The 230,686-nt window shown below is 65.7% G+C and carries 200 protein-coding genes and 1 tRNA gene (2 of these 201 only partly in view); 117 read left to right on the top strand and 84 right to left on the bottom strand.

Annotated features, from left to right (window positions below; translation table 11 throughout):
• Positions 1-123, top strand: the 3' portion of a protein-coding gene (locus ACIQF4_RS07750; RefSeq protein WP_400516761.1) for a hypothetical protein. It extends 435 nt beyond the left edge of the window; the window shows 123 of its 558 coding nt (coding positions 436-558); its start codon lies off the left edge, out of view; it ends in the stop codon at positions 121-123.
• Between the two features lie 211 nt (positions 124-334).
• Here the strand turns inward: ACIQF4_RS07750 and ACIQF4_RS07745 are convergent, their stop codons facing one another.
• Positions 335-1,084 (bottom strand): FadR/GntR family transcriptional regulator, encoded by a 750-nt coding sequence (locus ACIQF4_RS07745; RefSeq protein WP_400516760.1) that lies wholly within the window; start codon positions 1,082-1,084, stop codon positions 335-337.
• A 96-nt stretch (positions 1,085-1,180) separates the two neighbouring features.
• Between ACIQF4_RS07745 and ACIQF4_RS07740 the strand changes: the two genes are divergently transcribed.
• From ACIQF4_RS07740 to drmB, 8 genes are all read left to right on the top strand, one after another.
• On the top strand, positions 1,181-2,059 hold the full coding sequence (locus ACIQF4_RS07740) for a carbon-nitrogen hydrolase family protein (RefSeq protein WP_400516759.1): 879 nt from the start codon (positions 1,181-1,183) through the stop codon (positions 2,057-2,059).
• Between the two features lie 9 nt (positions 2,060-2,068).
• Positions 2,069-3,418, top strand: a complete 1,350-nt coding sequence (locus tag ACIQF4_RS07735) for an APC family permease (protein ID WP_400516758.1) — start codon at positions 2,069-2,071, stop codon at positions 3,416-3,418.
• Between the two features lie 45 nt (positions 3,419-3,463).
• A complete protein-coding gene (locus ACIQF4_RS07730) occupies positions 3,464-4,243 on the top strand; it encodes a carbon-nitrogen hydrolase family protein (RefSeq protein WP_400516757.1) in 780 nt (259 codons plus the stop codon).
• 205 nt (positions 4,244-4,448) lie between these two features.
• Entirely contained in the window at positions 4,449-5,231 is a 783-nt protein-coding gene (locus ACIQF4_RS07725) for a DUF3883 domain-containing protein (RefSeq protein WP_400516756.1), read from the top strand.
• A 255-nt stretch (positions 5,232-5,486) separates the two neighbouring features.
• A complete protein-coding gene (locus ACIQF4_RS07720) occupies positions 5,487-10,199 on the top strand; it encodes a sacsin N-terminal ATP-binding-like domain-containing protein (protein ID WP_400516754.1) in 4,713 nt (1,570 codons plus the stop codon).
• Positions 10,196-11,704 carry an NERD domain-containing protein gene (locus ACIQF4_RS07715; RefSeq protein WP_400516753.1) on the top strand — a complete coding sequence of 503 codons (1,509 nt, stop codon included), beginning with the start codon at positions 10,196-10,198 and terminating at the stop codon, positions 11,702-11,704. The genes ACIQF4_RS07720 and ACIQF4_RS07715 overlap by 4 nt, the downstream gene beginning before the upstream one ends.
• A 4-nt stretch (positions 11,705-11,708) precedes the next feature.
• On the top strand, positions 11,709-14,903 hold the full coding sequence (locus ACIQF4_RS07710; RefSeq protein WP_400516751.1) for a helicase-related protein: 3,195 nt from the start codon (positions 11,709-11,711) through the stop codon (positions 14,901-14,903).
• The gene (gene drmB / locus ACIQF4_RS07705; RefSeq protein ID WP_400516749.1) at positions 14,854-16,701 is read left to right on the top strand and encodes a DrmB family protein; all 1,848 of its coding nucleotides are present in this window, start codon (positions 14,854-14,856) and stop codon (positions 16,699-16,701) included. The genes ACIQF4_RS07710 and drmB overlap by 50 nt, the downstream gene beginning before the upstream one ends.
• A 68-nt stretch (positions 16,702-16,769) precedes the next feature.
• Here drmB and ACIQF4_RS07700 read toward each other — a convergent pair whose 3' ends face one another.
• Positions 16,770-17,858 (bottom strand): DNA cytosine methyltransferase, encoded by a 1,089-nt coding sequence (locus ACIQF4_RS07700; RefSeq protein WP_400516748.1) that lies wholly within the window; start codon positions 17,856-17,858, stop codon positions 16,770-16,772.
• A 227-nt stretch (positions 17,859-18,085) separates the two neighbouring features.
• Between ACIQF4_RS07700 and ACIQF4_RS07695 the strand changes: the two genes are divergently transcribed.
• Positions 18,086-18,946 carry an NgoMIV family type II restriction endonuclease gene (locus ACIQF4_RS07695; protein WP_400579869.1) on the top strand — a complete coding sequence of 287 codons (861 nt, stop codon included), beginning with the start codon at positions 18,086-18,088 and terminating at the stop codon, positions 18,944-18,946.
• A gap of 88 nt (positions 18,947-19,034) precedes the next feature.
• Positions 19,035-20,048: an NgoMIV family type II restriction endonuclease gene (locus ACIQF4_RS07690; protein ID WP_400516745.1), complete on the top strand. Its 1,014-nt coding sequence runs from the start codon at positions 19,035-19,037 to the stop codon at positions 20,046-20,048.
• Between the two features lie 1,134 nt (positions 20,049-21,182).
• Here ACIQF4_RS07690 and ACIQF4_RS07685 read toward each other — a convergent pair.
• On the bottom strand, positions 21,183-21,953 hold the full coding sequence (locus ACIQF4_RS07685) for a DeoR/GlpR family DNA-binding transcription regulator (protein ID WP_400516744.1): 771 nt from the start codon (positions 21,951-21,953) through the stop codon (positions 21,183-21,185).
• 70 nt (positions 21,954-22,023) lie between these two features.
• The gene (gene pdxA, locus ACIQF4_RS07680; RefSeq protein WP_400516742.1) at positions 22,024-24,402 is read right to left on the bottom strand and encodes a 4-hydroxythreonine-4-phosphate dehydrogenase PdxA; all 2,379 of its coding nucleotides are present in this window, start codon (positions 24,400-24,402) and stop codon (positions 22,024-22,026) included.
• A 228-nt stretch (positions 24,403-24,630) separates the two neighbouring features.
• On the opposite strand from pdxA, the gene ACIQF4_RS07675 reads away from it, so the two are divergent.
• From ACIQF4_RS07675 to ACIQF4_RS07625, 11 genes are all read left to right on the top strand, one after another.
• Positions 24,631-26,205 (top strand): ABC transporter substrate-binding protein, encoded by a 1,575-nt coding sequence (locus ACIQF4_RS07675; protein WP_400516741.1) that lies wholly within the window; start codon positions 24,631-24,633, stop codon positions 26,203-26,205.
• A gap of 3 nt (positions 26,206-26,208) precedes the next feature.
• On the top strand, positions 26,209-27,144 hold the full coding sequence (locus tag ACIQF4_RS07670; protein WP_400516740.1) for an ABC transporter permease: 936 nt from the start codon (positions 26,209-26,211) through the stop codon (positions 27,142-27,144).
• Entirely contained in the window at positions 27,141-28,073 is a 933-nt protein-coding gene (locus tag ACIQF4_RS07665) for an ABC transporter permease (RefSeq protein ID WP_400516738.1), read from the top strand. Before ACIQF4_RS07670 ends, ACIQF4_RS07665 begins: the two co-directional genes overlap by 4 nt.
• A gap of 1 nt (position 28,074) precedes the next feature.
• Positions 28,075-28,989 carry an ABC transporter ATP-binding protein gene (locus ACIQF4_RS07660; protein WP_400516737.1) on the top strand — a complete coding sequence of 305 codons (915 nt, stop codon included), beginning with the start codon at positions 28,075-28,077 and terminating at the stop codon, positions 28,987-28,989.
• Positions 28,986-29,819, top strand: coding sequence for an ATP-binding cassette domain-containing protein (locus tag ACIQF4_RS07655; RefSeq protein WP_400516736.1), 834 nt, complete (start codon positions 28,986-28,988; stop codon positions 29,817-29,819). Before ACIQF4_RS07660 ends, ACIQF4_RS07655 begins: the two co-directional genes overlap by 4 nt.
• Before the next feature lie 34 nt (positions 29,820-29,853).
• Positions 29,854-30,843: an aldo/keto reductase gene (locus ACIQF4_RS07650; RefSeq protein ID WP_400516735.1), complete on the top strand. Its 990-nt coding sequence runs from the start codon at positions 29,854-29,856 to the stop codon at positions 30,841-30,843.
• A 58-nt stretch (positions 30,844-30,901) separates the two neighbouring features.
• Complete coding sequence (locus ACIQF4_RS07645) at positions 30,902-31,678, top strand: HpcH/HpaI aldolase/citrate lyase family protein (protein ID WP_400516734.1); 777 nt, start codon at positions 30,902-30,904, stop codon at positions 31,676-31,678.
• Between the two features lie 5 nt (positions 31,679-31,683).
• Complete coding sequence (locus ACIQF4_RS07640) at positions 31,684-32,928, top strand: exo-alpha-sialidase (protein WP_400516733.1); 1,245 nt, start codon at positions 31,684-31,686, stop codon at positions 32,926-32,928.
• On the top strand, positions 32,925-33,605 hold the full coding sequence (locus tag ACIQF4_RS07635) for an SDR family NAD(P)-dependent oxidoreductase (protein ID WP_400516732.1): 681 nt from the start codon (positions 32,925-32,927) through the stop codon (positions 33,603-33,605). Before ACIQF4_RS07640 ends, ACIQF4_RS07635 begins: the two co-directional genes overlap by 4 nt.
• Positions 33,606-33,982: 377 nt before the next feature.
• Entirely contained in the window at positions 33,983-34,717 is a 735-nt protein-coding gene (locus ACIQF4_RS07630) for a hypothetical protein (RefSeq protein ID WP_400516731.1), read from the top strand.
• A gap of 20 nt (positions 34,718-34,737) precedes the next feature.
• Positions 34,738-35,238, top strand: coding sequence for an SRPBCC family protein (locus tag ACIQF4_RS07625; protein WP_400516730.1), 501 nt, complete (start codon positions 34,738-34,740; stop codon positions 35,236-35,238).
• 50 nt (positions 35,239-35,288) lie between these two features.
• Here the strand turns inward: ACIQF4_RS07625 and ACIQF4_RS07620 are convergent, their stop codons facing one another.
• Positions 35,289-36,620: a right-handed parallel beta-helix repeat-containing protein gene (locus ACIQF4_RS07620; RefSeq protein WP_400516729.1), complete on the bottom strand. Its 1,332-nt coding sequence runs from the start codon at positions 36,618-36,620 to the stop codon at positions 35,289-35,291.
• A gap of 363 nt (positions 36,621-36,983) precedes the next feature.
• Between ACIQF4_RS07620 and ACIQF4_RS07615 the strand changes: the two genes are divergently transcribed.
• From ACIQF4_RS07615 to ACIQF4_RS07600, 4 genes are all read left to right on the top strand, one after another.
• On the top strand, positions 36,984-37,361 hold the full coding sequence (locus ACIQF4_RS07615) for a VOC family protein (protein ID WP_350004350.1): 378 nt from the start codon (positions 36,984-36,986) through the stop codon (positions 37,359-37,361).
• Positions 37,362-37,803: 442 nt separating this feature from the next.
• Complete coding sequence (locus tag ACIQF4_RS07610; protein WP_400516726.1) at positions 37,804-38,661, top strand: hypothetical protein; 858 nt, start codon at positions 37,804-37,806, stop codon at positions 38,659-38,661.
• Positions 38,662-38,742: 81 nt separating this feature from the next.
• Positions 38,743-38,973, top strand: a complete 231-nt coding sequence (locus ACIQF4_RS07605) for a hypothetical protein (RefSeq protein ID WP_400516725.1) — start codon at positions 38,743-38,745, stop codon at positions 38,971-38,973.
• A gap of 89 nt (positions 38,974-39,062) precedes the next feature.
• On the top strand, positions 39,063-39,608 hold the full coding sequence (locus tag ACIQF4_RS07600) for a flavodoxin domain-containing protein (RefSeq protein WP_400516724.1): 546 nt from the start codon (positions 39,063-39,065) through the stop codon (positions 39,606-39,608).
• Positions 39,609-39,758: 150 nt separating this feature from the next.
• Here the strand turns inward: ACIQF4_RS07600 and ACIQF4_RS07595 are convergent, their stop codons facing one another.
• Together ACIQF4_RS07595 and ACIQF4_RS07590 are read right to left on the bottom strand one after the other, a co-directional pair.
• Positions 39,759-40,535 (bottom strand): SDR family NAD(P)-dependent oxidoreductase, encoded by a 777-nt coding sequence (locus tag ACIQF4_RS07595; RefSeq protein ID WP_400516723.1) that lies wholly within the window; start codon positions 40,533-40,535, stop codon positions 39,759-39,761.
• Positions 40,532-41,266, bottom strand: a complete 735-nt coding sequence (locus ACIQF4_RS07590; RefSeq protein WP_400516722.1) for a FadR/GntR family transcriptional regulator — start codon at positions 41,264-41,266, stop codon at positions 40,532-40,534. The genes ACIQF4_RS07595 and ACIQF4_RS07590 overlap by 4 nt, the downstream gene beginning before the upstream one ends.
• 145 nt (positions 41,267-41,411) lie before the next feature.
• On the opposite strand from ACIQF4_RS07590, the gene ACIQF4_RS07585 reads away from it, so the two are divergent.
• Positions 41,412-42,902, top strand: coding sequence for a GntP family permease (locus ACIQF4_RS07585; protein ID WP_400516721.1), 1,491 nt, complete (start codon positions 41,412-41,414; stop codon positions 42,900-42,902).
• Positions 42,903-43,155: 253 nt separating this feature from the next.
• Positions 43,156-43,938 (top strand): SDR family oxidoreductase, encoded by a 783-nt coding sequence (locus ACIQF4_RS07580; RefSeq protein ID WP_400516720.1) that lies wholly within the window; start codon positions 43,156-43,158, stop codon positions 43,936-43,938.
• A gap of 134 nt (positions 43,939-44,072) precedes the next feature.
• On the opposite strand, the gene ACIQF4_RS07575 is transcribed toward ACIQF4_RS07580, so the two are convergent.
• A complete protein-coding gene (locus ACIQF4_RS07575) occupies positions 44,073-45,662 on the bottom strand; it encodes an alkaline phosphatase D family protein (RefSeq protein WP_400516719.1) in 1,590 nt (529 codons plus the stop codon).
• A 164-nt stretch (positions 45,663-45,826) separates the two neighbouring features.
• On the opposite strand from ACIQF4_RS07575, the gene ACIQF4_RS07570 reads away from it, so the two are divergent.
• Entirely contained in the window at positions 45,827-47,065 is a 1,239-nt protein-coding gene (locus ACIQF4_RS07570; RefSeq protein WP_400516718.1) for a S8 family serine peptidase, read from the top strand.
• 28 nt (positions 47,066-47,093) lie between these two features.
• On the opposite strand, the gene ACIQF4_RS07565 is transcribed toward ACIQF4_RS07570, so the two are convergent.
• The 3 genes from ACIQF4_RS07565 to ACIQF4_RS07555 all read right to left on the bottom strand — a co-directional run bounded on the left by ACIQF4_RS07565 (position 47,094) and on the right by ACIQF4_RS07555 (position 49,557).
• Entirely contained in the window at positions 47,094-47,513 is a 420-nt protein-coding gene (locus ACIQF4_RS07565) for a hypothetical protein (protein ID WP_400516716.1), read from the bottom strand.
• A 155-nt stretch (positions 47,514-47,668) separates the two neighbouring features.
• Positions 47,669-48,118, bottom strand: coding sequence for a DUF4383 domain-containing protein (locus ACIQF4_RS07560; RefSeq protein WP_400516715.1), 450 nt, complete (start codon positions 48,116-48,118; stop codon positions 47,669-47,671).
• A gap of 125 nt (positions 48,119-48,243) precedes the next feature.
• On the bottom strand, positions 48,244-49,557 hold the full coding sequence (locus tag ACIQF4_RS07555; RefSeq protein ID WP_400516714.1) for a GAF domain-containing protein: 1,314 nt from the start codon (positions 49,555-49,557) through the stop codon (positions 48,244-48,246).
• Positions 49,558-49,726: 169 nt separating this feature from the next.
• Here ACIQF4_RS07555 and ACIQF4_RS07550 point away from each other — a divergent pair, with 169 nt between their 5' ends.
• From ACIQF4_RS07550 to ACIQF4_RS07540, 3 genes are all read left to right on the top strand, one after another.
• Positions 49,727-51,529 (top strand): NAD(P)/FAD-dependent oxidoreductase, encoded by a 1,803-nt coding sequence (locus tag ACIQF4_RS07550; RefSeq protein WP_400516713.1) that lies wholly within the window; start codon positions 49,727-49,729, stop codon positions 51,527-51,529.
• Positions 51,530-51,544: 15 nt separating this feature from the next.
• On the top strand, positions 51,545-52,600 hold the full coding sequence (locus ACIQF4_RS07545; protein ID WP_400516712.1) for a 2,3-butanediol dehydrogenase: 1,056 nt from the start codon (positions 51,545-51,547) through the stop codon (positions 52,598-52,600).
• Positions 52,601-52,670: 70 nt separating this feature from the next.
• Positions 52,671-54,506 (top strand): gamma-glutamyltransferase family protein, encoded by a 1,836-nt coding sequence (locus tag ACIQF4_RS07540; protein ID WP_400516711.1) that lies wholly within the window; start codon positions 52,671-52,673, stop codon positions 54,504-54,506.
• Between the two features lie 34 nt (positions 54,507-54,540).
• Here ACIQF4_RS07540 and ACIQF4_RS07535 read toward each other — a convergent pair whose 3' ends face one another.
• The 4 genes from ACIQF4_RS07535 to ACIQF4_RS07520 all read right to left on the bottom strand — a co-directional run bounded on the left by ACIQF4_RS07535 (position 54,541) and on the right by ACIQF4_RS07520 (position 58,552).
• Positions 54,541-56,013: a multicopper oxidase family protein gene (locus ACIQF4_RS07535; RefSeq protein ID WP_400516710.1), complete on the bottom strand. Its 1,473-nt coding sequence runs from the start codon at positions 56,011-56,013 to the stop codon at positions 54,541-54,543.
• Positions 56,013-56,282, bottom strand: coding sequence for an SHOCT domain-containing protein (locus ACIQF4_RS07530; protein WP_400516709.1), 270 nt, complete (start codon positions 56,280-56,282; stop codon positions 56,013-56,015). Before ACIQF4_RS07530 ends, ACIQF4_RS07535 begins: the two co-directional genes overlap by 1 nt.
• 90 nt (positions 56,283-56,372) lie before the next feature.
• On the bottom strand, positions 56,373-57,230 hold the full coding sequence (locus tag ACIQF4_RS07525; RefSeq protein WP_400516708.1) for an alpha/beta fold hydrolase: 858 nt from the start codon (positions 57,228-57,230) through the stop codon (positions 56,373-56,375).
• Positions 57,231-57,277: 47 nt separating this feature from the next.
• Positions 57,278-58,552 (bottom strand): flavin-containing monooxygenase, encoded by a 1,275-nt coding sequence (locus ACIQF4_RS07520; RefSeq protein WP_400516707.1) that lies wholly within the window; start codon positions 58,550-58,552, stop codon positions 57,278-57,280.
• 316 nt (positions 58,553-58,868) lie between these two features.
• Between ACIQF4_RS07520 and ACIQF4_RS07515 the strand changes: the two genes are divergently transcribed.
• The gene (locus ACIQF4_RS07515; protein ID WP_066274236.1) at positions 58,869-59,072 is read left to right on the top strand and encodes a cold-shock protein; all 204 of its coding nucleotides are present in this window, start codon (positions 58,869-58,871) and stop codon (positions 59,070-59,072) included.
• Between the two features lie 400 nt (positions 59,073-59,472).
• On the top strand, positions 59,473-60,321 hold the full coding sequence (locus ACIQF4_RS07510; RefSeq protein ID WP_400516705.1) for an alpha/beta fold hydrolase: 849 nt from the start codon (positions 59,473-59,475) through the stop codon (positions 60,319-60,321).
• A 25-nt stretch (positions 60,322-60,346) separates the two neighbouring features.
• Here ACIQF4_RS07510 and ctaD read toward each other — a convergent pair whose 3' ends face one another.
• Both ctaD and ACIQF4_RS07500 read right to left on the bottom strand, forming a co-directional pair.
• On the bottom strand, positions 60,347-62,101 hold the full coding sequence (gene ctaD / locus ACIQF4_RS07505) for a cytochrome c oxidase subunit I (RefSeq protein WP_400516704.1): 1,755 nt from the start codon (positions 62,099-62,101) through the stop codon (positions 60,347-60,349).
• Positions 62,102-62,243: 142 nt separating this feature from the next.
• The gene (locus ACIQF4_RS07500) at positions 62,244-64,073 is read right to left on the bottom strand and encodes an SARP family transcriptional regulator (protein WP_400516702.1); all 1,830 of its coding nucleotides are present in this window, start codon (positions 64,071-64,073) and stop codon (positions 62,244-62,246) included.
• 118 nt (positions 64,074-64,191) lie between these two features.
• Here ACIQF4_RS07500 and ACIQF4_RS07495 point away from each other — a divergent pair, with 118 nt between their 5' ends.
• Positions 64,192-64,353, top strand: a complete 162-nt coding sequence (locus ACIQF4_RS07495; RefSeq protein WP_400516701.1) for a hypothetical protein — start codon at positions 64,192-64,194, stop codon at positions 64,351-64,353.
• Positions 64,354-64,538: 185 nt separating this feature from the next.
• Here the strand turns inward: ACIQF4_RS07495 and ACIQF4_RS07490 are convergent, their stop codons facing one another.
• Positions 64,539-65,273, bottom strand: coding sequence for a FadR/GntR family transcriptional regulator (locus ACIQF4_RS07490; RefSeq protein WP_400516699.1), 735 nt, complete (start codon positions 65,271-65,273; stop codon positions 64,539-64,541).
• 188 nt (positions 65,274-65,461) lie between these two features.
• Here ACIQF4_RS07490 and ACIQF4_RS07485 point away from each other — a divergent pair, with 188 nt between their 5' ends.
• Complete coding sequence (locus ACIQF4_RS07485) at positions 65,462-66,007, top strand: gluconokinase (protein WP_400516698.1); 546 nt, start codon at positions 65,462-65,464, stop codon at positions 66,005-66,007.
• Positions 66,008-66,049: 42 nt separating this feature from the next.
• Complete coding sequence (locus ACIQF4_RS07480) at positions 66,050-67,453, top strand: GntP family permease (protein ID WP_400516697.1); 1,404 nt, start codon at positions 66,050-66,052, stop codon at positions 67,451-67,453.
• A gap of 120 nt (positions 67,454-67,573) precedes the next feature.
• On the opposite strand, the gene ACIQF4_RS07475 is transcribed toward ACIQF4_RS07480, so the two are convergent.
• Together ACIQF4_RS07475 and ACIQF4_RS07470 are read right to left on the bottom strand one after the other, a co-directional pair.
• Positions 67,574-68,377 carry a GAF domain-containing protein gene (locus tag ACIQF4_RS07475; RefSeq protein ID WP_400516696.1) on the bottom strand — a complete coding sequence of 268 codons (804 nt, stop codon included), beginning with the start codon at positions 68,375-68,377 and terminating at the stop codon, positions 67,574-67,576.
• A gap of 151 nt (positions 68,378-68,528) precedes the next feature.
• Positions 68,529-68,912: a TfoX/Sxy family protein gene (locus ACIQF4_RS07470; protein WP_350004326.1), complete on the bottom strand. Its 384-nt coding sequence runs from the start codon at positions 68,910-68,912 to the stop codon at positions 68,529-68,531.
• A 163-nt stretch (positions 68,913-69,075) separates the two neighbouring features.
• On the opposite strand from ACIQF4_RS07470, the gene ACIQF4_RS07465 reads away from it, so the two are divergent.
• Complete coding sequence (locus tag ACIQF4_RS07465; RefSeq protein ID WP_400516693.1) at positions 69,076-69,897, top strand: SDR family NAD(P)-dependent oxidoreductase; 822 nt, start codon at positions 69,076-69,078, stop codon at positions 69,895-69,897.
• A gap of 40 nt (positions 69,898-69,937) precedes the next feature.
• Here ACIQF4_RS07465 and ACIQF4_RS07460 read toward each other — a convergent pair whose 3' ends face one another.
• Positions 69,938-70,567 carry an FMN-binding negative transcriptional regulator gene (locus ACIQF4_RS07460; protein ID WP_400516692.1) on the bottom strand — a complete coding sequence of 210 codons (630 nt, stop codon included), beginning with the start codon at positions 70,565-70,567 and terminating at the stop codon, positions 69,938-69,940.
• 4 nt (positions 70,568-70,571) lie between these two features.
• On the bottom strand, positions 70,572-71,546 hold the full coding sequence (locus ACIQF4_RS07455) for a DMT family transporter (protein WP_400516691.1): 975 nt from the start codon (positions 71,544-71,546) through the stop codon (positions 70,572-70,574).
• Between ACIQF4_RS07455 and ACIQF4_RS07450 the strand changes: the two genes are divergently transcribed.
• A complete protein-coding gene (locus ACIQF4_RS07450) occupies positions 71,545-72,957 on the top strand; it encodes a PLP-dependent aminotransferase family protein (protein WP_400516689.1) in 1,413 nt (470 codons plus the stop codon). The two genes, ACIQF4_RS07455 and ACIQF4_RS07450, sit on opposite strands and share 2 nt — an antisense overlap.
• Before the next feature lie 12 nt (positions 72,958-72,969).
• Here the strand turns inward: ACIQF4_RS07450 and ACIQF4_RS07445 are convergent, their stop codons facing one another.
• Positions 72,970-73,473, bottom strand: coding sequence for a hypothetical protein (locus tag ACIQF4_RS07445; protein WP_400516688.1), 504 nt, complete (start codon positions 73,471-73,473; stop codon positions 72,970-72,972).
• A gap of 239 nt (positions 73,474-73,712) precedes the next feature.
• Between ACIQF4_RS07445 and ACIQF4_RS07440 the strand changes: the two genes are divergently transcribed.
• The 3 genes from ACIQF4_RS07440 to ACIQF4_RS07430 all read left to right on the top strand — a co-directional run bounded on the left by ACIQF4_RS07440 (position 73,713) and on the right by ACIQF4_RS07430 (position 79,245).
• A complete protein-coding gene (locus tag ACIQF4_RS07440; RefSeq protein ID WP_400516686.1) occupies positions 73,713-76,679 on the top strand; it encodes a BTAD domain-containing putative transcriptional regulator in 2,967 nt (988 codons plus the stop codon).
• A gap of 204 nt (positions 76,680-76,883) precedes the next feature.
• A complete protein-coding gene (locus ACIQF4_RS07435) occupies positions 76,884-78,317 on the top strand; it encodes an amino acid permease (RefSeq protein ID WP_400516685.1) in 1,434 nt (477 codons plus the stop codon).
• 160 nt (positions 78,318-78,477) lie between these two features.
• Positions 78,478-79,245 carry an IclR family transcriptional regulator C-terminal domain-containing protein gene (locus ACIQF4_RS07430; protein WP_350004367.1) on the top strand — a complete coding sequence of 256 codons (768 nt, stop codon included), beginning with the start codon at positions 78,478-78,480 and terminating at the stop codon, positions 79,243-79,245.
• Here the strand turns inward: ACIQF4_RS07430 and ACIQF4_RS07425 are convergent.
• The 3 genes from ACIQF4_RS07425 to ACIQF4_RS07415 all read right to left on the bottom strand — a co-directional run bounded on the left by ACIQF4_RS07425 (position 79,242) and on the right by ACIQF4_RS07415 (position 81,402).
• Entirely contained in the window at positions 79,242-80,006 is a 765-nt protein-coding gene (locus tag ACIQF4_RS07425; RefSeq protein ID WP_400516684.1) for an IclR family transcriptional regulator, read from the bottom strand. The two genes, ACIQF4_RS07430 and ACIQF4_RS07425, sit on opposite strands and share 4 nt — an antisense overlap.
• Before the next feature lie 167 nt (positions 80,007-80,173).
• Entirely contained in the window at positions 80,174-80,926 is a 753-nt protein-coding gene (locus tag ACIQF4_RS07420; RefSeq protein WP_400516683.1) for a cyclase family protein, read from the bottom strand.
• Complete coding sequence (locus ACIQF4_RS07415; protein WP_400516682.1) at positions 80,923-81,402, bottom strand: hypothetical protein; 480 nt, start codon at positions 81,400-81,402, stop codon at positions 80,923-80,925. Before ACIQF4_RS07415 ends, ACIQF4_RS07420 begins: the two co-directional genes overlap by 4 nt.
• A 97-nt stretch (positions 81,403-81,499) precedes the next feature.
• On the opposite strand from ACIQF4_RS07415, the gene mmuM reads away from it, so the two are divergent.
• Positions 81,500-82,462: a homocysteine S-methyltransferase gene (gene mmuM / locus ACIQF4_RS07410; protein ID WP_400516681.1), complete on the top strand. Its 963-nt coding sequence runs from the start codon at positions 81,500-81,502 to the stop codon at positions 82,460-82,462.
• Positions 82,463-82,520: 58 nt separating this feature from the next.
• Here mmuM and ACIQF4_RS07405 read toward each other — a convergent pair whose 3' ends face one another.
• Positions 82,521-82,796: a hypothetical protein gene (locus ACIQF4_RS07405; protein WP_400516680.1), complete on the bottom strand. Its 276-nt coding sequence runs from the start codon at positions 82,794-82,796 to the stop codon at positions 82,521-82,523.
• Between the two features lie 39 nt (positions 82,797-82,835).
• On the bottom strand, positions 82,836-83,387 hold the full coding sequence (locus tag ACIQF4_RS07400; RefSeq protein ID WP_400516679.1) for a dihydrofolate reductase family protein: 552 nt from the start codon (positions 83,385-83,387) through the stop codon (positions 82,836-82,838).
• 210 nt (positions 83,388-83,597) lie between these two features.
• Here ACIQF4_RS07400 and ACIQF4_RS07395 point away from each other — a divergent pair, with 210 nt between their 5' ends.
• Positions 83,598-84,026, top strand: coding sequence for a hypothetical protein (locus tag ACIQF4_RS07395; protein WP_350004312.1), 429 nt, complete (start codon positions 83,598-83,600; stop codon positions 84,024-84,026).
• Between the two features lie 23 nt (positions 84,027-84,049).
• On the opposite strand, the gene ACIQF4_RS07390 is transcribed toward ACIQF4_RS07395, so the two are convergent.
• Together ACIQF4_RS07390 and ACIQF4_RS07385 are read right to left on the bottom strand one after the other, a co-directional pair.
• Complete coding sequence (locus ACIQF4_RS07390; protein WP_400516796.1) at positions 84,050-86,287, bottom strand: EAL domain-containing protein; 2,238 nt, start codon at positions 86,285-86,287, stop codon at positions 84,050-84,052.
• 149 nt (positions 86,288-86,436) lie between these two features.
• Positions 86,437-86,706, bottom strand: a complete 270-nt coding sequence (locus ACIQF4_RS07385) for a GlsB/YeaQ/YmgE family stress response membrane protein (protein ID WP_350004310.1) — start codon at positions 86,704-86,706, stop codon at positions 86,437-86,439.
• 223 nt (positions 86,707-86,929) lie between these two features.
• Between ACIQF4_RS07385 and ACIQF4_RS07380 the strand changes: the two genes are divergently transcribed.
• On the top strand, positions 86,930-87,796 hold the full coding sequence (locus ACIQF4_RS07380) for an HAD hydrolase family protein (RefSeq protein ID WP_400515192.1): 867 nt from the start codon (positions 86,930-86,932) through the stop codon (positions 87,794-87,796).
• A gap of 36 nt (positions 87,797-87,832) precedes the next feature.
• Here the strand turns inward: ACIQF4_RS07380 and ACIQF4_RS07375 are convergent, their stop codons facing one another.
• Both ACIQF4_RS07375 and ACIQF4_RS07370 read right to left on the bottom strand, forming a co-directional pair.
• Positions 87,833-89,215, bottom strand: coding sequence for a UDP-glucose dehydrogenase family protein (locus ACIQF4_RS07375; protein ID WP_400515194.1), 1,383 nt, complete (start codon positions 89,213-89,215; stop codon positions 87,833-87,835).
• Complete coding sequence (locus ACIQF4_RS07370) at positions 89,212-90,369, bottom strand: glycosyltransferase family 4 protein (protein WP_400515196.1); 1,158 nt, start codon at positions 90,367-90,369, stop codon at positions 89,212-89,214. The genes ACIQF4_RS07375 and ACIQF4_RS07370 overlap by 4 nt, the downstream gene beginning before the upstream one ends.
• 259 nt (positions 90,370-90,628) lie before the next feature.
• Here ACIQF4_RS07370 and ACIQF4_RS07365 point away from each other — a divergent pair, with 259 nt between their 5' ends.
• Positions 90,629-91,492: a PRC and DUF2382 domain-containing protein gene (locus ACIQF4_RS07365; protein ID WP_400515198.1), complete on the top strand. Its 864-nt coding sequence runs from the start codon at positions 90,629-90,631 to the stop codon at positions 91,490-91,492.
• Between the two features lie 248 nt (positions 91,493-91,740).
• Here ACIQF4_RS07365 and ACIQF4_RS07360 read toward each other — a convergent pair whose 3' ends face one another.
• The gene (locus tag ACIQF4_RS07360; protein WP_400515200.1) at positions 91,741-92,199 is read right to left on the bottom strand and encodes a DUF4383 domain-containing protein; all 459 of its coding nucleotides are present in this window, start codon (positions 92,197-92,199) and stop codon (positions 91,741-91,743) included.
• Between the two features lie 155 nt (positions 92,200-92,354).
• On the opposite strand from ACIQF4_RS07360, the gene ACIQF4_RS07355 reads away from it, so the two are divergent.
• Positions 92,355-93,674, top strand: coding sequence for a DUF6350 family protein (locus tag ACIQF4_RS07355; protein ID WP_400515201.1), 1,320 nt, complete (start codon positions 92,355-92,357; stop codon positions 93,672-93,674).
• Here ACIQF4_RS07355 and ACIQF4_RS07350 read toward each other — a convergent pair.
• Positions 93,671-94,102: a hypothetical protein gene (locus ACIQF4_RS07350; protein ID WP_231455846.1), complete on the bottom strand. Its 432-nt coding sequence runs from the start codon at positions 94,100-94,102 to the stop codon at positions 93,671-93,673. The two genes, ACIQF4_RS07355 and ACIQF4_RS07350, sit on opposite strands and share 4 nt — an antisense overlap.
• Positions 94,103-94,141: 39 nt before the next feature.
• On the opposite strand from ACIQF4_RS07350, the gene purN reads away from it, so the two are divergent.
• On the top strand, positions 94,142-94,735 hold the full coding sequence (purN, locus tag ACIQF4_RS07345; RefSeq protein WP_400515203.1) for a phosphoribosylglycinamide formyltransferase: 594 nt from the start codon (positions 94,142-94,144) through the stop codon (positions 94,733-94,735).
• Positions 94,736-94,852: 117 nt separating this feature from the next.
• Here the strand turns inward: purN and ACIQF4_RS07340 are convergent, their stop codons facing one another.
• Positions 94,853-96,205 (bottom strand): MFS transporter, encoded by a 1,353-nt coding sequence (locus ACIQF4_RS07340; protein WP_400515205.1) that lies wholly within the window; start codon positions 96,203-96,205, stop codon positions 94,853-94,855.
• A 142-nt stretch (positions 96,206-96,347) separates the two neighbouring features.
• Between ACIQF4_RS07340 and purH the strand changes: the two genes are divergently transcribed.
• Positions 96,348-98,033, top strand: coding sequence for a bifunctional phosphoribosylaminoimidazolecarboxamide formyltransferase/IMP cyclohydrolase (purH, locus tag ACIQF4_RS07335; protein WP_400515207.1), 1,686 nt, complete (start codon positions 96,348-96,350; stop codon positions 98,031-98,033).
• A gap of 131 nt (positions 98,034-98,164) precedes the next feature.
• Here the strand turns inward: purH and ACIQF4_RS07330 are convergent, their stop codons facing one another.
• Both ACIQF4_RS07330 and ACIQF4_RS07325 read right to left on the bottom strand, forming a co-directional pair.
• Positions 98,165-98,338 carry a hypothetical protein gene (locus ACIQF4_RS07330; RefSeq protein ID WP_231455856.1) on the bottom strand — a complete coding sequence of 58 codons (174 nt, stop codon included), beginning with the start codon at positions 98,336-98,338 and terminating at the stop codon, positions 98,165-98,167.
• Positions 98,322-99,281, bottom strand: a complete 960-nt coding sequence (locus tag ACIQF4_RS07325) for a trypsin-like serine peptidase (protein WP_400515209.1) — start codon at positions 99,279-99,281, stop codon at positions 98,322-98,324. The genes ACIQF4_RS07330 and ACIQF4_RS07325 overlap by 17 nt, the downstream gene beginning before the upstream one ends.
• 332 nt (positions 99,282-99,613) lie before the next feature.
• On the opposite strand from ACIQF4_RS07325, the gene ACIQF4_RS07320 reads away from it, so the two are divergent.
• Together ACIQF4_RS07320 and ACIQF4_RS07315 are read left to right on the top strand one after the other, a co-directional pair.
• On the top strand, positions 99,614-101,833 hold the full coding sequence (locus tag ACIQF4_RS07320; protein ID WP_400515211.1) for an NADP-dependent isocitrate dehydrogenase: 2,220 nt from the start codon (positions 99,614-99,616) through the stop codon (positions 101,831-101,833).
• Positions 101,834-101,999: 166 nt separating this feature from the next.
• Positions 102,000-104,222 (top strand): catalase, encoded by a 2,223-nt coding sequence (locus tag ACIQF4_RS07315; protein ID WP_400515213.1) that lies wholly within the window; start codon positions 102,000-102,002, stop codon positions 104,220-104,222.
• A 143-nt stretch (positions 104,223-104,365) separates the two neighbouring features.
• On the opposite strand, the gene ACIQF4_RS07310 is transcribed toward ACIQF4_RS07315, so the two are convergent.
• The 5 genes from ACIQF4_RS07310 to ACIQF4_RS07290 all read right to left on the bottom strand — a co-directional run bounded on the left by ACIQF4_RS07310 (position 104,366) and on the right by ACIQF4_RS07290 (position 110,141).
• Complete coding sequence (locus tag ACIQF4_RS07310; protein WP_400515215.1) at positions 104,366-104,869, bottom strand: hypothetical protein; 504 nt, start codon at positions 104,867-104,869, stop codon at positions 104,366-104,368.
• A complete protein-coding gene (locus tag ACIQF4_RS07305) occupies positions 104,866-106,092 on the bottom strand; it encodes a serine/threonine-protein kinase (RefSeq protein WP_400515217.1) in 1,227 nt (408 codons plus the stop codon). The genes ACIQF4_RS07310 and ACIQF4_RS07305 overlap by 4 nt, the downstream gene beginning before the upstream one ends.
• Before the next feature lie 276 nt (positions 106,093-106,368).
• The gene (locus ACIQF4_RS07300) at positions 106,369-107,850 is read right to left on the bottom strand and encodes a hypothetical protein (RefSeq protein ID WP_400515219.1); all 1,482 of its coding nucleotides are present in this window, start codon (positions 107,848-107,850) and stop codon (positions 106,369-106,371) included.
• 86 nt (positions 107,851-107,936) lie between these two features.
• On the bottom strand, positions 107,937-108,896 hold the full coding sequence (locus ACIQF4_RS07295; RefSeq protein ID WP_400515221.1) for a hypothetical protein: 960 nt from the start codon (positions 108,894-108,896) through the stop codon (positions 107,937-107,939).
• Between the two features lie 174 nt (positions 108,897-109,070).
• Positions 109,071-110,141 (bottom strand): Gfo/Idh/MocA family protein, encoded by a 1,071-nt coding sequence (locus tag ACIQF4_RS07290; RefSeq protein ID WP_400515223.1) that lies wholly within the window; start codon positions 110,139-110,141, stop codon positions 109,071-109,073.
• Between the two features lie 231 nt (positions 110,142-110,372).
• Between ACIQF4_RS07290 and ACIQF4_RS07285 the strand changes: the two genes are divergently transcribed.
• The gene (locus ACIQF4_RS07285) at positions 110,373-111,881 is read left to right on the top strand and encodes a polysaccharide lyase family 1 protein (RefSeq protein ID WP_400515225.1); all 1,509 of its coding nucleotides are present in this window, start codon (positions 110,373-110,375) and stop codon (positions 111,879-111,881) included.
• An 80-nt stretch (positions 111,882-111,961) separates the two neighbouring features.
• Here the strand turns inward: ACIQF4_RS07285 and ACIQF4_RS07280 are convergent, their stop codons facing one another.
• The 4 genes from ACIQF4_RS07280 to ACIQF4_RS07265 all read right to left on the bottom strand — a co-directional run bounded on the left by ACIQF4_RS07280 (position 111,962) and on the right by ACIQF4_RS07265 (position 117,320).
• Positions 111,962-113,059, bottom strand: a complete 1,098-nt coding sequence (locus ACIQF4_RS07280; protein WP_350004292.1) for a sugar-binding protein — start codon at positions 113,057-113,059, stop codon at positions 111,962-111,964.
• Positions 113,060-113,109: 50 nt separating this feature from the next.
• Positions 113,110-114,390 carry a multiple monosaccharide ABC transporter permease gene (gene mmsB / locus ACIQF4_RS07275; protein WP_066274312.1) on the bottom strand — a complete coding sequence of 427 codons (1,281 nt, stop codon included), beginning with the start codon at positions 114,388-114,390 and terminating at the stop codon, positions 113,110-113,112.
• A 45-nt stretch (positions 114,391-114,435) separates the two neighbouring features.
• Entirely contained in the window at positions 114,436-115,998 is a 1,563-nt protein-coding gene (gene mmsA / locus ACIQF4_RS07270) for a multiple monosaccharide ABC transporter ATP-binding protein (RefSeq protein WP_350004291.1), read from the bottom strand.
• A gap of 131 nt (positions 115,999-116,129) precedes the next feature.
• Positions 116,130-117,320: an ROK family transcriptional regulator gene (locus tag ACIQF4_RS07265; RefSeq protein WP_231455876.1), complete on the bottom strand. Its 1,191-nt coding sequence runs from the start codon at positions 117,318-117,320 to the stop codon at positions 116,130-116,132.
• A 203-nt stretch (positions 117,321-117,523) separates the two neighbouring features.
• On the opposite strand from ACIQF4_RS07265, the gene ACIQF4_RS07260 reads away from it, so the two are divergent.
• A complete protein-coding gene (locus tag ACIQF4_RS07260; RefSeq protein WP_400515229.1) occupies positions 117,524-118,318 on the top strand; it encodes a nitrilase-related carbon-nitrogen hydrolase in 795 nt (264 codons plus the stop codon).
• Here ACIQF4_RS07260 and ACIQF4_RS07255 read toward each other — a convergent pair.
• Positions 118,297-119,922, bottom strand: coding sequence for a PucR family transcriptional regulator (locus ACIQF4_RS07255; protein WP_400515231.1), 1,626 nt, complete (start codon positions 119,920-119,922; stop codon positions 118,297-118,299). The genes ACIQF4_RS07260 and ACIQF4_RS07255 overlap by 22 nt on opposite strands.
• 109 nt (positions 119,923-120,031) lie before the next feature.
• Here ACIQF4_RS07255 and ACIQF4_RS07250 point away from each other — a divergent pair, with 109 nt between their 5' ends.
• On the top strand, positions 120,032-121,579 hold the full coding sequence (locus ACIQF4_RS07250; RefSeq protein ID WP_350004288.1) for an amino acid permease: 1,548 nt from the start codon (positions 120,032-120,034) through the stop codon (positions 121,577-121,579).
• Positions 121,576-123,309, top strand: a complete 1,734-nt coding sequence (locus ACIQF4_RS07245; protein WP_400515233.1) for a flavin monoamine oxidase family protein — start codon at positions 121,576-121,578, stop codon at positions 123,307-123,309. The genes ACIQF4_RS07250 and ACIQF4_RS07245 overlap by 4 nt, the downstream gene beginning before the upstream one ends.
• 13 nt (positions 123,310-123,322) lie before the next feature.
• On the opposite strand, the gene ACIQF4_RS07240 is transcribed toward ACIQF4_RS07245, so the two are convergent.
• Positions 123,323-123,844, bottom strand: coding sequence for a gamma carbonic anhydrase family protein (locus ACIQF4_RS07240; RefSeq protein ID WP_400515235.1), 522 nt, complete (start codon positions 123,842-123,844; stop codon positions 123,323-123,325).
• A gap of 101 nt (positions 123,845-123,945) precedes the next feature.
• Between ACIQF4_RS07240 and ACIQF4_RS07235 the strand changes: the two genes are divergently transcribed.
• Positions 123,946-124,524, top strand: coding sequence for a DUF2231 domain-containing protein (locus ACIQF4_RS07235; protein WP_400515237.1), 579 nt, complete (start codon positions 123,946-123,948; stop codon positions 124,522-124,524).
• Positions 124,525-124,557: 33 nt separating this feature from the next.
• Here the strand turns inward: ACIQF4_RS07235 and purU are convergent, their stop codons facing one another.
• Positions 124,558-125,418: a formyltetrahydrofolate deformylase gene (gene purU, locus ACIQF4_RS07230; protein WP_350004284.1), complete on the bottom strand. Its 861-nt coding sequence runs from the start codon at positions 125,416-125,418 to the stop codon at positions 124,558-124,560.
• A 277-nt stretch (positions 125,419-125,695) separates the two neighbouring features.
• On the opposite strand from purU, the gene glyA reads away from it, so the two are divergent.
• The 10 genes from glyA (at position 125,696) to ACIQF4_RS07180 (ending at position 135,188) form a co-directional block, all read left to right on the top strand.
• Complete coding sequence (glyA, locus tag ACIQF4_RS07225; RefSeq protein ID WP_104185421.1) at positions 125,696-126,991, top strand: serine hydroxymethyltransferase; 1,296 nt, start codon at positions 125,696-125,698, stop codon at positions 126,989-126,991.
• Positions 126,992-126,994: 3 nt separating this feature from the next.
• Positions 126,995-127,918 carry a bifunctional methylenetetrahydrofolate dehydrogenase/methenyltetrahydrofolate cyclohydrolase gene (locus ACIQF4_RS07220; RefSeq protein ID WP_350004283.1) on the top strand — a complete coding sequence of 308 codons (924 nt, stop codon included), beginning with the start codon at positions 126,995-126,997 and terminating at the stop codon, positions 127,916-127,918.
• A 143-nt stretch (positions 127,919-128,061) separates the two neighbouring features.
• On the top strand, positions 128,062-129,063 hold the full coding sequence (locus ACIQF4_RS07215; RefSeq protein WP_400515240.1) for an ABC transporter ATP-binding protein: 1,002 nt from the start codon (positions 128,062-128,064) through the stop codon (positions 129,061-129,063).
• 10 nt (positions 129,064-129,073) lie between these two features.
• The gene (locus tag ACIQF4_RS07210; protein ID WP_400515242.1) at positions 129,074-129,919 is read left to right on the top strand and encodes an ABC transporter permease; all 846 of its coding nucleotides are present in this window, start codon (positions 129,074-129,076) and stop codon (positions 129,917-129,919) included.
• The gene (locus tag ACIQF4_RS07205; RefSeq protein WP_400515244.1) at positions 129,916-130,749 is read left to right on the top strand and encodes an ABC transporter permease; all 834 of its coding nucleotides are present in this window, start codon (positions 129,916-129,918) and stop codon (positions 130,747-130,749) included. The genes ACIQF4_RS07210 and ACIQF4_RS07205 overlap by 4 nt, the downstream gene beginning before the upstream one ends.
• A gap of 126 nt (positions 130,750-130,875) precedes the next feature.
• On the top strand, positions 130,876-131,436 hold the full coding sequence (locus tag ACIQF4_RS07200) for a hypothetical protein (protein ID WP_231455897.1): 561 nt from the start codon (positions 130,876-130,878) through the stop codon (positions 131,434-131,436).
• Between the two features lie 10 nt (positions 131,437-131,446).
• Positions 131,447-132,280 carry an exodeoxyribonuclease III gene (locus tag ACIQF4_RS07195; protein ID WP_350004279.1) on the top strand — a complete coding sequence of 278 codons (834 nt, stop codon included), beginning with the start codon at positions 131,447-131,449 and terminating at the stop codon, positions 132,278-132,280.
• Positions 132,281-132,300: 20 nt separating this feature from the next.
• Positions 132,301-133,344: a tryptophan--tRNA ligase gene (trpS, locus tag ACIQF4_RS07190; protein ID WP_231455901.1), complete on the top strand. Its 1,044-nt coding sequence runs from the start codon at positions 132,301-132,303 to the stop codon at positions 133,342-133,344.
• A 4-nt stretch (positions 133,345-133,348) separates the two neighbouring features.
• Positions 133,349-134,065, top strand: coding sequence for a 2'-5' RNA ligase family protein (locus ACIQF4_RS07185; protein ID WP_400515246.1), 717 nt, complete (start codon positions 133,349-133,351; stop codon positions 134,063-134,065).
• Positions 134,066-134,102: 37 nt separating this feature from the next.
• A complete protein-coding gene (locus tag ACIQF4_RS07180) occupies positions 134,103-135,188 on the top strand; it encodes a YihY/virulence factor BrkB family protein (RefSeq protein WP_400515247.1) in 1,086 nt (361 codons plus the stop codon).
• Between the two features lie 67 nt (positions 135,189-135,255).
• On the opposite strand, the gene ACIQF4_RS07175 is transcribed toward ACIQF4_RS07180, so the two are convergent.
• Together ACIQF4_RS07175 and ACIQF4_RS07170 are read right to left on the bottom strand one after the other, a co-directional pair.
• A complete protein-coding gene (locus tag ACIQF4_RS07175; RefSeq protein WP_400515498.1) occupies positions 135,256-137,367 on the bottom strand; it encodes a hypothetical protein in 2,112 nt (703 codons plus the stop codon).
• A gap of 188 nt (positions 137,368-137,555) precedes the next feature.
• Entirely contained in the window at positions 137,556-138,503 is a 948-nt protein-coding gene (locus ACIQF4_RS07170) for a glycoside hydrolase family 43 protein (protein WP_400515249.1), read from the bottom strand.
• A gap of 122 nt (positions 138,504-138,625) precedes the next feature.
• Between ACIQF4_RS07170 and ACIQF4_RS07165 the strand changes: the two genes are divergently transcribed.
• On the top strand, positions 138,626-139,927 hold the full coding sequence (locus tag ACIQF4_RS07165) for an ABC transporter substrate-binding protein (RefSeq protein WP_400515251.1): 1,302 nt from the start codon (positions 138,626-138,628) through the stop codon (positions 139,925-139,927).
• Between the two features lie 71 nt (positions 139,928-139,998).
• On the opposite strand, the gene ACIQF4_RS07160 is transcribed toward ACIQF4_RS07165, so the two are convergent.
• The 5 genes from ACIQF4_RS07160 to sdhC all read right to left on the bottom strand — a co-directional run bounded on the left by ACIQF4_RS07160 (position 139,999) and on the right by sdhC (position 144,458).
• A complete protein-coding gene (locus ACIQF4_RS07160; RefSeq protein WP_231455909.1) occupies positions 139,999-140,769 on the bottom strand; it encodes a S9 family peptidase in 771 nt (256 codons plus the stop codon).
• A 151-nt stretch (positions 140,770-140,920) separates the two neighbouring features.
• Complete coding sequence (locus tag ACIQF4_RS07155) at positions 140,921-141,703, bottom strand: succinate dehydrogenase iron-sulfur subunit (protein WP_400515254.1); 783 nt, start codon at positions 141,701-141,703, stop codon at positions 140,921-140,923.
• A 1-nt stretch (position 141,704) separates the two neighbouring features.
• A complete protein-coding gene (gene sdhA, locus ACIQF4_RS07150) occupies positions 141,705-143,504 on the bottom strand; it encodes a succinate dehydrogenase flavoprotein subunit (protein ID WP_400515256.1) in 1,800 nt (599 codons plus the stop codon).
• Between the two features lie 108 nt (positions 143,505-143,612).
• A complete protein-coding gene (locus tag ACIQF4_RS07145; protein ID WP_231457913.1) occupies positions 143,613-144,074 on the bottom strand; it encodes a succinate dehydrogenase hydrophobic membrane anchor subunit in 462 nt (153 codons plus the stop codon).
• Positions 144,075-144,077: 3 nt separating this feature from the next.
• Positions 144,078-144,458: a succinate dehydrogenase, cytochrome b556 subunit gene (sdhC, locus tag ACIQF4_RS07140; protein ID WP_074446982.1), complete on the bottom strand. Its 381-nt coding sequence runs from the start codon at positions 144,456-144,458 to the stop codon at positions 144,078-144,080.
• 284 nt (positions 144,459-144,742) lie between these two features.
• Here sdhC and ACIQF4_RS07135 point away from each other — a divergent pair, with 284 nt between their 5' ends.
• From ACIQF4_RS07135 to ACIQF4_RS07020, 24 genes are all read left to right on the top strand, one after another.
• On the top strand, positions 144,743-145,876 hold the full coding sequence (locus ACIQF4_RS07135; RefSeq protein ID WP_231457912.1) for a mannose-1-phosphate guanylyltransferase: 1,134 nt from the start codon (positions 144,743-144,745) through the stop codon (positions 145,874-145,876).
• 56 nt (positions 145,877-145,932) lie between these two features.
• Positions 145,933-147,132, top strand: a complete 1,200-nt coding sequence (locus tag ACIQF4_RS07130; protein WP_400515259.1) for an amidohydrolase — start codon at positions 145,933-145,935, stop codon at positions 147,130-147,132.
• A gap of 101 nt (positions 147,133-147,233) precedes the next feature.
• A complete protein-coding gene (locus ACIQF4_RS07125) occupies positions 147,234-147,668 on the top strand; it encodes a MarR family winged helix-turn-helix transcriptional regulator (RefSeq protein WP_400515261.1) in 435 nt (144 codons plus the stop codon).
• 46 nt (positions 147,669-147,714) lie between these two features.
• Entirely contained in the window at positions 147,715-148,143 is a 429-nt protein-coding gene (locus ACIQF4_RS07120) for an organic hydroperoxide resistance protein (protein ID WP_400515263.1), read from the top strand.
• Complete coding sequence (locus tag ACIQF4_RS07115) at positions 148,140-149,156, top strand: NADP-dependent oxidoreductase (protein ID WP_400515265.1); 1,017 nt, start codon at positions 148,140-148,142, stop codon at positions 149,154-149,156. Before ACIQF4_RS07120 ends, ACIQF4_RS07115 begins: the two co-directional genes overlap by 4 nt.
• A 288-nt stretch (positions 149,157-149,444) precedes the next feature.
• On the top strand, positions 149,445-150,515 hold the full coding sequence (locus ACIQF4_RS07110; RefSeq protein ID WP_400515500.1) for a BMP family protein: 1,071 nt from the start codon (positions 149,445-149,447) through the stop codon (positions 150,513-150,515).
• Between the two features lie 177 nt (positions 150,516-150,692).
• Entirely contained in the window at positions 150,693-152,273 is a 1,581-nt protein-coding gene (locus ACIQF4_RS07105; RefSeq protein ID WP_400515267.1) for an ABC transporter ATP-binding protein, read from the top strand.
• On the top strand, positions 152,266-153,642 hold the full coding sequence (locus ACIQF4_RS07100; RefSeq protein ID WP_400515269.1) for an ABC transporter permease: 1,377 nt from the start codon (positions 152,266-152,268) through the stop codon (positions 153,640-153,642). Before ACIQF4_RS07105 ends, ACIQF4_RS07100 begins: the two co-directional genes overlap by 8 nt.
• Positions 153,639-154,964, top strand: a complete 1,326-nt coding sequence (locus tag ACIQF4_RS07095; RefSeq protein WP_350004268.1) for an ABC transporter permease — start codon at positions 153,639-153,641, stop codon at positions 154,962-154,964. Before ACIQF4_RS07100 ends, ACIQF4_RS07095 begins: the two co-directional genes overlap by 4 nt.
• A 67-nt stretch (positions 154,965-155,031) precedes the next feature.
• Complete coding sequence (locus ACIQF4_RS07090; RefSeq protein ID WP_400515502.1) at positions 155,032-155,430, top strand: cytidine deaminase; 399 nt, start codon at positions 155,032-155,034, stop codon at positions 155,428-155,430.
• Positions 155,427-156,770, top strand: a complete 1,344-nt coding sequence (locus tag ACIQF4_RS07085; protein ID WP_400515271.1) for a thymidine phosphorylase — start codon at positions 155,427-155,429, stop codon at positions 156,768-156,770. Before ACIQF4_RS07090 ends, ACIQF4_RS07085 begins: the two co-directional genes overlap by 4 nt.
• Before the next feature lie 6 nt (positions 156,771-156,776).
• The gene (locus ACIQF4_RS07080; RefSeq protein WP_350004266.1) at positions 156,777-157,406 is read left to right on the top strand and encodes a DedA family protein; all 630 of its coding nucleotides are present in this window, start codon (positions 156,777-156,779) and stop codon (positions 157,404-157,406) included.
• 124 nt (positions 157,407-157,530) lie between these two features.
• A complete protein-coding gene (locus ACIQF4_RS07075; RefSeq protein ID WP_400515274.1) occupies positions 157,531-158,259 on the top strand; it encodes a DedA family protein in 729 nt (242 codons plus the stop codon).
• A 39-nt stretch (positions 158,260-158,298) separates the two neighbouring features.
• Positions 158,299-159,429 (top strand): adenosine deaminase, encoded by a 1,131-nt coding sequence (locus tag ACIQF4_RS07070; RefSeq protein WP_400515276.1) that lies wholly within the window; start codon positions 158,299-158,301, stop codon positions 159,427-159,429.
• Positions 159,430-159,514: 85 nt separating this feature from the next.
• Positions 159,515-160,123: a MazG nucleotide pyrophosphohydrolase domain-containing protein gene (locus ACIQF4_RS07065; RefSeq protein WP_400515504.1), complete on the top strand. Its 609-nt coding sequence runs from the start codon at positions 159,515-159,517 to the stop codon at positions 160,121-160,123.
• Positions 160,124-160,256: 133 nt separating this feature from the next.
• Complete coding sequence (gene eno, locus ACIQF4_RS07060; RefSeq protein WP_188809184.1) at positions 160,257-161,537, top strand: phosphopyruvate hydratase; 1,281 nt, start codon at positions 160,257-160,259, stop codon at positions 161,535-161,537.
• 138 nt (positions 161,538-161,675) lie between these two features.
• Complete coding sequence (locus ACIQF4_RS07055; protein WP_400515278.1) at positions 161,676-162,365, top strand: septum formation initiator family protein; 690 nt, start codon at positions 161,676-161,678, stop codon at positions 162,363-162,365.
• A 28-nt stretch (positions 162,366-162,393) separates the two neighbouring features.
• Positions 162,394-163,065, top strand: a complete 672-nt coding sequence (locus ACIQF4_RS07050) for a DUF501 domain-containing protein (protein ID WP_400515280.1) — start codon at positions 162,394-162,396, stop codon at positions 163,063-163,065.
• On the top strand, positions 163,062-164,009 hold the full coding sequence (locus tag ACIQF4_RS07045) for an exopolyphosphatase (RefSeq protein WP_400515283.1): 948 nt from the start codon (positions 163,062-163,064) through the stop codon (positions 164,007-164,009). Before ACIQF4_RS07050 ends, ACIQF4_RS07045 begins: the two co-directional genes overlap by 4 nt.
• Positions 164,010-164,012: 3 nt before the next feature.
• On the top strand, positions 164,013-165,416 hold the full coding sequence (locus tag ACIQF4_RS07040) for a S8 family serine peptidase (RefSeq protein ID WP_400515285.1): 1,404 nt from the start codon (positions 164,013-164,015) through the stop codon (positions 165,414-165,416).
• A gap of 59 nt (positions 165,417-165,475) precedes the next feature.
• Positions 165,476-166,957, top strand: a complete 1,482-nt coding sequence (locus ACIQF4_RS07035; protein WP_400515287.1) for an NAD(P)/FAD-dependent oxidoreductase — start codon at positions 165,476-165,478, stop codon at positions 166,955-166,957.
• A gap of 183 nt (positions 166,958-167,140) precedes the next feature.
• Complete coding sequence (locus ACIQF4_RS07030) at positions 167,141-168,085, top strand: N-acetyltransferase (RefSeq protein ID WP_400515289.1); 945 nt, start codon at positions 167,141-167,143, stop codon at positions 168,083-168,085.
• Positions 168,086-168,105: 20 nt separating this feature from the next.
• Positions 168,106-168,179: transfer RNA gene (locus tag ACIQF4_RS07025), tRNA-Leu, on the top strand.
• 209 nt (positions 168,180-168,388) lie between these two features.
• Positions 168,389-169,744: an ABC transporter substrate-binding protein gene (locus ACIQF4_RS07020; protein ID WP_400515291.1), complete on the top strand. Its 1,356-nt coding sequence runs from the start codon at positions 168,389-168,391 to the stop codon at positions 169,742-169,744.
• Positions 169,745-169,819: 75 nt separating this feature from the next.
• Here ACIQF4_RS07020 and ACIQF4_RS07015 read toward each other — a convergent pair whose 3' ends face one another.
• The 4 genes from ACIQF4_RS07015 to ACIQF4_RS07000 are packed head-to-tail and all read right to left on the bottom strand — an operon-like array spanning position 169,820 to position 173,951.
• Positions 169,820-170,593, bottom strand: coding sequence for an ABC transporter ATP-binding protein (locus ACIQF4_RS07015; protein ID WP_231457236.1), 774 nt, complete (start codon positions 170,591-170,593; stop codon positions 169,820-169,822).
• Entirely contained in the window at positions 170,590-171,681 is a 1,092-nt protein-coding gene (locus tag ACIQF4_RS07010) for an ABC transporter ATP-binding protein (protein WP_350004255.1), read from the bottom strand. Before ACIQF4_RS07010 ends, ACIQF4_RS07015 begins: the two co-directional genes overlap by 4 nt.
• A complete protein-coding gene (locus ACIQF4_RS07005) occupies positions 171,678-172,646 on the bottom strand; it encodes a branched-chain amino acid ABC transporter permease (RefSeq protein ID WP_350004254.1) in 969 nt (322 codons plus the stop codon). Before ACIQF4_RS07005 ends, ACIQF4_RS07010 begins: the two co-directional genes overlap by 4 nt.
• 9 nt (positions 172,647-172,655) lie before the next feature.
• Complete coding sequence (locus ACIQF4_RS07000; protein ID WP_374152997.1) at positions 172,656-173,951, bottom strand: branched-chain amino acid ABC transporter permease; 1,296 nt, start codon at positions 173,949-173,951, stop codon at positions 172,656-172,658.
• A gap of 347 nt (positions 173,952-174,298) precedes the next feature.
• Here ACIQF4_RS07000 and ACIQF4_RS06995 point away from each other — a divergent pair, with 347 nt between their 5' ends.
• Positions 174,299-175,213 (top strand): Bax inhibitor-1/YccA family protein, encoded by a 915-nt coding sequence (locus ACIQF4_RS06995; protein ID WP_400515294.1) that lies wholly within the window; start codon positions 174,299-174,301, stop codon positions 175,211-175,213.
• A gap of 94 nt (positions 175,214-175,307) precedes the next feature.
• On the opposite strand, the gene galK is transcribed toward ACIQF4_RS06995, so the two are convergent.
• Together galK and galT are read right to left on the bottom strand one after the other, a co-directional pair.
• Positions 175,308-176,495: a galactokinase gene (gene galK, locus ACIQF4_RS06990; protein ID WP_400515296.1), complete on the bottom strand. Its 1,188-nt coding sequence runs from the start codon at positions 176,493-176,495 to the stop codon at positions 175,308-175,310.
• Positions 176,492-177,649 (bottom strand): galactose-1-phosphate uridylyltransferase, encoded by a 1,158-nt coding sequence (galT, locus tag ACIQF4_RS06985; protein WP_400515298.1) that lies wholly within the window; start codon positions 177,647-177,649, stop codon positions 176,492-176,494. The genes galK and galT overlap by 4 nt, the downstream gene beginning before the upstream one ends.
• A 101-nt stretch (positions 177,650-177,750) precedes the next feature.
• Between galT and ACIQF4_RS06980 the strand changes: the two genes are divergently transcribed.
• From ACIQF4_RS06980 to ACIQF4_RS06965, 4 genes are read left to right on the top strand one after another with little or no spacing between them, the layout of a single operon-like run.
• Positions 177,751-178,704: an aldose 1-epimerase family protein gene (locus ACIQF4_RS06980; RefSeq protein ID WP_400515300.1), complete on the top strand. Its 954-nt coding sequence runs from the start codon at positions 177,751-177,753 to the stop codon at positions 178,702-178,704.
• Between the two features lie 40 nt (positions 178,705-178,744).
• Complete coding sequence (locus tag ACIQF4_RS06975) at positions 178,745-180,079, top strand: AI-2E family transporter (protein ID WP_350006149.1); 1,335 nt, start codon at positions 178,745-178,747, stop codon at positions 180,077-180,079.
• A gap of 3 nt (positions 180,080-180,082) precedes the next feature.
• Positions 180,083-181,321 (top strand): threonine ammonia-lyase, encoded by a 1,239-nt coding sequence (ilvA, locus tag ACIQF4_RS06970; RefSeq protein WP_350006147.1) that lies wholly within the window; start codon positions 180,083-180,085, stop codon positions 181,319-181,321.
• An 8-nt stretch (positions 181,322-181,329) separates the two neighbouring features.
• Positions 181,330-181,950, top strand: a complete 621-nt coding sequence (locus ACIQF4_RS06965) for a rhomboid family intramembrane serine protease (RefSeq protein ID WP_400515303.1) — start codon at positions 181,330-181,332, stop codon at positions 181,948-181,950.
• A gap of 82 nt (positions 181,951-182,032) precedes the next feature.
• Here ACIQF4_RS06965 and greA read toward each other — a convergent pair whose 3' ends face one another.
• On the bottom strand, positions 182,033-182,527 hold the full coding sequence (gene greA / locus ACIQF4_RS06960; protein ID WP_231457761.1) for a transcription elongation factor GreA: 495 nt from the start codon (positions 182,525-182,527) through the stop codon (positions 182,033-182,035).
• Positions 182,528-182,721: 194 nt separating this feature from the next.
• Positions 182,722-183,174, bottom strand: coding sequence for a DUF4307 domain-containing protein (locus ACIQF4_RS06955; RefSeq protein ID WP_350006143.1), 453 nt, complete (start codon positions 183,172-183,174; stop codon positions 182,722-182,724).
• Between the two features lie 119 nt (positions 183,175-183,293).
• Between ACIQF4_RS06955 and mca the strand changes: the two genes are divergently transcribed.
• A complete protein-coding gene (gene mca / locus ACIQF4_RS06950; RefSeq protein WP_400515305.1) occupies positions 183,294-184,199 on the top strand; it encodes a mycothiol conjugate amidase Mca in 906 nt (301 codons plus the stop codon).
• Between the two features lie 100 nt (positions 184,200-184,299).
• On the top strand, positions 184,300-184,647 hold the full coding sequence (locus ACIQF4_RS06945) for a hypothetical protein (protein ID WP_400515307.1): 348 nt from the start codon (positions 184,300-184,302) through the stop codon (positions 184,645-184,647).
• A gap of 88 nt (positions 184,648-184,735) precedes the next feature.
• Here ACIQF4_RS06945 and ACIQF4_RS06940 read toward each other — a convergent pair whose 3' ends face one another.
• Positions 184,736-185,377 carry a hemolysin III family protein gene (locus ACIQF4_RS06940; RefSeq protein WP_400579939.1) on the bottom strand — a complete coding sequence of 214 codons (642 nt, stop codon included), beginning with the start codon at positions 185,375-185,377 and terminating at the stop codon, positions 184,736-184,738.
• 267 nt (positions 185,378-185,644) lie between these two features.
• Between ACIQF4_RS06940 and ACIQF4_RS06935 the strand changes: the two genes are divergently transcribed.
• Both ACIQF4_RS06935 and ACIQF4_RS06930 read left to right on the top strand, forming a co-directional pair.
• Positions 185,645-186,406, top strand: coding sequence for an isoprenyl transferase (locus tag ACIQF4_RS06935; RefSeq protein ID WP_231457770.1), 762 nt, complete (start codon positions 185,645-185,647; stop codon positions 186,404-186,406).
• A gap of 239 nt (positions 186,407-186,645) precedes the next feature.
• Complete coding sequence (locus ACIQF4_RS06930; protein WP_400515310.1) at positions 186,646-188,064, top strand: PhoH family protein; 1,419 nt, start codon at positions 186,646-186,648, stop codon at positions 188,062-188,064.
• Between the two features lie 462 nt (positions 188,065-188,526).
• On the opposite strand, the gene ACIQF4_RS06925 is transcribed toward ACIQF4_RS06930, so the two are convergent.
• Together ACIQF4_RS06925 and ACIQF4_RS06920 are read right to left on the bottom strand one after the other, a co-directional pair.
• Positions 188,527-189,174 (bottom strand): GNAT family N-acetyltransferase, encoded by a 648-nt coding sequence (locus ACIQF4_RS06925; protein ID WP_400515312.1) that lies wholly within the window; start codon positions 189,172-189,174, stop codon positions 188,527-188,529.
• Positions 189,175-189,215: 41 nt separating this feature from the next.
• Positions 189,216-190,010 carry a hypothetical protein gene (locus ACIQF4_RS06920; protein ID WP_400515314.1) on the bottom strand — a complete coding sequence of 265 codons (795 nt, stop codon included), beginning with the start codon at positions 190,008-190,010 and terminating at the stop codon, positions 189,216-189,218.
• 58 nt (positions 190,011-190,068) lie between these two features.
• On the opposite strand from ACIQF4_RS06920, the gene ACIQF4_RS06915 reads away from it, so the two are divergent.
• The gene (locus ACIQF4_RS06915) at positions 190,069-190,617 is read left to right on the top strand and encodes a prepilin peptidase (protein ID WP_400515315.1); all 549 of its coding nucleotides are present in this window, start codon (positions 190,069-190,071) and stop codon (positions 190,615-190,617) included.
• A gap of 66 nt (positions 190,618-190,683) precedes the next feature.
• The gene (locus tag ACIQF4_RS06910; protein WP_400515318.1) at positions 190,684-191,154 is read left to right on the top strand and encodes an NUDIX hydrolase; all 471 of its coding nucleotides are present in this window, start codon (positions 190,684-190,686) and stop codon (positions 191,152-191,154) included.
• Positions 191,155-191,250: 96 nt separating this feature from the next.
• On the opposite strand, the gene ACIQF4_RS06905 is transcribed toward ACIQF4_RS06910, so the two are convergent.
• The 5 genes from ACIQF4_RS06905 to ACIQF4_RS06885 form a co-directional block, all read right to left on the bottom strand.
• Entirely contained in the window at positions 191,251-192,954 is a 1,704-nt protein-coding gene (locus tag ACIQF4_RS06905; RefSeq protein ID WP_400515321.1) for an MDR family MFS transporter, read from the bottom strand.
• Positions 192,951-193,616: a TetR/AcrR family transcriptional regulator gene (locus tag ACIQF4_RS06900; RefSeq protein ID WP_400515324.1), complete on the bottom strand. Its 666-nt coding sequence runs from the start codon at positions 193,614-193,616 to the stop codon at positions 192,951-192,953. Before ACIQF4_RS06900 ends, ACIQF4_RS06905 begins: the two co-directional genes overlap by 4 nt.
• Positions 193,617-193,809: 193 nt before the next feature.
• Positions 193,810-195,237: a class II fumarate hydratase gene (locus ACIQF4_RS06895; protein ID WP_400515326.1), complete on the bottom strand. Its 1,428-nt coding sequence runs from the start codon at positions 195,235-195,237 to the stop codon at positions 193,810-193,812.
• Positions 195,238-195,324: 87 nt separating this feature from the next.
• A complete protein-coding gene (locus tag ACIQF4_RS06890; RefSeq protein WP_231457959.1) occupies positions 195,325-195,939 on the bottom strand; it encodes a carbonic anhydrase in 615 nt (204 codons plus the stop codon).
• 9 nt (positions 195,940-195,948) lie between these two features.
• Positions 195,949-196,629 carry a DUF4245 domain-containing protein gene (locus ACIQF4_RS06885; RefSeq protein WP_400515329.1) on the bottom strand — a complete coding sequence of 227 codons (681 nt, stop codon included), beginning with the start codon at positions 196,627-196,629 and terminating at the stop codon, positions 195,949-195,951.
• A gap of 225 nt (positions 196,630-196,854) precedes the next feature.
• On the opposite strand from ACIQF4_RS06885, the gene glpX reads away from it, so the two are divergent.
• Both glpX and ACIQF4_RS06875 read left to right on the top strand, forming a co-directional pair.
• The gene (gene glpX, locus ACIQF4_RS06880; RefSeq protein ID WP_400579937.1) at positions 196,855-197,877 is read left to right on the top strand and encodes a class II fructose-bisphosphatase; all 1,023 of its coding nucleotides are present in this window, start codon (positions 196,855-196,857) and stop codon (positions 197,875-197,877) included.
• An 89-nt stretch (positions 197,878-197,966) separates the two neighbouring features.
• The gene (locus ACIQF4_RS06875; protein WP_400515332.1) at positions 197,967-199,022 is read left to right on the top strand and encodes a lipid II:glycine glycyltransferase FemX; all 1,056 of its coding nucleotides are present in this window, start codon (positions 197,967-197,969) and stop codon (positions 199,020-199,022) included.
• Between the two features lie 111 nt (positions 199,023-199,133).
• On the opposite strand, the gene manA is transcribed toward ACIQF4_RS06875, so the two are convergent.
• The 4 genes from manA to ACIQF4_RS06855 are packed head-to-tail and all read right to left on the bottom strand — an operon-like array spanning position 199,134 to position 203,862.
• Positions 199,134-200,384: a mannose-6-phosphate isomerase, class I gene (manA, locus tag ACIQF4_RS06870; protein ID WP_400515334.1), complete on the bottom strand. Its 1,251-nt coding sequence runs from the start codon at positions 200,382-200,384 to the stop codon at positions 199,134-199,136.
• A gap of 41 nt (positions 200,385-200,425) precedes the next feature.
• Positions 200,426-202,075 carry an LCP family protein gene (locus ACIQF4_RS06865; protein WP_400515336.1) on the bottom strand — a complete coding sequence of 550 codons (1,650 nt, stop codon included), beginning with the start codon at positions 202,073-202,075 and terminating at the stop codon, positions 200,426-200,428.
• A 9-nt stretch (positions 202,076-202,084) separates the two neighbouring features.
• Positions 202,085-202,669: a 5-(carboxyamino)imidazole ribonucleotide mutase gene (purE, locus tag ACIQF4_RS06860; protein ID WP_400515338.1), complete on the bottom strand. Its 585-nt coding sequence runs from the start codon at positions 202,667-202,669 to the stop codon at positions 202,085-202,087.
• Positions 202,666-203,862 carry a 5-(carboxyamino)imidazole ribonucleotide synthase gene (locus ACIQF4_RS06855; protein WP_400515341.1) on the bottom strand — a complete coding sequence of 399 codons (1,197 nt, stop codon included), beginning with the start codon at positions 203,860-203,862 and terminating at the stop codon, positions 202,666-202,668. Before ACIQF4_RS06855 ends, purE begins: the two co-directional genes overlap by 4 nt.
• 173 nt (positions 203,863-204,035) lie before the next feature.
• On the opposite strand from ACIQF4_RS06855, the gene ACIQF4_RS06850 reads away from it, so the two are divergent.
• Positions 204,036-204,605, top strand: coding sequence for a GtrA family protein (locus tag ACIQF4_RS06850; RefSeq protein ID WP_350003805.1), 570 nt, complete (start codon positions 204,036-204,038; stop codon positions 204,603-204,605).
• 49 nt (positions 204,606-204,654) lie between these two features.
• Here ACIQF4_RS06850 and ACIQF4_RS06845 read toward each other — a convergent pair whose 3' ends face one another.
• Positions 204,655-205,353, bottom strand: coding sequence for a TIGR03089 family protein (locus tag ACIQF4_RS06845; protein ID WP_400515344.1), 699 nt, complete (start codon positions 205,351-205,353; stop codon positions 204,655-204,657).
• 403 nt (positions 205,354-205,756) lie between these two features.
• On the opposite strand from ACIQF4_RS06845, the gene ACIQF4_RS06840 reads away from it, so the two are divergent.
• Genes ACIQF4_RS06840 through ACIQF4_RS06830 form a run of 3 tightly spaced genes read left to right on the top strand, consistent with a single transcriptional unit; the run spans position 205,757 to position 211,375 of the window.
• Positions 205,757-206,290, top strand: coding sequence for a WhiB family transcriptional regulator (locus tag ACIQF4_RS06840; protein ID WP_400515347.1), 534 nt, complete (start codon positions 205,757-205,759; stop codon positions 206,288-206,290).
• 29 nt (positions 206,291-206,319) lie between these two features.
• Positions 206,320-209,697, top strand: coding sequence for a glycosyltransferase family 2 protein (locus ACIQF4_RS06835; protein ID WP_400515350.1), 3,378 nt, complete (start codon positions 206,320-206,322; stop codon positions 209,695-209,697).
• The gene (locus ACIQF4_RS06830; RefSeq protein WP_400515353.1) at positions 209,690-211,375 is read left to right on the top strand and encodes a DUF5719 family protein; all 1,686 of its coding nucleotides are present in this window, start codon (positions 209,690-209,692) and stop codon (positions 211,373-211,375) included. Before ACIQF4_RS06835 ends, ACIQF4_RS06830 begins: the two co-directional genes overlap by 8 nt.
• A 42-nt stretch (positions 211,376-211,417) precedes the next feature.
• On the opposite strand, the gene ACIQF4_RS06825 is transcribed toward ACIQF4_RS06830, so the two are convergent.
• Entirely contained in the window at positions 211,418-211,930 is a 513-nt protein-coding gene (locus tag ACIQF4_RS06825) for a metallopeptidase family protein (RefSeq protein WP_231457268.1), read from the bottom strand.
• Positions 211,931-212,048: 118 nt separating this feature from the next.
• On the opposite strand from ACIQF4_RS06825, the gene ACIQF4_RS06820 reads away from it, so the two are divergent.
• From ACIQF4_RS06820 to ACIQF4_RS06805, 4 genes are all read left to right on the top strand, one after another.
• On the top strand, positions 212,049-212,438 hold the full coding sequence (locus ACIQF4_RS06820) for a DUF3499 domain-containing protein (RefSeq protein ID WP_400515355.1): 390 nt from the start codon (positions 212,049-212,051) through the stop codon (positions 212,436-212,438).
• A gap of 76 nt (positions 212,439-212,514) precedes the next feature.
• A complete protein-coding gene (locus ACIQF4_RS06815; RefSeq protein WP_400515357.1) occupies positions 212,515-212,751 on the top strand; it encodes a hypothetical protein in 237 nt (78 codons plus the stop codon).
• Between the two features lie 99 nt (positions 212,752-212,850).
• On the top strand, positions 212,851-214,329 hold the full coding sequence (gene ahcY, locus ACIQF4_RS06810; protein ID WP_400515360.1) for an adenosylhomocysteinase: 1,479 nt from the start codon (positions 212,851-212,853) through the stop codon (positions 214,327-214,329).
• 63 nt (positions 214,330-214,392) lie between these two features.
• The gene (locus ACIQF4_RS06805) at positions 214,393-215,631 is read left to right on the top strand and encodes an Ig-like domain-containing protein (RefSeq protein WP_400515362.1); all 1,239 of its coding nucleotides are present in this window, start codon (positions 214,393-214,395) and stop codon (positions 215,629-215,631) included.
• Between the two features lies 1 nt (position 215,632).
• Here the strand turns inward: ACIQF4_RS06805 and ACIQF4_RS06800 are convergent, their stop codons facing one another.
• A complete protein-coding gene (locus ACIQF4_RS06800; RefSeq protein ID WP_400515364.1) occupies positions 215,633-216,433 on the bottom strand; it encodes an RDD family protein in 801 nt (266 codons plus the stop codon).
• A 72-nt stretch (positions 216,434-216,505) separates the two neighbouring features.
• Between ACIQF4_RS06800 and ACIQF4_RS06795 the strand changes: the two genes are divergently transcribed.
• Both ACIQF4_RS06795 and ACIQF4_RS06790 read left to right on the top strand, forming a co-directional pair.
• Entirely contained in the window at positions 216,506-217,498 is a 993-nt protein-coding gene (locus ACIQF4_RS06795; protein ID WP_350003796.1) for a stage II sporulation protein M, read from the top strand.
• 124 nt (positions 217,499-217,622) lie between these two features.
• Entirely contained in the window at positions 217,623-218,828 is a 1,206-nt protein-coding gene (locus ACIQF4_RS06790) for a TIGR01906 family membrane protein (protein WP_400515366.1), read from the top strand.
• Between the two features lie 31 nt (positions 218,829-218,859).
• Here the strand turns inward: ACIQF4_RS06790 and ACIQF4_RS06785 are convergent, their stop codons facing one another.
• Together ACIQF4_RS06785 and ACIQF4_RS06780 are read right to left on the bottom strand one after the other, a co-directional pair.
• Entirely contained in the window at positions 218,860-220,689 is a 1,830-nt protein-coding gene (locus tag ACIQF4_RS06785) for an AMP-dependent synthetase/ligase (protein WP_400515368.1), read from the bottom strand.
• Positions 220,690-220,755: 66 nt separating this feature from the next.
• A complete protein-coding gene (locus tag ACIQF4_RS06780) occupies positions 220,756-222,474 on the bottom strand; it encodes a dolichyl-phosphate-mannose--protein mannosyltransferase (RefSeq protein WP_400515371.1) in 1,719 nt (572 codons plus the stop codon).
• A 54-nt stretch (positions 222,475-222,528) separates the two neighbouring features.
• On the opposite strand from ACIQF4_RS06780, the gene rsmI reads away from it, so the two are divergent.
• Together rsmI and ACIQF4_RS06770 are read left to right on the top strand one after the other, a co-directional pair.
• Complete coding sequence (gene rsmI, locus ACIQF4_RS06775; protein WP_350003792.1) at positions 222,529-223,404, top strand: 16S rRNA (cytidine(1402)-2'-O)-methyltransferase; 876 nt, start codon at positions 222,529-222,531, stop codon at positions 223,402-223,404.
• A 184-nt stretch (positions 223,405-223,588) separates the two neighbouring features.
• Positions 223,589-225,088: an NAD-dependent succinate-semialdehyde dehydrogenase gene (locus ACIQF4_RS06770; RefSeq protein WP_350003791.1), complete on the top strand. Its 1,500-nt coding sequence runs from the start codon at positions 223,589-223,591 to the stop codon at positions 225,086-225,088.
• 15 nt (positions 225,089-225,103) lie between these two features.
• Here ACIQF4_RS06770 and ACIQF4_RS06765 read toward each other — a convergent pair whose 3' ends face one another.
• Genes ACIQF4_RS06765 through ACIQF4_RS06755 form a run of 3 tightly spaced genes read right to left on the bottom strand, consistent with a single transcriptional unit; the run spans position 225,104 to position 230,205 of the window.
• A complete protein-coding gene (locus ACIQF4_RS06765; protein WP_400515373.1) occupies positions 225,104-227,605 on the bottom strand; it encodes a DUF3488 and DUF4129 domain-containing transglutaminase family protein in 2,502 nt (833 codons plus the stop codon).
• A gap of 17 nt (positions 227,606-227,622) precedes the next feature.
• Positions 227,623-229,068 carry a DUF58 domain-containing protein gene (locus ACIQF4_RS06760; RefSeq protein ID WP_350003789.1) on the bottom strand — a complete coding sequence of 482 codons (1,446 nt, stop codon included), beginning with the start codon at positions 229,066-229,068 and terminating at the stop codon, positions 227,623-227,625.
• 9 nt (positions 229,069-229,077) lie between these two features.
• Complete coding sequence (locus ACIQF4_RS06755) at positions 229,078-230,205, bottom strand: AAA family ATPase (RefSeq protein ID WP_400515374.1); 1,128 nt, start codon at positions 230,203-230,205, stop codon at positions 229,078-229,080.
• Between the two features lie 162 nt (positions 230,206-230,367).
• Here ACIQF4_RS06755 and ACIQF4_RS06750 point away from each other — a divergent pair, with 162 nt between their 5' ends.
• Positions 230,368-230,686 carry the start of a TatD family hydrolase gene (locus ACIQF4_RS06750; protein ID WP_400515375.1) on the top strand. Its footprint extends 587 nt past the window's final position, so only the first 319 of its 906 coding nucleotides appear in the window; its start codon is at positions 230,368-230,370; its stop codon lies beyond the right edge, outside the window.

Here is a 230,686-nt window from a genome sequence, read left to right as displayed (position 1 = left end):
TTTAGTGGAAGCCCAGGCAAATTGCTCAGGGCGCATGATGCAACCGATCCGCTGAATCTTAAAAGGTGGATTTTTGTGATTACTAACGAATTACTGGAAATCGCAGGCCGCTGCGTGGGCTGAGCTTGGCTCGGGTCGATGTCACTCCGCTAGGCCGTACGTGAATAATTTACCGCCTGCCTGGTATGTGCACTGCAAACGAAAGCCGATAGCAGTCATTGACCGGATGCTATTCAAGTAGCACAGGGAATACTCCTGCGCTTTCGATCCTGGCTTCCCAAGAATTCGGGTGGCTGCCGACGCAGAAGCGGCCCATCGTTAGTCGTCATGCGACTTAGGCTCCGCCCTCGGCTAGCCCCATAAACATCGTCCGGTGCAGAACATCCACGTGCTTCCGGGAAACCTCCACGGCTTCCTCAACATTGCCGCCGCGGAGGGCGGCTACGAGAGCGATGTGGTCGTGGTTGGACTTGTGGAGCTTCTCGACGGGGTAGGGGATGAAGTAGTCGTAGAGCTCGGCGAGCGTCTCGTGATAAACCTCGACGGCGGAGTCCAGGCATGACGCAGTCCCCACCAGTTGATGGAACTGCTCGTCCATCCGGTGGTAGTAGGACCAATCTGTCGCCTGAGCCATTTCCCGGGTCAGCCGCTCCAGCTCATCCAGCTGCTCAGCCGTGGCGTTGACGGCGGCGTAATGTGTCACAGCGCACTCAAACAGCAGCCGCCGGTCCACCAGCCGGTTCACGGCCTGCGATTCAGCGGGGGAGGCGGAGAGCTCAGCCAAAACATCGGCAGGCGGCGAATCCGCCACAAACGTTCCGCCGGCCCGACCTCGCCGGCGCACCACCACACCCTGCTCCGCCAGGCTCGCCAGCGCACGTCGGGCCGTGATCGGGCTGACCGAAAGACCCAGCGCAACGTCCTCCTGGTCAGGCAGCCGCTCTCCCGGATTCAAGAGCCCAAGCGAAATCGCCATCCCGATCCGCATCCGGACAGCATCCATCGCACTGCGGCGCTCCATTCCGCGCATCCTGCCGGAACTTAGGCGCGTGGGCTCAACGGTGTCCTCCAGCTGAGGGGTCATATCCGCTACTTTACGGCCCACACCAGCCCCCTTCCCTTTTTTGGATCATTCTGATCTAATATAACCCGGATCACATCCCCACAGCGGAGAAAACCCATGCAACGCATCCTTCCCCTCATCGCCGCCCAGGCACGGCCGCGGCTCATCGGCGAACCCGTCTCGGCCTTCGCGGACGAGGTCAAGAAAGCCCTCGAGGCCCAGCCGCACAGCAAACTGGTCGTCTTCCCCGAGCTGCACCTGTTCGGCGACGAAAACCCGGACCTACAAAGAACCGAGATCCTCCAGGCAAGTGCCGAACCCTTGGACGGGCCAAGAGTCAAAGAGCTCAAACAACTCGCGAAAGACCTCAACATCTGGCTGGTCCCGGGCAGCGTCTGCGAACGCGGCCCTGAAGGGCAGCTGTTCAACACCCAGCTGGTCCTGTCCCCGGAAGGGGATCTCGCCGGCTACTACCGGAAAATCTTCCCATGGCGCCCGTTCGAGCCCTACGACCCCGGCGACAAGTTCACCACCGTGGACCTGCCCGGCATCGGCAGGATCGGCCTGAATATCTGCTACGACGCCTGGTATCCGGAGGTGTCCCGCCAGCTCGCCTGGATGGGCGCCGACGTGATCCTCAACGTCGTCAAAACCACCACCCCGGACCGCAAACAGGAACTGATCCTCGCCAAGGCCAACGCCATCGTGAACCAGGTGTTTATGGTCAGCGTCAACTGCGCCGGCCCCACCGGCCAGGGCCGGAGCATCATCGTGGACCCGGAAGGCAACACCCTCACAGAAGCAACAGACGATCAGCCGCAGCTGCTCACCGCGGAACTGGACCTTGCCGCCGTCGACCGCGTCCGCACGCACGGCACGGAGAACCTCAACCGCCCCTGGTCGCAGTTCCGCGAGGGGGAGCCCGCCGTCGAACTTTCCGTCTACCAAGGCCGCATCAACCCGGCCACCTGGACACCGCCGTCCTACAAGCCCTAAGGAAACACCGTGACAACAACCCTCACCCGCACGCTGAAGCTGCCCTCGCTGGTCCTGTTCGGGCTGGCGTACCTGACCCCCATTATCGTCCTGGGGATCTTCGGCATCATCGCCGAAACCACCGGCGGCGCCGCGCCCGCCGCGTACCTCGTGGCGCTCGTAGCCATGCTTTTCACGGCGCACAGCTACGGGCGGATGGCCATCGCCTACCCCGTGGCCGGCTCCGCCTACACCTACGTCCGCCGGTCCATCGATTCCCGGGTCGGGTTCCTGGTGGGCTGGGCCGTGCTGCTCGACTACCTCTTCCTGCCCATGGTCATCTGGCTCATCGGCGGCTCCTACCTGAGCGCCCAGTTCCCCGGCATCCCCATCGGCGTCTGGATCGTGGGCTTCATCGTGATCACCACGCTGCTGAACATCCTGGGCATCAAGGTGGCGGACAAGGCCAACTACGTGCTGATGGCGTTCCAATTACTGGTCCTGGTGTTCTTCGTGGCGCTGGCCATCGGCAATGTGGTGTCCGCCAACGGTGCCGGGGGACTGGCCAGCGGGCAGCCGTTCTTCAACGACACCGCCAGCTTCGCCACCATTTCCGCCGGCGCAGCCATCGCCGCGTACTCGTTCCTGGGGTTCGACGCCGTCACCACCCTCACCGAGGAAACCATCAACCCGCGCCGCACTGTGCCGCGCGCCATCATGCTCGTGGCCCTGATCGGCGGCGGCATCTTCGTGGCGGTGTCCTACGTGACCCAGCTGGTACACCCCGGGGGAGTGTTCGAGGACTCGGCCTCCGCGGCCAGCTCCATCGCCCTGCAGATCGGCGGGCAGCTGTTCGGCGCCGTGTTCCTGGCCGGCCTGGTGGTGGCGCAGTTCGCCTCCGGTCTCGCCGCGCAGGCCAGCGCCTCCCGGCTGCTGTATGCGATGGGCCGCGATTCCGTCCTGCCCAAGGCTGTCTTCGGCCGGCTGAGCGAGAAGTTCCACACCCCGGTGGCGAACCTGGTGATCACCGGCATTGTGGGCCTGATCGCGATCTTCCTGGACGTGGCCACGTCGACGTCGTTCATCAACTTTGGTGCCTTCACCGCCTTCACGCTGGTGAACGTCGCGGTGGTGTTCCACTATGTGCGCCAGCGCCGGGCCGGGCAGCAGCTGAACCCCCTGTCCTACGTGGTGGTCCCGGTGATCGGCGCCGTCATCTGCGCCTACCTGCTCTCCCGGCTGGACAGCAACGCCATTACGCTGGGGGTGTCCTGGCTGGTGCTGGGCGTGGTGGTCCTGGCCCTGATCACGCGCGGCTTCAAGGCCTCGCCGCCGGAGATGACGGCCACGGAGAAGGCGACGGTCGAGGCCGCCGCCTGACCGGTCAATTCGTAGTGTGGCCATTGTGTTGAGGGAGGAAGAGCCGTGAGGATAGCTCTGGGGCAGCTGGAGTCGGGTGCCGACATCCGGGCCAACCTCGCCGCGATCGACCGCTTCGCCGCCGAGGCAGCGCGCGACGGCGCCGTGCTGGTGGCATTCCCGGAGTACGCGACCTACGAGAAGAAAAAGGTGGACGCGACCTTCCCTGCGGTGGCCGAGCCGCTGGACGGGCCCGTCTGCCGGGAACTCGCCGGCATCGCCCGCCGGCACCGCATCGCGCTGGTGGCGGGCGTAGTGGAAACCTCGGACGAACCGGGCAGGGCGTACAACACGCTGGTGGCTTTCGGGCCCGACGGCGGCCGGCTGGCCTTCTACCGGAAGATCCACCTTTTCGACGCGCAGGGCTTCGGGGAGTCGAAGTTCATCAAGCCGGGCCCGTCCACCGAACCTGTGGTGTTCGAGCAGGGGAGAGTGCGGTTCGGCCTGATGACCTGCTACGACCTGCGGTTCCCGGAGCTGGCCAGGTCGCTGGCCGACGCCGGCGCGCAGGTCCTGCTGGTCTGCTCGTCCTGGGTGCCGGGGGAGCACAAGACGGAGCAGTGGCTGGCGCTGAACGCCGCCCGGGCGATCGAGAACAGCGTGTACGTGACGGGGGTGTGCCAGGCGCCGCCGGTGTCCGTGGGGCGGAGCGTGCTGGTGGATCCGATGGGTGTTGTGGAAGCGGACCTTGGGCTGGAGCCCGGTGTCCGGGCGGTGGAGGTTTCGCTGGAGACGGTGGAACGGGTGCGGAAGTCGTTCCCGATGTTCCGGCAGCGGAGGCTCTAGCCGAATCGAAGAGCCGGGAGCCCCGTCACCAAATCCCAGATAAATTCAGTGCCGGTTTGGTAATGCCGTTGGCGAACGACTTGCAAGAACGTGAGGTAGCCTGGCCGCAACAATAGGAACTGAAAGGACTGGGGGCAGGGTGGCAGGGAAACCGACTGATTGGTCTCAAACGGAAGTGGCAATGACCGTACGGAGCTACCTTGACATGTTGCAGCTAGAAGTGTCGGGGCAATCCTACGTAAAGAGCCATTTTAGAAAAGCGCTTTTGCCTCGCCTCTCGAATCGCTCCGAGTCGGCTATCGAGTTCAAATACCAGAACATTTCAGCCGTGCTGATGAAGCTTGGCCTACGGCCGATCCGCGGTTACCAGCCTGCCCAGAACTATCAGCAGACTCTGGTCCCTGAAGTTCAGCGCCAACTGGCGTCAAGGCCATCCATCATCGAGCTTGTCCTGGCCGAAGCCTTGCGAGTGCCCGAAACCAGCCCGATCGGTTCCCTTGATTTCGATGGTGCCAGCGTTCCTTCGATCATTGTCCCGCAATCTTCTAATGGGGATACTGTTCACGCCGCCCGTCCCGACTACGCGGCAATTGAGGCAAGAAATCGCGCGCTCGGGCTTGCAGGAGAGCTCGCCGTAGTCGATCTCGAATATCGGAGGCTTGTCAAAGCAGGGAAAACCAATTTAGCTCGTCGGATTGATCACGTCAGCGAGTCGCGAGGTGACGGGGATGGCTACGACATACTTTCGTTTGAGGAAAACGGCAGAGAAAAGCTGATCGAAGTGAAGACCACAAGATCTCGTGCTGAGACGCCTTTCTTTGTCACCAGCAATGAACTCAAAGTGTCGAGGCAACACCCGGACATCTACTGCCTCGTGCGTGTATACAACTTTGGAAATGACTCCGCGTGGTTTCCTCTGAGAGGTAATCTCGATGCGTCTTGCCTCCTAGAGCCAAACGGTTTCACTGCGCTTCCTCGTCCAGCCTGATTGAATCCTGGCGAGGTTTTGCCGCTGCGAGTGCGCCAAAGATCAAGATCAACTCAAGAGCGGGGCAGGGTTTCGCCAGTTTTTCGTGTCCACTGAGCTGCCCCGGTAAAGAGGGAATTACGATCGACAGCAACACCTTGGCTAAGCAGATGGCCAGGTAACTTGTAGCTGCTCTACGGGTCGGCGTTCCGCGCCTGTTTAAGTTGCTGTGGTCGATTCGGTGCGAGGAAGCACCAACAAGGTTGGGGGAAACAAATGGCAATAACAACTGCCGACTGGATTGCCGACACAGTTCTTGTTCGAGAAATTAACCAGCAGTTCCAAAGTGCGATAGCAGCCTACGATGCGAAGCCGACTCTGATCGCTGAGCATGCTAACCACGAGGAGTCCATACGTACGGGGGGCTACGCGAACCGTACACTTCTCGAGCTTGTTCAGAATGCAGCCGATGCCATGGCTGGTTCGGATGGTGACGGACTGAGTGGTCTCGGAAAAGTCGAAATTGTGCTTGATTCTTCTTCGAGCACACTATATTGCGCTAACTCCGGACGTCCTTTTTCTAGGTCTGGATTGATCGCAATCACGCACGCACACCTCAGTGGAAAGCGAGGCGATGAGATTGGCCGCTTCGGGCTCGGCTTCAAGTCGGTCCTCAGCGTCAGTGACTCGCCGCAGGTCTTTAGCCGCTCGATTTCATTCGAGTTCAATTCGCCGCAAGCACGCGAAGCCCTCACCAAGATTGCACCCGGGCACCGGTTTCCGATCTTACGCACGGCAACTATCCTCGATGCTGAAGAAGAAATTCAGGCAGATCCTATCCTAGCCGAGCTGGGAGTATGGGCGTCGACGGTCGTAAAGCTGCCATATGCGTCCAATCTCGACCACCTTCGTGAGGAAATTGAGAACTTCAGCTCCGAGTTTCTTCTTTTTGTTGAAGCTGTTCGTGAAGTGAAGCTTCGAGTGGTGGGTACTGATCCTTTTGAAACAAGCCACGTCTCTCGCGACCTGGGCGGGGGAGTCTTAAGAATTGAAGGACCCTCGGGCGGAGGCAGCGAATGGATTGTCGGGAGCCGGATGCACGCTCCTTCAGCCGCAGCGAGAAAACTTGTCGGAGAAGCTGTATCGCGTGCGGAAGTGAAAGTAACGGTCGCGCTACCAGCTCAGCAGAACGCGCTGAGGATTGGACAATTCTGGTCCTACTTCCAGCTGCAAGACACAACATCAGCATCAGGGCTCTTTAATGCTCCATGGAGCGTAAATGATGACCGGACCACTTTGCTCAAGAACGAGTACAACCGGGAAATGCTTGGAACGCTTGCGGAGATATTCGTTGGTCTGCTGCCTCGACTCAGGACGGAAACAGACCCGGCGGTACATCTGGATTACATGCCCGCGCGTGGCCGTGGCCAGGAAAGCCATGGCTTTGGCGACGAGAACTTGTCAGCACATGTACTGCGATTGGCGGGAGCGGGTGATCTGATTCCAGATGCCAATGCCCAGCTTTGCAATGGTGCTTCGCTCCGTCCGCTGGATCTAACAGTCCGCTTCGAGGAGGCGGTGCATCAAGGATGGGTCAGGTCGCCGAACACGGGCAGCGACGTCCCCCACTGGCGCTGTTACTCGACCCCGACCCGCGCTACCCGCTTGAGGGATCTTCTCCTATCCGCGACCAGTCCTAGCCTGGACCCGAGTGCACGTGACACGAAGCTTGCGCTCGAGCACATGCCGAAGCGGGGCCTCTTGACGTGGCTGCGGGAGTGGGCCGAGGGCAATGACGCAAAATCTGCAGCCAATGCGTTCCGCACCGTAACTAAGAACCCTGGTCTTGATGACATCGCGAATGCAAACGTGATTCCTACGTCCGAAGGCATGCGAGCACTGGCCGATAAGGACGTCGTGTTCCTCCACCGCGAAGCAGACCTTGAAATTGAAGGAGCTGTTTTCGTCGACGCCGCATTCCTGGCCGAGGAGGGCATCGAAATGCTTCTCCGCGGCCGGGGATTTCGGGACCTGGACCCTGAAGCGATTCTCAACGCACGACTGGCGACGCTTCCTGTGGAGCCTAGCGACGATGACCTCGTCAAGCTATGGGACGCCGTTTTATCGGTCGCGGTTCCTGCCGCCGCCAAACTGATGGCTTCGTCACGAGCTTCGATCAAGGTACCGACGCGTGACGGCGGTTGGGCTTGGCCCCAGCAAGTACTCGACCTCGATATTGCGCTAGCGGGTACCGTCGCTTCTCGGCTCCTCGATCGGCCTCGCTGCGTTCCTGATGTCGCCCACCGACTGGGAGTAGTACAACAGCCGGTGAAGGACTTTGCGCTGGAGGACGAGCTCGCCTACGAAGCCTACGTCGAAGCAACGCTCAGCGAGCTTAACGGACGAATGGGGCCGGGCGAGCGGCCAATTAGGACTATCGATTTGAGCCCCGGCGAAGGTCCGGGGCCGTTCTCGGTACTCTTTCTGCTCCATGACGCTGGTGTTCCCGATCAAGTTCGCGCTAACTGGACGACAGCCCTTCTTTCGTTCGCCGAACATGAATGGGTAGTCGAGGACTCCGATACCGGACGCACATTTGCAGTGCGATCACCCGTTCGCTGGGCAGTTGATCAAGCGGGGCTCTTCAACACCACCCGTGGCTATCGTCCGCTCCGAGATGTCATCGCACCTTCGTTGGTGCGCTTTTCCGGGCTGCTGCCGCTCTACAGAGGGCCACATCAAGTGTTGACTTTGCTTGACCTTCCGGACGAACTCACCGATGTTCCCCCTCACGTCATGCGGGAGATGCTCGAGGGGCAGCTCTTTCCTCGGGTAGATGATGACGTCCTTGTGGAGTTTGTCTTGGCCGCAAGCAGGAGCGGGCTAGAAGGTGCCAAGCCGAAGACGCTTCCTGCCCGAGTAAGGCAAACGATAGAAGCGCATGCGCCGTCTACGGTTTATCTTGCTACGACAGACGAGCAGGAGAATTTCCTTGGTACTCGCCACCGCCCGTACTTGCGCGTCGGGCCCTCACAGGTTGACGAGATGGTCGAGGTCGTAGGCTGTCGCCGGTTCGAAGATAGTTTCACTTTTTCAATGGTTGTCGAGGGACAGCAAGACCCCCAAAGAATCCTTGACGTTTACACCGGGCTGCGGAACGAATTCGGCGTGCAGTTGTACGCAGCCAAGGTTTCCCGTGCTTTGTTGATCGCCAAGCGCGTTACGACTGAGGACGGCGTCGAAGATCAGCCATTGAACTGGCACCGCGATGGATTTGAACTCGTGGTCGCCGGAGACTCAGACGCGCGGCAGATTCTGAGTTTCGTGAATGAGGCCTTCGATCTGCGCCTCGACAACGCCAGGCTATCCGCCGTGCTTAAGGCAGGCCTCAACCATAGGCTCGAGCTGCTCCGTCAGCAGGCGTGCGCTATCGAGTCTGACGCTGAACGTTTAGACCTGTACATTGGCCCGGACGATCTGAAGGACGCGCTGCCGACCGGCCTTTGGACGGCATTGGAGGCACAAGGACTTGTCGGGGAGGACACTTCCGTCGCCGAGCTGTTCCTCACGGTCTACGGCTCGGACTCGCTGAGGATCCTTGCCGAGCGCTTCCGCGAGGAGGGGTTCTCAGATGTCCCGTCGGCCTGGGCCGGAACGCCGGCAGCGATTTCATGGGTCCGCAAGATGGGGTTCGGCCCTGAATTCGCCGGCCAGCGGAACCGGCCGCGTCCCGAGGAGTTCGTCGTCGCCGGTGCTGTCCGACTCAACAAGTTTCACAGCTACCAAAAGAGGATCAGCGAGGATTTACGGAGAGTTCTGACCCAGCCGTCCACGGAGGGCCCGGCGCAGAAGGGCATGGTCGAGTTGCCCACCGGAGCAGGCAAAACCCGTGTGGCAACAGAGACCGCGCTCAAGTTGTTCGTTGATGAGGTGCTGTCCGGAACGATCCTGTGGATAGCCCAGTCCGCAGAGCTGTGCGAGCAAGCAGTGCAGACATTTCAAACAGTCTGGCGGTATCTGGGCGATGAGCGCCCTCTTACCATCGGTCGGCTCTGGGACACCAACACGGTCCACGAGCCTGACACCGAGCTCTCCGTCGTCGTCGCTACCGACGCCAAGATTGAAGCGATCATGGGTCGACCCGACTACGAGTGGCTCAGCCAGCCGACCGCCGTCTTTATCGACGAGGCACATCGCACGGGTGGTTCGACGCGCTACACGGCCATATTGCGGTGGCTCGGCGTCGATGGACGCAGCTGGGAACGGCCTCTGGTGGGTCTATCGGCAACGCCATTCAAGGGCCGCGCGGGTGACCACAGCGGTACCAAAGAGCTGGCCGCTAGGTTCGGCACCAATCGTCTCACCGCTTTCGAATCCGATGCATACAAGGAGCTTGTCAAACTTGGCGTGCTCGCAAGGGTCAGGCACGAGGTGCTCCCATCCGGCGTCGATGTTGATCTCAACGCCGCGGAACGCAGTACGCTCAACTCGAGCCGCCTCATCGATCGGAACGTTTACGAGAAACTCGGCCGCAATGAGCATCGAATGCGGATCCTGGTGGAACACATCCTCGAACAGGATCGGGAGTGGCCGATCCTTGTATTTACGCCGAGTGTGTTGTCCGCGCAGGTGCTGGCCGCGTCATTGCGGTATCGCGGTGTGAAGGCCGCCTCAGTCAGTGGCCAAACCGGGCGCCAGGAACGCCGAAACGTTATCAAAGAATTCCAGGACGGCGCGATCAAAGTGCTCGCTAACTGTGACCTGCTGGTGCAGGGATTCGACGCACCTGGCGTACGCGCCTTATACATTGCTCGCCCCACCTTTAGCCCCGGCGCTTACATCCAAATGGCGGGCCGAGGGCTGCGGGGCAAGGAAAACGGCGGCAAGGAGGAATGTCTGATCGTCGACGTAGCCGACAACTGGGGTGCGATGAATGATTTCCTTGGCTACCACGACTACGAAGAGCTCTGGAAGGAGCAGCAGGGATGATACTGGTTCCGACGCTGGCCGACATCGAGAAGAAGTCCGTCAGTGCGGGCGAGCGGTCCCTTGCTCGCCTACTTCATGGAATTGAGACGGACCCGAATGCAGTCGCTTTTTACTCGGTTGACCTGCGCTCGCACTCCTACAAGCAGCAGGCCGAGGCAGACTTTGTGGTTCTATGGCGCGGATGCGTGGTGGTGATCGAGGTCAAAGGAGGAGGTGTGCGCAAGCACGACGGGGTTTGGTACTCGATCGACCGGCACGGGGACTGGCACAGGCTCTCGACCTCACCAATGGAGCAGGCCCGGTCGGCGGGGTTCGCGCTTCGAAGCATCCTGAAGGAGCAAGGTGTGGGATGGTTCGCGCACGAGGCCGTCGTGGTGACCCCGGACATCGATACGCCGCCGGATGCAGTCGGATGGCTACCCACGCACTGGCTCGCACGTGACGACATGACATCTGCAAAGCTCGCTGCCGCTCTCAATGCAGTTGAGGCCAGCGCCCGCGAGGCTCCGACCGGACAAAAAATTGCCCGAATGGACGACCTTCGGGCTCGCTTATTCGGCGAGTTCACGCGAATGCCAGTCATTGACGCTCAGCGCGGGGCGATCATCGAGGAGCAGAATAGAGCAACGGCTGGGCAGTCAAGAGTTCTTGGAGCGCTCGCGAGGAACCACCGCATGGTCGTCTACGGCGGCGCGGGAACTGGGAAATCCATGGTCCTGGTCGAGGCAGCCAAGCAAGAAGCAGATCAAGGACGTACCGTGCTCGTCACATTCCGGTCGCCTGCTTTGGCACAGTACTTCGCACCGCACCTCGATGACCGGCAAGTGGACGTGGTCGCCTTCGAGAATCTCGGAACCGCCGGCAGGTACGACGTGGTGCTGATTGACGAAGCGCAGGACATGATGTCCGCCGAGGCAATGGATTTGATTGACAGCGTGATTGTTGGAGGTCGAGCTAACGGGCGTTGGCGGATGTTTCTCGACCAGAACAACCAGGCACACGTCGATGGCGTCTACGATGGCGACGTTGCTGCGCTCGTTGCTGACGAGGCCGTGGCCGTCGACCTAGACCTCAACGTGCGGAACACGAGTGCGATCGTGCACGTCGTTCAGGAATATTTGGGCGCTGATGTTGGCGATCCCGGAATTGTGCACGGTGAAAAAGTGCAGTGGCATACAACAGATAGTCAGGTCACAATCTCGGACGGTGTGGCCGTCGCTGCACAGCTCCTCCAAGACGGGGCTCGCCGGAGCGAGATCTGGATCATTGACCCTGGCTCGGACAAGACGCCCGTGACAGCCAATGGATTCACCGTAACCACCCCTAGGTTTGCCAAAGGGCTCGAAGCCGAACACGTCATCGTATGTGGTCTACCCGAACCGCTTGATGACGCCGGCATAGCTAGCTTCTACGTCGCCGTCACGCGGGCACGGGTCTCGCTACACTCGTGGTTTCCAGGGACGATAAACGGCGCCTTCAGCAACTTGTACGACAGCGGATGGTGACACGGTGACTCTCACCCACGCACAACGCCTTGTGCTGCAGCACCTGCGATCTGCTTACCTCGGTCCAGACGGAGGCGACGACGAGGTCCTCGAGAACCTACCTAATAGGCAATACGCCGTGGGCATGCTCTTTCCACATGACAGTGCCGCTCCAACTGCCGACCAGGGTGCCGCTCCTGACTATGACGAGGTTGACGTCGACGGAGCGGTCTCTTCGTCCGGGGAAGTCGAGGAAACGGGTGCCAGCGTTCCAATCGCAGAGGATTGGCGGCCTTCATCCGTTGCAATCTCTTTCATCACTAATGATTCTGCGGTCAAATGTGACCTCACGGGCGCAACATACGCTGCCTTGGATGAGGATGGCCCGCCCCGGTGGCGGCGTGTGCCATTCCATTTCGAGGGTCTCGAGCTTGCTCGCAAACAGCCGCACTATGAAGACGTGGCAGGCGACGTACCAATCCAAATTGGATCTCGGTGGAGAGGATTTGGCGATGCCTTCCTTGTGACCGTCCATGTACGTGTCCTGAGCCAGTCGACTGGGGACGACCGCCTCGACGCGGTCAATATGCTTTACCAGGTCTCGCTTGCAGTCGCCCCACAGGGACAAGGGTCGATCCTCGAATACGACACTACGAGAGCATTGGATCTCGATGACGAGGCGGCCGAGCTTAGGCTCCGGTACCGGGATCGAAAGGTTTACGCCGTCGGGCATGGCATGGCGGCCGACTGGGAATTGACTGATGGATGCTGCCGTCGGGTGTGGCTCGAACCCGTGCCCTCCTTTGTGGTGCCGGCTATTGAGACAACCGGCTTCGACGATTCGACAGCTGAGGCGCAGGCGCTGCGTCTCGATCATCTTTCGCGACTCGACGGGTCGCCGGAGGAGGTTCTCGCATCTCTGGACGCCTTCGTTGATGCTTTCGGGTCTTGGGTTGCTTCGGAAGAAAATCGCGTGAGTTCGTTCGGCTCCGACGCTTTGGTTGCCAGACGAATTGTTGACCGCTCGGTGGTTGCCCATGGCCGGATGAGCGAGACGGTCGCGCTCCTGCGCCGGAACGACCGATCCGATCTCCGCTCGGCGTTCGCCCTAGCTATGGTGGCCATGCGGCTGCAAATGCGACAGGCTCAGCTCAATCGAGGTGCTGAACTGACGGAGCCACGTTGGCGGCCGTTCCAGCTCGGGTTCCTGCTGGTCGCTCTTGCCTCGACAGTGGATGAGACCCACGACGAACGCGAGCTCGTAGACTTGATTTGGTTCCCAACTGGTGGCGGAAAGACAGAGGCCTACCTGGGGCTGGCAGCTATCGAAATCTTCCGCCGGCGAATCGCAGAAGGACCGGCAGGCGGTGGAACGGCAGTACTGACCCGTTACACGCTTCGCCTGCTGACCTCCCAGCAATTTCAGCGCGCTGCCTCGCTGATCTGTGCAATGGAGCTCCTGCGAAGGCCGGGCCTGCTTAGTGACCCCAGGGTCAGAGGAATGGCGACCTTCACGATCGGCCTCTGGGTGGGCAATGAGGTTACCCCGGGATCCCGACGGGATGCCAAGGCGGCCATTGAACGGCTATACAAGGCAGCACGTCCAGAAGAGGCGAACCAGTTCCAGGTCGAAAGCTGTCCGTGGTGCGCTAGGGACCTCCTGCCGAAGGCCCGGTCCGCAAAGTTGCAGGAGTATGGAGTTAGGCTTGTCGGCCGTGACGTTGTCATACACTGCACTGACGGCTCGTGCGAATTTAGTGATGCGCTTCCGGTGGAGGTTGTGGATGAGGTTCTCTATGAGAATCCACCCACGATCCTGCTCGCGACCGTCGATAAGTTTGCGCGCCTGCAGTTTCGCGCAGAGGCAGGGCGGTTGCTCGGTCTAAATACCGCGTTTCGCCAGCCGTCTTTGATCATTCAGGACGAGCTGCACCTGCTGTCGGGCCCTCTGGGAACCACGGTGGCAGTCTTTGACGCCGTAATAAAGTTGCTACTTTCCGCTGGCGGGGCCACGCCAAAAATCGTAGCGTCGACTGCCACGATCAGATCCTCGGATGACCAGGTTCAGGGCTTGTATGGGCGAGCGGTTGCCTTGTATCCCCCGTCGGGGCTCGACGACGACCGGACGTTTTTTTCCCGGCCTGTAAGCAGTGGCGAGGGACGCCTATACCTTGGGCTGATGCCGCAGGCGTTATCGCAGATGTCGTCCACAGTATCGGCGGCTTCGCCGTTGGTCGAGATCCCAGCCGTGCTCGACAGATTAGGGAGTTCGGGTGTCAGCCGTGACGCCTACTGGACTGCCGTTATGTACCACAACAGCTTGCGCGAGCTTGGACGAACCGGAACCCTCGTTGTCGATGACGTCAATGCACGCCTTGAACCCAGGGCGGAGCGGCTCGGCCACGATCTCCGAACAGTCAGAGCAGGAAGGGTCCTCGAGCTCACCAGCCGCCGTGGACCAGAAGAGCTCCCGAACGATCTGCGTGAGCTAAGGCGGAGCATAGATAGTACAAACCAAGCCATCGACATCGTACTTTCGTCCAACATGCTTTCCGTGGGAATTGACATCCCACGCCTAGCTTTGATGCTTATGGTCGGCCAGCCTAAAACGACGTCCGAGTACATCCAGGCCACCAGCAGGGTCGGACGCGGCACCGTCCAAGGCGTCGTCACAACGTTGTTTCGCTCCAACCGTGCGCGGGACCGATCGCACTTCGAGACTTTCCGCGGGTACCACGAGGTGCTCTACCGCAATGTCGAACCGACCAGCGTCACTCCCTGGTCGCTGGCGTCACGTGAGCGCTCGCTGGCTGGTGCGGTGGCGGCGCTGATACGGCATCTAGTACCCGCGCTAGCCGGAAACGACGCTGCTGGTCAACTCGATCTGGAGAATGCCGTGCTGAGCGGGACGATCGACACGCTAGTCGATAGATTCGTAGGACTCGTTCAGAGCGCTGACAAGGTCGAAGCGGATGACACGCGCGAGAGGGTTAGGACGCTGCTCAACGAGTGGGACAGACGTGCGAGAAATGCGCGGGAGTCAGATTCGCTTCTGCTGTACGACAGAAAGAACCAGACGGACAACGCGCTGTTCAAACGTTTTGGGCAATCGGGGGAGGGCTGGCTGGTGGCAGATTCCATGCGGTCTGTCGAACCTAACGTGGCCGTGGATGTACGTGAGCCCTTTGAGGAGGCAACCAGTGGAACGGATCAAGCATGACCTGCGGTTGTCGGAGACCATCTCGCCTTTTGGGGTTGGTGCAATCGTAGACGTGCGCGGCGAGTCTCTCATCGCGCCCGACACATCGTGGTGGGATAAGCGTTTCGCTCCTGAGATCCACTGCGAACGTCTCGTAGAACGGCTGGGACCGAGCGTTCTGCTTGAGGCCCCGACTCACTCAGGCCGAGCGGGTAAAGATACGATCGGTCTCTTGTACTGGCGGTTTCCATCTTGGAGGTTCTGTGAGCGATGCTCGCGGCTGTCCCAGCAGACCAGGAAAAACAAGGGAAAATGGGCAAACAAGTGCTCCTGCGAGGGTTCACTCGTTCCCATGCGTTATGTCGCCGTTTGCGAGAAGGGTAGTCACCTTCAGGACATCCCTTGGTTTATGTGGACACACCGCGGCCACGATGCCGGAGTCACAGAGACTGTACGCTTCTGTCGCGCCTACAAGGAGCTTCGGTTCGTGCGCTCTGCAAAGCACGGCGAAGGTCTCAAGTCGCTGCGCGTGGAGTGCGGAGGCTGCAAACGTTCCAGGCCTTTGTCTGACCTTGTAATGAAGGACGCGCTCGGTCGGGACGGCATCCGTTGCAGAGGGAGCCAGCCCTGGCAGGACCCGTTGCCCGGTAGTGCGTGTGATCATAAGCTTTTTGCGGTGCAGCGCGGGGCAACCGGCAACTATATCGCCGAAAGGATCTCAGCGCTTGACATCCCTGAAGAACGTCCTCGCTCGGCTGCAGCTGATGATGCCATCCGAAATCACATGTTTTTTGAAAAGGTCGTTGCCGACAACGGCGGACCGCAGTCCGAAATGATCGCGGGATGGATGGCCGACGAACTCGGCGTAACGGTTGAACAAGTCTTGACGGTCGCGTCTGGTAACAGCGAGCCAGCCGATGATGTCTTACTGGATCTGAAGGACGGTGAATGGGCAGCCTTCCAAAAAAAGCTGGGGCAGCCAGGGCGAGACCTAAGTGAAGGCGACTTTGTTGTCGATAGCTGGTCCGTCAAGAATCATCAGACCGTTCCCTCTACGTTGGCGTCCCGGCTGACCGCCGTCGGACAGGTCAGGAGGGTGCGCGAAGTCCGGGCGCTGAAAGGATTCCGCCGCTACTCCGCCGACGCGGAGATGATTAGTGCAGACCTCTCCATCGATGGCAAGAGAAGGCCTGTCTTTCCGGCCATCGAGATGTATGGGGAGGGGATATTCCTTCAGTTCGACGAGGAGTTCCTAAGTGAGTGGGAAACCCGATCAGAGGTCCAGGCTCGAGCTGGAATTCTTGTTAGCAGACGCAACGAAACTCCATGGGCGCACCGACTTGACGCACCAGAGCCTCGTTACGTCGCTCTGCACACGATCGCGCACCTCCTGATCCGCCGTCTCGCCTATGCAAGCGGTTATTCCTCCGCATCTCTTCAGGAGCGGATCTATGCGCATTCCGATCGTCCTGACCGTACCGCCGGCATTCTGATCTATACAGCAGCCGGTGATGCCCAAGGCACTCTCGGGGGACTTGTGAGACTCGGCGATCCGGACAAGTTAGTGCCGCTACTCCTCGCAGCCCTCGACGATGCTGACGTCTGCTCGAACGATCCTGTTTGCATTGAAAGCGATCGGCAGGGCACATCCAGTCTGAACCTATCCGCCTGCCATGGCTGTTCGCTTGTCAGCGAGACGTCCTGTGAAACTGCCAATCGACTCCTCGATAGGCAATTGGTGCTAGGCGGAAGCCATGTCCCCGGCTTGCTGGATGGAGTACTGGAGGAAGTTCGGTCGACGGGACTGGAAAAGGAATAGCAGTGGCTATTTGAACCGAGAAGCCGCTCTGGGACTGTCCCAGAGCGGCTTCTTAGGGGCTTTTGCTACTACGCGACTTCGGCAAGCTCTTGCTGGGCGACAAGAGCAGCGCGAAGATGACGGGCTAATGCCTGAGCCAGCGCCGTCGGGACGGCGTTGCCGATTTGCCGGGCTATCTCAATTTTGGAACCTTCGAAAATGAAGCTGTCAGGGAAGCCTTGAAGCCGTGCCGCTTCGCGATGGGTTATCGGCCTATGCGCCTCAGGGTGGAGGTAGCGGCCCTTCTCCGGCTTAAAGAACTCCGTGCGGATCGTTGGTGATGGGCGTTCCCACCACAAGCGACCCATGACGTCAGTCGTGCCGGTCGGTTTTTCAGCCCAGCACCTCGGGAGCAGATCCGGTCGGTTCCGCGCCAGGTCGAACCGATTCCCGCCCTCGGGAATCGCCATGTAGCGCTCTAGGCTCGTGGGGCGAGGGTTGCGCTTTAGGTGGAGCTCCTGACGGTCGCCAGAAAAACCCTCGATCACTTCCGGTTCGACGGCGGTCGGGTACGGAGGTAGGTCACCGATAGCGTCTCGTACTGTCACAAACGGGGTGCCGCTGACCGCGTTCGGTCCATGGGTAACGGGCGGAGGCCACGCTACTGCTTGGGCACCACGGACTGCCATGAAGATTCCTCGGATTCGGCGCTGGGGCGCGCCATATTCAGCGGCGTTCAGCGGGCCGTAAGCGAAGGCGTACTCCTTGAGTACGGGATCAGTTTCCATTGCCTCTAAGAGGGCGTGGAACTGCGCGGACTTCTGGAATTCCGGTACGTTCTCGATGACGAAGGCCGCGGGCTTTACCTGGCGGACAGCGCGAAGGTACTGCTGCCAGAGTTCGTTGAGCTCGGCTCGGGATTCGTCGTCACGGTCGCGTCCCAGGGGTGAAAAGCCTTGGCAAGGAGGTCCCCCGATGATGACGTCGGCTTCTGGGAACGTCTCCACGTCCGTCACAGAGCCGGTTTCTACCTTGCAGCCGAAGTGTCTCTCGTAGGTGCTTGCGGCGGCCTTATCGATCTCAACGGCGAAGATAGGCATGAAGCCTAGCTTTGCCTGCTCGAAGCCAAGAGAGAGTCCTCCGGCGCCTGCGAATAAGTCAATTGTGCGTATGTCCATGATGCCCTTCCCGGTCGTAATCCTATCCTTACGCTGGGGTAGGACATTCGTGCTCGTGGGTGTGTCCGGCTGGGTGATTGATCACTGTTAATGAGAAGCTCAGGCGCATGCCCGCTCCCTTCGCCGCTCAGCTATGCGGTTATCGCTTGGACAGACAACAGAACCTTACCGACCGCCCAAACACGTCGGATGCTAGCGAAGAGGGGTCAAAGGAGCTGGGAAGGGCCTTGTTCGAGGAACTCCGGGTGCCTAGCGACAGGGTAGGCCCCAAGGATCCAGGGGCAAGGATGGAGGAGGCGATACAAGAGCACCTACAACAGGTATGTTCCCACGTTGCGATCCACCGTTCGAAGTCAGCACTTGATTTCCAGCAGTATGCACACTTGCGAGTTTTCCCGGAGTTCAAAAAGGGGCATAAAGACGCCTGGCCAACCATAAACGACTTGCTCGCAATTGCACAGGAACTCCCGCGATCGAAGGCCACGTCAAGCCTCCGGCGGAAACTGAAAGCCGCCTCAACAAAGTTCGCTACCCAAGACAGCATCAGTGAGAGACTCAAGTTGTATATGCCTGAAGAGTCCCTGCTAAATCTAGATCTCACTTGTGCACTAGAGACGGAGGGGAAGGAACCCGTGCTCCGACTCGGGCTTTCGTCAAAATGGACACTTCGCACCGACCGGGCACAGGACTGCGTATCTCAAGGTGCCAAGCTGGCTTCACAACGGCGGGGGCCCATGCCGCACTATGCGGTCATAACCATGGAACCTCGACCAGCAATGTTGAGGATTCTTGCGGACGGTTCAGGAGCGGTTGACTACGTGTACCATTTGGACCTTCCAGCTCTGACGCGTGCCGTGGAAAAAGTCAGGCTCACAAAAAAGGACAACTGGAGTCCGGGCATCACTTTTGACAGGTTGCTCAAGCAGGGACGTATTCGCGATTACGACGACATGGTAGAGGCTGTGAAGTCGATTTCCACTTATGCTCCGCCAACCGTGCCAGAGGGCGCCATCGCTGAAGCTGAAGAACTCGCGCGCCGGAGAGGCGAGAGGCTAGATGAGGTAGAGCTTCCTTCTAGGGGCGTCTAACTGGTCAACAGTAAGTAGAGCGGCACGAAAGCTGGCCCGACAAAAGTTAGTGGCATATGGGGTCTAGGCGAATTGAACTGGAGGAAGAATGTCCGAAGAAGGCACGCTATTTAGGTTATCCCCTTCTGCCGGAACAGGCCGAGCTGAAGCATCCACCCCGACTGGCGGTGTCGATTATGTTCCTCACGCTGGTGATGCAGTTGCGCGCATGAACCGCGGAACGGAACCCCTATTGGTTACAGCACGCCGCGAGTTTCACCGGGACTTAGCCAGTGCCCTGACCATAGATGCCGAAGGAGTTCCAAGCAACGCGGACTCGAGTAGCCGACCAAGCATTAGGTTTGCACAAGGAGTCGCTGAGCGACTAGGAACGGCGACGCGTGCAAAAAAACTACAAGGCCAAACTTTGGGAGCCCGGTTCGAACAGGCGACTGCTAATTTCTTAGGAAAAACATTTCCTTACCTAGATACGCTTCGCCCCGGGGATTGGACCGTGCGTCGCATTGGCGATAATAGTCACCCTGGATTCAAGTCGCAGAAGCAAAAGATCGAGGGATCAATTTACGAGCAGTACGAGCATCTTGCAGATTTAGAAACAATCGTCAAGGAGAATCGGGCAATGCAGGCTTCATTGGGAAATGCCTATGCTATTGCTCCGGATGTTGTCGTGACTCGCATGCCGGTCGGAGACGACTTAATAAATCGGGACCGCTACATCGTTGGCGAAGATGTCGCACAGTACGCCTCGATTCGAAGCAATGTACAGGCTCGCGCACTTCTTCATGCAGTTATCTCCTGCAAGTGGACCATTCGCACCGATCGCGCTCAGAATGCTCGTTCTGAAGCGCTCAACCTAATTCGGAATCGGAAGGGTCGGACTCCTCACATTGCGATTGTCACAGCTGAACCGGTACCAAATAGACTGGCATCGCTAGCTCTAGGCACGGGAGACGTAGACTGCGTATACCACTTCGCGCTTCCGGAGTTAATGCACACCCTTGAGGAGGACAGCGACGAGTCCGCTTTCGAAATGCTTCAAATGATGGTGCATGGAAAGCGGCTGAAAGACATCTCTGACCTGCCCTTAGACCTCGCAGTGTAAGAACGTACCAGTGTGTCGATGGCAGGGCTGCGCAGCGGAAATGCGGTCGCTGCTCCCTCCAGTGGCGTTAGGAAACGGGCCATGCAGCCCTGGACGACGTGCCCATTAGAGCCCAGCACTCACACCTACGAACGCGATGCGCCGTCCGCTCTTTGAGATATGTCTGGGCGTGATCTGCTTCGAAGATGCCCTCATGGGAGGTGGCTGTTTTAGGCTATAAGATGCGCCAGGGTCCGATTCGTTTTTCTTAGCCTGGTTACTGATCTCTAAGCTGTTCGTCCCGTTGAAAATCGTCATTGATTCATTCCTCGTCATGAGCGGCGGTACATGGGCGCAGCTTTGGAGCGGTGTAATTGGATCGCTAATTGGTGCTGGCGTAGCAGCTTGGGTCGCTTCCTACGTTTTGGTGCAACACCTAAGGAACAGAGCTTAATAGCGAACCTCAACGAGACCACACAGCGGCAGCTGGCAGCTGCGGCCGCTTCCGAACAGGCGCGGCTATCTCGCAACCAGTTGGGTGAACAGCGCGTCGCGCTCAACAGGAACCTTGGCGAGCAACGTAGGGGCCTTGAGAAGCAGCTTGCGGAGCAGCGGCGGGAGGCCTCTGAGAATAGAGAGCGAACGGTCATCGGTGATGTCATTGGAATTCTCTCCGATTTCTCGGTCTTGTTCTCGGATGGGGCTAGAGATTCAGACATGCTGGGGAGACTCGCAGGAGCTTTGGGTAGATGGCATGTGGAGAGCATCGATCCAGGGCTCAGATCCGAACTAAGTCGTTGGCCCCTCCAACGGTGGACCGTGATCTCGCTATCCAGACGTCCGGCGGACGTAAGTCTCACCCCTGAGGAATCGCAACTTATCGTCCAAGCCAACACCGCGGCGATGTCAACCTTTGCCAGAGACTGGTCCAACGCCGACGTCAGGGCACGGGAGACATTGATGTCATAAGGCTCGAGATTCCCTGCCAAATCTCCCAAAGACAGGGCCTGAGCCTGCTACTCGGCGAAACTGAAAGGTCCCTTAGGTAGAAAAGTATGCTTAGCCCACCGCTTCCTGGGGGGCGGCCAGGCGTTGCAACATTTGGCTGTTGCCTTTAGGTCTTTGCGGTTGTAGGAACCAGCATAAACTTGAGCCTCAGGCGACAGCAGCCACCTCAACCTGCACCCCCGCATCGCGGAACTTCTGCACCTGCCCGGGGTCGGCGCCGTCGTCCGTCACCAGGGTCCAGGGAAGCGCCAGCCGTGCCCAGGCGTGGAACGGCCGCAGGCCCAGCTTGGACGAGTCCGCCAGCACGTAGACCTCCCGGCCGCGCCGGGCCATGAGCTCCTTGAGGCGGGTCTGGGCGTGGTCGGCCTCGCAAATGCCGTCCTCGGCAGTGACGGCGTCGGCGCCCAGGAACACCCGGTCGAAGCTCATCCGCTCCAGCGCGGCCTCGGCCAGCGGGCCCACAAAGCTCTGCGACAGACTCCGCAGCCGCCCGCCCAGGCAGTCCACCTCAACGCCCTCCGAGTCGGCCAGCTCCTGCAGAGTGTTGATGCCCGGCGTGGTCACGGACAGTTTCTCGAACCCGCGCAGTTCGTGGGCCAGGGCACCCACGGTGGAGCCGGCGTCGAGCAGGATGTTCTCCCCTGGCTGGATCACCGTCGCCGCCCAGCGGGCGATGCCATGCTTCTGCTCGAACGCCTCGCCGGTGCGCTGCCGCAGCGACGCCTCCGGGTGCGCGCCCAGGGCCATGGCCCCGCCGTAAGTGCGGGCCAGCCGGCCCTGCCCGTTTAGCAGCGCCAGGTCGCGGCGGATGGTGGAGGCGGTCACCTCGAACCGGGCGGAGAGCTCTTCCACGGAGGCGAGGCCGGTGGTCACGGCAAGGTGGTAGATCTCCTCGCGCCGCGCGTTTGCGCTGAGCATTCCCGGTCTCCTTTCCGTGGCAGTGCTAACCATGCTAGTTCCGGCCCGCGCCCAGTCCCCGCAGCAACACCTACACGGCCACGGCAGGCCGGGTGGCCATCTCCGCCGCCTGGTGCAGCGCCTCCACCATGGACCGCGAATCCGCGATCGCCTTGCCAGCGATGTCGAACGCGGTGCCGTGGTCAACGGACGTGCGTATCACCGGCAGGCCCACCGTGATGTTCACGCCGGCCTCGATGCCCAGCACCTTCACCGGCCCGTGCCCCTGGTCGTGGTACATGGCCACCACCAGGTCGTAATCGCCCCGGCCGGCCAGGAAGAACAGCGTGTCCGCCGGCAGCGGGCCCACCGCATTGATCCCGTCCGCCTGCGCCGCCTTCACACCCGGCTCGATCTTCTCCGCTTCCTCGCCCTGGCCGAAAAGCCCGTTCTCGCCGGCGTGCGGGTTGATGGCGCAAACGCCGATCTTCGGGTTCGGGATGCCCGCACGGACCAACGCCTCGTGGCCGCGGCGGATGGTGCGCTCCACCAGGTCCGGGTTGATCTTGCGGATGGCATCCATCAGCCCGATGTGGGTGGTCACGTGGATCACCCGGATCTTGGGGGTGGAGAGCATCATGGACACTTCCTCCGTGCCCGTCAGGTGCGCCAGGAGCTCGGTGTGACCGGGGTAGATGTGCCCGGCCGAGTGCAGCGCCTCCTTGTTCAGCGGTGCGGTGCAGATGGCCTGCACCTTCCCGGCCATCGCCAGCTCGCTGGCCACCCGGATGTACTCGTACGCGGCGTGCCCCGCCACGGGGGAGAGCTGGCCCCACGCCAGGTCCTCCGGCAGCAGCGCCAGGTCGATCACGTTCACCCTGCCCGGCGTGAACACCGCATCCTCCACGTTCTCAATGCTCTGGATGTCCGCCTCGATCCCAAGGACGTCAGCGGCCTGGCGCAGGCGCAGCGCGTCGCCGATCACCACGGGCCGACACTCGGCATTGCTCTGCGGATCCAGCACGGCGGCCACCACCACCTCCGGCCCCACGCCGGCGCCGTCGCCCATGGTCACGGCCACGTAAGGGAGGGCGGTCTGCTCGGTCTTGCTTGCTTCGGTTGTCATGGGTGCTCCAGAGGGTTGGTCTTGAGGGGAGAGGTTGGTGGTGGGAGCCTGCGCGGACCGGCCGCGGCGCTCCCGGATTTCGTCGTAAAGCTGTAGGAGGGCGAGGTCATCGCCGAAGCTGCCGGGCTTGGTGCCCACCAGCGTCCCGTCATCGGCGCGGCTGAGCACCGCGCCGTGCTGCACGGCCGCGAGCGGCACCAGCCGATGGAGGCCAACGGCGTCCAAGACTTCCCGGGCCGTCTCACCGCCGGTGAGGATCAGGTCAGTGGGCTTTGCCTTTGCGACCTCGGATGCGAACCTCGACAGTGCCTGCACGATGCGGGCTGATCCAGACGGATCCACTTTTGAAGCTGCAAGTGTGATTGCTACGCGGCGGCCTGCCCGCAAATCCTCTGAAACCTGGGCCAGTTGGGAAGCATAGGCGCCGGTGGCTCCGGCGTACTGTGGGTGCAGCCGGACCACCGTGAAGCCTTGGGCTTCGAGTTTGGCGAGCTGCGCCCGCGCGGTTCCAGATGCGGAGCCGACGATTGCAAGAACCGGCCTGGCTGCTCCCTGCGGTTCCGCGGTGGTTGGAGCAGTCTTCGTCACAGTTTGCGCGTTTCGCGCAGTTTGTGCTGCGAGGCGCTGTGCCAGCACGTCAGCCGTACCGCCGGTACCCACCAGCACGACGCGGCGGTCGCCTGACTGAAAATCCAGCTCCAGCAAGGCTTCCACCACGGACTCCAGGTCCTGCACGGTTTCGCCGTCTGCCACCACCAGCTGCGGCTGGTCGGAATCTAGCAGCACGGACAGCATCGCGGCCAGTGAACCGGACCGCACCTCAGCCAGATTCAGCGTCTGTACCGAGGACGGATCCTCGGGGCGCAGGAGGGACGGAATGTCCGTGGGCGGGGCCGACTGTTCAGCCTGCCACAGGTCCGTCTCTGCCAGGGGAATTCCGGCAACCACAGGGCGGCCGTCAAGTACGGACCGCTGCAGCTGGGGGAGTGCTCCCGCAACAACGGCATGGAAACCAAGGCTTGTCAGCGCGGAAACTTCGGCACGCACGTTCCCGCGCCACAGGGAGTCCATCTTCTTGAACATCACCTGCGCGCCCGAAGCTTCAGGCCCGGAATAGGCGTTCTTCACCAGCGCTTCAGCAGCCGATTCAGCAAGCCCGCGCGAATGCGTATCGGTGACCACCACGTCGGTAACGGGCATCGTGAAGGAGGCGTCGCCGTCGTGCATTTCCGGAACCCTGTGAGTGCCCAGCAGCACCTGAGCGGAGAGCCCCTGCTGCACAAAGCAGTAGCCAACCTCGGCGGCGCCGGAGAAATCGTCGGCCTGCACAAATACGGAAGCCACGTTGCTCCTCTCGTCGTCGTCGGCTGAAGTCCCAAATGGGTTTTCAAGTTCTATATAGGCTTTCTCGCTCCATATAGAGCGGGAAGTTCCCCATCATCATGACACGGTTGCGCGAATCACGCTAGAGGGGTTGCGCAATATGCGCAGGAGTGGCAAAGTGATGGACACAACATTCGGCGCAGCCACTCCGGCCGGCAGCCGTCCCCCCGATCTACCGAGAGGTCAACGATGACCGTTCTTCCTCAAGGAAGTGAGATTTCCCGCCGCCGCCTGCTGCAGTTCGGCGCGGCGGCCGGGTTCCTGCTGGGCACCGGCAGCCTCGCCGGCTGCGCAGGCCCCACCGGACTGCCGGGACCCAGCACCCTGACCCTGGCCCTGAACCGCTCCCTGGTCAGCCTGGACAACAAGCTCAACCAGTTCGACGCCGCCGTCACCGTGCAGCGCGCCGTCCGCCAGGGCCTCACCGCCATCGGCCCCGAAACCAAGCCCGTCCTGGTCCTGGCCGAGCGCTTCGAAATGACCGGCCCCACCGAATGGACCGTCACGCTGCGCGAAGGCATCCGCTACTCGGACAACAGCCCCGTGCAGGTGGAGGACATCGCCACCGCCCTGAAGATGTACCAGCAGGTGCAGGGCTCCTTCGTGGCCGGCTTCTTCCCCGAATTCCCCGAGGTGGTGCCCGTGGATGACCGCACCTTCAAGATGGTGTCCAAGAAGCCCATCCCCATCCTGGACTCGCTCATGAGCATGATCCTGATTACCCCCGCCGCGCAGAACAAGCCGGAGGAACTGCAGGAAGGCGTGGGCACCGGCCCGTACGTGGTCACCAAGTTCAACCGCGGCGCCGGCACCTACAGCCTGGCCCGCAACGAAAACTACTGGGGCCCGGCGCCCGAGGTGGACAACGTGGAAGTCCGGTTCCTCCCCGAGGAATCCAGCCGCGTCATCGCCCTGCGCAGCGGCGAGGTGGACGTCATCGACTCCATCACGCCCGACTCCCGCGAACAGCTCGCCGGACTTCCCGGCGTCGAACTCCAGGAAGCGTCCAGCCTCCGCCTCAACCAGATCTTCTTCAACTTCCGCAAGCCCGCCGGCCACCCGCTGGCCGATCCCCGCGTCCGCCAGGCACTGAGCATGGCCATCGACGGCGAAGCCCTGGTCCGCGACGTGCTGGTGGACTCCGTCACCCAGGCCGAAGGCGTCACACCCTCCAGCCTCACCGGGTACCACAAGACCGGCGAGTACGTTTACGATCCCGAGAAGGCCAAGGCCACCCTCGCCGAGCTGGGGGTCAAGGACCTCACCCTGAAGATCATCTGGGAAACCGGCGAGTTCGCCTCGGACACCTCCGTGATGGAGGCCCTGGTGGAGATGTTCGGCAAGATCGGCGTGAAGGCCGAGCTGCAGCAGTTCGAACCCGGCGGCAACATCCTGGCCTGGCGCCAGGGCAAGCAGGGCGACTGGGACCTCCTTGGCAACGGCTACCCCAGCCCCACCGGTCTGGCCATCACCATGCTGCAGGGCATGTACTCTGGCACCCCGGAAAGGGAAGCCACCCGCGACACCTACCAGGGCTACGTGATCCCCGAGGTCACCGCCAAAATCCAGGCCGCCTCCGCCGAAGCGGACCCGGCCCGCCGGACCGAACTGCTCAACGACGCACAGCAGGCCGTGTGGGACACCTGGCCCTGCGCCTGGGCGTTCGTCCCCAAGTCCGTCCTCGCCCACCGGGAGCGGGTGTCCAACATCAACCTGGCACCCACCAACTCCTACCCCCTCGTTGATGTCCGGCTGGAGGCCTAAGCCATGACGAACTACATCCTCAAGCGCCTGGGACAGGGCCTGCTGACCGTGTTCCTCACGGTGTCCACCGTGTTCATCCTCATCCGCATGGCCCCCGGCGACCCCGCCGTCTCCTACGCCGGCCCGCTGGCCACCACCGAACAGCTCGCGAAGGTGCGGGAGCAGTTTGGCCTGGACCGGCCGGTGCTGGAGCAGTACTGGATCTTCCTGCAGCAGCTGTTCACCGGCAACCTGGGCCAGTCCTACTCCTTCCAGGCCCCCGCCATGCAGGTGGTGGCCGAGCGGATGCCCTACACGCTGACCCTGGCCACCGCCGCGATCCTGCTGACCGCCGTCGTCGCCATCCCGCTGGGTGTGTGGATGTCCCGCCGCCCGGACACCGGCAAGGAACTCGGCGTCAACGTGCTGACCATCGCCGGGCAGTCCATGCCCGATTTCTGGACCGGCATCATGCTCCTCACCGGCTTCGCCGTCCTGATCCCCATCTTCCCGGCCTCCGGGTTCGCCACCTGGGGTGGGCTGGTGCTCCCCACCATCACCATCGCCATCCTGCAGATCGCCCTGATCTCCCGGATGGTCCGGCGCGAAATGACCAACAACCTCGCAGCCCCGTTCCTCACGGTGGCCCGTTCCCGCGGCGTCCGCAGCTCCGCCCTCACCTGGCGCTACGCCATGGGCAACTCCGCCATCCCGGTCTTCACCGCCCTGGGCACCCGGTTCGCCGCGATGCTCAACGGTGTTGTGGTGGTGGAAGTGGTGTTCGCCTGGCCCGGCGTCGGCTCCCTGATTGTCCGGGCCCTCGAAACCCGCGACTACCCCCTCATCCAGGCCACGGTCCTCCTCACCGCGCTGCTGGCGGTGGCTGTCCAGTTGCTGATCGACCTCGCCTACCCGCTTCTTGATCCCCGTGTTCGTCTTGGAAAGGCGGCAGCAGCATGAGCCTCGACACCGCAACACCTACTTCCGGCGGAGCCGGAAACACAGCCCGGCAGCCCAGCCCCAGCGCCGTCACCAAGGCGGACATCGCCAAGGCAGGCGCCACCCGCCGTCGTAATGCCGCCAAGTGGAAGCTCATCGTGGGCACCGTCTGCACCCTGCTGGTGATCATCCCGATCATCCTGGCCCAGGTGCTCCCGCTGCCGGACGCCAACTTCCAGGACCTCGGTGCCCGGCGCCTGCCGCCGCTCACCGACGGCCACCTGTTCGGCACCGACCAGCTGGGCCGCGACCTCCTCTCCCGTGTACTGCACGGCGGCCAGGTCTCGCTGACCATCGGACTGCTGGCCGTGCTGGTCTCCGGCGCCATCGGCATCATCCTCGGCGCGGCCGCCGGCTACTTCGGCGGCTGGGTGGACACCATCGTCTCCCGCCTCCTCGAAGCCCAGATGTCCCTGCCGCTGCTCATGATGCTGCTGCTGGTGGTGGCCCTGTTCGGCCCCTCCATCCCGGTGATCACCTTCGTGATCGCCATCGCCCAATGGCCCGAAGTTGCACGCCTCACCCGCTCCATGGTGCTGGTGGAACGCGAAAAGCCCTACGTGTCCGCCGCCCGGATCCTGGGGCTGCACAAGATCCAGATCCTGATCCAGCACATCATCCCCAACGTCATCAAGCAGGCAACCCTGGTGGTGCTGCTCCTGCTGGCCCAGGCCGTGCTGCTCGAATCCGCTTTGTCCTTCCTGGGTGCCGGCCCGCAGCGGCCCTTCGCCACCTGGGGCCGCATCATCTCCGACGGCCAGGACTACATCACCACCTCCTGGTGGATGGTCACCCTGCCCGGCCTGGTGATCGTGCTCATGGTGGTGGGCGTCAACCTGCTGGGCGACGGCCTCCGCGACCGTCCCCGCCGCAGGAAGAAGGGTGCCTGACATGACTACCTCTTTCACCGAACAGCCGCTCCTGGAGGTCCGCGACTTCCAGGTGGAACTGATCACCGACGCCGGTATCATCCGCGCCGTGGACTCCGTCAGCTTCAGCATCCACCGGGGCGAGACGGTCACCATCATTGGTGAGTCCGGCTCCGGAAAGTCGACGACGGCGATGGGCATCCTCCGCCTGCTGCCCGAGGACCTGGCGGTACTGTCCGGCACCGTGATGATTGACGGCGTCGACATCAGCGCCGACCCCAAGGCCATCAACAAGGTGCGCGGCAGGACCCTCGCCCTGATCCCGCAGGATCCCATGACGGCGCTGAGCCCGGTGCACTCGATCGGCAGCCAGCTGTTCGAGGCCATCCGGATCGCCGGCGCCGCCTCCGCCAAGGACAAGGCCGCGCTGCAGGCCCGGGCCATCCGGCTGCTGGAGCAGGTGCACATCCCGACGCCGGAAAAGCAGCTGAAGAAGTACCCGCACCAGCTCTCCGGCGGCATGCTGCAGCGTGTGCTGATCGCCATCGCGCTGGCTTCCGAACCGCAGCTGCTGGTGGCGGACGAGCCGACGTCGGCCCTGGACGTCACCGTGCAGGGCGGCATCCTGGACCTGCTGCTGGAACTGCAGGAGCAGCGCGGCATCGGCATCCTGATGATCACGCACGATCTCGGTGTGGCCCGGCTGATTTCGGACCGCATCCACGTGATGAAGGACGGCTCGTTCGTTGAGTCCGGCGAGGTCCAGCAGATCGTGGACAACCCCGCCACGCAGTACACCCGGGACCTGCTGGCCGCCGTGCCGGTGCTGGGGCCGTGGGATGAAACGCCCGCCGGCACCCCCGGACGCCGCGCTGCGCACGCCGGATCCTCAGCCACTACTGACCCAGCCCTCACCCAGACCGGAGCAAAGCCATGACAGAGCCGTTCCTCGCCGTCGAAAACCTCGTGGTGGACTACCACGTGCCGGGCGGCACCTTCCGGGCCGTGGACGACGTCTCGTTCTCCGTGGACAAAGGCAAAACGATCGCCGTGGTGGGTGAATCCGGCTGCGGCAAGTCCACCATCGCCAAGGCACTGATGCGGCTGGTGACCCCCACCAGCGGGCGGATCGAGCTGGACGGCACGGACATCGCGGCCATGAGCGAGGCCAAGCTGCGGCCCATGCGCTCCAAATTCCAGATGGTGTTCCAGGACCCGTACGGCTCGCTGGATCCGCATATGACGGCCCAGGAGATCGTGGCCGAGCCGCTGAAACTGCAGGGCGTCCGGTCTAAGGCCGAGCGGCACAAGGCGGCGGCGAAGCTGATTGACCAGGTGGGCCTGCCCGTGAAGTCCCTGGACAAGCACCCGTCCGAGTTCTCCGGCGGCCAGCGCCAGCGCATCGGGATCGCCCGGGCTCTCGCGTCCAAGCCCGAACTGCTTGTCTGCGACGAGGCCACCAGCGCCCTGGATGTGTCCGTGCAGGCGCAGGTGCTGCGGCTGCTGAAGTCCATCCAGGACGAATCCGGCATCACCTACGTGTTCATCTCGCACAACCTTGGCGTGGTGCAGGAGATCAGCGATAGCGTCATGGTGATGCAGCGCGGCAAGCTCGTGGAACACGGCTCCACCGCGTCCGTCCTGACGGCCCCCAAGGAGGACTACACCCGCAAACTCCGCCGCGCGGCGCTGGACCCCTCCACCATGACGGGCTTGAAGCCACGGCACCTGGTCCGCTCCCTGGCGCTGGCCAACCAGTCCAACTGACCCTTTGAATTACGCAACCACGAGGAATCAACGCATGAGCACGCAGCCCGAAGGCGCCCAGGTGGACGGCCTGAAACTCCCCATCTCCCGGCTGGTCCTGGGGACCATGACGTTCGGCGACACCGTTGACGAGGCCACCGCGGGGCGGATGGTGGAGGAAGCGCTCGACGCCGGCATCACCACCATCGACACCGCCAACGCCTACGTGGGCGGCGTGACTGAGGAGATGCTTGCGCGCCTCCTGAAGGGAAAGCGCGACGGCGTCATCCTGGCTTCCAAGGCCGGCATGCCTCACGCCGACGCCGGCTCCAATTCGCCGCTCTCGCCCGCGGGGCTGCGGGCCAGTGTGGAGGGGAGCCTGCGCCGGCTGGGCACGGACAGCATCGACCTGTTCTACCTGCACCAGCCGGACCGGGCCACGCCTCTCTCTGAAACCCTGTCCACGGTGGCCGAGCTGGTCGCGGAGGGGAAGATCGGCGCGCTGGGTGTGTCCAACTTCGCCGCCTGGCAGATCGCCGACGTCATCCACACCGCACGGGAAGTGGGGGCGCCGCGGCCCGTCGTCGCGCAGCAGCTGTACAACCTGGTGGCACGCAGGCTGGAGGAGGAGTACCTCGAATTCGCCGCCACCCACAACGTGCACACCATGGTTTACAACCCGCTGGGCGGCGGGCTGCTCACCGGCAAGCACAGCTTTGATGCCAAGCCCACCGAGGGCCGCTACGGCGATTCCAAGCTCGCCGCCATGTACACACAGCGGTACTGGGACAAGCAGCTGTTCGACGCGATCGGGGAGCTGTCCCGCATCGCTTCCGATGCCGAAGTTTCGCTGGCCGAGCTGTCGCTGCGCTGGCTCGCCTACCGGGACGGTGTGGGCTCCATGCTGCTCGGCGGGTCCAAGGTGGAACAGCTGCGTGCCAACATCGCCGCCGTGGCCAACGGGCCGCTGCCGGCCGACGTGGTGGAAGCCTGCGATGCCGTCGGCACCTCGCTGCGCGGCCCGATGCCCGCCTACAACCGCTGACTTCTCCCTTACTGACCGAACCGACTTCTTTGCTGAACCCACTGACTGAAGGACTCTGATGACCTCCGAACTGGCCCTCGAATTCGCCCGCAAGATCCGCGCCCGTGAGCAGGCGGTGGGCTACTGGGCGGTGCTGGACGCGCCCGTGGCTACCGAACGCATCGGCCGCCTCGGCTACGACTACGTGGCACTGGACGCCCAGCACGGCCTGCTCGGCTACTCGGGCGTGCTCAACGGGCTGATGGCCATCGACGCCGGGCACACCGCCGCCGGCATGGTCCGGGTGGAGGCCAACGACTTTACCGCGATCGGTAAGGCACTCGACGCCGGCGCGGTGGGCGTCATCGTCCCGCTCATCAACAACGCGGAGGATGCAGCCGCCGCCGTGTCCGCCGCCAAGTATCCGCCCATGGGCGGCCGCTCCTACGGACCCATGCGCTCCGCCCTGCGGATCGGGCCCAAGCCGGCCGACGCCAACGGCACCACCCTGGTGTTCGCCATGATCGAGACGCCGGAGGGGCTGGCCAACGTCAAGGAAATCTGCGCCACCCCCGGCCTGGACGGCATCTACGTGGGCCCGTCTGACCTGTCAATCGCCGTGGGCGGGGCTTTCCCCGGGGACCCCGCCGTCGACGCCGAATTCAACTCGGCGCTGGAGACCATCGCCGAGGCCGCCGCCTCCGCGGGCATCGCCGCCGGCATCCACACCCCTGCCGGCACCGTGGCCAACCAGCGGCTGAAGCAGGGCTACACCTTCACCACCATTGCCTCGGACCTGACGCACCTGGAACAGATCGCCAAGTCCCACCTCGACGCCGCCACCAAGAAGGACTGACTTCCATGCAGAACACCACCACCGACGCGTACAGCACCATCACCCCGGACGGCCAGGTGAAGCGGGCCGACGGCGCCGACTTCGCCTACCTGCCCGCACCCACCGTGCAGAGCCACGCCGCCAACCTCCTCACCCTGCCGGACGGCCGGCTCGGCTGCGTCTGGTTCGGTGGCACCCAGGAAGGCGTGCCGGACATCTCCATCTGGTTCTCCGCCCTGGAGCCGGGCAGCAGCCAGTGGTCGGAGCCGCAGCAGCTCTCCAACGACTCCACCCGTTCCGAGCAGAACCCCATCCTGTTCACGAACACAGATGGCGCACTCTGGCTGCTGTACACAGCTCAAAAGGCGGGCAACCAGGACACCGCCGAGGTCCGCCGTCGTATGTCCACGGACAGTGGCCGCACCTGGGGCGAGGTGGAAACGCTGTTCCCCGCCAACGAAACCGGCGGCGTGTTTGTCCGCCAGCTGCCGGTGGTGCTGCCGTCCGGCCGCCTGATGGTGCCGATCTTCCGCTGCATTACCGTGCCGGGGGAGAAATGGGTGGGCAACAGCGACGACAGCGCGGTGATGATTTCCGACGACGCCGGTGCCACCTGGACCGGGCACGTCCTGCCCGGCAGCCTCGGCTGTGTCCACATGAACATCCAGCCCGTGGCGGACGGTTCGCTGCTGGCCCTGTTCCGCAGCCGCTGGGCGGACTCGATCTACGAGTCCCGCTCCAACGACGACGGATCCACCTGGAGCGAGCCGGTTCCCACCGAGCTGCCGAACAACAACTCCTCCGTCCAGTTCACGGCGCTCGCGGACGGCCGCCTGGCCCTGGTCTACAACCACAGCCGGGCGGGGGAGGGCACCGACCGGCGCCTGTCCCTCTACGACGAAATCGACGACGACGGCCTGGCCGAGGAGCAGGGCCAGGTCGCCGAGCCGGACGCCGCAGCTTTCTCCGAGGACGACGGCGTCAAGCGCGCCTTCTGGGGAACGCCGCGCTCGCCGATGACGCTGGCCATCTCCGAGGACTCCGGCCGTTCGTGGCCCATCCGCCGGAACCTGGACGTGGGGGACGGGTACTGCCTGTCCAACAACTCCCGCGACGGGCTCAACCGCGAATACTCCTACCCGTCCATCCACCAGGGCCCGGACGGTTCCCTGAACATCGCGTACACGTACTTCCGGCAGGCCATCAAGTTCGTCCGAGTGGACCCGCAGTGGGCGTACGAGGGCACCACCACCCCGGGCGGGGACGAATGACCGGCGCGAAGCACGCCGTTGTCACCGGAACCAGCTCGGGTATCGGCAAGGCGATAGCTCAGCGCCTGCTCGCCGACGGATGGCGGGTGACCGGCCTGAGCCGGACCGAGTCCTCATTGGAGGGGAAGTTCGATTGGCTGCAGGCCGACCTGTCGGAGCCCGAGGCCCTAGAGGCTGTGGTCTCGGGTCTCGAACCGGCGGACGCACTGGTGCACGCCGCCGGTTTCCAACGGACCGCCCACCTGGGTTCCCTTGACCCGTCTGCACTGGCAGGGATGTTCACAGTGCACGTGGCGGCGGCTTCCGTGCTGGCCAACGCTTTGGTGCCGACGATGTCCGACGGCGGCAGGATCGTCCTGCTGGGCAGCCGCACCTCAACGGGGATGCCGGGCAAGAGCCATTACGCCGCGACGAAGGCTGCCCTGATGGGGCTCGGCCGGACGTGGGCGCAGGAGCTCGCGCCGCGGGGGATCACCGTCAACGTGCTGTCTCCAGGGCCCACCGATACCCCGATGCTGAACGACCCCGGCCGCGCCGCCACTCCGGTGAAGATGCCCGCCCTCGGTGCCCTGGTGGACCCGGAGGACGTGGCCGCCCTGGCCGCGTTCCTCCTGGGCCCGCACGGCAAGTCGATCACCGGCCAGAACTACGTGATCTGCGGAGGCGCCTCCCTCTAGCCACCCCGCGAAACCCCTGTTCCCAACCAACCCACCCCCGAACGAACCCCAAACCCCCTGCGACGCTCTATCACTTGATGTCGCTTTTCCGGAGACGCTCCATCACTTGACGTCGGTTTTCCCGAGACGCTCTATCACCTCCTGCGGGTTTGGGGTGGCGCTCTCGCAGCTTTCACTTTCATGACCAAAGGTCCCAGCCGGGCTGGCACAACCCGGTGCGAGGATGTTCGCCTGCGGCCCGGCCGAGCGCAGAGATCTGGGGCTTCAAAGATCAAAGATCAGCATGTTCACGATTGCAAGGACCATGATGAAGGCAGCCTCTCTGGGCCGGGTTTGTTGATTGGACGCAGGTCATTAACAGGTGCAAGGGTGGACGCGTGAATGCCGACATCAACTTCTATTTCGACCCGGTCTGCCCTTTCGCCTGGATGACAAGCAAGTGGGTGCGGCAGGTGCAGGCGCAGCGCGAGTACACCGTGGACTGGCGGGTCATTTCGTTGCGGCAGATCAACGCCCACGTTGACTACGACGCGCATTTCCCGCCTGAGTACGAGGCCGGACACACCGCCGGGCTCCGGCTCCTGAGGGTGGCGGCCCGGGCACGTGCGGAGCATGGCCGCGAGTCCATCGCCCGCCTGTACGAGGCGTTCGGGACACACATCTTCGAAGCTGCCCCGGACATGGACCAGCGCACTGAAAACGAGATGCGTGAGCGGCGCGGGACGCGTGAGTTTGTGGAGCCGCTCCTCGCTGAGGCCGGATTGCCGTTAGAGCTTGCGAAGGCTCTCGACGACGACTCCTGGGACCGCGAGATACGGCAGGAGACTGATGAGGCGTTGGCGCTGACAGGCAAGGATGTGGGCACGCCCATCATCCACTTTGAGCCGCCCGCCGGAGTGGCGTTTTTTGGGCCGGTGATCAGCCGGTTGCCGGAGGAAGAGTCGGCCGCCGAGCTGTGGGACCACGTGGTGGGGCTGGCACGCTTCCCGGGCTTCGCGGAGCTTAAGCGCAGCCTCCGTGAGCAGCCGCAGCTTCCTGCCTTCGGAGTCGCCGCAGATACCGTCGGCCAGCAGGAGGACTGGCACGGCGGCAGCCGGCGTCAGAAGAAATGACCCCCAGTAAGGATGGATCCATGAACCAGAGCAGCATCCGCCAATACCAGGAGTCCACCACGGTCCAGGCATCAGCCGAGACGCTCTACGACCTGGTCTCCGACATCACCCGCACCGGTGAGTGGAGCCCGATTTGCACGTCGTGCTGGTGGGACGACGAGGACAGCGCCAGCCAGCCCGGTGCATGGTTCACCGGGCGCAACGAGCTGCCGCAGCGGACCTGGGAGACCCGGTCCCAGGTGGTGGCTGCCGAGCGCGGCCGCGAGTTCGCCTGGGTGGTGGGCGGAAAATTTGTCCGCTGGGGCTTCACCCTCACCCCGGCAGATGGCGGGACCATGCTCACCGAGTCCTGGGAATTCCTGCCGGACGGGATAGCAATGTTCGAGGAGAAGTTCGGCGAAGGGGCATCAACCCAGATCGCCGACCGCACCCAGCAGGCGCTCGACGGCATTCCGAAAACGCTCGCCGCGATCAAACGAATCGCTGAATCCGTCAATGCACATGAGGAGGCTCCGTCCTAGGACGGGAACTCCTGCATCACAGAGAGGTGCCCGGCGCGGGCCCGATGGCCTTACCCCTGTCCGTTGCCGGTACGGGCACGCCATGCGTCGAGCTGCTCGATGGTTTCCGGATGCTCGTAGGCAATCTTCTGCCGGCTGTCCAGCGAGATGGTGTTGCTGTGGGTCCTGATGCCCTCCGGGATCTGCCGCCCGGGGCCGCTGGAGCGCACGAAGTTGTCCTTGGCGCCCACAAAGCTGTTCCTGGCAATCTCGATGTCGCAGGGCAGATCCACGTCATAGGTCAGCAGGTGTGTGCCCATGCCTGCCTGGTCCGGGCGGATGTTGGCAGCCCATGAGAAGCCGGCATCGCGGCACTCGTTATCCGTGAACGCGCATCGGATGTGTCCCGTCCCTGCAGCCGGTGTTCCCCGGGACCAGACCTCCAGGCTCTGGTTGCAGTTCTCAATGGTGTTGCCCACGAACCTGCAGTCCGTCCACGCAACGTTGGACCCCTCGGCACTGCCCTGCATGGTGGTGCCCGTGTCATACGTCTGCCGGATCGTGTTGCCCTGGACCAGCACGTTCGCGCAGCCAATCCAGATTTCCACGCCGTTCCCGTACCGGGTGGTCTTTGATACCCGCGAACCGCCGATTTCCTCAATCACGCAGCCCGTGATCTGCGCGTTCTGGGTCCCGTAAATTCCTACACCGTGGGCGCCGTGGCCAAGGATGTGCAGGTCCGAGGCGTTGGTGTTGGAGGCGGGACGGAAACCCTGCTGCTTCACGGCTATCTCCACGCCGGCACCCGGGGATGCGCCCAGCCTCACGTACACGTGGGTATCGTCGCTGTAAAAATCCCAGTCCTGCGCCAGATCAGCCAGGTTCCACCGTTTCCAGCCGTGGATGGTGCCGCCGGCCTTCAGGAATCCGACGTCCGTTGAGGTTCCGGCCGTGTTGCCGGCGAACTCCCCGGATCCGGCCGTCAGGTTCAGCTTCCACACGTTGGGGCTGTGCAGCACCCACGCGTCCTTGCTCACCTTGTAGCCGTTGATCTGTGGCAGCGCCCCACTGCCGTAGGAGCCGAGGGTAAAAGCTCCCGTTGTCCCTTTCAGCACAGGAACCTTGAGGGAGCCCCAAAACACGTCACCGCGCCGCAACAAGACCGCGTCGCCGCGCCCCACTTCGCCGGTGTCGAGCGCAGCCCTGACCCTCCCAAGCGTCTGCCAGGGTGCTGCCTTGGTGCCCGGGTTGGCATCGTCCCCGCCGGTGCTCACGAAGCGGGCGTTGGCGTAGGCAGGGGACGGAACAACCGCCGTGGCCGGGGGAGTAAGCGCGCTGGGCACCCCGGCCGTTACTGCCGCAGCCCCAATCCACTCCAGGAACCGCCGGCGCCCCAGCATCATGATGTCTCACCGGCCAGGGACTCGGTACGGCGGCAGGTTGACGGGCGGTGGAGGGGTTTAGAAAAAGGCACCAGAAGATTTTACTAGCCCTGGACTGCCCGGCGCACATCGCCGCTACCTGCGCGTTAGCGGAGGGTCATGCGACCTTGGCATGTGGCACACGTACTCGTGGCTACGTTGGAGGCGCACTCATCCCTAAAAGTAGGCGTGACCCGTTGACAGGCAAAGTTGCGCAGGACTGGCAGGTGATACCGATCCGGGGGAGTGTCCACTGCGAAACGCCCGACGCCTCGCCTCGGCGCATGTCTTGGACAAGCATCAATTCCCGGACTGTCCGGGCAAGCCCTCCGTACACTGGGGTTCATGGTCTCCCGCATCAGCGAACTAGTCATCAACTGTGCCGATCCGGAACTCCTGGCGGGATTCTGGAGCCAGGTGCTCGGATATGTCGAGCTCGACCGGGAGGACGGTGCCATCGAGATCGGCCCGCCGGACGCCGGGTTCGGCGGCCTGCAGCCCACCATCATCCTGAGCCCGAGCAGCAACCCGCGGACCGGACGCCTCCCCCTGCACATTGACGTCAACCCGGTGGACCGGGACCAGGACGCCGAGCTGGAACGCCTGCTTGCCCTGGGGGCCCGCCCCGCCGACGTCGGGCAGACCGGCAGCGAGCAGTGGCACGTCCTGGCCGACCCTGAAGGCAACGAGTTCTGCCTCCTGCGCAAGCGGCTTGACCCCTGACAGGCTACGGGAGCGGCTGCCTCTCGCCGGCGGCAACCGCACCGTCAGGCGGGACGTAGGTCCGGCGTCGCCGTTCCAGCCGCATCCGTTGTCCCGGGGCAGGCATCCCGCTCCCTTGACAGCCCATCCGGGCTTAAGGAACATCAGAGGTGCCGGTGCGCCTGGTTGTCCCTCGCGGGATGACCTGCGGGCCGGCTTCCTGGAGGGTTATCGGATGCAGCCAGCACTCCCGCGGCACAGATCCCTCCGGAGCGTGGCCGCAGCCGCCGCAACCCTCCTGGCCGTCTCTGTTGCGGGTTGCACTTTCACCCCGCAACCTACTCCGCAGCCGCCGGACCAGCCGTCCCCAACTGTTTCGTCCCCGGCAGCTACCCCTACGGCAGCCCTGCCACCGCCGCATGGCAAGCCTGTCTTTCCCCTCCGTGATGTCCAGATCGCTGCAGTGGGCGACATGAACGGCGTGCGGACCTATGCTCCTGACAGCCCGTCCGGCCGGAACGCTGCGGCGATCACGCGGCTGGTGCAAAACAACGAAATTGATGCGTTCCTGGGGATCGGAGATTTCCAGTACGACGCCGCGTACTGCGAGGACTATGTGAAGTATTGGACGAGGCTCTGGGCGGGCACTTTGCCCAAGCTTTACTGGGTATCCGCCCCCAACCACGACTGGAAACCCGGCCGCAATGAGGACCTCGACGATTTCATGAACGGCCAGTGCCCGGGGTCCACTGCGAAGGCAGCAATCAACCATGAGCGCGGGTTCATCGAAAACGGGCAGCCCTACTCGAAGGACTTTGGGAACTGGCATTTCGCGTTCCTGTCCTCGGCGCACTGGCGGTACAACCCGGCGCGGGCCCAGGCGCTCACAACGTGGCTGGACCGGGACCTCGCTGCCGCCAAGGCTGCGGGCAGGCACCTGGCAGTGGTGCACCACGAGCCGTACTTCACCTCCAGCACCGAAACGCATGAGCGGAACGTGGACCACAAGCCGTGGATCGATGTGATGTGGAAGCACCGGGTCCGCCTGACCCTGTCCGGGTCGCAGCATAACTACGAACGCTCGTGCCCGGTGAACAACGCCGACCAGTGCGTCAGCGACGGGATCACGTCCTTCCAGGTCTCCACGGGCGGCGTCGGCCTCCGCCCCTTCACCAGCAGCCCGCCGTACGTCGTCAAGCGCTTCAGCGACACCCACGGGTTCCTCCGGCTGACACTGCGGGTGGACGGGTCCTTCGACTGGACCTTCGTGCCGACGTCGGGGTCCAGCACCGATGAGGGGACCCGTCCTGCAGCGCATTAATACAGAGAGTACGACGGCGGTGCTGCCGCCGGCTTTGTGCGGGCGGTGACGCCGGTCCTGCCGGCATGGGACACTTCGGCCATGGGCATCGAACAGTGGTGGACGAAGCTGCAGCCATCGACGCGGCAGTGGCTGATCAACAACAACGGAGATCAGGTTCCGGCGGCAATAGTGGCCGAGATTGCGGAGGCCGGCGGACCGGCCAGCGATGACTCCTGGTGGGCCGGCCAAGATGAAACCCCGGGGCAATACTTCCCGGACGACGCCATCGACTGGGTCGAAGCCACCGCGAACGAGGAAGAGCCCGGCTAGGATCACGGACCCTGTTTTCGGGACCAATGGCCCGTCCCGGCCGCCGCGCCGTCCATCAGACTGGAGAGTGCACGATCGGAGGTTCAGGAATGGCTGTTCTGGTTGCCTATGCCAGCGCGATGGGTTCCACGCAGGAGATCGCCCAACATATGGCGGACCGCATGGCGTCTGCGCTGGACGGCGTCGAGTGCCGGTCGGTGGACGAGGTGGAGAACGTCTCCGGCTACGACGCAATTGTGATCGGCAGCGCCATCCACAATCAGTCGTGGTTGCCCGCGGCCGGTCAGTTCTTCGCCCGGCATGCGCCCGAGCTGGCCAAGCGGCCCGTCTGGGCCTTCAACGTGGGGATGGCGGATGCACTGCCAAAGCCGTTCCGCAAAAAAGGCGCGGCATTGCAACAGGCACGCCTGGCAGGTGTGCTGCCCCCGGACGTTGCGCTTCGCGGCCACCGCATGTTCTCCGGCGTCTACAAGGCAGACCAGATGTCGTCAGCGCTGCGCGTCCTGTTCCGGATCACCGGCGGCCGTTTCGGGGATTTCCGGGACTGGACCGCCATCGATGCCTGGACCGACGAGATCGCGGCCCAGCTCGCCACACCAGCGTCGCCCACCTCCCCGGGCAGCGCCACCGCATAACGACGGCGGCCTGCGCGCCTGCGGTCCTGTCGCCTTAAGCCAGGTACGGCTCAGTCCATAACAACCGGCGGCGCGGCCGGCAGGAATGCCAGCCGCGCCGCCGTCGTACTTCTCCAGGAGAGGCTACGCAGGCACCCGCCTGCAACCGCTTTAGGAAACCTGCAGTCCGCCGTTGATGTCGTAGGTGGCCGCGGTGATGAAGCCGGCGTCCTCGCCCATGAGGAAGGCCATCAAAGCGGCCATGTCAGTCACTGTTCCCACGCGGCCCACCAGGATGTCCTTGGACATCTCCTTCTTCCGCTCATCGGTCAGCGTGCCGCCCATGATGTCCGTGTCCACGGGCCCCGGGGCGATGCAGTTGACGGTGATTCCGTGCTCGCCCATCTCGCGGGCCAGCGCCCGGGTGAAGCCGATGATCCCGGCCTTGGCAGAGCTGTACGCCACCTTGGAGTAGGTGCCGCCGCCGCGCTGGGCGGAGATGGACGAGATGCTCACCACCCGGCCAAGCTTCCGGTCGATCATGCCGCCCAGCACGCGCTGGGTCACCAGGAACGTCCCGGTCATGTTGATCGCGAAGACACGCTCCCAGCCTTCCTTGGTTTCCTCCATGAAGGGACGCGGCGAGCTGATGCCGGCGATGTTGGCCAGCGCCACGATGGGAGGCAGTTCCGCCTCCACTTTGCTGATGGCGGCATCGATGGACGCCTCGTCCGAGACATCCGTCTGCAGGCCCAGCGCCTGCACGCCGTGCTTGTCCCCGATCTCCTTGGCGGCCAGGGCGGCAGCCTCGCCGTCAATGTCCAGGATGGCAATGTTCCAGCCCTCGCGGGCCAGCCTGTCTGCAGTGGCGCGGCCAATGCCGCGCTCCGAGGCGGCGCCGGTCAGGACGGCCGTGCGGGAAGCGGGAAAAGCGGTGGTTTCGGTCATTCTGGTTCAACTCCTGTGTTGGATTCCTGGGCTTTGATGAAGCGTGCGTAGTCGTCGTAGGTCTGGTTGATGTGCTCGTCCATGGCCTTGCGGGCTGTTTCCGGTTCTCCCGTGGCAATCGCCGCCAGGACCAGCCGGTGGTGCTCCAGGGCATGGCGCTGGACTTCCGGGAATGCCGAGGTTTCCCGCCGCGTGGTGTACAGCAGGTGGCCCAGCTGGCCCAGCAGCGCCGGTAGGAACGGGTTCGCCGACGCCTTGAACACCACATTGTGGAAGGCAAGGTCCGCCAGGGTCACGGCGTCCAGGTCTGCGGCCTCGTGCGCTGTTTCCAGGTCCGCAATCGCCTTCTCCATGGCGGCAAAATGCTCGGCCGTGGCGTGCCGGGCGGCCAGTTCGGCTGCCCCGGTTTCCATAATGCGGCGGACCTCGAGGAGCTTCAGGGCTGCCTCGTCAATCCCGGTGCCGCGGGCCGCGGCCCGGAGGATAGCCTCCAGGCCGGTCCATTCCTCGGGATGGTTCACAAAGGTCCCCAGGCCGCGCCTCACCGTGACGATGTTCTGGGCCTGCAGAGTCTTCAGTGCCTCGCGGACCGTCAGCCTGCTGACATCGGCCACCCTGGCGATCTCCGCCTCGGCCGGCAGCGACGACTGGGGCGGGAGCTCGCCAGAGAGGATGCGTTCCAGGAGGTTGGCGAACACAGAGTCCGCCAGCGTTATGCGGCTCACCGGCATCCCTCCTCCGTTGGCTTGTCAGATGTCTTATGTCCCGATAGTGTGGCACCCGTCACTCGACGGAGTCAATTCCAAAAGGCACTGGCGTCCTTCGAGGAGAGCCGGGCAGCGCGCCCGGGCTCTTGTCCCCAAGGAGTACATCAACGTGGATATACAACTGCTACTTGCGCTGGTACTGGGCATCGCGACCATCGTCGTGCTCGTACTGCGCACCCGGCTCGACGCGTTCGTCGCGCTGCTCATCGCCGCCCTCGTGACCGGCCTCGTGGCCGGCCAAAGCCCCCTCGACATCGTCAAAGCCATCACCACAGGCTTCGGCAACACCCTTGCCTCGATCGGCATCGTGATCGGCCTTGGCGTCGCCATCGGAAAGATCCTGGAAGTATCCGGCGCTGCCAACGCGCTTGCCCTCTCCTTCTTACGGCTCTTCGGCAAGGGCCGGGAGCCCTGGGCGATGGGCACCGTGGGTGCCCTGGTGTCCATCCCGGTCTTCTGCGACTCCGGCTACGTGATCATGAACCCGCTGGCCCGCTCCATCGCACGGGTCAAGCGCGCCGGCTACGTGACCCTGGCCCTCGCACTGGGTGTCGGCATGACCCTGACGCACCACCTGGTGCCGCCCACCCCCGGCCCCCTTGCCGTCACCGGCCTGCTGGGCGCGGACCTGGGCGCCGTCATCCTCACCGGCCTGGTGTTCACCGTCCTGCTCCTTCCGATTGCCGTGACCTACGCCAAGTGGATGGGACCCAAGCTCGAAAGCGCCGTCACCGAGGAAGTCCGCGAGGCCGTCTACGGCCGCGCCGCACTGGTGGGTGCCTCCGAAGGATCCCACCACGGCAGCACCGGAACCATCCCCAACGACGACACCCCTGCGCAGGACGAAGACCTGCCGGACGATCCCGAACTGGATCTGGGCACCCCGCCGGAGGGCGCCAAGCCGCACCGCGTCGGCGCGTTCCTGGCCTCGCTGCCCCTCCTGGTCCCGCTGCTGCTGATCGTGCTGAACACGGTCACCGGCGCCATGGACCAGAACGCCCAGGGCGTTGTGGGCGGCAAATACGAGCCGTCCGCCTGGGTTGTTCCCTTCGCCTTCATCGGCAACCCCGTGATCGCGCTGATCATCGGCGTCCTGCTGGCCGTCTACGTCCTGCTGCCGCGGTGGACCCCGCGCAGCCGGGTCCAGCACTGGTTTGCCGAGGCTGCCGCTTCGGCCGGCCTCATCCTGCTGATCACCGGCGCCGGCGGCGCCCTGGGACAGGTGCTCCGCAGCTCGGGCGTGGGTGACGCCCTGGCCGAGGCCATCGCCGCCACGGCCCTGCCCGCCTTCCTGGTGCCGTTCCTGGTGGCCACCCTGGTCCGGCTGGCCCAGGGCTCGGGCACGGTGGCAATGATCACCGCCGCCTCCGTCACGGCCCCGCTGGTGGGCACCCTCGGCATCGACCCGCTGGTGGCAGCCATGGCCTGCACCGCCGGATCCATGATCCTGAGCTACTTCAACGACTCCTACTTCTGGGTGGTCACCCGGTTCACCGGACTCGAAGGCACCGCGGCGCTCCGCGGCTGGTCCGGCATCACCACCGCCGTCTGGGCCGGCTCCATCCCACTGCTGTTCATCCTGAACCTCATCCTGGGTTGAGCCGCTCCGCTGTAGGTCTCTGACCAAGCGCCGGAAGGGCCTGGGTCCGGTTTCACACCGGGCCCAGGCCCTTCCGTGTTGGGGCTACGAATTTCGCCGCCACCTGCCGCCACCCCTCTGGCCGGGCGAGGGCGCGGACAACCGCCGTGCCATCCACGGTCCCTTGGACTCACGGGCCCTTGGCCTCTGGCCGCACGGCGGGCAGGCGGGCACAGTGGAGCCACATGCTGGATAGCGAGGGAAAGAAGGCACCATGCCCCGCACATCTGTCCTCACCGGCGCCGCGTCGGGCATCGGAAAGGCAACCAAGGACCTGCTCGAGCAGCGGGGCGAACGCGTCATTGGAGCGGACATCCACGACGCCGAGGTGGTGGTGGACCTTTCCACCGCCGAAGGGCGCGCGGCCCTGGTCCAGGAGGCGGGCAGGATCAGCGGCGGATCGATCGATGCCGTTTACGCCGTCGCCGGCCTGGCCGTCCCGGCGCCCGCCACCGTGGCCGTGAACTTCTTCGGCACGGTGGCCACCCTTGAAGGCCTCCGGCCCCTTCTGGCGGGATCAGAGGCTCCACGGGCAGTCTTCGTTTCCTCAATGGCTGCCCTCCTGCCCAGCGACGGTGGGCTCGTTGCCCTGCTGACCGAGGGGGATGAGGCGGCCGCCATGGCACGCGCCGGGGTCCTGGCGAAGGATCCAGCAACCACGGGCCAGCTGATCTACGCTTCGACCAAGCTTGCGCTCTCCCGGTGGGTCCGCCGCGAGGCTGCCACCCCGGCGTGGGCCGGGGCCGGCATCCCCCTGAATGCCGCAGCTCCCGGCGTCATCGCCACTCCGATGACAGCCGGCCTGATCGCCACCGCGGAAGCACGGGAGCAGCTGCTGCGCATGGTCCCGATGCCGCTGAACGGCATCGCCGAGCCCATCGTCGTCGCCCGCCTGCTGGCGTGGCTCAACAGCGAAGAGAACACACACCTGTGCGGGCAGGTCATCTATGTCGACGGCGGCAGCGACGCCGTCCTGCGGGGCGACTCGGTCTGGTGAGCCGCCGGCGTCGCGAGGTGCTGCACGCGTTTGAGTAACTTTTGGTTTCGCGGCCACACGGAACCCGCGCCAACTCCTGGGCCCGCAGCAGCAGCGGGCCCAAGAGTTGCGCAGTTCGGTACCAGTCCGGGCGGTTACCCGCGCGCCTGCAGGCCCGGCACGCCATCCTGGATGGCAAACGAGGCCTTCGTGCTGACCGGTGCGCCCGGCGTCGTCACGTAGTCCAGCGTGCGGAAGTCCGCCGTCATGGCATCCCGCGTGATCTTGGTGTTCACGTAGCCGCGGTTGTCATTGAAGAACTTCAGGTGCGGGTTCCACGCCATCACCGGGTCCGTGGTGGAGCCAGTCCCGTTGCCGGTGGAGGTGATGGACGTGCACACCAGCTCCGATCCCACCACGGGCGAGGCCGGATCCTTGTAGTCCACCTTGAGGTCGTTGGCCCAGTTGCGGTGCACGTCGCCGGTGAGCACGACGGCGTTGCGAACCTTCGCGTCCAGCCAGCCCTGGGTGATGCGGCGGCGGGAGGCGGCGTACCCATCCCAGCCGTCCATGGAGACGTCGTCAATCTCCAGCGCCTGCGCCCGGTCCCGCTCGGCGAAGAACACCTGCTGGCCCAGGATGTCCCACCGCTGGGTGGAGTTCCGGAACCCGTCCAGCAGCCACTTCTCCTGCTCCGCGCCGGTGATGGTCCGGTTCTCCGCGAGCCGTTCAGCCACGTTCTTCTTCCAGCCGTCACCGGCGAGCTGGTCGTCGCGGTACTGCCGGGTGTCCATCATGTGGAAGTTGGCCAGCTGGCCCCACTGGATGGTGCGGTAGATCTTCATGTCGAACCCGGCCGGCACGGAGGACCTCCGCAGCGGCATGTTCTCGTAGTACGCCTGGAACGCGGCGGTGCGGCGCTGGCGGAACCGCTCGGTGGTGTCGTTGAGCTGGCCCGCGTCGCGGTTTTCCGGGATCTCGTCCGCCCAGTTGTTGTCCACCTCGTGGTCATCCCACACCACCAGCCAGGGCGCCACCGCGTGCGCTGCCTGCAGGTCGGCGTCGGACTTGTACTGCGCGTGCCGCTGCCGGTAGCCCTGCAGCGTGGTGGTCTCCGGGCCCTGGTGGTCGCGCGGGTTCCCGCCGCCGATCACGTAGCTGTCCTTCTTGTACTCGTACAGGTAGTCGCCCAGGTGCAGCACCAGGTCCGGCTGGTCCTCGGCCAGGCGCGTGTAGGCGGTGAAGTAGCCGTGCTCGTACTGGGAGCAGCTGGCGAACGCCATGGCCAGCGCGGCAGGCGTCTCGTGCGGCGCGGGGCTGGTGAGCGTGCGGCCCACGGCGCTGAGGTGGCGGCCGCTGCGGAAGCGGTAGAAGTATTCGCGGCCGGGCTTCAGGCCCTGGAGCTCCACGTGGACGGAGTGGGCGGTTTCAATCCGGGCGTGTTCGACGCCGCGGGCTACTACGGAGCGCATGCTTGCGTCCTCAGCCACTTCCCAGGCCACGGGGACCGGGCGTGCGGGCATGCCGCCGAGGCCGTCCTCGGCCAGGGGGTCCAGCGCCAGGCGCGTCCAGATCACGAAGCCGTCCGGCCACGGCTCGCCCGACGCTATGCCGAGCATAAACGGGTCGGTGCGGAGGCCGGCGTCGTCTGCTGTTGACACGGCGACGGCGGCACCCGGCAGGGCGGCGACAAGCCCGGCACCCAGGCCGGCGGAAATGAGGGATCTGCGGGAGATGTTGTCCATGCGTCCGAACCTAGGGAGGCCGGTTGGACAGGTCTTGAGGGGAATGTAAATGGACAGTTAACTGCGTGACAAGAGATGTCTTTTTGATCAAATTCCTTTTGCTGCGCCCAACAACTCCACTGAAGCCCCTATCCAGCCAGGGCTGCGGGGAGCAAAATGACGGGATGAAAAGACTTCTTACGGCCAGTTTCGCAGCGGCAGCGTTGGTGCTGGGCGGCGTCACCCTGGCAGCCCCGGGAGCCGCGGCCGGACCGTCCCACATTGCCGGGCAGATCATGGTCAAGTTCCGGGACCACGGCGCGGCGGCCGCGGTGCTGCGGGGGTACGGCCTCAGCGACGGGCCCGAAATCGGCGGCACCGGCGCCCGCCTGATCAAGGTTCCGGCCGGGAAAGAACTCCAGCTCGTTGACGCCCTGGGCCGCAACCCGGCCGTCGAGTACGCCGAGCCGGACCAAATCGTCACTCCCGCTGCCGCCGACCAGTACATCGACCGCCAGTACGCATTGAACAACAGTGGCCAGTCCTTCACGAACACCGCCGGCACGCTGACTGTCGGCGGGGGCACAGCGGACGCGGACGTGGACGCCGTTGAAGCGTGGGGCGTCACCAAGGGCCTTGGCATTAGGGTTGCCGTGCTCGACTCCGGAGTTGCCAGTGACAACCCGGACATCGCACCGAAGGTTGTGGCGCGGGCCAACTTCAGTGGTGCCAGCACCGGCGAGGACAACTACGGCCACGGCACACACGTGTCCGGTACCGTTGCCGCCTCCGAAGGCAACACCATCGGCGTTGCCGGGGTATGTCCGGGGTGCAGCATCCTGGACGGCAAAGTCCTCAACGACAGCGGCGTGGGTTCGAGCTCAGGCCTGGCGAACGGGATCAACTGGGCGGTCACTAACGGGGCGAAGGTGATCAACATGAGCCTTGGCGTCCGGGCATCACGCACTCTGGAGACTGCCGTCAACAACGCCTGGGCCAAGGGCGCCGTGCTGGTGGCCGCTGCGGGCAACGGCGGGAACCAGACCAAAATCTACCCGGCCGGATACGCCAACGTCATCGCCGTCGCAGCCACCGACAACAAGGACGCCAAGGCCTCCTTCTCCACCTACGGGGCAAGCTGGGTGGACATCGCTGCCCCAGGCGTCAACGTCTACTCCACCTTCCCGAACCACAAGTTCTACCTGGGAACGCAAAACAACCGCTCGATGGGCTACGACGTGGGCAACGGCACCTCGATGTCGGCGCCGATTGTGGCTGCCACGGCAGCCCTCGCCTGGAGCGTCAACCCAGAATTGGACAATCAGGCCATCCGGGAGAAGGTCCAATCAAGCGCCGACAAGATCCCCGGCACCGGCACCTACTGGGCCAACGGCCGCGTCAACGCGAACAACGCAGTCCGGTAACTGCAGTCCGCAGACTGCAGGCTGAAAGCTACAACCCGGCTGCCCGCCCGCGCCGGAGGTTTTTTACATGGAGGTAGGCCATCAGTGCCAGCAGGGGAGTGTGGATGGCCGGCAGGTTGTGCGCGAACCACCTGGGCAGGTAGATGTCCGTGACGGAGCCGGACTCGGCGCCGTACCGCTTGGCCAGGCCTGTGAGCGGGCAGCGGAACCCGTTTCCGGCGAACACCAGGGTTTCGGTGGTGACCACTGCAGCGGCTATGCCCGCACGTTTGTCGGTACGCCCGGCCAGCCCGGTGATGAGCAGATAAACAACGCACGACTCAATTGACAGCCACGCCAGCGTGTGGACTGCCTTGATGGCGACGACGGCAGCATTGTTGGGCTTTGTCCCGCTGCCGGCAGCCTCACGTTGCCGCAGCCGGGGGTTCCGCCGGGGTGTCCTGCTCACCCCTGCAACTTCCCATGCGATGCCCGCGGTGCAGAAGTGCCATTAGTCCCGCCGGACGTCCAGGCTATCCACGCGAATGGCCCCGGCCGCAGCGGGAAGCTGCGGCCGGGGCCATTGTGGTTCTGGTGCGGCGGGGGCGCCGCCGCGGATCACCTTTAGGCGCGGGCCTTGTGTCCCTTGGTGAGGACCAGTGCCAGGGCAACCATGCCAATGCCCAGCACCAGGTGCAGGATGTTGTCAAAGCTGTTCAGCGGCACGAAGTTGCCGGCCGAGTCCTGGGGAACCACCAGGCCGTAGACGAACAGGACCAGGTAGATGGCACCGCCGTAGAGAAGGTAGGAGCGGGCGCCGCCGGCCGTCTTTGCCAGGGCGATGCCGGCCACGCCGAACAGCAGGTGGACGATGTTGTGCAGGGTCGAGACCTGGAACAGGCCCAGCAGCAGGGCCTCGGAGTGGTGGCCGGCAAAGTGCAGCTGGTCGAAGTTGGCCGTGATCCCGGGAACGAAGCCCAGGATGCCGACCAACAGGAACACGGCGCCGACTGCCAGTGATGCCTTTTGGACGTTGGTGCGGGTAGCCATCCCGGTGCTGGTGTGTGTTGCCACAATAGTCTCCTCATACGATATGCGTTTATGGATTAGCCGGTTTATATTCCTGCCAACCCAAGGGGTTATGCCTGCTATTCGCGGCGTTATCGCACGTCGGATGGGTTTAGTGACAAAAGAATTTGCTAAGCGAGTTTCGCATCCGCCGCTGCAGCTCCGGCACTGAATGACAAATACCGTGCATCGCGCAGGCCCACCAGTTTCCCCAGCGCCTCCACCGCCGGCATGTCCGCGGAGCCCATGTCCGTGGACAGCCACCGCATGAGGAGAGCGGGGTCCGTACTGGCGCGAACGGCCGCCCGCAGTGCCAGGTCCAGCCGGTCCCGTAGGAGCTGTATGGCCATGTTTCCGGAGCGGCTGAGCAGGGGAGCGCGGTACGCTTCCAGCGCCGCAGCCGCCTTGCCCTCGCGCAGCAGCCGCAGCACCTGGCCCGCGTCCGACCGCCCGGCGAGCCCCTCACCCAGCCGGTAAGGGTTGGACGCAATGGCATCCCCCAGCAGGGACCGGACCCGGAACATTTCGGTGCGGATGGACGCCGCGATGCCCGCATCACCGTGGAGCTCATAGGCCAGTTCCTCGGCACTCCAGCCCTGGCTCCGTGAATCCAGCAGCGCCAGGATCTCCGCCCGGCGCAGGGTCAGCGGCACGCGGCTGCCGTCCCGGAAGACCGCGGCCGGCTGGTCGCCGAGCAGCTCAAGCGACTTGGCGGCCGCCGTTGGCCGTGCAGCAGATCCGGTCCGGGAGGACTGCCGGGAAACAGGAACGGGGGAAGGGGCACCCAGGGGCGTGCCGGCGTCGGACATTCTCAGGAGCGCCTCCGCCATGCTCACGGCGCACCGCACCATGCGCAGTGTGTCCGCGGTGAGGGACTCCAGCGGCCCTGACACGTCCAGCACGCCCAGCAACGCGCCCGTCAGGGGATCCCTGATGGGTGCCGCGGTGCAGGCCCATTCGTGGTGGGTGCGGACCAGGTGCTCGGCGGAGAACAGCTGCACCGGGCGGCCGGTGACCAGCGCCTCGCTGATGGCGTTGGTGCCGATTCCGGCCTCGGACCAGTCCGCGCCCTCGGAGAACTCCAGCCGGTCCGCCCGCCGGAGCACTTGGGCGCTGCCCACGCGCCACAGGATTTCGCCGCCGGCGTCCGTCAGCACCAGCAGGTGCCGTCCGTCGCTGGAGTCGTCGGCCAGCAGCTCACTGAGCGCCGGCATGACCTGCTGCAGCCGGTGCTCGCGCCGCAGTTCCAGCACCTCGGACGCCTCGTGCAGATGGCGGGGGCTGTGCTGGTCCGGGCTGATGCCCAGCGCCATGGAGCGGCGCCAGGAGCTGGCCAGCCCTTCCGGGATTTCGGGCCGCGGAACGCCGGAGATCACCTGTTCATGGGCACGGCGCAGCAGCCGCGAATACGCCGCCGGGTCCGAGAACTTCAGGCCGTGGTCCATGGCTCCCTTCCACCGCCGTCGCCTTTGTCCGGCGGTGCTGAATGCAACGCTGCTGTAACCCTCTCTGCGTTTCACTGGGGTGACGCAGCTCACGCCCGCCCAGCATACCGCAGGGGGCAGGACGGAAACGGGGCCCACTAAACACGGACCATCACACAAAGGAGTGGACATGACCGAATCACCAACGGCCGCCGCGCAGGCCTGGCTCAAACGCCTGGATGACGCGCTGCAGCGGCGCGACGTGGACGCGGCGCTGGAGCTTTTCGGGGATGACAGTTACTGGCGGGACTTCGTGGCCTTCACCTGGAACCTCAAGACGCTCGAAGGCAAGGCGGACATCCGCCGGATGCTGGAGGCCACGCTGGACCGGGTGCAGCCTGACAACTGGGCCCTGGCCGAGGACGCCACGGGCGGCGGCGCCGGCGGCGAAAGCACAGTGGAAGCCTGGATCACTTTCGAAACCTGTGCTGCCCGGGGCTACGGCCACCTCCGGCTGCGGGACGGCAAGTGCTGGACGCTGCTCACCACCATGCAGGAACTCAAGGGCTTCGAAGAGAAGAAGGGCCCCCGCCGCGACCAGGGCGTGGCGCACGAGATCGTCCGGGGACGCCGGTCCTGGCTGGAGCTGAAGGAAGAGCAGGAAGCGAAGCTCGGCTATGAGGAGCAGCCGTACTGCGTGATCATCGGCGGCGGGCAGGGCGGCATCGGCCTCGCGGCGCGGCTGCGGCGGCTGGGCGTGCCCACCATCATCATCGAAAAGAACCAGAAGCCCGGGGACTCCTGGCGGAACCGCTACAAGTCCCTGCACCTGCACGATCCGGTCTGGTACGACCACCTGCCCTACCTGCAGTTCCCGGACGACTGGCCCGTCTTCGCCGCCAAGGACAAGATCGGCGACTGGCTGGAGCACTACACCCGCATCATGGAGCTGAACTACTGGTCCGGCACCGAGTGCGTGGGGGCAACGTTCGACGACGGTGCGCAGGAATGGGTGGTCAGCGTCCTTCGCGACGGCGAACCTGTGTCCCTCCGGCCCAAACAGCTGGTGTTTGCCCTGGGCGTCTCCGGCTACCCCAACATCCCCACGTTCGACGGCGCCGAGAGCTTCCTGGGCGAGCAGCGGCACTCCTCGCAGCACCCGGGCGGCGGGGACTGGACCGGCAAGAAAGCCGTGGTGATCGGTTCCAACAACTCGGCGCACGATATCTGCGCAGACCTCTGGGAGCATGGCGCCGATGTGACTATGGTCCAGCGGTCCTCCACGCACATTGCCCGGAGCGAATCCCTGATGGACCTGGCGCTGGGCGGGCTGTACTCGGAGAAGGCGCTGGCGAACGGGGTGACCACCGAGAAGGCCGACCTGCTGTTCGCCTCGCTGCCCATGCGGATCCTGCCGGAAACCCAGGTGCCGGTGTACCAGCAGATGGCCGAGCGGGACGCCGAGTTCTACTCGCAGCTGGAGGCCGCGGGCTTCGATTTGGACTTCGGCGTGGACGGCTCCGGGCTCTTCGTGAAGTACCTGCGGCGCGGCTCCGGCTATTACATTGACGTGGGCGCGTCCCAGCTGATCATCGACGGGCGGGTGAAGCTGAAGTCCGGGCAGGTCTCCAAGATCACCGGAAACGCCGTGGTCATGGCAGACGGCACGGAGCTGGAAGCGGACCTTATTGTCTACGCCACCGGTTACGGGTCCATGAACGGCTGGCTGGCGGACCTGGTATCGCCCGAAGTGGCGGACCAGGTGGGCAAGTGCTGGGGATACGGCTCAGACACGCCAAAAGACCCTGGTCCGTGGGAGGGGGAGCTGCGCAATATGTGGAAACCAACCAACGTCCCCAACCTCTGGATCCACGGCGGCAACCTGCACCAGAGCCGGCACTACTCCTCCTACCTGGCGCTCCAGCTCAAGGCCCGGATGGAAAGGCTGGAGACGCCGGTCTACGAACTGCAGCCCAGCCACCACACCCGCTGAAAGGTAGAGCCCATCATGAAGGCAGCACGATTCCACGCCCGCAAGGACATCCGCATCGAGGACATCCCGGAGCCGGAACTCCGGGCCGGGGCGGTGAAGATCGACGTCGCGTGGTGCGGCATCTGCGGCACCGACCTCCACGAATACCTGGAGGGCCCCATCTTCTGCCCGGCACCGGGGCATCCGCACCCGCTCTCCCACGAGGAATCCCCGGTGACCCTGGGGCACGAATTCTCCGGGACGGTCTCTGACGTGGGCGAAGGGGTGACGGGCCTGGCGAAGGGGGACAACGTCGTCGTCGAACCCTATTTTGTGGACGGCGACTGCGACATGTGCCAGGCGGGCAGTTACCACCTGTGCCGGCAGATGGGGTTCATCGGACTCTCCGGCGGCGGGGGAGGGCTGAGCGAGAAGATCGTGGTGGATGCGCGGTGGGTGCACCCCATCGGCGATATTCCCCTGGATGAGGCGGCGCTGATCGAGCCGCTGTCCGTGGCCCACCACGCCGTTGCCCGCAGCGGCGTGAAGGCTGGCGACACGGCCCTGGTGGGCGGTTCCGGGCCCATCGGGCTGCTGACCGCGGCCGTGCTGAAGGGCATGGGCGTCACCACGATCATCAGCGAACTCACCCAGGCCCGGAAGGAGAAGGCCACCTCCAGCGGCGTGGCGGATCATGTGCTGGACCCGAGTCAGGAGGACGTCCCGACGCGGGTGCGGGAACTTACCGGCGGGACCGGCGCGGACGTCGCCTTCGAGTGCGCTGGCGTGAACGCGGTGCTGGACACCATGCTCGACGCCGTCCGGCCAGGGGGAGTGGTGGTCAACGTGTCCATCTGGGGCGCGCCGGCCACGCTGGACATGCAGAAGCTGGTGCTCAAGGAGATCGACCTGCGCGGCACCATCGCCTACGTCCGCGACCACCCCGCCGTGATCAGGATGGTGCAGGAGGGCAAGGTGGACCTCAAGCCGTTCATCACCGGGAGGATCGCGCTCGATGACCTGGTGGAGCAGGGGTTCGACACCCTGATCAACCACAAGGACACCGCCGTCAAAATCCTGGTGCATCCGTAGCGGCCCAGGGCGGGGAGGCGGGCGTGGCGGTCACGGCCGCCTCCCCGCCGGGTCCCTAGGATTGCAGACCATGGCGTACACACCGGCAGGCAGCTTCACCACCCGGCCCACCCTCCAGGGCACGTTCGGCATGACGGCCTCCACCCACTGGCTGGCCACGGCCTCGGCGCAGGCGGTGCTGGAGCGCGGCGGGAACGCGTTCGACGCCGCCGCCGCGGGTGCGTTTGTCCTCCACGTGGTGGAACCCCACCTGAACGGCCCGGGCGGGGACTTGACGGGCGTGTTCACCACCGCCGGTAATCCCTCCGAACCCGTTGTGCTGATGGGTCAGGGACCCGCACCCGCCGCGGCAACCCGCGAGCACTACCTGGCCGAAGGGCTGGAGTTGGTGCCCGGGGCCGGTGCGGTCGCCGCCGCCGTGCCCGCCGCCGTCGACGCCTGGCTACTGTTCCTCCGAGACCACGGCACCTGGGAGCTGGCGGAGGTGCTCTCCTTCGCCATCGGCTACGCCCGCCACGGGCACCCCGTCCTGGACCGCGTGGGCAGCACCATCGCCTCGGTTGCGGCGCTCTTCACAGAGCACTGGCCGACGTCGGCCGCCCTCTGGATGCCGGACGGGAAAGTTCCCGCAGGCGGAGACATCGTTAAGAACGTGGCGTACGCGGACGTGCTTGAGCGGCTTATTGCCGCCGGCACGGGTGTGGCGGACGACGGCGGCACGGCGGCGCGGCGGTCAGCGCGGATCGACGCCGCGCGGCGGGAGTGGCGCGAGGGTTTCGTCGCCAAGGCGGCGGTCGCGTTCCTGGCCACACCGCACCGCCACTCGTCCGGCACGGACCATGCCGGCGTAATGACCAAAGCGGACTTCGCCGAATTCTCAGCCGGGTACGAGCCCGCCGCCACCCTGGAGTTCCGCGGCCACACCATTGCCAAGACCGGTCCCTGGGGGCAGGGGCCGGCGCTGCTGCAGACGCTCGCGATCCTGGACGGGTTCGACGACGAGTACCTGGACCCGTCCACCGCCCTCGGCGCGCACACCATCCTGGAGGCGCAGAAGCTGGCCATCGCGGACCGCGAGGCCTACTACGGGGATACCGCGGTGCCACTGGACTACCTGCTGAGCGCGGAGTACGCGGCGGAGCGCCGGCAGCTGATCGGGGAGCAGGCCTCACACGCATTCCGGCCCGGCGAGGTCCCCGGCCACAAACCCTTCCTGCCTCCGCTGCGCACGGAGTACCTCCCGCCGTCGCTCGCTGCCCGCGGGGAAGGCGCCTTTGCGGGCGTGGGCGAGCCGACGGTGGCCCCCACCGGGGAAACCCGCGGCGACACCTGCCACATCGACGTGGTGGACCAGTGGGGAAACATGGTCTCAGCCACCCCGTCCGGCGGCTGGCTGCAGTCCTCCCCGGCCATCCCCGAACTTGGGTTCTGCCTGGGATCACGGCTGCAGATGACCTGGCTGGAGGACGGCGCCCCGTCCACCCTGGCCCCCGGCAAGCGGCCGCGCACCACGCTGACGCCCACGCTGGTGCTCAGGGACGGCAAGGCGGTGGCGGCCCTCGGGTCACCGGGCGGCGACCAGCAGGACCAGTGGCAGCTGCTGTACCTGCTCCGCACGATTGTGGGCGGCTATGATCCGCAGCAGGCCATCGATGCCCCCGCTTTCCACACCACGTCCATCCCCGGCTCCTTCTGGCCGCGCACCTGGACGCCCGGCGGCGCGGTTGTGGAAGACAGGCTCGGGGACGGGGTCATCGCCGGACTCGAGGCGCGGGGCCACGTTGTAACCCGGGCGGGGGACTGGAGCCTCGGACGCCTGTCGGCTGTGGTTCGCTGTCCAGAGACTGGCGTCCTGAAGGCTGCGGCCAACCCGCGGGGCGGGCAGGGCTACGCGGCCGGGCGGTAAGTGTTGGGGCAGTAGGCACGTTCGGCGGCGTGGCTTACCGGACGTCGATCACGCCCATCATGCCCAGGTCCTCATGGTCCAGGATGTGGCAGTGGTACACGGAACGGCCGGTGAAACCGGTAAAACTCACCCGGACTTTCACCTGCCCGTTCGCGGGGATGTTGACCACATCCCGCCAGATGACCGCGTCCTGGGCGGTCCCGGATTCCTCGATGACCTGCATGGGCCAGACATGAAGGTGGAAGGGATGGTCCATGGGGCTGGGGTTGAGCAGTGTCCACTCTTCCACCGTCCCCGCGGCCACAACAGTGTCCGTCCGGTCCGGATCGAAGGTCCGCCCGTTGATGGTGAACGCCATCATTCCCATGCCCATCCCCCTACCCGTGCCCGTGGCAAGGGTCAGCTGCCGGCGGGCTGCCACCACCGCGGTCCGCAGGTCCTCCGGTGCCGGCCGGGCGGGCAGGGGCGGCGGAGCTGGCTGCTCGGTGGCAGCGGCTCCGGACACCGAGAACGTGGCCAGCACCAGGTCCCCGGTGCCTCCGGCATCGCCCCTGCGGGCTGCCGGTCCCATCATGCCTGCCATGCTTCCCCGGTTGTAGTAGCTGGACCTGAGGGCGGACACTCCCTCGCCGGCCGTGACCAGGACGTCGGCGCGGTTGCCCGGCGCCAGCAGCAGTTCCTCCACCTTCTGCGGTGCGGGGAGACTTGCCAGGCCAATGCCCAGCAGTTCCCACTGCTGCCCCTCCAGCCGCAGCCGCAGATAGCGGGCAATGCAGGTGTTCACGATCCGCCACCGCTCCCGCTCGCCGGGCAGGGCGGAGAGCTCCGGGTTGCTGTGGCCGTTCACCAGGACCAGCTGGCCTTCGCGCCCGAGCATCCGGTCCATCGGTGTGGCCTCCGCCAGGGCGCCTGTTCCGTCCAGGGTGATGTCCGAAACCACCAGGATGCGTTCCCGGCTGACAGCTGGCGCGTCCTCTTCTTCGACGATGATGGCGCCGAAGAGGCCGCCGGAAACCTGGTCTGCCACCATGCCGTGATGGTGGGGGTGGTACCAGTACGTTCCGGGCGGATGGTCCGCGGGGAGCCGGTACTCATAGCTGAACGACTGGCCCGGCCGGACCGTCACAAAAACGTTGTCGCCATTGCCCTGGGGCGACACATGGAGGCCGTGGACGTGCAAGTTGGTGGGGACCCCCAGGTTGTTGACCAGCTCGATCTGGAGTGTGTCTCCGCCCCGCACCCGCAGTGTGGGGCCGGGGACGCCTCCGTTGTAGCCCAGGATGGAGGCCTGCAGGCCGCCGAGCGGCACCGACACCGGGGAGGCCTCCAGCCGGACCTTGAGTTGTCTGTCAGCGCTGCGCAGCTCCTCCGGTTCGGTGAACCCACCGCCGGCTTCAGGGGAGAAGCTGGACGTGGCCGTCCACCAGAGCCCGGCTCCGCCAGCAACGGTGGCCGCCGCGCCAAGACCTCCCAGCAGCAGCGCCCGCCGCCGGCTTATGGCACGCATCAGTGGTCCTCGCCGAGGACCCTCAGCCGCTCGCGGTATTCCTCCTCCGCGATTTCGCCCCGGGCAAAGCGTTCGTCGAGGATCTGCTGCGCCCGCGTCCGGCCGGCATCAGGTCCCGGCAGACCCCGCCATTCCGGATGACGTTCAGGTGTCCTTCCGGGGCCAGACAACCGCACGGCCACCAGCACCAGCAACGCGATCCCAACGAGCAGGAGGAAGCCCCAGAGCCACATCATCCAGCCCATGTTCGTGCCGTAACCCCACATCATGACCAGAACCCTTTCGCCCAGAGACCACTGATAGGGCGATACTCCGCCGGTTACCCGCCGGCCGCCAGAGTCCGAAGTCCTTTGGCCTGGTTACCGGTCACCGCGGAGGTCGTCCAAGATCTCCTCCGTGCTGGATTCTAGGGTGACCCGGGGCATGGTGCTGAAATTGTCCGCTCTCCCCGCCCGGCCTCTTTCCGCCTGCTCCCAGTGCCGCTGCAGCAACTCGGCCAGCCGTACAGGCTCCATCCGGTGAGGTGGATCGAAGTGGTGGCGCCTGGGGAACACTTCAAGATGGAAGTCCGGGAAGAAAACCCGCGCCAGCCGGCCGGCAATCTCGCCGTAGTCATCCGGGTTACTCAGGCCGCCGAGGGCAAAGAACACGGGCGGGCGGAACGCGGCCAGGCGCGCACGGTCCAGGTCATAGCTCCTGAAGGTGCGCAGGAATGCTTTGATTCCCGCCGGCCGCTTTGCCATCCACGGCGGCGGGGGACCCGGCGGTGGTGGTGGCAGGACGACGTCGGACTTGACTCCCAGCCTCATAAAGGCGGGAAGGAGCTGATCCGGCGGAAGGGCCTCCAGTTCCCCGAATTTCTTCCAGACCGCGGCGTGGGCGGGGCTCCAGTCCCAGCTCCCGGCCCAGGCCGGCTCAAGCAGGGCAAGGCTCAGCAGCCGTTCGGGGTGCTTCGCGGCGAAGGCCAGCGCCGCGGCCCCGCCCCCGGAGTAGCCGGCAAGGTGGAAGGTCTCCCACCCGAGGGCATCGGCGTCGCGGAGCGCGCCGTCGATCTCTGTATCAAGGCTCCAGCCGGGCGGCGGCTCACTGTCCGCGTAAATCTCCAAGTCCTTGGCCACGGCCTGGACATCCGGCCCCAAGGCTTCAATCAGCGCGCCGTACGCTTCCTGCGCAGGGAGGACAGCGCCAGGGAGGAGGATGGCCCGAATCGGTTCCATGGAAAGAACCCTACGCCGCGGCCGGACGTTGGCAAGGGCCACCAGGCTCAGCGTCCCGCGACATGCTCCGCGACGTACCTTGCGTCATCGCCCACCAACGCCAGCGTGGCTGAGAGGTGCCTGGTGAGCCATGGCAGTCCGACGGCGTACAGGCCGGGAACGTCTGTGACGCCGCGGGTGTGCCGCGGATAGTTCCATTCATCCAGCACCGGCATGTCCAGCAGGCTGAAGTCCAGCCCGTACCCGGTGGCCCAGATGACGGAGGTTATGTTTTCCGCGGCCAGGTCCAGCCGTGCGCCGGACTCCCCGGGCAGCCAAGTGTCGTCGGGGCGCGCTTCGGCCGGCGGCGCATCTATGCCCGCTGCCTCGATGTAGGCGTCCGCCATCAGTTTCAGGCGCTGGCTGAACCCGGCCTCAACCATGGCGAGGCGTCCGGGGAGGTCGTCGCTGAAGACGAGGACGCCGTTGTCCGTTCCTTCAAGGTGGCCGTGCAGCCGCACCCCGCGGCGGCCGAGTTCCCGCAGGTGGATACTGTGTCCGCCGTCGTTGCCGGAGAGGAGCGGATTGCACATGAACCGGGCTGCGGGGGTGGGGAGCTGCGCCGTCTGGAGTCCGTTGATGCCGTACTCAGGGCCGTGCATGTTGACCTGCAGGATCCAGTGGAAGATGTCCCGGCCGCGGTAGCGGCGCGGCGCCTCCGGGCAGGCGGACACGGACAAGTGGACCACGCGGCCGGCGTCCAGCAGGTCCTCCGTGATCTGGCCCCCGGACTGGCCGGTGCCCACCACCAGCACGGCGCCGTCCGGGAGCTGGCGGGGGCTGCGGTAGTGGTGGCTGTGCAGTTGCAGGACGTTCCCGGGGAATCCGGCCGACGACGGCGGGACGCGGGTGCGCTGGAACGCGCCGTTCGCCAGAACCACGTTCGCCGCGGCGAACGTTCCGCCGGAGGTTTCCACGCGGAAGCGGCCATCTGCCGCCGCGATGCGGGTGGCTTCCGTTCCCATCTGTACCGGGGCGGCGATCCGGGTTGCGTAATCGCGGAAAAGGTCGATGACGGGGTCGCGGGGGAGGAACGCGTGCGGATCGGGGCCGTCGTACGTCAGGTCCGGCAGGAGGAATGAGAAGTTGGGCGTGTTCAAGTGGAACGAATGCCACCGGTCCTGCCATGCGCCGCCCAGGGTATCCCGCGCCTCCAACAGCAGGTGCTCCACCCCGCCCTGGGCGAGCCAGTAACTTGCGGCCAGCCCCGCCTGCCCGGCGCCGATCACCAGGGTGTTGACCTCCTGCGGAGCAGTCTTGCCTGTGGGTGCGGGCATCTCCATGATTCTTCTCCCGCGGCTCGGGGCGGAGTTGGACCTGCTGGCAGGATATGCCTGCCGCGGGCCTGCGTACAGGGGGCGACAGCGGTGCCCGGCCCGGGGTGCCTGGGCCCGGCCTCGGGGCCTAAAAGTGGCACTGGTAATTGCTGTCCGCAATCTCCTGTAGAGTAGATCCTGTTGTTGTGTTTATGCAGTTCGTAGTTCAGGCAGTACGCACGGTCGAAAGCCCGTGTTCTTCTGAAGCAGCGGTTTTGAGCACCCCAAACAGGAGGACCCGAAAGTCGGGACAGTTCCTCCACCTTCACGAAGGACAAAAATAATGGCTACTGGTACCGTCAAATGGTTTAACGCTGAAAAGGGCTTCGGCTTCATTTCCCCCGATGACTCCTCACAGGACGTCTTCGCACACTACTCTGCGATCGCCTCCTCCGGCTTCCGCTCACTCGAAGAGAACCAGAAGGTCTCCTTCGAAACCGAGCAGGGCCCCAAGGGTCCCCAGGCCGTAAACATCCAGTCCCTCTAATTTCTTAGAGAAACTGGGGCCTTAGGGTTTCAAAGTTTGAAAGCATGGCCGGTCACTGACCGGCCATGCTTTTGTTTAACCCGTTTGTGCCAGCAAGCTCCTCAACGCGACGGCGGCGGTACCGCGAGTGAACATTTGTGCAGCGGCCATGAACCGCCGGCTAGGCCCGGGGTCACTCAGTAATTCAGTGCGCGGCGGGCAAGTAGCTACTGACCAGTAACAATGCGTGGTGAGCGTGCCAGGCGGTCCAGGTCCCGCCGTCGTGCGGTCTGCTCCCGCAGCTGCGCACATTCGTGCACGTCACGCCGCTGCCGCACCGATCATGCCTAGCATGAAACCCGGCCGATTACCCGGCTCCCGGCCCTGGCCGCACCTGCTGACACAAAACAAAGAGGTTTCCATGTCGCTGCTCACCAGAACCCTGTCCATCGCCGCCTCCGCGCTCCTGGCCGGATCCCTCGCCGTGGCACCCGCCCAGGCGGACGTCGTCGAAATTTCCCCTCCCGGCGCCAATGACTGGTCCTGCACGCCCACCGCCGAGCACCCCTACCCGGTGGTCCTGGTGCCCGGGACCTTCGAGAGCATGGTGAAGAACTGGTCCACCCTCTCGCCCTACCTCAAGAGCCAGGGCTACTGCGTGTTTGCCCTGAACTACGGCGAGACAAACGGCGTCTACGCCACGGCCCCTGTGGCGGACTCCGCCCAGGAACTCGCCCCGTTCGTCGACGCAGTACTGGCTGCCACCGGCGCCAGGAAGGTGAACCTGGTGGGCCACAGCCAGGGCGGCATGATGCCCCGCTACTACATGGGCTTCCTGGGCGGTGCTAAGAACGTCAACCAGCTCATCGGGATCGCGCCCTCAAACCACGGCACCGAGGGCGTGATCATCCCGCCGCCGGAGCTCCTGGGCGATCCGGACTTCGCCGCCCTCGGCTGTGCCGCCTGCGCAGATCAGCAGGCCGGCTCGCCGTTCATGCAGGAGCTTAACTCCATTGGTGACACCGTGGCCGGGCCGTCCTACACCGTCATCTCCACGGTCTACGACGAGGTTGTGATTCCCTACAACAGCCAGTTCCTCGCGGGTCCGGCCCGGCAGGTCACCAACATCACCGTCCAGGACAAGTGCCCGCTGGACGTCTTCGAGCACGACCAAACGCCCAATGATCCCGTGGTCCACCAGATCGTGGCCCACGCGCTGGGCAGGAGCTCGGGACCTGCGGACCCGGCCTACCAGCCCCGCTGCATCTAGCAGACGGCCGGATCCGGCCTCTTTGTTACTCGTCCGGGCTGGGGCTGCGGACGTCCTTCTGGCCGATATCGGCTGCACCCAGGGCCTCCGCCGCCGGGCTGTGGACGGAGGCGTGCTCACGGACCCGGATTTCCGGGTGGTGCAGGTCCAGTGCCGGCCGCTCCGAACGGATCCGGGGCAGGGAGGTGAAGTTGTGCCGCGGCGGCGGGCAGGACGTGGCCCACTCCAGCGAGGCGCCGAAGCCCCACGGATCATCCACGGTGACCTTCTTCCCGGTCCGCCAGGTGATGTAGACGTTCCAGAAGAACGGGAGCAGGGACGCGCCCAGGAGGAAGGACGAAATGGTGGAGAACTGGTTCATCCAGGTGAAGTTGTCTTCCACCAGGTAGTCGGCGTAGCGGCGGGGCATGCCCATGACGCCCAGCCAGTGCTGGATCAGGAAGGTGCCGTGGAAGCCCAGGAACAGCATCCAGAAGTGGATCTTTCCGAGGCGTTCGTTGAGCATGGTGCCGGTGAATTTGGGCCACCAGAAGTAGAACCCGGCGAACATGGCGAACACCACGGTACCGAACACCACGTAGTGGAAGTGGGCCACCACGAAGTAGGTGTCCGACACATGGAAGTCCAGCGGCGGCGAGGCCAGGATGATGCCGGTAAGCCCGCCGAACAGGAACGTGACCAGGAAGCCGATGCTCCAGAGCATGGGCGTTTCGAAGGTCAGCGAGCCTCCCCACATGGTGCCGATCCAGTTGAAGAACTTCACGCCGGTGGGCACTGCAATCAGCATGGTCATGAACGCGAAGAACGGCAGCAGCACCGAGCCGGTGACGTACATGTGGTGCGCCCAGACGGTCATGGACAGTGCGGCAATGGCAATGGTTGCGTACACCAGGCCCTTGTAGCCGAAGATCGGCTTGCGGCTGAACACCGGGAAGATCTCCGAGACGATGCCGAAGAACGGCAGCGCGATGATGTACACCTCGGGGTGGCCGAAGAACCAGAACAGGTGCTGCCAGAGGACTGCGCCGCCGTTCTCGGGGTCGTAGATGTGGGCACCGAAACGGCGGTCGGCACCGAGGGCGAACAGGGCCGCGGCCAGCGGCGGGAAGGCCATGATCACCAGGATCGAGGTGACCAGGGTGTTCCACGTGAAGATCGGCATCCGCCACATGGTCAGACCCGGGGCGCGCATGCAGATAATGGTGGTGATGAAGTTGACGGCACCCAGGATGGTTCCGAAGCCCGAGAGCGCCAGGCCGAACACCCAGAGGTCACCGCCGATTCCGGGGCTGAAGGTGGTATCCGAGAGCGGCGCGTAGGCGAACCAGCCGAAGGACGCGGCGCCCTGGGGCGTGATGAAGCCGGACAGCGCAATGGTGGAGCCGAAGAGGAAGAACCAGAAAGCCAGCGCATTGAGCCGCGGGAAGGCCACGTCCGGAGCACCGATCTGCAGCGGCATGATGAAGTTGGCGAACCCGGCGAACAGCGGGGTGGCGAACATCAGCAGCATGGCGATGCCGTGCATGGTGAACAGCTGGTTGTACTGCTCCTTGGTCTGCAGGATCTGCATGCCGGGTTCGAACAATTCGGCCCGGATGAGCAGGGCCATCACGCCTGCCAGGCAGAAGAAGGCAAACGACGTTATCAGGTACATATACCCGATGGTTTTGTGGTCGGTGGTGGTGATCCAGTTGACCACCAGGCTGCCTTTGCGGCGCCGCGTGACAGCCGGCGCGGCGGTAGCGGCAAGTCCTTCAGCTGAATGTTCTGTAGTGGCCATCTTCCACCTCACCGAATCTTCCGTATGGCGCGGCAGGTCCTTTCGTGGGCCTTACTTTGAAGGCTACTCAGGATCATGGCCCCCGGGAAGGGGATCTTTCAGCCGCTGAGTCCCATTGCTTCCCGCACGGTCCTGCTCTTGCTTAACGCGGCAGCGCCAGTGGCAACGGGCCCACCCGGTGACGCTCGGCCAGGAACGCCGCCAACGCGGGATTGTCGATCTCCCTCGCCAGCCAGTGAACTGCCTGGGCTGCAGCGTCGTCACCGAGGACAGCACGGTGGGACTGCCCCCGCACCACGAATTCCCGCATCCCGCTCCGGCTCGCCAGCTCTATCAGCTGCTCCACGAAGGCGGCGGCACGGGGAGACCGGCCGGCAATGGAAACTTCCGCCGCCGTATCCAGCAGCCGGGCGGAATACCAGAGGTACCACGGTGTGGGTTCGAGGCCCCGGTCTATCCAGTGCTCTGCAGCTGCCAGATCGCCGTGCACCACGAAGAGCCGCGCCTCGGCCCCGGCGGCCAGGGCCATGTAGCAGTGGTCGCCGGCAAGCTCGGCCATCACCCATGACCGGTCAATCAGGGCTGCAGCCTCCTCCAGCCGGCCGGCAGCAAGGTACGTCTCTCCCCGGACGCCGGCAACAAACGGTTCAAACGCCGTCCAGTGTTCCTCCGCAATCCAAGCCTGCGCCCGGTCCAGCGAGTCAGCCGCCTGCTCCAGTTCCCCGCGGAGCAGCCGGACCCTGCCCAGCAGTGCCTCGCTGAAGGCCTGCTGCCGGCGGTTCCGTACGGCCTTCGCCAGTCTTCCGGACTCCGTCAGCACCCTCACGGCGGCCTCGTAGCGTGCAGTGTCCGAGGCCAGCATGCCCTGTATGGCCAGGATTCTCGCCTGTTCATCGGGGAAACCCCTGGCCGCCAGCATTGGCCGGTCCAGCCACCCGGCAGCCCTGTCCGGCACGCCTCGCTGGACGGACAGATAGCCCAGCTCGCGGTACGCGGCAGCGGCAGTGCGGGAGGCGCCGTCGGGCCCTTCCGCCTGGAGCGCACGGTGCAGGAAGTCCGCCACCTCGGCGCCGCGGCCGCCCGCCTGGTGGATCAGGGCGCCGGACAGGGTGACCAGGGAGTCGGCAATCAGGTGAGCGCCGCCAATGCGCTGCGCCAGCACCACCGCGAGCCGCAACTGGTCCAGCCCCCGGTCCACCGCACCCGCCCACAATGACGCGCCGCCGGCGTCGAGGTAGGAACGGACTGTCGCCGCGGTGGCCGGCATTCCAGGGTCCGTCTCCGGCGCAGCAGCGGACAGCGCACGCCGAATCTCCGCGGGCAGCGGCAAGCCCAGCTCCTGCCGGTAGAGGGCGCCGCACGCGGTGACGTGCCTGCGGGCCCGGCGGTGCTCACCCAAAGCCACCAGCGCCTTGACCAGGACGGCGTTAGAGTCCGCATGGAAGGGATCCCGGTGCAGGGCCAGCGTGGCCAGTTCAGCGGCCTCGCCGGGAGCATCCGACGCCAAGGCGGCCAGCGCGGCCTCGTACAGCAGGGACTGGACCGCGTTATCAAGCCGGAAGCGCTGATCCGCCAGCCAGGAATCGAAGACGGGACAGTCGGCAAAGGACAATCCCTCCAGCAGTTGGCCGGTAAAGCCACGGGGGTCCAGGCCGGGCTTGGCAGCCGAGCCCACCACTTCGAGTACGTCGCAGCGCCATTGCGGCTGGAGCACCAGCCGCAATGGATCGCCGGCCACTGTGACGCCTTCGAGGCTCCGCCGCAGCTCGGACAGGTTCCAGCGCAGGGCACCGAGCGGGTCGGCGGCATCCGGAAACAACAGCGACGCCGTGCGGTACCGGCCGGTGCCCTCGGCCTGCAGCGCAAGGTATGCCAACACCGCCCAGGCCTTGCGGCCTCTGGGCTGCGGGGGAGTTGCGTCGGGGGATTCGACCGCGGGCGGACCAAGGAGCCGAATCAAATTCTCGGCCATACGGCCCATGGTACGCCGCCGGAACAACGGCGTCTGCGGCCTTCACACGCTTGCTCACACGCGGCCCGAGCACCCTGAAATCACCCAATCCGCACACCATCACAAGAGGTGCAAAATCATGGAACTGCTCGGTATCCTGCTCTTTGGACTCTGGGTTCTTATTGTCACTGTCTGCGTTGTCCTGACCGACGGCCGGGGCCACACGCCCGAGATCCGCTCCACGGACCCGTGGTCGGCAGGCAATCTTCCCAGTGAGCCATACGCTTCGCTGCGCATGTAGGTTCCGCCGTCCCAGCCATCCGGACGAACGACGGCGGAGGGCCGGCTTGTGTGCCGGCCCTCACCATTGGCGGTCCTGGTCCGCTTGCACGGTGCTGGCCGGCACCGTTCATGCGGGCCGAGGCCGCCTTTGTGTGAGCCGCCCCTGTGGGAGTCCGCCCCGCAGCGGGCTGCCGGCGTGGGGGTCTAACCCAGGCCCATCGCTTCCCGCACTTCATCCAGGATGTGGTGCATCGCCGACTCCGCAACCGCCGTATCTCCGCGCGCCACCGCTGCTGCCACGTCCTGGTGCGCCTGCAATGCCTCGTCCCGGGGCTTAAACGGCATGAGCCCCTGCTGCGTCCGGCTGGTCAGCACTTCCGCCACCATACCCTCCAGGGCCCGGAACATCTCGTTCCCGCAGCTTCGCAGGAGCAGCTGGTGGAACTCGATGTCCGCGGACAGGAACCCCTGCAGATCGCCGTCCTCGCCCAGCCGCCGGAGTTCGGCCCCCAGGGCAACCAGCTGCGCGCGTTCGGCAGCACTGGCACGCCGGGCGGCGCCGGCGGCGGCAATGGGTTCGACGGCGATGCGCAGCTCGGTGAGGCTGGTGTACTGGAGCTCGCGCCGGTCTGAGGCCAGCCGCCAGCGCACCAGCTTCGGATCGAAAACGTTCCACAGCGACCGGTCCTGCACCACAATGCCCACGCGCCGCCGCGAATAGACCAGGTTCATGGACTCCAGGACCTTCATGGTGTCCCTGGCTACGGTGCGGGATATCCCGTATTCCTGCTGCAGGCCCTCAAGTGTGAGCCGGCTGCCCGGCGGAAGCTTGCCGGAAGCGATGGCAACGCCGACCACCTCCAGGACGCGCTCGTGCATCGCGGGGGAGGCCCCGCCGTCGTGCGCTTCATCCGCGCCCTCATCTGTCGCCGTCGACATGCTGTCCGCCTCTCCTGCGCCGCAGCGCGCTCCCAGAATACCGGGAAAATGAGCAAAGGTATGACCTGTAACACGAAAAGATAGTATCTTTTGGCACAAAAGGTGATACCTTATGGCGTAGCCCACTTCTTCACGGGCTAGCAGTGAGCTTCTTCGAAAGCCAAAGACGTCTTTACCGGAGGTATGACATGCAGTATCCCCCCACGCATCTTGTGGTCATGGGCGTTGCCGGGTCCGGCAAGACCACCCTGGCGGCGGCCCTGTCCTCGCAGCTGGGCTGGGCCTGCGCCGAAGCGGACGAGTTCCACCCAGAAGCCAACATCACCAAAATGACGCAGGGCATCCCGCTCCAGGACGAGGACCGCTGGCCCTGGCTGCAGGAAATCCGCAGCTGGATGACAGCGCAGGCGCAGGCCGGCTGCAGCACGGTCCTGACCTGTTCCGCCCTCAAAAAGAGCTACCGCCAGCTCCTCTCCGAAGCGGAAGGCCGCGTCGTCTTCCTCCACCTCGACGGCGGCGCGGACCTGATCAGCCAGCGCATGCAGGGCCGGGAAGGCCACTTCATGCCGCCCACCCTGCTGCCCAGCCAGCTGGCCACCCTCGAGCCGCTCAGCCAGGAAGAGCTCGACGCCGGCAGCCTCCGCCTGGACATCTCGCAGTCACCTGAACGGCTGGTTGCCGCCGTCGTGAAGGCTTTGCAGCTTCCCGCCGGAGAGGCGCCCTGCGCGCCCTGACTTTCCCCAAAACCCCAATAAATACTGTTTCAAAGGAGAACCATGACCATCGAAGGATGGACCCAAACGCTGGGCGCAGGACCCCTGCTGCTCATCGCGGGAGCCGCGATCCTCGTCCTGCTGTTCCTGATCATCAAGCTGCGCATGCACGCCCTGATCGCCCTGATCCTCATCAGCCTCGCCACCGCCTTCGCCACCGGCATCCCCGCCAACCAGGTGGTCCCGGTGCTGATCAACGGCTTTGGCACCACCCTCGGCACGGTGGCCCTCCTGGTCGGGCTGGGCGCCATGCTCGGCCGCATCGTGGAAACCAGCGGCGGCGCCAAGGTGCTGGCCGACTACCTCATCGGTGTCTTTGGTGAGAAGCGCGCCCCCTTCGCGCTGGGCCTGGCCTCCCTGATCTTCGGCTTCCCCATCTTCTTCGACGCCGGCCTGGTAGTCATGCTGCCCGTCGTCTTCGCCGTGGCCCACCGCCTGGGCGGGGGCGTGCTCCGCTACGGCCTGCCCGCCGCCGGTGCATTCTCCGTGATGCACATCTTCCTGCCGCCGCACCCGGGCCCGGTCTCCGCGTCCGCGTTCTTTGACGCCAACATCGGCCTGGTCACCATCGCCGGCCTGCTTGTCGCCATCCCCACCTGGTACGTCACCGCCTACCTCTTCGGCCTCTACACCGGCAAGAAGCTGGTCCTTCCCGTGCCGGAAATCCTGGGCCACGCCTCCGCGGAAGCGGAATCACACCCGCCGCGCTTCCGCACCGTGGTGGGCCTGCTGCTCCTGCCGCTTGTCCTGATCTTCATGAACACCGGGCTGAACACGCTGGCCTCCTCCGGCGTGCTCGCCGAAGGCGTCAAGGACGAGCAGTGGTACCAGGTCCTGCGCACCCTCGGTGAGACCCCGGTGGCGCTGCTGATCTCGGTGCTGGTGGCACTGTTCGTGCTCGGCACCAAGCGCGGCAAGGACGCCGGGGCCCTCGAGAAGCTCCTGGAATCCTCGCTGGGCCCGGTCTGCTCCGTCATCCTGATCACCGGCGCCGGCGGCATGTTCGGCGGCGTCCTGCGCACCTCGGGCATCGGCCAGGCACTCGCTGACGTCCTGGGCGACCTGGGCATCCCGCTGATCCTGGCCGGCTTCCTGATCTCCAGCATCCTGCGCATCGCCCAGGGCTCCGCCACCGTGGCATTGACCACCACCGCGGGCCTGATCGCCCCGGCTGTGGCCCTGGCCGGACTCAACGGCATGCAGGTGGCCGCCATGGTGATCGCCGTGGCCGCCGGCTCCGTGGTGGTCTCCCACGTGAACGACTCCGGCTTCTGGCTGGTGGGCCGCTTCTTCGGCATGGACGTCAAGACCACGCTGAAGACCTGGACCGTCATGGAAACCCTCATTGGCGTGATGGGCTTCGCCATTGCCGCCGTGATCTTCCTGGTGGCCGGGGTGGCGGGCTAGCATCCTTCCCAGCCACGGCTGACTGGACAACAGCGGCGGGGCGGGCAGCAGAAATGCTGGCCGCCCCGCCGTCGTCGTACCCGGAGTCTTTATCCCAGCCGCCCAGGGCAGGCCGGGGGTCTAGGTGCGGGCGTCGATGTCCTTCTGGACCACCGCCGAGAGTGTCCGGAGCACCTGCTGGTCGGAAGGGGAGAAAGTCCTGGGCTCCTGGTCGATGACGCAGAGCGTCCCGATGTTCCAGCCCCTGGGCCCGTGGAGGGGATAGCCGGCATAAAAACGGATGTAGGGCTCGCCGGTGACCAGCGGATTAGAGGCGAAGCGGTCGTCGGCAAGGGTGTCGTTGATGACCAGCATCGCGTTCTGCTCCACCGTTTCCGTGCAGAGGGCGATGATGCGGGGCGTCTCCTCGCGCAGCGGCCCGACGGCGGACTTGAAGAACTGGGCATCCTCGGCGATCAGGGACAGGGACGCCGCCCCCACGCCGAAGAATTTCCAGGCGGCGGCAACAACGCGGTCGTACGTGTCCTCCGGGCCGGTGAACAGAAGGTCCGTCTCATGCAGTGATTTAAGGCGTTCCGCCTCCGCCCGTTCCGGGGAAAGCAGGGATTTGCCTGCGGCACCGAGGGCGGCCAGCGCGTCTTCTTTGTCGGGTTTGCCTGCCGGGGGACGTCCTTGCCCGCCCCGCTCCGGGTTCATGCCCCGCTGCTCCACGGGCCGGGACGGGTGTTCTGCGTTCTGGTCCTTGACGGCATCTGGCCCGCGTTCGATCGCGGGCAGCCTCAGGGCCTCATGAAGATAGGCGTCCAGCTCAAACGCCGAGCAGGGGGACCTGCCGAAGTAGGACGGCCAAAGCTTCTGGGGATCCAGCCCGATCGTGGCAGCAAGTTCGAGCCGCCGCTTCACCTCTTTGTCGATTGCGTCCACCTCCCCTGAGACGCGTTTGCTGGGTCCGCGCACTCTGTAGTTGCAAAAGCCATGTTAATAAGCTTACTTAGTAATTCAGTCCCCGGCTACCTGGGATGGTTCGGCGCAGTTCCGGGAACAGTGGGGCGTGCTGGCTGGGCTGGGGTGGGGGCTATTTTCCGGCGGTACGGGTTTTGCTTTTGGGCTCTTTCGGCGGCAGGCCGGCCACGTGCTCATACGCTTTATGGATCCATGCTTTCGCGCGGGCGTCGTCGCCGTCGCCTTCCTCGTTCCAGATTTCGGGCAGGCCGGTGTACTCGCGCATCGGCCTCTCCGCCGGGCCGAACGGGACGGTCCGTTCGCCGCTCTCGAGCTGCTCTTTGTCCTCCGGGGAGAGCCGGATGCCGATGGTGTGGCCGAAAAGCCCTGCGAACATATTGCCGTTGACGAACGCCCCCAGGTTGCCGAACATCGGTTTCACCGACACCACCGGGGTGTCCGGGACCAGGGACCGGAAACGCTCCTTGGCCTCGTCCGGCGCTTTGGGCATCTCCATGGCTTCCCCCTGGGATCGGACCGCTGGGCGCGGTGCCTGCTGGTCTGTGCAGGATATGCCCAGCGCGGTGCGCCGGGGAACACCCTGCCGCCCGCCGTCGTTGTGCCGGGTAGGCGGCGCGCCCAAGCCGGGCGCCGGACGTTCCCCAACCAAAGGACACCCCTTGACCCCTCGCACCATCGTGATCACTGGCGCCAGCGACGGCATCGGCGCAGCAGCCGCGCGTACCCTGGCCAAGGCAGGTGACCAGGTGGTCGTCGTCGGCCGCTCCGAGGAAAAGACGCGGGCCATCGCCAAGGACCTGGACGCGGACTATTTTGTCAGCGACTTTTCCGAGCTCGCCCAGGTCCGCACCCTGGCCGCGCAGCTGGAGTCCGACTACCCGCGCATCGACGTCCTGGCCAACAACGCCGGCGGCATCATGGGCAAGCGCACTCTCACCGTGGACGGCAATGAGTCGACGTTCCAGATCAACCACCTGGCGCCGTTCCTGCTCACCACGCTGCTGATGGAGACGCTCGTTGCCAGCAATGCCAAGGTGATCAACACCTCCAGCGGCGCCAACAGCTTCGGCAAGCTGGACCTGTTCGACCTCAATTCCGAGCAGGGCTACTCCACCAACCGCGCCTATGGCACTGGGAAGCTGGCCAACATCCTCTTCACCTCCGAACTGCACCGCCGCTTTGGCGAACAGGGAATTACGACGGCGGCGTTCCACCCCGGCGTTGTGCGCACCAACTTCGCGGCGGACTCCACCAGCCCGTTCCGGCACGCCTACAAGACCCTGCTGAACCGCTTCATGCTGACCCCGGACCAGGGTGCCGATACCCTGCTGTGGCTGGTCAACGGGACTGCGGGCAAGGACTGGATCTCCGGTGCGTACTACTACAAGCGCGCGCTGGCCAAGGCCAACCCCCAGGCCTACGACGCCGAGTTGGCCCGCCGCCTGTGGGAGCAGAGCGAGGAACTGGTCAAGGCTGCCTGACTTCCGAGGGCGGTGACGCCACGGAGGTGCCGGAAAAAACCTAGTTGGGTCGGGGGCGCGCCTGCTCGACGTCCGCCGCGGCCTCCGACTGGCCACGGGCTGCCAGCCCTGCCACGACGCCGTCCACGTCCGCTGCGGGCCGGTTCTGGCTCAGCTTGGCCTTGGCCTCGATCCGGGTGATCACCAGTTCTACGCCCACGATTGCGCGCAGCTGCCCGGCGATGTAACGCTCCGGTGCGTCGTCCACGCCCCAGGGGTGGTCGAAACCGGACTCGTGCACGCCGGTCAGCCGCCGGACCTGCCGGTCCAGCCAAACAGGATCATCATGGATCACCAGCCGCCCGTACACGTGCGCCGTGGTGTAGTTCCAGGTGGGGACAACGCGCCCGTGCTCGGCCTTGGACGCATACCAGGACGGGGAAATGTAGGCATCCGCACCCTGGATGATGGCCAGAGCCTCCCCGGCGGCGGGCTCGGACCACTGCGTGTTGTTCCGCGCCAGGTGCCCCTGCAGCGCGCCGTACTCGCCGGCGTCGGGATCGTAGACGAACGGCAGGAGCGTGGCCACAAGCCCCTGTGGGGTTGCGGTGACCAGGTTTGCTGCGCCCGGCCTGGTCAGCAGGTGCCGGACTGTTTCGGGGACCGCGGCGAAGTGGGCTGGAATGTACATGGAGCTAGTCCTTTACTGTCTGAAGCGGTGCGGGGTCGAGTTCGGAATACGCTGCCGGGGCGGGCTGGAGCCGCACCCGGACAGCGGCCGCGGCGCACAGGATGACGGCCAGTCCCCCCAGGACCGTGGACCAGGCCAGGGTTTCGCCCAGCAGGAGCGCCGCCCAGCAGATGGTCAGCACGGGCTGGACGAGCTGGATCTGGCTTACCCGGGCGATGGGGCCGATGGCCAGGCCGCGGTACCAGGCGAAGAAGCCCAGGAACATGCTCACCACGGCGAGGTACCCGAATGCTGCCCACTGTGCGGGAGTGGCCGACGGCGGCTGCTGGGCGGCGGAGACGGCGGCCAGGACCAGCATCAACGGTGAGGCGAGAACCAGCGCCCACGAAATGGTCTGCCAGGAGCCCAGCTCACGGGCCAGCAGGCCGCCCTCCGCGTAACCGACCGCGGCGGCCACCACGGAACCGACGAGCAGCAGGTCCGCCCAATGCAGGACTCCAAGGCCGCCGGACTGGACGGAGGCGAAAGCGGTCACCGCAAGGGCGCCCACAGCGGTGACCAGCCAGAAGGCTGCCGGCGGTCGTTCCCGCCCGCGGATCACGGCTGCGGCAGCCGTCGCGGCCGGGAGCAGGGCGATAACCACGGCGCCGTGGCTTGCGGCGGTGCTGGTGAGGGCGAAGGAGGTGAGTAGCGGAAAGCCAATCACGACGCCGGCCGCCACTACCGCAACACGAAACCATTGCGTCCCGCGGGGGAGTGCCTGCCGGGTCAGTGCCAGTGCGGCACCGGCCAGAACAGCCGCGACCACGGCACGGCCCGAACCGATAAACAGCGGCGCCAGGCCGGCGACGGCCACCTTGGTGAAAGGAACGGTGAGCGAAAAGGCCGCAACTCCGAGCAAGCCAAGCCATAGCCCGGCCGGGCTGGAGCGGGATAACACTGTGCGCACAGGTACGGTAGCGCTACTATTGTCTCTCATGAACAACGATAGCAGTTCGCGGATTGTGGTGCACCTGAAATCATGGATGGCCACTGCCGCGCCCGGAGCGAAGCTGCCGTCCACACGTTCCCTGGTGGCCCAATACCAGGCAAGCCCTGTCACGGTGCAGAAGGCCCTCCAGACCCTGACGGCGCAGGGGATGATCGAAAGCCGGCCCGGCGTGGGTACCTTCATGCGGGCGGTCCGGACGGCACGCCCGTCTGATTACGGCTGGCAGACGGCGGCCCTCCGCTCCCCGCTTGCGGCACTGCCGCCGGCCTCATCCACCATGCGGGATGTGCCGCAGGACGCCATCTCCTTCCACTCGGGCTACCCCGCAAGGGAGCTCCTCCCCGAGCGGCTGGTCAGGGCTGCGCTCGGCCGCGCCGCCCGCGGAGACGCTGCACTCTCGCGGCCTCCCGCCGCGGGGATGCCGGAGCTGCAGTCGTGGTTCGCCCACGAGCTCGGCGCGTCCACGCCTGCGGGGACCACCCCGCCCAACCCGAGCGACGTCGTCGTACTTCCCGGCAGCCAGAGCGGTCTGAGCTCTATCTTCAGCGCCCTGGTGGGCAGGGGGCAGCCGCTGCTGATGGAGTCGCCCTCTTACTGGGGCGCCATCCTGGCCGCGGCCCAGGCGGGGGTGCGGGTGGTGCCGGTGCCCGCGGGGCCGGACGGGCCGGACCCGGGCGAGCTGGCCCGCGCCTTCGAGGAATCAGGCGCGAGGGTTTTCTATGCGCAGCCCAACTATGCCAACCCCACGGGCGCGCAGTGGTCAGATGAGACGCGGGAAAAGGTCCTTGACGTGGTCCGTGCCAAGGGCGCGTTCCTTGTGGAGGACGACTGGGCGCACGATTTCGGCATCAGCTCCAACCCCGTGCCGGTCGCCTCCCGTGACGACTCGGGGCACGTCGTCTACCTGCGCTCGCTGACCAAGAGCGTGTCCACGTCCATCCGGGTGGCGGCGCTGATTGCGCGCGGCCCGGCGCGGGAGCGTATCCTCGCCGATCGTGCGGCAGAGTCAATGTATGTCAGCGGGCTGCTGCAGGCGGCAGCGCTCGACGTCGTCACGCAGCCCGGGTGGCAGACGCACCTGCGCAGCCTGCGGCACCAGCTCGAATCCCGCCGCGACCTGCTGGTCACCAGCGTCCGGGAGCACATCCCGCAGGCGCATATTGAACAGGTGCCCAAGGGCGGGCTGAACCTGTGGCTGCGCCTGCCCGACGGGACGGACCTGCAGCGGCTGACCCGGGACTGCGAATCCGCCGGTGTGATCATTGCCCGCGGGGACGAGTGGTTCCCTGCCGAGCCTGCGGGGCCGTTTATCCGGCTCAACTTTTCGGGCACAAATCCGGGCGCCTTCCCCGAAGGCGCCCGGATCATCGGGCAGATGCTGGAGCGGAACCTGGGCTAGGAGTCAGTCGGCCTAGGGAGCAACAAGCGGGCAAATATTCGTCGCCTGGCCGCTGCCCGTGAACATCCCGCCTCGTTCGGAGAAGTCACTGTTAAGGGTCCAGCTGACGGTGCCGCTTGTAACGTAAACGCCTGCATCATGTCCATTTACTTCAGGCACCGTAATGACGTTCCTACCTGTCGCAGTGATGAAAAGTCCATCATCTGATGCGCTCTCGATCCGGTTCGCACCGGTCGCTACATACGTCACCGACTTGCCTGTAGGGCCGGTGACCGTAACCCTCAGGTTGGGGGATGTGGTTATAAACCTGCCCCCAGGCAAACTAATAAATCCACCCTTCCCGGTAGGTGTGAGGGTGACCTCGAAATCGGGGTTTCCCGAACAGACGGCCTCGATGGGCTTGGGATCGACAGGTCCCGGGACGGCGGGAGCTGCAAATGCCGGCTGTGCAGGGGCAACCAAGGCTGCTGCAGCCAGGGCCGCCGGGACCAGTGTGCGCGCAATTGTGGTTTTCATTTGGATCTTCCTTTCAGATGTACTCGGGTTGAGTGGCTCAAGAGTTGCCCCGAGGACTTAACGGAGCCTTAATCCAGCGGCTGACTCTGGATCCAGAACGGGTCCGGGCGCATGATGGGGTTGATGCCGCTCCTCGGGGCGCGGTATGGCAGGGCGGGCGCTAGGGGTCGCTGGTCGATAAACGCCACGGGACAGGGCACAGCCCGTTCCCGTGGCCGGTCAGTGAGGGGTGCTCGGCAATGGGCGCACTGTGGATCAGGGCATTGGGCCCGTTGCAGGTGATCGCTGACGGCGTCCAGGTTCCCGTCAGCAGCCGCAACCTGCGTATTGTCCTCGAATGCCTGGCGCTGCGGGCGAACTCGGTAGTAGCAGCCGACTTCCTTGCTGAAGCCATTTGGGACGGCCACCCGCCCGCGCATCCGGGCCCGCAACTGCAGGTCTACGTCGCGAACCTGCGGAACCTGCTGGAGCCCAATCGCCATAAGGAGGTTGCCTCGCACCGCCTGGCCAGCCGTCCCGGCGGCTACCTCCTGGCTGTTGCGGATGACGAACTCGACCTGCTGCAGTTCCGGGCGCACCTTGCCGCCGGGGAGCGCGCAGTAGAAGCGGGCGAACTCACTGGCGGTGCGGTCCGCCTGCGCCAGGCCCTGGACTTGTTCGTCTGCCCTGCTTTTCCGGACCTTGCCGACATTGAGCTGCTGGTCCCTGACCTCGAAGAGGTGGAGGAAGCCCGGCTGGTTACTTACCAGGACCTCTTCGACGTCGAACTGGCACTGGGCCGCCACGCCACGTTGGTGGGGGAGCTGCAACGGCTGGTATCGCAGCATCCCTACCGGGAGCGCTTGTGGGCGTCCCTTGTGCTTGCGCTGTACCGCTCCGACCGGCAGGCAGACGCCCTCGCCGCATGCCGTGCAGCCCGGAAGACCTTTGCGGCGGAGCTGGGCATTGATCCCGGGGTGCGCCTGCAGGAGCTGGAAGCACTGGTGCTGCGCCAGGATGTCTCCCTTGGGCCACCCGCCGTGAGCGAAAACCGCCGCGCCAGGCAGCGCCTCGATAACTTGCCTGCCGCACTCACCCCCATGGTGGGCCGGGATGTTGAACTGGGGGAGGTGTGTTCGCTCTACCGCTCCGAGGGATGCCGGCTGGTTACCGTAACGGGGGCGGGCGGGGCAGGGAAGACCCGCCTCGCCATGGCGGCGGCCGCGCGTTTGGGCGAGCGCATGCCCGACGGTGCGGGCTGGGTTAATCTGTCCCCGCTCACCCAGGTTGAGCAGGTGCCGGGTGCCATCGCTGCGGCACTTGGTCTGGAGGCGCCAGCAGGCGAAGACCCGCTGAAAATCGCGTCCCGTTTTCTCCATGCCCGCCGCCTGCTGCTGGTCCTGGACAACTTCGAGCACTTGGCAGACGCGTGGCCCGTGGTGCTGGACCTGCTCACTGCAGCCCCTGAGCTCCGGATCCTCACCACCAGCCGGAGGCGGCTTGGGTTGCGTCCAGAGTATGAGTTCGAACTTGCGCCGCTGGAGTTGCCACCGCTTGACCCGCCCCTGCCTCCCCGCCAGCTGCGGGAGGTGCCGGCAATGAAGCTGCTCTTGAACCGGGGCCGGACGGTCCGCCCTCGCTTTTCCCTAGACCACGGAAACGCCGCCGTACTCACTAGCCTGTGCCACCGGCTGGACGGGCTGCCGCTGGCCATTGAACTGGCCGCGGCCCAGCTTCGACACCTTAGCGAGCAAGATCTCCTCGCGGACTTGGAGGTCAGCCTGGCCGCCCTGCGGGCCACCTTCCCGGACCTTCCGGGCCGGCAGCGAACCCTCACCGCCACGATCGAGTGGAGTTACCAATTACTGGCGGACGCTGAACGCGTACTCTTCGGTCAACTCGGTGTTTTCGCCAACGATCCAACGACGGAAGCGATTGACGCCGTGCGCGGCTCCTTTTCCTCTGGCGCGCCATCCACTGAAGAACTGCTGTCCGCGCTCGCGGACCACAGCCTGCTGCGTCGCTACACCGACCATGCAGGACGGCGGCGTGTGACGCTGCTGCAATCCATCCATGAGTTTGCGCGTAACCGGCTGGCGCTGGTTCCTGAGCAACACGAGGTGCGCCGGCGGCATGCCGAGTACTACCTTGCCCTGGCTGAGACATTGGGTCCGCTACTGTGGGGTGCTGGCCAGGTGGAGGCATTCCGGATGCTTCACGCCGAAGCCCTCGACCTCCGCGCAGCACTGCTTTGGGCAGCAGGGCCGGATGGTTCGACTGAACTGGCCCTTCGCCTGGTGGGAGAGCTTTGGCATTACTGGGAACTCACCGGAGACGTTACCGAGCAGCAGCGAATTGCCGTTGAACTCGTGGAGGCAGCGCCGGATGCGGCGCCGCAGCTTAGAGCACCAGCCCTTAGCGGAGCAGCCACTCTGACATGGACCTTGGGCAGGTATGACCAGGCGGCCCACCTCCACCGCCGCGCCCTTGAAGCGTTTGAAAAGTCCGGCAATAGCCAGGGCGTAGCGTGGACCATCATGTGTCTGGCCGTGCAGGCAGCACAAAGTGGTGATTTCTCTACTGCCGAGCGGCTCACAGCGGAAGCCTTGGCCTATCCCGGAGTCAGCCTTCGGGTCAGAATTGGGGCGCTGGTTGTCCTCTCCCGCCAGGCTTACTGTGCCGGGGACCATCTGCGGGCACTCGAACTCTGCAGGGCGTGCGCGGAGCTGACCCGCCGGCTGGGGGACCGGTGGCTCCTGGGCGCTGTGCTTACCAATCTTGCAGAGAGCACCGAACAGGCTGGTGATTACGACGGTGCCGAGCTCCTGCTCATCGAAGCTATCAGCGCCTCACTCCAACTGGGGGCGGAGGGCAATCTGGCTGCTTTCCTTGACTCATTGGCGGGCGTTTATGCGTCAAAAAACCTCTATGACTTGGCCCCCCGCCTCCTCGCCGCGGCGGACTCCTACCGAGCAGACCGCGGTATTTCGCTGGATCAGGCAGAACGACGACGTGTTGATGCCATTATCGACAAAGCCCGGGCTGAAGCTGGCCCCATTCGCTTCGGGCTTGCCTGGTCTGGTGGACGTAGGCTTACCGTTCGGCAGGCAGCAAACGAAGTGCTCCAGGGCGGGCGCCAACCCAGACTCTCCGGCACCTCCCGGGGTTCAGCCCGATCAGCTTCTACCGCCGTGGACAGTGCCGCTGGCTCAGCCCCCTGGACGTGACATGCGCGGCGACGCTGGCCGCTCGAATCCCGCTCGCCAGTCGTAATAGCGTGCAATATAAGCATGATCTCATGTATTTGATGACTATAAATTCGGCAGCCGTGCTACTTTCAACACTGCCGCCGCGCATTTCTTCGTTGCCAACGACCGGGACCAGGGGACTGCGCGCGCTCCCATTGCAGAGTCCGATCATTGGAGACGCCCGTGGAACCCACAACAGACGTGAAGCTGGACGCCCAGCCGGCCAGGCCCCCCGCGGCCGACTCCGGACTCCGCCGCTCCATGGGCCCGCGCCACCTGGTGATGATCGCCATGGGCGGCGTGATCGGCTCCGGCCTGTTCCTGAGCTCCGGCTACACCATCTCCCAGGCCGGCCCGCTCGGCGCCGTCATCGCGTACCTCATCGGCGCTTTCGTTGTGTACCTGGTGATGGCCTGCCTCGGCGAGCTTGCCATCGCCTACCCGGTGTCCGGCGCATTCCACATCTACGCCGCCCGCTCCATCGGCCCCGCCACGGGTTTCGCCACCGCCTGGCTCTACTGGCTGTGCTGGGCGGTGGCCATCGGCTCCGAGTTCACCGCCTCCGGGCTCCTCATGCAACGCTGGTTCCCGGACGTGGAGGTCTGGGTCTGGTGCCTGGTATTCGCGGCCGTGCTCTTCGGCTTCAACGCCGTGTCCTCCAAGTTTTTCGGCGAGTCCGAGTTCTGGTTCGCAATCGTCAAGGTCGCCGCAATCATCGGCCTCATTGTCCTGGGCGGTGCGGCCCTGTTCGGTTTCCGCCCGCTCGGCGGCGGGGGAGAGCACCCGTTCCTGTTCGAGAACTTCGCCACCGAGGGCGGTCTGTTCCCCAACGGCTTCACGGGCGTCCTGGTTACCGTACTCGCGGTCTTCTACGCCTTCTCCGGCTCGGAACTTATCGGCGTGGCCGCCGGTGAAACCAAGGACCCGGCCACCAGCATCCCCAAGGCCCTGCGCACCACGGTGCTCCGCCTGCTGATCTTCTTCGTCGGAGCCATCGCCGTCATCGCCGCCACCATTCCGTACAACGAGGTGGGCCTCGATGAGAGCCCGTTCGTCACGGTCTTCTCCGCCATCGGCCTGCCGTTCGCGGCCGACATCATGAACTTCGTGATAATCACCGCGCTGCTCTCCGCCGGCAACAGCGGCCTGTTCTCCTGCGCCCGCATGCTCTACTCCCTCGCGGACGAAGGCCACGCCCCCCGCGCCTTCAAGAAGCTGACGCGCCGCGGCATCCCCCTCATCGCGCTCTCGGTGAGCATGGTGGGCGGCGTCGCATCGCTGATCAGCAGTGTGGTGGCCCCGGAGACGGTCTATCTGGTGCTGGTTTCCGTGGCCGGCTTCGCCGTGGTGGGCGTATGGATGTCCATTACCGCCTCGCACTTCTTCCACCGCCGCGCATTCGTCCGCAACGGCGGCGACGTCTCCACCCTCGCCTACAAAGCCCCGCTGTTCCCGCTGGTGCCCATCCTGGCGTTCTCGCTGTGCGTGATCTCCCTGGTCGGCATCGCCCTCGATCCCACCCAGGCCGCCGCGCTCTACTTCGGCATCCCCTTTGTGGCCGCCTGCTACATCTGGTTCCACTTCCGGCACGGCCGCAAGGCCGCTGTGGCGCCATAGGCGCAGTAACAGGAACGGACGACGGCGGCTGCCGGGGCCAGGTGCGTTGCGCACCTTCCCGGACGGTCGCCGTCGTCCTTTCCGCCGCATCACCGCCGCCCCTGAAAGGCGGGGCGTGGAAGAATGGGGCCTTGTGACCGGCCGGGAGGGGCAGATGAGCGTGGATTCGTCCACTGAGGCGTCGTCAATGGCGCAGGGGCTCCGGATTGTCCGGCTGGTGGCAGGCAGGGAGAAGCTGGGACGCCAACTGCTGGGCGTTTCGCAGCTGGCCGCGGAGCTGGACATGGAACAGAGCCGCGTCTCCCGCCTGGCGCAGGAACTGTGCGACCTCGGACTGCTGGAGCGCGTGGACCGCGGGCCATTCCGGACCGGTCCGCGCTTCTTCAGCCTGGCTGCGGCATTGAACACCGGCTGGGTCCGGGAAGCGAAAACCGAACTTGAGGCGCTGGTTGCGGCGCTGGGACTGCGCGCCCGGCTCTCCGTCCTGGACGGCTACCGCGTGATCCTGGTCCGGGCCTCCAGCAACGACGCCATCCCCGGCAGCTTCGTCAAGCCCGGCATGGTGACCCCGGCCTGGTGCACCGGCGCCGGCCGGGCGCTGCTGTGGGACTTTGACCGGCCGGCGCTGGATGCCCTGCTGCAGGACGTGAACTACATCGGCATCGGCGGACCGGGGGCCGCGCACTCAACTGGTGGGGTCTGGGACCTCATGGTCCGCGACCGTGATGCCGGGTTTATCACCGCGGCCGAAGAATTCGAACATGGCGTTGTGGAGCTCGCGGTGCCCGTCCGTGACACCGGCGGCGCCATCCTTGCCTCGCTGAGTGTGCTGGGCAGCAGTGCCGGGATCGGTCCGGATGCGGCAGCTGCGGCGGCCGTGCTCACCAGGGCCGCTGAACGGATCGGATCCAGCGGGAGCGCACGCTAGGGCTCCTGAAATCCGAGCCTCTGCTCGAGCCACTTTCCCCGGGCCACCAGCGCGTCCGCGCAGGCTTGCCGGCGCGGTTCCAGCCTGTCTTTGATGCCCACGATCTGCAGCGCCGCCACCACGTCACCCTTGAAGTCCCGGACGGGGACAGCCAGGGAATAGAGTCCCGGTTCCGCTTCCTCATCCACGATCGAGTAGCCCCGCTTCCGGGCAGCTTCACGCCGCGCCAGGAAGTCGTCCACGCCGGTGGGCGTGTTGGGGCCGTGCCGCACAAACGCCACATCCGCGAAGACGGTCCGCACTTCCGCCTCCGACGCTTCCCACAGCACCGCCTGCCCGGCATCGCTGCAGTACGCGGGGTAGGGCCGGCCCAGCCAGGAGCCCACGAGGTTGCTGCTGGCCGGGACGCTTTCGCCGATGGTCACCGTGCTGTCCCCGTGAAGGACCCCCAGGAAACATGCCTCGTCCGTTTCTCCCGCCAGCGTGTCCAGGGCGGTGCCGCCGTCGGACTCCAAACGGCGCTCGGTAAGCAGTTGGGCGTCAGTGAGGACGGACCAGTCCAGGCTGTAGGTGCGCTGGCTCGTTTTGTGGAGGAAGCCCTCCTGTTCGGCGCTGCGGAGGCTGCGCGAAACCTGGCTGCGGTCCTTGCCGAGGTCTGCGGCGATGTCCGCCACGGTTCCTCCGGGCTGTCCCGCGGCATGGCGTGCACCCACAGCAAGAAGGGCCATGATTCCGCGGCCCATGCTGGAGGTTTTTGGCATGGTGTCGAGTCTAGTGGAGGGGCTTTCCCTCCCCGGCTTCCGATGTGTCACCGACTGGCGCGCCGGATTCGCCGGAACAGTACGTGGACGCCGGAACGCCCCGGCGACCGTGTTCTCTTCCGGCGATTGGGGAGCTGCCGGCCGCAGGGCAGGGGAGCACAGCCGAGTCAGCAGATGGCGAACACCCTTGCCGGGAAGCCGCTGCCGGCGAGGGGCTTTGGCCAGGAGGCAACGACGGCGGCGCCGGATTCCGGCAGTCCGTCCAGGTTGGCCAACAGTTCGATCTGCCAGCAGCCCTGTTCCAGGACATAGGTTTCCAGGCTGAAGTCCTGCCGGGAGGTTGCCAGGCCCGGGTCCGTGTCAGTCTGCTCGTGGCCGACCGCTGCCACGGCACGGTGCTCAACCAGGAAGGACAGCACGTCCATGGACCAGCCGGGCGTGTGGCTGATGCCCTCGCTGTCCCGGTTGGCCATCGCCCCGGCGTCGGGCCACCGGCCGCTCCATCCGGTACGCAGGGCAACAAAGGAACCTTGCGGGATGGGCCCGTTCCGGGTTTCCCACTCCTGTACGTCCTGCAGGGTGGGGGTGGCATCCGGATTGCCGGCCACCCGCTGGCTGATGTCCAAAACCACCAGCGGAAGGATCATCTCCTCCACCGGGATCTGGTCCAGCGTCCTGCCGCCGCGGATGAAGTGGGAGGGCGGGTCAACGTGGGTTCCCCACTGGCCCACGATTGTGTAGCGGTGGGCAGTGAAGCCGTCACCCTTGTCCAGGTCGAAGAGGGCTGCGCGCTGCTCATCCGGAAAGGCGGCGAAGTGGGGCTGGCCAGGGTGGAAGGCATGCGTCAGGTCCACGAACTGCCTGCCCGCGATCACCGAGTGCAGGCCCTCCCAGAGCGAGGTGGTGCTGGTGTCCGTCATGATGCTGCGGCTCCTTCTGCCATGGGCGCTTCAGTCTTTGATGCTTCTACCTGCGGTGCCAGCGCGGTGCTGGAGACGCTGACGGGACCGGTCACTTCAATAACCGGCACCTCCCACGGGTGGATGTCCACGAGGCGGCGCATGAACCGCTCGACGGCGGCGTCCCCCAGTGAGGCGTCGAAGTACGTCGTGAAGACGAAGGTTGGCGAAAGGGTCTGCTCACCCACCCGTCCGAGGGTGGGGTTTGCGCCCTCGGCTGTGGTGAACCCCTCGAAACCGAGGCTGGACTCAAACACATGCTTGTAGTTGCCGAAGTCCCCGAGTTCCCGGAATTCTGCAAGGGCCTGCAGCAGGTGCGCGATGCCCGGATCATCCCGGAAGGCATCCGGCTCGCCCTTGGACAGCTGCCCGAAGGTGCTGCTGCTGATGGGCCAGTGGACGCGGAGCTTGCGTACAGGGTGAAGTTGAACGTCCAAGAACCTAGCCTCTTTCCTCCGCCGAGTGACGTCTGCCAGCCATCGTGACAGAAAGAAATAATCATTACAAGCATAATGAAATGCGTATTATGACTACATGGCTTCCGCTGCACCGCTCTCGTCCCTGCTGGAATCCGGGGAACACCTCGTCACCGACGGCGCCCTGGCCACGGAACTCGAGGCCCGCGGCTGCAACCTGGACGATCCCCTGTGGTCTGCCAAAGTCCTGCTGGAGGATCCGCACCTAATCAGGGACGTCCACCGCGACTACTTTTCCGCCGGGGCCAGGATTGCCACCACCGCCAGCTACCAGGCCACCCCGCAGGGCTTTGCGCGGCGGGGCATGAGCGCCCACGATGCCCTGGGGCTGGTGGCGTTGTCGGTGCAGCTGGCGGATGAGGCCCGCCGCATGCACCTGACCGCCGAACTTGACGCGGGCGTGCTGCTCATTGCCGGCTCTGTTGGCCCTTACGGCGCCTACCTTGCAGATGGTTCCGAATACCGCGGCGACTACACGCTGGGAAAAGACGAGTTCCTGGACTTCCACCGGCCCCGGGTAGCTGCGCTCGTTGATGCGGGTGTGGACTTCCTGGCGTGCGAGACGCTCCCCTCGTTTGCCGAAGCCGAAGCACTGGCCTCCCTCACGGAAGAGTTCGGCGTCGAATCCTGGTTCACGTTCTCCCTGCGGGACGGCGCCCACATCAGCGACGGCACCCCGCTGACGGCAGTTGCCGGGCTCCTTGATGCACACCCCCTGGCCGCAGCGATCGGCGTGAACTGCGTGCCGCTGCACCTGGTCGCTCCCGCGCTCGCCGCCCTCCACAGCGCGACGGACAAACCGCTGGTGGCCTACCCTAACTCAGGCGAAACGTACGATCCGGCGACCAAGACCTGGGGTCCGGCCACAGCCTCCGCCCAGGATGGGGACGCCGAACCAACAGATCCCGCCGGCGGGGCCGCCGCCTGGCTGGAGCACGGCGCCCGCATCATCGGCGGGTGCTGCCGCACGACGCCAGGCGACATCGCCGCCATCGGACGGGTCATTGCTGCGCACCACTGAACCAACCCGGGTGAACCATCCGCGCTGAACCTGCAGCGCAACGCGGCGCCTGAAGGCCTCAGCCCTTTGCCGGAGCGTCCTTTTGGTTGTCCTGGTCTGGGTTGTCTTGGTCCGCGGTGTCCCCGCCCGGGGCGCCCTGTTCGTCCGCGTGCTCGGCCTTCTCCCGGGCCTCCTGCTGGTGCTGCTCGAGTTTCGCCTCGGCGTCCCTGCGCCGGTATCCGATGGAGCGGGCCTGTTCAGGGGTGGGATGCCGGTGCTCCCGCTCCCAGGCATGGTCATTGACGCCGGTGCCGGGAACTGCACCGTCATCCGGATCCAGAGGTTCTTTACCCATATCCAAACCCTGTCACAGTAACGGCACTGATAGTAGGGCTTACGCCTCAAGCCGCCCGTAGGTGGTGATCACGTTGCCCTTGCTGGTCCGGGACTGGTCCAGGAGTACCAGCCGGGTGGTGGGGTCGCCGTCCTGGAAGAGGCGCCGCCCGCTCCCCGCCACCACCGGGTGCGTCATGAGCGTCAGGGAATCCAGCAGCCCGGCGAACAGCAGCTGCCGCGTGACCGAGATGCTGCCGCACACGGCGATCTCGCCGCCGTCGCGCTTTTTGAGCCCTGCTACGAACTCTTCCAGCGGCGCGTCCATCAGGTGCGAGTTTTGCCATTCGAGCGGTTCCGCCAGGGTCCGCGACGCCACGAACTTCTCCACCGGGTTGATGAACGCGGCAAAGTCCTCGTCCACGGGCGCGGTGGGCCAGTAGGCGGCCCACTCCTGGTAGCTCACCCGGCCCAGCACCACCGTGTCCACCGTTTCCATCATGGTGGTCAGGCCGGCGCCCAGTTCGTCGTCAAAGCTGTCGAACTGGAACTTGTAGGGATCGGACACCACGCCGTCCACGGAGTGGAACAGGCCGGCAGTGACTTTGCGCATGGGGACCTCCTGCGGGGGTTTTTGAGCGGACATGCCTCACGCTAGTGCGCGGCTTGAGCCCGCGGAAGATCCCTGCAAAAGCGGACGACGGCGGCCGCCCCAGTTACGTTCATCACTCGCCGAGGCGTCTTGCAGGGTTTGGCCGATCCTGAGCCCCATACTTGTGGTGAGCGGCTGTTGCCGTGCCCCGGCCAGGCAGGAGGAAAGTGCATGGAAACCCTGAAAAAGATCGTGAGCAACCAGTATTTTCCGGCCGCAGCAGTCCTTACCGCCGTGGTGCTGTTCTGGGCTGTGGGACTCCTGGGCGGGCTGTCCTTGCTGCACAACAACCAGCCCCCGCTGACCACGCTGACCTGGATGCTGTTCGTTTACACCGTTGCGGTCCTCAGTCCGCTGGCTGGCATCCTGGCCGCGGCCGACCTGCTCCGGCGCTGGCGCCGTAACCGGGCCGCCGAAATGGCCTACCCCGGGTATTCAGGTGACCTCGAAACAGGGGAAGGCCAGGCGGTGGTCGAGCCGGCAGGCGGAGCCCAGGCAATCGACGCACCCGAAGAGCCTGCAGTCCAGCACCCAGCGCCTCCCGCCCCCAAAGCAGCAAAGAAAACCTCCAAGCAGGCAGGCCGCAAGCAGGCCGCCTAGCAGGCTAGCCGCCGTCGTCCGTCCTACCGGTCCTTCAGCGCAGTGAGCGCTTCCTCTGCCTGCTGCAGCGCGTTCTCCAGCCGACGCCCCGGCTGCGGCAGCGAAAACAGGTAACCCTGCAGCGAATCGCAATCCAGGGCCGCCAGGTAATCTGCCTGTGCCGCCGTTTCCACACCCTCCGCCGTGACGGTCAAACCAAGGCTGTGGGCCATGTTGATCATGGAACTGAGGATGGGCAGCCGCTCGTTGCCGGTGCGCACCATGGAGACAAAAGTCCTGTCGATCTTCACCGTGTCCACCGGCAGGTCCTGCAGTCTGCCCAGGGAGGAATAGCCGGTGCCGAAATCGTCCAGGGCAACCCTGGCTCCCTCCTCACGGAGCGTGCTGAGCTGTTTGATGAGGCTGCAGTCGGCGTCGAAAAACACACTCTCGGTGACCTCAACGACCAGCTGGTAGGCCGCCACGCCACTGGCCTCCGCAAGCCGCAGGACCGTCTGGGCAAACAGGGGGTCCTGCAGCTGGACGCCCGAAACGTTCACTGCGAGCGACCGGGATGGATCCTCGCCCAGCCACGGCGCCAGCTGCACCATGCCCAGCGCCATCACTTCTGCGCCGATCTCGTTGATCAGTCCCGTGCGTTCGGCCAGCGGAATGAAGACCGACGGCGGGACCCGCCCGCCGTCCCTGTCCCACCGGGCCAGCGCCTCGAACGTGACCACCTGGCCCATGCGGTGGGACACGATTGGCTGGAAGTCGACCGATATTTCGCCCCGGGCCACGGCCAGCTGCAGGCCGGCTTCCATATGGGTCCGCTGCACCAGGGCGGTCATCATGTCCGGGTGGAACCGCAGGAAGCGGTTCTTGCCGGCGGCCTTTGCCGCGTACATCGAGATGTCCGCCTGCCGGAGCAGCTCGGAGGCCCCCACGCTGTCCCGGCCTAGCGATGCGAGTCCCAGGCTGAGGCTGGGCCGCAGGACTGTGCCCTGGATCGTGACGGGGACGTGCAGGCACCGGACGATGCATTGGGCGATCGCATCCGCGTCCGGGCATGCGGTCAGGAGCACCACGAACTCGTCTCCGCCCAGCCGGGCCACGACGTCGGCAGTGGGGGCGCAGCCGCGGAGCCTTCGGGCCACTTCAACCAGCATGTCGTCGCCGGCCTGGTGGCCAAGGATGTCGTTGACTTCCTTGAAGTCGTCCAGGTCCAGGAGCAGGACGTCAACGGCCTTGAGCCGCGGTTCCTGCAGGGCACCAGCCAGGGCGTCGTTGAACACGGCCCGGTTGGCAAGGCCCGTCAGCGGGTCCTGGAAAGCCATCGCCCGCAGCTTCTCGGCCTGCGCGGCGAGGTCCAGCATGGCCTGGTGGGCCTGCTCCTGGGCTTTGCGCCGTGGCGTGACGTCGCGGAAGCTCCACACGCGGCCCACGATGTTTTCGCCCACCTTCTGTGGCCGCGAATACCGTTCGAAGGTACGCCCGTCCGCGAATTCCAGGACGTCGTGGCTTTCTGCTGCCGGGTCTTCCCCAAGCGCCCTGATCCGTGCCAGGAAGCCCGCAGGATCCGCCACCTGCTCGATGATGAGCCGCAGGACGGGCTCCTCACTGTCCCCCTGCATGAGCTCCGGCGGGATACCCCACATGGTGAGGAACTGGTCATTGAAGCCGGCCACCCTGCCCTCGGTACTCATCACCAGGATGCCGTCGGCTGTCGATTCCAGCGTGGCGGTCAGCAGGGACATCGCTTCCCGCAGGTCGGCATCCGCGGCCTGGCGGTGGGAAGTACCCCGGACCGAAAGAAGCAGCAGGTCATGGCCGCGGCCGCCGTCGCCTGGTCCCCGGCATCCGTCCGAACCCCCTGGGGGTGCCGCAGGCCCCTGGGACGCTGGATGGAAAGGCAGGGCCGCTTCCCACGGCAGCAACGATCCCGTTGCCTCGGCGGGGAATTCCGTCCCGTTGCTGTGCAGCCCGTAGATTTCCCGCGGCGGCGGATGCTCACCGGCCCGGGCACGGAGGCGGGCGAAAAGCTGGTCCGCTTCGCCGCGGAAGCCTTCGGCGAGCAGTGTTCGGTGGTCCCGCCCGATGAGGTCCCCGGCGGCGAATCCGAACAACCTCCCGGCCGCGGCATTGGCCAGGGCGATGCTGCCGTCTGTTGCTATGGCCAGCAGCGCGTCCGGACTGGCATCCAGAACGGTGCCGAAAGTTTGTGCTGACGCAGTCCTGCCGTGGCTCCAAGAATTATTCAAGACTCCACCCCCCTCGGACATCATAGAGGGCAGGAACCGATATTTGGTGAGCTGCCCGGCCCCGGTTTCCCAGGGGCTGTTGCGGACCCGCAGCACTCCAGTCATTGCCAACATAAAAGCGCTGCCCCGCAGGGGGACAGCGCTTTCAAGGTTTGTGAATAAAGGGACCGCTATACGCGGCGGTGGCTGCGGTTAGTGACCGCGCCATAAACCAGCAGCACGATGATTGAACCAAGAATTGCCAGCAGCCAGGTGCGGATATCGAAGAATTCGGCCAGGCCGCCGCCGAAGATCAGCGAACCGATCCAGCCGCCCAGGATGGCGCCGACAACGCCGAGGACCAGGGTAACCACCCAGCCTCCACCTTGGCGGCCGGGCAGGATAGCCTTCGCAATGGCGCCGGCGATCAGGCCCAAAATGAGAAATCCGAGAATGCCCATGTTGTCACTCCTTGTCAGTAAGTTGTGCCGGGCCCCCATTTCCGGTTCCATAATTCAATCAGCGTGCTTACTGCTCTGCAAGAGTTTGATTATCACGGGATGACTGTCAGTTTTCCCGGCCGGAATGCACCACTTTCGCTATTTGCTGGTGAATCCCGCGGGGGCGGCGGGCTGGGGCTTCGATAGGATTGATTGTCCCCGCAACAAACCAAGGAGTTTTGGCATGCGCAGCCAGCAGACCGTCCGCCCACGTGCCATCTTCCTCGACATCGACGGCACCTATGCCGACCACGGACTGGCGCCCGCTGCGCACGTAGACGCTGTCCGGACCGCACGCCGGCTGGGACACCTGGTCTTCGTCTGCACGGGACGGCCGCTGTCCATGGTCCCAAGCCACATCCTGGAGGCCGGCTTCGACGGCAGTATCACCGGGGCCGGAGCCCGCGTTGAGCTCGGGGGAGAGATCCTCAAGGACACGCGCTTTGATCCGGACCTGGCGGCCCTCATTGTGGAGACACTGGACGCCCATGGCGCCGCCTACATCCTGGAAGCACCCGAGGCGCTGCACGGCCGGACAGGCGTGGACCAGAGGCTCCGGGAGGTGCTCGGCCCCATCTTCGCCGGCCGGGCGCAGCACGACGGGGTCCTCAGCACCGACGTGGACCCGCTGGAGGACATCCTGGGGCCGATGCAGTACAGCGACGACCTTCGCTCCACGTCCTACGCCAAAATATCCTGCTTTGATTCCCCGGTGCCGCTGAAGCAGCTGGTGGACGGGCTGGGGCCGCAGGTGGGCCTCATTCCCAGTTCCCTCTCCGCCCTGGGCGACCGCGCCGGCGAGATCTTCATGGCCGGAACACACAAAGCCGTGGGCATCCAGGTGGTGGAGGAGCACCTGGGCCTTGACCGTGCGGACATCGTGGCCATCGGGGACAGCGCCAACGACATCGAAATGCTGGAGTACGCCGGCGTGGGCATCGCGGTGGAGGGCGGGCACCCGGCGGTCCTGGCAGTCGCGGACCGGACCACCGCCGGGCCGGCCGGCAACGGCGTGGCACTCGCCTTTGAGGAGCTCGGCCTGCTGGGCTGACCGGCTTCCGGATCCGGGCCTGGGCGGCCTGGGAAGTCAGGAAGGAAGCGGAGCGGGTGCCTGCTCGGACGGGTGCGCGGCAGCGCCGGTCCCCAAACCGCGCACCAGCCAACCGGAGGCCTGCCAGGCCGCGGCATCCAGCACGTTCCGCGCGTCCAGCACCACGCGCCGTCGTACCCGTGCACCCGCAGCTGTTGGGGAGAGGCGGCGGTACTCATCCCATTCCGTGAGCAGCAGCACCAGCTCGGCGCCCTCGAGTGCCTGCTCCGTCGAGGCCTCGAACTTGAGGCGCGGATAGCGGCGCCAGGCGTGGTTGACCGCCTTGGGATCCGTGACGGTCACGTGCGCCCCGGCCCCGGCAAGCCGGTCGGCAACGTCCAGGGCGGGGGAGTCCCGGATGTCGTCAGTGTCCGGTTTGAAGGACGCGCCGAGCACGGTGACGGAGCGGCCGGCAACGCTGCCGCCGCAGAGCCCGGCGGCCACGCTGACCGTCCGTTCGCGCTGGCCCAGGTTGACCGAATCCACCAGCCGCATCCAGTCGTCAAGGGCAGTGACCCCTGCCTGGACGGCTTGGGTCCGAAAGCTGCGGATGTCCTTGGGGAGGCAGCCGCCGCCAAAACCCAGGCCGGCGTGCAGATACCTTCCGCCGATGCGCGGGTCCATGCCCATGGCCTCGGCCAGCTCCGCCACGTCCGCCCCTTTTGCGTCGCACAGTTCGGCCACGGCGTTGATGAAGCTTACTTTGGTGGCGAGGTAGGCGTTGGCCGCGGACTTGATGAGCTCCGCCGTGGCGAAGTTGCAGACCAGGCGGGGTATGCCAGCCCGGAGGAGCGGCTCGTAGACCGCATCCAGTGCCGCCGTAACCCCGAGCGGTGCGCCGGTGCGGGGATGGAAGGCGGCTCCGCGCCCGCCGTCCACGCCGTACACCAGCCGGTCCGGTACCAGAGAGTCCTTCACCGCGGTCCCCTGGCGGAGGAATTCCGGGTTCCAGCCCAGCAGCACGTCCGGACGGGAGTCCAGCACGCCGCGCAGCATCTCCACCGTGCCCACGGGCACCGTGGACTTACCCACGACGACGGCGCCGGCGGCCAGGTGCGGCAGCAGCGTTTCGATCGCGGAGACCAGGAAGGTGAGGTCGGCGGCGTCGGACGTTTTGTCCTGCGGGGTGCCCACGCACAGGAAGTGGACCTGTGCGCCCTTCACGGCAGCGGCGTCGGTGGAGAAAGTGAGACGGCCGGTGCTCCGGCCGTCCCGCAGGAGTTCGTCCAGGCCGGGTTCGTGAAAGGGGGCAGCGCCGCGCGCCAGCTGTTCCACCTTTCCGGGATCGACGTCGATCCCCACCACGGTATGGCCCATGGATGCAAGGGTGGCCGCATGGACGGCACCAAGATAGCCGCAGCCGATCACCGAAATCTTCACTGCGCCGCTCCAGCCCGGGGACCCGCAGCTGTCCCGGCAGGCGCGGCGGCCATGGCATCACCGTAGTGCCGGACCAGTTCCTCGCAGAGCGCCGGCCATGTCCTGTCCTGCACGGAGGCATGGGCTGCGGCAGAGAACGCGCGGCGTTTGGCGTCGTCGCCCATCAGGTCGAGCACATGGCCGCGCAACCCGGACAGGTCGCCCGGCTCATAGAGCCAGCCGGTCCGGGAGTTCTCCACCAGGTCCAGCGGCCCGCCCCGGCCGGTGGCCACCACCGGAACCCCCGACGCCATGGCCTCCTGGATGGTCTGGCAGAAGGTCTCGAACTCGCCCGGATGCACGAAGAGGTCGAAGGACGCCACTGCTCGTGCCAGCTCCTCACCGCCCAGGAAGCCAGTGAAGACCGCATCAGGCAAGGCGTCCTCGAGGACAGCCCGCTGCGGCCCGTCGCCAACAACCACCAGTCTGGTGTTGGGAATCCCGGCCAGGGCGGCCAGGTCCTCCACCTGTTTCTCCACGGCCAGCCGTCCCACGTAGCCGATGACCCGCTGGCCGCCGGGGGCCACGGAAGCCCGCCATCCGTCGTCGCGCTTGTCCGGTGAAAACCGTGCCGTATCCACTCCCCGGCGCCACATCTTCACCCTGGGGATGCCGCGGCCGCGCAACTGGTTCAGCGCGAACGTGGACGGCACCAGGGTGCGGGTGGCCAGCAGGTGGATGTTTTCAACCCGGTTCCAGGCCCAGTTCTCCAGGAACGGCACACCGTATCTCGCCGCGTAACTGGGAACCTCGGTCTGGTAGACGGCAACAGTGGGAATGCCGAGCTGGTGCGCCGCCTGCGCCGCCCGCCAGCCAAGCACGAACGGCGAGGCGAGATGGACAACGTCCGGTGCGTAGTCGGCAAGGATTCGCTTGACCCGGTACACACCGCCCATCGCCACCCTGACGTTTGCATAGCCCGCCAGCGGCACCGCCGGCAGCCGGAGGATTTCCGCACCCCGCACATGGTCCGGCGCCTCCCCGTCCAGTGTGGAAGGCGCGATCACCAGGACGTCGTCGCCCCGGCTCTCAAGGTGTTCCAGCACGCGCAGGATGGAATGCGTTACGCCGTTCATCAGCGGCAGGAATGATTCAGCAACAATTGCGATCCTCACCCCTCCACCGTGGGCGGGCGGCGTTGCCGTGCGGGGGAGAAAACGTTACCCCGAGGGAAAGGCTGCGTGAACAGGAGGACGCCGAACTGAAAAAAATTACTAAGTAGGCTTTGCATATGATGCTAAGCATGCTTAGTGTAGGAGGGCAGCTAACGCAGAGCCTCAAGCAGACGGGGCGGAACCCTGCACCGGACCCCGGTGCAGGACCATCCAAAGTAGTTAGTTAAGCCCAGCGCAACGACACATCCAAGGAGACGTCATGCTCAACAGGGAAAACATCGAAAGCCTGCTCACCAAGGGTGGCAACGTCATCGGTTCAGATGGCGAAAAGATCGGCTCAATCGGCCAGCTCTACGCGGACGACGACACGGGCGAGCCCACATGGGTCACCGTCAAGACGGGCCTTTTCGGCACCTCGCAGTCCTTCGTTCCCGTCGAGGGAGCACACAGCCAGGGCGACGACCTGGTGGTGCCGTACACCAAGGAACACGTCAAGGACGCTCCCCGCGTGGACGTGGACGGGCACCTCACCCCTGAGGAGGAGGACCGCCTCTACACGTACTACGAGCGTGGTGCCCGCACCTACTCGGATACCCGGAACGACGATCTGGACACCCGGAAGGATGTTGACTTCCAGGGCGATGCAGACCTGAACGCCGGCACTCCCACCACGGGTATTGGCCGCGACCTTGACCGCGACAACACCCGCGGCACCGTGGGCCACGACACCTCCGGCCCCACCACGGACGACGCCATGACCCGTTCCGAGGAGCGGCTCCACGTTGGCACCGAGCGCGAAACCACTGGCCGGGCACGGCTGCGGAAGTACGTCACCACGGAAAACGTCACCAAGACCGTCCCCGTGCAGCGTGAAGAAGTCCGCCTGGAGCGCGAACCCATCACGGATGCCAACCGCGGCGAAGCCCTGCGCGGTCCGGACATCAGCGAAGAGGAGCACGAGGTTGTCCTCCACGAGGAGCGCCCCGTCGTCGAGAAGGAAACCGTTCCGGTGGAGCGGGTCCGCCTCGACAAGGACGTTGTCCAGGACGACGTCACCGTCAATGAGGAAGTCCGCAAGGAGCACATCGACGCGGACGGCGTTGACCGCGACGCCCGCCGCTAAGCTGCGCCGCTAGTGCATCCCTGACGCGCCGCTGAACGGACCGACGCGTCAGGCGAAGCGAACAGCACAACGACGCCGGGAGTCCCCCTTGGGGGCTCCCGGCGTCGTTGTGCGTGCGGAACTTTCCTGGACGCTGGTGCAGCCCCCGCAGACGGCGGAAACTGCACCAGCCAGTAGGACGAATATCTTCAGAACTTAAGGTTGTTCCTTCATTCGCGGCTCCTGTTTCCCGGTTTACGGATTCCGGGCTATGTCCTGCGGGCCGCCGTCCTGGAGAACAGCCAGCCGGCAACAATCATTACGACGCCCAGCACCAGATGGGCCCAGTTATCCATCATGTTCAGGGCCAGGAAATTCGCCGCCGAATCTACTCCGACAAGGAGCCCGAAGATGGCCAGGACGATGTACAGAGCGCCTGCCCCCAGGAGGAAGTTCCTTGCTCCGTGTTCTGTCCGGGACATGGCCCAGCCGGTGGCACCGATGGCCAGCTGCACAATGTTGAGCAGCATGGACACCTGGAACAGCCCCAGGAACATGGCGTGCGACGCCGGTCCGAGGAACATCAGTTCGCTGTATTGGGTGGTGATACCGGGGATGAAGCCCAGGACACCGACCAGCATCAAAACAATTCCCACTCCCATGCCGGCGTTTTGGACGTCTGCCCGGCCAAAATGGACGCCGTGTGCATGTGGGGATGCGGTAGTCATTTCTTCCTCCATTCCACTCGTTGTGGACAGTTCAATTTTACGGCCGCCCACTGCGAAAAGCTCCGGCACAGCCTTGCGTTGGAGTTCCGGCCGATCCGCCGGATGAGCCTGTCGTTCCCGGCCGGGACGCCCGTGCCGTGACACCATGGGGCACGATGAAAATGCGTGCTGACCAGACCGGAGACCGTGGCCTTCCCATGCCCTTGTGGCTGCAGGGTGCCCTCGAAACGGCGCAGGCAGCCATCATTTCCGCGCTGGTGGTGATTGCCCCGATCATCGCAGTGTGGGCCACTGCCGGCTTCCGGGACAGCTCCTTCGACGTCCTGGCCCGGTTGGCGGGGCAATCCTGGCTTTTGGTTCACGGAGTCCCGCTGGAACTCAGCGCCGCGGGCTCCGACGCCGCCGGCAACGGGGAAACCGGCGTTCTGTCGCTGGTTCCGCTGGGCCTCACCCTGCTCCCTTTCCTCCTTGCATGGAGGGCCGGCCGCCGCCTTGCCCGCGCGTCCTATACAGACCAGCTGTGGCAGGCATTGCTCGGCTCGTGGATTGTCTACGCGGCTTTCGGTACGGCCACCGGCTTCGTATGCCGTACCCCCGACGTCGGCATCAACCCCTGGTTCGCCATGCTGGTCCCGCTCATTCCCTACGCGCTGGGTATGGTGATCGGCGCGCGGCGCGAGGCCGGGTCCTGGAGCCGGCTGATCGGCGTCGACGCCGTGGACTGGATCTCCCGCACCAGCCAGCATTCGCGGTGGGCCGGCTCCTACCTTGCCTCCGCCGCCAAAGCCGGGTTTGTGGCCACCCTGTCCGCGCTGGCATTGGCTGCCGTGCTCCTGGCGGTGGATCTGTTCATCCACTGGAACCTCGTGGTCGCCGTCTACGAGGCGCTCGACGCCGGCGCCGTCGGGGGCGCCGCCCTGACCATCGCACAGCTCGGGTTCCTCCCCAACCTCGCGGTCTTCGCCCTCGCCTGGACGTCCGGGGCCGGTTTTGCGATGGGGATCGGCTCGCAGGTAGGCCCGCTGGGAACCGCCGTCGGACCGCTGCCTTCCATCCCCGTGCTGGCCGCCATTCCGTCCGGGCCGCTGGACTACGCCTTTGTTGCCCTGATTGTCCCGGTGCTGGCGGGTGTGCTGGCCGGATGGTGGTTCCTCCGCGAGGGTGAAAACCACTTCGATGAGTGGCTTTCCATCAAGATCCGTGCCCGCTGGTTCACGGCGACGGTCTCCACCCTGGTGCTGGGGATCCTGGCGGGACTGGCAGCCGGGCTCCTGGCCTTTGGCCTGGCCTGGCTTGCGCGCGGCTCTGCGGGAATCGGACGCCTCACTGACATTGGTCCGGACCCGTTCTGGACGGGAGTCTGGCTGGCCGCGGAAGTGGCCGCCGGCGTCGTCATCGGTTACGTGGCCGGGCCGTGGCTGGAACGTGAGCAGGCGGCGTCGGAAGAGGACGCGGAACTGGTTTCCAGGTCCTAGCGGAACTGCCCGGGCAGCGAGCTTTCCAGCTGGACCCGGCACACCGACTGCGCCTGGTCCGTGAGTGCCCGTCCCACGCAGGCCTGGTACTCGCGCACTTCGTCGAAAAACACGGCTGTCACGAGGAGCAGCAGCACCATGATGGCGGACACCACCAGGCCGGAGATGGTGCCGATCAGGACCAGCCTGGACTCCTTTAGGCGTGCGGCCCTGACCAGGAGGACCACGCCGAGTGCAACGCTGGCCGCCGTGAGGATCCCGGTCAGCCACAGGTAGTTGACGTCCAGCTGGTAGACGAAGAAGGCGCCCAGCACCGAGACGACGAACATCCGGAACAGGGTATGGGTCTTGGCCAGCGAGGCTTTGGCTGCCTCGCTGAGCTGCGGCCTGGTCCGCTGCTGCCCAGCCGGTTCGGGGGAGGTGTTCATGTTTTCCAGCCTACGCGAGCCTGCCCATAAGCTAGAGCCATGCGCATCGTAGTCCTCGTTTCCGGTACCGGGTCCAACCTCCAGGCTGTTATCGACGCGGTCAAGGCTGGGAACCTGGACGTGGAGATCGCGGCCGTCGGTGCAGACCGTCCGGGCACCTACGGGGTGGAGCGGTCCGCGGCGGCCGGCATCCCGACGTTTGTGGTTGACTTCAAGGCGTACCCGGAGCGTGCTGCCTGGAACGCCGCGCTGACCGACGCCGTGGGAGGGTTCGAGCCTGATGTGGTGGTGTCCTCGGGGTTCATGCGCATCGTCAGCCCGGAGTTCATCGATGCCTTCAACGGCAAGTACCTGAACACCCACCCGGCACTGCTTCCGAGCTTCCCGGGAGCCCACGGGGTACGGGACGCCATGGCCTACGGCGTGAAGGTAACCGGCTGCACCGTGCACTGGGCGGATGCCGGGGTGGACACCGGACCCATCATCGCCCAGGAGGCCGTGGCCATCGAGGACTCGGATACTGAGGAAACCCTGCATGAGCGCATCAAGGTAGTGGAGCGCCGGCTGTTGGTGTCCACGCTCGCCTCCCTCGCCGCCGCCCACCGCGCCAGCACTTTGAACCTCCCCACCTGACCTTCGTCGGCGCGCATACACGTCACCGACACGCAGATTCACTGACGCACCCAAAATCCGGGTGGCGCATCCGGATTTGGGCGTCGAAATTGACGCTACGCCCATAGGGCCGGGGGGTTACTCGAGGCGGCGCTGCTTGGTTTCCGGGGAGAAGAACGCCATCCACAGCACGGCCAGCAGCACCAGCCCGCCGGCGAGGGCGAAGGACGTGGCCAGCCCCAGCTCGGGCCAGAAGTAGTTGGCGAAAATCAGCGGCCCGAATCCGGCGCCCAGCCGCGAGAAGGTGGAGGCCCAGCCGAAACCGGTGCCGCGCAGCTCGGTGGGGTACAGCTCGGACACGTAGGCGTACAGCACCGGGATGGCCACCTGCACCACGAACCCGAACACCAGCAGCCAGAACACCGCCGCCGTGGGGATGTCCACCACGAAAGCCACGATCACCAGGGTCAGCGCGGACAATGGCCCGGTGATGGCCAGGATCCACTTGCGCCCAACCCGTTCCACCAGCAGGGCGGCGACTATAACGCCCAAAAGCCCGACGGCGGCCATGGACGCCGTGGTGACGAACGCCTTGTACTCGGCGAAGCCGGCGCCGATCAGGATCCGCGGCATCCAGGTCAGGGACAGGTAGTAAACCAGCAGGATCGAGAAGAACAGTGCCCAGGCCGTGGCCGTGATTTTCCAGTTGAACTGCCATACCAGCCGCAGCTGGTGCCAGGCGCTGCCGGCGGAAAGCCGCGGTACCTCCCTGGCGTCGGGCAGGCTGTAGGCGCGGGGTTCCGCACCGGTGGCGGCCACCAGCCCGTCGATCACCTTGGCCGCCTCCTCGCGCCGGCCCTTGCGGATCAGGAAGAGCGGGGACTCGGGAACGCTGCGCCGGACCCAGAACACCAGCAGGGCAGGCAGGACCATCACCAGCATGGTCAGCCGCCAGTCGCCGTACAGGGCCACCAGGCCGGCGGACACAAAGCCTGCCAGGGCTGCCCCCACCGGCCACCAGCCATCCATCGCCGTGAGGACCTTGCCGCGCTGCTTGCGGGGGGTGAACTCACCCACCAGTGCGTAGTCCACCGGGATGCAGCCGCCCAGGCCGAACCCGGCCATAAAGCGGAATACGCAGAACCAGATGAAGTCGGGGGAGAAGGCGCCCAGGACGGTGAAGAGCGAGAAGATCAGCAGCGTGGCCGTGAAGGCTTTCTTGCGCCCGATGGTGTCCGCGATGGTGCCCCACACGAACGCGCCCAGTGCCATACCGATCAGGTTGGACGTGCCCACCCAGGCAACCTCGCCCGGGGAAAGGGCCCAGTGGGTTGAGAGCAAAGGTATGAGGATGCCGTTGAGGGTCACGTCCCAGGCGTCGAACATGAAGCCGAGGCCGCCGATCAAAAAGATCTTGCCCTGGACTTTCCATCGCCAGGGCAGTTCCTGGACCACCTGTTCGCCGCTCGGCACAGTGGTGTAAGTATTCATCGCAGCCTCCTGGGAAAACTTTAGCCGGGCGCACCGGGGTTCACACTCCGGCCTACTCGCGGGGCAACCTCCGCTTCGGGATAAACTGGGCCGTATCCCCACCAACCGCGGCACTGTTCCGCGAGATAAGACGGAGACATTTGTGAGCTTCACGCAGCATGAGCGCGTATCCATCGACCGTGTTCCCATCCGCCGGGCACTGATCTCGGTTTACGACAAGACCGGTCTGGAGGAGCTCGCGCAGGGCCTGCATGCGGCCGGGGTGAAGCTCGTCTCCACTGGTTCCACGGCCAAGAAGATTGCCGCCGCAGGCATCCCGGTTCAGGAAGTCGAGGAAGTCACGGGTTCCCCCGAAATGCTGGACGGCCGGGTCAAGACCCTGCACCCGCGCGTGCACGGCGGCATCCTGGCGGACCGCCGCGTGGCGGCCCACATGGAGACGCTCACCCAGATGGAGATCGAACCCTTTGATCTTGTGGTGGTGAACCTCTACCCGTTCGTGGAGACCGTCAAGTCCGGCGCCGCCCAGGACGACGTCGTGGAGCAGATCGACATCGGAGGCCCCGCCATGGTGCGCTCCGCCGCGAAGAACCACGCCGCCGTCGCCATTGTGGTGGACCCCTCCTTCTACGGCCAGGTCGTCACCGCCGCCGCTGAGGGCGGCTTTGATTTGAAGACACGACGCCGGCTGGCCGCCAAGGCGTTCGCCCACACGGCGTCCTACGACAACGCCGTGGCCACCTGGACCGCGAGCCAGTTCCTGGACGAGGACGGCGACGGCGTCATCGACTGGCCCGCGTACGCCGGCCTGTCCCTGGAGCGCTCGGAGGTGCTGCGCTACGGCGAGAACCCGCACCAGCAGGCTGCCCTCTACGTGGACAAGGCTGCCCCGGTAGGCATCGCGCAGGCAGACCAGCTGCACGGCAAGGCCATGAGTTACAACAACTTCGTGGACGCGGACGCTGCCCTCCGCGCCGCCTACGACTTTAGCGAGCCGGCCGTGGCCATCATCAAGCACGCCAACCCCTGCGGCGTGGCTGTGGGTTCCGCCGATGCCGAGGACCCGATCGCCGACGCCCACGCCAAGGCACACGCATGCGATCCTGTCTCGGCGTTCGGCGGCGTCATCGCGGCCAACCGCACCGTGACCGCGGGCATGGCCAACACGGTCAAGGACATTTTCACCGAGGTTGTCATCGCCCCGGGCTTCGAGCCGGAAGCCGTGGAGATCCTGTCCAAGAAGAAGAACATCCGCCTGCTTGCCCTGCCCGAGGGCTACGGCCGCTACCCCACGGAGTTCCGCCAGGTCTCCGGCGGCATGCTGGTCCAGGTAGCGGACAAGGTGGATGCCAACGGCGACAACCCCGCCAACTGGACCCTGGCCGCCGGTGAAGCGGCGGACGCGAAGACCCTGGCCGACCTCGCCTTCGCCTGGACCGCCTGCCGCGCAGCGAAGTCCAACGCCATCCTCCTCGCCCAGGACGGCGCCGCCGTCGGAATTGGCATGGGCCAGGTCAACCGCCTGGACTCCTGCCGCCTGGCCGTGGAGCGGGCCAACACTCTGGGCGTCACGGTGGAGTCCGACGTCGAAGGTGCCGGCGGTGCGTCCAACGCCAGCGGTTCCGGCGCACCCCAGCGGGCCCGCGGCGCCGTAGCAGCCTCCGACGCGTTCTTCCCGTTCGCCGACGGACTGCAGATCCTGATCGACGCCGGCGTCCGCGCCGTGGTCCAGCCCGGTGGTTCCGTCCGGGACGAGGAAGTTATCGCGGCGGCTAACGCCGCGGGCGTCACCATGTACTTCACCGGGGCACGCCACTTCTTCCACTGAGTCCATCCATTGCTCCGTAGGTGTCGTTTTCGGACCCGTAAACGACCATTTCGGAGCAATCGATGCTGTGCTAACGAACGACGGCGCCCGCCCCCTGAAAAGGGGACGGGCGCCGTCGTCGTTGTGCTGGCTTAGTCCTGGTCGTCTTCACCGGTGCCGGGCTCCGGAAGCCGCAGCTCCCGGGGCTTGGCCTCCGCCATCCGTTCCGCTGTCCAGTACTCGAGGATCTCCTCGTGCGTCTGGTTCAGATCGGCGTGGCTGACGGGGTCCTGGCCGGACGGGGTGTCCTTAGGAGGCTGCTGCACTGGCATAGGTCTGCTGGATGACTGATCCCCAGTACGGGCCGTACATCACTGCGGAACGGTTGTAGCCGTAGCTGTTGACGGAGTTCTGCACGCCCGCGGAGCTGGTGCCGATGAACCACGGGCCGCCTGACGAGCCGCCGGTCATGTCGCAGGGGATGCCCTGGGTACCAAACTGCGGGTTGTTGGGATCATTCGTGGCCGTTCCGGTGCAGCTCTTGAGGGTCTGGCCGTTGAAGGGCGATGCCGCGGGGTAGCCGAAGGACTTGTAGGTGAGACCGCGGGGCTCGTTGAACGCCACGCCGGATCCGCCCACAACATCGGTGAGGGTCTGGCCGTTCAGCGTGTTCATCACGGCAAAGCCGGTGTCGTAGGCCATGTCCCCGTCGGCGCTCCACTGGGTGGGGGCGTGGAGTGACTTGGCGGTCCACTTGCCGTAGGGCTCGGCGCCGTTCTCGTAGGCCGGCACAAAGGCGAAGTTGGTAGCGAAGACTCCCGGTCCCTCGTTGAGGCAGTGGCCCGCCGTGGAGACGGTGCTCTCATTGGCGGAGATTACGGCGTTGCCGGAGCAGACGTAGTTCGAGCCAGCCAGGGTGAAGAAGACCTTGCCGATGTGCTTGACCGGGGTCTCGCTCTGGGCGATGGTGGGCTTGCCCTTGGTGGCCCTCACCTCGGACTTCTTGCCCTTTTCCACGAGCCCGGCGCTGGAGCGGTTGCCGCGTTCCAGGGCTTTTCCGGCGAGGACGTCACCAGGGATGGCGTTCTGCATCCGGTCGGCCGTCCAGTAATCGGCCACGCCGGCGGTGTTCAGGACAATGCTTGTTACGGAGGGGTTTGTCTTGTCCTCCGCCGGGGCAGCCGTAGCCCCGCCGGCGGAGGTGAGTGCCAGAACGGCAGCGGCTGAAAGGCTCAGGAAGCCGGTAGCCAGAGACCTGGTGCGTGTCATTGTTGTCCTGTCTGAACGGGGAAATAGCCCCGGGGAGGGGCGGGAGTGACCCTGCGAATTTATCGTCATATGACAACTTTGTAAATAGTAGTGACGTATCATGTAGGGGCTCCAGCGGCCCGCCGGGGAGGCGTGGCGAGGAAAGCGCGACGGCGGTCGGGCCCCGTAGGTGCGTGCCGGCGTCGGCCGTTCTCCATCGCTGTAATCCGGCCCATGCCGGGGGTAACGCGGCAGCCCCGGTAGGGGTGAAACCCCTGCGCTCGGGTAAGTTGTACATGGTGAAATAGACCGAATTTTCACAACCAAGCCGACCCACAGGGAGACGCCCGCGCATGTCCAAGATTATCTACACCCACACCGACGAAGCGCCGATGCTGGCTACCTATTCGTTCCTGCCCATCATCGAGGCGTTCGCCTCGACAGCAGGTGTGGAGGTGGAGACCCGCGACATTTCGCTCGCTGGCCGCATCATCGCCGTTTTCGGTGACTACCTGACCCCCGAGCAGCAGATCGGTGACGCCCTTGCTGAACTCGGTGAGCTGGCGAAGACGCCGGAAGCCAACATCATCAAGCTGCCCAACATCAGCGCGTCGATCCCGCAGTTGAAGGCCGCCATCGCCGAGCTCCAGGAGCAGGGCTACGCCCTTCCGGACTACCCGGACAACCCGTCCTCCGACGAGGAGACGGCAATCCGTTCCCGCTACGACAAGATCAAGGGATCGGCCGTGAACCCGGTCCTGCGTGAAGGCAACTCGGACCGCCGCGCCCCGCTGTCCGTGAAGAACTACGCACGCCAGAACCCGCACTCCATGGGTGCCTGGACTGCCGAGTCGAAGACCAACGTGGCCACCATGGGCCAGGACGACTTCCGCTCCAACGAGAAGTCCGTCGTCATCGACTCCCAGGGCACCATCGCCATCCAGCTGGTCCGCGAGGACGGCTCCGTCAAGGTCCTGAAGAAGTCCTTCCCGGTCCTGGCCGGCGAGGTCATCGACGGCACCGTCATGCGCGCCGCCGCCCTGGACGAGTTCCTCCAGGCCCAGGTTGCCCGCGCCAAGGAAGAGGGCGTGCTGTTCTCCGCACACCTCAAGGCCACCATGATGAAGGTCTCCGACCCCATCATCTTCGGCCACGTGGTCAAGGCCTACTTCTCCGAGCTGTTCGAGACCTACGGCAAGCAGCTCGCCGCCGCCGGCATCAGCCCCAACAACGGCCTGGCCGCCATCCTGAGCAGCCTCGAGGACCTGCCGGAGGACGTGCGCGAAGGCGTGCAGAACCTCATCAAGAAGGGCCTCGAAGAAGGTCCCGCACTGGCGATGGTGGACTCGGACAAGGGCATCACCACACTGAACGTCCCCAGCGACGTGATCGTGGACGCCTCCATGCCCGCCATGATCCGCAGCTCCGGCCACATGTGGGGCCCGGACGGCGAGGAAGCTGACACCCTGGCCGTCCTCCCGGACAGCTCTTACGCCGGCATCTACCAGGTGGTTATTGATGACTGCCGCGCCAACGGCGCCTACGATCCGACCACCATGGGCACCGTTCCGAACGTTGGCCTTATGGCCCAGGCCGCGGAGGAATACGGCAGCCACGACAAAACGTTCGAAGTCCAGGAAGCCGGAACGGTCCAGATCGTTGACGGTTCAGGGAACATCCTGATCGAACACCAGGTTTCCGAGGGTGACATCTGGCGCGCCTGCCAGACCAAGGACCTGCCCATCCGCGACTGGGTCAAACTGGCCGTGACCCGCGCCCGCGCCTCCCAGACTCCGGCTGTGTTCTGGCTGGATGAGGAACGCGCCCACGACGCCAACCTCATCGCCAAGGTCAACGAGTACCTCACGGAGCACGACACCGAGGGCCTGGATATCCAGATCATGTCCCCGGTCAAGGCCATCGCCTTCACCCTGGACCGTATCCGCAAGGGCGAGGACACCATCTCCGTGTCCGGCAACGTCCTCCGCGACTACCTCACGGACCTGTTCCCCATCCTTGAGCTGGGCACCAGCGCCAAGATGCTCTCCGTTGTTCCGCTGATGAACGGCGGCGGGCTGTTCGAGACCGGTGCCGGCGGGTCCGCCCCCAAGCACGTCCAGCAGCTGCTCAAGGAAAACCACCTGCGCTGGGACAGCCTGGGCGAGTTCCTGGCCCTGGCCGTCAGCTTCGAGCACCTGGCCACCACCACGGACAACAAGCGCGCCCAGGTCCTGGCCGACACCCTGGACCGCGCCACCGGCACGTTCCTGCTGGAGAACAAGTCGCCCAGCCGCCGTGCCGGCGAGCTGGACAACCGCGGCAGCCACTACTTCCTGGCCCGCTACTGGGCAGAGGAACTGGCCAGGCAGACGGACGACGCCGACCTGGCCGCCTCCTTCAGCTCCATCGCCGGAGAGCTTGCCTCCAAGGAGCAGGCGATCGTTGGCGAGCTGGCTGAGGTCCAGGGATCGCCGGTGGATATCGGCGGCTACTACCACCCGGATGACGCCAAGGCTTCTGCCGTAATGCGTCCTTCGGCAACGCTCAACAAGGTTATTGCAACGCTGAGCTAGGCCTGCTCAAAGCGGCGTTCCGGAGATCCGGGACGCCGCTTTGTTGTTTTTCAGGGTAGGCGTGGAGCTTGTGGCGGCCGGAATCGTTGCTAGGGTAGTAAGTACGCTTAGTATCTCGGTTTGCGCCGATGACTGCTGAGGTTGCCGATCCTGAGGAGAAAAAATCGTGCCAGAAGAGAGCAATATCCACATCCCCGGTGTCCCCGCCAGCGAGCCTGCCAGCCTCCAGGAACCCACGACGCCGCGCGAACCGCTGCCGCCGAAACCGGACCAGCAGGCACCGGAGGCTGTGTCGCCCACGGGAAGCCCCACCGGCGCACCGGCCACTGCCCGCGCCCAGTCCGGCCAGTACCTCACCACCGCGCAGGGCCTCCGCCTCGGCGACACTGACCACTCGCTGAAGGCCGGCTCCCGCGGTCCCATCCTGCTGCAGGACCACCACCTGCGCGAAAAGATCACCCACTTTGACCACGAACGCATTCCCGAGCGCGTGGTCCACGCCCGCGGTGCAGGAGCCCATGGAGTGTTCCGTTCCTACGGGACCGCAGCCAACATCACCCGCGCGGGCTTCCTGGCCAAGGACGTGGAGACTCCCGTCTTTGTCCGGTTCTCCACAGTGCTGGGCTCCCGCGGCTCCGCCGATACGGTCCGTGACACCCGCGGCTTCTCCACGAAGTTCTACACGGACGAGGGCACCTACGACCTGGTGGGCAACAACATCCCGGTTTTCTTCATCCAGGACGGCATCAAGTTCCCGGACATCATCCACGCCGGCAAACCGCACCCGGACCGCGAGATCCCTCAGGCCCAGAGCGCCCATGACACGTTCTGGGACTTCGTTTCCCTGCACACCGAGGCGCAGGCCCACACCATGTGGAACATGTCCGACCGCGGCATCCCACGTTCGTACCGCACCATGGAGGGCTTCGGTGTCCACACCTTCCGCTTCATCAACGCAGAGGGCAAGACCACGCTGGTGAAGTTCCACTGGAAGCCGAAGCAGGGTGTCCACTCGCTGGTGTGGGAAGAAGCCCAGATCATCAACGGCATGGACCCGGACTTCCACCGCCGGGACCTTGCCGACGCCATCGAGGCCGGCGCCTACCCTGAGTGGGAGCTTGGTGTCCAGACCTTCCCGGACACTGAAGACCAGATGTTTGAAGGCATCGACCTGCTGGATCCCACCAAGTTCGTCCCGGAGGAGCTGGCCCCGGTCCAGCCCATCGGCGTCATGACGCTCAACGCCAACCCCACGAACTACTTCGCCGAGACTGAGCAGGTGGCCTTCCACCCCGGACACCTGGTGCCCGGAATCGACGTCACCAACGATCCGCTGCTGCAGGTGCGGCTGTTTTCCTACCTGGACACGCAGATCTCCCGGCTGGGCGGCCCCAACTTCGCCCAGATCCCCATCAACCGGCCGCAGGCACCGGTCAATGACATGCTGCGCGACGGCATGCACCAGCAGGCTGTCCACGGCGGCGCGGCCCCGTACCGGCCCAACTCGCTTGACGGCGGCTGCCCGTTCCTGGCCGGACAGGATATGGGGGCCTTCATTGACGTCCCGGAGGAGCTGGCTGCATCCATCAAGGAGCGGAAGAACCCGGCGTCCTTTGACGATCACTTCAGCCAGGTGCGGCTCTTCTTCCGCAGCCTCAGCCCGGTGGAGCGGGACCACGTCATCCAGGCCTACACGTTCGAACTGGGCAAGTGCTACGAGAAGTCCATCCGCGAACGCCAGCTCGCGGCCCTCGCCAACGTGGATGCGGAACTGTGTGCCGCCGTCGCGAAGGGGCTGGGCCTTCCCGCGCCGGAGGCAACAGAACAGGTACCGGATTCAGATCCCAGCCCCGCCCTCTCCCAGGTGGGCAAGACCTGGCCGGTGGCCGGCCGGATTGTGGGCATCCTTGCGGACGGGGACAGCGACCTGGCCGCCGTCAATGCCGCAAGGAAGGCTTTGGACGCGGCGGGCATCGTGCCGCTGGTCATTGCTCCGGCGGGCGGCTTCCTTGGGGCCGAGAACGACGGCGGGGTCCCCGTTCAGCGGACCTACCTCACCGCTCGTTCCACCGAGTTCGATGCCGTCATCGTGGCGGCGCCAGCCACCCCGGCTCCCGACGCCGCACCCGGACTCGACGCGAAGGCCGGCGCTCCCGGCGGTGCCTCCGACCCGCGGGCGGTGCTGCTGCTCACTGAAGCGTACCGGCACGCCAAGGCAATCGGCACATGGGATTCCGGCGCCGAAGCCTTGGCCGCAGCGGGCATCCCGCAGGAAACCCCGGGCATCGTGTCCGCGGGCGACGCCGAGTCACTGGTGTCTGAGCTGACGGCGCTGCTGGCCGCACACAGGGTCTGGGAGCGGTTCCCGGCCTCGCCGGCCCAGTCCTGAACCAGCGCCGTCGCCGGGGCAACCGCGGCGTTGCTGCAACAAATGATGCACGCAACCGCTGACTGACCGGGGCCCCGCCGGGGAAGCCCCCCTTAAGGAGGGGAGCGCCGCCGTCGTTATGACGGGCGCTCCCTTCCTTCGCGTCAGTCGTTGCCTTTGCCCTTGCCCTCATTGTCCTTCTTGTCGTCGTCCTTCTCCGCCTCCGGCGCTGGTGCCGGCGCTGGCGCAGGGGCGGGGACCTCGGCGGCTGGCGGGGGAGTGGCCGCGGCTGCCTGCTCCGCAGCGATCCGTGCCTCTTCGGCTGCCTTGTCCGCGGCCGCTTTTTCCGCCGCTGCAATCGCTTCGTTGAGGTCTGCCCGGACGGCGGTGGCAATCGTGGTGATGCTCCGGCGGCGTTCCTCGGAAATCTGGCCTTCGGATTGCGCCGCTTCCAGTTCGGCTTCCAGCCCCTCCAACGCCCGCAAGGCTGCGGCGGGGTCGTTTTCCGAGGACGCCTGGGTCACTTCGAGGACGCGTGCCTGCAGCTGCCGTGCCGCCTCGCGCTCGAGGCCGGCCTCCGTCGTGGCGCAGCTGGCCAGGAGCGCGGCCGCCAAAACGGCAGCGGAGCACGCGAGCACGGACGTGCGTCGAACAGGGAAGGCCCTCACGGTTCCACGCTCTTCTGGAGCTCCTCAAGGTGTTCGCCCAGGACTCCGGTCACCGTGGGATAGGGCACGACGTCGGGCGGCGACTGGGAGGACAGGGTCATCAGGGCCGCAGCCACCGCGGCTGCGACAACCACCAGCGCCAGGACCGCCGCCAGCCAAAACCGTTTTGTCCGCTTCTTGCTGTCCTTCGCTCGGTCCTGGCTAAGTGCCTCGTGCGGTGTGCCCATAACCTGCGCCCCGGCAGGTGCAGCGTCCGGCCCGGCAGCCTCCCGCAGCTCATCCACAGATTCCTCGGCAGTGATGGACGGCGGGTGGAACGGCATGGCCGGCAGCACCCTGGTGGTCTCCGGCGCAAGTTCACCCGGGGTGGATGCCGGTGACACCAGTGCCTGGCGCAGCGCGGTTTCAATGTCCGCCGCGGCCGGCCGCTCCAGCGGTTCGAGCGCAGTCATGGAGCGGATGAGGTCAGCCCATTCGGACGGTAGGTCCTCGGGAATTTCCGGTGCCCGGTGCAGCCGCGCCACAGCCGATTCCACCGCGCTGCCGGGGTATTCCACTGTGCCCTTGATGCATTCGAGCAGCACCAGGCCTAGCGAGTAGATGTCTGTGGAGGGGGCCAGCGGCTGGCCCAGCGCCTGTTCGGGGCTGAGGTAGGCGGCCGTTCCCACCATGGTCCCCGTAGCGGTCAACCGCGTTGAGTCGACGATCCGCGCGATGCCAAAGTCGGTGAGCTTGGGCCGCAGCGGTTCACCGGGGCGGATCTGGACCAGCAGGATATTACCGGGCTTGATGTCCCGGTGGATGATTCCGAGGCCGTGGACATATGCCAATGCGTCTGCGATGCCGGCGCCGATAACGGCCAGTTCCTCCAGCGGTACGGTGCTGTGCCGGATCCGGGCGCGCAGGTCCTGGCCTTCCACGAGTTCCATGGTGAGGAAGGGCCTTGGCTCGTCAGGAATCCGGGTATCAATACCGGCGTCGAACAGCGTCACCAGTCCGGGGTGGTTCAGGGTGGCCAGAAGCTGGATCTCCGCTTCCTGGCGCTTCAGCTCATCGGCGTCCGGGGCTTGCGGAGCGAAGAGCTTCAGTGCCACCTCGCGGCCCAAATTTTCGTCGCGGGCACAGTAGACCGATGACATACCGCCGCGGCCAATGACCTCACCCAACCGGTAACGTCCGCCGACCACTTCATTCTTGATGGAGCTAGGCGATTCCGCCACCATGACCCGTTCCTCCCGGTGCGCTGCGGCACTGTCGTACCTCAAATTATACGGGCGGTGGAGTAAACGGAAGATTCATCCTGGTTTGGCGAACTGCGGCACGCCGGCGGTCCGGCGGCGAAAACTCCCGCCACCGGACCGCCGTTCACAAGGACATGTGTGCTGAATACATGTTGTGCGTGGTCTTGTTTCGTTGCCTGGCCAACCTCCTTTCCCTCAGCCCGCCCCCTGCTGCCGCTTCAGGCGCGTGGGGCAGGCGCTGTCAGTAGGTGGTCGGCGCTACGACACTTTCCGCTTGCGGAGCATCAGGAGTCCCGCCGCCAGAAGCAGCAGGGCGAGCGGGGCAAGGGAGGCGTCCATGCCGGTCTTTGCCAGCGCAGTGGCCCCTTGGCCCGGCGTGTTGCGGGCCCCGGTGATGCTTGCAGCGGTGTCGACGGCGATGACCCCGCCAACTGCGGTGGACCCGGCAGCAGGTGCTGCGGAGATTCCTCCCGCAATGGCACCTGCGACGCTTCCGTTGCCAGTGGTGCCGGTGGTGCCCGCAGTTCCGTTGTCAGCGCCGGGATCCGTGCTTCCCGAGTCCACGGCGCCGGCGCCGCCGGCGTTGCCGTTACCCGGATCAGTGGTGCCAGGGTTCTCGGTTCCTGGTGTTCCCGTGCCCGGGTTTTCGGTGTCGACGGTGCCGTTGCCGCCGATGCCCAGATCAACGTTGGCGTCGACGAGTTCGCCGGTGGTGCCGTTGTTGCCGCCGATGGTCAGGTCAACGTTGGCGTCTGCGAGGTCGCCGGTGGTGCCGCCGCCGGTGTTGTTGCCGCCGATGGTCAGGTCAACGTTGGCGTCTGCGAGGTTGCCGGTGGTGCCGCCGCCGGTGTTGTTGCCGCCGATGGTCAGGTCAACGTTGGCGTCTGCGAGGTTGCCGGTGGTGCCGGTGCCGTTCCCGCCGATGGTGAGGTCAACGTTGGCGTCTGCGAGGTTGCCGGTGGTGCCGGTGCCGTTCCCGCCGATGGTGAGGTCAACGTTGGCGTCTGCGAGGTCGCTGGTGGTGCCCGTGTTGTTGCCGCCGATGGTGAGGTCGGCGTTGGCGTCGACGAGGTCGCCGCTGGTGCCGGTGCCGCCGATGGTCAGGTCAACGTTGGCGTCTGCGAGGTCGCTGGTGGTGCCGGTGCCGCTACCGCCCAAGGCGGCATCGACGTCGGCATCTACGAACTCGCCGGTGGTGCCGGTGCCGCCGATGGTGAGGTCGGCGTTGGCGTCTGCGAGGTCGCCGGTGGTGTCGCCGCTGGTGCCGTTGCCGCCGATGGTCAGATCGACGTTGGCGTCGACGAGGTCGCCGGTGGTGCCCGTGTTGTTGCCGCCGATGGTCAGGTCGGCGTTAGCGTCAACGAGTTCCCCTGTGGTGCCATTGCCGCCCAAGGTGGCATCGACGTCGGCATCTACGAACTCGCCGGTGGTGCCGGTGCCGCCAATGGTGGCGTCCACGAGGACCGCTGCGGCGAGGGCTGTGGTGTCCGTGGCCGTGCCGGTGGCACCGCCAAGCGCGACGTCTGCTGCGACGGCAGCGTCCGCTGAAACGGTCGGCGTTGGGTCACCCAGCTGGCCCAACGACGTCGAGTCAACGGACGCCGCCGCCGAGATGAGGGCGGATGCGGAAAGGTCCGATCCGCTGGTGGTGTCCGCGGCGTTTGCCGCAGTGCAACTGAGGGCTAGGAGCCCGCCTGCAAAGAGGGTGCCGAGCATTCCCCGGCGAAGGTTGGGATTCATGGTGATGTCTCCTGAAAAGTTGAATGAAGGCCGCTTGTCAGCGACCCGGATGGCCGCGTTCTGCCGCAAGGGCAGGCGTGCCTCAACTAGTCAGGAGATGAACCGGGGTCGAAAGACACCGGTGCGGGGGCATGCTCGGAAAACTCACCGGCAAGGACAATGCCGGTGGGCGGGAGGGTGAGGTTGAAGGAGCTCAGCCATGCCGCAGTCCCGCTGCCAGCGGCAGAAGGCATGCTGCTTCCGGTGCCGGATCCTGGAGGGGGAGGAACCTGGGAAGGGGCCCGTGAGGGGTCTGCCGTACCGGATTGCTCTTCGGCGGAATCAGGCAGGACTACCGCTGTCTGAAGAGGTACGTAGGCGGTGGCTGCCAGCATCTGGCCAACCGGGGTGGCGTTCGATGCCGCAACCCCAAGTGGTTCTGTCCTGGCCGCCTCTGAGAGCACCGCCGCTGTTGTTGTCGCAGGCACGGCAACTGTTGCGGGCACGGCTACGTGGGGCACAGCCCCAGCCGGGACGGCGTCATCGGGAACCGCCAAGGGAAGTTCCGGAAGCGGAAGCACTGAAGTGTCTGCTGCGAGGTCCGCAACGGGCTGCAGGACCGGTTCGAGTACAGGGAGTGCTTCCGTCACGGATGGGACTACGGTTTCAACTGCCACCGCGGTTGCTGCATCCACAGATTCGGCAACCGGAACTGCAATGACCGACACTGTTCCCGACGGGATGAGATCGCCTACAACGGGTACCGCTGAGATTACCTGGTCCGCAAGCCCGGAGACTTCCCCCGCCACGGGCTGCAGCAGGCCCGGCGATGTACTCGGCGCCGGTGCGGAGACTGCAGGCGCGGCATTAGCAAGGCTGGCCACGGGAAGGGGCAGCTCTTCCGCCACCGAAGATACTGAACCGGTGACGCCCCCCAACAGGGAAGTTGCATCCTGCAGCGTGTCCGCTGAAGCGGCCGACGCTGACAAGGTCAGCCACGTGAGGGTGGCTGCGCCTGCGAGGACCACTGGCCGAAGGGCACGCCACGGCGAGCGATTACGAGCCATGCGTACCACCCCCAGTACTGATGCATTCGACGATGGCTACAGCCTAAGACGAAATGTTGCAGGAAGTCTAGGGTCCGCTCAAACAACTCGACAAAACTGAAAACTTCGCATCTTAGGAATTACAGACCGGCCGGAACCGGTCACATCTGCCGTGGTTCCAGGCCCGGGATTGGCTCAGTGCCCGTCGTTCGGGTAGCTCACGCCGAGCTGGGCGCGGACGCCATCAAAGAGCCGCATCGTATTCAGGGTGTCCTCCAGCGGCATTACCGGGCTTTCCGTGAGCCCCTGCTGGATGCAGCGCGTTACCTCGCGCAGCTCGTAAACGTATCCGCGGCCCACCGCCTCGAAGGCTTCTGTCCTGCGCGAGTCCCAGCCCGTAGACACCAAGAGTTCGCCGGGGTTGTTGATGGAGCCCACGCTTTGAAGGTAACCGAGGCTGCCTGCCACGGTGGCGGTCCGGGGACCGTGCGCCAGCAGTGAGGATGTCAGCTGCACCTGCGCCCCGTGGTTGTACCCCAGCGTGAGCGCATTCTGGGCGTCCACGCCGTCGTCGTTGATGAACCCGGTGGCACTCACGGTCTGCGGAAATCCGAGGGTGCCCAGCGCCCACAGGAGCGGGTAAACCGAAAGGTCCAGCAGTGCGCCGCCGCCGTCCTTCCTGGCCCACAACCGGGCGGTGGGAGAGTAGGGCGCCGGAAAGCCGAGGTCTGCCGTGACCCAATGGATGTCGCCCAGCTCACCGGACGCAGCAATCTCGAACGCCCGCTGCATGCTCGGCAGGAAGCGGCTCCACACCGCTTCCATCAGGAACAGGTTGCGGCTGCGGGCAAGATCGATGAGTTCTGAGGCCTCACGAGCGTTGATAGTGAACGCTTTTTCGCACAGGACATGCTTGCCGGCGTTCAGCGCGGCGAGAACGATCTCGTGGTGCTGGGCGTGGGGTGTCGCAACGTAGACGACGTCCACCTGCTCGTCTGCGAGCAGCCGCTGGTAGCCGGGCACGCCGCCGTCGTCACCATAGGCTTTCGCGAAGTCATAGGCCACCGCAAAGGCATCCGCCGTGTCCTGGCCCCTGGAACTGACGGCGTACAGCTCAACGTCCGCCAGCAGGGCCAGGTCCTGTGACACAGAACGGGCTATCCCGCCCGTAGCGATGATTCCCCAGCGCAGGGGAGAACCGGTAGCGGAACGGGGGTCCTGGTTGGACTGGCTGGACAGCCACGGCTTGGCGATGGGGGCACTCATGGTGACCATCCTCTCACTCAGGTGAGCAAGGGTTCAGTTATGACCTGCGGGAAGTGCGCAAGCGACTGATCGTGCCGGCGCCCAGTGTGACAAACCCTTGACAGCATTGTCGCGGGGGACGTAAGAATAAAGAACCCTTTTCTAGAAACCGTTTTCTTGCAGGGTAAGCACTCACCAAGAACCGCACGCACCTAGGCATGTGGCCTGTTTGGCATGCCGGAAAAAAGGCCAATGACGTCCAAAACACTGAACATAAGTGCAAACATCCGGACCAGGTTCCGCTTTGGAGGCGGAGTAGCCGCATCCGGATCAGCTCTTGCGCTGGCGGCGGGGCTGGCGGTGGCGGCACCCGCATCCGCCGGTATGACGCCCGCCAGTCCGGCGCCGACTGGAGGAGGCATTATCAGGGCCGACGACGCGGCACCCACTGGCTGGGCCGCCGTCGGAAGTGGTACGAACGGCGGCGCCGGCGCCCCCGCTGAAAACCGCTATGAGGTCAGCACCCTGGCCGGGCTTAAAGCGGCGCTGGCGAACAACGGTGACCCCAAGGCTCCCAAGATCATCTACGTCAACGGGACCATCGACGGCAACCAGGCGCCCGATGGCCGAATACTGGGGGAGCAGGACTACGCGCCGGGGTACGACATTAACAAGTACATTTCCTGCTTCGGGCCGGAGGGAAAGGCCTGGAGCGACCAGACCTATGAATACTGCAAGAAGCAGAGGCAGCTGCGGCAGACCGGCAGCAACAATATGAAGCGGCAGATCGAGGTGAGCCTGCCCAGCAACACCACGCTGGTTGGCCTTGGCGCCGACTCAGGATTCGTTGGCGCCAACATCGTGATCCTCAGCGCCACCAACGTTGTGATGCGCAACCTCAGCGTCGAAGCGCCCGTGGACTTCTTCAGCACCTGGTCCCCGGACGACGGTGATGGCGCGTGGAATGCGAGGTTCGACGCCGTCTCTTCCGTCACCTCTGACCATCTATGGATAGACCATGTCCGGCTGACTGACGGGCGGTTTCCCGACAGCGAGGCACCGATCGGGCCCGACGGCAAGCCGGCCAACCGGCACGACGGCCTTTTGGACCTCAAGGACGGAACCGACTACGTGACTGTCTCGAACAGCAAGCTGTACAACCACGACAAGACCATGCTGCTTGGGTCAGGTGACGAACATGTGGACAAGGACGGCGGGAAACTGCGCGTCAGCTACATCGGCAATCACCTCGAAAATATCCAGCAGCGCGGTCCCCGGGTGCGGTTCGGGAAAGTCCATGTGCTGAACAACTACTTTGTGGCCAGCACCGATCACCCGCAGTACCCCATGATCAGCGAGGGCCAGGGCGGTAACAGCTACTTCCTGGGTGCCGGCTACGAGTCGCGGATCTTCTCCGAGCGCAACGCCTTCGACTACACCGGACCCGGAGCTGACGAATCGATCATGGTGAGCAGCTATAACGGACACCGTTTCAAGGACACCGGATCCTGGTTCAATGGTGATGAGGCTGACCTCAACGCCGTGGCGCAGGCGTCTTTCGAGCAGAACCGCGCGGAGGCCCTGTCAGAGGCGGCACTCGCCGGGGAGCCTGCTCCGGACTGGACTGGGTGGGACTTCAGCACCGACGTCGGCTGGGACCCTGCGGATGCATACAGTTACAAGGCATTCGCAACGCCCCAGGCCGTGCGGAACCATGCGCTGAACTTCACGGGGCCGGGGGTCCTGACCGTTAAGCAGTAGGACCGGCAGCAGAACCCAGCACAGCCGGCACGCAGAAACGCCCGGCCCCCAAGGGGACCGGGCGTTTTGCCTGCTGCTGCCTACTTGGTGATCGGTTCGAGGACCGGGTCGCCTTCGTAAGCGGTCTTTACGTTCGCAGCGGTGACGATGACCGGCTCCAGCAGGTAGGCCGGAACAGTCTTGACACCGTTGTTGTAGGAGTTCTCGTCGTTGATTTCCAGTTCCTTGCCGGCCTGGAGATCCTTCACCATGGTGATGGCGTGCTCAACGAGCTTGCGGGTGTCCTTGTTGATGGTGGAGTACTGCTCGCCAGCGATGATGGACTTGACGGACTCAACCTCCGAGTCCTGGCCGGTGACAACCGGAAGCTCCTTCCCGGCCGCCTTGACGGAGGTCAGGACTGCGCGGGCCAGGGTGTCGTTCGGGGAAAGAACGCCGTCCAGGGACTCGCTTGAGTAGCTGCCGGTGAGCAGGGTGTCTGCGCGGCGCTGGGCGTTTTCAGCCTTCCAGCCCTGGGTAACAGCCTGCTCGAAACTGTTCTGGCCGGAGAGGACCTTGAGGGTGCCGTCATCGATCTTCGGCTTCAGGACGCTCATGGCGCCGTCGAAGAAGACCTTTGCGTTGGCGTCATCGGGGGAGCCTGCGAAGAGCTCGATGTTGTAGGGTCCTTCGCCCTTCTTCTCTTCGAGGCCTTCCAGCAGCGCCTGGCCCTGGAGCTCGCCCACCTTGAAGTTGTCGTAGGCCACGTAGTAGTCCACGTTCTCGGTGTTCAGCAGCAGGCGGTCGTAGGCGATGATGGTGGCGCCGGAGTCCTTGGCCTGCTTGAGCTGGGTGCCCAGCTGGGAACCGTCGATGGCACCGACGATGATGACCTTGGCGCCCTTGGTGACCATGGCGCTGATCTGGTTCTGCTGCTCGGACACGCCGCCGTTGGCGAACTGTACGTCAGGCTTGAAGCCTGCCTCGGTGAGGCCCTCATTGAACAGCTTTTCCGCGAGTACCCAGTTTTCACTGGTCTTCTGGGGAAGGGCGACGCCAATGGAGGAGTCCTGCTCAAAGCCGCTGGCGCCCTCGGTACCGCCGCCAGTGGAGGTCTCCGACCGTCCGCAGCCCGTCAGCGCCAGTGCTGCGATGGCAGCGACCGCTGCTGCCTTTCCTGCTTTGCCAATCATTCGCATTGTTGGTTCTCTTTCTTTGTGGTGGTGTAACGCTATTCAGGCCGCAAGGCTCAGGCTTCCCTGGCGATCGCTTCCTTGGTTGAGGTGGTTTCGTCCGGTTGGTTGGGGTTGGAGGGCCCCTGCTTCCGGTTGAAGTTCTGGGTGAGCATGCCGATGATCGACTTCTTGCCCTGGCTCTTGTTGTAGACGTCGAAGGCGACGGCGATCAGGAGGACGAGGCCCTTGATGATCTGGGTGAGGTCGGCGCCGACGCCGAGGAGCTGGAGGCCGTTGTTCAGCACTGCCATGACCAGGCCGCCGATGATGGATCCGACGACGGTTCCCACGCCGCCGGTGACTGCGGCGCCGCCGATGAAGACTGCGGCGATGGCGTCCAGTTCCCAGCCGACCCCGTCGAAGGGGCCGGATGCGGTGGAGCGTCCTACGAAGATCATGCCGGCGAGGCCGGCGAGGATGGACATGTTCATCATGACCAGGAAGTTGACCTTCTTGGACTGGACGCCGGAGAGCTCGGCAGCGTGGCGGTTGCCGCCCACTGCGTAGACGTGGCGGCCCAGGACGGTGCGGGAGGAGATGAAGCCGTAGATCAGGACCAGGACGGCGAGGATCAGGCCGGGGATGGGGAACGAGGTGCCGGGGCGGCCGGTTGCGAAGAGGTAGGTGGCGTAGAGGATGGCACCGCAGATCAGGACCAGCTTCAGCGCCGTGACCCACATTTCCGGAACCTCGGCGCCCAGTGCTTTGGCGCGGGCGCGGGACCGCAGTTCGCCCACCACCACGAATGCGGCGGCGGCGATGCCCAGCAGCAGGGTCAGGTTGTTGAATCCTGTGTTGGGTCCGACTTCCGGGAGGTAGCCGGAGCCGAGGTACTGGAAGTCGGCGGGGACGGGGATGGTGTTGGACTTGCCAACGAACTGGTTGAAGCCGCGGAACAGGAGCATGCCGGCGAGGGTCACGATGAAGGCGGGTATCCCCACGTAGGCCACCCACCACCCTTGCCAGGCACCGATCAACGCACCGAGCGCCAGGCCCAGGAGCACGCCGGCGTACCAGGGGATACCCCAGTCGCGGATGGCCAGGGCAACGGTGACCCCCACGAAGGCCGCGATGGAGCCCACCGACAGGTCAATGTGTCCCGCGATGATGACCAGGACCATGCCGATGGCGAGGATCAGGATGTAGGAGTTGCCGTTGAAGAGGTTGATGACGTTGCCGGGCGTGAGGGTCCGGCCGTCGGTGGCGATCTGGAAGAAAACGATCAGTGCAACCAGGGCGAAGATCATGCCGAATTGGCGGGTGTTTCCGCCAAACAGCTTTTTGAGGGCGTTCATGGTGTCAGTCCTTGTGTCCGGAAGGTTCTGGGATGATCCAGAGGGTCAGGCGGCTTCGGCTTTGCGGGCGGAGGTCATCAGTTTCATCAGGCTTTCCTGGCTGGCCTCGTCTTTGTTCAGGACACCGGTGATGGCGCCTTCGAAAATCGTGTAGATACGGTCGGACAGGCCCAGGAGCTCGGGGAGCTCGGAAGAGATGACGATGACTCCCTTGCCCTGGTTGGCAAGCTGCTGGATGATGCCGTAGATCTCGTACTTGGCGCCAACATCAATGCCGCGGGTGGGTTCGTCCAGGATCAGCAGGTCGGGGTCGGTGAACATCCACTTGGCGAGGACCACCTTCTGCTGGTTGCCGCCGGAGAGCTTGGCAACGCCTTCCTCTACCGACGGGGTCTTGGTCCGCAGCGATTTGCGGTACTGCTCCGCCACGGTGAATTCCTGGTTCAGGTCCACCACGGAGTTGTGGCTGATCTTGCGCAGGTTCGCTGCCACCGTAGTGGTCTTGATGTCGTCCAGCAGGTTCAGTCCCAGGGACTTGCGGTCCTCGGTGACGTAGCCCAGCCCGGCGTCGATGGCCTGGCGCACGGATTTGAGGGTGAGCTCCTTGCCGTCCTTGTAGATGTGGCCGTCGATGAAGCGGCCGTAGGAGCGGCCGAAGACGGAGCGTGCCAGTTCGGTGCGGCCTGCGCCCATGAGTCCGGCGAAGCCCACGATCTCCCCGCGGCGGACGAAGAAGCTGGAGTCCTTGCACACCAGGCGGTCCGCGACGTTGGGGTGGCCCACGGTCCAGTTCTTGACTTCGAAGAACACCTCGCCGATGTTGGGCGTGTGCTCGGGGAAGCGGGATTCGAGGGTGCGTCCCACCATGCCTTTGATGATCCGGTCCTCGTCCACGCCGTCCGCCTTGACGTTCAGCGTCTCGATGGACTTGCCGTCACGGATGATGGTGATGGAATCGGCGATCTGCTCGATCTCGTTCAGCTTGTGGGAAATGATGATGGACGTGATGCCCTTGGCCTTCAGGCCGAGCATCAGATCCAGCAGGTGCTGGGAATCGGACTCGTTCAGCGCTGCGGTGGGCTCGTCAAGGATCAGGATCTTCACGGACTTGTTCAGCGCCTTGGCGATTTCCACCAGTTGCTGCTTGCCGACGCCGATTTCCTTGATGGGGGTGTCCGGGTCCTCGCGCAGTCCCACCCTGGCCAGCAGGTCCAGGGAGCGGAGGCGGGCTTCGGCCCAGTTGATGACTCCGCGTTTGGTGGGCTCGTTGCCCAGGAAGATGTTTTCCATGATGGACAGCTCGGGGATGAGCGCCAGTTCCTGGTGGATGATCACGATGCCGGCGTGCTCGCTGGCCCGGATGTCCCGGAACTGCTGGACCTGGCCCTGGTAGACGATGTCGCCGTCGTAGCTGCCGTACGGGTACACGCCGGAAAGGACCTTCATCAGGGTGGACTTGCCAGCCCCGTTCTCGCCGCAGATCGCGTGGATCTCAGCGGCCTTCACCCGCAGGCTCACGTTATCCAACGCTTTAACGCCCGGGAATTCCTTGGTGATGGACCGCATCTCAAGGATGATCGGCTCCGTTTGCGTGGTCTGGGACGTCATGAACCCTAACCCTCCAATGCAATGACTTCTTTGTCCGGCCGGCAAAGCGCAGGGCCGTCTGATCCAAAAGTAAACTGGATCACGCCTATTGTCGTCAAGTCTTTAACGCAATCGGCGGGTAACGAAACGGTCTAGGTTTTACGGATTCCGGCATGTTGGAAGACCAAAGCAGCCGCCCCCAGTGCCTCGGCCCGGTCGCCCAGGGAGGACATGGCCAAGGTGGTGGTTTCGCCGATCACCGGTACCGCGTGCCTGATCAGGCCGCGCCTGATGGGGTCCAGCAGGATGTCGCCAAGGCCTGCCAGGGGCCCTCCCACCACAATGACCTCGGGATTGATCAGGTTGGCCACGTTGCCCAGCGCCCGGCCCACTGAGAGTCCGGCGTCGTCCACCACGCGGAGCGTTGCGGGGTCCCGGTTCAGGGCTTTCCTGACGATGTCCGCAGGGGTCAGCGGCCTGTCCTCGCCCCGGCTGAGAAGCTCGATCATGGTGGTGGTGGAGGCGATGGTCTCCAGGCACCCGCGGTTTCCGCAGCGGCATACAAGTCCTTGTTCGTGGATGGTGGCGTGGCCTATCTCGCCGGTGATTCCAACGTTTCCGTAGTAGGGGGCCCCGTTGAGGATCAGGCCCGCGCCGATGCCGGATCCGATCTTCAGGAACATCAGGTTGCTGACCCCGGAATGTTGTCCCCACGTGACTTCGGACCAGGCGCCCAGATTGGCGTCGTTGTCAACGAAAACGGGGATTTGCAGCGTCTCCTCGAGGTGCTGGAGGATGTTGATCCCCACCCATTCGGGGAGGATGGCGCCCTGTGCCACCGTTCCGGTGCGGCGGTCGATTGGCCCGGGAATCCCGACGCCGGCACCCACCATCGCGCTGCGTTCGATCCCGCTTTCCCGCAGCAGTTTGTCCAGCAGGGCCGTGGCGGCGCGGATGCCTTCCTCGGCCTGGTGGCCCAGTGGAAGCATGACGGATTCCTCGGCGATGACGTGGTAGCTGAGGGAGGCCAGAACCACCCGGAGGTGCCGCCGTCCGAAGTCAATTCCGACGGCGACGGCGCCGTTGCTGTTCAGGCGGACGTTCAGTGCGCGGCGGCCGGAGCTGGTGATGGGTTCTGTCGATGCAAGGCCGGAGTCCAGCATGATTTTGACGATGTTTGAAACCGTTGCGGTGGAGAGGCCCGTCTGCCGGGCAAGTTCAGCCTGCGTGGCGGGTCCGCCCATGAGGGTTTCGATAATCCGTTGCTGGTTCAGCTGGCGCAGGGCGGACTGCGATCCCGGATTTTTTGGCTTGCTCCTCGTTGAGCGCGGGGTTGCGGGCATGCTAAGAAGATTGCCCTATCACGGCTCTTGTAGTCAAGAAGTTAACGCAAAGGCCAATTCCGGTAGGAAGAGTGGAAGCCGGGACAATCTGACCCTGTTGAGGCCCCAAGGGGTGCAAACAGCCCGCAATCGGACCACAGGGGCCTCGCTACGCTGGTGGAAGGCCCATCCCGCGGCCGCTCCAACGAAGGAAGGTGGTAGCAGTGCTGCTGGCACTCCTGCAGGAAAACTCCGCGGTCCTTGATGTGGAGGCCAACTGCCGCGCCGTTGACGCAGCTGCCCGGACCGCGGCAGGCCGCGGGGCGGCCGTCCTGGTCACCCCGGAGCTTTTTCCCGTGGGCTACGCTCCCCGCCGGGTGCGTTCCGGGCTGGATCCCTCCATGCTGCCGGAGATAGAGCAGCGGATGGCGGGCATTGCGCGCAGGAACGGCATCGGGCTGGTCTACAGTCTCCCGCGGGTTACCGCGGAGGGCGACTGGCAGATCAGCGCGACCCTCCTGGATGCCAGCGGCACCCGCCTGCTCAGCTACGGCAAGGTGCATCTCTTCGGCGACGACGAGCGGGCGGCGTTCAGCCCCGCGGGGGAGGCGCCCGCCGTGGTGGACTTCAACGGCATCCCCACCTCCCTGGTGATCTGCTACGACGTCGAGTTTCCGGAGTCCGTCCGCGCCGCGTCCGTCGCGGGCGCGGAGCTGCTGCTGGTTCCCACCGCCCTGGCGCACGGCTTCGATGACGTACCCCAGGTCCTGCTGCGGGCGCGGGCGCTGGAGAGCCAGCTGACCATCGCCTACGCGAACCACTGCGGGGAAGAGGACGGCTGCAGGTTCCTAGGCGGCAGCGTCGTTGCCGGGCCCGACGGCGGACTGCTGGCCGGGGCGGGCGGGGAACCACAGCTTCTTTACGCGGAGGTGGATCCGGGCGCTGCCGCACGCGAGCGGAGGAATGTTCCCTACCTGGCAGAACGCCGCCCTGAGCTTTACCGGACCTGGGGGCTCTGAGCGGGTTCCGCCGGCTCGGCGTCATCCACGTACTGCAGGGCAATCCACAGCTCGGCCCGGGTCTGGGCCTGCCCAAGATCCATGCCCAGCAGCTCTTCCACGCCGTTGATCTGGCGGCGGACGCTGTTCCGGTGCAGTCCCAGATCCTTGGCGGTGGCATCCCAGCTCCCGTGGGCGCCCAGCCAGGACCGCAGCACCCGGAGCTGTGACGTCCGGCGTTCCGCATCCTGTTCCAGGACCGGCGCCAGAAGCCGTGCGGCCAACAGGGCGCCCGCATCGCCGCCCAGCAGACCGGTGACGGACCACGTCAGGTCCTCTTCCCTGACGCTCTTTTGGGCGCCGGCCACCCGCGGGCGCAGCGCACCCGCCCGCCGGTACGCGGCGGTGAGTCCCGGCAGTTCGGTGGGGCCGCCCACCACCAGGCGCCAGCCGAGCTGCTCCACCTCTGCCAGAAGGGTTTCATCCACTTTAAGCCGCGTTACGGCCGCGAACCCGTAGTCCGTCAACTCCACCATCTTGGTGTCGAAGAGCCTGCGCCATTGGAGCAGTTCCCGAACAGGACCATCGGCAGCGGCGGTGGAGGGTTCCGCGCGCACGCCCTGCACCACGCGGACCGGCCCCGGCCGGGATCCGGACACGCTCTGGGCCAGCAGCTCCTGGAGGCTGTCCAGCTCACGGCTGTTGTTCCCGGACAGGCTTTCCGGGTGCAGCAGCAGGGCAGTGGCCAACTGGCTAGGCGCCAAGGAGCCGCTGGTCCGCTGCCGGACCAGAAGCTCCAGCAGTCCCACCACCGACGAGACCACGTTGTTCTGCGCAGGGGTGAGGGGCTTTTCCGTCCCAAGAACCAGGCACCCCAGGGTGGCGTCCCGGGTGCTGCGAAGCGGGTGGCCGAACACCAGTGCCCGCCCTCCGGCTGTTTCCAGCGATTCAGTTTCCACGCGGGGGCCGCTGCCGCCGAGCAGCTTCCTCAACAGGGGCTGGAGCTGGGAAAGTCCGACGGCGGCGCCCGCCCGGGCACGCACCCTCCCGTCCGTGCCAACAAGGACAGCCCACACGGGAACGCGCTGGATCAGCGCCGCCAGCAGCTCATGTTCGGGGCGGGCGGAGAGGACCGCCCGCATCAGGTGCCGGTTGGTTTCAGCCAGCTGCCGGAAGACCTGTGCGTTGCCGGACTCCAGGAGCTTGGAAAATTCGAGCCCCAGCGCAGCGAAGGGAACGCTGGCCGGCACCTCCACCAGCGTGAGCCCGTGCCGCCGGCAGGCCTCCACCAGGTGGTCCGGCACGGCGTCGTAATAGGGCTCCAGGCCGAAGCCGAGGGCGGCTACACCGGCCGCCACGAGCCGCCGGACGTATTCGTCCGCCTTCGCGGCACTGCTGCCGCCGCCGCGGAAGGGCAGGCCCGCCGTCAGGACGAATTCGCCGTCCATGAGGTAGGGGGTTGGGTCCTCCAGCTCGCTGGGCTCCACCCAGCGCAGCGGGACTTCGGCGGTGCCGGCGCGGTTCACCACGGAAACTTCAGGAGGAAGGGCAGCCAGGAACTGCCCCAGCGTTACGGCGTCGAGCTGCTCCGTGGCGCCGTTTATGGCTGGTGCATTACGTCTCATGGTTGAAGACTATAGGTCATTCTGCACACTCTGAGATGCCGCTCACACCCCTACGCTGGGTGAGGGGAAAACCAGACCAACCAGCCAACGACATGAACGGACGTCAACGATGACTGTGCCTACACTTACCGGCCCGGCAACGGGCGCCCCCGGCGGAACCCCCGCCCGTCCCGCCCTGGGTGCGCAACTGCTGCGCCGCAAGCCGATCGCCCAGATGGTCAGCGAGGCCGAGAGCAACGGCGGCGGCCCCCGCCTGGTCCGGAGTTTCGGCGTCCTTCAGCTGACCATGATTTCCGTGGGCGCCACGCTGGGAACCGGGATCCTGGTGATCCTGGGGGAGTCCGTACCCCTGGCCGGCCCGGCCATCTGGATCTCCTTCGCCATCGCCGGGCTCGCCGCCCTGCTGTCCGCCGTCTCATACGCGGAGATGGCCGGCATGGTCCCGGTGGCCGGCTCCAGCTACTCCTACACATACGCCACCATGGGCGAAGGCATGGCCTGGATCTGCGGCTGGTGCCTGGTGCTCGAGTACGCAGTTTCCGTCGCCGCCGTCGCCGTAGGAGCGGGGCAGTACGTCAACGAAACCCTGGCGGTGTTCGGCTCGGTCCTCCCAGATGCGGTGTCACAGCCGCCCGGCGACGGCGGCGTGGTCAACATACCGGCCATGGTGATCGTGGTGCTGGCCACCATCCTGCTGGTGCGCGGCGCAAAGGAGAGCGCCTGGATCAACACCTCCATCGTGGTGGTCAAGGTAGGCATCCTCCTGTTCTTCTGCGCCGTGGCGTTCACCGCTTTCAACGCCGGCAACTTTGAGCCGCTGCTGCCCATGGGAGCCGCCGGCGTCTCAGCCGCAGCCTCCCGTGTGTTCTTCTCCTACATCGGATTCGATGCCGCCTCCACGGCAGGCGAGGAAGCCCGCAATCCCAAGCGTGACCTGCCCCGGGCCATCATGCTTTCCATGCTGATCGTCACCACCATTTACGTCCTGGTGGCTGTCGCCGCGATCGGTGCCCGGCCGTGGGGCTGGTTCGACGGCACCGAGGCTGCGCTGGTGAAAATCCTCGAGGAAACCACCGGCCAGCCCTGGATTGCCCTGGTGTTTGCGGTGGGCGCCGTGCTGGCCATCGCCAGCATCGTCCTCACCGTGCTGTACGGCCAGACGCGTATCCTGATGTCGATGTCCCGCGACGGCCTCATCCCCAAAATCTTCGGCCGCGTTTCCCGCCGCACCGGCACCCCTGTTGCCGGCACGCTCCTGGTGGGAACCGCCGTCGCCCTCACCGCCGGGCTGGTGCCCCTTGGCGCGCTCGCCGACGCCACCAGCATCGGCACCTTGTTCGCGTTCGCCCTGGTCAACGTGGCCGTCATCTACCTCCGCCGGACCCGGCCCGAGCTGGAGCGGACCTTCCGGGTGCCGCTCTTCCCGCTCACGCCCATCCTCGGGGCCGCGATGTGCGCCTACCTGATGGCCAACCTCGGCGCCGACACCTGGGTGGTGTTCGCCGTCTGGATGCTGGTGGGCGTAGCCGCCTACTTCGGCTATGGACGCCGGAACTCCAGGGTGGCTGCCATGAGCAATGAGGAATACCGTGAGCTGTCCGGTCCCCGAACTCCAATCCAGCAAAACCCCGAAACGACGAAGGCAGAAATCTCATGACCATCGCCACCGAACTGCCGGCATCCGACCCGTCCAGCACCTCCGCCGGCCCGGCTGCTCCTTCCAGCACGGACGGCGCCGCAGCCGGTCCCATCACCATGCTGAACCCGGATTTTCCGTTCAGCTACGACCATTATCTGGCGCATCCGGACGGACTGGGCTCCGTGCCGGCCGAGCTGCTGGGGACCGAAGTCGCCGTCATTGGAGCGGGGCTCTCCGGCCTGGTCACGGCGTACGAGCTCATGAAGCTGGGGCTGCGGCCGGTTGTCTATGAAGCCGACCAGATCGGCGGACGCCTCCGCACGGCAGCGTTCCCCGCGGCGCCCGGAGTAGTGGCAGACCTCGGCGGCATGAGGTTCCCGGTCTCCGGCAGGGCCTTCTACCACTACGTGGACCTGCTGGGACTGGACACCCAGGAGTTTCCCAACCCTCTGTCCCCGGCTACGTCCAGCACCGTGATCGAACTGGCGGGCAAGAAGCACTACGCGGAAAAGCCGGGCGACCTCCCGCCGTTCTTCCGCGAAGTTGCGGACGCCTGGAAAGCCGCTGTGAACGACGGCGCCAAGTTCGTTGAAATGCAGGACGCCATCCGGTCCAGGGATACCGCCAGGATCAAGGAACTCTGGAACGAACTGCTGCCCCTGATGGACGAGCAGACCTTCTACGGCTTCATCGCGGCCAGTGACTCCTTTAAAAAGGCAGGCTTCGCGCACCGGGAGGCCTTCGGCCAGGTGGGCTTTGGCACGGGCGGGTGGGACACCGACTTCCCGAACTCGATCCTGGAGATCCTCCGCGTGGTGTACACCGACGCCGATGACCAGCACCGGCTCATCAGCGGGGGAGCGCAACGGCTGCCCGAGGCACTCTGGCGGCACGCGCCGTCGGGCATGGCGCACTGGCCCGACGGAACGTCCCTGGCCTCCCTGCACTCCGGCTCGCCCCGCGGCGCCGTCGGCAAAATCAGCCGCGACCCGGACGGCACCCTGCGGATCCGCGAACGCTGGGGCCGCGAGGCCAGCTACCCGGCAGTGGTCACAACGTGCCAGTCCTGGCTGCTCTCCACCCGGATCCACACCGAGGAGGCGCTGTTCCCCGCGGAGCTGTGGACGGCCATCGAGCGCTCGCACTACATGCAGTCCTCCAAGACCTTCGTGATGGTGGACCGGCCGTTCTGGAAGGACACCGATCCTGGCACCGGCAACGAGGTGCTCTCCATGACGCTCACGGACCGGCTCAACCGTGCCACCTACCTGCTGGACAACGGGCCGGACCAGCCCGCCGTCATCCTGCTCTCCTACACCTGGAACGACGACGCCCTCAAGTGGCTGGCGCTGGACGCCGACGAACGCGTGGAACTGATGCTGCATTCGCTGGAGCAGATCTACCCGGGAGTGGATATTGCCAGCCACATCGTGGGCCAGCCCATCACGGTTTCCTGGGAGGCCGACCCCAACTTCATGGGCGCCTTCAAAGCGAACCTGCCCGGGCACTACCGCTACCAGCAGCGGCTGTTCACGCACTTCAAGCAGGACGCCCTGCCCGAATCGCAGCGGGGCATCTTCCTGGCCGGCGATGACGTCTCCTTCACCGCCGGCTGGGCCGAGGGCGCCGTGACCACCGGCCTGAACGCGGTCTGGGGCGTGGTGAACCACCTGGGCGGTTCCTCCGCGCCGGGCAACCCGGGCCCGGGCGAACTGCTGGACGCCATCGGGCCGATAAGCCTGGACTAGGAGCGGGCCCGTCCTACGGGGTGTGCAGCTCACGGTGGGCCGCAGCCAGCTCGCGGTAGCGGGCGGCGTTGGCGCGGACGCCGTCGTACTCCTCCTCGGTGAGTTCCCGGCGGACCTTGCCCGGGACCCCGGCCACCAGCGAGCGCGGCGGCACCACCGTCCCCTCCAGGACCACGGCGCCGGCGGCAACCAGCGAGCCGGCGCCGATCACCGCCCCGTTGAGGACTGTGGCGCCCATCCCGATCAGGCAGTCGTCCTCCACGGTGCAGCCATGGACGACGGCGGCGTGCCCCACGCTGACGCGTTCGCCCACCGTGCAGGGGAAGCCGGGATCGGCGTGCAGCACCACGTTGTCCTGCAGGTTGCTGCCTTCACCCACGGTGATGGCAGCGGTATCGGCCCGGACGGAGACGCCGTAAAAGGCGCTCGAGTCCCGAGCGAGGGTTGCGTCGCCGATGATCGAGGCCGTCGGGGCAACAAAAACGGATACGTGGACGGCCGGGGTGGTCCCGGCGAAGGGGTACAGAGGAGCCATGGGCCAAGCCTAGGACACTGCACGCACAGGCGTCCGCATCTCGCCCCGCAGGGGACCTTGGGCCTAATGACGGCCTGGGGCCCGATGGCTACGCTGGGCCCATGGAACTATGGCGAGCGGGAATTCCGGGCCTGCACCTGCGGCCGGCCGGGCGTGGGACAACCAGCCGGTTCCGGCAGGTCATGGGAAAGATCGAGCGGCTCAATGCCCTGGACACCCCCGTAGAGGCGGCCAGGCCGCTCGCCGGCCGCCTGGTCCGGAATGAGCGAGTCCGGAACGTGCTGCACGGCAAGGCCACCGCCATTCCCCTGCACCCCGTCCTTACCGACGTCCCGTTCGGGGCCTGGTTCATGGCCGTTTACCTCGATTTGTACCCGGATGCCGGGACGCAGCGGGCGGCGACCCGCCTGATAGGCCTCGGTGTCGTGGCCGCTGTGCCCACGGCGCTCAGCGGATGGGCCGAGTGGGCTCTTGCCGGCAGGCAAACGCAGCGGGTTGGCGTGGTTCATGCCGGATTGAACGCGTCAGCGGTTCTCATCTTCGCCGGATCCTGGGCTGCCCGGCGGCGGGGCCGGCGCAGGCTGGGAGTCGGCCTCGCCCGGCTCGGGGCAGTGGTGCTGATCGCGGGAGGCTTCACCGGCGGCTACATGGGCAGGGACCGGGGGGAAGACCGGGTGTGAGGTCCGGCCCGCGTCCCCGGAGCCGGCGCCCTGTCAGTTAAAGACCACGGTCCGGTTGCCGTCCAGCAGTACCCGGTGCTCCGCATGCCACTGAACGGCCTGGACCAGGGTGCGGCCTTCCACGTCCCGGCCCATCTGGACGAACTGCTCCGGGGTGCGGGCGTGGTCCACGCGGATGACTTCCTGCTCGATGATGGGGCCCTCATCCAGTGCCGCCGTCACGTAGTGCGCTGTGGCACCGATCAGCTTTACGCCCCGGGCGTGGGCCTGGTGGTACGGCTTGGCGCCCTTGAAGGACGGCAGGAATGAGTGGTGGATGTTGATGGCCTTGCCGGTGAGCTCGGTGCAGAGCTCGTCGGAGAGGATCTGCATGTAGCGCGCCAGGACGGTCAGTTCGATGTCATGCTCGGCGATGATGGCCCGAAGCTTGTCCTCAGCCTGGACCTTGGTGTCCTTTGTGACCGGGATGTAATGGAAAGGAATGCCGTAGAATTCGGCCAGCCCCGCCAGGTCCTGGTGGTTGGAGACGATGGCCGGTATCTCGATGGGAAGCGTCCCGGACCGCTGCTGGAAGAGGATGTCGTTGAGGCAGTGGGCGGAGGTGCTGGCCATCACCAGGGTCCGGACCTTCTGCCCCACAGCGTTCAGGCTCCACTGCATGCCGAAGGCTTCGGCGACCGGCTCCAAAGCGGCCCGGAGCTCTGACGCGGGGGCCGCCGTCGTCACCTCCACCCGCATGAAGAAGTTGCCGGTGGCCGGGCTGCCGTACTGCTGCGAATCCATGATGTTGCACCCTGCGACCAGCAGGGCTCCGGCCACTGCATGGACGATTCCCGGGCGGTCCGGGCAGGACAGGGTTACTACGTACGCTTGGTTCAGCTGCTCTTCATTCACGCCTACAAGGTTACCCGCGCAGCGGAGCTGGGATTTGGTAGGCTGGTGGGGTCGCAACTGGCGTTGGGTGGCTAACCACCAGGGAGCGGCAATCACGAAGACCACGGATCGTACGCCTGGGCCGAGGGTCATGTCTTGCCGGATTTGGGGCTGCACCTGCGTCAGTGGTGCAACACCATGCCCGCAACTTTCCCGCGCTGTCATCAGTGCGGCGTGAAGGTGCGCCAGCCGGTAGCCTGACCTTAGCAGTGCCCGTACGCCTAGCCAGGAGTTCTTCGTGACTACAGCCACCTCCACCACCGCCGTCAGCAACCAGCCGCTGGCCGAGCTTGACCCAGAAATCGCAGCAGTCCTTGACCAGGAGCTCGGCCGCCAGCGCGGCACCCTGGAGATGATTGCCTCCGAGAACTTCGCCCCCCGCGCCGTCATGGAAGCGCAGGGCTCGGTCCTCACCAACAAGTACGCCGAGGGCTACCCGGGCCGCCGCTACTACGGCGGCTGCGAGTACGTTGACGTGGCAGAGCAGCTGGCCATCGACCGCGTCAAGGCCCTCTTCGGTGCCGAGTACGCCAACGTCCAGCCGCACTCCGGCGCCCAGGCCAACGCCGCTGCACTCTCCGCCATGATCACCCCCGGCGACAAGATCCTGGGCCTGTCCCTGGCCCACGGTGGCCACCTGACCCACGGCATGAAGCTGAACTTCTCCGGCAAGCTCTACAACGTGGCCGCCTACCAGGTGGAGGAGGACAACTTCCGCGTGGACATGGACAAGCTCCGTGAGCAGGCCATCGCGGAGAAGCCCCAGGTGATCATCGCCGGCTGGTCCGCCTACCCGCGCCACCTGGACTTCGCTGCCTTCCGCTCGATCGCCGACGAAGTTGGCGCCCTGCTCTGGACCGACATGGCGCACTTCGCCGGCCTGGTCGCCGCGGGCCTGCACCCCAGCCCGGTGCCGCACTCCGACGTCGTCACCTCCACCGTGCACAAGACCCTCGCTGGCCCCCGCTCCGGTGTGATCCTGGCCAAGCAGGAGTGGGCCAAGAAGCTCAATTCCAACGTCTTCCCGGGCCAGCAGGGCGGCCCGCTCATGCACGTCATCGCCGCCAAGGCCGTGGCCTTCAAGATCGCCGGCACCGAGGAATTCAAGGAGCGCCAGGAGCGCGTCCTTGAGGGTGCGAAGATCATTGCCGACCGCCTTAACCAGGCCGATGTTGCCGAGGCCGGCGTCTCCGTCCTCACCGGCGGCACGGACGTCCACCTGGTCCTCGTTGACCTGCGCAACTCGCAGCTGGACGGCCAGCAGGCTGAAGACCTCCTGCACTCGGTGGGTATCACCGTGAACCGGAACGCCGTTCCCTTCGATCCCCGTCCGCCGATGGTCACCTCCGGCCTGCGCATCGGCACCCCCGCCCTGGCCACCCGCGGCTTCGGCGCGGCCGAGTTCACCGAGGTGGCCGAGATCATCGCCACCGCGCTGAAGGCCGGCAACAGCGCGGACGTGGAGTCCCTGCAGGCCCGCGTGGACAAGCTCGCCGCCGACTTCCCGCTGTACCCGCAGCACGAGCAGTGGTGATCCATGACTGAGATGACCAAGACCGCGCGGATCCTTGACGGCAAAGCCGCAGCGGCAGCCATCAAGTCCGAGCTGAAGGAACGCGTGGCCGCGCTCAAGGCCAAGGGTGTCACTCCCGGCATTGCAACAGTGCTGGTGGGTGCGGACCCCGCGTCCCAGCTGTATGTGTCCATGAAGCACAAGCAGTCGGTGGAGATCGGAATGAACTCCATGCAGCGTGAGCTGCCGGCGGACGCCACGCAGGCACAGGTTGAGGCCCTTATTGACGAGCTCAATGCGGACCCCGCCTGCCACGGGTACATCGTGCAGCTGCCGCTGCCGAAGCACCTGGACACGGACGCCATCCTGGAGCGGATCGACCCCGCCAAGGACGCGGACGGCCTGCACCCGACCAACCTCGGCCGGCTGGTGCTCAACGTCAACGGGGAGATCACCTCGCCGCTGCCGTGCACGCCCCGCGGTGTCATCGAGTTGCTGGTGCGCAACGGCTACGACCTCAACGGCAAGCATGTGGTGGTGGTTGGCCGGGGCGTCACGATCGGCCGCTCGATCGGTTTGCTGCTGACCCGGCGGGAGGTGAATGCCACCGTGACCCTGACGCACACCGGCACCACCAACATGTCGGAGCTGCTGCGGCAGGCGGACGTCATTGTGGGTGCCGCCGGTGTCAAGCACATCGTCAAGGCCGCCGACGTAAAGCCGGGCGCAGCCCTGCTCGATGTCGGTGTCACCCGCGAAACCGACCCCGAGACGGGCAAGAGCAAGGTCCACGGCGACATCGAACCCGCCGCTGCCGAGGTGGCCGGCTGGATTTCGCCGAACCCCGGGGGCGTTGGTCCCATGACTGTCGCATTGTTGATGACCAACGTGGTGGAAGCCGCGGAACGCAGGGTGGCACAGGGAAACGGTCCGGCAACTGCCGGCTAGTTCCTTTTCTTCACGCCCGACGGCGGTACCGCACCTTACTGAACAAAGGTGCGGTACCGCCGTCGTACTTTAAGCGCAGAACCTTTGGCGCAGAACTGAAAGTCCCCTTCCACCTGCCCGCGCGCTCTACTAGTCTGCGGAGGGTGCACAACAAAGCCACCGTGTCCTCCGGCGCCGAAAACGGCGCCGTCCAGCCAGCCCAAGCGCCATCCGCCGAAGCCCGCCGGACCGTCATCACGGCAGAAAACCTCACCAAGACCTACGGTGACGTTGCCGCAGTGGACGGCATTTCGTTCAGCGTCCCCGCAGGGGAGTCCTTCGGCCTGCTGGGGCCCAATGGTGCCGGCAAGTCCACCACCATGAAGATGATCGGCGGAGTCACCCGGCGCACCTCCGGCGCCCTCCACATCATGGGCCTCGACCCCGACCTGCACGGGCCCGAGGTACGGGCGCACCTGGGGGTGGTGCCGCAGCAGGACAACCTGGACGAGGAACTCCGGGTCCGCGACAACCTCCTGGTCTACGGCCGCTACTTCGGCCTGCCCATGAGCTACCTGAAACCAAAAGCCGACGAGCTGCTGGAGTTCGCCCAGCTGACGGACAAGGCAAAATCCAAGGTGGACGCGCTGTCCGGCGGTATGAAGCGGCGCCTGACCATCGCCCGTTCACTGATCAACGAGCCCCGGATCCTGCTGCTGGATGAACCCACCACCGGGCTCGACCCGCAGGCCCGCCATATCCTCTGGGACCGCCTGTTCCGGCTCAAGGAACAGGGCGTCACGCTTATCCTGACAACCCACTACATGGACGAGGCCGAGCAGCTCTGCGACCGGCTGATCGTGGTGGACAAGGGCAGGATCATGGCTGAGGGCTCGCCCGCGCAGCTGATCCGCGAGCACTCCACCCGCGAGGTGGTTGAGCTGCGGTTCGGGTCCGAGCGGAACACCACCATCGCCTCGGAACTGCAGGGAATCGGGGAGCGGCTGGAAGTACTGCCGGACCGGGTGCTGATATACGCGCACGACGGCGAGTCTGCCCTTGAGCAGGTGGCGTCCCGCGGCCTGCGGCCGCTGACATCCCTGGTGCGGAGGTCCTCGCTGGAGGACGTGTTCCTGCGGCTGACAGGCCGAAGCCTTGTTGACTGAGGGCCCTGCGGTGACGGAGGGCCCTGGCAAGGAGGCCCTGCAGGCCCACAGCCCCGAAACAGCAGCCGCCAAGGCAAGGCGCTGGGGCGCGTTCTATTACGCCGAGCAGGTGCTGCGGGTGATGAAGGGCTACGGCTGGTCCATCATCATGTACAGCGTGGGCCACCCTGTGGCCTATCTGTTTGCCATGGGGGTGGGCCTGGCCACCCTTGTTGATGCCCAGGGTGCCGGAACCTTCGGGGGAGTGGGCTATGTGACGTTCGTGGCCCCGGCGCTGCTGGTTTCCGCGGCCGTTATGACGGCCGCCAACGAGTTCACCTTTCCGGTCATGGACGGCTTCAAATGGCGCCGCACCTACTACGGCCCGCACGCCTCGCCGCTGACCCCCCAGCAGATTGCGGCGGGCCACATCATGGCGGTGACCCTGCGGCTCCTCCTGCAATCCGCCGTCTACTTCGCCGCAATTGTCCTCTTCGGTGCGGCGCCGGGCGGCTGGGGCTGGGCCACAATAGTGGTGGCGACGGTCGCCGGCCTTTCCTTCGGCCTGCCGCTCATGGCGTACTCGGCATCCATTACCGAGGACAAGGGCCAGTTCGCGCTGGTGATGCGCTTCATCGTGATGCCGCTGTTCCTGTTCTCGGGGACCTTCTTTCCGCTGGACAGCCTTCCGCTGGCGGTGCGCTGGGTGGGCTGGATCTCGCCCATCTGGCATGCCACCGAACTGGGGCGCGTTTTCAGCTACGGGTACCAGCAGCCGCCGCTGCTGACCATCCTCCACGCCGTGGTGCTCGCGGGCCTTGCGGTGCTGGGCTGGGTCCTGACCCGGCGGCAGTTCGCGGCAAGGATGGGCCGGTGAGCGCCGGGCTGCCACTGAAGAGCGCACCGGACCAGGCCCGCAGCAGGACGTTCGGACCGCTGTATTCCCGCAACGCCAGGGCGGTGGTTTCGCGCGGCCTGCTGGCCACACGAAGCACCAACTGGCTGGTGATGCTCTCCGGATTCTTCGAGCCGGTCCTGTTCCTCATCTCCATGGGTGTGGGGCTCGGCTCTATTGTCGGCACGGTCCAGGGTCCCGGCGGCGGAGAGATCAGCTACGCCGCGTACATTGCCCCGGCCCTGCTGGCAGTCTCCGCGATGAACGGTGCGGTCTACGACTCGACGTGGAACGTGTTTTTCAAGATGAACTTCGCGAAGCTGTACCAGGGAATGCTGTACACCTCGCTGGGGCCGCTGGATGTTGCCTTGGGGGAGATCTTCCTGGCGCTGCTGCGCGGCCTGCTCTACGCCATGGGGTTCACGGCGGTGATGGGGGTTATGGGGCTGATTACCACGCCGTGGGCGCTCCTGATGGTGCCGGCCTCGGTGCTGATTGCCTTCGGGTTTGCGAGTATCGGGATGGGGATCACCAGTTTTTTGAAGACCTTCCAGCAGATGGACTGGGTCAACTTCGTGATGCTGCCCATGTTCCTCTTCAGCGCCACCTTCTACCCGCTGAGCGTCTACCCTCAGGCCATCCAGTGGCTCATCCAGGCCATGCCGCTCTGGCACGGTGTGGAACTGCTGCGCCAGATCAGTGCGGGCGCGTTCACCGCTGCCACCCCCATCCACATCGGCTACTACCTGGTGATGACCGCCGTCGGCATGCTGCTCACGACTGTCCGGCTGCGGCAGCTCTTCCTGAAGTAGCCCAACTGGGTAGCAGCAGATGTCGTTTAGAGGTGTCTAAAGGACAGCTGCTCCTACCTACTTGGGTCTGTTCGCCGGGGGTGGAAGGCGGCGGGAGCATACTCCGGCGTTTGAGAGAATGGGTTCATGCAATCTCTGGGCAGCTCCAAGTCATCCTCCAAACCCGCCAGGGGTGGATTCTCCATGTTCCGTATCAGCGGGCCGGGACTGATGGTCCTCGTCACGGCGTTCGTTGTGGCTGTCATCTTCGCGGCCAACCAAAACGACGTCGTGGGCTGGGTTGTCGCCGTCATCGCCGCCTTCTGGCTTGCCCTTGCCTGCTTTGTGGTCTTCAGCATCCAGAAAGCCGCCAAAAAGGCCGGAGCCAAGCTGACTGAAGCCCAGAACGCCTTCACCACCGCTGCGGGGCGGGGCCCCTACGCCGCGGGAGACCATGGCGGCACCCGGGTTGTCGCTGAGCGCAGCCAGGCGGACGAGGTCCGGGACCTCAAGCTGGACCACTCCTTCAAGATCGTCCAGGTGCAGATCCGCGTGGTGGAGGAGGAGCGTGCCAAGGGCGCCACTGCGAACCAGGACACCATCAACCGGGCCCTGGAAACCATTGAGATCACAGCCACCAATGCACGGGACATGATCAAGTCCTCCGGCGGCAGCGGAGAGCCGGTCACCGGAACCATCATCGACTAGAGTGGAGCGGGTGATCTCGGCATTGAAGAAGGACCACCTTCGCATCGCTTCCGTTAATGTCAACGGCCTCCGGGCTGCCTACAAAAACGGCATGGCGGCGTGGCTCGAGCCGCGCGGAGTGGACATCCTCTGCCTGCAGGAAGTCCGTGCACCTGACGCCATCGTCCGGCAGTTGCTCGGCGAAGGCTGGCACATCCTGCACGCCGAGGCTGAAGCCAAGGGCCGGGCCGGCGTCGCGATCGCTTCCCGGGACGAACCCCTGGCAACCCGCAACGGCATTGGCGATGACTACTTTGCCACCGCCGGACGCTGGGTGGAGGCCGATTTCCGGTTTGCCGATGCCGCCGGACACCCTGTCCAGCTGACTGTTGCAAGTGCATATGTCCACTCCGGTGAGGTGGGCACGCCTAAGCAGGACGACAAGTTCCGGTTCCTGGATGTCATGACCACGCGGCTGCCGGAACTGACCAAGCACAGCGACCACGCCCTGGTGGTGGGTGACCTCAACGTGGCCCACACGCCCCTGGATATCCGGAACTCGAAGGCCAACGTCAAGAAGGCGGGCCACCTGCCGGAGGAACGCGCGTACTTTGACCGGTTCTTTGGCGAGGAGATCGGCTGGCGTGATGTCCACCGCAACCTGGCCGGCGAGGTGGACGGACCCTACACGTGGTGGTCCCAGCGCGGGAAGGCGTTCGACAACGACACCGGCTGGCGCATCGACTACCACCTGGCCACCCCGGCCTTGGCTGCAGCGGCCATCTCAGCCGTTGTTGACCGGGCGCCATCGTGGGACACCCGCTTCTCCGACCATGCCCCGCTGGTAGTGGACTACCAGCTCTAAGCCCCGAAGGTTCCTCCCCAATGACTAGCCAGATTTCCCCGGCAACCAAGAAGCGCATCCTGTCCGGCGCCAAGCCCACGGCGGACTCCCTGCACCTGGGCAACTACATCGGCGCTGTCCGCAACTGGGTGGACATGCAGGCTGAATACGATGCCGTCTTCTTCATTCCGGACCTGCACGCCATCACAGTGGACTTCGACCCCGCTGAACTGGCCAAGCGCACCCGGATTGTGGCCGCCCAATACATCGCAGCGGGCATCGACCCGGACAAGAGCATCTTCTTTGTCCAGTCGCACGTGCCTGAGCATGCACAGCTTGCCTGGGCACTGAACTGCATCACCGGATTCGGCGAAGCCTCGCGGATGACCCAGTTCAAGGACAAGACACAGAAGTCCGGCGCCGACGCCGCCACTTTGGGCCTGTTCGCCTACCCCACCCTGATGGCTGCCGATATCCTGCTCTACCAGACCGACCTGGTGCCCGTGGGAGAGGACCAGCGCCAGCACCTGGAGCTCACCCGCAACCTGGCCCAGCGCTTCAACACCCGGTTTGGCCACACGTTTACTGTTCCCGAGGCGACCATCGTCAAGGAGAGCGCCAAGATCTACGACCTCCAGAACCCCAGCGCCAAGATGTCCAAGACGGGGGAGTCGCCCAACGGGGCCATCCAGCTTTTGGAGGACCCCAAGATCGCGGCCAAGCGCATCAAGTCGGCAGTGACCGACGCGGGAACGGAAATCCGCTTCGACGCTGAAGAAAAGCCGGGCGTCTCAAACCTGCTCACCATCTACTCATCCCTGACAGGCAAAACCATCCCCGAACTCGAAGCCGAATACCAGGGCAAGATGTATGGCCACCTTAAGGTGGACCTCGCTGAGGTTATGGTTGAGTTCGTTACGCCGTTGCGGAACCGCACCAATGAGCTGATGAGCGATCCTGCGGAACTGGACAGGCTGCTCGCACACGGTGCCGAGCGTGCCCGCGAGATCGCCTCGGTCACCCTCGCCCAGGTCTATGAGCGCATGGGTTTCCTTCCGTCCCTCAGCCTCGCCGGAGTCCGCTAGCGCCATGTCCTCCAGCAAAGTCGCGGCAAGGGAAGGTGCCCGTTCCACCCACAGGGTGGCGGGGACGCCCGGCGGTTCCCACGGAGAGCCTGCGGACCACCGTGCTGCGGCAGTACGCCCCGAGTCCCGCCCGGAAGACATCAGCGTTGGCGTGATCCTGGGGTTCCCGGCTGAGATTGCGGACGAGCTGCAGCGCTGGCGGGCGTCGTTCGGCGATCCCCTGGCGGACGTAGTACCGGCACACATCACACTGGTCACCACAACCACCACCCGCGACTGGGAGGGCACCCTGGAACATGTCCGCGAGGTGGCCCGCCAGCAAAGCCCTTTCAAGGTCACCATCGCGGGCACCGGAACATTCCGGCCCGTTTCCCCGGTGGTCTTCATCAATGTGGAGGACGGATTCGAGGACTGCGTTGCCCTCCACGGAAAACTCCAGCAGGGCCCCCTCCACCGTGAGCTGCCGTTTGCCTACCACCCGCACGTGACCATCGCCCACGACGTCGCCCCGGAAAACCTCGATGAAGCCGAAACGGTGTTGAGGAACTACAGGGCCACCTTCCCCGTGGTTAGCATGGGACTTTACGAGCACGATGCCAATGGCATCTGGCAGCTACGGGAAGAGCTGGACTTTGGGACCCAAACTGACAACGACGGCACCCGATCCGCGGATTCCGCCCCGGACACAGCCGACGGCGGGACAGCAGCCGCTTCCCACTGACCGCGCCCACCTGAAGCTGGCCGTCATCCAGAAACGGATGGAGTGGAACAAGGCCCGCAGGTCCGGCGGCGGGCCCGTGGCCGGCGTAATGGCCATGGTCCAATGGCTGCTTGCCCGCCTGAACGTGCTCCGGCCCATGCGGGCCTTCCGGCATTACAGCCTCCAGCACGGCCCGCTGATGAGTGCCGGCATCGGGTTCAACATGTTTTTCTCCATCACCGGCCTCCTGGCCACCGGCTTTTCGATCGCCGGGCTGGTCCTGAGGGGGCAGCCGGTGCTGCTGGAGACCATCATCGGCAGCGTGGCCCAGAGTGCTCCGGGCCTCCTGAAAGTCAACGGCGGCGAAGGCCTGGTTGATCCGCAGGACCTGCTGAATCCGGACGGCCTGGGCTGGACGGCCGTTATCGCGGCAGCCGTAACCGTCTATACCTCGCTGCGGTGGATCGCCAGCCTGCGGGACGGCCTCCGCGGCGTGCTGGAACTTCCCCCGTCGCTGGTCAACCCCATCCTCCTGAAGCTGCGCGACGCCGGCACTCTGCTGCTTCTGGGCGTGGCCCTGGTCATCAGCGCCGGCGCGTCCCTTGTCTTTGGCACGGCCGCCGGGTGGGTCGCGGACTTCCTCCGGCTCGACGACGCACTGGCCGGCCCGCTGACCACCTCCATCAAGATTGGCGTACCCCTGGTTTTGAACTGGGTTACCGCGCTCATCATGTTCCGGCTGGCCGCAGGCCTGAAGCTCTCCCGCCGCGCGCTGCTGGAAGGCACCATCCTGGCAGCGCTGGGCACCACGGTCCTGCAGATCTTCAGTACCGAGCTTCTCGCCGGTGCCGGCCGCAACCCGCTCCTGGCACCGTTTGCCATCATCATCGGCCTGCTGATCTGGTTCAACCTGGTGAGCCAGGTGTACCTCGTTTCCGGAGGCTGGTCCGCGGTACGCGAGGCAGACCACGGCACCGCCTCCTCCAGCCACGAGAAGGGAACCTGGGGCGCCCGGCAGGTCCAGCCGGGAAAGGTACCGGTGCAGCCGGGGAAAGTGCCGGCGAACGCGGAGGCGGGCATGCAAAGCCCGGCCCGAGCCGCAGCTGCCCGGCGCAGGGGCAACGGCCGCACGCGGCAGCGTTGACCGCAGCCCCCGCAAACGGTCGCAGCCCCGTACCTGAAATGCACTGCCGTGCTGCGGGGAACGAGCGCTATGGCGCAGCCACCAGCCCCTCCCACGCCACTGTCCAGCCGGTGGGGAATCCCGGGGCATGGCGGTCCGGGCCGCCGTCCCAGCCCGCGGCCATCAGGGCCGTGGCGGCAAGCAGGCCGCCGTTGCCGGGAAGGTACAGCGGCAGCGAGTCGGTCTGGCGGTTGTGCCCGTTGGCCAGCACTGTGTTCTTCCGGGCGTCCAGCAGGAGGGCGTTGACAGCCGCCTCCGGGTCCTCGAGGCGCGCGGCGGTCATGGCCAGTACGGGGTAGTCCCAGCCCCAGGTGCTGTCCCAGTCCCAGTCGGCAAGGACGTCGGCGAGGGTCGCCCGCATGATGTCCTTATCGATCAGGTCGGTTTCGGGCAGGACGCCGAGGGCGCACAGCATCGAGGGATGGTCTGTCCTGATGGTGAAGGGCTCCACGTCGATGGCAGCGTAGACGCCATCCATTACCCGTGGCTTCACCATTTGCCCGGCCACCTCCTGCCACGCCGGAACCGGTTCAAGCCCTAAGCGGTCCCGCCAGGTGGCCGCAACACGAAGCGCCCACTGCCAGTACGCCAGCTCGAAGGTGGGATTGGTGACGGATGCCCGGATGGAGCCGTAGCTCTCCTGGGCGGGAATCAGGGGCGGGCCGAGTTCAAAGCCCCGAGGCGTCCGGTGGGCGAAGCTCGCCATGAACATGGCGGATTCGAAAACGATCTCCGCAAACTCCTCGAGCACTTCCCGGCACGGGTTGGCGCGGTAGACGAGTTCCGCCAGGTGGATGGGATGCGGCTGCTGCCAGACCAGGAAGGTGCCAATAGGGCTGGGACTTTCCCTCCCGTCCGGACCTACCTGCTTCGGCCAACGGACGCCGTCGAAGCCCTGCGACCTGGCGGTCTGCCGTGATGCCTCCAGCACCGTGGAGTACCAGCGCAGCGACGGGAGGAGGAGCTCCACCCGGTTCCAGTGGGCGAAGTGCGCGGCGTGCCACCAGTGCATCTCCAGATGGAAGCGGCCCCGCCAGGAATTGCACACCAGCCCGGTTTCCTGTGGAGGCAGGGAGCCGGAGCAATTGATGGCCGTCAGGTACTGGGAGAGGACGATCCTGCGCTCCAGCTCCTTGGCCCTGGGGTCGTTCGTCGCTCCAAGCTCAATGGCGCCGCCGGACAGCCAGAACCCGGGCCAGTAGTCCTCGGAGGCGGCTGCCACGCTGCTGCCTGCCGGGAGGCCGGCAGGGCCGGAAGGCACGACGGCGGGCCGGGCCGTCGTGCCCGCGTCCTGCCGTGCTGCGGCCAGGGTTGCGCCGGTGTCACCACGGGGGACACAGTCCCCGTCCCCGGCGGAGGCGAAAGCAACCGCCAGGTCCATCACGCCTTGGCCCTCGCCGCTGCAGGGGTTGGGGCTGATTCGGAGACGGTGCTGCCCCGTCTGCGCCACGGTGAGGCTGCGTCCCGTGATCACAACCTGGTAGCGGGAGTCATCGAGCTCGCGGCGGGTGGTCCAGGCTGTGGACCCGGCATGCAGCCCGGACGCGGCAGGCTCCCCGAGCGTTGTGGTGTGGGCGTCCTGGCTTGTCCAGTCGGCGGCGTCGTGCCACGCTTCGGAACCGTAGGGGAAGTCGATGGTGATGGCCAGGCTGTCCGGGAGGCTCCGCGACTCCACCCGAATGCCGAGTTCGTCCCGTTCGGGGTGGCAGGCGGTCATGACCGCCACGGGGTGCCCGGCGAGCAGGAAGCGGCTGGTGACTGTCCCCGTCCAGAGGTCGAGCGTCTGCTCGGCATTGGTTACATCGTCTTCGGTGAGGGCGCGGTCTTGTCCTGCCTCCACCAGCCTGAAGCCGATGCGTCCCAGGTCAATGCGGTGCGGGTTGGCCCGCAGCCAGGTTTCGGCGGCCGACGTGCCTGCCTCACGGTCGTTGACGATGTCGCCCACCATGTCCACGTAAGGCACGGGTCCGCGCGGCGAGTCGTAGAGGACCGTGGAGCCCGAAAGCTCGTACGTCTGGGCGGGAGGAACGGAGTGCCATGCCCACTGGGCCTGCGTGCCAAGGAGCGTGCCGGGTGGAAGGTCATCCCTTGCTCCCACGGGATACGAACCCGGGAGTGATTGGAGGCCGGTGAGGTCCATTGTGAAGGCGAATTCACCGTTGCCTACTGACACCGGGCTCCGGGGGTCGAGCGCCTGCTGGTGGACGTTATGCCGCCGGACGAGTGCGTTCCTGTCAATGGGGCCGCCCTGGGGAAAGTTTGGGGACGGCACCTTTGGGGACGGCACCTTTGGGGACGGCGCGGTCGGCGAGGTGCTGGTTGGAGTGCTCACCGTGACTGCCTTCCGGGAGCTGTTCCGCTGTTACTGACGACTGTTGCCGGGGGATCAAGGACCACGGTGTCCTCCAGTTCTTTGAGGTGATGGAAGGAAGCCCGCTCGTGCGGGCTGTTGTTCGGTTGATGCAGGGTAAGGAGGAGCTGTCCGTCAAAGGTCCTGGCGATCATGCCGTGGCCGCCGTCGGTACCCCATATGGGCTTGTCCTCCTGGTGCCATGGGCCCAGGACCGTACCGGACCCGCTGCGCGCGATGCCCATGGCGTATCCCTGGTCTCCGAAGCTCGACCACAGCATGATGAGGCCGCCATTGCTGAGACGGTGCAGGTAGGGGCCGTCGGTGACGTAGACCGGGAATTCCAGTTTCGCTGTTGAGGGAACCTGCAGGGGGCGGGACCAGGGTGCTTCCGAACCGCTGAACAGGAGGACGGGAGCGCCTTCGGCTTGTCGGAGGTCAGGGGTCAGCCGCTGGGCCGTGACGGTTCCGTCGTGGACCTGCTTCCACTCGTGGCAGAAGACCATCCATGGTGCGCCGCCAGCATCCACGTGCAGCGTGCCGTCGAGGCACTGCCAGTTCCGGGGAGTCACGGGCCCGTTGCTCCAGGGTGTATAGGGGCCCTCGGGCCGGTCCGCGGAAAGTATCTGTGTGCCGCGGAAATGTCCGGGTGCGTAGAAGGTGGCGAACATGAAGAAACGGCCTTGGTAGCGATGCACTTCCGGGGCCCAGAACTGCTCCTGGCTCCAAAACCCGGGCGGGGGACGGAACGCCGGCACTGGACCGTCCCAGCCGACCAGATCCGAACTGCGGTAGCAGTCGAACCCCGTGGCGGGTCCGGACCAGATGTTGGGGTCCGTGCTTCCGAACAGCAGGTATTCGTTGGTCTCCGGTAGCGGCAGGACGAAGGGATCCCGAATCTGGATATCATTCAACTGCTGTGGCATGGCGTCCATTCTCTGGTCCTACTCAGCCGCCCCCTTGTGGGCTTCTGGAAGCTATTGACCCGTCGGCGGCAGCTTGATACGTTTCACGAAACCGTTTTCTGACGTACAAGGAAGCATACCCAATGGAGCGTACGATTTTCCGGACTGTCCGTAAATCCGTTGCCGCCCTCGCAGCTGTAAGCCTGCTGAGCGTTACGGTTGCCTGTTCCAGTACCCCGTCCAACGAGGCCCAGGACGGGCCCGTTGAAATTCGTTTCTCATGGTGGGGAAATGAGGGGCGGGCGCAGCTGACCACCAAGACCATCGCGGAATTCGAGGCCGCCAACCCGGACATCAAGGTGAAACCGGAATACGGCGACATCAGCGGCTACTTCGACAAACTTGCCACGCAGGTGGCCGCCAACGATGCTCCGGACGTCATCACCATGGGCGGGGCCTATCCTGCCGAGTACGCCAACCGCGGCGCGCTCTTGGACCTGTCCGAGGTCGGCGAATCCCTGGACCTGTCGGCGATGGACCCCGGAGCGCTGGAGAATGGCCAGGTGCAGGGCACTCAGTACGGGGTTTCCACTGGAGCCAACGCCCTGGCCATTGTTGCCAATCCCGCTGTTTTCGCCGCCGCCGGGGTACCGCTGCCGGATGACAGCACGTGGAGCTGGGACGACTTCGCGAAGACCGCGGCGGATATTACGGCCAAGAGCCCGAAGGGCACCTACGGAACAGCAACGGTCCTCACGCACGATTCACTGGACGCCTTTGCCCGCCAGCGCGGCGAATCCCTCTACACCCAGGACGGCCAACTGGGCCTGGACAAGGACACTGTCCAGGACTACTTCGACTTCTCGTTGAAACTGAGCGAATCCGGGGCGGCACCAAATGCCTCTGAAACCGTGGAGAAGCTGAATGTCAGCACTGAGCAGACCCTGATGGGCATGGGCCAGGCCGGCATGATGCTCACCTGGAGCAACTCGCTGTCCGCGCTCAGCAAGGCCTCCGGCGCGGACTTGAAGTTGCTCAAGCTCCCCGGCGAAACGCCCACCGCGGGCATCTGGCTCCAGTCATCCCAGTTCTACACAATTTCAGCCCGCAGCAAGCACCCCGAGGCTGCGGCCAAGCTGGTGGACTTCCTGGTCAACAACGAGTCCGCCGCAAAGATCATCCAGAGCGACCGCGGCGTTCCCAGCAACTCCGGCATGCGTACCGCAATCCAGGACCTGTTGACGCCGCAGGGCAAGGTGGAAGCCGAGTACATCGACCAGATCGGCAAGATGGACTTTGCCCCCACTTACATCGGACCCACCGGCTCCACCGCGGTTTCCGAGATCACCGCCCGCATGAACACCGATGTCCTGTTCAAGCGGCTTTCGCCCGAGAAAGCTGCGGAGCAGTGGATCAGCGAAAGCAATGCCGCGATCGGCAAGTAGGGTCCAGGCAGCAGGCAGCAGGCAGCAGGCAGCAGGCAGCAGGCAGCAGGCAGCAGGCAGCCGCAGGCCGGTTATTGCCCGGCGTCGAGGTACTGGTCGGCCCAGGCCGCGATGATACGGGCAGCCCGGGCCGCCTGGCCCTTTCCGGTAAGGAGGTGGTCGCTTCCCTCGAGGGATACGAAGTTCCGGGGGTGGCGGGCCGTCTGGAAAATGGTGCTGGCATTCTCGATTCCCACAGTGTTGTCCGTGGGGGAGTGGAGCACCATCAGCGGCTTGTGCAGCTGCTTGATGCAGTCCGTCAGGTCCGCGTTCTCGAGGTCTTCCACGAAGTGCTTGCGGATCTCCACACGCTTCCCGCCAAGGTCCACTTCGGCACTGCCCTCGCTCAGGATCTTGTCCAGGGCGGCGTCGAAGACGTGTGCCACATGCTTGGGCGAGAAGGGGGCACCAACGGTGGCAACGGCGTCGAGCTCCGGGATCTCCCGTGCGGCGGCCAGTACGGCCGCGCCGCCGAAGGAATGACCCACCAGCAGGGAAATCTGCTTCCCTTCGGCACGCATGAACTCGGCCGCCTTGACGGTGTCCGCCACCTTGTGGCTGAAGGATCCCGCGGACCACTCACCGGCCGAACCGCCCAGGCCGAGGTTGTCGAACCTCAGCATGCCCACGCCGCTGTCCGCCAGTGCCTTGCACATCCGTGCCGCAGAAGGGCTGTCCTTGCCAAGGGTGAAGCCGTGCGAAAACACACCCCAGCCCTTGACCGGCCCTTCCGGGACATCGATGATGCCGGAGAGCGTCTCACCGGTGGAGCCTTCGAAGGTGACCTTTTCGGAGCGGGACACGGCGTCCCCTTTCGTTTGGTACGGATGGCTGTGGGCCCAGCCGCCGGGTTCCCTGGCCGAGCCTGCGGGGTCAGGGGGCGGGTGGGGAGAAACAACGACGGCGCCATCCCCCTTAAGTGGGGGACGGCGCCGTCGTCCGCTAAATCCCTTGTCAGACCTTGCGGGAGAGAATTGCCTGCTTGACCTCGGCGATCGCCTGGGTCACCTGGATGCCGCGCGGGCATGCTTCGGAGCAGTTGAAGGTGGTGCGGCAGCGCCACACGCCTTCCTTGTCGTTGAGGATTTCGAGGCGCATGTCCCCGGCGTCATCGCGTGAATCGAAGATGAAGCGGTGGGCGTTGACGATCGCGGCCGGGCCGAAGTACTGGCCGTCGGTCCAGAAGACCGGGCAGGATGACGTGCACGCCGCGCAGAGGATGCACTTGGTGGTGTCGTCGAAGCGCTCACGGTCCTCGGCGGACTGCAGGCGCTCCCGGGTGGGCTCGTGTCCCTTGTTGATCAGGAACGGCATTACCTCGCGGTAGGACTGGAAGAAGGGCTCCATGTCCACAATGAGGTCCTTCTCCACCGGCAGGCCCTTGATGGGCTCAACCGTGATGGGCTTGGACGTGTCCAAATCCTTAAGCAGCGTCTTGCAGGCAAGGCGGTTGCGGCCATTGATGCGCATGGCGTCCGAGCCGCACACACCGTGGGCGCAGGAGCGGCGGAAGGAGAGCGTGCCGTCGGTTTCCCACTTGACCTTGTGCAGGGCATCCAGCACACGGTCCGTGCCGTACATGGTCAGATGGAAGTCGTCCCAAGTGGCTTCCTCGGAAACCTCCGGGTTGTACCGGCGGACGCGCATGTGCACATCGAACGTGGGGATCTCGCCGCCACCGCCGACGCCGGCAGGCAGTTCAATCTTTGAGGCTGGCTCAGCGATTTCAGCGGTCATCTTAGTACTTCCTCACCATCGGCTCGTAGCGGGTAAAGACGACCGGTTTGGTGGCCAGGCGGATGCCGGCGATTGACTCTGCCGATCCGTCTGCCGGCGCGTGGTCATCCTTGTACGCCATGGAGTGCTTCATGAATTTTTCGTCGTTGCGGTCCGGGAAGTCCTCGCGGAAGTGTCCGCCGCGGGATTCCTCGCGGTAGAGGGCTGCAACGGTCATTACCTTGGCCAGTTCCAGCAGGAACCCGAGTTCAACGGCTTCGAGCAGGTCAAGGTTGAAGCGCTTGCCCTTGTCCTGGACGTTGATCCGCTTGTACCGCTCCTCGAAGGAGGCGATGTCGCGCAGGACCTGGTTCAGGGTTTCAGCCGTGCGGAACACCTGCATGTTGGCGTCCATGGTGTCCTGGAGCTCCTTGCGGATCACGGCCACCTTTTCGTCGCCGGTGCCGTTCCGGGCAATGTCCAGCAGTTCCGTGGTGTACGCCAGCGGGTTCTCCGGCAGTTCCACGAAGTCCGCCGTCTTGGCATACTCCGCCGCGGCGATGCCTGCGCGCTTGCCGAACACGTTGATGTCCAGCAGCGAGTTGGTGCCCAGGCGGTTCGAGCCGTGCACCGAAACGCAGGCCACCTCGCCGGCTGCATACAGTCCGGGGACCACGGTGTCGTTGTCCTGCAGGACCTCGGTGGTGATGTTGGTGGGGATGCCGCCCATGGCGTAGTGCGCCGTCGGGAACACCGGGACCGGCTCCGTGTAGGGCTCAACGCCGAGGTAGGTGCGGGCGAACTCGGTGATGTCCGGCAGCTTGGCATCGATGTGCGCGGGCTCCAGGTGCGTGAGGTCCAGGAGGACGTAGTCCTTGTTCGGGCCGCAGCCGCGGCCTTCGCGGACCTCGTTGGCCATGGAACGGGCCACGATGTCGCGGGGTGCCAGGTCCTTGATGGTGGGGGCGTAGCGCTCCATGAAGCGCTCACCCTCGGAGTTGCGGAGGATGGCACCCTCGCCACGGGCGGCTTCGGAAAGCAGGATGCCCAGGCCGGCGAGGCCTGTCGGGTGGAACTGGAAGAATTCCATGTCCTCCAGGGGAATGCCGCGGCGGAAGGCGATGCCCATGCCGTCACCGGTGAGGGTGTGTGCGTTGGAGGTGGTCTTGAAGACCTTGCCCGCGCCGCCGGAGGCGAACACCACGGACTTGGCCTGGAAGACGTGCAGTTCACCGGAGGCGAGGTCGTAGGACACCACGCCGGCAACACGCTTCTGCTTGTAGGGCGTGCCGTCCTCGCGGACAGCGTCTTCTTCAACGGTCAGCAGGTCCAGGACGTAGTACTCGTTGTAGAACTCAACGTTGTGCTTGACGCAGTTCTGGTACAGGGTCTGCAGGATCATGTGGCCGGTGCGGTCTGCGGCGTAGCAGGCACGGCGCACCGGGGCCTTGCCGTGGTCGCGGGTGTGGCCGCCGAAGCGGCGCTGGTCAATCCGGCCCTCGGGCGTGCGGTTGAACGGCAGGCCCATCTTTTCCAGGTCCAGCACGGCGTCGATGGCTTCCTTCGCCATGACCTCGGCGGCGTCCTGGTCAACCAGGTAGTCCCCGCCCTTGATGGTGTCGAACGTGTGCCACTCCCAGTTGTCTTCCTCGACGTTGGCGAGTGCTGCACACATGCCACCCTGCGCGGCACCTGTGTGCGAGCGGGTGGGGTAGAGCTTGGTCAGTACTGCTGTGCGCGCGCGCTGACCGGATTCGATCGCGGCGCGCATGCCGGCGCCACCGGCACCGACGATGACGACGTCGTACTTATGGACCTGCATACCAGATGCTCTTTCTCTCAAAATTCGCTATAAAACAACGGGCGGGCGTTGCCTGCGCCGCAAAACAGGGCCCGCGGAGATTCCCGCGGGCCCGGGGTGGTGCTGGTGCTAGGCAGGGCAGAATCCGCCAGGCAGGGGAACGCCGTCAACCACGGGGCAGGGATCGAAGGTGAAGATCACCAGGGTGCCCAGGACGATGATGACCACCGTGGCCGAGTAAAGGACGGTCTTCAGCCAGCGGCGGGTTGAGTCCTTTTCTGCGTAGTCGTTGATGATGGTGCGCACGCCGTTGGTTCCGTGCAGCATGGCCAGCCACAGCATCGCAAGGTCCCAGAACTGCCAGAACGGGTCAGCCCATTTGCCGGCCACGAAACCGAAGTCGATGGCCTTGATGCCTTCCCCCACAAGGAGGTTCACGAAGAGGTGCCCGAAGATGAGGACTACCAGGACCACGCCGGACAGGCGCATGAAGAGCCAGGCGATCATCTCGAAGTTGCCCTTGCTGCCACCGTGACGGCGGTACTGGGGGGCGATCCGCCCGCTGCGGGGGCTCTCGATTGTTGCACTCATGGCTTAGTGACCTCCCAGGGCGAGGGACAGGTGGCGGATGGAGAAGGCGACCATGGTGACCAGCCACAGGCCAAGGACTGCCCACAGCATCTGCCGCTGGTACTTGGCGCCCTTCTTCCAGAAGTCAACAGCAATGATGCGCAGGCCGTTGAACGCGTGGAAAACGATGGCAGCGACAAGGCCGGTCTCGCCCAGGGCCATAAGGGGGTTCTTGTACGCACCGATCACGGCGGTGTAGGCCTCGGGAGACACACGCACCAAGGAGGTGTCCAAAACGTGGACCAACAAGAAGAAAAAGATCACTACACCGGTAATGCGGTGTCCTACCCAGGACCACATGCCTTCACGGCCGCGGTACAAGGTGCCAGCTGGTTTTGTCGGCACTGATAAACCTCCCTGCAACACAGCGGCGCTGGCATGAGATCCACGCGGGGGGAACGCCTGCTGCGAGAGCACTCGTAGCTCGAGCCTAAATCTAGGCTCCGCTAACAGCTTATTCAATTTAGGAGCTCCTTGGTGACCAGCAGTGGCGCGGATCTTCCAAATTTATGAGACAAAGGACACACTGCCCCGTGCGGGTGCGCGGTGCACAGTTGCGTCACGGCGGATCCGGGGCGGTAAAGTCCCGCCGGAAGCGGCGCGCCGGGGTTCCGCTAAAGTAGGCGGTGATGAGTACAGACACAGTGACAAGCCCGGCATCACCCCTTGACCGCTTCATTGCGGTGATCCCGGCCGGCGGTGTGGGGACCCGCCTCTGGCCCCTGTCACGCGCCGCAGCTCCCAAATTCCTTCACGACCTCACCGGCTCGGGCAGTACACTCCTGCGCGCCACCTACGACCGGCTGCATCCGCTCGCCGGCAGCAAGATGCTGGTGGTCACCGGAAAAGCCCACCGGGACGCCGTGTGCCGCCAGCTCCCCGAACTCCACGATTCGGACCTCGTCCTCGAGTCCGAGCCGAAGGACTCCGCGGCCGCGATCGGCCTTGCAGCGGCTATCCTGCACGAACGCGATCCGGACACCATCATGGGTTCATTCGCCGCTGACCAGGTGATCAGCCCGGACCACCTCTTCCAGCAGGCCGTCCGCGAGGCAATCCACACAGCTGCGGCCGGCAAGATCGTGACCATCGGCATCAAGCCCACCCACCCCTCCACGGGGTTCGGCTACATCCGCTCCGGCCAGGAACTGCACATCGAAGGTGCCCCCAGTGCACTTGACGTGGTGGAGTTCGTGGAAAAGCCGGACGAGGAAGTAGCCCAGCAGTACGTGGACAGCGGCAACTACGTATGGAACGCCGGAATGTTTGTTGCCCCGGTTGCCCTTCTGCTCAAGCACCTGGAAGCCAACCAGCCCGAACTGTTCAGGGGCCTGCAGGAAATCGCCCAGGCCTGGGACACCCCCGCTCGTGACGAGGTCACCGCCCGGGTATGGCCCACCCTGCCGAAAATTGCCATCGACTACGCGGTGGCCGAGCCCGCCGCCGAAGCCGGGGACGTCGCCGTCGTGCCCGGTTCCTTCCGCTGGGACGACGTGGGGGACTTCGCCTCCGTGGGCCGGCTCAACAGTGCCAAGGAAGTCGACGACGTCACCGTGCTGGGTGAAGGCGCGCGCGTCTTCACGGAGAACTCTTCCGGTGTAGTGGTTACCGACACCAAGCGCGTCATTGCCCTGATCGGGATCCAGGACGTCGTCATCGTTGACACACCCGATGCACTCCTGGTGACCACCATGGCAAACTCGCAGCGGGTGAAGGCCGCCGTCGACGCCCTGAAGGCCAGCGGCGACACCGACGTCCTTTGATGTAACGCTGCGACCGTGATGGCCGGTAATCAGCTGACCCTCGCTAGAGTGAAACAGTGCGCAACTACACTACTGAAGCCGAGCCTACCGACCTGGTGGCTCCCTGGCTCGAGCCCCTCCTGCCGGAACTGATCGACTTCCGGCGGGACCTGCACGCGCATCCGGAACTGTCATTCAAGGAGTTCCGCACCACGGACAAGCTGGCCGAGCGGCTTGAGGCTGCGGGGCTCGCGCCCCGCCGCCTTGAGGGAACCGGCCTCACGGTGGACGTGGGGGAGGGGCCCATCGCCACAGCGCTGCGCGGTGATATCGACGCCCTGCCCATCATTGAGGAAACAGGCCTTCCCTTCGCCTCGAGGAACCACGGTGTCACCCACGCCTGCGGCCACGACGTCCACACCACCACAATGCTGGGCATCGCCCTGGTATTGCACCGGATGCACCAGGAAGAGCCGCTGGGGGCCACGGTCCGCATCATCTTCCAGCCTGCCGAGGAAACCATGCCCGGCGGCGCCCACGCCTGCATCGAGCAGGGCGTGCTGGAGGGAGTTCCGCGGATCCTGGCACTGCACTGCGATCCGCGGATCGAGGTGGGCAAGATCGGTACCCGCATCGGTGCCATCACCTCAGCCTCGGACACCATCCGCATAGAGCTTTCCGGGCGCGGCGGGCACACCTCCCGCCCGCACCTGACCGAGGAACTGGTGTTCGCACTGGCGCAGATCGCGGTCAACGTGCCCGCCGTCCTGTCACGCCGGGTGGATGTCCGCAGCGGAGTTTCCGTGGTCTGGGGGCAGATCTCCGCAGGATCCGCACCCAACGCCATTCCCGGCACGGGCTACATGGCGGGAACCATGCGCTGCCTGGACCGCGACGCCTGGCACGAGGCCGGCGAGCTCCTGGACGAGGTGGTCCACCAGGTAGCGGCACCCTACGGCGTGGATGTCCGGCTCGAGCACACCAGGGGAGTCCCCCCGGTGGTCAACTCCGAACACGAAACCGCCATCATCGAGGCGGCCGCCCGCGCCGAAATCGGCGAAGATGCCGTGGTCCTCACGCCGCAGTCCATGGGCGGGGAGGACTTCGCCTGGTTCCTCGCCGAACTTCCCGGTGCCATGATGCGGCTGGGCACCAAGACTCCCGGCGGCGAAGAGTATGACCTGCACCGCGGGGACTACATCGTGGACGAGCAGGCCCTCGGCCTGGGGATCCGGGTCCTGACCGCAGCGGCCCTGCGCACCATCCGCCACCGGTAGGCCCGCGCCGCCCGCCGTCGTCGGGCTTTCTCCTCCCAATCAACGTCTTGCACCCCGCACTTAAGTTGTGCACAACTTACTTGTGTACTATCGTTTTTTCCATGACCGATGCACCCAGGCTGGACCACCAGGTCTGCTTTGCGCTCTATTCCGCCTCCCGGGCCGCCACCGCGGTGTACCGCCCGGTCCTCGAGGAGCTGGGCCTGACCTATCCCCAGTACCTCGTGATGCTGGTGCTGTGGGAAAACGAGCCCCGCGGCGTGAAGGAGATCGGCGAAGAGCTCGGGCTGGACTCCGGCACCCTGTCGCCGCTGCTGAAGCGGCTGGAGGCCCTGGGACTCTGTGAGCGGCGCCGGTCCGGCGAGGATGAGCGCCGCGTGGCCATCCATCTCACCCCCGCCGGCCGGGAGCTGAGCGCCAGGGCCGGTGCCATACCGCAGCGGCTCGCGCAGGCTGCGGGGCTCACGGCAGAGGAACTCGACCAGCTGCGCGACACGCTGGGCCGGCTGACGGCCGCCCTGCACGATGCGCACTGACAGCACCGGTCCGAAACTTTCAACCCACCAACAGGACGGATAACCCGTGAAACCTCTTTACACTGCCGAGGCCCTCGCTTCGGGCGAAGGACGCGACGGCACTGCACGGACCAACGACGGAAAGCTGGAGGTCACCCTGTCCAGCCCTGTCGAACTGGGCGGAAGCGGCCAGGGGACCAACCCTGAGCAGCTGTTCGCCGCCGGCTATGCGGCCTGCTTCCACTCTGCCCTCCGGCTGGTTGGCCGCAAGGAACAGGCCGACCTGACGGACTCCGCCGTAGCCGCGAAGGTGCACCTGGGCCAGCTCGGGGACGCCGGCTTTGGACTTGCCGCGGAGCTGGAGATTGCGCTGCCCGCGCTTGACCTTGCCACCGCCGAGGCGCTGGTGGCCAAGGCGCACCAGATCTGCCCCTACTCCAACGCAACCCGCGGCAATATCTCCGTAGACATCAAGATCCTGGAGTTCGCCGCATGAGCCTTCCTTCCGTTACCCGCGAAATCCAACTGGCCTCACGGCCGGTGGGCCGCCCGGTCCCGGAGAATTTCCGGCTGGCCGAATCTGCGCTGCCCGAACTTGGTGACGGCCAGATCCTGGTCCGGAACCTGTTCATCTCGGTTGATCCCTACATGCGGGGCCGCATGAATGACGTCAAGTCCTATTCCGCTCCGTTTGCCCTGGACAAAGCGCTCGACGGCGGCGCGGTGGGCGAGGTGCTGGCCTCCCGTTCCAGCCGGCACAAGGAAGGGGACGTCGTCGTGCATTCCCTTGGCTGGCGGGAGTATGCGGTGGTTGAGGAAGATGCGGCCACCACCGCCGACACCGGGCTGGCGCCGGCGTCCGCGTTCCTGGGCGCCCTGGGCATGACCGGACTCACGGCCTATGCAGGGCTGCTGAAAGTTGCGGCGTTCGCTCCGGGAGATGCGGTGTTCGTCTCCGGTGCGGCCGGAGCCGTGGGCTCGCTGGTGGGCCAGATTGCCAAGGCAATGGGCGCTTCGCGCGTCATCGGCTCGGCGGGCTCGCCCGCAAAGGTGGCCCGGCTGCTGGAGCTCGGCTTTGACGCCGCCTTCGATTACCACGACGGCCCGGTGCGGGAGCAGCTGGAAAACGCTGCCGGCCCCAACGGCATCGATGTCTACTTCGACAACGTGGGCGGGGAGCATCTTGAAGCGGCGCTGTCCGTCCTCAACGTGGGCGGACGGGTAGCCATGTGCGGCGCCATAGCCCAGTACAACTCGACCGAACCTACCCCCGCGCCCCGCAACCTGATGCTCGCCATCGGAAAGCAGCTGACCCTCAGGGGATTCCTGGTAGGCGGCCAGCGGCAGCACGCCGCCGAATTCGCCGGGAAGATGGCGGGATGGCTGGCTGACGGTACTGTCCGGTACGACGAGACGATCGTTGATGGCCTGGAGAACGCTCCCCAGGCCTTCATGGACCTCCTGGACGGTGCCAACACCGGAAAAATGCTGGTCCGGCTCCAGGGCTGACCGGCCTCGTTCATCCAGTAGGGGTGCCGCTTTTCTGCGGCACCCCTACTGGTTGGTAACAACTTGTAAACAATCTTCGGGATACCCCGCCGGCGTGCTACGGGCACGTGGCGCAGGCCACTAAAGTTGGTGCCATCAGTGCGCTCCGGCGCAGTGCTGCGTGCCCTCAGTGAAAACAGAATTTCAGTGCAGAAACGGACACTCATTGAATTCGAGCCGTAGCGCCTCTCTCTTCATCCTGGAGGAAAATTGAAGAACTCACTGCGTGCAAGCTTCAAACGGGGTTCAATGGCCGGCGTGGCTACCCTCGGTGCTTCGGCGCTCCTGTTGACCGCCTGCGGCGCAGCACCCGAAGCCGGGAGCACCTCAACGGCCGAAGCCACCGACTACACCGGCTGCATCGTCTCCGACTCCGGCGGGTTCGATGACCAGTCCTTCAACCAGTCCTCCTACGAGGGTCTGAAGAAGGCCGAGACCGACCTGGGCATCAAGGTCAACCAGGTTGAGTCCAAGACCAACAACGACTTCGAGCCGAACCTGCGCGCCATGGTCAGCGCCGGCTGCGACCTCACCGTCACGGTGGGGTTCCTGCTGGGCGACGCCACCAAGGCACAGGCTGAGGCCAACCCGGACAGCCACTTCGCGATTGTCGACTTCGGTTACGAGACGCCGATCGCCAACGTCAAGCCGATCATCTACGACACCGCCCAGGCCGCGTTCCTCGCCGGGTACCTCGCAGCCGGCACCACCAAGACCGGCACGGTTGCCACTTTCGGCGGCATCAAGCTTCCCACTGTCACCATCTTCATGGACGGCTACGCGGACGGCGTCAAGTACTACAACGAGCAGAAGGGCAAGGACGTCAAACTCCTTGGCTGGAACAAGGAAGCCCAGGACGGCAGCTTCACCGGCGACTTCGAGAAGCAGGACGTCGGCAAGCAGCTCACCCAGAACTTCCTGGACCAGGGCGCGGATATCGTCATGCCCGTAGCCGGTCCGGTGGGCAAGGGTGCCGGCTCCGCGCTCAAGGAAGCCAAGGCTGCCGGCAAGGACGTCAAGCTGATCTGGGTTGACTCCGACGGCTACCTCACGGCTCCCGATTACAAGGACATCATGCTGTCCTCCGTCATGAAGACGATGGGCGACGCCGTGGAGAACGTGGTCAAGGAGGACAAGGAAGGCAACTTCGACAACACCCCGTACGTGGGCACGCTGGCCAACGAGGGCGTCCAGCTGGCACCGTTCCACGACCTCGACTCCCAGGTCCCCGCAGAACTGAAGTCCGAGCTTGAGCAGATCAAGAAGGACATCATCGACGGGAAACTGAAGGTCGAATCCGCGGCAAGCCCGAAGGCCTGATCCCTGCCTGAGCGCCACCCCCGGCCGGTTACCGACTGGCCGGGCGGTGGCGCTTTTTGCTGGCTGCCCCGCACCGGACGGCAGCCCGCGTATCCCAGGACTGCACCCACTAGGCTGGTGCTGCAGCCACATATCCCGTCCGGTCGATCACTGGACGCATCGAGATTGGTCAGAGTTTTGAAACTTGAACTCAGAGGGATCACTAAACGCTTTGGCGCCCTGCTTGCCAACGACCACATCGACGTGGTGGTTGAGCCCGGACAGATCCACTGTCTCCTGGGTGAAAACGGGGCCGGCAAGTCCACCCTCATGAACGTGCTGTACGGCCTTTATGAACCGTCCGAGGGCGAAATCCTGGTTGACGGCAAGCCTGTTTCCTTCCGCGGGCCCGGTGACGCCATGGAGGCGGGCATCGGCATGGTCCACCAGCACTTCATGCTGGTTCCCGTCTTCACCGTCGCGGAGAACGTGGCACTCGGGGCCGAGCCCACCAAGGCCGCCGGCTTCCTCAACCTGGACGAGACGCGCCGCCGGATCAAGGAAATCTCGGACCAGTACGGGTTCGACGTTGACCCCGACGCCCTCGTCGAGGACCTGCCCGTTGGCGTCCAGCAGCGCGTTGAAATCATCAAGGCGCTGGTCCGCAACGCCAAAGTCCTCATCCTGGACGAACCCACCGCCGTCCTGACACCCCAGGAAACCGACGAACTCCTGGACATCATGCGGCAGCTCAAGTCGGGCGGGACGTCCATCGTCTTCATTTCGCACAAGCTGCGGGAAGTCAAGGCGGTCTCGGACACCATCACGGTGATCCGGCGGGGCAAGGTGGTAGGAACGGCCGACCCGGCCGCCTCCACCACCGAACTGGCGTCCATGATGGTGGGCCGCGCCGTCAGCCTCACCTTGGACAAAGCCCCGGCACAGCCCAAGGAAAAGACGTTCGAGGTCCGGAACCTTACCGTCATCGCCCCCAACGGCCAGCACATTGTGGACGGCCTCAGCCTCGAGATCGCCCGCGGAGAAATCCTTGCGGTAGCCGGCGTGCAGGGCAACGGCCAGACGGAACTGACCGAGGCCATCCTCGGCCTCCAGGACCGTGTCCACGGTTCCATCCTGCTGGACGGTCAGGAACTCCTGGGCCGCAGCGTCAAAGAGGTGCTGAATGCAGGCGTCGGCTTCGTCCCCGAGGACCGCTCCGTGGACGGCCTGATCGGGACCTTTTCGATTGCGGAGAACCTGATCCTGGACCGGTACGACCAACCCCCCTTTGCCAAGGGCATCAGCATGAGCCCTGCCAGGGTGCTCGAGAATGCCAGGACCCGGATCGAAGAGTTCGATGTCCGGACCCCGTCGGGTGCACTTGCCGCTGGAACATTGTCCGGCGGAAACCAGCAGAAGGTGGTGATGGCCCGCGAGCTGTCCCGCCCGCTTCGCCTGTTCATTGCCTCCCAGCCCACCCGCGGCGTGGACGTGGGAAGCATCGAATTCCTGCACAAGCGGATTGTGGCAGAACGGGACCAGGGCACGCCGGTGATGATCATCTCCACCGAACTGGACGAGGTCATGGAACTGGCCGACCGGATTGCCGTGCTCTACAAGGGCAAGCTCGTGGGTGTGGTCCCGGCCGGCACCAGCCGGGATGTCCTGGGCCTCATGATGGCCGGCATCCCGCCAGAGGAACATGCCCAGGCCATCCCCGCCCGAAAGGCCGCGGACACCGCGAGCACCTCCGACGCCGAAGGAGGCGACCATGCCTGACCAGCAATCACCCAAACACGCCGGAGGCGAGCCCGCTGACCGGCGGCCGCAGGCCACACCCGCTGCCGAGGAAACCGCAGCGATCGCATCCGTTGATACCGCCGGCGGCGCCATGGAACCGTCGGCAGTCCCCGCGACGGCCCAAAGCGGCCAGCTCCCGGGTGGTCCCGATACCCTGCTCCGGAAGATTTTCACCGGCAGCGGCATGGTTTCGGTCCTGGCGGTGCTGCTGGCCCTCGTCATCGGCGGGCTGCTCATCGCCAGCACGGACAGGCAGGTTGCCACCACGGCCACGTACTTCTTCGCCCGGCCTACCGATTTCCTGGCTGCCGTCTGGAACGCGGCCACACGGTCCTACATTGCCCTGTTCCAAGGGTCGGTCTTCAACCCGCGGGGCAACGGGGTGGCGGCCCAGTTCGCGCCCTTCATGGAAACCCTCACCATCGCCACCCCGCTCATCACGGCCGGCCTGGGTGTGGCACTGGCCTTCCGCGCGGGTCTGTTCAACATCGGTGCGCAGGGCCAGATCATCGTGGCCGGTATCCTCGCCGCCTGGGTGGGGTTCGCGCTCGACCTGCCGATGGGCCTGCACTTGCTCCTGGTCCTGGTGGCCGGCATCATCGGCGGTGCCTTTTGGGGCGGACTCGTGGGCGTCCTCAAGGCCCGCACCGGTGCCCATGAGGTCATCCTGACCATCATGTTCAACTACATCGCGCTGTATTTCCTGCGGTACCTCCTCAACACTCCTGCCTTCCAGCGGCCAGGGGAGTCGAACCCGATCTCGCCCATCCTGGACCCCACCGCCGTGTACCCGCAGATTTTCGGCAGCCAGTACCGGCTCCACCTGGGCTTCCTCCTGGCCATAGCCGCCACCGTCCTGGTGTGGTGGCTCCTGAACCGCTCCACTGTGGGCTTCGAGTTCCGTGCGGTGGGGGCAAACCCCAAGGCAGCGCAGACTGCGGGCATTAACGTGTCCCGCTCCACCATCCTGGTCATGGCCATCGCCGGCGGGCTGGCCGGCATGTCCGGCGTGGCACAGGTTGCGGGTACGGAGAAGGTCCTCACCGACGGTGTTGCGGCCACCTATGGTTTTGACGCCATCACAGTTGCCCTCCTGGGACGTTCGACGCCGTGGGGCACCTTCGCGGCGGGCCTCCTGTTCGGCGCCTTCCGTGCCGGAGCAGTCCAGATGCAGATCCAGACCGGAACCCCCATCGACATCGTCCTGGTGGTCCAGTCCCTCATTGTCCTGTTCATCGCGGCTCCGCCGCTGGTCCGGGCCATCTTCGGCCTCAACCCCAGGCGCCGGAAGCCCGCGCGCCCGGCCAAGTCCCGCGAGGCAGCAACCACCGGAGGTGCAGCAGCATGAGCACGACAGTATCCTCATCCAGGCCCGGTAACCCGCAGCCCGGAAACGCAGGCAAAGATGCTGCCGCCGCCACTGTCTCGGCCAAGCCGGTGGGCTGGAAGACACCCGTGTTCCTGGCCGCCTTCGCGGTCATCGCACTGGTGTTCTTCGGTCTGCTCGCACCCAACCAGACCGCCAGCTTCGGAATCTCCACGGGCAGCGACTTTTTCCAGCTGCCGGCCCTCCAGGTGAACGCCTTCGTTGGCGGCCTGGTGCTGTCCATCCTCCTGCTGGCACTGGCGGCCTACGCCATCTACCTCAAAACCAGGGACAAGCCCGTCCCGGGCTGGCTGACCGTGGCGTTCATCGTCCTGTTCGTGGCCGCGTTCCTCATCTGGGTGGTGGGCGGCGCCCGGACCCCCAGCATCTCGCTGGCCGGGCTCATCGCCGGTTCAGTCACCCTGGCCGTTCCGCTGGTCTTCGGATCATTGTCCGGCGTCCTGTGCGAGCGGGTGGGCGTGGTGAACATCGCCATTGAGGGCCAGCTGCTGGGCGGGGCTTTCACCGCTGCGATCGTCGCCAGCATGACGCAGAACCCCTTCATCGGGCTGCTGGCCGCCGCCGTGGCAGGTGCCGTGGTTTCCATGGTGCTGGCACTGTTCAGCATCAAATACCTGGTCAACCAGATCATCGTCGGCGTGGTCCTGAACGTGCTGGTCTCCGGCGTGACCGGCTTCCTGTTCAGCACCGTGATGCAGGCCAACAAGGCGCAGTTCAACTCACCTCCCGGCCTGGACATCATCGAAATTCCCGTCCTGTCCAGCATCCCGGTGATCGGCCCCATCCTGTTCCGCCAGTCCCTGGTGGGCTACCTGATGTACATCGCGGTCCTGGTGGTCTGGGTGGGCCTCTTCAAAACCCGGTGGGGACTGCGCGTGCGGGCGGTGGGCGAGCACCCGCAGGCGGCGGACACCCTGGGCATCAACGTGAACGCCACCCGGTTCTGGAACGTCACCCTTGGCGGGGCAGTGGCCGGCATTGGCGGGTCCTTCTTTACCCTGGTGGCCATCGACAGCTTCACCAAGGAGATCTCCGGCGGCCGTGGCTTTATTGCCCTGGCGGCCCTGATCTTTGGCCGGTGGAACCCGATCGGGGCTTTCTTCGCCGCGCTGCTGTTCGGATTCGCGGACAACCTGCAGAGCATCGTCACCATTATCGGCACTCCGGTTCCCAGCCAGTTCATGGCCATGCTCCCGTACCTGGTGACGGTCCTGGCGGTGGCAGGGCTGGTGGGTAAATCCAGGGGACCAGCTGCCAGCGGCATTCCGTATGTCAAAGGCTGACGGCGTGGACGGACTTGCAGAAGTGCGCGGCGATACAGGCACTGACGGCGATACGGGCACCGACAAGGTGCAGCCGGTTGACTGGGAGGCTTTGAAGGTTGCCGCGGTCGCGGCCATGGAGCATGCCTACGTTCCCTATTCGAAGTTCCCGGTGGGGGCTGCGGCCCTCACCGGCGACGGCCGGCTGGTCAGCGGCTGCAACGTGGAGAACGCCAGTTACGGCCTCACCCTCTGCGCCGAATGCGCGCTGGTGGGCAACCTGCACATGACCGGCGGCGGCCTGCTTCGCGCGTTCTACTGTGTGGACGGGAGCGGAAACGTCCTGATGCCCTGCGGGCGCTGCCGCCAGCTGCTGTACGAGTTCCGCGCCCCGGACATGGAGCTCATGACAACCCAAGGCATCAAAACGATGGACCAGGTGTTGCCTGACGCCTTTGGTCCCCAACACCTGGAGGAAACACCGTGACTGACAAGGTGGCACAGACCCCCGCCGTGGACAACATTGCCGAACCGTTCGACGCCGTCGACATCATCCGCGTGAAGCGGGACAAAGGTGTCCTGAGCCCGGAACAGATCGACTGGACCATTGACGCCTACACCCGCGGTGCCATCGCCGACGAGCAAATGGCGGCCCTGAACATGGCTATCCTGCTCAACGGCATGAACCGCACGGAGATTGCCCGCTGGACGGCGGCGATGATCGCCTCGGGCGAGCGGATGGACTTCTCCAGCCTGCGCCGGCCCGACGGCGGCCTGAAGTACACGTCGGACAAGCACTCAACGGGCGGCGTGGGGGACAAGATCACACTGCCGCTCGCGCCGCTGGTTGCGGTCTTCGGGGTGGCTGTTCCGCAGCTCTCGGGCCGGGGGCTTGGCCACACCGGGGGCACCCTGGACAAACTCGAATCCATCCCGGGGTGGCGTGCTTCCCTGAGTAACGAGGAGATGCTCGCGCAGCTCCAGGACGTGGGCGCGGTGATCTGTGCAGCCGGCGCAGGCCTGGCCCCCGCTGACAGGAAGCTCTACGCGCTGCGTGACGTCACGGGAACGGTGGAGGCCATCCCCCTGATTGCCTCGTCCATCATGAGCAAGAAAATCGCCGAAGGGACAGGCTCCCTGGTCCTGGACGTCAAGGTGGGCAGCGGCGCGTTCATGAAGGACGAAGCCCGGGCGCGCGAGCTTGCCGAGACCATGGTGGCGCTGGGCAAGGACGCGGGCGTGAACACCGTGGCGTTGCTCACCAACATGGATACCCCGCTGGGACTGACGGCGGGCAACGCCATCGAGGTTGAGGAATCCCTGGAGGTGCTGGCGGGCGGCGGACCGGACGACGTCGTGGAGCTGACGGTCCGGCTCGCTGAGGAAATGCTTGCCTGCGCCGGAGTGTCGGACGCCGATCCCGCCGCCGCGCTCATGGACGGCCGGGCCATGGACGTCTGGAACCGCATGATTGAAGCGCAGGGCGGGGACCCGCGGGCCAAGCTGCCCGTCGCCCGCGAGTCCGAGGTGGTCTACGCCCCGGCGGACGGGGTGCTCGTGGAGCTGGACGCCCTCGCCGTCGGCGTTGCGGCATGGCGCCTCGGTGCGGGGCGCGCCCGCAAGGAGGACGCCGTCCAGGCAGGCGCCGGAGTCCGGATGCATGCCAAACCCGGCGCCACGGTCCGGGCGGGGGAGCCGCTGATGACCCTGCTTACGGACACTCCGGAGCGGTTTGCGCGGGCCAAGGAAGCGCTGGAACATGCAGTGGTCATTGCACCGGAGGGATCGCGGCCGGCACAGCGGTTGATCATCGACCGAATAGCATAGGGATCCATGCAGGCCATCAATGACTTCATCCTTGCCGCCGCAGGACAGCCCTGGGTGCTGTTCGTCGTTCTTGCATGCTGCATCATTGACGGCTTCTTCCCGCCCATTCCCAGCGAATCGGTGGTGGTGGGACTGTCCGCAGTCGCCGCCACCGCTGACGTCCCCAATCCCTGGCTGCTGATGCTGGTGGCCGCCCTGGGTGCTTTTTCGGGTGACAACATCGCGTACCTGATTGGCCGCAGGGTGGGCACCCGGCGCTGGTCCTGGATGCGGGGGCCGCGGATGCAGAGCGCCTTCAGGTGGGCCGGCAGGGAACTGCGCAAGCGGCCTGCGTCGCTGATCCTGGTGGCCAGGTTCGTCCCGATCGGCCGGGTGGCGGTCAACCTCACCGCCGGGGTAACGCACTATCCGCACCTGCGTTTTGTGGGGCTGACCATCCTGTCCGCCACGCTCTGGGCCGGCTACTCGGTGGGAATCGGACTGTTTTTTGGCCAGTGGTTCGAGGACAACCACCTGCTGGGGGCGGTCATCGCCATTGTGTGCGCGGTGGCCCTGGGAATCGTCGTGGACCTTGCCATCAACCGGCTCCGGCGGCAGCCGCCAATGGTGGAGCGCATGAAGGAACCCGAAGCGTAGGCGAAGCGTTGTTCCAGCAGGCAGGGGCGTAGCGAAGGTGCCCTGCCCATGGGAGACTTAGAGACGATTTCCGCTTGGCCGGGTCACTGACGGCTACGCCAATGTGCATAGGAGCAACACCCGCGTGGAGTTTATTAATGAGGCCGTGCTCCATGCAGCGGGTCAGTGGTGGATCTACCCGCTCCTGCTGGTGTTCTTCTTCGTTGACGGCTTCGCCATGGTGGTCCCCAGCGAAACGCTGATCGTGGCCCTGGCGGCCTTTTCCCGGCACAGCGGCGAACCGAACCTCTGGATCCTGGGCTTCACCGCCCTGGTTGGAGCCATCGCAGGGGACAACATGGCGTTTATGCTCGGCAGGCGCATCGGGCTCAAGCGGTGGAAGTGGATGCGCCGCACCAAAGTCCAGAAGGCCTTCAGCTGGGCCCGCTACGAGCTGGACAAGCGCGGCGCCGTACTGATCTTCACCGCCCGCTACATCCCCTGGGGCCGGGTGGCCGTCAACTACGTCGCAGGCAGCACGGGATTCCCGCACCGCCGCTTCTTCCTGCTCGATGCTTTCGCCTGCTTCACGTGGGTGGGCTACTCCATCGGCATCGGCCTGCTGGCCAGCTCTTTCCCGTGGCTGCACCACAATCCGCTCCTCAGCGCCGGTATCGCGGTGGTCTTCGCCATCATTCTGGGCGTCCTGCTGGACCACGTGCTCCGGCTGTGGCACAAGCACCTCGCCCGGAACGACGCGCAGGAGGTTGACGGGTGGCTCGACGGCGGCCCGTCCGGCGCCCGCAGCCCACGGAAGGGCAGCGCGCAGCACTATGCTTCCGCAGCCGGGGACGGCGAACCGGCAGCAAAGTAGCGGCTGGCTTTGGGCTCCTGCCCACCCTAAGGTGGGAACGTGACTGAGCCCATTGTTGACGCTGCCCCTGCCATCGATTTCGACCTGAAGAACCTGCCCAAGGTCTCCCTCCACGACCACCTGGACGGAGGACTGCGCCCGGCCACCATCATCGAGCTGGCGGAAGCCGTTGAGCACACACTGCCTTCCACCGATCCTGTCGCCCTGGGCGAGTGGTTCCGCGAGTCTGCCAACTCGGGTTCACTGGTCCGGTACCTCGAGACCTTTGACCACACCGTGGCCGTCATGCAGACCCACGAGGGCCTGTTCCGCGTGGCCAAGGAGTTCGTTGAGGACCTCGCTGACGACGGCGTGGTGTACGGCGAGGTGCGGTGGGCCCCTGAGCAGCATCTCCAGAAGGGCCTCTCGCTGGATGAAGCCGTCGAGGCCGTGCAGGAAGGCCTCGAGGCCGGCGTCGAGGCCGTGGGGGAGAGCGGGCGCGAGATCCAGGTGGGACAGCTCATCACCGCCATGCGCCACGCTGACCGCGGCCAGGAGATCGCCGAGCTCGCCGTCCGCCACCGCAACAAGGGTGCCGTCGGTTTCGACATCGCCGGAGCCGAGGATGGTTTCCTTCCCGCCCGCTTCCGGGATGCCTTCACGTACCTTGCGCAGCACAACTTCCCCGCCACCGTCCACGCCGGCGAGGCAGCCGGGCTCGAGAGCATCCAGTCCGCCCTGGTGGACGGCCGCGCCCTCCGCCTGGGCCATGGCGTCCGGATCGCCGAGGACATCATGGTGGAGTTCGAGGACGACGCCGAAGACACCGTTGGCCTGGTCACCCTGGGCGACCTCTCCAGCTGGATCCGGGACCGCGGGATCGCCCTGGAGATCTGCCCCTCCTCTAACCTGCAGACGGGTGCAATTGCCGGTTTCGGCGAGGGCATCGAAAGCCACCCCCTGGACATGCTGTACCAGCTCGGCTTCAACGTCACCATCAACACCGACAACCGGCTGATGAGCGGCGTTACGCTGACGGACGAGTTCGACCTCCTGGTGGAAACCTTCGACTACGACCTCGACGACCTGCTGGAACTGACCCTCAACGCAGCCGAGGCATCCTTCCTGCCCCTGGAAGAGAAGGAAGCCCTGGTGGAGTACATCAACGACTCCTACGCCAACCTTGGCTAACCAGCCGGACACCCGCGGTTTCCCGGCGGGGGAGGTGGAGAAGCTTCAATACGTCATCGCTTCCCTGCGGGAGCACTGCCCCTGGATGGGGGCGCTCACCCACGCTTCCCTGGTGGAGTACCTCCTCGAAGAGGCCTTTGAAGTGGCAGAAACGGTCGAGGCTGCCGCGCCCGGCCAAGACCGGGGCGCGGGTGGGGCAGCGAATCCGCAGGGAATAGACGACGCCGAGCTGCTGGGTGAGCTGGGCGACGTCCTCCTGCAGGTGGTGCTGCACGCCCGGCTCGCCGAGGAACGCGGCGCCTTCACGTTCGACGACGTCGCACGCGGCCTGAGTGCCAAGATGGTCCGCCGGAACCCCCATGTCTTCCGTCCCGACGGTTCCCTGCAGGACACGTTCCCCGCAACCGTGGAGGAAATCGTGCAGAAGTGGGACGCCGTGAAGCGCGCCGAGCGGCCGGAACGGCAGGATCCGTTCGCGGGGATTCCCCAGGCGCTTCCGGCGCTTGCCCGGGCACAGAAATCCATCGACCGGGCCGCGCGGGCCGGGGCCGCCCTGCCGCCTGCCGTTCCCATCCCCGGAACGGAAGAAGAGCTCGGGGAGCTGCTGCTCGCCGTCGTGCATTCCGCCCGGACCAGCGGATTCGATGCCGAGCGTGCCCTGCGCGGCGCCGTCCGGCGCTACCAGCAGGGCTAGCCGCACCATCATGACGTCCGGGCGCTGGATAGGTTTCCGTAACCCGGACCACTCTCGACTACGCTGGTCTGTGACGAGTACGTCGAGTCTTTCTGTTAGATCCCCCCGTTAATCGCCCATAAGGAGCAAATTCATGGCGCTTATCGATGCCATCCACGCCCGCGAGATCCTCGATTCCCGTGGCAACCCGACTGTAGAAGTTGAGGTCCTGCTCTCCGACGGCCAGATTGGCCGTGCAGCAGTTCCCTCCGGTGCTTCCACCGGTGAGCACGAAGCCGTTGAGCTGCGCGACGGCGACAAGGGCCGTTACCTCGGCAAGGGTGTCCAGAAGGCCGTTGACGCGATCATCGACCAGATCGCTCCGGCCCTGACCGGCTTCGACGCCACCGACCAGCGCAGCATCGACCAGGCCATGCTGGACCTGGACGGTACCCCGAACAAGGGCAAGCTGGGCGCCAACGCCATCCTGGGCGTGTCCCTGGCCGTTGCCAACGCAGCCGCCGCCTCCGCGGACCTGCCGCTGTACAAGTACCTCGGCGGCCCCAACGCCCACGTCCTGCCCGTCCCGCTGATGAACATCCTCAACGGTGGCAGCCACGCCGATTCCGACGTCGACATCCAGGAATTCATGGTTGTTCCGCTGGGTGCCGAGACCTTCTCCGAAGGCCTGCGCTGGGGTGTTGAGGTCTACCACGCCCTCAAGTCCGTCCTCAAGGAAAAGGGCCTCGCCACGGGCCTGGGCGACGAAGGCGGCTTCGCGCCGAACCTGCCGTCCAACCGTGCCGCACTGGACCTGATCCAGGAAGCCATCAAGAACGCCGGCTACACCCCGGGCAAGGACATTGCGCTGGCCCTGGACGTCGCCTCCTCCGAGTTCTTCACCGACGGCGCCTACCAGTTCGAAGGCAAGTCGCTGACCTCGGCCGAGATGAGCGCCTACTACGCCGAGCTCGTGGCCGACTACCCGCTGGTGTCCATCGAGGACCCGCTGGACGAGAACGACTGGGACGGCTGGAAGACCCTCACCGATTCCATCGGGGACAAGGTCCAGCTGGTGGGTGATGACCTGTTCGTCACCAACCCCGCCATCCTGCAGCGCGGCATCGACACCAAGACCGCCAACTCGCTGCTGGTCAAGGTCAACCAGATCGGTTCGCTGACCGAGACCCTGGACGCCGTCAGCCTGGCCCAGCGTGCCGGCTACACCACCATCACCTCGCACCGCTCCGGCGAAACCGAGGACACCACCATCGCCGACATCTCGGTGGCCACCAACGCCGGCCAGATCAAGACCGGCGCCCCGGCCCGCTCCGAGCGCGTCGCCAAGTACAACCAGCTGCTGCGCATCGAAGAGGAACTCGACGACGCCGCACGCTACGCCGGCCGCGCTGCCTTCCCGCGTTTCAAGGGCTAGTAGCCGCGTAAAACTATCAACGGTGGCTATGGTTGAAAGACCATAGCCACCGTTGCTGTTTCAGCAGCACGTGTTTCAGCAGTACGTGTTCCAGCCCAGATAGTGGCGGCCAGGCAGGCTGCGCGTTTCAGGAGTGTCATGGCTACCCGCCGTCCCAAAGTCCCCAAGGTTGCCCCGGCCCGTTCCGCAAAGGACGCTTCCGGCGACGCGGACGTCATCCGCGCAGACTTCGGCCCGGGCAAGGACACCACCTCCGCCAAGGCACCCCCGGAATCCGCCGGTGCACCGTCAGCCGCATCACCGGCGGGACGCCGGGAACCGCACGGCCGCAAGGACAGCGGGCAGGCCGGCCGCCGCAAGGGGAGCAGCGCCACCCCGGGCACGACACAACGTGCCGGCACCTCGACCGCAGGCGATGAAGCAGCAGAAGACCAGCAGCCCGTACCGGCCAAGGCGTTCTCCGGACGGATGCTTGCCCTGGCCGTGGTGATGGTGGCCATCACCATCATGCTGGCGCCCACGGTCAAGATCTTCTTCGACAAGAAGGCTGAGATCGATGCGCTGAACGCCGACATCGCAGCCCGCCAGGCGGAGGGTGACGCCCTCCGGCAGCAGGTCTCGCGCTGGCAGGACCCCAACTACGTGAAACAGCAGGCACGCGACCGCATTAACATGGTTATGCCGGGAGAAACCGGCTACTGGGTTTTCGGCAGCGACCTGCCGGCCGGAGAAACCAGCAGCCAGCCCGGCGCAGCAGCACAAGACCCCGCCGATCTGCCGTGGGTGGATTCCCTGTGGGAGTCCATCACGCGCGCGGCTACAGACTGAACCGCAACAGGAAGGACGGCCCGCCACAGTGGAACACAACACGGCAGCCGCCCGGGATGAATCCCGCCAGCCATCAGCACACGACCTTGAAGTACTGAGCCGCCAGCTGGGACGGCCGGTCCGTGACGTGGTGGAGATTCCTGCACGCTGCATCTGCGGCAATCCGCTGGTGGCCGCCACCGCTCCCCGCCTCAGCAACGGAACACCGTTCCCCACCACTTTCTACCTGACGCATCCGGTCATCACCTCGGCGGTCTCCAGGCTTGAGGCAGCGGGCGTCATGAACGAGATGAACGACCAGCTGGCCGCCGATGAGGATTTGTCCGCCGCCTACCGCTCGGCACACGACGCCTACCTGGCAGCGCGCAACGCCATCGGCGAACGCTCGGGAATCGGGGCCGTCCCCGAAATCGACGGTATCTCCGCCGGGGGCATGCCCACCCGCGTCAAATGCCTGCATGTCCTGGTAGGCCATTCACTGGCCGCCGGGCCCGGCGTCAACCCCCTCGGGGACGAAAGCCTGGACCGCATCAAGGAATGGTGGACCGCTGACAGGTGCTACTGCGACGGAGCCTGGGACACCTCCGGCGAAGCCCCCTCGCTCGACCTCAGCCGCCACGGACCCCAGGGCCTGCCGGACATCGTGGGCCGGCCCGCGCCCGTCCGGAAATCCGCCGCCACCACGGAGGCTCCGGAATGACGAGGGTGGCAGCCATCGACTGCGGCACCAACTCCATCCGCCTCCTGATCGCGGACATCGAGCGCAGCAACGGAACCATCGCGCTTACCGACGTGGTGCGTGAGATGCGCGTGGTCCGGCTGGGCCAGGGTGTGGACGCCACGGGGGAACTCGCGCCCGAGGCCCTTGAACGCACCTTCGCCGCCACTGCTGACTACGCGCGGCTGATCCGGGACCACGGGGCAACGAAGGTCCGCTTCGTGGCAACCTCCGCCAGCCGCGATGCACGGAACCGGCAGGTCTTCGTGGACGGAATCCGGAACCTGCTCGGCGTGGAACCGGAAGTGATCTCCGGCGACGAGGAAGCAGCCCTGTCCTTCGCCGGAGCAAGCAGTGTCCTGCCCATCCTTGACGGCCAGGAAGTGCTGGTGGTGGACCTCGGCGGCGGCAGCACCGAGTTCGTGCTGGGTACCGCCAGCGGGGTCACAGCCGCAAAGTCCGTGGACATCGGCTGCGTCCGCCTTACCGAACGGCACCTCCGGGACGATCCCCCCACTGCGCGGCAGATAGCAGCCGCGGAAGCTGACGTCGACGCCGCCATCACCCGCGCACGCCAGGACGTTCCGCTGGAACGTGCCACCGCCGTCGTCGGTGTTGCCGGCTCCATCACCACCATTACCGCGCATGCGCTCGGGCTGGCCGAGTATTCGCCTGACGCGATCCACGGCGCCGAACTGCCCCTGGACACCGTGCGGGACGCCTCGACGGGCCTGCTGGAAATGCCCCGTTCCCAGCGTGCCGCCCTGCCTTATATGCACCCCGGCCGAGTGGATGTGATCGGAGCCGGCGGGCTCGTCTGGCGGCGCGTCCTGGAACAGCTGGGCGAGCTTACCGGCGGCCGCATCACCACGGCCACCGCCAGCGAGCACGACATCCTCGACGGCATCGCCCTAAGCATCGGCTGAGCGATGCACCTCTCCATTCCCCGGACTGCCCGCCTGCCCCGCGCCGCAGCCTCCGTGCTGCTGGTCCTTGCCCTTGCAGCCTCCTGCCTTGGCTTCGGCCTCTACTCCGCCCGCGCCGCGCACGCGGACGAGTGGCGGGACAAGCAGTACTGGCTAGCTGAGTCCGGCATCACCAAGGCCTGGGAAGTATCCAAGGGTGCGGGTGTCAAAGTGGCCATCATTGACAGCGGTGTGGACGCGGAGCATCCGGACCTGAAAGGCGCAGTGACCGGGGGTTATGACGCCTCCGGTTCAGGCCGGCCGGACGGACAACAGGGCGTCGGCGTGAAACCGGAGCACGGCACCCTGGTGGCCACCATGCTGGCGGGGCGCGGCCACCAGCCGGCCACCCCCAGCCCCAGTCCCAGCGCCAGCGCCAGTCCGGCACCCGCCCCCTCCGGCGCGGCGCCCGATGGCATCGTCGGGGTTGCCCCGGAATCCGAGATCCTCTCCGTTTCCACCTGGCTGGGTTCGGCGAATCCCTCGGGCAAGAGCGACCAGGACCAGATCCCCGAAGCAGTCCGCTGGGCAGTGGACAACGGCGCGAAGGTCATCAACATTTCCCTGGGCAGCACCACCCCGCAGTGGCCGCAGAGCTGGGACGCCGCATTCCTGTATGCAGAGCAGAAGGACGTGGTCATTGTTGCCGCTGCCGGAAACCGGGTGGGCGGCAATATCCAGGTGGGGGCTCCGGCCACCATCCCCGGAGTCCTCACCGTTGCGGGGCTGGACCGGAAGGGCGCAGCGAGCATTGACGCGTCCTCGCAGGGCATCAGCATCGGGGTGGCCGCGCCGGCAGAGAACCTGCTCGGCGGCCTTCCGGGCGGCGGCTATGCCGAATGGGCCGGAACCTCCGGCAGCGCCCCGATTGTTGCCGGTGTAGCTGCGTTGATCCGCTCCAAGTGGCCGTCCATGAGCGCGGAGCAGGTCATCAACCGCATTGTCTCAACTGCCAGGGATGCCGGTGCGCCCGGCAAGGATCCGCTCTACGGCTTTGGCGTGCTGAACGCCGAGGCAGCACTGAAGGACAGCGTCCCGGAGGCTGCCGGTAACCCGCTGGGCTCCATTGCGGAATGGATCCGGGTTCACCGCAGGGGAAACCTCGCCACGCCCGTTCCGCTCCCCACCACGGACGTACCCAGCGCCGCTCCAACGCTGCCTGAAGCCACGGTGCCGGCAGCGGAGCCGCCCTCGCAGCGTGACAGCGCCATTGGCGCGTCCGTCGTCATCGGCTTTGGCGTGCTGTTTGTGGCCATTGTGGGGGCGGCCGCGGTCCAGTTGCGGAGGGCCGCGAGGAACCCGGCGCTGCTCCGGGAAGACGCCGAGACCGGCGCCACGGAGACAGTGGAAACAGGGCCGAAAAACTAGGGTGCAGCCGCCCGAACCAGTTAGTGAAGATTTTCACAAACTGCTGTATCCTTAAACCCATGGCAACCACCCAAGAGCTCCAGGACCGTCCCAGGGTACTCGTCGTCGGCGGCGGGTACGTCGGCCTGTACGTAGCACTCAAACTGCAGAAGAAGATCGCGAATGCCGGTGGCATCGTCACCCTCGTGGATCCACTGCCCTACATGACCTACCAGCCGTTCCTCCCCGAGGTGGCAGGCGGCAACATCGAGGCGCGCCATGCTGTGGTTTCCCACCGCCAGCACCTCAAGCAGACCGAACTGATCCAAGGCCGCGTCACCTCGATCGACCACGCCAACCGGACGGCCGTCGTGGCCCCCGCTGACGGCGGCGCGCACTTCGAGGTTCCCTACTTCGACGTCGTCATGGCCGCAGGAGCCATCACCCGTACGTTCCCCATCAAGGGACTCGCGGACAAGGGCATCGGCCTGAAGACCATCGAGGAAGCCGTTGCGCTGCGCAACAAGGTCCTCGAGCGCATCGAGGTCGCCTCCACCATGACCGATCCTGCCGCCCGTGCACGCGCCCTTACCTTCGTGGTGGTCGGCGGCGGCTTCGCCGGCATCGAGTGCATCACCGAGATGGAAGACCTGGCCCGGGCCGCCGTCCGGAACAACCCGCGCATCAAGCAGGAGGAAGTCCGCTTCGTCCTGGTCGAGGCCATGGGCCGGATCATGCCGGAAGTTACCGCAAAGCAGGCGGAATGGGTTGTGGAGCACCTCCGCAGCCGCGGCATCGAGGTACTCCTCAACACGTCCCTGGACAACGCCGAGGGCAGCCTCAAGCTCATCAACCTCCCGGACAAGACCCCTGCCCAGGAGTTTGAAACGGACACCCTCGTGTGGACCGCCGGCGTGCAGGCCAACCCCCTGGTCCGCTCCACCGATTTCCCGCTGGAGCCGCGCGGCCGCGTCCGCGTCCTGCCGGACCTCCGCGTTGCCGGTGACGAAGGCATCATCGACAACGCCTGGGCGGCCGGTGACGTCGCCGCGGTTCCCGACCTGACCGGCAAGGGCCTCCCGGACGGCACCTGCGTCCCCAACGCCCAGCACGCGCTGCGCCAGGCCAAGCGCCTCGCCAAGAACCTGTGGGCCTCCCGCTGGGACAAGCCGCTGAAGGACTACAAGCACAAGAACCTCGGTGCCGTGGCAGGCTTCGGCCAGTGGAAGGGCGTTGCCAACATTAACCTGGTGGGCAGCATTGGCCTCAAGGGCGCACTTGCCTGGCTGGCACACCGCGGCTACCACGGCATGGCAATGCCTACCTTCGAGCGCAAGTTCCGCGTGATCCTCAACTGGATCATCAGCTTCTTCACAGGCCGCGACACCACGCAGCTGATGGACCTGGACAACCCGCGCGGCGCGTTCGTCGCAGCAGCCACTCCGGCCCCCAAGCCCGCAGCGGCTCCGGCGCCGGCCCCGGTGGGCGGCGGTTCCGGTTCCTCGGCGGCGTCCCCGGCCGCTGCTGAGGCCAAGGAAACGGTCTCCGCGAAGGCCAAGTAAGGCCCCACGGTCCCTGCGCCCGATGTACGACGGCGGCTGTCCCCTGTGCGGGGGCGGCCGCCGTTTGCGTCCCGGCAGGAACGTCTTCAGGGGGTGCGTCCGGGCAACGCTCCTCCCGGCCAGGCTCCTCCCGAGGAGGGGTGCGTCCCGCCGTTGCTGGTCAATGACTCCTAGACTGGCACCATGACTGGCGGGAAGAACCTCGGTGCCCTGCTTGCCGCGCTGCATCCGGTGCAACGCAGCGGCGAATACGTCTATGTCCTGTGGCCGGAGGGAAGGCCGCTGGTGCAGGGCATTGAGGCGGCAATCCGCGAAGCCGAAGGCCTGGCGGTGGTGCTGCCCCGGGAGATGGCTGACAGGGAGGGCCTCGCCTACGGCTTCGTGGGCGCCTGGATCACGCTGGAGGTCCCTTCTGCGCTGGACGCCGCGGGCCTGACTGCTGCCGTCAGCAAGGCGCTTGCCGACGCCAGCATCAGCTGCAGCGTGCTCGCCGGGTTCCACCACGACCACCTCCTTGTTCCGGTCGCCGATGCGCCCCGCGCCCTGGAAGTCCTGGCCGGCCTATCCCCGGACAGCAGGCAGATGCCGCGGCCAGAGCTTCTGGTGCGCAACGAGGCGCATGAGGACCGCGAGGCCATCCTGGCCCTGACAGCCGGCGCCTTCGCGGTCTCCCCGGCCACCGGCCTAAAAGTGGAGGGCGAACCTGTGGAGGTGAGGGTGCTCCGGGGCCTCTTCGAGTCCAGGGAGTACCTGCCCGAGCTCAGCGTGGTGGCCGTCCTGGACGGCCAGGTGGTGGGCCACGTCATCAGTACCCGGGCCTGGGTGGGTGACCACGGGCTGCTGGGCCTGGGGCCGCTCGGCGTCACGCCCAAGCACCAGCGGCACGGCATAGGGTCAGCGTTGATGAAGGAGACCATCCAGCGGGCGAACGCGGCAGGGGAGAGCGGCATCGCCCTCCTGGGCAGCCCGGAGTACTACTCGCGCTTCGGTTTTGTCCCTGCAACCGCGCTGGGCGTACTTCCGCCTGAGGCGGCGTGGGGCGACTACTTCCAACTGTTGCCCCTGGCGCGCTGGCCCGGCGGCATCCACGGGACATTCCGGTATGCGGAACCCTTCGCACTCGTCTGACGGGATACCATTGACCGGGCGCCCCAGTAGCCCAATTGGCAGAGGCAGCGGACTTAAAATCCGCGTGTTGTGGGTTCGAGTCCCACCTGGGGTACACAGCAGCTTAAGCAAGGCCAGGAACAGAAGCCGTCCGCACCGCGGGCGGCTTCTTCCGTTTAATTCCACATATGCAACTACTGTTATAAGGATGTGACCTCAGTCACTTATCTTCGGCTCCGATTTGCATTAGCTTGAAGCTAAATCAGGAACACCTGATTTTTCGTGTCAAAGGCCGTTCGCACCTTTAGATCGAGGAGCTCGTAAATGACTTTATTCCCCCAGGCGGGAACCCGTGTTGCCAAGCTGACAGCGCTTGGCATCGGCGTCGCCTTCATGGCAACGGCTTGCGGCGGTTCGTCCACACCCACGGCAACCGAATCCTCTGCCACCGGATCAGCGGCAGGGATTGCTTGCCCCGCAGCCGAGGGCGGCGGAGGCGCGGCCGCCAGCCAGCCTGCGGAGACCCCCTCGGTGCCGCCCTCAACCGGCAATACTGAAACCCCGTTGCGGATTGGTTCGCTCCTTCCCACCACCGGATCGCTGGCGTTCCTCGGCCCGCCTGAAATCGCCGGCGTCAACCTTGGCATCGACGAAGTCAACAAGGCCGGCGGCGTCCTGGGCAAGCCCGTCGAAGTGATCCACCGCGACTCCGGTGACACCAAGACGGACATCGCCACCCAGTCGACGTCCGCGTTGCTGGGCCAGGGGGTCAGTGCCATCATCGGTGCCGCGTCCTCAGGCGTGTCCAAGACGGTCATCAACCAGATCACCGGCGCCGGCGTCATCCAGTTCTCGCCCGCCAACACCTCACCGGACTTCACCACCTGGGATGACAAGGGCCTGTACTGGCGTACGGCACCCTCCGACGTCCTGCAGGGCAAGGTGCTCGGCAACTACATGGCCACCTGCGGCGCGCAGACCGTGGGCATGATCGTCCTGAACGATGCCTATGGCACCGGCCTGGCATCCAACATCAAGTCCGCCTTCGAGGCAGCGGGCGGCCAGGTTGTGGCGGAGGAACTCTTCAACGAGGGCGACACCCAATTCAGCAGCCAGGTGGACAAGATCATTGCGGCCAAGCCGGACGCCATTGCCCTGATCACCTTTGACCAGGCCAAGAGCATTGTCCCGCTGATGACCGGCAAGGGCGTCAAAGCCACCCAGATGTTCCTGGTGGACGGCAACACCTCCGATTACAGCAAGGACTTCCAGCCGGGCACCCTGAAGGGCGCGCGGGGCACCATCCCGGGCACGTTTGCCCAGGAGGAGTTCAAGAAGAAGCTGCTGGCCATCGACCCGGCGCTCAAGGACTACAGCTACGCCGGCGAGTCCTACGACGCCGTGAACCTCATCTCGCTGGCCGCAGAGGCGGCACAGAGCACCAAGGGCGTGGACATTGCGGCCAAGCTCAAGGAAGTCTCTGAAGGCGGCGAGAAGTGCACGTCCTATGCTGCCTGCGTCACGTTGATCAGGGAAGGCAAGGATGCGGACTACGACGGCCAGTCCGGCCCCGTAACCTTCTCCGAAGCCGGGGACCCGACAGAGGCCTACATCGGCATCTACGAGTACCAGGATGACAACAAGTACACCGCGGTCAAGGAAGAGTTCGGCAAGCTGTAAACGCCGTACCTGACACACAAGGAAGCCCCCGTCCAGCTGAACCGGACGGGGGCTTCCTTGTGTTTGGCCTGGGCCTTATTCCACGGTGTCCGCCAGGGTGCCGAGGTAAAGCTGGATGACCTTGGGGTCCTTCATCAGCTCACGGCCGGTGCCGGTGTAGGCGTCCCGGCCCTGGTCCAGGACGTAGGCGCGGTCGCAGATCTGCAGGCAGCGCCGTGCATTTTGCTCCACCATGATCACGGAGACGCCTGCGCGGTTGATCTCGTGGACCCGGAGGAACGTCTCATCCTGCTTGACGGGGGAGAGGCCTGCGGAGGGCTCATCGAGGAGCAGCACGGCCGGATCCATCATCAGCGCCCGGCCCATGGCCACCATCTGCCGTTCTCCGCCGGAGAGGGAACCTGCACGCTGCGCGCGCCGCTTGCCCAGTTCGGGGAACAGGCCGGCCACGAAGTCGAACCGTTCCGCGAAATCCTTGGGCCGCTGGAACATGCCCATCTGCAGGTTTTCCTCGATGGTCAGCGTGGCGAACACGTTGTTCGTCTGGGGGACGAAACCCACGCCCCGGGACACCAGCTTGTTGGCTTTCAGCCCGGTGATATCCTGCCCGCGGACCACCACCGTCCCGGAATGGACTTTGACCAAACCGAACATGGCCTTCAGGAGGGTCGATTTACCGGCGCCGTTGGGGCCGATGATGCCGATCAGCTCGCCTTTGCGGGCTTCGATGCTGCAGCCGTTGAGGATGTTCACTCCCGGCAGGTAGCCCGCAACGAGGTCGGTGACCTTGACCACCGAGTCCCCGTCGCTGACTGGCTGTGCGGCCGGTGCCGCGCTGGTGCTGCTCATTGGCTGTCCTTCTCTGTGGTGCCTGTGTCCGTGCTTCCATGGCGGCCATGGGGGCTGCCGCCCTGATGCCGGCCGCCGCCCCGGCGTTCCGGTTCAGCCTCTGCCGCCACAACGTCCAGCGAGATGATTCCGGCGTTCTCGGTTCCCACAATCGATTCCTCGTCGGCTACGAGTTCGGCCGCAAGCTCCTTCAGGCCCTCGGAGTCCCCAAGGTCCACGTCATGGTGGGCACCCAGGTAGGCGTCGATGACCGCAGGGTTCTTCATGACCTCGCCCGGCGGGCCTTCCGCCACCACCTTGCCCTCAGCCATGACCACCACCCAGTCCGCGATATGCCGGACCATGTGCATGTCGTGCTCGACGAACAGTACCGTCATGCCTTCGGCCTTAAGGTTCTTGATGTGGTCCAGCAGGGACTGCGTCAACGCGGGGTTGACCCCTGCCATCGGTTCGTCCAGCATGACCAGCTTGGGCCGCACCATGAGCGACCGGGCCATCTCCAGGAGCTTGCGCTGGCCTCCGGAGAGGGACGCCGCATAGTCGTCCTTCTTGGCGTCGAGCTTGAACTTTTCAAGCAGGACGTTGGCCTCGTTGGTGATCTGTTTCTCCCGGCCGCCCCACATGCCCTTGAAGAGGGCTTTGGACAGCCGCTCGCCGGGCTGGTTGGCGGCGCCGAGCCGCATGTTTTCCATGACGGTCAGCTTGCCCATGACCTTGGTGAGCTGGAAGGTGCGGACCATCCCCATCCGGGCCACCTTGTAGGGGGACACCCCGGCAAGGCTCTTGCCTTCGAACTGCCACTTGCCCGTGTTCGGGGTGTCAAAACCGGTCAACAGGTTGAACAGGGTGGTCTTTCCTGCGCCGTTGGGGCCGATCAGTGCCGTGATTTTGTGCCGGGGGATCTCGAGGTACTCGACGTCGACGGCGTTGATGCCGCCGAAACTGCGTGTCACGTTCTCCGCAACGACGATGGGGTCGCGCTTCTTGCAGCCGGGTGCTGCCTCGCCTGCCGCGATGGGCCGGGTGTCGGTCATGTAGTCCACGCCAGCTTCGCCGGCGGCTGCGGGTTCTTCGCTGTGCATGCTCATGCGAACGCCAGCTCCTTCTTGTTTCCAAAGACGCCCTGGGGCCTGAAGATCATCAGCAGCATCAGGGCGACGCCAACCAGGATGTAGCGCAGCTGCCCGGCCTGGACCGTATTCAGCCACGTGATGGCCCCTGACTCGATCAGGCCATAGAGGATGCCCTGCGTAAGTGACAGGACCACCCAGAAGATCATGGCGCCGATGACCGGCCCAAGCACGGTGCCCAGGCCGCCGAGCAGGAGGCACGTATAGAGGAAGAAGGTCAGTTCCGTACCGTAGTTGGCCGGCTGGACCGCTCCACGCGGGAGCGTGAAGATCATGCCGGCGAGGGCTCCGAGAACGCCGCCGATGATGAGGGCCTGCATTTTGTAGGCGTAGACGTTCTTGCCCAGGGACCGGACGGCGTTCTCGTCCTCGCGGATGCCTTTGAGGACGCGTCCCCACGGGCTGCGCATCAGCAGCCAGACCAGGGTGCAGCAGAGCGCCACCAGCGCCCACCCCACCACGCGGATGAAGAAGTCGCGGTTGTTCATGCCGAAGTAGGAGCCTTCAGGGAAGGGGTTCATGCTGTAGAACCCGCCTTCGAAGGCCGCAAGGCCGTTGGCCGACCCCGTCACGGACGTGAGCTGGTTGGTGGTCACAATGTAGCGGACAATTTCCGCTGCCGCGATGGTCACGATGGCCAGGTAGTCCGCCCGGAGCCGCAGGGTGGGTATGCCCAGCAGCAGGGCGAAGACGGCAGAGGCAAGGATGGCTATGAGCAGCCCCACGAAGAAGGGGACCCCAAAGCTGAGGGTGGAGATGGCAAAGCCATAGGCCCCCACCGCCATGAAGCCTGCCTGCCCGAAGTTCAGCAGGCCGGAGTAGCCGAAGTGCACGGCGAGGCCGAGCGCGGCCATGGCGTATGCCGCCGTGGTCGGGCTGAAAATTTCACTGGCAGCGCTGGCAAGAATGAATCCAAAGTCCATGGCTGTCTCCTAACCCACGCGCTCGCGCCGGCCCAGGATTCCCTGGGGCCGAAACAGAAGGACAACGATCATGATGAACAGGGCGCCCACGTATTTCAGGTCCGCGGCGAGTCCGAACACGGTGGTCAGCTCCACAAAGATGCCCACGATGATCGAACCGATCAGGGCGCCGAAGACTGTGCCGAGGCCGCCGAGGGTGACGCCGGCGAAGATGAGCAGGAGGATGGCTGACCCCATGTCGAACGTCACGCCGGGACGGTAGTAGGCCCACAGGATGCCGCCGAGGGAGGCCAGCATGCCGCCCGTGATCCACACGATCCGGATGACGGAGTCCACATCAATGCCCGAGGCCGCTGCCAGGGCGGGGTTGTCAGCCACCGCACGGGTGGCCTTGCCCAGCCTGGTCTTCAGCAGCACGATGCCAATCAGGGCGATCACCACGGCGCTGATACCCAGGGACCATAGGTTGTTCGGCGAGATGGAGACCGGTCCAAGCTGGATCTCGGGGCTTTGGGCGTATGGCAGCTGCTGGGTGGCACCACCGAAGTAGAACTGGATGACGTAGCGGACGGCCAGTGCCAGGCCGATGCTGACGATCATCATGGGCACAAGTCCGGTTCCGCGGCGGCGCAGCGGCCGCCATAGGCCTCTGTCCTGGGCGTATCCGAAGAGACCCCCGCCCAGCAGTGCCAGCAGGATGGCCAGCCAGAAGGGAAGGCCCAAAGCGTTGAAGGCGAACACCAGGACAGCGCCCAGTGTCACCATCTCTCCGTGGGCGAAGTTGGTGAGCCCGGTGGTGCCGAAGATCAGGGACAGCCCCACAGAGGCCAGGGCCAGGAGGAGGCCGAAGCTCAGTCCTGCGACGAGCCGGTTGAGCAGGTTCTGCCCGAAGTCCTGCTGCTGCACCACGATGCCCTTGCCGAACGCGAAGATCACGGAGAGGTTTGAGGTCTGGCTGAAGGTGACGTCGCGGGGGTTCTCCTGGCCTTCAGCCAGGGCGATGCCCTCAGGCAGTGTGGACTCGTCCAGTTCCACCGTGTAGGTGCCCTGTTCGGGCACCCCAATGTTCCAGGATCCGTTCGCGGTTGACTTCGCGGTGCCGGTGAAGTCGCCCTTCTTGGCCGTGATGGTCACGTCCGCCAGGGGTGCACGGGTGTCATCGCGGAGGAATCCGCTGATGTTGTTTTGGAAGGTTTGGTTCGACGGGGATGGTGTCGGTGATGGGGAAGTGGCCTGGGAAGCCGGTGCTGCCACGAGAAGGATTGCCAGGATGGAAGCGCTGATGGCTCCCAGTATTCTCAGCAACCCTCGCCGTGCGCCGGCCGGCGCACCTTGGGGTGTACTTCTCAATTGGTAAACCTCCACTTGGGGGCGGTCTCGGCTGCGCCATTGCAGCCGCTGCGAACGGATGCAGGGGTACGATGGTGCCATCAGGCCGGCACCGTCACATGTGTGAGTTCCGTCACCCTGCTTGGCTTATGCTACAGCGCGGAAGTACCGGTAAATGCCGAGGTCCAGGCGCCGATGGTAGCGATCGGATAACAACTCCAGGGTCCTGTTTCCGCAGGGGAACTATTGCGGGTGCATTTACGTGAGAATTGGTAGCGTAAACCTTAAGGTTCACAACACATCCCATATGGAGGAATCCCGCAATGGCACTTGGCGGCAACCCGATCTTCAACGGAAAGAGCTTCCGTGGAGCCACCCAGGCACCGCCTGTTCCGCAGGCTCCCTACGGACAGCAGCCCTACGGCCAGGCCCCTTACGGCCAGCAGCCGTATGGCCAGGCACCCTACGGCCAGGCCCCTTACGGCCAGCAGGCGTATGGCCAGCCGCAGAACATGACGGACGAACAATTGCGGCAGATGTACAACCAGCCCGCCGCAGGTCCCGCCGACACCGGCCGGATGACCTACGACGACGTCATCGTCAAGACTGCCGCCTGCCTGGCGGTGCTGCTCGTCGGCGCCGGCGTGACAATGTTCGTCGGCCTGGGCCTGGCCTCCATGCTGATGATCGTCGGTGCGCTGGGCGGCTTTGTGCTGGCGCTCGTGAACACCTTCAAGAAGCAGCCGTCACCGGCGTTGATCCTGGCTTATGCAGGCCTTGAGGGTCTCTTCCTCGGTGGCCTCACCCGGGTCCTGGACACCATGTACCCGGGCGTTGGGCTCCAGGCCGTCATCGGCACGCTGTCCGTCTTCACCGTGACACTGCTCCTGTTTAAGAGCGGCAAGGTGCGCGCCACCCCCAAGGCCATGAAGTTCTTCATGATCGCTTTGGCTGGCTACGCCCTCTTCTCCATCGTGAACCTCGTCATGATGCTCACCGGGCTGACGACGGAACCCTTCGGGCTGCGCAGCGGCATCATCGGCGTTGTGATCGGAATCCTCGCAATCGGCCTGGCCGCATTCTCACTGGTCATGGACTTCACCAGCATTGAGGCAGGCGTGCAGAGCGGTGCCCCGCAGCGCTTCTCCTGGACTGCAGCGTTCGGCCTGACGGTGACACTGGTATGGCTCTACGTGGAAATCATCCGCCTGCTGGCCATCCTGCGCGGGGACGAGTAACACCCACGCCGGCTCCCGACGTCGGACATCCTTAAAAGGTAAGGGCCCTACCTCACGGTGGGGCCCTTACCTTTTAAGCGCAACACGGGAGCGTCTAAGCCACCCGCCGGGCTCCTGCTGCCGGGGACACCGTGAAGATGTCCGGCGCCCTGTAGCCAGCTTCGGCGAATGCCTTGACGACGGCGTCACGCACGTTCTGTTCCAGCGCCGCCGGCGTGAGCGCGATGGCCGCACCGCCAAAACCGCCGCCGGTCATGCGGGCCCCGATGGCTCCGCTGGCGCGCGCGGTGTCTACCGCCAGGTCAAGCTCCGGGCAGGAGATCTCGAAGTCGTCCCGCATGGAAGCATGGCTGGCGTCCAGCAGGGGCCCGATGGCGCCAGGCCCCTCAGTTGCCAGGAGCTCCACGGTCTGGAGCACGCGGTCGTTTTCGGTCACCACATGCCGGACGCGCCGGAAGGTGACTTCATCCAGGAGGCCGCTGGCTTCCTCCAGATCGCCCACCTGTACGTCCCGAAGCGCCTTGACCCCAAGCACCTTTGCGCCCAGTTCGCACGATGCCCGGCGTGACGCGTAGCCGCCGTCGGCATGGGAATGCGAGACCTTGGTATCAATGACCAGCAGCACCAGATCCGCAGGCTGGGTATCAAACGGGACCAGGCGGGCGTCCTGGTCCCGGCAGTCCAGGAAGACGGCGTGGCCTTCCGAGCCGCGGAGCGACGCCGACTGGTCCATGATGCCCGTAGGGGCGCCGACGAAATCGTTCTCCGCCCGCTGCGTGGCAAGCACCATTTCCTGCGCGTCGAGGCCGGCACCCGCCAGTTCGTTCAGTGCAGAGATGACGGCGCATTCGATGGCATGGGATGAAGAAAGTCCGGCCCCGAGGGGAACGTTCGAATCGAGCAGGAGGTCCACACCCGGAACCTTGATGCCGCGCTCCTGCAGCGCCCACATCACACCGAGAGGGTATTTGGTCCAGCCTTTGGCGGAGCCCGGCCGCAGGGAATCCATTGCGGTGGACACAACGCCCTGGTCGCCGTAGGTGGAAAGCAGGCGCACGGCGGAGTCGGGGCGGACCCGGACGGCCACGCGTGCTGTCCGGTCAATGGCGAAAGGCAGCACGAAACCCTCGTTGTAGTCCGTGTGCTCGCCGATCAGGTTTACCCGTCCCGGCGCCTGCCAGATGCCGTCCGGTGCGCCGCCAAACTCCTTCGCGAACCGGGCGGACAGGTCCTCTGTCCCTGGCTGTCCGCGGGTGGCCAGGGGGTCCGGTGCGGCGTTCAAGCGGGGGCTCCTTCGGGGGTGGCCGCCAGGACGGCGGGAATTGTGGCAGGCGAGGGCAGAGTGACTTCCCGGAGACGCTCCGCCACGCTCTCGGGGGTGGTGTCGTTGATGAAAGCGCCCATTGCGGCCTCCGATCCTGCCAGGTACTTCAGCTTATCGGCAGCGCGCCGGGGGGAAGTCAACTGGAGGTGGAGGTACCCGGCGGGCCGCAGGACCGAATCCAAGGGAGCCTGGTGCCAGGCCGAGATGTAGGGGGTGGGCGTGGGGTAGAGGGCATCAATCCGCTGGAGGAGGTTGAGGTAGACGGACGCGAGCTCATCCTTTTCCTCGCCGTTCAGCGCCGCCAGGTCCGGGACCTGGCGGTGGGGCACCAGGTGGATCTCCAGCGGCCAGCGGGCAGCAAAGGGAACGTAGGCACTGAAGTTTTCGCTTTCCAGGACCATCCTGCTGCCGTCTTCCCGTTCGGAGCGCAACAGGGATCCGGTGAGTGTGTCCCGGCCGTCGTGGGCGTCGTGGAACTTGCGGGCGGCGGCCCCGAGGATTCCTGCGCGGGGCGTGACGTAGGGGTAGGCGTAAATCTGCCCGTGGGGGTGGTGGAGCGTCACCCCGATGTCAGCGCCGCGGTTCTCGAATGGAAAGACCTGCTTGATTCCGGGGAGGGCACTCAACGCCTCCGTGCGGTGCGCCCATGCCTCGATGACCGTGCGCGCACGGGTTTCTCCCAGTTCACTGAACGAACCGGTGTGGGACGGGGTGAATGCCACTACCTCGCAGCGGCCGTACGCGGGTCCCTTGGTGCCCCATGAAGGTGCCTCCGGAACCGGGCCCAGTGCCGGCCCCAGCGAGGGGAACCGGTTCTCGAACACCACCACGTCGTAGTCAGACGCGGGAATCTCGGAAGGGTTGGCGGCAGTGGTAGGGCAAATAGGGCACTGGTCCGCCGGGGGGAGGTGGGTGCGGGCCTGGCGGTGCGCGGCCACTGCGACCCACTCGTCGGCCAGGGCATCGTAGCGGACCTCGCCCGGTTCGCCCCTCGGAGGCAGGCCCCGATGGTCGGTGGTGAGTTCGGCGGCGCGCGACTTGGGCGCTGCAGCGTCGTCGAAGTAGATCAGCTCCCTGCCGTCGGAGAGGCTGGTGCTCGTGATACTTGTCATGAAAAAAGTGTGGCACATTCGATCAAAAAAGAATAGTTAACAACAAAATCTCACAATAGAGGTGCTGCGCTCGGGGACTGCTACGCGATACGGTATTGCTCATGACTTCCAGTTCACCCGAGGAATCCGCGCCAACACTGCAGGGCTATGCCACCGGCAGGCAGTATGAACTCCGCCGCGGCGACGCTTCGGCCGTAGTGACCGAGCTGGCCGCAGGGCTCCGCTCCTTCAGCAGGGGAGGAACCCTCCTGACCGAGACGTACGGGGACGACGACATTCCGCCCGGTGCCACGGGCATCACCTTGGCGCCCTGGGCAAACCGCGTGGAGGACGGCGTCTGGTTCCTGAACGGCAAAAAGCAGCAGCTGGACATCACCGAGGTTGCCAGGAACAACGCCAGCCACGGCCTCCTCCGCAACTCCGCCTACGCCCTCGTGGATGAGTCCGAACACTCCGTCACCCTCGAAGCCACCATCTTCCCGCAGCATGGGTATCCCTTCCTGGCGCGGCACCGGGTGCAGTATACGATCGACGGGGACCTGGGGCTCGTGGTCCGCCAGACCCTGGTCAACGATGCCAAGGAGCCTGCGCCCTTCGTCCTGGGGGCCCACCCCTACCTGAGGCTGGGTGATGTGCCCATTGACGAACTGGTCCTGACGGTAGCGGCCGAGACGCGCCTGGTGGCCGATGACCGCCTCATTCCACGCAGTGCCGCTCCCGTGCAGGGCGATTCGGACTTCAGGGCAGGGCTGAACATTGCGGCCCTCGACGTGGATGTGGCCCTGACGGACCTGCGCTTCGAAGCAGGAAAGGCCTGCCACACGCTGTCGGCGCCGGACGGCAGCCAGGTAAGCCTGTGGCAGGACGAAGCCTGCCGTTACGTCCACGTCTTTGTCAGCACCCAGTACCCGGGCCGCAGTCGTGCCGTGGCCGTTGAACCGATGACCGGGCCCGCCAACGCCTTCAACTCCGGGGACGGCCTGCGCTGGCTTAGCCCCGGCGGATCGTTCACGATCGAGTGGGGGATTGACTACACCCCGGGGGCCGGCGGGTAGCGGTTTTCCGAATAAGCTTCCGCTGGGGAAGTATTAGGCTATGACGCCAGCAGAGGATGCCGTTACCTCCCCCAGCCCCGCTCCACGCCAGCAACAGCCTGCTTCCAGCGAGCCTGTCCGGGTCCTCGCGGACCGCGAACTGGACCGAGACATACCTTACGGCGTACGCATCGCAGCCTCCTGGGCCTGGCGCGTAGGGTTGATCCTCCTGGTGGGGGGTGCACTCGTCTGGCTGCTGAGCCGGATCAGCTTCCTCATCATCCCAGTCATGGTGGCTGCCCTCCTCGCCGGGCTCCTCAGTCCGGTGGTGCGGTGGCTCAAGCGCTACAGGCTGCCGTCCGGCGCGGCCGTTGCCGTCACCGTTGTGGGCTTCATCGGCCTGATCGGCGGGTCGCTGGCGCTGGTGGGAAGGCAGCTGGTTTCAGGCTTCGGCGAACTCTGGTCGGAGGCGCTCGCCGGGGTCAAGCAGATCCAGGACTGGCTGTCCGACGGACCGCTGCACCTGACCGCAGCCCAGATGGACCAATACCTGCAGGAAGCAACCACGGCCCTGCAGGACAACACCAGCAGCATCGTCAGCGGGGCGCTCTCCTTCGGCAGCACGGCCGGGCACTTTGCCGCCGGGCTCATCCTGGCGCTGTTCATCCTCATCTTCTTCCTGCTGGAAGGAGAGCGGATCTGGACCTTCCTGGTCCGGCTGCTTCCCAGGAAAGCCAGGGCGGCAGCTTTCGGTGCCGGCCGCAAGGGCTGGACCTCCATGGTCAGCTACGCGCGCATTCAGATGTTCGTGGCATTCGTCGACGCAGTGGGAATCGGCGCGGGTGCCGCCATCATCGGGGTGCCACTGGCGCTGCCCCTCAGCGTGCTCGTTTTCATCGGTTCGTTTATCCCGATTGTCGGCGCCCTTGTCACCGGCGCTATCGCAGTCCTCCTGGCACTGGTGGCGAACGGCCCCATCAACGCCCTGATCATGCTGGGCATCGTGCTCCTCGTCCAGCAGCTGGAAAGCCACATCCTGCAGCCGCTGATCATGGGCAAGGCAGTCGCACTGCACCCGGTGGCGGTAATCCTCTCGGTAGCCGCAGGATCCTATCTGGCAGGCATCCCTGGCGCCCTGTTCTCGGTGCCCATCCTCGCCGTCGCAAATTCCTCCATTCGCTACATCGCCGCCAGAACGTGGGAACATGAACAAGTGCCGGCTTTCGCCGGAGGACCCATGACGGCAGGCGCAGGACCGGACAACACCATCCGGGACGTCCGGCCGCCGGCCGGACTCAAACGCGGCAAGGGCGCCGCCGCCGGCACCAAATCAGAACTACCTGATGCCCCTCCCACTGCGGAACCGGGCGCAGGGGCCGAATCCAGAGGAGAATAGTCCGTGAACATCCTTGAAACCCTTCCCGTCACGCTGGACGATGTCCTGGAGGCGCAGAAGCTGCTCGACGGGATTATTGCGCGTACACCGGTGGAATCGTCCCGCGCCCTCGGGAAGCTGGCCGGCGGGGATGTGTACTTCAAGTGCGAAAACCTCCAGCGCGCCGGATCGTTCAAAGTTCGCGGCGCCTACGTCCGGATGGCCAAACTTTCCCCCGAGGAGAAAAAGCGCGGTGTAGTGGCAGCCTCTGCAGGCAACCACGCCCAGGGCGTAGCCGTGGCGGCCAAGAGCCTGGGCATCAAAGCCCGCATCTACATGCCACTGGGTGTTGCACTTCCCAAGCTGGCCGCCACCCGCAGCCACGGCGCGGAGGTCATCCTGCACGGCCACAACGTTGACGAGGCGCTCGCGGAAGCCCAGCGGTACAGCAACGAGACGGGGACCGTCTTTGTGCACCCGTTCGACAACGTCGACGTCGTGGCAGGACAGGGAACCCTGGGGCTGGAAATCCTTGAGCAGGTACCCAACGTGGATACCATCCTCATGGGCGTCGGGGGCGGTGGACTCCTGGCGGGGGTCGCCGTCGCCATCAAAGCCCGGGCCAAGGAGCTGGGGCGGGAGATCCGGATCATCGGGGTCCAGGCGGAGAACGCCGCTGCCTACCCCCCGTCACTGGCCGCTGATGCGCTGGTGCCACTGAAGAAGGTGTCCACCATGGCGGACGGCATCGCCGTCGGCCGTCCCGGGCAGCTCCCGTTCAGCATCATCCGCGAACTCGTGGACGACGTCGTGACGGTCAGCGAAGATTCGCTGGCCCGTGCCCTGATCTTCCTGCTGGAGCGGGCCAAGATGGTGGTGGAACCTGCCGGCGCGGTTGGCGTGGCGGCACTGATGGACGGCAAGATCGAAAATCCGGGAACCACGGTGGTGGTCCTCTCGGGCGGCAACATCGACCCCATGCTCATGCTCAAGGTCATCCAGCGGGGCCTCTCTGCTGCAGGGCGCTACATGACGGTCCGCATGATGCTCGATGACCGCCCCGGTTCCCTGGCCACCATCGCCAGGATCATCGCCGAGAACGATGCCAACGTCACAGGCCTGGACCACACCCGGGTGGGCGGCTCCATCAGCATGGGAGACGTGTCCATCACGGTGAACCTGGAAACGAAGGGCCACGAGCACGGGGAACAGGTGCTCAGCGCCCTCCGTGCGGAAGGCTTCCAGCCCATCGTGGTGCATTAGGAAATTCCATGGCCGGACTGACGGGAAACGGAAGCTTCGGGCAGCGCAGGACCGTGGCCGCCCGTGCCAAGGGCGGCCTGCTGGTGCTGGGCACCTTCGTGGTTCTGCTCTTTGTCATCGAGCTGTTCAACATGGTGATGCTCCGCTCGCTCAACGCAACGTTCGGGCTCCGGCCCAGGAGCGCCGACGGGCTGCTGGACATCTTCACTTTCCCGCTCCTGCACGCAAACCTGAACCATCTGCTCTCCAACAGCCTGCCGCTGATCATTTTTGGTTTCCTGGTGTTCCTCTCGGGACTCCGGGTATTCCTGACCGCACTGGCCTTCAGCTGGCTGGGCTCCGGCCTCACGGTCTGGCTGATTGGCGACGGCGGCGTCACAGTGGGCGCCTCGGGCCTGGTTTTCGGGCTGTTTTCGTTCCTGCTGGTGCGCGGGTTCATCAACCGCAGCTGGCGCCAGATCCTCCTGGCGGTAGTCCTCTTTATGGGTTACGGGAGCATCCTGCTGGGTGTCCTGCCCATCGGAGCCGGCTACATTTCCTGGCAGGCCCACCTGGGCGGAGCGGCCGGGGGAGTGGTGGCGGCCCTGCTGCTGCGGCGCCGCAGCCGCGCCCCTGGCCCGGCCCTGTAGGTATCTGGCACATCAACGCAAAACGCTGGCCGCCCCTTTCCGGGGCGGCCAGCGTTTGTATGTCTCTGCCGGCTGGCAGCGGTCAGGCGGCGTACGGCTTGGCGGACAGGATCTCCACCTTGATGTCCTTGCCGTTGGGCGCCACATAGCTTAGGGAGTCCCCTTCCTTGTGCCCCAGGATGGCGGCACCCAGCGGCGACTTCTCGCTGAAGACGTCCAGGTCGGAATCGCCGGCAATTTCACGGGATCCGAGCAGGAACGTTTCTTCGTCGCCGGCGATCTTGGCTACCACGATCATGCCGGGCTCCACGATTCCGTCGTCTGCCGGAGCCTCGCCCACGTGGGCGTCGCGGAGCAACGCGGTGAGCTGGCGGATGCGGGCCTCAATCTTGCCCTGCTCCTCCTTGGCTGCGTGGTAGCCACCGTTTTCCTTGAGGTCCCCCTCTTGCCGGGCTGCTTCAATCTTCTGGACGATCTCTGCCCGGCCTGCGCCGGAAAGGTGGTCCAGCTCTGCCTTCAGGCGGTCAAAAGCTTCCTGGGTGAGCCAGGCTGCAGCTGCGCTGTTGGTGGTAGACACGGACTTCTCCTCTGGTGGTCCTACATGCAAAAGACCCCGCCACGGTGGCCACTTGTGGAACAGTAACCAGCTCAGCGGGGTAAAGGTATTGCTCCATTGTAGTCAATCCCTTGGACTTAACCCAACAGGGAAGCGGCGCACGTCACACGCCCTGCCTTGGCCCCGGCCAAGATTTTTGGTGCCGTGTGCCGGTGCTACGTACCGGCAGCCCAGCAGCTGTCCACCACGCCGGATACCGAGAGTGATTCGGTGCGCACGGCTACGCGCTGGGCAACCGTGCGGCCGCCGTCGGCTGTTCCAGTGGCCTCCGTGGGAGGAACATCCACAACCTTCCATCCCACCACTGCAAACTTGGAATCCAGTGCCTTGACGGCGCACTTGACGGCGGTGCCGGGCTCGCGGGTGACCTGGAAGTCCACCTCCGCCAGGGTGGCATCCGTGGTGCTGTAGCCGATGTCCTTGAACGACACATCGGACAATGACTGGGACGTGGAAACCCAGGCCAGGAATCCGATTCCCGCAGCCAGTGCCGCCCCGCCAATGATGCGTTTGGCTTTCGGCGTAAGCCTGCGCTTTTTAGCCCCATAGCGATTGGCTAGGCTAGTGTCTGCGGGCGCGGGTTGGGCCGGCTGGTCCGGGGAAGTCACCTCACCAGTTTAGTGCCCTTTCCAGGGGCGGCTTGTCAGCAGTCCCCGCCAGGCATCCGCCCATTTAAGCGATCCGATCAGCGGCCACAGGCAGCAGAAGAATAAGGAGCCGTCCTTCGATGACAGCGTCCAGCACCACCCAGGCGCCGCTACGGCTGCTCGCCGTCCATGCCCATCCGGACGACGAGTCCAGCAAGGGCGCTGCGACGATGGCCAAATACGCTGCCTCCGGCGTCGAGGTCCTGGTGGCCACGTGCACCGACGGCTCCAGGGGCGACATCCAGAACCCGGCCGTTGAGGGGGAGCCGCACCCCAAACGGGACATGGCAGGCGCCAGGCGACTGGAGATGGAGCGGGCGGCGGCTATCCTCGGCGTCAGGCAGCGGTGGCTGGGATTCGTGGACTCCGGCCTTCCTGAAGGTGATCCGCTTCCTCCCCTTCCGGCAGGATCATTCGCCACCTTGCCCCTGCAACGCGCTGCCGCGCCCCTGGTGCGGCTGGTCCGGTCCTTCAGGCCGCACGTCATCCTCAGCTATGACGAAAACGGCGGCTACCCCCATCCCGACCACATCATGGCGCACCGCGTTGCCGTGGAGGCCTTCGAGTCCGCTGGTGACGGTTCGCGCTATCCGGAGGCCGGGGAGCCGTGGGAACCCAGCAAGCTCTACTATGACAGGGCGTTCAGCCCGGAACGCTTCAGGGCACTGCACTTCGCCCTGGAGGAAGCTGGACTCCAGTCCCCATACGCCGAGCGGCTTGCGGCCTGGCTGGAGGCGGATGCCGAAGGCCACACGCCACCGCCCGCCACGCATCCCACAACCACACAGGTGGACTGCGGCGACTTCTTCGAGGTGCGCGACGACGCGCTCCGTGCCCACCGCACCCAGGTTGACCCCTTGGGGTTCTTTTTTGCTGTTTCCCCGGAGATGCAGCGCCGGGCCTGGCCGTGGGAAGACTACTCGCTCATCCACTCCCGGGTTCCGTCCGAGCTCCCGGAGCGGGATCTGTTCGCAGGGCTAAGATAGAAGCAGCCGGCAATTTCTATGTCGCGTAGAAGTTAGGGCCTGGCGCTTTCGCCGTCCCATCCGCGGCCCCTGCGACCCGCTCCACAGAAGGTATATAACCGTGCATCATCTGCTCCTCAGCTTGGCCACCACCCCCACGCCCCTGCCCACGCCAACGCTGCGTGAGGGGATTTCCGAGGACCAGGTGACCCCCGGACTGCTGGGCTTCATCATGACGGCGTTCTTCGTAGTTGCCACCGCACTGCTGATCGTTGACATGGTGCGGCGCATCCGCCGCGTGCGGTACCGGGCGCAGGTGGAGGAGGACCGCATGGCCGCCGCTGCCGCGGCGGACGTCGAGGCGGCGGAGGCTGCCGATGCAGGGGCGCCCGGCCAGCCGGCCCGTGGCGCGGGGCAGGGAACGGCCGACGACGGGACGGACCCCGCACAGGGGGACCAGCGGCTCTGACGCACGCATTGACTTTATCCCGGGCGCGTCCGCGCTGACTTCGCCCCCGTCGCGTCCGCGCTGACTCTGGCCGCGGCATGCGGATGGCCTAGCTGAGGACGGCCGTGGCAATGGCCGCGAAATGTGCGGCGAAAGCGACCACGGTCAGGGCATGGAACAATTCGTGGAACCCGAAGTGGTGGTAGCTGAAGTTCGGTTTCTTGAGCGCATAGAAGACTGCCCCGGTGATGTAAAGGATGCCGCCCACGCAGATCAGGACGGCAGCGGACACGCTGGCCTGGAAGAACTGCGGCAGGTAGAAGAGGGCGCCGCAGCCCAGGGCAATGTAGATGGGTACGTAGAGCCAGCGTGGGGCGTCCGTCCACAACAGCCGGAACAGGACCCCGAGGATGGCCCCTGACCAGATGACCCACAGCAGGAGGACTGCCTGCGGCCTTTCCAGGAGGGTCCAGGCAAGCGGTGTGTAGCTGCCGGCGATCACCAGCATGATGTTGGTGTGGTCCAGCCGTTTCAGGACCATCTTGACCCCGGGCGACCAGTTGCCCCGGTGGTAGACGGCGCTGACACCGAAAAGCAGCACGCCCGTGGCCGCGTAGATGGCTGAGGTGATTTTGCGGTCGGCTGTCGGCGCGAGGACCACGAGGACGATCCCTGCCGCCAGGGCGAGAGGGGCTGTGACGGTGTGGATCCAGCCGCGCCACTTCGGCTTGATCATCAGGAGTTCGGCCAGCCGGACTGCGGCGTCGTCCACGGCGTTGTTTGTTGCGCCCTCCGCTGCTCCGTTTCCCGCGCCGGGACTGTCCTGTGGCTGCGGCGTCCGGGGGGCGTCCGGGGTGTCCCTGTTCATGGTCCCAGAATAACTTACGGATCAGTAAGTTACCGCTGGGTAGGTATGTGGGGAGGGCTGCTTTGGGCGGGTGGAACGGGCCCCCGGCGCTTCGGACGGTAGCCTAGGATGTGCAAGTACGTACAGCGAGGAAGTCAGGTGAGTGGACGCGTGGAGTTGCCCGGGTTCCTCTATGGCTTCTACGAGCGCAGGCTGCTGAAGGATCTTGCCCGCGACCGCATTCCCCGCCACATCGGCGTCATGGTGGACGGGAACCGCCGCTGGGCCAAACAGTTCAACGCGCCCACCAGCCAGGGCCACCAGGCCGGTGCCGACAAGATCCACGAGTTCCTTGGCTGGTGCCAGGAGCTTGGAGTCAAAGTGGTCACCCTGTACATGCTTTCCACGGACAACATGAACCGGTCCAGCGAGGAACTGGACCTGCTGATGGGTATCATCGCCAACACACTGGACCGGCTGGACGAGGACGCCAATATCTCCGTCCACGCCATGGGTGCTCCCGAGCTTCTTCCGGACTACCTTGCCGAGCGGCTCAACAAGCTGACGGCACGCACCCCGGTACTGGAGAAGATCCACGTCAATGTGGCCGTGGGATACGGCGGCCGCCGGGAAATCGTGGACGCCGTGCGTGAGCTCCTCCACGACGCCGTGGCCAAGGGCAGGGACATCGGCCAGCTTGCGGACGAGCTCTGTGTTGACGACATCTCACGCTTCCTTTACACCCGCGGCCAGCCGGACCCGGACCTGGTGATCCGGACGTCCGGGGAACAGCGCCTGTCCGGATTCCTGATGTGGCAGAGCGCCTACAGTGAGTTCTACTTCTGCGAGGCATTGTGGCCCGCGTTCCGCAAGGTGGACTTCCTGCGGGCCCTCCGCGATTACGCGGGCAGGCAGCGGCGCTTCGGCGCATGACAGCTCCGGTTCATCACAAGTTCACGCCACCGCAACAGGAATCGCCGCGTAATGGTTGCGGAAATTACTTGGGGTGGATTTACGTTATATCCATCAGCTGGCAAAACCGCCGGCTGATCGGGGAGGCCAGTACATGGAGCGAAACATCGCACCGGTTGTATGGGAGGCCGGACCCGGCCTCGTGGCCGAGCCGCCTCACCAATAACAATTCCGGGCTGGTGCCCGGGGCTGGAGTCGATGTGGCTACTTCTGAACAACTGCCCAAGGTCGTTTTGGACCAGGGAGAGAAAGCTACCTCTCGCGCCACGCGAGCCACCTCACAAACCGGTTCAGCAGCGGATGCTGCGGCCGGTTTTGCTGTCTCCGGAAGGGAATCGGCCATTAACACCTTCGTCATCGACACCTCTGTCCTGCTCTCGGACCCCCGCGCCCTGCTGCGCTTTGCCGAGCACGAGGTCATTGTTCCGGTTGTGGTCATTACCGAGCTGGAATCCAAACGGCACGACCCCGAGCTGGGCTACTTCGCCCGGAAGGCGCTGCGGCTCCTCGACGACCTGCGGGTTAAACATGGCGGACTGAACCAGCCCATTCCCATCGGTGACGACGGCGGCTCCCTCATGGTGGAGCTCAACCACATCTCCTCCGAGGTGCTGCCGCTGGGCTTCCGGAGCGGTGACAACGACAGCCGCATCCTCGCCGTCGCCAAGAACCTCGCCAACGAGGGCAGGAACGTCACGGTGGTCTCCAAGGACCTGCCCATGCGGGTCAAGGCCTCGGCCATGGGGCTCACCGCCGACGAATACCGCAACGAACTGGTGAAGGACTCCGGCTGGACCGGCGTTGCCGAGGTCGAAGCCAACGAGCAGGAGATCTCCACCCTGTACGGCCACGAGCCGGTATTCATCCCGGCGGCGGCGGAAATGCCGGTCAACACCGGCCTGGTCCTGCTGTCCAATCGTGGGTCCGCCCTTGGCCGGGTGGGCCCGGACAAGCAGGTCCGCCTGGTCAAAGGCGACCGCGACGTGTTCGGCCTGCACGGGCGCTCCGCCGAGCAGCGGCTGGCCATCGACATGCTGATGGATCCCGCCGTCGGCATCGTGTCCATCGGCGGCAGGGCCGGCACCGGCAAATCGGCGCTGGCGCTGTGTGCCGGCCTGGAAGCAGTGCTGGAACGGCGCGAGCACCGCAAGGTCATCGTGTTCCGGCCCCTCTACGCCGTGGGTGGCCAGGAGCTCGGCTACCTCCCCGGTTCCGAATCCGAGAAAATGAACCCCTGGGCGCAGGCAGTCTTCGACACGCTCGGCGCCCTGGTGAGCCAGGAAGTGGTGGAGGAGGTCATGGACCGCGGCATGCTCGAGGTCATGCCCCTCACCCACATCCGCGGACGGTCCCTCCACGATGCCTTCGTGATTGTCGACGAGGCCCAGTCGCTCGAGAAGAACGTCCTGCTCACCGTCATGAGCAGGATCGGGCAGAACTCAAAGATCGTCCTCACCCACGACGTCGCCCAGCGCGACAACCTCCGCGTCGGCCGCCACGACGGGATCGCCGCCGTCGTCGAAACCCTGAAAGGACACCCGCTCTTCGGCCACATCACCCTGACCCGCTCCGAACGCTCGCCCATCGCGGCACTGGTAACAGAACTGCTCGAAGGCTAAGCCACCATACGAGGGGGTCGTGGTCAGGTTCGCCGGGCCACGGCCCTTTGCGTGTCCGTGATTGGGTTCGGTGGGCCAGCTTCCGTGAGGAGGACCTTGGCCTTTCGCCGTCGCTTAGACACCTCCCGCCGCGCCGCTCCGGTCGCTGGGCGACCTGCGCAGCGCTCTGGTCGGCGATGCGCTCCTACGCGAAACACCAAGGTCCTCCTCGTGCCTACGCACCAGCCGCATCGCACGCCACGCACTATCGCTTCGTACCTCACGCACAGCAGCGTCACAGTCCTTCTCGTAGGAGCGCATCGCGACGCATCGGGCACCGGAGGTCGCTCAGCGACCGAAGGTGCCCCTATGCGTTGTGTCTAAGCGACGGAGAAGGGCTGTGGCGCGGCGACTCAGCCACGACTGCAAAACTAAGCGGCGGCGAAGCGCTGGGGGCGGACGAACCCAGCCACGGCACGTAGCTCAGGTGACCTTGAGGAACTTCGCTGCTGCTTCGTGGCCTTTGACTTGTAGTTCCCAGTCGGGGCGCTTGAAGGAGTCCGGGGTGAGGCGGACGTGCTGGACGGTCTCGATCCGGGTGCCCCAGGCTTTGCGGGTGATGCCGTTGAGTTCGTAGCCGAGGGAGCGGGAGACACCCAGGGAGGCTTGGTTCCAGTCTGCTGCTTCGGACTCGGCTGCTTCTGCGCTCAGCCAGTCGAATGCGTAGAGCACGACGGCGGCACGCATCTCCTTGCCGAATCCGCGGCCCTGCACCGACTGCTTGAGCCATGATCCAGTGCTTACGGTCTTCAACGTGGCGAAGTCCTTTGCACCGATGTCCTGGCAGCCGATCAACTCGTTCTCGTGCCATATACCCAGGAGGAGCGTCCAGGATTCCGCGGTGCACTCGGCGCGGCAGCGCCAGTGCCACTGCGCCATCCTGGGACCGAGTTCCTCAAGTGGGGCTTCCGTCCACGGGGTGCTGAACGGGTTCCTGCCAGGCTCGTGAATGCCGCTGCTTGCCGCCTGGACCGCCGCGGGGAGTTCATGGTCCTGGATGGGACGGAGTTCCAGCCGGGGCGTGGCCAGGGTGAGGCCGAAGAGTGGCCAAACGGAGCTGAGCGTAGTCATCCGCGAAGCCTAGCCGAGAAACCGGGTCCTGCGCTGTCATGTCAGGCGGGAACATCCCAGCTGATGTGCCGCCTGACGTCGGTGAGGTTCATGGATTCCGCGAGGAAGAGGTCGTCCAGCATGTATTCGTCCACGGCAATGATGCGCAGCCAGTGGCCGTACTGGTCCGTTTCAGGTTCAAGCGAGCGGCTGGAGACACAGACTCCGGTACCCAGGTCCATCCTGATCCTGGAACGGCCGGGCATGCACAGCGGAGCGGCTGGGTCCACCGGGTGGTAGGCGGCGGTCGGGGCCACCACCGCCTCAAGCGCAGGCCGGCCCTCATGCTCAATCCGGCGGACGTCCTGCACCTCCACCGGGTTGCTGCCGGGAAACTCAAGGGGTACCGGGGCGTTGCCTGCGAGTTCCACCGGGTCCAGCGCCGCGGAGAAGCGTCCATTGCCGAAGCCAGGCTCCCCGTACGCCGCCTCGGGGCGCCGCCTCACCAGGCCGCGGTCGTCATAAACAGGCGTCACCAAATGGGGCGGCAGGAGCCAGGACTTCCGCGTGGAGCTTATATAGAGCCCGTCCCTGGAATCGTTGATGCCCGTGGTGCTGTGCAGGACCAGTCCCTCAGGGCTTTCCAGCCGCAGGGCTCCGGGGCGCCGCAGCCAGGCGCGGACCAGGGGAGCGGCAGGGCTCGGGGCTTCCGCGAAGGGCTCATTCCAGTACTCGAAGCGCAGCGACTGCCATTTCCAGGGCGAGGACCGGCACAGGTTCCGGAACATATCTGAAAGGTCCGTGGGGGCAGCTCCACTGTCCGGATCCGGCCGGTGCCGGAAGTCCCACGTCGCCATATCCACAGTTTACGCCCGGGCCGTGCGGGGGCGCGTGGAAATCCAGTAGCATCCGAGGGTGATCCATCGACTGGGCGAACTATGGCAACACACTCCGGCGGCCTTCTGGCTGGTGCTTGCCGCGTGCGCCTATTACGCGGTGATGGCCGTCCGGCTCACCGTGATCGATGTCCGTCACCACCTGCTGCCGAACAGGATCGTTTTCCCGTCCTATGCCGTGGCCGGCGTCCTGCTCCTGGCGGCGGCAGCGTTTGCCGGGGCTGGCGCAGAGCAGGGTCCTGCTGGTCCCTTCGCGGGCCCGGCATTCCAGCCGGTGCTCCGGGTAGTGGCCGGGGCCGCCATCCTGTGGCTCTTCTACTTCATCCTCCGGCTTGTCTACCCGCCGGGTATGGGCTTCGGGGACGTAAAACTCGCCGGAGTCCTGGGCATGTACCTCGGTTACCTCGGGTGGGGGCATCTTTTTGCGGGCACTTTCCTGGCCTTCCTTTTGGGCGGCCTCTGGTCCATCGCACTCCTGGCTGCGCGCAGGGGGACGCTCAAATCGTCCATCCCCTTCGGCCCGTTCATGCTCGCCGGAACCGCCGCGGCGATGCTGCTTCCGGCCTGACCTGCAACCCCAGGGCCAGCGCGAGGGGCAGACAACGCAGAACAGACGGTTCGGTAGGCTGGCCCAATGCCTGCGCCTGACTACGTCCTGAGGCTCCGCAAGAAAATCGGCAACGATCCCCTGTGGGTCCCGGGAGTGCGGGGCGTGGTGGTGGACGCCGGGGGACGCGTGCTGCTGGCCCAGCGGGCAGACAACAGGCAGTGGGCCCTGGTGAGCGGCATGCTCGAGCCCGGCGAGCAGCCTGCACGCGGGCTGGTACGGGAAATCTTTGAGGAAACGGCAGTGGTGGCCGAACCGGAGCGCGTGGTCTCCGTAGGGGCCGTGGGTCCCTTTACGTATCCCAACGGCGATGTGTGCGAGTTCCTGGACGTCGTGTTCCTGTGCCGCTACGTGTCCGGGACTGCGCGGGTGAATGACGACGAGTCCCTGGCCGTAGGGTGGTTCGGACTCGATGAACTGCCCGAACTCATGGCCGGACACCTCACCAGCATCCATCGCGCCCTTGCGCCCGCCGAGGCCGCCCACTTCGAGCCCTGACCGCCACACAGGGGCGCCGCAACCCCCAAGATTGCGGCGCCCCTGTGTGGTTCCTCAGGCACTCCTGTACCGCGGCCGGCGGGAGTGCGACGGCGGTCAGCTGCGCTGGGAGACCAGCTCGCCGTCGTCGTCCTTAACGCTGTCCCCATCCCCGGCGTCCGGTGCCCTGTCCGCACCTGCCGCCCTTGGTGCCCGCCCGGGCAGTCCAGCGGCCAGCCGCTCGGCTTCCTCGCCGCCAACTGCCTCGCCGCGGGCCACCATGCCCGCTGTGTCCGAGAGCGGGATCTGCTTCAGCGTGACGGCCAGGATGAGGGCCGCCGCGATGAAGGGGATCAGGTACCAGAACACCGGGGCCAGGGACTCGGCGTAGGCGGTGACGATGGCGTCGCGCAGCTGCTCCGGAAGCTGGGCCAGTGCCTGCGGATCCAGCGTGCTGGTGGACTGGGCCGCCTGGTCAGCCGACGCTCCGGCGCCGGTAAAGGCGCTGGTGAGTGACTCCGAGAGCCGGTTGGTGAAAATCGCACCGAACACGGCCACGCCCATGGCCGCGCCCACTTCGCGGAAGTAGTTGTTGGTGCTGGTGGCGGTGCCGATCTGGTCGGCCGGGACGGAGTTCTGCACCACCAGGACCACTACCTGCATGATCAGGCCCAGTCCGGCGCCGAAGATGAACAGCTGCACGCAAATGATCCAAATGGGGGTACTGGCGGCGAGGGTGGTCATCCAGAGCATGGCGGCCATGGTCAGAGCCGCGCCGAGGATGGGGAACATCTTGTATTTGCCGGTCCTGGAAATGCGGATGCCGGAGTAGATGGACGTGCCCATCAGTCCGGCCATCATGGGCAGCATCAGCAGGCCGGACTCTGCCGCGGAGGTGCCCGAGGACATCTGCAGGAAGGTGGGGACGAACGCAATCGCGGAGAACATGCCCAGTCCCAGGGTGAAGCCGATGGCCGTGGCGTTGACGAAGATGCGGTTGCGGAACAGGCTCAGGGGAATGATGGGATCCTCGGCGCGTCGCTCCACCATCACGAAGGCGGCCGCGGAAAGGACCATGCCTGCGCCAAAGGCCCACGTGAGCGGGGAGTCCCAGCCTTCGTCCTTCTTGCCGCCGAAGTCCGTGAAGAAGATGAGGCAGGTCGTAGCGGCCGAGAGCAGGATGACGCCCAGGATATCGATCCGCTTTTCTGCCTTCTTGTTCGGCAGGGTCAGGGTGAACCATGCGATGGCAAACGCCGCGATGCCGATGGGAATGTTGATGTAGAAGGCCCACTCCCAGGTCAGGTGGTCCACGAAGAAGCCGCCGAGCAGGGGGCCGGCCACGGCGGAGAGGCCGAAGACGGCACCGAGCGGGCCCATGTACTTCCCGCGGTCCTTTGCGGGCACGATGTCGGCGATGATGGCCTGCGAGAGGATCATAAGCCCGCCGCCGCCCAGGCCCTGGATGGCGCGGAAGATGACGAAGCCCCAGAAATCGGTGGCAAGGGCACAGCCTACCGAAGCCAGGGTGAAGAGGGCGATGGCTGTCAGGAACAGGTTGCGCCGGCCCAGCACGTCACCGAACTTGCCGTAGATGGGCATCACGATGGTGGTGGCCAGCAGATAGGCGGTGGTGATCCAGGCCTGGTGTTCCACACCGCCCAGCTTGCCCACGATCGTTGGCATGGCTGTGGAGACGATGGTCTGGTCCAGGCTGGAGAGCAGCATGCCGGCAATGAGGGCGGAGAAAATGATCCAGATGCGTTTTTGCGTCAGCAACAGCGGTCCGGCTGCTGCCCTGGGGCTGGTGGCGGTGCTCATGAGTGTCCTTCTGCGGGTACCGGGAGTTCGAATGGCTGTGAAAAGAGCCGGCTGGCGGCAGAGATGTTTTCCATCAGCAGCTCGGCGTAAGGGCGGGTATTGCCCTCGGAGAAGTAGGCCATGCTGCTTTTCCGGGCGATGGTCCCCAGCAGGACCACAGCCATCTGCACCACGGGGTGGTCGGGTGCCACGCCTTCCCGCAGGGCGACATCGCGGGCGAACTGGGCTTCGCGCTGCTCGGTCACTCCGATGATCCTGAGGATCAGTTGCGGCTCCTTTTTGACGACGCCGATCAGCTGGCGGGTTTCCTCCTCGGAGGCGGCCATGTGCTCGGAGAGCTTCAGGGAAAGCCGGACGAGGTCCTGGAACAGCGTGGGGGAGATTTCCCCGGCGGGCGATGCGTTCCCGCCCGCGATGAATTCCTCCAGGACCTGCGCGGGAATGTCGTCGTCGATGTGGCCCAGGACGGCGTCTTCCTTGGTGGGGAAGTAGTTGAAGAATGTCCGGCGGGAAATCTCCGCCTGCTCACAGACCTCTTCCACGGTGTAGCCGCTGAGGCCGCGTTCGGCGGTCATCTTCCGGGTGATCGAGGTGATCGCGGCGCGGGTTGCTGCCCGTTTGCGCTCGCGCAGGCCGCCCTCAAATTCTGCACTATCATTCACAAGGTGAAGTTTTGCACTTCACCTGGATCGGTGCAACTTTAAGGGGGTGTGATGGAGTTTTTGTCCACGTATGGAGGGTTGAGCTGCGGCGGAGCCTGCATATCTGGACAAAAACTCCAAGGAACGACGACGGCCGGTACCTTTCGTGGGAAAGGTACCGGCCGTCGTCGTACTTGAACGGTAAGTGCGGAAGCTACGCCTTGTGGGCGGGGGCGGTCATAGTGGTGACATCCAGTGCCTTGTCCAGGTCGGCTTCGGAGACCTGGCCCTCGCCGTCACCGACGAAGCCCAGCGTCTCGGTGGCCTGGCGGACGGTCAGGCCCTCTGCCACAGCTGTCTTGGCGATCTTGGCGGCGTTTTCGTAACCGATGTACTTGTTCAGCGGGGTCACGATGGACGGCGATGCCTCGGCCAGGAAGCGGGCGCGCTCCACGTTGGCGGTGATGCCGTCGATCATCTTGTCTGCCATGACCCGGCTGGTGTTGGCGAGCAGGCGGATGGATTCCAGCAGGTTGGACGCCATGACCGGGATGCCGACGTTCAGCTCAAAGGCGCCGTTGGTGCCGGACCAGGCGATCGCGGTGTCGTTGCCGATGACCTGGGCGGCGACCATGATGGAGGCTTCGCAGATGACCGGGTTGACCTTGCCGGGCATGATGGATGAGCCGGGCTGCAGGTCCGGAATGGCAATCTCGCCAAGGCCGGTGTTGGGGCCGGAGCCCATCCAGCGGAGGTCGTTGTTGATCTTCATGAAGGAGATGGCGATGTTGCGCAGCTGGCTGGACGCCTCGATCAGGCCGTCGCGGTTGGCCTGTGCCTCGAAGTGGTCGCGTGCTTCGGTCAGGGGCAGACCCGTGTCCGTGGCCAGCAGTTCGATCACGCGCTCCGGGAACCCGGCCGGGGTGTTGATGCCGGTGCCAACTGCCGTGCCGCCGAGCGGAACTTCGGCAACGCGGGGGAGGGATGCGTTGATGCGCTCGATGCCGTAGCGGACCTGGGCCGCGTATCCGCCGAACTCCTGGCCAAGGGTCACGGGGGTGGCATCCATCAGGTGGGTGCGGCCGGACTTGACGACGTCCTTGAATTCAGCGGCCTTGCGCTCCAGGGACTCGGCGAGGTAGCCGAGGGCGGGGATGAGGTCGTTGATCAGGGCGGAGGTGGCCGCAACGTGCACCGACGTGGGGAAGACGTCATTGGAGGACTGCGAGGCGTTGACGTGGTCGTTCGGGTGGACAACCTTGTCGCTGCCGGCCGCCTTGAGGGCGCGGGTGGCCAGCTCGGCGATCACCTCGTTGGTGTTCATGTTGGAGGACGTGCCGGAGCCGGTCTGGAAGACGTCGATGGGGAAGTCGCCGTCATATTTGCCGGTGGCTACCTCATCCGCGGCCGCCGCGATGGCCTTGGCCAGCTCGCCGTCGAGCACACCCAGTTCAGCGTTGGCCTGGGCGGCAGCCTTCTTGACCCGGGCCAGCGCTTCAATGTGCGCAGGTTCCAGGGTCTTGCCGGAAATCGGGAAGTTCTCCACTGCACGCTGCGTCTGCGCGCGGTACAGTGCGTTCACGGGGACGCGGACTTCGCCCATCGTGTCATGTTCAATGCGGAACTCTTCAGTGGAAGTCATGGGGCTAGCTTAGGACGCCCGGGCGCCGCACCGAAAACCGTGAACTGCTTGCTACACGCTGCCCGCCGGAGCCCCCTCAGGGAGCCGTCAGAGGTCGCCGATTCCGGAAACAAGGTTCGCGCGGCCCTCGGCCAGGCTGTACGAAAGTCCGATCACGGCAGCCTTGCCCGAGCCAATTGCGTCGGAAATCACACGGGAGCTGTCCACCAGGCGTTCAGAGGTCTGCTTGACGTGCTCCACCACCATGTCGTTGACGTCGGTTTGGTCGTTGCGCAGGGACGTCAGGACGGAGGGCGTGATGCGCTCCACGAGGTCCCGGATGAAACCTGCGGGCATCTGTCCGGTCTCCACGGCTGACTTCGTGGCGCTCACGGCACCGCAGCTGTCGTGCCCGAGGATTACGATCAGCGGCACCCCCAGCACGCCGATGCTGTATTCGAGGGACCCCAGGACGGCGTCGTCGATCACCTGGCCGGCGGTCCGGACCACGAAGACGTCGCCCAGGCCGACGTCGAAAATGATCTCAGCGGCGAGCCGGGAATCGGAGCACCCGAAGATCACGGCGAAAGGGTGCTGGTTTTCCACCAGGGAGGACCGGCGTGAGGCATCCTGGTTGGGGTGCGAGGTCTCACCGTTGACAAAACGTTCGTTGCCTTCACGAAGCCGGCGCCAGGCAAGTGCAGGGGTCAGGTAGGTAGTCACGCGCCTACCTTACGGGGCCGCGGCGGGGGAGGGTGAAACTGTGACAGCCGGGTTCCCCTCCAGGGATTTGACGACGGCGTCAGCGAGGGCTGCGAACTCGTCCAGCTGGGCTTCCCCGGACAAAACGACGGTGGTCCCGCGGTAGTCCAGCACCATGGACTTCTCGCCTTTGCCGGTATCCCGAAGCTCCCATTCCTGCCCGCCGGCGTTCCGGGAACCGGTGACCGGCGCGTTGCGCGTCTGCTGGAGCAGCCAGGTGGGGTTCGCGTTTTTGGTCTGGACCAGGCCGATGAAGGATTCCTTGGGGGTCAGGTAGCCCACTTCCCAGGCGGGGACGCCGTTGCCGGTTCCGGCTTCCCAGCGGGCGTAGTTGGGGCGGAAGCTGTTGCCGGTATCCGGCGCGACGGGTGTGAATCCTGCCACATCCGTGGCATTGCGCGAGACGGCTGCGACGTCGATGTCCGGACGGTAGCCGTCGCTCTTGGGCAGCGGATTCATGAGGATGATCGGCAGGAACGCGGCAATGCTCACCACCAGGGCGATGATCATTCCGATGACCGAGGCGTTGGCGCGTTTGGCTGCAGCAGCCGGAATGACAGGCTTTACCGGCCCATTTCCTGCAGCGCCGCTGGACCCGCCGCTGCCTTCGGATCCGGCCGGCTCGGGGCTGGGACTGGTCTTTTCCTGCATGTCATTCACCCCTCTATAGTCGCCCATCGCGGCAGGCAACTTCCATTTGGGCCCCGCCGGCTCCTGGCCGCCGTCGCCGGGTACATTGCGCGGGCGCGTCATCCGCCGCCCCGTTGAGCGGCTCGCGACTATGATCGGTAGCAGAGGAATCACCGCGCTGCTGCACCGGCGGGGCGGGTTTAATGATCGCCACTCGAAGAAGAGGTTCACGTGTCACCAGCGTCCATGACCCAGAAGTACTCCACGCTTTCCCCGTCGCTTGCCGTAGGCATTGACGAGCCGGACCGCAACCTCGCCCTCGAGCTTGTCCGCGTGACCGAAGCCGCAGCTATCGCCGGAGGCCACTGGGTGGGCTTCGGCGACAAGAACAAGGCCGACGGCGCCGCGGTAGACGCCATGCGCTCCTTCCTCCAGACCGTCCACTTCAACGGCGTCGTGGTCATCGGTGAAGGCGAAAAGGACGAAGCTCCCATGCTCTTCAACGGAGAGCGCGTAGGTGACGGCACCGGCCCCGAGTGCGACGTCGCCGTCGACCCCATTGACGGAACCCGCCTGACTGCCCTGGGCATCAATAACGCCCTGGCCGTCCTCGCCGTGGCCGAACGCGGCTCCATGTTCGATCCTTCCGCCGTGTTTTACATGGAGAAGCTCGTCACCGGCCCCGAAGCCGCGGACATGGTGGACCTCCGCCTCCCCGTCAAGCAGAACCTGCACCTCATCGCCAAGGCAAAGGGCGTCAAGGTCAACCAGCTCAACGTCATGATCCTCGACCGCGACCGCCACAAGCCGCTGGTCGAAGAAATCCGTGAAGCCGGCGCGCGCACCAAGTTCATCATGGACGGCGACGTCGCCGGTGCCATTGCTGCCGCCCGTACCGGGACAGGCGTCGACGCGTTGATGGGTATCGGCGGCACGCCCGAGGGCATCGTTGCAGCCTGCGCCATCAAGTCCCTGGGCGGTGTCATCCAGGGCCGCCTCTGGCCCACGAGCGATGAAGAGAAGCAGAAAGCCATCGACGCCGGCCACGACCTGGAACGGGTCCTCTCCACCAACGACCTCGTCTCCAGCGACAACTGCTACTTCGCGGCCACGGGCATCACCGACGGCGACCTGCTGAAGGGCGTGCGGTACTCCAAGGACAAGGTCCTCACCCAGTCCATCGTCATGCGCTCCAAGTCCGGCACCATCCGCTTCGTTGACGGCGAGCACCGCGCCGACAAGTGGGAAGGCTACGCCCGCAAGAGCTGACGCACGGCGCGCTTTGAACGCCAGGCCCCCGGAATGCACAGCGCGCTCCGGGGGCCTGGCGTTTAAGCCGTTGGTATAGGGTTGAAGCCATGATTCCTGCTGTTGTGCCCTGTACTGACCGCGCCCTCTGGGACGACCACATTGACCGGTTCCAGGGGCATCCGCAACAGTTGTGGGGCTGGGGCGAGACTAAAGCGATGCACGGCTGGTCCGTGGACCGCGTGCTCATCAACGACGCCGGCAACACCATCGGCGCGGCCCAGTTGCTGGTCCGCCGCCTTCCGCTTCCCTTCCGGGCCCTGGTCTACATTCCGCGCGGCCCCCTGTGCTCGGCGGAAAATGCGCAGGCCGTCCTCAACTCCCTTGCCGAACACGCCGCGGTCCGGCACCGGGGAGTCGCCCTGAGCATCGAACCCGACTGGGACCAGGACTCCGTCTTCGCGGGAGCCGTGGCTGCTGCCGGATTCCGTCCGTCCGCCAACACGGTGTTGATCCCGCGCACGCTGATCCTTGACCTGACGAGGTCTGATGACGAGCTCATGGCGGACATGTCCAAGTCCACGCGTGCGAACATCCGCAAGGCGATGCGCAGCGACGTGGAGTTCCGCAAGGTCAAGAACGACGCCGAACTTGAGCAGGTGCTCGCGATCTACCACGAGACGGCTGAACGCGCCGGGTTCGGGATCCACGAGGACCAGTACTACCGCGACATTTTCCGGAACATGGGGGACGGCTCACCCATCATCGGGGCGTTCGACGGCGAGCAGCTGCTGGCATTCGTGTGGCTCGCCAGGAGCGGGTCCACTGCCTTTGAGCTCTACGGCGGCGTGTCCGCGGAAGGACAGAAGCAGCGCGTCAACTACGGCGTGAAGTGGGCGGCGCTGCAGGCGATGCGGGAGGACGGCTGCCGGCGGTATGACTTCAACGGACTCCTGAACGACGGCATCTCCGACTTCAAGAAGCAGTTCGCCAAGCACGAAAACATGCTCCTGGGAACCTGGGAAAAGCCGCTCTCGCCGCTGTACCCGGCCTACGCCCAGGCGATGCCCCTGGCCCGGCGGGGACTGCAGACCGGACGGCGCGTCCTGAAGGCCGCTGCCGGCCGGGTGCGCCCCGTGCTTCAGCGGCTGCGCCCCGGAAGCTAGCTGCATCCACCAGCTGCGCTGTACAAGGGCGACGGCGGTAATGGGCGACGGCGGCACCCGGGCGGGTGCCGCCGTCGCCCTTTGCCGTTGCTGCCTGAAGAGAGCCGGCAGCTAAAGGCCGGTGGTCACGGCGAAAGCCAGTGCAGGCTCCGTGCTTCCGGCCACGGGATGGACGTTGACCGGAGCCTCGGCGGCAGCCAGGAAGGCGCTGCCGCCCCGGGAGAGCTGCAGGTCGCCCTTGGGTGAGTCCAGGTAGATATCTCCGGCCACAACGATGACCACGGCCGCCCCGGACTGTGCCAGCGGAACGGGGGCTGTCCCAGGCGCGAGCTCGATGCGCTGGAGCTGGAATTCCTCGAACGGCGGGCGGAACACTTCCTGGTCCAGGACCGTCCGCTCGGCGGCAAGCATGGGCACCGCAACAGGCTGGAAGTCAACGGTGCGGAGCAGTTCGGGAACATCCACGAACTTGGGGGTAAGGCCGCCGCGCAGGACGTTGTCCGAGGACGCCATGACTTCGACGCCAAGGCCGTGCAGGTACGCATGGACATTTCCGGCCGGCAGGTACACCGCTTCGCCCGGTGCCAGTGAGACGCGGTTCAGCAGCAGGGAAATCAGGACACCGGGATCGCCGGGATACTTCTCGTTGAGGCTGATGACGGTTTTCAGTTCGGACTCATAGGGGGCAAAGCCGGGCGCGGACAGGAGTGCTGCCACCACCAGCGCCGTATCATCGGCCACGGACTGGCCTCCAGTGATCAGGCGCTCGAAGGCCTTCCGGATGCCCTGGCCCTCATCGGCTGCACCAAGGTCCTCCTGCAGCGCTCCGACCAGGGCCGGGACCCCGGCTTCGCTGGAGCCGCATGCCGAGGCCACGTGTGCCAGGATCTGCCGCGTTTCCGGAGCCGGGCGGAACCCGCACAGCGCCTCAAACGGGGTCAGGGCGAGAATCATCTCGGGTTTGTGGTTGTCGTCCCGGTAATTGCGGTTCGGGGCGCCGGCCGGCACACCTTCCGCGTTCTCGCGGGCAAACCCGGCCCGCGCCTGTTCCAGGCTGGGGTGGACCTGCAGGGAGAGGGGCTGGGCTGCGGCGAGGATCTTGGCGAGGAACGGAAGCCGGGGGCCAAAGCGGGCCACTGATTCCGCTCCGAGGAAATGGTCCGGATCGCGGGAGATCAGGGCATCCAGCGCCGTCCCCGCAGTCCCATCGCCGGGGACGCGGGCCGTGGACGGTGAATCGGGGTGGGCGCCGATCCAGAGTTCGGCTTCCGGGCGGCCGGACTCTGGCCGTCCCAGGAGGGCAGCGATGGCCGTCGTCGAACCCCAGGCATAATCGCGCAGGACGTTCTCAATCTCGTACAAAACCGGTTCCGTTCCCTAGGTCTGCTGGATAATGTGTGCGGCTACAGCGGCGCGCACTGGCCGTTGGTTGCCACGAGTTCGGCGATTGCCTGCTCGTTGCCCTCGAGCTTGAGCTGGGTCAGCATTTCTTCGGTGATCAGCTCGCCATCTGGCGTGGTGGTTACCGGAGTGAAGTCCGACGGCGCGGGCGACTGCTGTGCCCGAACGGCGCCGGCAAGGGGGAAGATGCCGGAGGGCCTGGCTGCCGCAGCCTGGAGACGGCCCGGCACGGTGCCCGTTTCCACCATGGTGTCGTCCTGCACGCCTGCCGCCTGGGGCGAGGACGCGGAGGCCAACAGCTGGTCCACGCGCTCGTGGATCTCGTCGAAGTTCGGAATCGTGGAGAATGAGGCGTCAAAGTCCGGCGGGCCGATGGTGAGCCGTCGGACCTCCTTGCCCTTAGCTTTCATGGCAAGGTCCACGAAGCTCCCCAGCTGCGAGGAGGAAATGTTGGAGTCCACCACCTTGGTGCCGGCGTCCGCGATGTCCTCGAACTTGGCCAGCAGCATGGCAGGGTCCAGCTGCTTGAGCATGGCCTGCTGCACGCACTGCTGGCGCTGGATGCGCGAATAGTCGTCCACATACTCCCGCGACCTTCCGTACCAGAGTGCCTGGTTGCCGTCGAGGGTTTGTTCACCAGCCGGAATCCAGCCCAGAGGCATGCCGTGGGTCTGGCTGAAATCGTCGAAGTAGCCGCTCATGGGAACCCAGCCGCCGGCTTTGATCCTGATGCCGCCCATCGCGTCGATGAGCCGGGAGAAACCGTCCATGTCCACCAGGACGTAAGCCTGCACCGTGATTCCAAGCGTCCCGGAAACTGCTTCCAGGGTGGCCTGCGCCCCGGGGTCGGCCACCCCGGGGTAGAGGTCGGCGTACTCGTTCGTCACTTCGGTGTTGATGGCGTTGATCAGGCACTCATCACCGCAGTCGTAGCCGTCCGGGTAGATGGCCCGCATGGGGGAGTCCTCGCTGAACTGGGCGTTCTGGAGGTTCCGGGGCACTGAGATGATGGCGGTCTGCCCCGACTCGGCGTCCACGCTGAGGACCGAAAGGCTGTCCGGACGCCTGCCCGTACGGTCCTCGCCTGCGTCCCCTCCCATCATCAGGAAGTTGTAGCGGCCTTCCACGGGATCGATGCTGGGGCCAGAGGAGAAGATGCTGCCGATCGCGTTGCGCCCCACGTTGAGCAGGTAGGCGGCATAACCAAGGGATCCGCTCCCCAGGACCATGGCCAGTACCAGGGCTATGCCGACTGCCGGCCGCGCCCGAGGTGCCAGGAGTATGGGCCGGATGATCCGGAGGGTGTTGAGGAACAGCAATGCCCAGGCTACGGCCAGGGCGGCCAGCAGGACGACGATGACCAGTGAAGCGAAAGGGCTGGTGATGAGGCTGATCAGCAGGGTCCGGTTGAAGAGCAGCAGGAGCACGGCGGCAGCCGCTGCCGCCCAGACCCCGAGGGTTACGCGCAAAGCGGCGCGCCCCAGTTTGCGGTCGCCGGCCACGATCTGGGCACTGCCCGGAACCAGGAGGGTCAGGAGGATCAGGACAAAGGCCCGTTTGGTGCGTACCGGGGAGGAAGCGCTGGCAGGGTAACGGACCGGGTCCGTCATGGAGGTGCCGGGGGCGGGCTGCTGCAATTTGCTGCTGGACATACGCGCCGCCTAGCGGCTACCCCGCAGGGCGCCGTTGCCGTCCGCAAACACCTCGGTGACCTTCTGGCGCAGGTTGGCACCCTTGCGGGCCGCAACCGCGTTGAGGTCTGCTGCAAAATCAAGGAGGTCCGCACGAAGCGACGCGGCGAGCTCGTCCGTGCCGGCAGCGAGTATCCGCACGGCCAGGAGCCCGGCGTTGCGGGCGCCGGCGATGGACACGGTGGCCACCGGAACGCCGGCAGGCATCTGGACGATGGACAGCAGGGAGTCCATTCCGTCCAGGGTCTTGAGGGGAACGGGAACGCCGATGACCGGGAGCGGCGTGACACTGGCCAGCATGCCCGGCAGGTGGGCTGCGCCGCCGGCCCCGGCGATGATGACCCGCAGCCCGCGCTCATGGGCAGCCTGCCCGTAGCGGATCATTTCGGTGGGCATCCGGTGGGCTGATACGACGTCGGCCTCGAAGGGAATGCCGAACTCCGCAAGCGCGTCCGCTGCGGCTTCCATGACGGGCCAGTCCGAGTCTGATCCCATGACCAGTCCAACCAGCGGGGCGGCCTCCGAAGCGGCGGCAGGAGTGGTTTGGTCGCTCATGGCTTCTCCTCGAAAGTGCTTGGCAGTTCTTCTGCCGGTGCCCGGCCGTCGCGGATGATGCTTGCAACCATCGTGGCACGGCGGCGGACGGAATCAACGTCTGCGGTGGACGAACCCACCAGGTTCACATGGCCGATCTTGCGGCCCGGGCGGACGGACTTGCCGTAGCAGTGCACCTTTGCGGCAGGTTCACTGGCAAGAGCCATCGGGAACGCGGAGAACAGGTCCTGGTTGTCGCCGCCGAGGAAGTTCTTCATCACGACCACGGGGCCCAGGACATCGGTGGCGCCCAGGGGAAGGTTCAGTACCGCCCTCAGGTGCTGCTCGAACTGGCTTGTCACCGAGCCGTCCTGCGTCCAGTGCCCTGTGTTGTGGGGCCGCATGGCAAGCTCGTTGATCAGGAACCCTGCGCCCACGCCCGGGGTCTCGAACAGCTCAACGGCCAGCACTCCAGTAACGCCAAGCTCGCCGGCGATCCGGAGGGCGGCGTCCTCTGCGGCAGCAGCGACCTCCACCGGGATATCCAGGGCAGGAGCAATCACTTCATCACAGACACCATCCACCTGGATGGTGTGCACCACCGGCCAGGCACGGGCTTCGCCGTCGGGGGTCCTGGCAACGAGTGCCGAAAGCTCCCGGGTGAATTCCACTTTGGCCTCGGCGAGAAGGGGGCTCATGGCGTCAAACCACGCGGTTGTGTCAGCGGCTTCTTCCGCCGAGGCGACGATCCTGACGCCCTTGCCGTCGTAGCCGCCGCGCGGCATCTTCAGTACAACAGGCCAGCCTGTCTCATCACCGAAGCTGACCAGGGCAGCGACGTCCGGGACGGAGGCCCATGCAGGGTTGGGAAGCTCCAGCCGGTCGATGGCAGCGCGCATGACCAGTTTGTCCTGGGCGTTCACGAGCGCATCAGGCCCGGGCTGGACGTTGACACCGGCATCCTGCAGGGCGCGGAGGTGGTCTGTCGGAACGTGTTCGTGGTCGAAAGTCATGACGTCCAGGCCTTGGGCAAAGTCCAGGAGCGTCTGCAGGTCCTTGTAGTCTCCCACCGGCGAGGAGGACACAGCCGATACGGCGGAGACGTCCTCCCCTTCGACGAGGACACGGAGTTCGAAGCCGAGTGCAGTTGCGGCCGGGGCCATCATTCGGGCAAGCTGGCCACCGCCAACAACGCCTATTACTGGAAAAGTCACGTAGGCCAGCCTACCGAAGACCGCCCGGTATCCCGCGTTCCGGTCCGGCGGGCCGAGAGTATTTCGGCCCCTCGACCACCGCCGTCCGGCAGTTGGGACGGCCCGCTCACAGGTTTGGGGGCTAAAATGGCCTCCGGCCCAATGGCCCACAGTTCACACAGCCATGGAGGGCCATGTTCACCACACTTGCAGACCGTATCCGGGGGCTCGCCTCGCTGTTTTGGCGCGAAGTGGCCAAGTTCGGAGCCGTGGGCGGTGTGGCCTTCGTGATCGACAACGGACTCACGTACTACCTGATGCACGGCCCGATGACCGACAGTGAGGCCAAGGCGCGGTTTGTCGGCGCCTCCGTGGCCACGGTCTTCTCCTGGATCGCCAACCGGCTTTGGACGTTCCGGCACCGCCGGCAGGCCAACGTCCTCCGGGAATTTTTGATGTTCGTCCTCATCAACGGGATAGGCATCGGCATCTCCACGGGCTTCACCGCCCTCGCGAAATACGGGCTGGGCGTCACGGACAAGAACATGCTGTTCCTGGCCGGCGTGGCGGGCATTCTTGTGGCTACCGTGGTCCGCTTCTTCGCGTACCGGTTCCTGGTGTTTAACCAGGAGTTGGACCAGGAACCGGAGTTCTCGCACGACCACGAGCTCATCGAGCTTCACCACCACCACAAGGAGCAGGGCCCAGGCGTGGAGCGCGAAGCGGAGCGTGCACCTTCGAGGGACGGCCGCGCCAAGCCATAGCTGGACAGCTCACGGCGGACGGGTTGGCCGCAGCGGGCCCCGCTCTTTTTTAGCTGCCGTGGATCCGCTCCGCTGCGAGCAGCTTGTCAGTCAGCTCCACATCCGGATGCGTCATGACCACCGATCCATCGTGCCGCCACGCGCCCAACGCGTTGGACAGCGCCCCTTCCAGCCCGTTTCCGGCCGGTACATGCAGGCGAACGCCTTCGTCGTGGCGCGCGGCGAAGCCATTGAGCAGGTCCTGGTGGGAGTACGCGCGGCCGTTGCCAGCCACCACCGCGCACCCCGACGGTTCCGGCTCGGCGTGCGCCATGAACACGTCCCCGTGGGAGCGGACTTCCGCAGCGTAGTCCAGCAAGCCGGCGGCAAGCGTCCCCGGCCACCGCATCGCCAGTGCGGGCAGGGCGACGGCGATGACGGCGTCGTAGTTCCCCTCAACTGACTCCGGATCGGCGGTGACCAGGTAGTCCGCTGCCCCGCCGTCAAGCACGGTTTGCATCCCCACCTGCCAGGCGGCCAGCGCCCAGACCATGGATTTCCAGTGGGCGGGCAGTTCCATGCGCAGGCGCATGCCGGGGGCAGCGTCCAACTCGTCCTGGAGCAGGTTGCTTGTTTTGGCAACCCAGTTGTCCAGGACCCTTCCGGAGAGCTCCACCCGCTCGGCGTCGGGGCCATACCAGGTGAGCCGGGGAGCCGTTGAATTGCCCGAACGGAGCGTTGACATCAGATCAGATAGCGGGTTGCCCATGGCACCATCCTGCCACCGGCGCCGGGCGCAGTCACCGCTGACTGCAAACCCCCGCCGAGGACGGGGTGAGCACTGCAAGGCGGAGTGAGATATATCACAGGCGATACTCAGCCTGCTTGCTATTTCTTGTCTTTGCAGGTATTTTCCGCGCCGTTGGTGGCAATCCGGACGGTTCCTCGGTGCGATTCCGACGTCCCGGCGAGCCACGCCGTGCTCCCGTAATACATTCCCGGGCGTGGCGTACGCGGCCTTCACCATCCGCAGTGATTATTATCCGGCGGCGGCTTGACTCACCCAAGTTACACACGTGTAATTAGAGATAACTAAAGGCAACTGCGTAAATGCCGGCACACAACCGAGTGCCGCGTATCCAGGCAGTTGCTGCAAATCAGGAGGGTCGCCGATGGGGCAAGCAGAGCGTATCCAGGAAGATGCCGTCGTAGCCGGTCAGGCAACGGCAAAGTACCGTGCCCGGGGGGTGCCGAGCGATTGGTACGTGGACCCCGCCGATCCTGATGCTGCCGACCGGTACAACAAGAATGCGGGCGGGCTCTTGGAAGACCAGGCCACTGCATTCCTCGCCGCCCACGAGGCACTTCTTGACGGTGGCGCGGAGCCGGAGGACGACCTCGACCCACCCATGGAAGTGGCCACCGGCGGCGCCAGCCAGCCTGTGTGGATAGGGCTTCCCTTCCAGCAGGATTTCGACGACGAAGGCGAACTGGGCTGGCAGACAGACGCCCTGTGCGCCCAGACGGACCCCGAGGCTTTCTTCCCTGAAAAGGGCGGCTCCACGCGGGATGCGAAAAAAGTCTGCGGGGCCTGCAACGTGCGCTCCCAGTGCCTTGAATACGCGCTGGCAAACGATGAACGGTTCGGCATTTGGGGAGGCCTTTCCGAGCGTGAGCGCCGGCGGCTGAGGAAGCGAGCAATCTAATTCACCAGGAAGTTCATGTCACTGCCGTTGTGGTCGCCCACAACGGCAGTGCCTATCTGCCCAGAACACTCGCCGCCCTGGCGTCCCAGAGCAGGCCTGCCGACTACGCCATCGGTATTGATGCCGGGTCACTGGATGACTCTAAGGTCCTCCTGGAGCGGGCCCTTGGCGAAGCCAACGTCACCAGCCAGCCGCGCGGCAAGGGCGGTATGGGCGCAGCTGTTTCCGCCGTGCTGGCGGAGCTGGCCCCATGGCGGGGGACCGCGGCCCCGGACAGGGCAGAGTGGATCTGGCTGCTGCACGATGATGCAGCACCGGCTCCGCAAGCACTCGCCGAACTGCTCAGCGCCGTTGAAAGGGCGCCGTCGGTCACTGTCGCAGGGTGCAAACAGCTGGACTGGCACGCGGAACGCAAGCTCATCGACGTCGGCCTGTCCACCAGCCGGTGGGCAGAACGGCTCACCCTGATCGATGCCGACGAGCTCGACCAGGGGCAGTACGACGGCCGCAGTGACACCTTCGCCGTGAACTCCGCCGGCATGCTTGTCCGCCGTGACATCTGGGAGCAACTGGGCGGCTTCGACCCCGCATTGCCGGGCAGCGGCGACGACGTCGACTTCTGCTGGCGCAACCGGCTGGCAGGGCACCGCGTCGTCGTTGTGCCGGCAGCGCGCATGTTCCACGTTGCCCACCGGCCACACGCCCTGGGCAATGCGGCCGCGGCCCGGAAAGCCCAGGTCCATCTGCGCCTGAAGCATTCCACGCCATGGATGGTGCCCGTCCATGGAGCCGGGGCACTCCTGGGCAGCCTCTTCAAACTCGTGCTGAGCATCCTGGTCAAGGATCCTGCGCACGGACTGTCACAGTTGGTTGCCACCTGCGCCGCTCTTGGAAGGCCGCGCGCAGTGGCGAAGGCACGCCGCAGCGCCCGGCGGACCCGCCGCATCCGCCGGTCCGTGATCCGTAAGCTCCAAACCCCCAGGCGTGAGGTTTGGAGCCACAGGCGGTCCCTGATGGAGGCGCTCGGCGCGGACAATTCCCCAACGGACGAGCTTGAACAGGATCCTTTGGCGCACCAGCCCAGTGGCGACGCATCGGACGATTTCGCGGCTTTGGCCACCACAAAACGGGGATGGGTGGGCAACGGAGCCCTTGCCGTGGTCATCGTCGCGTCGGTGGCGTCGCTCCTGGCCCTGACAGGACTCTTCCGAGCCGAAGCCGTTTCCGGCGGTGCACTCATTCCTGTCGCTGCAAGCCTGGGCGATATCTGGCACCACGCTTCCAGCTGGTGGATCACCCTTGGGGCAGGGCTGCCCGGGCGCGGAGATCCCTTCGGATACGTCCTGTGGATCCTGGGAGTCCTGGGCGGAGGGGACGCCAACCCGGCCATGTCCTGGTTGCTCCTGCTCGCCACGCCGCTGTCCGGGCTCACGGCATGGTTCGCCGCCGGCGGGCTGACCGTCCGCCGCCGGCTCCGGCTTGCCGCGGCCCTCCTGTGGGCCGCCGCGCCGGCACTCCAGGTCGCGCTCAACCAGGGCAGGGCCGGAGCGCTGATTGCGCACATCATGCTTCCCCTGGTGGTCCTCGCGCTGCTGCGGGCCACCGGTTCAGCAGTGGGACATGGCCGTTTTACGATGCCTTCCCCTGCCGAAGGCCGTCCCGGTGAGAGGCCCCCCATCAGGCCCGGCATCAACGGCACTCCGTCCTGGACCGCCGCGGCCGCAGCGGGCCTTGCGCTGGCGGTTGTTGTGGCGTCGGCGCCCTCACTCCTCGTACCGGCCGTCGTGGTGGTAGTGCTCTGCGGCTTCCTGCCCGGACGCCGCGGCCGGACGGTCTGGTGGGCCCTGCTTCCTACCGCGGCCCTGTTCATTCCCTTCGGGCTCTCCGTCCTCGACAGACCCAGGTCATTGCTGGCCGATCCAGGCCTGCCGCTTGCCTTTGAAGCGGCTCCGTTGTGGCAGCAGGTGCTGGGACAGCCGCTGCGGTTCGATCCGCAAGGCGGACTCGCAGGGCTGCCCGCTTTTGCCGGCGGAAGTGCACCCTGGGCGTTGCTGCTGGCACTCCTGGTCGCTGCTCCGGTACTGGCACTGGCTGTCGCCGGACTGACGGTGCACGGGCACCGCGCCGCCATGGCGAGGGCTTTCTGGGCGGCCGGCGTGCTTGTCCTTGCAGGCGGTTGGCTCGCCGGTCACGTGGCCACTGGAATGAACGCCCAAAACCTCGTGACTCCGTTTTCCGGGCCGGCAGTTTCTGCTGCGGCCTTCGCCCTCCTGGCGGCAGGCATCCTGGGAGCGGAACATCTCCTGACCATGGCGCACAGGGGATCGGCCACCGGCAGCGCCAGGCGCCGGGCGGCCCTCCGGTCCGCCACTGCCGTGGGAATGGCCATCCTGCTAGCGGGGCCCTTGGCCGGCATGGCTGCCTGGTCAGCCCAAAACCTGCTGCGCCCTGCCACGGCCTCCGCCGCCACGGGTGCCGCCTCGCCGGGCGCCGAGACGGCGGGCACACCCACGCCCGATGATGACGCCGGCTCACTCGGAACGCCTCGGCTGGTGGAGCCCGCCAACCCGCGCACCCTGCCTGCCACGGCCATTGACCGCGGCACCGGGCCTGAGCAGACACGCACGCTGCTGATCAGTACCCGGGACAACGGGACGTTTGACGCCTCACTGATGCGCGGTGCCGGAACCACCCTGGACAGCCTCTCCACGATTGCGTCCGCGCGGAACATCATCGGGAGCCCGGGCGCCGAAACCATCCGCGACGACGACGATGTCACCGCCGCCGTCCGTCGCGTGGTGGCCACGATCGTCGCCGGCCAGGGCGTTGACCCCCGGAACGATCTCGAACAGCTGGGCGTGGGCTTCGTTGTCCTCCGCTCCGCTGACACGGCTGCCCAGCTGACCGCCAGCCGGGTGGACGCGGTACCGGGCCTTGTTGCCGTGGGCCAGACCGACGTGGGGTGGCTCTGGCGGATCACTCCGCTGAACCAGCCGGCGCTGCAGGCTGCAGACATTGCGCACCGCGTGCGGATCGTCGACGGAAGCGGTGCTGCCATCGGGCTGGTTCCCTCCGGCTACAGCGACGTGGATGCCCCTGTTCCGGCCGGTCCTGAGGGCCGCCTTGTGGTGCTGGCCGAACGAGCGGACGCCGGCTGGACCGCCTGGCTTGACGGCCGCAAACTGACTGCGACTACTTCCGGCTGGTCGCAGGCGTTCACGCTTCCCGCATCGGGAGGCCAGCTCACCATCCGCTACGAAAACCCCTGGGCCCTGGGGGCGGCCATTGCGCAGATCACGGTGATCGGCCTGACGGTCCTGCTCGCCATTCCGATGCCGGCCAGGAGGCCACGGACGGGCATCTCCCGGGATGAGGGCTCTCTGCGTAAGGAACACCAGAATGCATGAGCACACCACGCCGTCGCCGGAGACCCAGTCCTCCGGCGGCCCCGGCAAGCCGTTGGACGACATAAACATAGTGAGCCCGGACACCGGGGATTCCGGGCAGCGGCCCCAGCGGCAGGGTCGCAAAACCACGATCGTGGGGCTGGCATCCGCTGCAATGATCCTCGCCTGCGCAGGAGCGGTCGTGGCAGGGGGATCACTGCTGCCACCGCCGGAATCGAGCCGCGCGGTAGCCGCAGCAGCGGCAGCCGTCCCCGCCGGGACGAGCCTGGGCGTTTGTCCGGGACCTGCCCGGTTGCTGGAGGGCACCGAAGCCGGCGTGGACCCCCAGTTCAGCCCGGTATCAGCCACCGCGGCCAGCGCCGTGACGGGCGCGGTCCTCGGCGCGGCAGGAATACTGCCGGCCAGCCGCCTGTCCGGGCTGGACGGGACAACCGCCGTCGAAATCTCCGAAGGGCCCGGCCAGGGCACTTCTGCCGGAGCACCGCAGGAACTCCTGGCAGGCGTGGTGGCGGCCCGTCCCGTGGAGAAGGTGAGCGTGCTGAGCGCCGACGCATTGGCGAACCAAAAAGCCTCCGCTGCTGCGGCTATGAAGTTCACCGCCACCGATGGGGATCTTCAGGGCACTGCAGCATCCAACTGCCACCAGCCCTCGAACGACCAGTGGATCGCGGGGGCAAGCACCACCGTGGGCCGGGCATCAGTGCTGCTGTTGACCAACGCCTCCAGCACGCCCGCCACCGTCAGCCTGGAGCTCTTCGGTGCTGAGGGCCAGATCCAGGCCCCCGGGAGCAGGGGCCTGCTGGTTGCGCCGGGCACTTCGCGGGCCGTGGTCCTCGCCGGGCTGGCGCCGGGGGAGGAGCAGCTGAGCGTCCGCGTCCGGAGTGCGGGCGGGCCGGTTGCCGCGGTCATCCAGCAGAGCGTCCTGCGGGGCCTCACGCCCGGAGGCGTTGACTTCATAGCCCCGGGAGCGGCTCCGGCCGTGCGGCAGGTCATGACAGGAGTAGATATCCAGGATCCCGCCGGGCTGTCCCAGCTCACGGGAAAACCGGGGTACGGGGACGCTGGACCGGCGCTGCACCTGACAGTTCCGGGTCCATCGGATGCAGTGATGGAAGTCCGCCTTTACGGCCGGGACGGTCAGGTTGCCCTGCCCTCGGGCGGGGTCATCACTGCAAAGGCGGGAGCAGTCACCGAAATCTCCCTCGCGGGTGTCCCGGCCGGGCAGTACACGGTGGCGGCATCCTCGGACGTTTCGTTCGTCGCCGCGACCCGGGTCACCCGCGGGCTCCAGGACGGCCAGCCCTCAGATGTTGCCTGGGCCGCGGCCGGAGTGCGGCTGGGCAGCCAGCACGTCGTTCCGGTCCCGCAGGGCGGGATCCGCAGCCTGGTGTTCGGTGCCCTGGACACCAGGGCAACCATCACGTACGCCGCCATTACGTCGGACGGGAAAGTCCGCGCACCGGCCACCGCCGATATCGCCGGCGGAACCACGTCCTCGATCGCCGTTCCGGAGAAGGAGGGCGACACCGACGTGGTGGGATACGTAGTGTCCGCGTCAGGGGATGCCGCCTACGGTGCCGTCCTGATCCAACAGGATGGCAGGAGCGACGTCTCAACCCTGGCGTTCCTGGCAGCGGCGGCGGGCCAGGAGACAGTGCCCGTTACCCTGAGCCACTAGGAGCCTCAGCCGCTGGTTTTACCCTCGGCCAACCCCGGAAGGTCAGTACCTGCGGCGGTAGACCGGGTCGAGGGTTTCGGGTGCCACTCCCAGCATCTCTGCGGTGTGTTCCACCACAACGTCATGGACCAGGTCCTGGAGCTCTTCGGGGCCGGGGCAGCCCTGCTCCACCACACGCCGGTAGACCGTGATCATTGGCCCTTCGCCGTCCGCGGCTGGAGTGTAGGAGCCCATCGGCGCCGACGCGGAGTTGGCCGCCAGCTGTTCGAGGTCGGGAGGGATCTCATCGACGCCGAACCGCACGCCGTCCAGCGTCTTGCCCCAAATGTCGTGCAGCCTCTGTGCGGAGTCCATCACCATGTCATCAAAGCGGTCCGAGCGTGTCCGGTAGCCGGGGTGCGTGGGGAGCATGACTTCCCCGCGGAGTCCGCGTCCGTGGCGGTTCCGGCGGCGCATCATGAAGCTCTTGCCGGAGGAGCCGGTGCCCGGATTACCGGGGGCATCCGGACCAGCCAACCGGACCGTGAAACCTGATTTCTGGTTCGATGACTGCATACATCGACTCTAAACCCGGGGGAACATTTATGCGATACATTCCCCCGGCGGCCGGGACGCGTCGGGCCGGCCCGGCAATGCAGGGTTTTGGTGCGGACACGGAGTAGTCTGTGATGTCGTGGGAGCTATCCGTCAGTGTTCAAGATCTGCCTGCCGCCAGTCAGCGGTGGCTACCCTGACGTACGTCTACGCAGATTCCACCGCTGTCCTTGGTCCCCTGGCCACCTTCGCGGAGCCGCATTGCTACGATCTGTGCGAGCAACACGCCGACTCACTGACCGTTCCCCGCGGCTGGGAAGTCCTGCGGCTGGCCATGCCGTCAACACCGCAGCAGCCGGGCCCCGACGACCTCCTGGCCCTCGCCAATGCGGTGCGGGACGCAGCGGCCCTCCCGGCCCAGGGCCAGCAGCAGCCGGCGCAGCGCGCGCCCCATTCGGCGCTGGAAGCACCGGCCGGCGCCGAAGGCACACGCAGGGGACACCTGCGCGTCCTGCGTGAACCCTCCTGACACCCTCTGGCGGTAGGCTGGTAACTGCACACCAGTCCGCTACCGGCGCGAGCGCGCCCGCCAGGGAGCACCAAAAATGCCACATGTCAGTCCTGAGCTGCTGTCCGTCCTCCGCTGTCCTGTGACGGGTTCAGCCCTGGTGCAGGAAGGCGAGGTACTGGTGGCGGCCGTTGCCGGGGATTCCGGAGTGAAGCCGCGCTACGCCATCGAGGACGGGATACCGCTCCTCCTGCCGCCCGAACTGCTGGCAGCGGCGACCGCGGCAGGATCGGACCAGCACGATTCAACCCCCGCGACGGGCCAGACCGCATAGCAGCGCTGCCCGCCTGGACGCAGGCGCCACGGCCGCCGTCGAACTTTACACAGCAGTACCGGAAGGCACAGCACTTTCGGACAGGACGAAGGACTACCAATGACTTTTGATTACAAGGTTGCCGACATCACCCTGGCGGAAGCCGGGCGGCACCAGATCCGCCTTGCCGAACACGAGATGCCGGGCCTGATGTCGCTCCGTGCCGAGTTCGGCCCCACGCAGCCGCTCAAGGGCGCCCGGATCGCCGGATCCCTGCATATGACCGTACAGACCGCTGTGCTGATCGAGACGCTCACGGCGCTTGGTGCCGAGGTCCGGTGGGCCTCCTGCAACATCTTCTCCACGCAGGACGAGGCCGCCGCGGCCGTAGTGGTCGGAAACGGAACCGTCGAGGACCCCCAGGGCGTTCCCGTGTTTGCCTGGAAGGGTGAGACGCTGGAGGAATACTGGTGGACTGCCGAGCAGATCCTCACGTGGCCCGGCGCGGACACTAACCCGGACCTCGGCCCGAACATGATCCTCGACGACGGCGGAGACGCCACCATGCTGGTCCACAAGGGCGCCGAATTCGAAGCACTTGGTGCCGTCCCGGCAGCCGCCGACGACGAGTCCGAGGAAGGCCGCGTCTTCCTCGAGGTGTTGCGCGCCTCGCTGCAGGCCGACCCGCAGAAGTGGACCCGGATCGGATCCCGCCTGCTGGGCGTCACGGAGGAAACCACCACCGGCGTGCACCGCCTCTACCAGCTCGCGGAGCAGGGCAAGCTGCTGTTCCCGGCCATCAATGTCAACGACTCCGTCACCAAGAGCAAGTTCGACAACAAGTACGGCATCCGGCACTCCCTGCCGGACGGCATCAACCGCGCAACGGACGTCCTGATGGGCGGCAAGATCGCCGTCGTCTGCGGCTACGGCGACGTGGGCAAGGGCGCGGCCGAGGCTTTCCGTGGCCAGGGATCCCGCGTCATCGTCACGGAAATCGATCCCATCTGCGCGCTCCAGGCAGCCATGGACGGCTACCAGGTGGCAAAACTGGAATCCGTCCTCAGCGTCGGCCACATCTTCATCACCACCACCGGCAACAAGGACGTCATCCTGGCCGAGCACATGGCCGGGATGCGGGACAAGGCGATCGTTGGGAACATCGGTCACTTCGACAACGAGATCGACATGGCCGGACTGGCCCGCATCCCCGGCATCAAGAAGGTCGAAATCAAGCCGCAGGTGCACGAGTGGGTACTCGACGAGGGAACAGACCGGGAGCGCTCCATCATCGTGCTGTCCGAAGGACGCCTGCTGAACCTCGGAAACGCCACCGGACACCCGTCATTCGTGATGAGCAACTCCTTCGCCAACCAGACCATCGCGCAGATCGAGCTCTTCACCAAGAGCAACCAGCCGGAAGGGGAACGGGAGTACGGGAACCAGGTATACGTGCTGCCCAAGATCCTCGACGAGAAGGTCGCACGGCTGCACCTCGACGCCCTCGGCGTGGAACTTACCGAGCTGTCAAAGGAGCAGGCTGCGTACCTCGACCTCGACGCCGCCGGCCCCTACAAGCCCGAACACTATCGTTACTAAGAAGTAAAGTGCCCGGGCGCCCAGCGCGCCCGGGCCGTTACTTTCTGCGCCTAGGATCAAAACATGGAGCCTGAAGTCCCGTCCCGCCGTCCCGGTCGAATGAAGAAGGTCTTTGTGGTGGCGGCTGTCTGCCTCCTCGCAGCCGTGGGCGGCGTCTTCGCCGCTGTCGCGCCGGACATCGCCCGCGGTGCCATCGAATCCGAGGCCAGCTCTGCCGTGAGGACGTCCCCGGGCATCGCAGCTCCGGTGGTGGCGCCGGTTACCTTCGACGCCGCGCCGGCAGACGGCGCGAAACAGGTCAATCCTGCAGCGCCGGTCTCCTTGAAGGTCGCTAACGGGACCATCGAACGCGTCACCCTCACCAGCACCGGCGGCGAGGCCGTGGAGGGCTCCATCGACCCCCAGGGAACCGGCTGGACCGCTGCGGGCCCCTTGAAGTTCAACACTGACTACAGCTACACCTACGTGGTCAAGGACGGCGCGGGACGGGAGAGCAGCACCACCCAGTCCTTCAGTACCGTCTCCAGCTCCCATGAGGCCGACGCCGCCATCTACCCCCTGGACGGCATGAAAGTTGGCGTGGGCCAGCCGTTGCAGGTCATCTTCAGCGAGCCCGTGGTCAACCGCGAGGCCGTGGAGAAAGCCATCAGCATTACCAGCAGTGCAGGCCAGACGGGCGCCTTCCACTGGCACAGCGACACCATGGTCAGGTACCGGCCGGAGAACTTCTGGGCCGCCAACTCCACTATTGCCATGGACATGAAGCTGTTCGGGGTTGACCTCGGCAATGGGCAAATCGCCAACTTCAACAAGAAGGTGAACATCTCCATCGGGGACAAGAAGGTGGCGGTGGCGGACTCAGCCGCTCATACGTTCACGCTGAGCGTCAATGACCAGGTAGTCAAGACACTCCCGGTCAGCATGGGGGACAAGCGCTTCCCGTCAGCCCGAGGCTACGGGGTGCTGATGGAAAAGAAGCGCTACGACCACTTCCGGGCCTCAAGCATCGGACTCAAGCCGGACGATCCTGCCTACTACGGGGACGTTGACGTGGAATACACCATCCGCCTCACCCTCAGCGGCGCCTACATCCACCAGGCGCTTGAGTCTGCCTATCCGTTCATTGGCAACGCGAATGTCTCGCATGGCTGCATTGGGTTCGCTCCCGACGGCGCTGCCTGGGTCTTCGACAACATGGGCACCGGCGACGTTGTGCAGATCGTGAACACTGAGGGCGACTACGCGGCCCATGATGACGGGTTCGGCGACTGGAACATCCCGTGGAGCGAGTACGACAACTAGCTCAGCTTCCGAAAGGAAGTCGCTGCAGCCGTTCACCGATATCCGTGTTGCGCCGGCGTGATTCCATCAGCCTGGCCAGGTCCCGGCTCCGGCGTTCAGCAACGACGGCGGCAAGGAAGTCGTCCGCGCTGGTTCCGGCCGGCGGGGGAGGGGCCACATGGGCGGACAGTTCCGTGGCGATGGACGCGGCCATTTCTGACCGGGACGCCGGCGCCATCCGTCCTGCCTGCCGGATGAACTGGGAAGCCCTGCGCGCCGTCGGGTCGGGAATCCGTCCAATGTCCGCGGCGGCAGCCCAGGCGCGGAGCCGCGGCGGTACAAACACTGGAACCGGCTGCTCCACGGGCACGCGGGTGCGGACCGCGTAGGTTCCGGCCATCAGGTCTCCGAGCCGCCGCGACCTGTCATTGAACAGCGCAACGGTCAGCGCCAGCCCGCCGAAGGTCAGGTAGATTTCCAGGAATCCGGTCAGCCCGCGGATGACGGCGTGGCGGAAACGGATGGCACCACCGTCGTCCCTGACCACGCGAAGGCCGGTGGCCAGCTTCCCCAGGGAGCGGCCGCGGCTCAGCGTTTCAACTGCTACAGGGACGATGACCAGGCAGAAGACCACGCTGGCCAGCGTCAGGGCACGGGCAGCAGCCCCATCCAGGTCCTCTCCAGCAGCGGCAAGCCCGATCAGGATCGCAATGAGCAGGATGATGTTGAAGGCGACATCCAGGACCAGCCCAAGGGCGCGGGCCGCGAAAGATGCCGGCCGCAGCTCCAGGACCACGGCCTCGCCCGTGATGATCGAACTCACTGTTCTTCCCCGTTCCGCCGCCCTCCCGGTGCGGTCGCTCAAAGTCTAGTGCGGTGGCGCTAGGCTGGTCGCGTGGATATGGACGCCTTTTCCGCAGCCAACGCGGACAAGTGGGCACGGCTGCACGAGCTCGCCGCCAAGGCCAGGCTCTCCGGCCGCGAGGCCGATGAGCTGCTCGCCCTGTACCAGTCCACGTCCGCCCACCTCTCCCTGATCAGGTCAGTTGCCCCCGAGAGCGGGCTTTCCGCCTCGCTGTCCGCCACCCTGGCGCAGGCCCGGACACGCTTCACCGGGGCCAGGTCCAACGTGCCTGCGGACCTGGCACGGTTTTTTGTGGTGGCCCTTCCGGCGGCGTTTTACCGATTGACCTGGCTCACGCTGGCATGTGGAGCTGCCTTCATCCTCATAGGCGCGGCCTACGCGCTGTGGATCGGCACGTCCCCCGAGGCGCTGCGGGCAGTGGCCACCGAAGCAGCGGCCAGGCAGTACGTCGAGGAAGACTTCATCGACTACTACTCTGAAAACCCCGCGGCGTCTTTTGCCGGTGCCGTGTGGACCAACAACGCCTGGATCAGCGCCCAGGCCGTAGCCCTGGGGATTACGGGCTTCTGGGTACCAATGATCCTGTTCAGCAACGCCCAGGGCGTGGGCATCGCGGCCGGAATCTTCGCCGCCGCGGGCAAAAGCGACGTTTTCTTCAGCTACATCCTGCCGCACGGACTGATGGAACTCACGGCCGTGTTCATCGCCTGCGCGGCCGGCCTTCGGATCTTCTGGGCCATGGTGTCGCCGGGCAGGATGACCCGGGGACGGGCTGTTGCCGAGGAGGGCAGGTCCCTGGTCACTGTTGCCTTGGGCCTTGTCCTTGTGCTGTTTGTTTCGGGCCTGGTTGAAGGATTCGTGACCCCCAGTGCGCTGCCGGTGTGGGCCAAGATCGGGATCGGAGCCGCTGTCCTGGCGGCGTACTGGTTCTATGTGCTGAGGTGGGGCAGGCCGGCCTACCTTGCGGGAGAACGCGGGGATCTTCGGCGCGAGGACGCGGGCTACACCGAAATCGCTGCCTGAATCGTTGTAATTCCGCCGGGGTGGTTCCTCGTCCAGCCCAAGGCCCGGACGGTAGGCTCGACACCAGATAAGTGCGCCGGCTGAGCCCGGCCCGGCGCAGGAACACGACGGAAGTGACGCTGCTGTGAAAGACGAAAAACCGGTCCGCGCCAAGAGCGCCGAGCCGCAGCCGGAACCTCATCTGGACACGTCCGCGGACTCCGACGAGCCCGCGTTTTCCTGGCTGACCCCCGCAGCAAAGGGCTCCAGCACGGCATCGGGGTCCTCCGCTTCGCCCGCTGGTTCCGCCCCGCCTGCTGCTTCCGCCACTGAGGACGGCCCGGCCCCTGCCTCATCCACCGTTGACGGCGAATCCCCACGCCAGGGCGCCGGCGCTCCTTCGGCAGCTGCGCCGAGTTCTGCCGTTGCCATGGGCGCAGGAACTGCCCCGGCCCACCGGGACGGGTCCCTCCAGCCGGAGAGCAGGGCCGACCGAAAGGCCGCTGAAGCTGCCGCTGAGGGCCCGGGGGAGGACAGTTCCCCGGTCTTCAAGGAACCGCTCCCCACCTCCGCGCTGCAGGTCCGCCCGCCGGAGGAAGAGGTGGAACGCCGCAATGCCCAACGGGAGAGCGCCGCCAACGCCAAACCTGTGGCGCCGCGGGTTATGCAGGTCCTGCTCGCCATCTTCTTCCCGCTGGTCTTGCTGATCCTGGCTGTCCGGGCGGTAACCAGCCCGCTGTTCCTGTGGGTGGAGTACAACCGGCCCGGGTTCCCCGGCGACGGGTACGGCTTCAGCACGGATGACCGGATGACGTACGGCTCCTACGCCGTCGATTACCTGAGCAACTGGTCCGGCCCGCGCTACCTGGGGGACCTGGTGCACCGCGGCGGCGACAAGCTGTTCAAGGACGGCGAGGTGAGCCACATGGCGGACGTCAAACTCGTGATCCTGTCCACGTTCGGCGCCGGTCTCCTGCTGGTCCTGTTCAGCATTATCGCCATCCTTTACCTCCGGAAGCGAAGCACCGGCGGAGTCCGGAGGGGCCTGTTCGCGGGTTCCATCATCACCTTGGTGACCATCCTGGGCCTGGGCACGCTGGCCGTCCTGGGCTGGCAGCAGTTCTTTACCGAGTTCCACCGCATTTTCTTCGCAGACGGCTCCTGGACGTTCAGCCTGGACGACACCCTCATCCGGTTGTTCCCCGGCCAGTTCTGGATTGATGCCGGCTTGGTGATTGCGGGCCTGGTGCTGCTGGCCGCACTCGTGACCCTGGTCCTCACCTGGCCCACCCGCCGGCGGCGCGGCCTGGCCAAGGACCGGGCGGCGGCACCCGCCGCAGGCGCGGAATAAGCACAACGCGCCTGGCAGCCGGGGGACTGCACTAGGCGTACAGTTTGGTGATTTCCTCGGCGTAGTCGCGCACGACGGCGGCCCGCTTCAGTTTGAGGGACGGCGTCAAGTGGCCTGACTCCACAGTGAACTGGGCGTCCAGGAGCGAGAAGCTGCGGATGGACTCCGCCTTCGACACGAGCAGGTTGGCGTGGTCCACCGCTTCCTGGACTGCCGCGAGGACGTCCGGATCGCCGACCGCTTCGCCCACTGCCAGGGCCGGCAGGCCCCGTTCGGAGCGCCAGTTGTCCACGCCCTCCGGGTCCAGGGTCACCAGCGCCGAGACGAAGGGCTTGGCGTCGCCCACCACCACGGCATGGCCTACCAGCTGGTGGCCGCGGATCTTTTCCTCGAGCGGGCCCGGCGCCACGTTCTTGCCGCCCGCGGTGACCAGCAGGTCCTTCTTGCGGCCGGTGACGGTGAGGAACCCCTGCGCATCAAGTTCCCCGAGGTCGCCGGTCCGGAAAAATCCGTCTGCGAAGGCCTCTGCATTCGCGGAGGGGTTGTTGTGGTAGCCCTTGAACACACCGATCCCCTTGACCAGGATCTCGCCGTCCTCTGCCACCCGGATGGTGGTGCCCGGGACCGGTATGCCCACTGAGCCCACGCGGGTCCGGGCAGGGGTGTTGGCCGTGCACGGTGCCGTGGTTTCGGTCAGGCCGTAGCCCTCCAGCACGGGTATCCCCGCGCCACGGAAAAAGTGGGCGTCATCGGGGGACAGTGGGCTGGCGCCGGATACGGTGTACCCGACTTGACCGCCCAGGGCCTGCCGCAGCCGGGGATACAGGAGCCGGTCAAAGAGCGCGTGCCGGGCGCGGCAGAGCAGCCCGGGACCATCGCCTTGGCCGCGGTTGCGCCGGTCCTCCTCCCGCGAGTATTCAATGGCAGCGCGTGATGCCGCCCTGAAAAGCCGCGCCTTGCCCGCCAGCGCCGCCTTGTGGGCAGCGGTAGCCCGTACTTTTTCGAAGATCCGCGGCACCACCAGCAGGAACGTGGGCCGGAACGTGCCCAGGTCCTCCAGGAGCTGCGCCGCTCCCGGCGTGTGGCCGAGGGTGGCCCCGGCGGTAAGGCAGACCACCTGCACGGCGCGGGCCAGCACGTGCGCCAGCGGCAGGAACATCAGGGTGCGCGCCTGGTGCTGCAGCAACAGCTCCGGAAGGAACGCCACGATGTTCTTCGCCACCAGGGCGAAATTCCCGTGGGTGATCTCGCAGCCCTTGGGATTGCCCGTGGTGCCTGAGGTGTAAACCAAGGAGGCAATGTCATCCAGCCCGGCCTGGCTGCGGTGCCGCTCAAGCTCCGCGTCCGTGACCCCTGCCCCCGCAGCGGCGAGGCTGGCAAGGTCCGGCGCGTCGCCGTCGTAATCCATCCTCACCACGTTGACGAGCCGGTCCCGAAGCACGTCGGACCCAGCCACCACACCGGACACCAGGGCGGCAAGGCCGCGGTCCCCGGCAAAGACGCGGCGTACCCCCGCGTCCTGGATGATCCACTCCACCTGCCGCGCGGAGGACGTTTCGTAGATGGGAACCGTCACGCCGCCTGCAAACCAGATGGCAAAGTCCACCAGGGTCCACTCATAGGAGGTGGGGGACATGACCGCCACTTTGTCTCCGGGCTCGATGCCGCCGGCTATCAGGCCCTTGGCCAGGGCAGTGACATCATGCAGGAATTTTGCGGCCGTAACGTCCACCCAGCCATTCGGCCCTTTCCGCCGGTAGAGGGCGTGGGCCGGGTTGGCGGCATGCTGCTCCAGCAGCAGGTCAGTGACGTTGCTGGCGGCGTCAAGCTCAACCAGCAGCTCCGTGCTCGCTTCTCTCACAGCAGGTCTCCGTTCCGCTGCCACGCCGCGGCAGCGGCTCCGTTGGGGGTCTGATGCCATCCTGCCCTAGATCCAGGACGGCATCCACATCCGGACTTTCCAGGCGTCGTAGGGAATCGTTTCGGCCGCCCAGACAGGGTAGAAGAAGGCGGACAGCAGGATGACGGCAGCAACGAACAGTGCCGCCAGGTAGAGCCCCGACCTGCGGCGCCAGGGCGGGTCGGAAGCCCTGCCCAGGACGAGGCCCAGGCAATATACGAGCGCCAGGATGAGGAAAGGCTCGAAGGACACCGCGTAGAAGTAGAACATGGTCCGCTCGGGGTACAGGAACCACGGCAGGTAGCCTGCGCCCACGCCGGCCAGAATGGCGCCGGCGCGCCAGTCCCGCCGGCCGGCCCACCAGAACAACAGGACCACCAGGGAAATGACGGCGCCCCACCAGATCAGCGGATTTCCCACGGACAGGATCGCAGATGTGCATTTTTCCACCGCGCAGCCAGGGCTGCCCTGCGGCGGCGTTTCGTAGAAGAACGACGTCGGCCTGCCGAGTACCAGCCAGCTCCAGGCGCTGGCCTCGTACGGGTGGTCCGATCCAAGCCCCTGGTGGAACGTGTAGGCCTCCCGGTGGTAGTGGGCCAGTGAGCGGACAGCGTCCGGCAGCCATGCCCACTCGGCCGAAGGGTTGCTTTCCGCCCACCTGCGGAAGTACGCGTTCCCGGACCGGAACCACCCTGTCCACGAAATCGCGTACACGACTGCTGCCACCGGCACCATGCTGAGGAAAGCCGGGACTCCGTCCTTGATGACGCCGCCGCTGATCCAGCCGCGGACGCCCGCAACCCGCCGGGCGTTAAGGTCCCACAGAACCGTGAGGAGCCCGAAGCCGGCTAGGAAGAAGAGCCCCGACCATTTGGTTCCGACGGCGAGCCCCAGGCACACCCCCGCTGCCACGCGCCACCACCGGATGCCCAGCCAGGGACCGGACAGCAGCTGGACCGCCGTCGGACGCCCTCCGTTGTCCGCGGCGGCCCGTGCCAGCCGCAGCGCCAGCCGCCGCCGGCCGCTGTCCCGGTCCAGCAGCAGGGCCCCGAACGCAGCCAGCACCCAGAACATCAGGAAGATATCCAGCAGCGACGTTCGGGACATGACCAGGTGGTGGCCGTCCACGGCCAGGAGGAGTCCGGCCGCCCCCGCCAGGGGCAGCGACCGGAAAAGCTTCAGGGCGATCAGGGACAGGAGCAGGATGGACAGCGTCCCGGTCAGTGCTGCCGCGAACCGCCAGCCAAAAGGGTTCTCCGGGCCGAAGAGTCCCATGCCGGCGGCAATCATCCACTTGCCCACGGGCGGATGGACCACATACTCGGGGGAGTCCAGCAGCACCCCGGGGTTTCCGGCGTTGAATGCGTCATTGGCTTTGTCCGGCCAGCCGCGTTCATAGCCGCTGACCAGGTAGGAGTAGGCATCCTTGACGTAATACGTTTCGTCGAAGACCAGCTTGGGCGGCGCCTCAAGCCGGACAAACCTGAGGATCCCGCCGGTGACGGCGGTCAGGACGGGGACCAGAAGGAACCACAGCCGCAGCGACGGCGGGTAGTCGCGCCCTCCGCGGGCGTTGCCCAGCAGCCGTGCCAGCAGGGCTTCGAGCGTGAAGGCCTCGGCGGGGCGGCTGACCCAGGGCCGCAGGGGGGAAGTGCCGGTGCCGACTGCTGTCTCCCCGGTTTCATCGCCGGCTGCCGCGGGGGCGGCCTGTCCGGCCCCGCCCGGCCGCGTCGAGGTCTGCGTCACCAGCCCATGCTACCGTTTGCGGCCGGCGGTCCCGGGCAGCAGTAGGCTGGTGGCGTGGACCCTAACCCCAGCACCCTTCCTGACTCCGGCCCGGCACCTGCGGGGCGCATCGTGCTTGCCGCCACCCCGATCGGAAACACCGGTGACGCTTCCGCGCGGCTGGTGGAACTGCTGGGAACCGCAGACATCGTGGCTGCCGAGGACACCCGCCGCCTGCACCGCCTGGTCCAGAGCCTGGGCGTCACCGTGGCCGGGCGGGTTATCAGTTACCACGAGCACAATGAGGCCACCAAGACGGCCGAACTGCTGGCACAGGTGCAGGCAGGAAGCACCCTGGTGATGGTCACCGACGCCGGGATGCCCTCAGTCTCGGATCCTGGTTTCCGCCTGGTTGAAGGGGCGGTCGCGGCCGGCCTCACCGTAACGGCGGTCCCGGGGCCGTCAGCGGTACTCACTGCGCTCGCATTGTCCGGCCTGCCCACGGACCGCTTCTGCTTTGAGGGGTTCCTTCCGCGGAAGGCCGGTGAGCGGGCGTCACGGCTGGCCGAGCTTGCCGGGGAGCGCAGGACCATGGTGTTCTTCGAGGCGCCGCACCGGCTGGAGGTGATGCTCCGGGCACTGCGCGAACGGTTCGGCCCGGACCGTCCCGTTGCAGTATGCCGTGAGCTGACCAAGACGTATGAAGAGGTCATCCGCGGCACCCTCAGCGAACTCCTGGTGTGGGCGGAAAGCACGGACATCAGGGGCGAGATCGCTGTTGTCCTCGGCGGGGCGCCGGAAAAGGCGCCCGGGACGCCGGAGGACCATGTGGCAGCGGTGAACGAACTCGTGGCCCAGGGCATCCGGCTCAAGGAGGCAGTGGCAGCGGTGGCCGAGGACGTCCGGGTGAGTAAGCGGGAGCTCTACTCCGCGGTCCTGGCGGCCCGCTGACGTTCCAGGGCTACGTGCCGGACAGCTGTGCAGCTGCACAGCAACGCCATGATGCGGCAGTGCGCAACGGCGTAGACCTGCCGGAAGCCGCCGCAGTAGTCTGGCAGTAATCCAGCCTGTATGGGCCCGGTCACTCCGGCCGCCGCCAAGGGGCTGCACCAACCCTACTGACGAGGGAGTCATCGTGACTGTCACTGCACAGCCGGCCGTTTCCGCAGACCGCGAAAGCGCCCTTCTGGCCTCTGTCCCCACTGGCCTGCTCATCAACGGCGAATGGCGGGACGCCATCTCCGGGAAGACCTTCGACGTCGAGGATCCCGCCACCGGTAAGGTCCTGCTCAGCATCGCCGACGCCGGTGCCGAGGACGGGAAGGCCGCGCTGGACGCTGCCGCCGCGGCGCAGGAGTCCTGGGCGAAGGTCCCGCCTCGCGAACGGGGCGAGATCCTGCGCAGGGCGTTTGAGCTCGTGACCGAGCGGGCCGAGGACTTCGCGCTGCTGATGACGATGGAGATGGGCAAGCCGCTGGCCGAGGCCCGGGGTGAGGTCACCTATGGTGCCGAGTTCCTGCGCTGGTTCTCAGAGGAAGCCGTCCGCGCGTTCGGCCGCTACTCGGTGTCCCCGGATGGCAAGTCCCGGCTGCTGGTGACCAAGAAGCCGGTGGGCCCGTGCCTGCTGATCACGCCGTGGAACTTCCCGCTGGCCATGGCCACCCGCAAGATCGCCCCGGCCGTCGCCGCAGGCTGCACCATGGTCCTGAAGTCAGCGAACCTGACCCCGCTGACCTCCCAGCTGTTCGCCGCCGTCATGATGGAAGCCGGCCTGCCCGCCGGTGTCCTGAACGTCATCCCCACCTCCACCGCCGGCGCCACCACCGGGCCGCTGATCAAGGACTCCCGGCTGCGGAAGCTCTCCTTCACCGGTTCCACCGAGGTGGGCCGCCGGCTGCTCTCGGACGCCTCGGAGACGGTCCTGCGCACGTCCATGGAGCTCGGCGGGAACGCCCCGTTCCTGGTCTTCGAGGACGCCGACCTGGACGCCGCCGTCGCCGGGGCCATGCTCGCCAAGCTGCGGAACATGGGCGAGGCCTGCACCGCGGCGAACCGGTTCATCGTCCACGAGTCCGTCGCGGCCGAGTTCGCGGAGAAGTTCGCCGCGAAGATGAAGGACATGACCACCGCCCGCGGCACCGAGCCCGAATCCAAGGTGGGCCCGCTGATCGATGCCAAGAGCCGGGACAAGGTCCACGAGCTGGTCTCCGACGCCCTCGCCTCCGGCGCCACGGCGGTCCTGGGCGGCGGGCCGGTGGACGGGCCGGGGTACTTCTACCAGCCCACCATCCTCTCCGGCGTCACCGAAGGCACCCGCATCCTGTCCGAGGAAATCTTCGGCCCCGTGGCCCCGATCATCACCTTCAGCACCGAAGACGACGCCGTGCGCCTGGCCAACAACACCGAATACGGGCTCGTGGCCTACGTCTTCACCAAGGACCTCAACCGTGGGATCCGGATGGGCGAGAAACTCGAGACCGGCATGCTCGGCCTGAACGCCGGGGTCATCTCCAACGCCGCAGCACCCTTCGGCGGCGTCAAGCAGTCCGGCCTCGGACGCGAAGGCGGCCTCGAAGGCATCGAGGAATACCTCTACACCCAGTACATCGGCATCGCCGACCCCTACGCCGGATAACACCGGCAGCGGCAATCAGCTGCCGCTCTGCCGCCGGAGGCCGTCGCGTGCTCCCCGCCTGGAAAGACCAAGGCGGGAGCGCGCGGCGGCTTTCGCCGTCCTGCGCAGGATCCGGCCCGTGGCCAGGAACGGTGCAGCAAGCAGCCTGCCCAGCCGTCCCATGACCGACGGCGGAAGCCAGGCGGCCTGAAGCCGGCGCGCCAACCCCGCGTTGGCATGCAGCGACGATTCCACCGCCGTAACCTGCGCTGCCACGGTCCCTCCGGCGCCGCGCGCGGAACCGGACTGTCCGCCGTCGGCCGCCCCTTCGGTGAGGGCACCGGACGGAGGGCCATAGCTGTGGCGTTCGAAGCCGGCCGTGAGCGCCGCGACGGCCTGGTGCGCCGCCTGGTCCAGGTTGCCGGCATCGCCCAGCAGCCCGCCACGCAGCCTGGCTGAGTAAGCGCGCGGCGTTTCACTCGATCCGGGGGCAAGGCCATAATCGGTGCCGAGGTCCAGCAGCTCACGCCAGCCCAGGGGCAGCGCGCTGCCAGGGTCCCGGGGCCGCAGCCGCTGGGCCCTGATGCCCGCACGGATGAGCCGGGGCGTGGCCAGCAAAAGCGCTATCCCCAGGACTCCTGCCGTCCCCAGCAGCCACGGCAGGAGTTGCACACCCGAATCGGCACTTCCGCCGCCGCCGGGGGCAGGGGCCGCGCTGGCGCTCGGCGCAGGGGTGGGAGCCGGGGTGGCATCGGGCAGCAGGTCTTCATTGTTGTCCAGCACGTCGGGAGCGGCGGAGGTGGATGACTCCGTGGCGTAGTCGGGAACCACGCCACGGGAGGGTGTGGGTTCGAACGGCACCCAGCCCAGGCCCTGGAAGTAGAGTTCCGGCCAAGCGTGGGCATCGCGTGCGTCCACCTCATATTCCGGCAGTGCTCCCTGGCCGGCCACCGACACCGTGGCACCGGTGAGCCTGCCGGGTGCATAGCCCACCGCGATGCGGCTGGGGATCCCTTCGAGCCGCGCCATCACGGCCATCGCGGACGCGTAGTGGATGCAGTATCCGCTCTTTTGTTCCAGGAAGTCGGCCAGGACCGAAAGGCCGTTGCCGTCATAGCCTCCCTGCACCGGAGACTGCAGGGAATAGGTGAACTCCGCCGACCGGAGGTACTTCTGGATGGCCATCGCCTTTGCGTAGGGTGTGCCCGTCCCCGCAATGGTATCGGCGGTGCTGCGGACAATGTCCGGAACGTTGCCGGGAATCCTGGTGAAGTCCTCCGGGATGCCCTGGACGGCGGCCGAAGACTGTGCCAGGAGCCCTGCCGTCAGCCTGGGGGCGGTGGACGTGACCAGGTATTCCTGCCGCCGCGACGTGGTGGTGTCCGAACCTTTGATGCTCAGGGTTGCCGGATCCCAGGTCCACCGCCCGTTGAGTCCGCGGACCGATTCCGGGGCATAGGGAGCAGGAAGGTAGGGGCTGCTGAAACTGCCGGCGTCGATGGCGGTGACCAGCCGTTGCTGTTCGTCCGCCAGGACCGTGTAGCCGGGATCAATGCGGCCGCCCAGGGGCAGCCGGGAAGCGTCACGGTCGTCCGGGCCCCAGGAGTCGCCGTCGAAGTGGTCCACGGTGACCGAGCGCAGGTACAGCGGGGTGGACGCATTCGTGGCGTAGGTGATCCGCCCGCTGCCGTCCGGTGTCCGCAGGCTGTTGCCCAGCGTGATCATCGGGTTCAGGCCAGTGGACGTGCCCCACGGGTTGAGCCGCGAACCTTGCGGAAATGTTCCTTGGTCAAAGCCGGGAATTGCCATGGGCACCACCAGGGTGGCGGCGAGGGCGACAGATCCCGTGAGCACGGCGCGCTTGAGCTGGCCCGGACTCCTGGCGGAATCTGTCTGGAGCCGGACGCCGGGGGCGAAATACTGGCTGCAGGCGAGGATCGCCAGGTATCCCGCCACGCTGAAGGCGAATCCCCAGAATCCCACGCTTTGCGGTTTGATCATGGCCGGCACCACCAGGACGGCCAGCAGCCCCGCCCCGGCCGCAGCGGGTATGCCGAGCGGCACCGCCAGGGCGTCCACCAGGATGACTGCCAGGCCCAGGACAGCGCAGATGACCATGACGATACCCACGTTGGGTGCCACGGGCGCCGTCTCGGAAAGTACGGTTTCGCTGGCCCTTCGGATGAGGCGGTCAAGCTCCACCAGGGTTCCGCCGGTGGGAATGAATCCGGCAACGCTGGAGCCGCGGAAGAATGTCAGGGTCAGGATGGCGGCCAGTGAGATGAATCCCCCGGCCGTCACCAGCAGGGGCTGGGCCCGCACGGAGCGAAGGGCAGCCAGCGTCAGGCTGACCACCAGCACGGTGGTCAGGGCAGGCCAGTACCAGCCCCAGCCGCGGAGCACCCCGTTCAGTGAAAGGGCGGCGCCGGAGACAGCCAGGGCGATGGCGCCGGCCATGGCCCAGGGGTACGCGCCAACCCGGCGCCGGGCGGTGGTTTTCTCTTCCCGGCTGCCGGACTGCCGGCTGGCTCCCGGCATGCGTGTTGGTGCCGCGGTCACCGCGCGGCCCCGGTTCCGCGGCGGACCTCCGCTGAGGGAGCGGGCACTGCCACGTCCTGGTCAAACTGGCTCCAGGCAGACGCCACGGGCACAGCGGGCGCAACGGCCACCGCACGCCAGCCTCCCTGCCGGAGCACTTCCAGGGCCTCCCCAGCCTCGCCGGGTTTTTCCGTCACGATGACGGCGAAAGCATTGGTGGCGTAGCCGGCGGCCGGGGCAAGGGCGAGGGCTTCCATCCGCGAGAGTGTTCCGAGGACCGCGATCACCGGCCCCCTCATCCTGTGTGCGGAAAGTTTGTCCATGAGCAGGTCATCAAACGCCTCAGGTCCCGCGTCGGGGGCACCGGGGTCGCTGGCTGCGCTGACCCTGCCCGCCCACGTGCGAAGCACATTGTCGCGGTGTGCGTGGCGGGGCCCGGTCAGCTGGATGGCGGCAAGGCTTTCGGCGATGGACTGGAGACCGGCTGCGCCGCTGTATTCCTCGGCCTCCGGCTCCGGAGCGGACGGGGAGTGCAGGAAAGCGGGTCCGCCCCCGGTGTCCAGCAGCCGAAGCGCATAGTTCCGTTCCGCCAGGTGTGCGCTGATCGACATGACCGCCACGACCGACCATTCGAAGGTTCCGCTGCTCGCCATGGGGTGCCCGTCCGGGCCCGCCAAGCCGTCCGGCCGGCTGCCGGAACCTCCGGAATATGCAGCGTACCTGTGGTCCATGATGACCGTGGCCTCCGGCGTGGTGACGGATTCCTCCTGGCGCACCATGAGGTTTCCGTGGCGTGCCGTGGCCGCCCAGTGCACCCGCCGCATCGGGTCGCCGTGGCGGTACTCACGGGTCATCACGTCGTCGTCGCTGGGATTGGCGCGGATCCTGGTTGCCGTCACGCCGTCGTTGCCCCGCGCGCCGGCAAGTCCAGTGAGGGGAAGGACGACGGCGGCAGGCGTCACGGTGAGGATGTCGCCGTCGTCTATCGCCTGCCGGTGCAGTGACAAACCGAAAGGATCCGTGAATTCTGCGGTTACCGGGCCAATGAGGAACTGGCCCCGCTGGGCAGAACGGAGATGGTATTCATAGCGGCTGGTACCCCCGGTGGCTGCCCGGGAAGGGAACCGGAAAGCCGGCGACTCGCCAAAGCGGGCAGGCAGCTGCTCCTCCATGGTGGCGCTGCCGCTGCCGCTGCCCGTCCGTGCCACTGCGAGGCGCACGGCGGTGGGGGCGGACGTTTCCACGGGAGACGGAGTGAACTCGCGGTACACCCGGAACCGGGGCTTGACCAGCCGGATCCCGGCGAGGGAAACCAGGGGGAGGACAACCAGCAGTACGGCCAGGGTCAGAAGGTCCCTGCGGCCCATAACGTATGCGGCGCCCAACGCGACACCGCCGGCGGCGATCATGCCCCACCCCCGTTGGGTGAAGAGGTGCCGCGGCACCCTGTCCAGCAGCGCCATGGGCACCGCCTACTGGTTCCTGCTCAGCCCGGTGACCGGAGCGGCCGTCCTGCCCGCAGGTGCCGTATTCCTGGCCCCGGTTCCGGCGGCCTCGGAAGCCACGGGCAGGCGGGACAGGATGCCCCTCAGGACGCTGTGCGGGGTTTCCCCCGACCCTGCAGCCTTGCGGTCCAGGATGATCCGGTGCGCCAGGACGGCTTCGGCAACATGAACGACGTCGTCCGGCAGGACGAAGTCCCGGGCATCAAGGGCTGCGGTGGCTTTCGCGGCCCGCAGCAGCTGCAGCATGGACCGGGGGCTGGCACCGAGCCGGAGCAGCGGACTTTCCCTGGTGGCCCTGCCCAGCGATACGGTGTACTCCTTGACGGCCTGGGACACGTACACCTGCTGGACAGTGGTGATCATGGCAGCCACCTCCGCCGAGGTGACCACGGCGGAGACCTTGGCCAGGGGCGAGGTGGCCTGATGCGTTTCGAGCATCTCGATCTCGGCGTCCTTGTCCGGGTAGCCCATGGAGATCCGGGCCATGAACCGGTCCCGCTGGGCCTCGGGCAGCGGGTACGTCCCTTCCATTTCGATTGGATTCTGGGTGGCGACCACCATGAACGGCTCATCGAGCCGGTATGAGGTGCCGTCAACAGTGACCTGGTGCTCTTCCATGCATTCGAGCAACGCAGACTGGGTCTTGGCGGAGGCCCGGTTGATTTCATCGCCAATGACAATGTTGGCAAAGACCGCCCCGGGCCTGAACTCGAACAGCCGGGAGGACTGGTTGTAGATGGACACGCCAGTCACGTCAGACGGCAGCAGGTCCGGGGTGAACTGGATCCGGTTGACAGTGCAGTCGATGGTGCGGGCCAGGGTCTTTGCCAGCAGTGTTTTTCCCACTCCGGGCACGTCTTCGAGCAGCAGGTGCCCCTGGGCCAGCAGGACGGTCAGCGCCAGCCTGGCGGCGTCGGATTTCCCATCGATGACGGTATTGACAGACGAAAGGATGCGCTGCGTTGCCGCATGGAAGCCGGCTGCGTCCATGGCCGCCGGGCGGTGACCGTTGAGGTGGCTGACGGGATCAGCGAGTCCCGCCAGAGGGCGGTTCGCAGCGCTCACATCGTTGGCAGTGCGTCGGTGGGATTCCATCGGCAACCTTTCAGCCCGGGGTGTCACCTGGACGGGACAACAAGCCTGCCGTCGCCCGTCGGTGGGCGTTCGCATGTGTTCGTACCAGACTACTAACACAACTGCCGCAGCTGACAGAGAGTTCCGACAAAAATAGGGAGGGGCCGCAGCTAGGCTGGATGGATGTGTACGTCGCTTCCTCCTGCTGCTTACCAGGACCCCGCCACCGAAGACGCGCCGGAGCCGCGCAGTTCCCGGCAGAGAGCCTTCCCTCCGGCTCCTGAGCCCCTGCCGGTGCCGGTGATGGACAACCACACCCATCTGGACTTCCCGGATGGCAAGGCTCCCGTCGGAATATCGGCAGCGCTTGATGCCGCCGCAGCCGTGGGCGTCCAGGGTGCGGTCCAGGTGGGCTGCGATCTTGAATCATCGCGGTTCACGGTCCAGGCGGTGGACCTGGACCGGCGGTTACTGGGGGCTGTTGCGCTGCACCCCAATGATG

This window comes from Pseudarthrobacter sp. NPDC092202, assembly GCF_044755505.1.
Lineage (GTDB): Bacteria > Actinomycetota > Actinomycetes > Actinomycetales > Micrococcaceae > Arthrobacter.
This window is presented reverse-complemented; position numbering and strand designations above follow the sequence as displayed.

What these genes read in the sequence shown, in the direction of transcription:
- purE (WP_400515338.1), bottom strand. Translation starts at nt 202,669, where the DNA reads ATGAGCGACCAAACCACTCCTGCCGCCGCTTCGGAGGCCGCCCCGCTG.
- ACIQF4_RS07515 (WP_066274236.1), top strand. Translation starts at nt 58,869, where the DNA reads ATGGCTACTGGTACCGTCAAATGGTTTAACGCTGAAAAGGGCTTCGGC.
- ACIQF4_RS07175 (WP_400515498.1), bottom strand. Translation starts at nt 137,367, where the DNA reads ATGGACCTCACCGGCCTCCAATCACTCCCGGGTTCGTATCCCGTGGGA.
- ACIQF4_RS07110 (WP_400515500.1), top strand. Translation starts at nt 149,445, where the DNA reads ATGGCCGGCGTGGCTACCCTCGGTGCTTCGGCGCTCCTGTTGACCGCC.
- ACIQF4_RS07440 (WP_400516686.1), top strand. Translation starts at nt 73,713, where the DNA reads ATGGGCGCACTGTGGATCAGGGCATTGGGCCCGTTGCAGGTGATCGCT.
- ACIQF4_RS07455 (WP_400516691.1), bottom strand. Translation starts at nt 71,546, where the DNA reads ATGAGAGACAATAGTAGCGCTACCGTACCTGTGCGCACAGTGTTATCC.
- ACIQF4_RS06825 (WP_231457268.1), bottom strand. Translation starts at nt 211,930, where the DNA reads ATGCAGTCATCGAACCAGAAATCAGGTTTCACGGTCCGGTTGGCTGGT.
- ACIQF4_RS07645 (WP_400516734.1), top strand. Translation starts at nt 30,902, where the DNA reads ATGACCTCCGAACTGGCCCTCGAATTCGCCCGCAAGATCCGCGCCCGT.
- ACIQF4_RS07495 (WP_400516701.1), top strand. Translation starts at nt 64,192, where the DNA reads ATGGAACTGCTCGGTATCCTGCTCTTTGGACTCTGGGTTCTTATTGTC.
- ACIQF4_RS07700 (WP_400516748.1), bottom strand. Translation starts at nt 17,858, where the DNA reads ATGGACATACGCACAATTGACTTATTCGCAGGCGCCGGAGGACTCTCT.
- ACIQF4_RS07005 (WP_350004254.1), bottom strand. Translation starts at nt 172,646, where the DNA reads ATGGACTTTGGATTCATTCTTGCCAGCGCTGCCAGTGAAATTTTCAGC.
- ACIQF4_RS07545 (WP_400516712.1), top strand. Translation starts at nt 51,545, where the DNA reads ATGAAGGCAGCACGATTCCACGCCCGCAAGGACATCCGCATCGAGGAC.
- ACIQF4_RS07045 (WP_400515283.1), top strand. Translation starts at nt 163,062, where the DNA reads ATGACGAGGGTGGCAGCCATCGACTGCGGCACCAACTCCATCCGCCTC.
- ACIQF4_RS07155 (WP_400515254.1), bottom strand. Translation starts at nt 141,703, where the DNA reads ATGACCGCTGAAATCGCTGAGCCAGCCTCAAAGATTGAACTGCCTGCC.
- ACIQF4_RS07355 (WP_400515201.1), top strand. Translation starts at nt 92,355, where the DNA reads ATGAAAATGCGTGCTGACCAGACCGGAGACCGTGGCCTTCCCATGCCC.
- ACIQF4_RS06765 (WP_400515373.1), bottom strand. Translation starts at nt 227,605, where the DNA reads ATGCCGGGAGCCAGCCGGCAGTCCGGCAGCCGGGAAGAGAAAACCACC.
- sdhA (WP_400515256.1), bottom strand. Translation starts at nt 143,504, where the DNA reads ATGCAGGTCCATAAGTACGACGTCGTCATCGTCGGTGCCGGTGGCGCC.
- ACIQF4_RS07660 (WP_400516737.1), top strand. Translation starts at nt 28,075, where the DNA reads ATGACTACCTCTTTCACCGAACAGCCGCTCCTGGAGGTCCGCGACTTC.
- ACIQF4_RS07240 (WP_400515235.1), bottom strand. Translation starts at nt 123,844, where the DNA reads ATGGCTCCTCTGTACCCCTTCGCCGGGACCACCCCGGCCGTCCACGTA.
- galT (WP_400515298.1), bottom strand. Translation starts at nt 177,649, where the DNA reads ATGACAAGTATCACGAGCACCAGCCTCTCCGACGGCAGGGAGCTGATC.
- ACIQF4_RS07020 (WP_400515291.1), top strand. Translation starts at nt 168,389, where the DNA reads ATGACTTTATTCCCCCAGGCGGGAACCCGTGTTGCCAAGCTGACAGCG.
- ACIQF4_RS07295 (WP_400515221.1), bottom strand. Translation starts at nt 108,896, where the DNA reads ATGGCTCGTAATCGCTCGCCGTGGCGTGCCCTTCGGCCAGTGGTCCTC.
- ACIQF4_RS07445 (WP_400516688.1), bottom strand. Translation starts at nt 73,473, where the DNA reads ATGAAAACCACAATTGCGCGCACACTGGTCCCGGCGGCCCTGGCTGCA.
- ACIQF4_RS07725 (WP_400516756.1), top strand. Translation starts at nt 4,449, where the DNA reads ATGTTGCAGCTAGAAGTGTCGGGGCAATCCTACGTAAAGAGCCATTTT.
- ACIQF4_RS06980 (WP_400515300.1), top strand. Translation starts at nt 177,751, where the DNA reads ATGACTTCCAGTTCACCCGAGGAATCCGCGCCAACACTGCAGGGCTAT.
- ACIQF4_RS07480 (WP_400516697.1), top strand. Translation starts at nt 66,050, where the DNA reads ATGACCATCGAAGGATGGACCCAAACGCTGGGCGCAGGACCCCTGCTG.
- ACIQF4_RS07595 (WP_400516723.1), bottom strand. Translation starts at nt 40,535, where the DNA reads ATGACCGAAACCACCGCTTTTCCCGCTTCCCGCACGGCCGTCCTGACC.
- ACIQF4_RS07290 (WP_400515223.1), bottom strand. Translation starts at nt 110,141, where the DNA reads ATGAGTGCCCCCATCGCCAAGCCGTGGCTGTCCAGCCAGTCCAACCAG.
- ACIQF4_RS07165 (WP_400515251.1), top strand. Translation starts at nt 138,626, where the DNA reads ATGGAGCGTACGATTTTCCGGACTGTCCGTAAATCCGTTGCCGCCCTC.
- ACIQF4_RS07550 (WP_400516713.1), top strand. Translation starts at nt 49,727, where the DNA reads ATGACCGAATCACCAACGGCCGCCGCGCAGGCCTGGCTCAAACGCCTG.
- ACIQF4_RS07575 (WP_400516719.1), bottom strand. Translation starts at nt 45,662, where the DNA reads ATGGACAACATCTCCCGCAGATCCCTCATTTCCGCCGGCCTGGGTGCC.
- ACIQF4_RS07365 (WP_400515198.1), top strand. Translation starts at nt 90,629, where the DNA reads ATGCTCAACAGGGAAAACATCGAAAGCCTGCTCACCAAGGGTGGCAAC.
- purN (WP_400515203.1), top strand. Translation starts at nt 94,142, where the DNA reads ATGCGCATCGTAGTCCTCGTTTCCGGTACCGGGTCCAACCTCCAGGCT.
- ACIQF4_RS07620 (WP_400516729.1), bottom strand. Translation starts at nt 36,620, where the DNA reads ATGATGCTGGGGCGCCGGCGGTTCCTGGAGTGGATTGGGGCTGCGGCA.
- ACIQF4_RS07055 (WP_400515278.1), top strand. Translation starts at nt 161,676, where the DNA reads ATGGCTACCCGCCGTCCCAAAGTCCCCAAGGTTGCCCCGGCCCGTTCC.
- ACIQF4_RS07065 (WP_400515504.1), top strand. Translation starts at nt 159,515, where the DNA reads ATGGGGGCGCTCACCCACGCTTCCCTGGTGGAGTACCTCCTCGAAGAG.
- ACIQF4_RS07470 (WP_350004326.1), bottom strand. Translation starts at nt 68,912, where the DNA reads ATGGAGATGCCCAAAGCGCCGGACGAGGCCAAGGAGCGTTTCCGGTCC.
- ACIQF4_RS06845 (WP_400515344.1), bottom strand. Translation starts at nt 205,353, where the DNA reads ATGGGCAACCCGCTATCTGATCTGATGTCAACGCTCCGTTCGGGCAAT.
- ACIQF4_RS07305 (WP_400515217.1), bottom strand. Translation starts at nt 106,092, where the DNA reads ATGGTGGCGGAATCGCCTAGCTCCATCAAGAATGAAGTGGTCGGCGGA.
- ACIQF4_RS07405 (WP_400516680.1), bottom strand. Translation starts at nt 82,796, where the DNA reads ATGGGTAAAGAACCTCTGGATCCGGATGACGGTGCAGTTCCCGGCACC.
- mca (WP_400515305.1), top strand. Translation starts at nt 183,294, where the DNA reads ATGACAGCGTCCAGCACCACCCAGGCGCCGCTACGGCTGCTCGCCGTC.
- ACIQF4_RS07525 (WP_400516708.1), bottom strand. Translation starts at nt 57,230, where the DNA reads ATGGAACCGATTCGGGCCATCCTCCTCCCTGGCGCTGTCCTCCCTGCG.
- ACIQF4_RS06865 (WP_400515336.1), bottom strand. Translation starts at nt 202,075, where the DNA reads ATGTCCAGCAGCAAATTGCAGCAGCCCGCCCCCGGCACCTCCATGACG.
- ACIQF4_RS07655 (WP_400516736.1), top strand. Translation starts at nt 28,986, where the DNA reads ATGACAGAGCCGTTCCTCGCCGTCGAAAACCTCGTGGTGGACTACCAC.
- ACIQF4_RS07540 (WP_400516711.1), top strand. Translation starts at nt 52,671, where the DNA reads ATGGCGTACACACCGGCAGGCAGCTTCACCACCCGGCCCACCCTCCAG.
- ACIQF4_RS07255 (WP_400515231.1), bottom strand. Translation starts at nt 119,922, where the DNA reads ATGAGACGTAATGCACCAGCCATAAACGGCGCCACGGAGCAGCTCGAC.
- ACIQF4_RS06895 (WP_400515326.1), bottom strand. Translation starts at nt 195,237, where the DNA reads ATGACTTCCACTGAAGAGTTCCGCATTGAACATGACACGATGGGCGAA.
- ACIQF4_RS07600 (WP_400516724.1), top strand. Translation starts at nt 39,063, where the DNA reads ATGGCTGTTCTGGTTGCCTATGCCAGCGCGATGGGTTCCACGCAGGAG.
- ACIQF4_RS07510 (WP_400516705.1), top strand. Translation starts at nt 59,473, where the DNA reads ATGTCGCTGCTCACCAGAACCCTGTCCATCGCCGCCTCCGCGCTCCTG.
- ACIQF4_RS07100 (WP_400515269.1), top strand. Translation starts at nt 152,266, where the DNA reads ATGCCTGACCAGCAATCACCCAAACACGCCGGAGGCGAGCCCGCTGAC.
- ACIQF4_RS07490 (WP_400516699.1), bottom strand. Translation starts at nt 65,273, where the DNA reads ATGTCGACGGCGACAGATGAGGGCGCGGATGAAGCGCACGACGGCGGG.
- ACIQF4_RS07095 (WP_350004268.1), top strand. Translation starts at nt 153,639, where the DNA reads ATGAGCACGACAGTATCCTCATCCAGGCCCGGTAACCCGCAGCCCGGA.
- ACIQF4_RS07320 (WP_400515211.1), top strand. Translation starts at nt 99,614, where the DNA reads ATGTCCAAGATTATCTACACCCACACCGACGAAGCGCCGATGCTGGCT.
- ACIQF4_RS07385 (WP_350004310.1), bottom strand. Translation starts at nt 86,706, where the DNA reads ATGGGCATTCTCGGATTTCTCATTTTGGGCCTGATCGCCGGCGCCATT.
- ACIQF4_RS07580 (WP_400516720.1), top strand. Translation starts at nt 43,156, where the DNA reads ATGCCCCGCACATCTGTCCTCACCGGCGCCGCGTCGGGCATCGGAAAG.
- ACIQF4_RS07400 (WP_400516679.1), bottom strand. Translation starts at nt 83,387, where the DNA reads ATGCGCAAAGTCACTGCCGGCCTGTTCCACTCCGTGGACGGCGTGGTG.
- ACIQF4_RS07670 (WP_400516740.1), top strand. Translation starts at nt 26,209, where the DNA reads ATGACGAACTACATCCTCAAGCGCCTGGGACAGGGCCTGCTGACCGTG.
- ACIQF4_RS07245 (WP_400515233.1), top strand. Translation starts at nt 121,576, where the DNA reads ATGACCATCGCCACCGAACTGCCGGCATCCGACCCGTCCAGCACCTCC.
- ACIQF4_RS07690 (WP_400516745.1), top strand. Translation starts at nt 19,035, where the DNA reads ATGTCCGAAGAAGGCACGCTATTTAGGTTATCCCCTTCTGCCGGAACA.
- ACIQF4_RS07170 (WP_400515249.1), bottom strand. Translation starts at nt 138,503, where the DNA reads ATGCCACAGCAGTTGAATGATATCCAGATTCGGGATCCCTTCGTCCTG.
- glpX (WP_400579937.1), top strand. Translation starts at nt 196,855, where the DNA reads ATGACCCAGAAGTACTCCACGCTTTCCCCGTCGCTTGCCGTAGGCATT.
- trpS (WP_231455901.1), top strand. Translation starts at nt 132,301, where the DNA reads ATGACTAGCCAGATTTCCCCGGCAACCAAGAAGCGCATCCTGTCCGGC.
- ACIQF4_RS07625 (WP_400516730.1), top strand. Translation starts at nt 34,738, where the DNA reads ATGAACCAGAGCAGCATCCGCCAATACCAGGAGTCCACCACGGTCCAG.
- ACIQF4_RS07185 (WP_400515246.1), top strand. Translation starts at nt 133,349, where the DNA reads ATGTCCTCCAGCAAAGTCGCGGCAAGGGAAGGTGCCCGTTCCACCCAC.
- ACIQF4_RS07030 (WP_400515289.1), top strand. Translation starts at nt 167,141, where the DNA reads ATGACTGGCGGGAAGAACCTCGGTGCCCTGCTTGCCGCGCTGCATCCG.
- ACIQF4_RS07080 (WP_350004266.1), top strand. Translation starts at nt 156,777, where the DNA reads ATGCAGGCCATCAATGACTTCATCCTTGCCGCCGCAGGACAGCCCTGG.
- ACIQF4_RS07425 (WP_400516684.1), bottom strand. Translation starts at nt 80,006, where the DNA reads ATGCCAAAAACCTCCAGCATGGGCCGCGGAATCATGGCCCTTCTTGCT.
- ahcY (WP_400515360.1), top strand. Translation starts at nt 212,851, where the DNA reads ATGACTTTTGATTACAAGGTTGCCGACATCACCCTGGCGGAAGCCGGG.
- ACIQF4_RS07220 (WP_350004283.1), top strand. Translation starts at nt 126,995, where the DNA reads ATGACTGAGATGACCAAGACCGCGCGGATCCTTGACGGCAAAGCCGCA.
- ACIQF4_RS07450 (WP_400516689.1), top strand. Translation starts at nt 71,545, where the DNA reads ATGAACAACGATAGCAGTTCGCGGATTGTGGTGCACCTGAAATCATGG.
- ACIQF4_RS07570 (WP_400516718.1), top strand. Translation starts at nt 45,827, where the DNA reads ATGAAAAGACTTCTTACGGCCAGTTTCGCAGCGGCAGCGTTGGTGCTG.
- ACIQF4_RS06850 (WP_350003805.1), top strand. Translation starts at nt 204,036, where the DNA reads ATGTTCACCACACTTGCAGACCGTATCCGGGGGCTCGCCTCGCTGTTT.
- ACIQF4_RS07265 (WP_231455876.1), bottom strand. Translation starts at nt 117,320, where the DNA reads ATGCCCGCAACCCCGCGCTCAACGAGGAGCAAGCCAAAAAATCCGGGA.
- ACIQF4_RS07010 (WP_350004255.1), bottom strand. Translation starts at nt 171,681, where the DNA reads ATGAGCATGCACAGCGAAGAACCCGCAGCCGCCGGCGAAGCTGGCGTG.
- ACIQF4_RS07200 (WP_231455897.1), top strand. Translation starts at nt 130,876, where the DNA reads ATGCAATCTCTGGGCAGCTCCAAGTCATCCTCCAAACCCGCCAGGGGT.
- ACIQF4_RS07395 (WP_350004312.1), top strand. Translation starts at nt 83,598, where the DNA reads ATGGAAACCCTGAAAAAGATCGTGAGCAACCAGTATTTTCCGGCCGCA.
- mmsA (WP_350004291.1), bottom strand. Translation starts at nt 115,998, where the DNA reads ATGACGTCCCAGACCACGCAAACGGAGCCGATCATCCTTGAGATGCGG.
- ACIQF4_RS07720 (WP_400516754.1), top strand. Translation starts at nt 5,487, where the DNA reads ATGGCAATAACAACTGCCGACTGGATTGCCGACACAGTTCTTGTTCGA.
- ACIQF4_RS07665 (WP_400516738.1), top strand. Translation starts at nt 27,141, where the DNA reads ATGAGCCTCGACACCGCAACACCTACTTCCGGCGGAGCCGGAAACACA.
- ACIQF4_RS07280 (WP_350004292.1), bottom strand. Translation starts at nt 113,059, where the DNA reads ATGCGAATGATTGGCAAAGCAGGAAAGGCAGCAGCGGTCGCTGCCATC.
- ACIQF4_RS07605 (WP_400516725.1), top strand. Translation starts at nt 38,743, where the DNA reads ATGGGCATCGAACAGTGGTGGACGAAGCTGCAGCCATCGACGCGGCAG.
- ACIQF4_RS07180 (WP_400515247.1), top strand. Translation starts at nt 134,103, where the DNA reads ATGGAGTGGAACAAGGCCCGCAGGTCCGGCGGCGGGCCCGTGGCCGGC.
- ACIQF4_RS07135 (WP_231457912.1), top strand. Translation starts at nt 144,743, where the DNA reads ATGAGTACAGACACAGTGACAAGCCCGGCATCACCCCTTGACCGCTTC.
- ACIQF4_RS07235 (WP_400515237.1), top strand. Translation starts at nt 123,946, where the DNA reads ATGGAACTATGGCGAGCGGGAATTCCGGGCCTGCACCTGCGGCCGGCC.
- ACIQF4_RS07420 (WP_400516683.1), bottom strand. Translation starts at nt 80,926, where the DNA reads ATGACGGACACCAGCACCACCTCGCTCTGGGAGGGCCTGCACTCGGTG.
- ACIQF4_RS07015 (WP_231457236.1), bottom strand. Translation starts at nt 170,593, where the DNA reads ATGAGCAGCACCAGCGCGGCACCGGCCGCACAGCCAGTCAGCGACGGG.
- ctaD (WP_400516704.1), bottom strand. Translation starts at nt 62,101, where the DNA reads ATGGCCACTACAGAACATTCAGCTGAAGGACTTGCCGCTACCGCCGCG.
- ACIQF4_RS06755 (WP_400515374.1), bottom strand. Translation starts at nt 230,205, where the DNA reads ATGGAATCCCACCGACGCACTGCCAACGATGTGAGCGCTGCGAACCGC.
- ACIQF4_RS07390 (WP_400516796.1), bottom strand. Translation starts at nt 86,287, where the DNA reads ATGTCCGAGGGGGGTGGAGTCTTGAATAATTCTTGGAGCCACGGCAGG.
- ACIQF4_RS06920 (WP_400515314.1), bottom strand. Translation starts at nt 190,010, where the DNA reads ATGGCGACGTGGGACTTCCGGCACCGGCCGGATCCGGACAGTGGAGCT.
- ACIQF4_RS06805 (WP_400515362.1), top strand. Translation starts at nt 214,393, where the DNA reads ATGGAGCCTGAAGTCCCGTCCCGCCGTCCCGGTCGAATGAAGAAGGTC.
- ACIQF4_RS06830 (WP_400515353.1), top strand. Translation starts at nt 209,690, where the DNA reads ATGCATGAGCACACCACGCCGTCGCCGGAGACCCAGTCCTCCGGCGGC.
- ACIQF4_RS07350 (WP_231455846.1), bottom strand. Translation starts at nt 94,102, where the DNA reads ATGAACACCTCCCCCGAACCGGCTGGGCAGCAGCGGACCAGGCCGCAG.
- ACIQF4_RS06925 (WP_400515312.1), bottom strand. Translation starts at nt 189,174, where the DNA reads ATGACTACGCTCAGCTCCGTTTGGCCACTCTTCGGCCTCACCCTGGCC.
- ACIQF4_RS07125 (WP_400515261.1), top strand. Translation starts at nt 147,234, where the DNA reads ATGACCGATGCACCCAGGCTGGACCACCAGGTCTGCTTTGCGCTCTAT.
- ACIQF4_RS06965 (WP_400515303.1), top strand. Translation starts at nt 181,330, where the DNA reads ATGGCCGGACTGACGGGAAACGGAAGCTTCGGGCAGCGCAGGACCGTG.
- ACIQF4_RS07520 (WP_400516707.1), bottom strand. Translation starts at nt 58,552, where the DNA reads ATGGAGATGCCCGCACCCACAGGCAAGACTGCTCCGCAGGAGGTCAAC.
- mmsB (WP_066274312.1), bottom strand. Translation starts at nt 114,390, where the DNA reads ATGAACGCCCTCAAAAAGCTGTTTGGCGGAAACACCCGCCAATTCGGC.
- ACIQF4_RS07535 (WP_400516710.1), bottom strand. Translation starts at nt 56,013, where the DNA reads ATGCGTGCCATAAGCCGGCGGCGGGCGCTGCTGCTGGGAGGTCTTGGC.
- ACIQF4_RS07745 (WP_400516760.1), bottom strand. Translation starts at nt 1,084, where the DNA reads ATGACCCCTCAGCTGGAGGACACCGTTGAGCCCACGCGCCTAAGTTCC.
- ACIQF4_RS06905 (WP_400515321.1), bottom strand. Translation starts at nt 192,954, where the DNA reads ATGAGCACCGCCACCAGCCCCAGGGCAGCAGCCGGACCGCTGTTGCTG.
- ACIQF4_RS07590 (WP_400516722.1), bottom strand. Translation starts at nt 41,266, where the DNA reads ATGCCGGTGAGCCGCATAACGCTGGCGGACTCTGTGTTCGCCAACCTC.
- ACIQF4_RS06815 (WP_400515357.1), top strand. Translation starts at nt 212,515, where the DNA reads ATGCCACATGTCAGTCCTGAGCTGCTGTCCGTCCTCCGCTGTCCTGTG.
- ACIQF4_RS06760 (WP_350003789.1), bottom strand. Translation starts at nt 229,068, where the DNA reads ATGGCGCTGCTGGACAGGGTGCCGCGGCACCTCTTCACCCAACGGGGG.
- mmuM (WP_400516681.1), top strand. Translation starts at nt 81,500, where the DNA reads ATGGCTTCCGCTGCACCGCTCTCGTCCCTGCTGGAATCCGGGGAACAC.
- eno (WP_188809184.1), top strand. Translation starts at nt 160,257, where the DNA reads ATGGCGCTTATCGATGCCATCCACGCCCGCGAGATCCTCGATTCCCGT.
- ACIQF4_RS07040 (WP_400515285.1), top strand. Translation starts at nt 164,013, where the DNA reads ATGCACCTCTCCATTCCCCGGACTGCCCGCCTGCCCCGCGCCGCAGCC.
- ACIQF4_RS07250 (WP_350004288.1), top strand. Translation starts at nt 120,032, where the DNA reads ATGACTGTGCCTACACTTACCGGCCCGGCAACGGGCGCCCCCGGCGGA.
- ACIQF4_RS07555 (WP_400516714.1), bottom strand. Translation starts at nt 49,557, where the DNA reads ATGGACCACGGCCTGAAGTTCTCGGACCCGGCGGCGTATTCGCGGCTG.
- ACIQF4_RS07500 (WP_400516702.1), bottom strand. Translation starts at nt 64,073, where the DNA reads ATGGCCGAGAATTTGATTCGGCTCCTTGGTCCGCCCGCGGTCGAATCC.
- ACIQF4_RS07115 (WP_400515265.1), top strand. Translation starts at nt 148,140, where the DNA reads ATGAGCCTTCCTTCCGTTACCCGCGAAATCCAACTGGCCTCACGGCCG.
- ACIQF4_RS07640 (WP_400516733.1), top strand. Translation starts at nt 31,684, where the DNA reads ATGCAGAACACCACCACCGACGCGTACAGCACCATCACCCCGGACGGC.
- ACIQF4_RS07485 (WP_400516698.1), top strand. Translation starts at nt 65,462, where the DNA reads ATGCAGTATCCCCCCACGCATCTTGTGGTCATGGGCGTTGCCGGGTCC.
- ACIQF4_RS07325 (WP_400515209.1), bottom strand. Translation starts at nt 99,281, where the DNA reads ATGACACGCACCAGGTCTCTGGCTACCGGCTTCCTGAGCCTTTCAGCC.
- ACIQF4_RS07460 (WP_400516692.1), bottom strand. Translation starts at nt 70,567, where the DNA reads ATGTACATTCCAGCCCACTTCGCCGCGGTCCCCGAAACAGTCCGGCAC.
- ACIQF4_RS07635 (WP_400516732.1), top strand. Translation starts at nt 32,925, where the DNA reads ATGACCGGCGCGAAGCACGCCGTTGTCACCGGAACCAGCTCGGGTATC.
- ACIQF4_RS06910 (WP_400515318.1), top strand. Translation starts at nt 190,684, where the DNA reads ATGCCTGCGCCTGACTACGTCCTGAGGCTCCGCAAGAAAATCGGCAAC.
- ACIQF4_RS07285 (WP_400515225.1), top strand. Translation starts at nt 110,373, where the DNA reads ATGACGTCCAAAACACTGAACATAAGTGCAAACATCCGGACCAGGTTC.
- ACIQF4_RS07685 (WP_400516744.1), bottom strand. Translation starts at nt 21,953, where the DNA reads ATGCTCAGCGCAAACGCGCGGCGCGAGGAGATCTACCACCTTGCCGTG.
- ACIQF4_RS07340 (WP_400515205.1), bottom strand. Translation starts at nt 96,205, where the DNA reads ATGAATACTTACACCACTGTGCCGAGCGGCGAACAGGTGGTCCAGGAA.
- ACIQF4_RS07380 (WP_400515192.1), top strand. Translation starts at nt 86,930, where the DNA reads ATGCGCAGCCAGCAGACCGTCCGCCCACGTGCCATCTTCCTCGACATC.
- ACIQF4_RS06885 (WP_400515329.1), bottom strand. Translation starts at nt 196,629, where the DNA reads ATGCAGGAAAAGACCAGTCCCAGCCCCGAGCCGGCCGGATCCGAAGGC.
- ACIQF4_RS07300 (WP_400515219.1), bottom strand. Translation starts at nt 107,850, where the DNA reads ATGAATCCCAACCTTCGCCGGGGAATGCTCGGCACCCTCTTTGCAGGC.
- ACIQF4_RS07530 (WP_400516709.1), bottom strand. Translation starts at nt 56,282, where the DNA reads ATGATGTGGGGTTACGGCACGAACATGGGCTGGATGATGTGGCTCTGG.
- ACIQF4_RS07715 (WP_400516753.1), top strand. Translation starts at nt 10,196, where the DNA reads ATGATACTGGTTCCGACGCTGGCCGACATCGAGAAGAAGTCCGTCAGT.
- ACIQF4_RS06875 (WP_400515332.1), top strand. Translation starts at nt 197,967, where the DNA reads ATGATTCCTGCTGTTGTGCCCTGTACTGACCGCGCCCTCTGGGACGAC.
- ACIQF4_RS07615 (WP_350004350.1), top strand. Translation starts at nt 36,984, where the DNA reads ATGGTCTCCCGCATCAGCGAACTAGTCATCAACTGTGCCGATCCGGAA.
- ACIQF4_RS06840 (WP_400515347.1), top strand. Translation starts at nt 205,757, where the DNA reads ATGGGGCAAGCAGAGCGTATCCAGGAAGATGCCGTCGTAGCCGGTCAG.
- ACIQF4_RS07360 (WP_400515200.1), bottom strand. Translation starts at nt 92,199, where the DNA reads ATGACTACCGCATCCCCACATGCACACGGCGTCCATTTTGGCCGGGCA.
- ACIQF4_RS07035 (WP_400515287.1), top strand. Translation starts at nt 165,476, where the DNA reads ATGGCAACCACCCAAGAGCTCCAGGACCGTCCCAGGGTACTCGTCGTC.
- drmB (WP_400516749.1), top strand. Translation starts at nt 14,854, where the DNA reads ATGTACGTGAGCCCTTTGAGGAGGCAACCAGTGGAACGGATCAAGCAT.
- ACIQF4_RS06995 (WP_400515294.1), top strand. Translation starts at nt 174,299, where the DNA reads ATGGCACTTGGCGGCAACCCGATCTTCAACGGAAAGAGCTTCCGTGGA.
- ACIQF4_RS07740 (WP_400516759.1), top strand. Translation starts at nt 1,181, where the DNA reads ATGCAACGCATCCTTCCCCTCATCGCCGCCCAGGCACGGCCGCGGCTC.
- ACIQF4_RS07650 (WP_400516735.1), top strand. Translation starts at nt 29,854, where the DNA reads ATGAGCACGCAGCCCGAAGGCGCCCAGGTGGACGGCCTGAAACTCCCC.
- ACIQF4_RS06975 (WP_350006149.1), top strand. Translation starts at nt 178,745, where the DNA reads ATGACGCCAGCAGAGGATGCCGTTACCTCCCCCAGCCCCGCTCCACGC.
- ACIQF4_RS07145 (WP_231457913.1), bottom strand. Translation starts at nt 144,074, where the DNA reads ATGAGTGCAACAATCGAGAGCCCCCGCAGCGGGCGGATCGCCCCCCAG.
- ACIQF4_RS07675 (WP_400516741.1), top strand. Translation starts at nt 24,631, where the DNA reads ATGACCGTTCTTCCTCAAGGAAGTGAGATTTCCCGCCGCCGCCTGCTG.